The sequence below is a fragment of the Sulfitobacter sp. 1A13496 genome, from assembly GCF_043557225.1.
In the GTDB taxonomy this organism is placed as follows: domain Bacteria; phylum Pseudomonadota; class Alphaproteobacteria; order Rhodobacterales; family Rhodobacteraceae; genus Sulfitobacter; species Sulfitobacter faviae.
The window spans coordinates 55,162-278,521 of record NZ_JBIFFP010000002.1 but is presented as its reverse complement, the minus strand read 5'-3'; the positions used below and the strand labels follow the sequence as shown (position 1 = coordinate 278,521).

212 protein-coding genes and 1 riboswitch (2 of these 213 running past the window's edge) are annotated in these 223,360 nt (G+C 63.8%); of the genes, 96 read left to right on the top strand and 116 right to left on the bottom strand.

Going from position 1 to position 223,360, the window contains the following annotated elements:
- On the top strand, positions 1 to 1,331 hold the 3' portion of the coding sequence (locus ACGYLX_RS08075) for an acyl-CoA dehydrogenase family protein (RefSeq protein ID WP_168612642.1). Its footprint begins 352 nt before the window's first position; only the last 1,331 of its 1,683 coding nucleotides appear in the window; its start codon lies off the left edge, out of view; its stop codon occupies positions 1,329 to 1,331.
- 67 nt (positions 1,332 to 1,398) lie between these two features.
- Positions 1,399 to 1,791 carry an META domain-containing protein gene (locus ACGYLX_RS08070; RefSeq protein WP_168612643.1) on the top strand — a complete coding sequence of 131 codons (393 nt, stop codon included), beginning with the start codon at positions 1,399 to 1,401 and terminating at the stop codon, positions 1,789 to 1,791.
- Here ACGYLX_RS08070 and recO read toward each other — a convergent pair.
- The 12 genes from recO to folK all read right to left on the bottom strand — a co-directional run bounded on the left by recO (position 1,775) and on the right by folK (position 11,255).
- On the bottom strand, positions 1,775 to 2,497 hold the full coding sequence (recO, locus tag ACGYLX_RS08065; RefSeq protein ID WP_168612644.1) for a DNA repair protein RecO: 723 nt from the start codon (positions 2,495 to 2,497) through the stop codon (positions 1,775 to 1,777). The genes ACGYLX_RS08070 and recO overlap by 17 nt on opposite strands.
- Positions 2,497 to 2,826 carry a DUF1491 family protein gene (locus tag ACGYLX_RS08060; RefSeq protein WP_168612645.1) on the bottom strand — a complete coding sequence of 110 codons (330 nt, stop codon included), beginning with the start codon at positions 2,824 to 2,826 and terminating at the stop codon, positions 2,497 to 2,499. The genes recO and ACGYLX_RS08060 overlap by 1 nt, the downstream gene beginning before the upstream one ends.
- 15 nt (positions 2,827 to 2,841) lie before the next feature.
- The gene (gene era / locus ACGYLX_RS08055) at positions 2,842 to 3,750 is read right to left on the bottom strand and encodes a GTPase Era (protein ID WP_168612646.1); all 909 of its coding nucleotides are present in this window, start codon (positions 3,748 to 3,750) and stop codon (positions 2,842 to 2,844) included.
- Complete coding sequence (rnc, locus tag ACGYLX_RS08050; RefSeq protein WP_168612647.1) at positions 3,747 to 4,433, bottom strand: ribonuclease III; 687 nt, start codon at positions 4,431 to 4,433, stop codon at positions 3,747 to 3,749. The genes era and rnc overlap by 4 nt, the downstream gene beginning before the upstream one ends.
- Positions 4,430 to 5,266 (bottom strand): signal peptidase I, encoded by an 837-nt coding sequence (gene lepB, locus ACGYLX_RS08045; RefSeq protein ID WP_168612648.1) that lies wholly within the window; start codon positions 5,264 to 5,266, stop codon positions 4,430 to 4,432. Before lepB ends, rnc begins: the two co-directional genes overlap by 4 nt.
- 122 nt (positions 5,267 to 5,388) lie before the next feature.
- Entirely contained in the window at positions 5,389 to 5,802 is a 414-nt protein-coding gene (gene acpS / locus ACGYLX_RS08040) for a holo-ACP synthase (RefSeq protein ID WP_168612649.1), read from the bottom strand.
- Positions 5,803 to 5,949: 147 nt separating this feature from the next.
- Positions 5,950 to 6,393, bottom strand: coding sequence for a PA2169 family four-helix-bundle protein (locus ACGYLX_RS08035; RefSeq protein WP_168612650.1), 444 nt, complete (start codon positions 6,391 to 6,393; stop codon positions 5,950 to 5,952).
- 113 nt (positions 6,394 to 6,506) lie between these two features.
- Positions 6,507 to 7,259, bottom strand: coding sequence for a pyridoxine 5'-phosphate synthase (locus tag ACGYLX_RS08030; protein WP_168612651.1), 753 nt, complete (start codon positions 7,257 to 7,259; stop codon positions 6,507 to 6,509).
- A gap of 100 nt (positions 7,260 to 7,359) precedes the next feature.
- Entirely contained in the window at positions 7,360 to 8,016 is a 657-nt protein-coding gene (locus ACGYLX_RS08025) for a DUF2062 domain-containing protein (RefSeq protein WP_067264597.1), read from the bottom strand.
- Between the two features lie 37 nt (positions 8,017 to 8,053).
- A complete protein-coding gene (locus ACGYLX_RS08020) occupies positions 8,054 to 10,204 on the bottom strand; it encodes a bifunctional (p)ppGpp synthetase/guanosine-3',5'-bis(diphosphate) 3'-pyrophosphohydrolase (protein WP_168612652.1) in 2,151 nt (716 codons plus the stop codon).
- A 36-nt stretch (positions 10,205 to 10,240) separates the two neighbouring features.
- Positions 10,241 to 10,594, bottom strand: coding sequence for a DNA-directed RNA polymerase subunit omega (gene rpoZ / locus ACGYLX_RS08015; protein ID WP_067264606.1), 354 nt, complete (start codon positions 10,592 to 10,594; stop codon positions 10,241 to 10,243).
- A 70-nt stretch (positions 10,595 to 10,664) separates the two neighbouring features.
- Positions 10,665 to 11,255 (bottom strand): 2-amino-4-hydroxy-6-hydroxymethyldihydropteridine diphosphokinase, encoded by a 591-nt coding sequence (gene folK, locus ACGYLX_RS08010; protein WP_168612661.1) that lies wholly within the window; start codon positions 11,253 to 11,255, stop codon positions 10,665 to 10,667.
- Between the two features lie 144 nt (positions 11,256 to 11,399).
- On the opposite strand from folK, the gene ACGYLX_RS08005 reads away from it, so the two are divergent.
- The 5 genes from ACGYLX_RS08005 to ACGYLX_RS07985 all read left to right on the top strand — a co-directional run bounded on the left by ACGYLX_RS08005 (position 11,400) and on the right by ACGYLX_RS07985 (position 15,088).
- A complete protein-coding gene (locus ACGYLX_RS08005; RefSeq protein WP_067264609.1) occupies positions 11,400 to 11,948 on the top strand; it encodes an NYN domain-containing protein in 549 nt (182 codons plus the stop codon).
- Positions 11,949 to 12,200: 252 nt separating this feature from the next.
- The gene (locus ACGYLX_RS08000; RefSeq protein ID WP_168612653.1) at positions 12,201 to 12,938 is read left to right on the top strand and encodes a LuxR family transcriptional regulator; all 738 of its coding nucleotides are present in this window, start codon (positions 12,201 to 12,203) and stop codon (positions 12,936 to 12,938) included.
- Positions 12,939 to 12,998: 60 nt separating this feature from the next.
- Positions 12,999 to 13,949, top strand: coding sequence for a 4-hydroxy-3-methylbut-2-enyl diphosphate reductase (gene ispH / locus ACGYLX_RS07995; protein ID WP_067264614.1), 951 nt, complete (start codon positions 12,999 to 13,001; stop codon positions 13,947 to 13,949).
- A gap of 54 nt (positions 13,950 to 14,003) precedes the next feature.
- Entirely contained in the window at positions 14,004 to 14,468 is a 465-nt protein-coding gene (gene rnhA, locus ACGYLX_RS07990; protein WP_168612654.1) for a ribonuclease HI, read from the top strand.
- A complete protein-coding gene (locus ACGYLX_RS07985) occupies positions 14,465 to 15,088 on the top strand; it encodes a trimeric intracellular cation channel family protein (RefSeq protein ID WP_168612655.1) in 624 nt (207 codons plus the stop codon). Before rnhA ends, ACGYLX_RS07985 begins: the two co-directional genes overlap by 4 nt.
- A 9-nt stretch (positions 15,089 to 15,097) precedes the next feature.
- Here the strand turns inward: ACGYLX_RS07985 and fmt are convergent, their stop codons facing one another.
- The 4 genes from fmt to def (ACGYLX_RS07965) are packed head-to-tail and all read right to left on the bottom strand — an operon-like array spanning position 15,098 to position 17,551.
- Positions 15,098 to 16,006: a methionyl-tRNA formyltransferase gene (gene fmt / locus ACGYLX_RS07980; RefSeq protein WP_168612656.1), complete on the bottom strand. Its 909-nt coding sequence runs from the start codon at positions 16,004 to 16,006 to the stop codon at positions 15,098 to 15,100.
- A gap of 38 nt (positions 16,007 to 16,044) precedes the next feature.
- Positions 16,045 to 16,542, bottom strand: a complete 498-nt coding sequence (gene def, locus ACGYLX_RS07975) for a peptide deformylase (RefSeq protein ID WP_168612657.1) — start codon at positions 16,540 to 16,542, stop codon at positions 16,045 to 16,047.
- The gene (gene def / locus ACGYLX_RS07970) at positions 16,539 to 17,036 is read right to left on the bottom strand and encodes a peptide deformylase (protein WP_168612658.1); all 498 of its coding nucleotides are present in this window, start codon (positions 17,034 to 17,036) and stop codon (positions 16,539 to 16,541) included. The genes def (ACGYLX_RS07975) and def (ACGYLX_RS07970) overlap by 4 nt, the downstream gene beginning before the upstream one ends.
- Positions 17,033 to 17,551 carry a peptide deformylase gene (gene def, locus ACGYLX_RS07965; RefSeq protein ID WP_168612659.1) on the bottom strand — a complete coding sequence of 173 codons (519 nt, stop codon included), beginning with the start codon at positions 17,549 to 17,551 and terminating at the stop codon, positions 17,033 to 17,035. Before def (ACGYLX_RS07965) ends, def (ACGYLX_RS07970) begins: the two co-directional genes overlap by 4 nt.
- A 96-nt stretch (positions 17,552 to 17,647) precedes the next feature.
- Here def (ACGYLX_RS07965) and ACGYLX_RS07960 point away from each other — a divergent pair, with 96 nt between their 5' ends.
- Positions 17,648 to 18,817: a MalY/PatB family protein gene (locus ACGYLX_RS07960; protein ID WP_394448471.1), complete on the top strand. Its 1,170-nt coding sequence runs from the start codon at positions 17,648 to 17,650 to the stop codon at positions 18,815 to 18,817.
- Between the two features lie 39 nt (positions 18,818 to 18,856).
- On the opposite strand, the gene ACGYLX_RS07955 is transcribed toward ACGYLX_RS07960, so the two are convergent.
- Positions 18,857 to 19,213, bottom strand: coding sequence for a hypothetical protein (locus ACGYLX_RS07955; RefSeq protein ID WP_168613431.1), 357 nt, complete (start codon positions 19,211 to 19,213; stop codon positions 18,857 to 18,859).
- A 173-nt stretch (positions 19,214 to 19,386) separates the two neighbouring features.
- Here ACGYLX_RS07955 and ACGYLX_RS07950 point away from each other — a divergent pair, with 173 nt between their 5' ends.
- The 7 genes from ACGYLX_RS07950 (at position 19,387) to mnmH (ending at position 25,450) form a co-directional block, all read left to right on the top strand.
- Positions 19,387 to 20,361 (top strand): glutathione S-transferase family protein, encoded by a 975-nt coding sequence (locus ACGYLX_RS07950; protein ID WP_168613430.1) that lies wholly within the window; start codon positions 19,387 to 19,389, stop codon positions 20,359 to 20,361.
- An 80-nt stretch (positions 20,362 to 20,441) separates the two neighbouring features.
- On the top strand, positions 20,442 to 21,395 hold the full coding sequence (cobD, locus tag ACGYLX_RS07945; RefSeq protein ID WP_394448467.1) for a threonine-phosphate decarboxylase CobD: 954 nt from the start codon (positions 20,442 to 20,444) through the stop codon (positions 21,393 to 21,395).
- Positions 21,392 to 22,300: an adenosylcobinamide-phosphate synthase CbiB gene (cbiB, locus tag ACGYLX_RS07940; protein WP_394448464.1), complete on the top strand. Its 909-nt coding sequence runs from the start codon at positions 21,392 to 21,394 to the stop codon at positions 22,298 to 22,300. Before cobD ends, cbiB begins: the two co-directional genes overlap by 4 nt.
- 13 nt (positions 22,301 to 22,313) lie before the next feature.
- Positions 22,314 to 23,492, top strand: a complete 1,179-nt coding sequence (locus tag ACGYLX_RS07935) for a lytic murein transglycosylase (protein WP_394448462.1) — start codon at positions 22,314 to 22,316, stop codon at positions 23,490 to 23,492.
- 11 nt (positions 23,493 to 23,503) lie between these two features.
- Entirely contained in the window at positions 23,504 to 23,920 is a 417-nt protein-coding gene (locus tag ACGYLX_RS07930) for a rhodanese-like domain-containing protein (protein WP_394448460.1), read from the top strand.
- A 71-nt stretch (positions 23,921 to 23,991) separates the two neighbouring features.
- Complete coding sequence (locus ACGYLX_RS07925) at positions 23,992 to 24,342, top strand: RidA family protein (protein ID WP_394448457.1); 351 nt, start codon at positions 23,992 to 23,994, stop codon at positions 24,340 to 24,342.
- Between the two features lie 52 nt (positions 24,343 to 24,394).
- Positions 24,395 to 25,450, top strand: a complete 1,056-nt coding sequence (gene mnmH, locus ACGYLX_RS07920; RefSeq protein WP_394448454.1) for a tRNA 2-selenouridine(34) synthase MnmH — start codon at positions 24,395 to 24,397, stop codon at positions 25,448 to 25,450.
- Here the strand turns inward: mnmH and selD are convergent.
- Positions 25,434 to 27,602 carry a selenide, water dikinase SelD gene (gene selD, locus ACGYLX_RS07915; protein ID WP_394448451.1) on the bottom strand — a complete coding sequence of 723 codons (2,169 nt, stop codon included), beginning with the start codon at positions 27,600 to 27,602 and terminating at the stop codon, positions 25,434 to 25,436. The two genes, mnmH and selD, sit on opposite strands and share 17 nt — an antisense overlap.
- A 290-nt stretch (positions 27,603 to 27,892) precedes the next feature.
- Here selD and ACGYLX_RS07910 point away from each other — a divergent pair, with 290 nt between their 5' ends.
- The 4 genes from ACGYLX_RS07910 (at position 27,893) to ACGYLX_RS07895 (ending at position 32,939) form a co-directional block, all read left to right on the top strand.
- Positions 27,893 to 29,962 carry a DEAD/DEAH box helicase gene (locus tag ACGYLX_RS07910; protein ID WP_394448448.1) on the top strand — a complete coding sequence of 690 codons (2,070 nt, stop codon included), beginning with the start codon at positions 27,893 to 27,895 and terminating at the stop codon, positions 29,960 to 29,962.
- A 201-nt stretch (positions 29,963 to 30,163) separates the two neighbouring features.
- Positions 30,164 to 31,561: an aspartate aminotransferase family protein gene (locus ACGYLX_RS07905; RefSeq protein WP_271688424.1), complete on the top strand. Its 1,398-nt coding sequence runs from the start codon at positions 30,164 to 30,166 to the stop codon at positions 31,559 to 31,561.
- A 207-nt stretch (positions 31,562 to 31,768) separates the two neighbouring features.
- Positions 31,769 to 32,032, top strand: a complete 264-nt coding sequence (locus ACGYLX_RS07900; protein ID WP_209216644.1) for a glycine zipper 2TM domain-containing protein — start codon at positions 31,769 to 31,771, stop codon at positions 32,030 to 32,032.
- A 145-nt stretch (positions 32,033 to 32,177) separates the two neighbouring features.
- A complete protein-coding gene (locus ACGYLX_RS07895) occupies positions 32,178 to 32,939 on the top strand; it encodes a sulfite exporter TauE/SafE family protein (RefSeq protein WP_394448445.1) in 762 nt (253 codons plus the stop codon).
- On the opposite strand, the gene nagA is transcribed toward ACGYLX_RS07895, so the two are convergent.
- Together nagA and ACGYLX_RS07885 are read right to left on the bottom strand one after the other, a co-directional pair.
- Positions 32,936 to 34,066: an N-acetylglucosamine-6-phosphate deacetylase gene (nagA, locus tag ACGYLX_RS07890; RefSeq protein ID WP_394448442.1), complete on the bottom strand. Its 1,131-nt coding sequence runs from the start codon at positions 34,064 to 34,066 to the stop codon at positions 32,936 to 32,938. The genes ACGYLX_RS07895 and nagA overlap by 4 nt on opposite strands.
- Positions 34,066 to 34,953, bottom strand: a complete 888-nt coding sequence (locus ACGYLX_RS07885; RefSeq protein ID WP_394448439.1) for a BadF/BadG/BcrA/BcrD ATPase family protein — start codon at positions 34,951 to 34,953, stop codon at positions 34,066 to 34,068. Before ACGYLX_RS07885 ends, nagA begins: the two co-directional genes overlap by 1 nt.
- Before the next feature lie 118 nt (positions 34,954 to 35,071).
- On the opposite strand from ACGYLX_RS07885, the gene ACGYLX_RS07880 reads away from it, so the two are divergent.
- From ACGYLX_RS07880 to ACGYLX_RS07855, 6 genes are all read left to right on the top strand, one after another.
- Positions 35,072 to 36,535: a PLP-dependent aminotransferase family protein gene (locus ACGYLX_RS07880; protein WP_394448437.1), complete on the top strand. Its 1,464-nt coding sequence runs from the start codon at positions 35,072 to 35,074 to the stop codon at positions 36,533 to 36,535.
- Between the two features lie 96 nt (positions 36,536 to 36,631).
- Positions 36,632 to 38,407 (top strand): sulfoacetaldehyde acetyltransferase, encoded by a 1,776-nt coding sequence (xsc, locus tag ACGYLX_RS07875; RefSeq protein WP_394448434.1) that lies wholly within the window; start codon positions 36,632 to 36,634, stop codon positions 38,405 to 38,407.
- Between the two features lie 3 nt (positions 38,408 to 38,410).
- The gene (locus tag ACGYLX_RS07870) at positions 38,411 to 39,505 is read left to right on the top strand and encodes an acetate/propionate family kinase (protein ID WP_394448432.1); all 1,095 of its coding nucleotides are present in this window, start codon (positions 38,411 to 38,413) and stop codon (positions 39,503 to 39,505) included.
- Positions 39,502 to 42,318: a molybdopterin oxidoreductase family protein gene (locus ACGYLX_RS07865; RefSeq protein WP_394448430.1), complete on the top strand. Its 2,817-nt coding sequence runs from the start codon at positions 39,502 to 39,504 to the stop codon at positions 42,316 to 42,318. Before ACGYLX_RS07870 ends, ACGYLX_RS07865 begins: the two co-directional genes overlap by 4 nt.
- Before the next feature lie 49 nt (positions 42,319 to 42,367).
- Positions 42,368 to 43,126: a 4Fe-4S dicluster domain-containing protein gene (locus tag ACGYLX_RS07860; protein WP_394448427.1), complete on the top strand. Its 759-nt coding sequence runs from the start codon at positions 42,368 to 42,370 to the stop codon at positions 43,124 to 43,126.
- Positions 43,126 to 44,001 (top strand): dimethyl sulfoxide reductase anchor subunit family protein, encoded by an 876-nt coding sequence (locus ACGYLX_RS07855; RefSeq protein ID WP_394448424.1) that lies wholly within the window; start codon positions 43,126 to 43,128, stop codon positions 43,999 to 44,001. The genes ACGYLX_RS07860 and ACGYLX_RS07855 overlap by 1 nt, the downstream gene beginning before the upstream one ends.
- A 60-nt stretch (positions 44,002 to 44,061) precedes the next feature.
- Here ACGYLX_RS07855 and dapA read toward each other — a convergent pair whose 3' ends face one another.
- Positions 44,062 to 44,937, bottom strand: coding sequence for a 4-hydroxy-tetrahydrodipicolinate synthase (gene dapA / locus ACGYLX_RS07850; protein ID WP_067265665.1), 876 nt, complete (start codon positions 44,935 to 44,937; stop codon positions 44,062 to 44,064).
- A gap of 125 nt (positions 44,938 to 45,062) precedes the next feature.
- Here dapA and ACGYLX_RS07845 point away from each other — a divergent pair, with 125 nt between their 5' ends.
- Positions 45,063 to 47,027: a transglycosylase SLT domain-containing protein gene (locus ACGYLX_RS07845; RefSeq protein WP_394448421.1), complete on the top strand. Its 1,965-nt coding sequence runs from the start codon at positions 45,063 to 45,065 to the stop codon at positions 47,025 to 47,027.
- Here the strand turns inward: ACGYLX_RS07845 and ACGYLX_RS07840 are convergent.
- Positions 46,992 to 47,870, bottom strand: coding sequence for a DMT family transporter (locus tag ACGYLX_RS07840; protein WP_394448418.1), 879 nt, complete (start codon positions 47,868 to 47,870; stop codon positions 46,992 to 46,994). The genes ACGYLX_RS07845 and ACGYLX_RS07840 overlap by 36 nt on opposite strands.
- Entirely contained in the window at positions 47,867 to 48,541 is a 675-nt protein-coding gene (gene mnmD, locus ACGYLX_RS07835) for a tRNA (5-methylaminomethyl-2-thiouridine)(34)-methyltransferase MnmD (RefSeq protein ID WP_394448416.1), read from the bottom strand. The genes ACGYLX_RS07840 and mnmD overlap by 4 nt, the downstream gene beginning before the upstream one ends.
- Before the next feature lie 58 nt (positions 48,542 to 48,599).
- Here mnmD and ACGYLX_RS07830 point away from each other — a divergent pair, with 58 nt between their 5' ends.
- Positions 48,600 to 49,637, top strand: coding sequence for an NAD(P)/FAD-dependent oxidoreductase (locus ACGYLX_RS07830; protein ID WP_394448413.1), 1,038 nt, complete (start codon positions 48,600 to 48,602; stop codon positions 49,635 to 49,637).
- 56 nt (positions 49,638 to 49,693) lie between these two features.
- Here ACGYLX_RS07830 and ACGYLX_RS07825 read toward each other — a convergent pair whose 3' ends face one another.
- Both ACGYLX_RS07825 and ACGYLX_RS07820 read right to left on the bottom strand, forming a co-directional pair.
- On the bottom strand, positions 49,694 to 50,350 hold the full coding sequence (locus ACGYLX_RS07825) for an OmpA family protein (protein WP_067265672.1): 657 nt from the start codon (positions 50,348 to 50,350) through the stop codon (positions 49,694 to 49,696).
- A 98-nt stretch (positions 50,351 to 50,448) separates the two neighbouring features.
- Positions 50,449 to 51,351, bottom strand: coding sequence for a methylated-DNA--[protein]-cysteine S-methyltransferase (locus ACGYLX_RS07820; RefSeq protein WP_394448411.1), 903 nt, complete (start codon positions 51,349 to 51,351; stop codon positions 50,449 to 50,451).
- Positions 51,352 to 51,462: 111 nt separating this feature from the next.
- On the opposite strand from ACGYLX_RS07820, the gene nth reads away from it, so the two are divergent.
- Genes nth through ACGYLX_RS07805 form a run of 3 tightly spaced genes read left to right on the top strand, consistent with a single transcriptional unit; the run spans position 51,463 to position 53,689 of the window.
- Positions 51,463 to 52,107 carry an endonuclease III gene (gene nth / locus ACGYLX_RS07815; RefSeq protein ID WP_209216671.1) on the top strand — a complete coding sequence of 215 codons (645 nt, stop codon included), beginning with the start codon at positions 51,463 to 51,465 and terminating at the stop codon, positions 52,105 to 52,107.
- Complete coding sequence (locus tag ACGYLX_RS07810) at positions 52,104 to 53,093, top strand: adenosine kinase (RefSeq protein WP_394448409.1); 990 nt, start codon at positions 52,104 to 52,106, stop codon at positions 53,091 to 53,093. Before nth ends, ACGYLX_RS07810 begins: the two co-directional genes overlap by 4 nt.
- Positions 53,094 to 53,095: 2 nt before the next feature.
- Positions 53,096 to 53,689, top strand: coding sequence for a GNAT family N-acetyltransferase (locus ACGYLX_RS07805; protein WP_394448406.1), 594 nt, complete (start codon positions 53,096 to 53,098; stop codon positions 53,687 to 53,689).
- A 13-nt stretch (positions 53,690 to 53,702) separates the two neighbouring features.
- Here the strand turns inward: ACGYLX_RS07805 and ACGYLX_RS07800 are convergent, their stop codons facing one another.
- The 3 genes from ACGYLX_RS07800 to ACGYLX_RS07790 are packed head-to-tail and all read right to left on the bottom strand — an operon-like array spanning position 53,703 to position 55,134.
- Positions 53,703 to 54,185, bottom strand: coding sequence for a hypothetical protein (locus ACGYLX_RS07800; RefSeq protein WP_394448404.1), 483 nt, complete (start codon positions 54,183 to 54,185; stop codon positions 53,703 to 53,705).
- Complete coding sequence (locus tag ACGYLX_RS07795) at positions 54,182 to 54,664, bottom strand: RNA pyrophosphohydrolase (protein WP_322328814.1); 483 nt, start codon at positions 54,662 to 54,664, stop codon at positions 54,182 to 54,184. Before ACGYLX_RS07795 ends, ACGYLX_RS07800 begins: the two co-directional genes overlap by 4 nt.
- The gene (locus ACGYLX_RS07790; protein WP_394448401.1) at positions 54,661 to 55,134 is read right to left on the bottom strand and encodes a GNAT family N-acetyltransferase; all 474 of its coding nucleotides are present in this window, start codon (positions 55,132 to 55,134) and stop codon (positions 54,661 to 54,663) included. Before ACGYLX_RS07790 ends, ACGYLX_RS07795 begins: the two co-directional genes overlap by 4 nt.
- A 116-nt stretch (positions 55,135 to 55,250) precedes the next feature.
- On the opposite strand from ACGYLX_RS07790, the gene ACGYLX_RS07785 reads away from it, so the two are divergent.
- From ACGYLX_RS07785 to zapE, 4 genes are all read left to right on the top strand, one after another.
- A complete protein-coding gene (locus ACGYLX_RS07785; protein WP_394448399.1) occupies positions 55,251 to 57,278 on the top strand; it encodes an FAD-dependent oxidoreductase in 2,028 nt (675 codons plus the stop codon).
- Between the two features lie 76 nt (positions 57,279 to 57,354).
- The gene (locus ACGYLX_RS07780; RefSeq protein ID WP_394448396.1) at positions 57,355 to 58,296 is read left to right on the top strand and encodes a zinc transporter ZntB; all 942 of its coding nucleotides are present in this window, start codon (positions 57,355 to 57,357) and stop codon (positions 58,294 to 58,296) included.
- Positions 58,297 to 58,440: 144 nt separating this feature from the next.
- Positions 58,441 to 59,346, top strand: coding sequence for a LysR family transcriptional regulator (locus ACGYLX_RS07775; protein ID WP_067261147.1), 906 nt, complete (start codon positions 58,441 to 58,443; stop codon positions 59,344 to 59,346).
- A gap of 228 nt (positions 59,347 to 59,574) precedes the next feature.
- Positions 59,575 to 60,633 carry a cell division protein ZapE gene (zapE, locus tag ACGYLX_RS07770; protein WP_168612942.1) on the top strand — a complete coding sequence of 353 codons (1,059 nt, stop codon included), beginning with the start codon at positions 59,575 to 59,577 and terminating at the stop codon, positions 60,631 to 60,633.
- Positions 60,634 to 60,651: 18 nt separating this feature from the next.
- Here the strand turns inward: zapE and ACGYLX_RS07765 are convergent, their stop codons facing one another.
- From ACGYLX_RS07765 to ACGYLX_RS07750, 4 genes are all read right to left on the bottom strand, one after another.
- Positions 60,652 to 60,837 carry a hypothetical protein gene (locus ACGYLX_RS07765; RefSeq protein ID WP_168612943.1) on the bottom strand — a complete coding sequence of 62 codons (186 nt, stop codon included), beginning with the start codon at positions 60,835 to 60,837 and terminating at the stop codon, positions 60,652 to 60,654.
- A 96-nt stretch (positions 60,838 to 60,933) separates the two neighbouring features.
- A complete protein-coding gene (locus tag ACGYLX_RS07760; protein ID WP_168612944.1) occupies positions 60,934 to 62,205 on the bottom strand; it encodes a folylpolyglutamate synthase/dihydrofolate synthase family protein in 1,272 nt (423 codons plus the stop codon).
- Positions 62,202 to 63,161: an acetyl-CoA carboxylase, carboxyltransferase subunit beta gene (gene accD / locus ACGYLX_RS07755; protein WP_136720227.1), complete on the bottom strand. Its 960-nt coding sequence runs from the start codon at positions 63,159 to 63,161 to the stop codon at positions 62,202 to 62,204. The genes ACGYLX_RS07760 and accD overlap by 4 nt, the downstream gene beginning before the upstream one ends.
- 56 nt (positions 63,162 to 63,217) lie before the next feature.
- Positions 63,218 to 64,117 (bottom strand): CPBP family intramembrane glutamic endopeptidase, encoded by a 900-nt coding sequence (locus tag ACGYLX_RS07750; RefSeq protein ID WP_394448393.1) that lies wholly within the window; start codon positions 64,115 to 64,117, stop codon positions 63,218 to 63,220.
- Between the two features lie 210 nt (positions 64,118 to 64,327).
- On the opposite strand from ACGYLX_RS07750, the gene ilvD reads away from it, so the two are divergent.
- The 4 genes from ilvD to ACGYLX_RS07730 all read left to right on the top strand — a co-directional run bounded on the left by ilvD (position 64,328) and on the right by ACGYLX_RS07730 (position 67,950).
- Positions 64,328 to 66,094 (top strand): dihydroxy-acid dehydratase, encoded by a 1,767-nt coding sequence (gene ilvD, locus ACGYLX_RS07745; RefSeq protein ID WP_067268045.1) that lies wholly within the window; start codon positions 64,328 to 64,330, stop codon positions 66,092 to 66,094.
- Positions 66,075 to 66,674, top strand: coding sequence for a hypothetical protein (locus ACGYLX_RS07740; RefSeq protein WP_168612945.1), 600 nt, complete (start codon positions 66,075 to 66,077; stop codon positions 66,672 to 66,674). Before ilvD ends, ACGYLX_RS07740 begins: the two co-directional genes overlap by 20 nt.
- Positions 66,675 to 66,792: 118 nt before the next feature.
- Positions 66,793 to 67,566, top strand: a complete 774-nt coding sequence (locus tag ACGYLX_RS07735) for a DUF6478 family protein (protein ID WP_168612946.1) — start codon at positions 66,793 to 66,795, stop codon at positions 67,564 to 67,566.
- Positions 67,567 to 67,575: 9 nt separating this feature from the next.
- Positions 67,576 to 67,950 carry a hypothetical protein gene (locus ACGYLX_RS07730; protein WP_168612947.1) on the top strand — a complete coding sequence of 125 codons (375 nt, stop codon included), beginning with the start codon at positions 67,576 to 67,578 and terminating at the stop codon, positions 67,948 to 67,950.
- Positions 67,951 to 68,032: 82 nt separating this feature from the next.
- On the opposite strand, the gene ACGYLX_RS07725 is transcribed toward ACGYLX_RS07730, so the two are convergent.
- Genes ACGYLX_RS07725 through gpmI form a run of 3 tightly spaced genes read right to left on the bottom strand, consistent with a single transcriptional unit; the run spans position 68,033 to position 72,027 of the window.
- On the bottom strand, positions 68,033 to 69,373 hold the full coding sequence (locus tag ACGYLX_RS07725) for a S41 family peptidase (RefSeq protein WP_067268037.1): 1,341 nt from the start codon (positions 69,371 to 69,373) through the stop codon (positions 68,033 to 68,035).
- Between the two features lie 3 nt (positions 69,374 to 69,376).
- On the bottom strand, positions 69,377 to 70,513 hold the full coding sequence (locus ACGYLX_RS07720) for a murein hydrolase activator EnvC (protein ID WP_209216699.1): 1,137 nt from the start codon (positions 70,511 to 70,513) through the stop codon (positions 69,377 to 69,379).
- Positions 70,510 to 72,027 (bottom strand): 2,3-bisphosphoglycerate-independent phosphoglycerate mutase, encoded by a 1,518-nt coding sequence (gene gpmI / locus ACGYLX_RS07715; protein ID WP_168613339.1) that lies wholly within the window; start codon positions 72,025 to 72,027, stop codon positions 70,510 to 70,512. Before gpmI ends, ACGYLX_RS07720 begins: the two co-directional genes overlap by 4 nt.
- Positions 72,028 to 72,195: 168 nt before the next feature.
- Between gpmI and ACGYLX_RS07710 the strand changes: the two genes are divergently transcribed.
- The 4 genes from ACGYLX_RS07710 to ACGYLX_RS07695 all read left to right on the top strand — a co-directional run bounded on the left by ACGYLX_RS07710 (position 72,196) and on the right by ACGYLX_RS07695 (position 76,349).
- A complete protein-coding gene (locus ACGYLX_RS07710) occupies positions 72,196 to 72,375 on the top strand; it encodes a zinc-finger domain-containing protein (RefSeq protein WP_067263007.1) in 180 nt (59 codons plus the stop codon).
- A 123-nt stretch (positions 72,376 to 72,498) separates the two neighbouring features.
- Entirely contained in the window at positions 72,499 to 75,297 is a 2,799-nt protein-coding gene (gene polA, locus ACGYLX_RS07705) for a DNA polymerase I (protein WP_394448388.1), read from the top strand.
- Positions 75,297 to 75,503, top strand: coding sequence for a YdeI/OmpD-associated family protein (locus ACGYLX_RS07700; RefSeq protein WP_067263012.1), 207 nt, complete (start codon positions 75,297 to 75,299; stop codon positions 75,501 to 75,503). The genes polA and ACGYLX_RS07700 overlap by 1 nt, the downstream gene beginning before the upstream one ends.
- A gap of 228 nt (positions 75,504 to 75,731) precedes the next feature.
- Positions 75,732 to 76,349: a glutathione S-transferase gene (locus ACGYLX_RS07695; protein ID WP_168613509.1), complete on the top strand. Its 618-nt coding sequence runs from the start codon at positions 75,732 to 75,734 to the stop codon at positions 76,347 to 76,349.
- Here the strand turns inward: ACGYLX_RS07695 and ACGYLX_RS07690 are convergent.
- On the bottom strand, positions 76,338 to 77,102 hold the full coding sequence (locus ACGYLX_RS07690) for a hydroxypyruvate isomerase family protein (protein ID WP_394448385.1): 765 nt from the start codon (positions 77,100 to 77,102) through the stop codon (positions 76,338 to 76,340). The genes ACGYLX_RS07695 and ACGYLX_RS07690 overlap by 12 nt on opposite strands.
- 18 nt (positions 77,103 to 77,120) lie before the next feature.
- Complete coding sequence (locus ACGYLX_RS07685; RefSeq protein WP_394448383.1) at positions 77,121 to 77,696, bottom strand: DUF1285 domain-containing protein; 576 nt, start codon at positions 77,694 to 77,696, stop codon at positions 77,121 to 77,123.
- Positions 77,697 to 77,766: 70 nt separating this feature from the next.
- On the opposite strand from ACGYLX_RS07685, the gene ACGYLX_RS07680 reads away from it, so the two are divergent.
- The 4 genes from ACGYLX_RS07680 to ACGYLX_RS07665 are packed head-to-tail and all read left to right on the top strand — an operon-like array spanning position 77,767 to position 84,462.
- Positions 77,767 to 78,774 (top strand): AAA family ATPase, encoded by a 1,008-nt coding sequence (locus ACGYLX_RS07680; protein ID WP_394448380.1) that lies wholly within the window; start codon positions 77,767 to 77,769, stop codon positions 78,772 to 78,774.
- Positions 78,771 to 79,658, top strand: coding sequence for a DUF58 domain-containing protein (locus tag ACGYLX_RS07675; protein WP_394448377.1), 888 nt, complete (start codon positions 78,771 to 78,773; stop codon positions 79,656 to 79,658). Before ACGYLX_RS07680 ends, ACGYLX_RS07675 begins: the two co-directional genes overlap by 4 nt.
- The gene (locus ACGYLX_RS07670; RefSeq protein WP_394448374.1) at positions 79,655 to 82,423 is read left to right on the top strand and encodes a DUF4159 domain-containing protein; all 2,769 of its coding nucleotides are present in this window, start codon (positions 79,655 to 79,657) and stop codon (positions 82,421 to 82,423) included. The genes ACGYLX_RS07675 and ACGYLX_RS07670 overlap by 4 nt, the downstream gene beginning before the upstream one ends.
- The gene (locus ACGYLX_RS07665) at positions 82,420 to 84,462 is read left to right on the top strand and encodes a hypothetical protein (protein WP_394448371.1); all 2,043 of its coding nucleotides are present in this window, start codon (positions 82,420 to 82,422) and stop codon (positions 84,460 to 84,462) included. The genes ACGYLX_RS07670 and ACGYLX_RS07665 overlap by 4 nt, the downstream gene beginning before the upstream one ends.
- Here the strand turns inward: ACGYLX_RS07665 and ACGYLX_RS07660 are convergent.
- From ACGYLX_RS07660 to ACGYLX_RS07640, 5 genes are all read right to left on the bottom strand, one after another.
- Positions 84,459 to 85,340 carry a nickel/cobalt transporter gene (locus ACGYLX_RS07660; protein ID WP_394448368.1) on the bottom strand — a complete coding sequence of 294 codons (882 nt, stop codon included), beginning with the start codon at positions 85,338 to 85,340 and terminating at the stop codon, positions 84,459 to 84,461. The two genes, ACGYLX_RS07665 and ACGYLX_RS07660, sit on opposite strands and share 4 nt — an antisense overlap.
- On the bottom strand, positions 85,325 to 85,975 hold the full coding sequence (locus ACGYLX_RS07655; RefSeq protein WP_394448365.1) for a DUF1007 family protein: 651 nt from the start codon (positions 85,973 to 85,975) through the stop codon (positions 85,325 to 85,327). Before ACGYLX_RS07655 ends, ACGYLX_RS07660 begins: the two co-directional genes overlap by 16 nt.
- A 91-nt stretch (positions 85,976 to 86,066) precedes the next feature.
- Positions 86,067 to 86,846 (bottom strand): peroxide stress protein YaaA, encoded by a 780-nt coding sequence (yaaA, locus tag ACGYLX_RS07650; protein WP_394448362.1) that lies wholly within the window; start codon positions 86,844 to 86,846, stop codon positions 86,067 to 86,069.
- A 31-nt stretch (positions 86,847 to 86,877) separates the two neighbouring features.
- The gene (gene recQ / locus ACGYLX_RS07645) at positions 86,878 to 88,923 is read right to left on the bottom strand and encodes a DNA helicase RecQ (protein WP_394448359.1); all 2,046 of its coding nucleotides are present in this window, start codon (positions 88,921 to 88,923) and stop codon (positions 86,878 to 86,880) included.
- A gap of 109 nt (positions 88,924 to 89,032) precedes the next feature.
- Entirely contained in the window at positions 89,033 to 89,320 is a 288-nt protein-coding gene (locus ACGYLX_RS07640; protein ID WP_067267829.1) for a YggT family protein, read from the bottom strand.
- A gap of 132 nt (positions 89,321 to 89,452) precedes the next feature.
- Between ACGYLX_RS07640 and ACGYLX_RS07635 the strand changes: the two genes are divergently transcribed.
- The 6 genes from ACGYLX_RS07635 (at position 89,453) to arfB (ending at position 94,772) form a co-directional block, all read left to right on the top strand.
- On the top strand, positions 89,453 to 90,031 hold the full coding sequence (locus ACGYLX_RS07635) for an acyl-CoA thioesterase (RefSeq protein ID WP_394448356.1): 579 nt from the start codon (positions 89,453 to 89,455) through the stop codon (positions 90,029 to 90,031).
- Positions 90,032 to 90,133: 102 nt separating this feature from the next.
- Positions 90,134 to 91,507 carry an MFS transporter gene (locus ACGYLX_RS07630; RefSeq protein ID WP_394448354.1) on the top strand — a complete coding sequence of 458 codons (1,374 nt, stop codon included), beginning with the start codon at positions 90,134 to 90,136 and terminating at the stop codon, positions 91,505 to 91,507.
- A complete protein-coding gene (gene mepA, locus ACGYLX_RS07625; protein ID WP_394448351.1) occupies positions 91,504 to 92,448 on the top strand; it encodes a penicillin-insensitive murein endopeptidase in 945 nt (314 codons plus the stop codon). The genes ACGYLX_RS07630 and mepA overlap by 4 nt, the downstream gene beginning before the upstream one ends.
- Positions 92,421 to 93,335, top strand: coding sequence for an esterase-like activity of phytase family protein (locus ACGYLX_RS07620; RefSeq protein WP_394448348.1), 915 nt, complete (start codon positions 92,421 to 92,423; stop codon positions 93,333 to 93,335). Before mepA ends, ACGYLX_RS07620 begins: the two co-directional genes overlap by 28 nt.
- 63 nt (positions 93,336 to 93,398) lie before the next feature.
- Positions 93,399 to 94,019 (top strand): queuosine precursor transporter, encoded by a 621-nt coding sequence (locus ACGYLX_RS07615; RefSeq protein WP_394448347.1) that lies wholly within the window; start codon positions 93,399 to 93,401, stop codon positions 94,017 to 94,019.
- Positions 94,020 to 94,349: 330 nt separating this feature from the next.
- Positions 94,350 to 94,772 (top strand): alternative ribosome rescue aminoacyl-tRNA hydrolase ArfB, encoded by a 423-nt coding sequence (gene arfB / locus ACGYLX_RS07610; RefSeq protein ID WP_394448345.1) that lies wholly within the window; start codon positions 94,350 to 94,352, stop codon positions 94,770 to 94,772.
- A gap of 3 nt (positions 94,773 to 94,775) precedes the next feature.
- Here the strand turns inward: arfB and cobF are convergent, their stop codons facing one another.
- Genes cobF through cbiT form a run of 7 tightly spaced genes read right to left on the bottom strand, consistent with a single transcriptional unit; the run spans position 94,776 to position 100,202 of the window.
- Positions 94,776 to 95,525: a precorrin-6A synthase (deacetylating) gene (gene cobF / locus ACGYLX_RS07605; protein WP_394448342.1), complete on the bottom strand. Its 750-nt coding sequence runs from the start codon at positions 95,523 to 95,525 to the stop codon at positions 94,776 to 94,778.
- Positions 95,522 to 95,824: a DUF1636 family protein gene (locus tag ACGYLX_RS07600; RefSeq protein ID WP_394448339.1), complete on the bottom strand. Its 303-nt coding sequence runs from the start codon at positions 95,822 to 95,824 to the stop codon at positions 95,522 to 95,524. The genes cobF and ACGYLX_RS07600 overlap by 4 nt, the downstream gene beginning before the upstream one ends.
- Entirely contained in the window at positions 95,821 to 96,546 is a 726-nt protein-coding gene (cobA, locus tag ACGYLX_RS07595) for a uroporphyrinogen-III C-methyltransferase (RefSeq protein WP_394418584.1), read from the bottom strand. Before cobA ends, ACGYLX_RS07600 begins: the two co-directional genes overlap by 4 nt.
- Positions 96,546 to 97,868 carry a cobyrinate a,c-diamide synthase gene (locus tag ACGYLX_RS07590; RefSeq protein WP_394448337.1) on the bottom strand — a complete coding sequence of 441 codons (1,323 nt, stop codon included), beginning with the start codon at positions 97,866 to 97,868 and terminating at the stop codon, positions 96,546 to 96,548. Before ACGYLX_RS07590 ends, cobA begins: the two co-directional genes overlap by 1 nt.
- The gene (gene cobM / locus ACGYLX_RS07585; RefSeq protein WP_322328778.1) at positions 97,865 to 98,650 is read right to left on the bottom strand and encodes a precorrin-4 C(11)-methyltransferase; all 786 of its coding nucleotides are present in this window, start codon (positions 98,648 to 98,650) and stop codon (positions 97,865 to 97,867) included. The genes ACGYLX_RS07590 and cobM overlap by 4 nt, the downstream gene beginning before the upstream one ends.
- A gap of 5 nt (positions 98,651 to 98,655) precedes the next feature.
- The gene (locus ACGYLX_RS07580) at positions 98,656 to 99,024 is read right to left on the bottom strand and encodes a cobalamin biosynthesis protein (RefSeq protein WP_271688487.1); all 369 of its coding nucleotides are present in this window, start codon (positions 99,022 to 99,024) and stop codon (positions 98,656 to 98,658) included.
- Complete coding sequence (gene cbiT, locus ACGYLX_RS07575; RefSeq protein WP_394448658.1) at positions 99,021 to 100,202, bottom strand: precorrin-6Y C5,15-methyltransferase (decarboxylating) subunit CbiT; 1,182 nt, start codon at positions 100,200 to 100,202, stop codon at positions 99,021 to 99,023. The genes ACGYLX_RS07580 and cbiT overlap by 4 nt, the downstream gene beginning before the upstream one ends.
- On the opposite strand from cbiT, the gene ACGYLX_RS07570 reads away from it, so the two are divergent.
- Positions 100,201 to 100,950 (top strand): cobalt-precorrin-6A reductase, encoded by a 750-nt coding sequence (locus ACGYLX_RS07570; RefSeq protein WP_394448655.1) that lies wholly within the window; start codon positions 100,201 to 100,203, stop codon positions 100,948 to 100,950. The two genes, cbiT and ACGYLX_RS07570, sit on opposite strands and share 2 nt — an antisense overlap.
- On the opposite strand, the gene cobJ is transcribed toward ACGYLX_RS07570, so the two are convergent.
- From cobJ to ACGYLX_RS07520, 10 genes are all read right to left on the bottom strand, one after another.
- Positions 100,926 to 101,660: a precorrin-3B C(17)-methyltransferase gene (gene cobJ / locus ACGYLX_RS07565; protein WP_394448334.1), complete on the bottom strand. Its 735-nt coding sequence runs from the start codon at positions 101,658 to 101,660 to the stop codon at positions 100,926 to 100,928. The genes ACGYLX_RS07570 and cobJ overlap by 25 nt on opposite strands.
- Positions 101,657 to 102,388, bottom strand: coding sequence for a precorrin-2 C(20)-methyltransferase (cobI, locus tag ACGYLX_RS07560; RefSeq protein WP_394411953.1), 732 nt, complete (start codon positions 102,386 to 102,388; stop codon positions 101,657 to 101,659). Before cobI ends, cobJ begins: the two co-directional genes overlap by 4 nt.
- A gap of 2 nt (positions 102,389 to 102,390) precedes the next feature.
- Complete coding sequence (locus ACGYLX_RS07555; RefSeq protein WP_271688492.1) at positions 102,391 to 103,020, bottom strand: precorrin-8X methylmutase; 630 nt, start codon at positions 103,018 to 103,020, stop codon at positions 102,391 to 102,393.
- Positions 103,010 to 104,206 carry a precorrin-3B synthase gene (gene cobG / locus ACGYLX_RS07550; protein WP_394448332.1) on the bottom strand — a complete coding sequence of 399 codons (1,197 nt, stop codon included), beginning with the start codon at positions 104,204 to 104,206 and terminating at the stop codon, positions 103,010 to 103,012. The genes ACGYLX_RS07555 and cobG overlap by 11 nt, the downstream gene beginning before the upstream one ends.
- Positions 104,155 to 107,397, bottom strand: coding sequence for a cobaltochelatase subunit CobN (gene cobN / locus ACGYLX_RS07545; RefSeq protein ID WP_394448330.1), 3,243 nt, complete (start codon positions 107,395 to 107,397; stop codon positions 104,155 to 104,157). Before cobN ends, cobG begins: the two co-directional genes overlap by 52 nt.
- Before the next feature lie 6 nt (positions 107,398 to 107,403).
- A complete protein-coding gene (gene cobW / locus ACGYLX_RS07540; RefSeq protein WP_271688495.1) occupies positions 107,404 to 108,438 on the bottom strand; it encodes a cobalamin biosynthesis protein CobW in 1,035 nt (344 codons plus the stop codon).
- On the bottom strand, positions 108,435 to 108,809 hold the full coding sequence (locus ACGYLX_RS07535; RefSeq protein WP_067265698.1) for a DUF1636 domain-containing protein: 375 nt from the start codon (positions 108,807 to 108,809) through the stop codon (positions 108,435 to 108,437). The genes cobW and ACGYLX_RS07535 overlap by 4 nt, the downstream gene beginning before the upstream one ends.
- Positions 108,810 to 108,881: 72 nt before the next feature.
- Positions 108,882 to 109,394, bottom strand: coding sequence for a hypothetical protein (locus ACGYLX_RS07530; protein WP_394448327.1), 513 nt, complete (start codon positions 109,392 to 109,394; stop codon positions 108,882 to 108,884).
- A gap of 11 nt (positions 109,395 to 109,405) precedes the next feature.
- Entirely contained in the window at positions 109,406 to 110,089 is a 684-nt protein-coding gene (locus ACGYLX_RS07525) for a CbtA family protein (RefSeq protein WP_394448324.1), read from the bottom strand.
- A gap of 212 nt (positions 110,090 to 110,301) precedes the next feature.
- Positions 110,302 to 110,472 carry a CbtB-domain containing protein gene (locus ACGYLX_RS07520; protein WP_082849519.1) on the bottom strand — a complete coding sequence of 57 codons (171 nt, stop codon included), beginning with the start codon at positions 110,470 to 110,472 and terminating at the stop codon, positions 110,302 to 110,304.
- Between the two features lie 33 nt (positions 110,473 to 110,505).
- Positions 110,506 to 110,723: riboswitch (cobalamin riboswitch) on the bottom strand.
- A gap of 165 nt (positions 110,724 to 110,888) precedes the next feature.
- Between ACGYLX_RS07520 and ACGYLX_RS07515 the strand changes: the two genes are divergently transcribed.
- On the top strand, positions 110,889 to 111,899 hold the full coding sequence (locus ACGYLX_RS07515; protein WP_394448322.1) for a PAS domain-containing protein: 1,011 nt from the start codon (positions 110,889 to 110,891) through the stop codon (positions 111,897 to 111,899).
- A gap of 3 nt (positions 111,900 to 111,902) precedes the next feature.
- Here the strand turns inward: ACGYLX_RS07515 and pncB are convergent, their stop codons facing one another.
- Positions 111,903 to 113,195 (bottom strand): nicotinate phosphoribosyltransferase, encoded by a 1,293-nt coding sequence (gene pncB, locus ACGYLX_RS07510; protein WP_067265706.1) that lies wholly within the window; start codon positions 113,193 to 113,195, stop codon positions 111,903 to 111,905.
- 69 nt (positions 113,196 to 113,264) lie between these two features.
- Positions 113,265 to 113,861, bottom strand: coding sequence for a bifunctional nicotinamidase/pyrazinamidase (gene pncA / locus ACGYLX_RS07505; RefSeq protein ID WP_394448319.1), 597 nt, complete (start codon positions 113,859 to 113,861; stop codon positions 113,265 to 113,267).
- 98 nt (positions 113,862 to 113,959) lie between these two features.
- Here pncA and ACGYLX_RS07500 point away from each other — a divergent pair, with 98 nt between their 5' ends.
- A complete protein-coding gene (locus ACGYLX_RS07500) occupies positions 113,960 to 114,859 on the top strand; it encodes a rhodanese-related sulfurtransferase (protein ID WP_394448652.1) in 900 nt (299 codons plus the stop codon).
- Positions 114,860 to 114,868: 9 nt separating this feature from the next.
- Here ACGYLX_RS07500 and ACGYLX_RS07495 read toward each other — a convergent pair whose 3' ends face one another.
- The 5 genes from ACGYLX_RS07495 to ACGYLX_RS07475 form a co-directional block, all read right to left on the bottom strand.
- Positions 114,869 to 116,197, bottom strand: coding sequence for an NAD(P)/FAD-dependent oxidoreductase (locus ACGYLX_RS07495; RefSeq protein ID WP_394448317.1), 1,329 nt, complete (start codon positions 116,195 to 116,197; stop codon positions 114,869 to 114,871).
- On the bottom strand, positions 116,194 to 117,015 hold the full coding sequence (locus tag ACGYLX_RS07490; RefSeq protein ID WP_394448315.1) for an ABC transporter permease: 822 nt from the start codon (positions 117,013 to 117,015) through the stop codon (positions 116,194 to 116,196). The genes ACGYLX_RS07495 and ACGYLX_RS07490 overlap by 4 nt, the downstream gene beginning before the upstream one ends.
- Positions 117,012 to 117,887 carry an ABC transporter permease subunit gene (locus tag ACGYLX_RS07485; protein WP_168613629.1) on the bottom strand — a complete coding sequence of 292 codons (876 nt, stop codon included), beginning with the start codon at positions 117,885 to 117,887 and terminating at the stop codon, positions 117,012 to 117,014. Before ACGYLX_RS07485 ends, ACGYLX_RS07490 begins: the two co-directional genes overlap by 4 nt.
- 2 nt (positions 117,888 to 117,889) lie before the next feature.
- Entirely contained in the window at positions 117,890 to 119,017 is a 1,128-nt protein-coding gene (locus ACGYLX_RS07480) for an ABC transporter ATP-binding protein (protein ID WP_271688507.1), read from the bottom strand.
- An 89-nt stretch (positions 119,018 to 119,106) separates the two neighbouring features.
- The gene (locus tag ACGYLX_RS07475) at positions 119,107 to 120,192 is read right to left on the bottom strand and encodes a polyamine ABC transporter substrate-binding protein (protein ID WP_322328768.1); all 1,086 of its coding nucleotides are present in this window, start codon (positions 120,190 to 120,192) and stop codon (positions 119,107 to 119,109) included.
- Positions 120,193 to 120,337: 145 nt separating this feature from the next.
- Between ACGYLX_RS07475 and ACGYLX_RS07470 the strand changes: the two genes are divergently transcribed.
- Together ACGYLX_RS07470 and ACGYLX_RS07465 are read left to right on the top strand one after the other, a co-directional pair.
- Positions 120,338 to 121,039 (top strand): GntR family transcriptional regulator, encoded by a 702-nt coding sequence (locus tag ACGYLX_RS07470; protein WP_168613270.1) that lies wholly within the window; start codon positions 120,338 to 120,340, stop codon positions 121,037 to 121,039.
- Between the two features lie 75 nt (positions 121,040 to 121,114).
- Complete coding sequence (locus ACGYLX_RS07465) at positions 121,115 to 122,509, top strand: aspartate aminotransferase family protein (protein WP_168613271.1); 1,395 nt, start codon at positions 121,115 to 121,117, stop codon at positions 122,507 to 122,509.
- Positions 122,510 to 122,542: 33 nt separating this feature from the next.
- Here the strand turns inward: ACGYLX_RS07465 and ACGYLX_RS07460 are convergent, their stop codons facing one another.
- The 7 genes from ACGYLX_RS07460 to dapD all read right to left on the bottom strand — a co-directional run bounded on the left by ACGYLX_RS07460 (position 122,543) and on the right by dapD (position 129,611).
- On the bottom strand, positions 122,543 to 123,841 hold the full coding sequence (locus ACGYLX_RS07460; RefSeq protein ID WP_394448311.1) for a lytic murein transglycosylase: 1,299 nt from the start codon (positions 123,839 to 123,841) through the stop codon (positions 122,543 to 122,545).
- 101 nt (positions 123,842 to 123,942) lie between these two features.
- The gene (gene rnr, locus ACGYLX_RS07455) at positions 123,943 to 126,213 is read right to left on the bottom strand and encodes a ribonuclease R (protein ID WP_394448309.1); all 2,271 of its coding nucleotides are present in this window, start codon (positions 126,211 to 126,213) and stop codon (positions 123,943 to 123,945) included.
- 32 nt (positions 126,214 to 126,245) lie between these two features.
- Positions 126,246 to 126,815: a TIGR04282 family arsenosugar biosynthesis glycosyltransferase gene (locus ACGYLX_RS07450; RefSeq protein WP_394448307.1), complete on the bottom strand. Its 570-nt coding sequence runs from the start codon at positions 126,813 to 126,815 to the stop codon at positions 126,246 to 126,248.
- The gene (dapE, locus tag ACGYLX_RS07445; RefSeq protein WP_394448306.1) at positions 126,812 to 127,957 is read right to left on the bottom strand and encodes a succinyl-diaminopimelate desuccinylase; all 1,146 of its coding nucleotides are present in this window, start codon (positions 127,955 to 127,957) and stop codon (positions 126,812 to 126,814) included. Before dapE ends, ACGYLX_RS07450 begins: the two co-directional genes overlap by 4 nt.
- Before the next feature lie 101 nt (positions 127,958 to 128,058).
- Positions 128,059 to 128,397, bottom strand: coding sequence for a hypothetical protein (locus tag ACGYLX_RS07440; RefSeq protein WP_067261079.1), 339 nt, complete (start codon positions 128,395 to 128,397; stop codon positions 128,059 to 128,061).
- A gap of 74 nt (positions 128,398 to 128,471) precedes the next feature.
- Positions 128,472 to 128,726 (bottom strand): GlsB/YeaQ/YmgE family stress response membrane protein, encoded by a 255-nt coding sequence (locus ACGYLX_RS07435; RefSeq protein ID WP_067261077.1) that lies wholly within the window; start codon positions 128,724 to 128,726, stop codon positions 128,472 to 128,474.
- 57 nt (positions 128,727 to 128,783) lie between these two features.
- A complete protein-coding gene (gene dapD, locus ACGYLX_RS07430) occupies positions 128,784 to 129,611 on the bottom strand; it encodes a 2,3,4,5-tetrahydropyridine-2,6-dicarboxylate N-succinyltransferase (protein ID WP_067261075.1) in 828 nt (275 codons plus the stop codon).
- Positions 129,612 to 129,784: 173 nt separating this feature from the next.
- Between dapD and ACGYLX_RS07425 the strand changes: the two genes are divergently transcribed.
- A complete protein-coding gene (locus ACGYLX_RS07425; RefSeq protein WP_394448304.1) occupies positions 129,785 to 130,648 on the top strand; it encodes an LOG family protein in 864 nt (287 codons plus the stop codon).
- A gap of 27 nt (positions 130,649 to 130,675) precedes the next feature.
- Here ACGYLX_RS07425 and ACGYLX_RS07420 read toward each other — a convergent pair whose 3' ends face one another.
- Positions 130,676 to 131,641: an NAD(P)H-dependent flavin oxidoreductase gene (locus ACGYLX_RS07420; RefSeq protein WP_394448302.1), complete on the bottom strand. Its 966-nt coding sequence runs from the start codon at positions 131,639 to 131,641 to the stop codon at positions 130,676 to 130,678.
- Between the two features lie 3 nt (positions 131,642 to 131,644).
- A complete protein-coding gene (locus tag ACGYLX_RS07415; RefSeq protein WP_394448300.1) occupies positions 131,645 to 133,258 on the bottom strand; it encodes a GMC family oxidoreductase in 1,614 nt (537 codons plus the stop codon).
- Positions 133,259 to 133,538: 280 nt separating this feature from the next.
- Between ACGYLX_RS07415 and ACGYLX_RS07410 the strand changes: the two genes are divergently transcribed.
- The 3 genes from ACGYLX_RS07410 (at position 133,539) to ACGYLX_RS07400 (ending at position 138,929) form a co-directional block, all read left to right on the top strand.
- Positions 133,539 to 136,739, top strand: coding sequence for a CHASE domain-containing protein (locus ACGYLX_RS07410; protein WP_394448298.1), 3,201 nt, complete (start codon positions 133,539 to 133,541; stop codon positions 136,737 to 136,739).
- Positions 136,740 to 136,892: 153 nt separating this feature from the next.
- Positions 136,893 to 138,545 (top strand): ATP-binding protein, encoded by a 1,653-nt coding sequence (locus tag ACGYLX_RS07405; protein ID WP_394448296.1) that lies wholly within the window; start codon positions 136,893 to 136,895, stop codon positions 138,543 to 138,545.
- A gap of 12 nt (positions 138,546 to 138,557) precedes the next feature.
- Positions 138,558 to 138,929 (top strand): response regulator, encoded by a 372-nt coding sequence (locus ACGYLX_RS07400; RefSeq protein ID WP_067261066.1) that lies wholly within the window; start codon positions 138,558 to 138,560, stop codon positions 138,927 to 138,929.
- 89 nt (positions 138,930 to 139,018) lie between these two features.
- Here ACGYLX_RS07400 and ACGYLX_RS07395 read toward each other — a convergent pair whose 3' ends face one another.
- The 5 genes from ACGYLX_RS07395 to ACGYLX_RS07375 all read right to left on the bottom strand — a co-directional run bounded on the left by ACGYLX_RS07395 (position 139,019) and on the right by ACGYLX_RS07375 (position 144,199).
- On the bottom strand, positions 139,019 to 139,378 hold the full coding sequence (locus ACGYLX_RS07395; RefSeq protein ID WP_067261064.1) for an Hpt domain-containing protein: 360 nt from the start codon (positions 139,376 to 139,378) through the stop codon (positions 139,019 to 139,021).
- Complete coding sequence (locus ACGYLX_RS07390; RefSeq protein ID WP_168612990.1) at positions 139,375 to 140,346, bottom strand: PleD family two-component system response regulator; 972 nt, start codon at positions 140,344 to 140,346, stop codon at positions 139,375 to 139,377. The genes ACGYLX_RS07395 and ACGYLX_RS07390 overlap by 4 nt, the downstream gene beginning before the upstream one ends.
- 287 nt (positions 140,347 to 140,633) lie before the next feature.
- Positions 140,634 to 142,004, bottom strand: coding sequence for an aspartate aminotransferase family protein (locus ACGYLX_RS07385; protein WP_168612989.1), 1,371 nt, complete (start codon positions 142,002 to 142,004; stop codon positions 140,634 to 140,636).
- Positions 142,005 to 142,052: 48 nt separating this feature from the next.
- On the bottom strand, positions 142,053 to 143,537 hold the full coding sequence (locus ACGYLX_RS07380) for an NAD-dependent succinate-semialdehyde dehydrogenase (protein ID WP_394448294.1): 1,485 nt from the start codon (positions 143,535 to 143,537) through the stop codon (positions 142,053 to 142,055).
- A gap of 128 nt (positions 143,538 to 143,665) precedes the next feature.
- Positions 143,666 to 144,199, bottom strand: a complete 534-nt coding sequence (locus ACGYLX_RS07375) for an Lrp/AsnC family transcriptional regulator (protein ID WP_231886306.1) — start codon at positions 144,197 to 144,199, stop codon at positions 143,666 to 143,668.
- Here ACGYLX_RS07375 and ACGYLX_RS07370 point away from each other — a divergent pair.
- The 8 genes from ACGYLX_RS07370 (at position 144,198) to doeB (ending at position 152,238) form a co-directional block, all read left to right on the top strand.
- Entirely contained in the window at positions 144,198 to 145,598 is a 1,401-nt protein-coding gene (locus ACGYLX_RS07370) for a PLP-dependent aminotransferase family protein (RefSeq protein ID WP_168612992.1), read from the top strand. The genes ACGYLX_RS07375 and ACGYLX_RS07370 overlap by 2 nt on opposite strands.
- Before the next feature lie 137 nt (positions 145,599 to 145,735).
- Entirely contained in the window at positions 145,736 to 146,746 is a 1,011-nt protein-coding gene (gene dctP, locus ACGYLX_RS07365) for a TRAP transporter substrate-binding protein DctP (RefSeq protein WP_394448291.1), read from the top strand.
- Between the two features lie 73 nt (positions 146,747 to 146,819).
- Positions 146,820 to 147,458, top strand: a complete 639-nt coding sequence (locus ACGYLX_RS07360; protein WP_394448289.1) for a TRAP transporter small permease — start codon at positions 146,820 to 146,822, stop codon at positions 147,456 to 147,458.
- A gap of 3 nt (positions 147,459 to 147,461) precedes the next feature.
- On the top strand, positions 147,462 to 148,748 hold the full coding sequence (locus tag ACGYLX_RS07355) for a TRAP transporter large permease (protein WP_168612854.1): 1,287 nt from the start codon (positions 147,462 to 147,464) through the stop codon (positions 148,746 to 148,748).
- Between the two features lie 12 nt (positions 148,749 to 148,760).
- On the top strand, positions 148,761 to 149,201 hold the full coding sequence (locus tag ACGYLX_RS07350; RefSeq protein WP_067262549.1) for a universal stress protein: 441 nt from the start codon (positions 148,761 to 148,763) through the stop codon (positions 149,199 to 149,201).
- 17 nt (positions 149,202 to 149,218) lie between these two features.
- Positions 149,219 to 150,010, top strand: a complete 792-nt coding sequence (locus tag ACGYLX_RS07345; protein WP_168612855.1) for an aspartate/glutamate racemase family protein — start codon at positions 149,219 to 149,221, stop codon at positions 150,008 to 150,010.
- A gap of 60 nt (positions 150,011 to 150,070) precedes the next feature.
- A complete protein-coding gene (gene doeA, locus ACGYLX_RS07340) occupies positions 150,071 to 151,252 on the top strand; it encodes an ectoine hydrolase DoeA (RefSeq protein WP_168612856.1) in 1,182 nt (393 codons plus the stop codon).
- Positions 151,249 to 152,238: a N(2)-acetyl-L-2,4-diaminobutanoate deacetylase DoeB gene (gene doeB / locus ACGYLX_RS07335; RefSeq protein WP_394448285.1), complete on the top strand. Its 990-nt coding sequence runs from the start codon at positions 151,249 to 151,251 to the stop codon at positions 152,236 to 152,238. The genes doeA and doeB overlap by 4 nt, the downstream gene beginning before the upstream one ends.
- Before the next feature lie 16 nt (positions 152,239 to 152,254).
- Here doeB and ACGYLX_RS07330 read toward each other — a convergent pair whose 3' ends face one another.
- The 13 genes from ACGYLX_RS07330 to ACGYLX_RS07270 form a co-directional block, all read right to left on the bottom strand.
- On the bottom strand, positions 152,255 to 153,214 hold the full coding sequence (locus ACGYLX_RS07330; RefSeq protein ID WP_067262557.1) for an ABC transporter ATP-binding protein: 960 nt from the start codon (positions 153,212 to 153,214) through the stop codon (positions 152,255 to 152,257).
- Complete coding sequence (locus ACGYLX_RS07325) at positions 153,211 to 154,188, bottom strand: ABC transporter ATP-binding protein (protein WP_067262560.1); 978 nt, start codon at positions 154,186 to 154,188, stop codon at positions 153,211 to 153,213. The genes ACGYLX_RS07330 and ACGYLX_RS07325 overlap by 4 nt, the downstream gene beginning before the upstream one ends.
- A gap of 3 nt (positions 154,189 to 154,191) precedes the next feature.
- Positions 154,192 to 155,097, bottom strand: a complete 906-nt coding sequence (locus tag ACGYLX_RS07320; protein ID WP_168612858.1) for an ABC transporter permease subunit — start codon at positions 155,095 to 155,097, stop codon at positions 154,192 to 154,194.
- On the bottom strand, positions 155,097 to 156,104 hold the full coding sequence (locus ACGYLX_RS07315) for an ABC transporter permease subunit (RefSeq protein ID WP_168612859.1): 1,008 nt from the start codon (positions 156,102 to 156,104) through the stop codon (positions 155,097 to 155,099). Before ACGYLX_RS07315 ends, ACGYLX_RS07320 begins: the two co-directional genes overlap by 1 nt.
- Positions 156,098 to 157,207, bottom strand: a complete 1,110-nt coding sequence (locus ACGYLX_RS07310) for a Xaa-Pro peptidase family protein (RefSeq protein ID WP_168612860.1) — start codon at positions 157,205 to 157,207, stop codon at positions 156,098 to 156,100. Before ACGYLX_RS07310 ends, ACGYLX_RS07315 begins: the two co-directional genes overlap by 7 nt.
- Before the next feature lie 78 nt (positions 157,208 to 157,285).
- A complete protein-coding gene (locus ACGYLX_RS07305) occupies positions 157,286 to 158,878 on the bottom strand; it encodes an ABC transporter substrate-binding protein (RefSeq protein WP_067262570.1) in 1,593 nt (530 codons plus the stop codon).
- Between the two features lie 64 nt (positions 158,879 to 158,942).
- A complete protein-coding gene (locus ACGYLX_RS07300) occupies positions 158,943 to 159,533 on the bottom strand; it encodes a helix-turn-helix domain-containing protein (protein WP_394402040.1) in 591 nt (196 codons plus the stop codon).
- 202 nt (positions 159,534 to 159,735) lie between these two features.
- On the bottom strand, positions 159,736 to 160,542 hold the full coding sequence (locus ACGYLX_RS07295) for a metallophosphoesterase (protein WP_168613057.1): 807 nt from the start codon (positions 160,540 to 160,542) through the stop codon (positions 159,736 to 159,738).
- The gene (locus tag ACGYLX_RS07290) at positions 160,539 to 161,327 is read right to left on the bottom strand and encodes an ATP-binding cassette domain-containing protein (protein ID WP_168613056.1); all 789 of its coding nucleotides are present in this window, start codon (positions 161,325 to 161,327) and stop codon (positions 160,539 to 160,541) included. The genes ACGYLX_RS07295 and ACGYLX_RS07290 overlap by 4 nt, the downstream gene beginning before the upstream one ends.
- Positions 161,320 to 162,294 carry an ABC transporter ATP-binding protein gene (locus tag ACGYLX_RS07285; protein ID WP_168613055.1) on the bottom strand — a complete coding sequence of 325 codons (975 nt, stop codon included), beginning with the start codon at positions 162,292 to 162,294 and terminating at the stop codon, positions 161,320 to 161,322. The genes ACGYLX_RS07290 and ACGYLX_RS07285 overlap by 8 nt, the downstream gene beginning before the upstream one ends.
- Positions 162,291 to 163,109 carry an ABC transporter permease gene (locus ACGYLX_RS07280; RefSeq protein WP_168613054.1) on the bottom strand — a complete coding sequence of 273 codons (819 nt, stop codon included), beginning with the start codon at positions 163,107 to 163,109 and terminating at the stop codon, positions 162,291 to 162,293. The genes ACGYLX_RS07285 and ACGYLX_RS07280 overlap by 4 nt, the downstream gene beginning before the upstream one ends.
- Complete coding sequence (locus ACGYLX_RS07275) at positions 163,106 to 164,050, bottom strand: ABC transporter permease (protein WP_168613053.1); 945 nt, start codon at positions 164,048 to 164,050, stop codon at positions 163,106 to 163,108. Before ACGYLX_RS07275 ends, ACGYLX_RS07280 begins: the two co-directional genes overlap by 4 nt.
- Positions 164,051 to 164,100: 50 nt before the next feature.
- On the bottom strand, positions 164,101 to 165,588 hold the full coding sequence (locus ACGYLX_RS07270) for an ABC transporter substrate-binding protein (protein ID WP_168613052.1): 1,488 nt from the start codon (positions 165,586 to 165,588) through the stop codon (positions 164,101 to 164,103).
- A gap of 236 nt (positions 165,589 to 165,824) precedes the next feature.
- Between ACGYLX_RS07270 and ACGYLX_RS07265 the strand changes: the two genes are divergently transcribed.
- Positions 165,825 to 166,955: an NAD(P)/FAD-dependent oxidoreductase gene (locus tag ACGYLX_RS07265; RefSeq protein ID WP_394448280.1), complete on the top strand. Its 1,131-nt coding sequence runs from the start codon at positions 165,825 to 165,827 to the stop codon at positions 166,953 to 166,955.
- Here the strand turns inward: ACGYLX_RS07265 and rlmN are convergent.
- Positions 166,952 to 168,133 carry a 23S rRNA (adenine(2503)-C(2))-methyltransferase RlmN gene (rlmN, locus tag ACGYLX_RS07260; RefSeq protein WP_394448278.1) on the bottom strand — a complete coding sequence of 394 codons (1,182 nt, stop codon included), beginning with the start codon at positions 168,131 to 168,133 and terminating at the stop codon, positions 166,952 to 166,954. The two genes, ACGYLX_RS07265 and rlmN, sit on opposite strands and share 4 nt — an antisense overlap.
- 89 nt (positions 168,134 to 168,222) lie before the next feature.
- Positions 168,223 to 168,723, bottom strand: a complete 501-nt coding sequence (locus ACGYLX_RS07255; protein WP_271688566.1) for a MarR family winged helix-turn-helix transcriptional regulator — start codon at positions 168,721 to 168,723, stop codon at positions 168,223 to 168,225.
- A gap of 234 nt (positions 168,724 to 168,957) precedes the next feature.
- Here ACGYLX_RS07255 and ectA point away from each other — a divergent pair, with 234 nt between their 5' ends.
- The 4 genes from ectA to ACGYLX_RS07235 are packed head-to-tail and all read left to right on the top strand — an operon-like array spanning position 168,958 to position 172,676.
- Positions 168,958 to 169,491: a diaminobutyrate acetyltransferase gene (gene ectA / locus ACGYLX_RS07250; protein WP_067261582.1), complete on the top strand. Its 534-nt coding sequence runs from the start codon at positions 168,958 to 168,960 to the stop codon at positions 169,489 to 169,491.
- A gap of 52 nt (positions 169,492 to 169,543) precedes the next feature.
- Positions 169,544 to 170,836 carry a diaminobutyrate--2-oxoglutarate transaminase gene (ectB, locus tag ACGYLX_RS07245; RefSeq protein ID WP_394448276.1) on the top strand — a complete coding sequence of 431 codons (1,293 nt, stop codon included), beginning with the start codon at positions 169,544 to 169,546 and terminating at the stop codon, positions 170,834 to 170,836.
- A 5-nt stretch (positions 170,837 to 170,841) separates the two neighbouring features.
- A complete protein-coding gene (locus ACGYLX_RS07240) occupies positions 170,842 to 171,234 on the top strand; it encodes an ectoine synthase (protein WP_394448274.1) in 393 nt (130 codons plus the stop codon).
- 5 nt (positions 171,235 to 171,239) lie between these two features.
- Entirely contained in the window at positions 171,240 to 172,676 is a 1,437-nt protein-coding gene (locus ACGYLX_RS07235) for an aspartate kinase (protein ID WP_394448272.1), read from the top strand.
- A 298-nt stretch (positions 172,677 to 172,974) separates the two neighbouring features.
- On the opposite strand, the gene ACGYLX_RS07230 is transcribed toward ACGYLX_RS07235, so the two are convergent.
- The gene (locus tag ACGYLX_RS07230; protein ID WP_082851954.1) at positions 172,975 to 173,499 is read right to left on the bottom strand and encodes an invasion associated locus B family protein; all 525 of its coding nucleotides are present in this window, start codon (positions 173,497 to 173,499) and stop codon (positions 172,975 to 172,977) included.
- 186 nt (positions 173,500 to 173,685) lie between these two features.
- Between ACGYLX_RS07230 and ACGYLX_RS07225 the strand changes: the two genes are divergently transcribed.
- Complete coding sequence (locus ACGYLX_RS07225; RefSeq protein ID WP_209216824.1) at positions 173,686 to 174,666, top strand: asparaginase; 981 nt, start codon at positions 173,686 to 173,688, stop codon at positions 174,664 to 174,666.
- Positions 174,667 to 174,720: 54 nt separating this feature from the next.
- On the opposite strand, the gene serB is transcribed toward ACGYLX_RS07225, so the two are convergent.
- Positions 174,721 to 175,596 (bottom strand): phosphoserine phosphatase SerB, encoded by an 876-nt coding sequence (gene serB, locus ACGYLX_RS07220; RefSeq protein WP_394448270.1) that lies wholly within the window; start codon positions 175,594 to 175,596, stop codon positions 174,721 to 174,723.
- Positions 175,597 to 175,750: 154 nt separating this feature from the next.
- Between serB and ACGYLX_RS07215 the strand changes: the two genes are divergently transcribed.
- The 3 genes from ACGYLX_RS07215 (at position 175,751) to ACGYLX_RS07205 (ending at position 179,469) form a co-directional block, all read left to right on the top strand.
- Entirely contained in the window at positions 175,751 to 176,914 is a 1,164-nt protein-coding gene (locus ACGYLX_RS07215) for a phosphoserine transaminase (RefSeq protein WP_394448268.1), read from the top strand.
- A gap of 95 nt (positions 176,915 to 177,009) precedes the next feature.
- Positions 177,010 to 178,605 (top strand): phosphoglycerate dehydrogenase, encoded by a 1,596-nt coding sequence (serA, locus tag ACGYLX_RS07210; RefSeq protein WP_394448266.1) that lies wholly within the window; start codon positions 177,010 to 177,012, stop codon positions 178,603 to 178,605.
- Between the two features lie 135 nt (positions 178,606 to 178,740).
- Positions 178,741 to 179,469: a metallophosphoesterase family protein gene (locus tag ACGYLX_RS07205; RefSeq protein WP_394448264.1), complete on the top strand. Its 729-nt coding sequence runs from the start codon at positions 178,741 to 178,743 to the stop codon at positions 179,467 to 179,469.
- 5 nt (positions 179,470 to 179,474) lie between these two features.
- Here ACGYLX_RS07205 and tdh read toward each other — a convergent pair whose 3' ends face one another.
- From tdh to ACGYLX_RS07190, 3 genes are all read right to left on the bottom strand, one after another.
- Positions 179,475 to 180,515, bottom strand: a complete 1,041-nt coding sequence (gene tdh / locus ACGYLX_RS07200; RefSeq protein WP_394448262.1) for an L-threonine 3-dehydrogenase — start codon at positions 180,513 to 180,515, stop codon at positions 179,475 to 179,477.
- Entirely contained in the window at positions 180,515 to 181,699 is a 1,185-nt protein-coding gene (locus ACGYLX_RS07195; protein WP_394448260.1) for a glycine C-acetyltransferase, read from the bottom strand. The genes tdh and ACGYLX_RS07195 overlap by 1 nt, the downstream gene beginning before the upstream one ends.
- Positions 181,700 to 181,793: 94 nt before the next feature.
- Complete coding sequence (locus ACGYLX_RS07190; protein ID WP_067261174.1) at positions 181,794 to 182,360, bottom strand: helix-turn-helix domain-containing protein; 567 nt, start codon at positions 182,358 to 182,360, stop codon at positions 181,794 to 181,796.
- A gap of 115 nt (positions 182,361 to 182,475) precedes the next feature.
- Between ACGYLX_RS07190 and ACGYLX_RS07185 the strand changes: the two genes are divergently transcribed.
- The gene (locus ACGYLX_RS07185) at positions 182,476 to 183,657 is read left to right on the top strand and encodes an acetyl-CoA C-acyltransferase family protein (protein WP_394448258.1); all 1,182 of its coding nucleotides are present in this window, start codon (positions 182,476 to 182,478) and stop codon (positions 183,655 to 183,657) included.
- A gap of 29 nt (positions 183,658 to 183,686) precedes the next feature.
- Here ACGYLX_RS07185 and ubiB read toward each other — a convergent pair whose 3' ends face one another.
- Positions 183,687 to 185,219, bottom strand: coding sequence for a 2-polyprenylphenol 6-hydroxylase (gene ubiB, locus ACGYLX_RS07180; protein WP_394448257.1), 1,533 nt, complete (start codon positions 185,217 to 185,219; stop codon positions 183,687 to 183,689).
- Positions 185,219 to 185,971, bottom strand: a complete 753-nt coding sequence (ubiE, locus tag ACGYLX_RS07175) for a bifunctional demethylmenaquinone methyltransferase/2-methoxy-6-polyprenyl-1,4-benzoquinol methylase UbiE (RefSeq protein ID WP_067261168.1) — start codon at positions 185,969 to 185,971, stop codon at positions 185,219 to 185,221. Before ubiE ends, ubiB begins: the two co-directional genes overlap by 1 nt.
- Positions 185,972 to 186,071: 100 nt before the next feature.
- Here ubiE and mutM point away from each other — a divergent pair, with 100 nt between their 5' ends.
- From mutM to gyrB, 8 genes are all read left to right on the top strand, one after another.
- A complete protein-coding gene (gene mutM, locus ACGYLX_RS07170) occupies positions 186,072 to 186,923 on the top strand; it encodes a bifunctional DNA-formamidopyrimidine glycosylase/DNA-(apurinic or apyrimidinic site) lyase (protein WP_394448255.1) in 852 nt (283 codons plus the stop codon).
- A 64-nt stretch (positions 186,924 to 186,987) separates the two neighbouring features.
- Positions 186,988 to 187,764: an enoyl-CoA hydratase gene (locus tag ACGYLX_RS07165; RefSeq protein ID WP_394448253.1), complete on the top strand. Its 777-nt coding sequence runs from the start codon at positions 186,988 to 186,990 to the stop codon at positions 187,762 to 187,764.
- Positions 187,765 to 187,939: 175 nt separating this feature from the next.
- A complete protein-coding gene (gene rpsT / locus ACGYLX_RS07160) occupies positions 187,940 to 188,203 on the top strand; it encodes a 30S ribosomal protein S20 (RefSeq protein ID WP_067261164.1) in 264 nt (87 codons plus the stop codon).
- A gap of 521 nt (positions 188,204 to 188,724) precedes the next feature.
- Complete coding sequence (gene dnaA / locus ACGYLX_RS07155; protein WP_136720544.1) at positions 188,725 to 190,086, top strand: chromosomal replication initiator protein DnaA; 1,362 nt, start codon at positions 188,725 to 188,727, stop codon at positions 190,084 to 190,086.
- Between the two features lie 162 nt (positions 190,087 to 190,248).
- Positions 190,249 to 191,367 carry a DNA polymerase III subunit beta gene (gene dnaN / locus ACGYLX_RS07150; RefSeq protein WP_394448251.1) on the top strand — a complete coding sequence of 373 codons (1,119 nt, stop codon included), beginning with the start codon at positions 190,249 to 190,251 and terminating at the stop codon, positions 191,365 to 191,367.
- Positions 191,368 to 191,426: 59 nt separating this feature from the next.
- Positions 191,427 to 192,524, top strand: a complete 1,098-nt coding sequence (gene recF / locus ACGYLX_RS07145; protein ID WP_394448249.1) for a DNA replication/repair protein RecF — start codon at positions 191,427 to 191,429, stop codon at positions 192,522 to 192,524.
- The gene (locus ACGYLX_RS07140) at positions 192,521 to 193,141 is read left to right on the top strand and encodes a LysE family translocator (protein ID WP_394448247.1); all 621 of its coding nucleotides are present in this window, start codon (positions 192,521 to 192,523) and stop codon (positions 193,139 to 193,141) included. The genes recF and ACGYLX_RS07140 overlap by 4 nt, the downstream gene beginning before the upstream one ends.
- 79 nt (positions 193,142 to 193,220) lie before the next feature.
- The gene (gyrB, locus tag ACGYLX_RS07135) at positions 193,221 to 195,635 is read left to right on the top strand and encodes a DNA topoisomerase (ATP-hydrolyzing) subunit B (RefSeq protein ID WP_394448245.1); all 2,415 of its coding nucleotides are present in this window, start codon (positions 193,221 to 193,223) and stop codon (positions 195,633 to 195,635) included.
- Between the two features lie 106 nt (positions 195,636 to 195,741).
- On the opposite strand, the gene ACGYLX_RS07130 is transcribed toward gyrB, so the two are convergent.
- The 10 genes from ACGYLX_RS07130 to cysQ all read right to left on the bottom strand — a co-directional run bounded on the left by ACGYLX_RS07130 (position 195,742) and on the right by cysQ (position 208,038).
- Entirely contained in the window at positions 195,742 to 197,931 is a 2,190-nt protein-coding gene (locus tag ACGYLX_RS07130) for an NADP-dependent isocitrate dehydrogenase (RefSeq protein ID WP_394448244.1), read from the bottom strand.
- Positions 197,932 to 198,070: 139 nt separating this feature from the next.
- Entirely contained in the window at positions 198,071 to 198,727 is a 657-nt protein-coding gene (locus ACGYLX_RS07125) for a YitT family protein (RefSeq protein WP_394448242.1), read from the bottom strand.
- An 84-nt stretch (positions 198,728 to 198,811) separates the two neighbouring features.
- The gene (locus ACGYLX_RS07120; protein WP_394448240.1) at positions 198,812 to 200,239 is read right to left on the bottom strand and encodes a nodulation protein NodH; all 1,428 of its coding nucleotides are present in this window, start codon (positions 200,237 to 200,239) and stop codon (positions 198,812 to 198,814) included.
- A gap of 3 nt (positions 200,240 to 200,242) precedes the next feature.
- On the bottom strand, positions 200,243 to 201,940 hold the full coding sequence (locus ACGYLX_RS07115; RefSeq protein WP_394448238.1) for a beta-1,6-N-acetylglucosaminyltransferase: 1,698 nt from the start codon (positions 201,938 to 201,940) through the stop codon (positions 200,243 to 200,245).
- A complete protein-coding gene (locus ACGYLX_RS07110; RefSeq protein WP_394448236.1) occupies positions 201,937 to 202,923 on the bottom strand; it encodes a glycosyltransferase family 2 protein in 987 nt (328 codons plus the stop codon). The genes ACGYLX_RS07115 and ACGYLX_RS07110 overlap by 4 nt, the downstream gene beginning before the upstream one ends.
- Positions 202,924 to 202,991: 68 nt before the next feature.
- On the bottom strand, positions 202,992 to 204,194 hold the full coding sequence (locus ACGYLX_RS07105; RefSeq protein WP_394448234.1) for a glycosyltransferase family 4 protein: 1,203 nt from the start codon (positions 204,192 to 204,194) through the stop codon (positions 202,992 to 202,994).
- Between the two features lie 17 nt (positions 204,195 to 204,211).
- A complete protein-coding gene (galU, locus tag ACGYLX_RS07100; RefSeq protein WP_394448232.1) occupies positions 204,212 to 205,105 on the bottom strand; it encodes a UTP--glucose-1-phosphate uridylyltransferase GalU in 894 nt (297 codons plus the stop codon).
- A 61-nt stretch (positions 205,106 to 205,166) separates the two neighbouring features.
- Positions 205,167 to 206,444 carry a glycosyltransferase family 2 protein gene (locus tag ACGYLX_RS07095; RefSeq protein WP_394448230.1) on the bottom strand — a complete coding sequence of 426 codons (1,278 nt, stop codon included), beginning with the start codon at positions 206,442 to 206,444 and terminating at the stop codon, positions 205,167 to 205,169.
- A complete protein-coding gene (locus ACGYLX_RS07090; protein WP_394448228.1) occupies positions 206,441 to 207,241 on the bottom strand; it encodes a 3-deoxy-manno-octulosonate cytidylyltransferase in 801 nt (266 codons plus the stop codon). Before ACGYLX_RS07090 ends, ACGYLX_RS07095 begins: the two co-directional genes overlap by 4 nt.
- The gene (cysQ, locus tag ACGYLX_RS07085; RefSeq protein ID WP_394448226.1) at positions 207,241 to 208,038 is read right to left on the bottom strand and encodes a 3'(2'),5'-bisphosphate nucleotidase CysQ; all 798 of its coding nucleotides are present in this window, start codon (positions 208,036 to 208,038) and stop codon (positions 207,241 to 207,243) included. Before cysQ ends, ACGYLX_RS07090 begins: the two co-directional genes overlap by 1 nt.
- Before the next feature lie 116 nt (positions 208,039 to 208,154).
- Here cysQ and ACGYLX_RS07080 point away from each other — a divergent pair, with 116 nt between their 5' ends.
- Entirely contained in the window at positions 208,155 to 208,979 is an 825-nt protein-coding gene (locus ACGYLX_RS07080) for an ABC transporter permease (RefSeq protein WP_067264256.1), read from the top strand.
- Positions 208,976 to 209,584 (top strand): COG3650 family protein, encoded by a 609-nt coding sequence (locus ACGYLX_RS07075; protein WP_394448224.1) that lies wholly within the window; start codon positions 208,976 to 208,978, stop codon positions 209,582 to 209,584. Before ACGYLX_RS07080 ends, ACGYLX_RS07075 begins: the two co-directional genes overlap by 4 nt.
- Before the next feature lie 51 nt (positions 209,585 to 209,635).
- Here ACGYLX_RS07075 and ACGYLX_RS07070 read toward each other — a convergent pair whose 3' ends face one another.
- Positions 209,636 to 210,238 carry an alpha-ketoglutarate-dependent dioxygenase AlkB gene (locus ACGYLX_RS07070; RefSeq protein ID WP_209216866.1) on the bottom strand — a complete coding sequence of 201 codons (603 nt, stop codon included), beginning with the start codon at positions 210,236 to 210,238 and terminating at the stop codon, positions 209,636 to 209,638.
- 207 nt (positions 210,239 to 210,445) lie between these two features.
- Between ACGYLX_RS07070 and dnaK the strand changes: the two genes are divergently transcribed.
- The 3 genes from dnaK (at position 210,446) to radC (ending at position 214,469) form a co-directional block, all read left to right on the top strand.
- Positions 210,446 to 212,368, top strand: a complete 1,923-nt coding sequence (gene dnaK, locus ACGYLX_RS07065) for a molecular chaperone DnaK (RefSeq protein WP_394448222.1) — start codon at positions 210,446 to 210,448, stop codon at positions 212,366 to 212,368.
- A gap of 82 nt (positions 212,369 to 212,450) precedes the next feature.
- A complete protein-coding gene (gene dnaJ, locus ACGYLX_RS07060) occupies positions 212,451 to 213,599 on the top strand; it encodes a molecular chaperone DnaJ (RefSeq protein WP_067264268.1) in 1,149 nt (382 codons plus the stop codon).
- Positions 213,600 to 213,707: 108 nt separating this feature from the next.
- Positions 213,708 to 214,469: a DNA repair protein RadC gene (radC, locus tag ACGYLX_RS07055; RefSeq protein WP_394448220.1), complete on the top strand. Its 762-nt coding sequence runs from the start codon at positions 213,708 to 213,710 to the stop codon at positions 214,467 to 214,469.
- 10 nt (positions 214,470 to 214,479) lie between these two features.
- Here radC and ACGYLX_RS07050 read toward each other — a convergent pair whose 3' ends face one another.
- The 3 genes from ACGYLX_RS07050 to secA form a co-directional block, all read right to left on the bottom strand.
- On the bottom strand, positions 214,480 to 216,039 hold the full coding sequence (locus ACGYLX_RS07050) for a substrate-binding domain-containing protein (RefSeq protein ID WP_394448218.1): 1,560 nt from the start codon (positions 216,037 to 216,039) through the stop codon (positions 214,480 to 214,482).
- A gap of 19 nt (positions 216,040 to 216,058) precedes the next feature.
- Positions 216,059 to 217,030 (bottom strand): hypothetical protein, encoded by a 972-nt coding sequence (locus tag ACGYLX_RS07045; protein WP_394448216.1) that lies wholly within the window; start codon positions 217,028 to 217,030, stop codon positions 216,059 to 216,061.
- A gap of 102 nt (positions 217,031 to 217,132) precedes the next feature.
- Complete coding sequence (secA, locus tag ACGYLX_RS07040) at positions 217,133 to 219,835, bottom strand: preprotein translocase subunit SecA (RefSeq protein WP_394448214.1); 2,703 nt, start codon at positions 219,833 to 219,835, stop codon at positions 217,133 to 217,135.
- A gap of 173 nt (positions 219,836 to 220,008) precedes the next feature.
- On the opposite strand from secA, the gene ACGYLX_RS07035 reads away from it, so the two are divergent.
- The 4 genes from ACGYLX_RS07035 to ACGYLX_RS07020 form a co-directional block, all read left to right on the top strand.
- Positions 220,009 to 220,857, top strand: a complete 849-nt coding sequence (locus ACGYLX_RS07035; protein WP_394448212.1) for a peptidylprolyl isomerase — start codon at positions 220,009 to 220,011, stop codon at positions 220,855 to 220,857.
- A 3-nt stretch (positions 220,858 to 220,860) separates the two neighbouring features.
- Positions 220,861 to 222,087, top strand: a complete 1,227-nt coding sequence (argJ, locus tag ACGYLX_RS07030) for a bifunctional glutamate N-acetyltransferase/amino-acid acetyltransferase ArgJ (RefSeq protein ID WP_394448210.1) — start codon at positions 220,861 to 220,863, stop codon at positions 222,085 to 222,087.
- 4 nt (positions 222,088 to 222,091) lie between these two features.
- A complete protein-coding gene (mutT, locus tag ACGYLX_RS07025; RefSeq protein ID WP_394448208.1) occupies positions 222,092 to 222,490 on the top strand; it encodes an 8-oxo-dGTP diphosphatase MutT in 399 nt (132 codons plus the stop codon).
- 320 nt (positions 222,491 to 222,810) lie between these two features.
- Positions 222,811 to 223,360: the 5' portion of a diacylglycerol/lipid kinase family protein gene (locus ACGYLX_RS07020; protein ID WP_394448206.1), read on the top strand. Its footprint extends 368 nt past the window's final position; the window shows 550 of its 918 coding nt (coding positions 1-550); the start codon lies at positions 222,811 to 222,813; its stop codon lies beyond the right edge, outside the window.

Sequence of the window (223,360 nt, the reverse complement as noted above, 5' to 3'; positions counted from 1 at the left end):
AAGGCGAAATGCTGCGCCTACAAGATCTGGGGTTGAGCGCCGAGGATGAGGCCGCGCTCGATAATCCTGCGATCACTACCCTGACCCGCGCGGGCAACACCCAAGCCGCGCGCAGCCGTCTGGTCGAACTGATGCAGGAGCGCAGCGCCGATGTGACCTTTGGCGTCAGCGGACTGGACGAAGAGCTTGAGATGATCCGCGACCAGTTCCGCCGCTACGCGGTGGAAAAGGTCGAGCCGCACGCCCATGACTGGCACCTCAAGGACGAACTGATCCCGATGGAGGTGATCGAGGAGCTGGCCGAGATGGGCGTTTTCGGCCTGACCATCCCCGAAGAATACGGCGGGCTGGGCCTGACCAAAGCGTCGATGTGCGTGGTCAGCGAAGAGCTGTCGCGCGGCTACATCGGGGTCGGCTCGCTCGGCACCCGCTCGGAAATTGCCGCCGAACTGATTCTCTGCGGCGGCACCGAGGCGCAGAAAGAGAAATGGTTGCCCCGCATCGCCAGCGCCGAGACCCTGCCCACGGCGGTCTTTACCGAGCCGAACACCGGCTCCGACCTCGGCAGCCTGCGCACCCGTGCGGTCAAGGACGGGGAGGATTACAAGGTGACCGGCAACAAGACATGGATCACCCATGCTGCGCGCACCCATGTGATGACCCTGCTGGCGCGCACTGATCCCGAAACCAGCGATCACCGCGGGTTGTCGATGTTCCTCGCCGAGAAAACGCCCGGCGATGATGCCAACCCCTTCCCCACCCCCGGCATGACTGGCGGTGAGATCGAGGTGCTGGGCTACCGTGGGATGAAGGAATATGAGCTTGGCTTCGACGGTTTCGAGGTGAAGGGCGAGAACCTCCTCGGCGGCGAAGAGGGGCGCGGCTTTAAACAGCTGATGGAGACCTTCGAGAGCGCCCGCATCCAGACCGCCGCCCGCGCCATCGGCGTGGCGCAATCGGCGCTGGATATCTCGATGCAATACGCCCAAGACCGCAAGCAGTTCGGCAAATCGCTGATCAACTTCCCCCGCGTCTCTGGCAAGCTGGCGATGATGGCGGTGGAACTGATGGTCGCGCGGCAGCTGACCTACTACAGCGCCTTCGAGAAGGACGCCGGACGCCGCTGTGACGTGGAGGCGGGCATGGCAAAATTGCTCGGCGCCCGTGTCGCTTGGGCGGCAGCCGACAACGGTTTGCAGATCCACGGCGGCAACGGCTTCGCGCTGGAGTATAAGATCAGCCGCGTCCTCTGCGATGCGCGGATCCTCAACATCTTCGAAGGGGCTGCCGAGATTCAGGCGCAGGTTATCGCGCGTAGGCTCTTAGGCTGATCTGCCGGGGTTGCAAGCGCCGCAGATGTCAGAGACATAGGCGGCGCTTCAACCCAAAGGACAGCCCATGCGCAGCTTTCTGATCCTCGCCGCCCTTAGCGCCCTGCCGCAATGCCAAGGCGATGAAACCGTCCGTGCCTATGGCGCGGGCGACAAGATATGGCATCTGGTGGAGTTGGACGGCAAGCCCTTCGATGCCCGCGCGACCCTAACCTTCCCAGAGACCGGCAAGATCGCCGGGCAGGCCCCCTGCAACGCCTATAGCGCCCCGATGACGGTGCCCTACCCGTGGTTCGACGCGGGCCATATCGCCGCCACTCGCCGCGCCTGCCCCGACCTTGCGAGCGAGACGGCGTTTCTGGACGCGCTGACCGAGGTGACCATCTCGGACGTGCTGGGCGACACGATGATCCTGTCGGATGACAGCGGCGAACGTCTGGTTTTCAAAGCCGCCGACTAAAGGCATCGACAAAGCGCGCGCGGGCTTCCGGCAGGGGTTTGCCGCCCAAATCCCGCGCCAGATGCGCGGTCAGGAAATGCCCCGTGGTCCGCAGGCCCTGCGCCACTTCGGCATCGCTGCCTGCGCCGCCGCGCAGCACGGGCGGCAGGGGCAAAAGCCGATCCGCCCAGTCCCCCGCCCCCTTGGCCGAGACCGCGCGCCCGGTCTTGGGGGAGACATAGATCAGCCCCTCGGTCGCCCCCGTCACCGCGCAGGCGTCGAGGTCGAGCGCATAGCCCATTTCCTCCAAAAGGCGCAGTTCCCATTTGAGGTAGGCCAGCGGCCAGACATCGCCCTGCCCCAGCATATCGAGCAGCGCCTCGGTCCGCTGGTAAAGCGCCGGATGCGGCTCGCGTTCGGGCAGGCAAAAGGCCAAGAGCGCGGTGACCGCATTCAGCCCCGCCAGCGCCAGACGGTCCTGCATCGCCACGGCGGCGCGGCTGCGGAGCGGCTCGACGGTGAAGGCGCCGATGTGATCCTCCAGCCGCGCGCGCCATGCCACGTCAAGCTGCGCACCGGGTTGCAGGCTGGGGGCGATCTTGCGGCTGGTGCCACCACGGACGATGCCGGCGTGGCGGCCTTGGGCGGGGGTGAAGACCTCAATGATGGCGGAGGTCTCGCCATGTCGCCGCGCGCTCAGCAGGATGCCCTGATCGCGCCATTCCATCAGGCCAACCCCGGTTCGTCCAGAAGGTGCCGCCCGGCGCGATCCTCCACCTCGATCACCCAGAGGTCGGGGTCAAAGCTGCGTTGGCGGGTGACGGTAGCATCGATTTCACGCTCGTCGCCCGAGGCAAGCTCGACCCACTTCCGCTCGCCACTCATCAAGTCAAAAGAACGCTGAAACAGCACGGCCCGGCCATCAAGCGTTGCCAGCTTCACCAGCACCGCACCGCCGGTGTCATCACCATGGGCCACGACAAAAGCCGGAATGTCCTGCAACCGTAGCCGCGCGAGATAGGCATCGACCCAGAAACGCGCGGTCAGGCGGGGCATGGCTGGCCTTTACGCTCAGTCGTTGCCATCTTTGAAATCCAAGCCCATCTCGGAATAGCGCTCGGCCTCTTCCAGCCAGTTGGCGCGGACTTTCACTTGCAAGAACAGATGCACCTTGCGCCCAAGGAACTCTTCGAGCTCCTCCCGCGCGGCCTTACCCACGGCCTTGATCGTCTCGCCCTTGTTGCCCAGCACGATGCCCTTATGGCCGTCGCGCACGACATAGACCAACTGGTCGATCCGGGCCGAGCCGTCCTTGCGCTCTTCCCAATTCTCGGTCTCGACAGTGAGCTGATAGGGCAGTTCCTGATGCAGGCGCAGGGTCAGCTTCTCGCGCGTGATTTCGGCGGCGATGTTGCGCATCGGCAGGTCGGCGATCTGGTCTTCGGGGTAGAGCCACGGCCCCTCGGGCACCTCACCCGCCAGCCATTCGCGCAGGGTGTCGGTGCCGTGGCCGCGTTCGGCGGAGATCATGAAAGTCTCGGCAAACGCGAACCGCTCGTTCATCTTCTCGGCCAGCCCCAGCAGCACGGGCGCCTCGACGCGGTCGATCTTGTTGATCGCCAGCGCCACGCGGCGGCCCTTGGCGATATTGCCAAGCTCTTCGAGGATGCGTTCCACACCCTCGGTCACGCCGCGATGCGCTTCGATCAGCAGCACGATCACATCGGCATCCGCCGCACCGCCCCAAGCGGCGGCGACCATGGCGCGGTCCAGACGGCGGCGCGGCTGGAACAGGCCGGGGGTATCGACGAAGACCAGCTGCGCATCGCCCTCCATCGCCACGCCACGGATGCGGGCGCGGGTGGTCTGGACCTTATGTGTCACGATCGAGACCTTGGCCCCGACCATGCGGTTCAGCAGGGTGGATTTGCCCGCGTTGGGCTCTCCGATCAGGGCGACGAATCCGGCACGGGTGGTCATGAGTTGCTCTCCAATTGCCGCAGCAGCGTGCTGGCGGCGGCCTGTTCGGCGGCGCGTTTCGACGGCGCGGTGGCGGCGGCCTCGGCCCCGTTGTCCAGCCGCGCGGTAATGGTAAAGACAGGCGCGTGATCCGGGCCGCTGCGCCCGGTCTGCACATAGCGCGGCGGGTTCAGCCCCCGCGCCTGCGCCCATTCCTGCAGCGCGGTCTTGGCATCGCGCGCGTCTTCCTTGACGGTTTTAAGGCGGTCGCCCCAGAGCCGCAGCACGAGGTTCTTGGCGGCGTCAAAACCGCCATCCAGATAAACCGCCGCGATCACCGCCTCTATGGCGTCGCCCAGAAGCGCCTGTTTGCGCCGCCCGCCCGAGATCATCTCGGACCGACCGAGCTTGAGCACCTTGCCCAGATCAATCTCACGCGCCACATCGGCGCAGGTTTCCTTGCGTACCAATGCGTTGAAACGCGGGGCCAACTGCCCCTCGGTGGCACCGGGATCAAGCGCCAGCAGCGCTTCGGCCATGACGAGCCCCAGCACGCGGTCGCCCAGAAACTCCAACCGCTGGTTGTCGTCGCGGTTGGCCGAAGACATGGAGGCATGGGTCACCGCGCGCACCAGCAGCTCCGGCTTGGCAAAATGGTGGCCAATCCGCGTCTCAAAGGCCTTGAGGTCTCCGCTCAGTTTCATCTGACTGCTTCGAAGAAGCGGTCGCCGCGCCATGTCCAGAAGAACAGCATGGAACGCCCGGCAGAGCTGAACATGATGCGATCCGCGCGGCCAATGAGGTTTTCGAAGGGCACGAACCCCACACCCCCGGCGCGCTGTGCCAAGCGGCTGTCGGCAGAGTTGTCGCGGTTGTCGCCCATGAAGAAGTAATGCCCCTCGGGCACGGTATAGACGCCCGTGTTGTCCGACTGCTGATTGGTGATGTTCAGGGTCGGGTAGGACACGCCATTGGGCAGGGTTTCGATCTGCCGGCTTTTCACGCAGGTCGCCCCTTGGCCAACGGGGCCGTTTTCGCAGCGCGGGCGCAGTTGTTGCGGGCCTTGGGGGGCCATGACCTCTTCAAAAGTGCCCGCATCTTCGACCTCGACCGGGGTGCCGTTCAGGCTGATGACACCGTTTTTGATCTGCACCTTGTCCCCCGGCAGGCCAATCAGGCGCTTGATATAGTCGCGGCCCGAGACAGGATGACGGAAGACGACCACATCGCCGCGCTCAGGCTCGGAGCCGAAAAGACGCTCGTTGTCGCCATCGAAGACACCGCAGACATCCTTGGCGTCAACCTCGATCCCGACACCGGGCAGCATCAGGCTTGGGCAAGATGCGTAGGAATAGCCGTAGGCCATCTTGTTCACGAAGAGGAAATCACCGATCAGCAGCGTCTCTTTCATGGAGCCGGAGGGGATCCAGAAGGGCTGGAAGAACAGGGTCCGAAAGACACCGGCGATCAGCAGCGCCCAAAAGATTGTCTTGATGGTTTCGACAAAGGCGTTGCCGGTTTTTTCCTTAGCGGCCATGCGGCGCTCCTGACATATCGGTTTGGGGTTACATGCGGGGCCGTGCGGGCCAAGTCAAGTGACGCGGGGCCGGATCGGCCTGCCCCGCGTGCATATGACGCGAAACGGCGGGGCGCGCCAGCCTAAGAGGCCGGATCGGCAAGAGGGCGCGCTTCAATCACCACGAAAGCCTGCGCCCAAGGGTGATCGTCGGTCAGGGTGACATGGATGATCGCCTCATGCCCCGGCGGGGTCATCCGGGCGAGACGGTCCGCGGCCCAGCCCGTGACCTCCATCACCGGCTGACCGGTGCGCAGATTGCTCACCGCCATGTCGCGCCAAGCGATGCCCATGCGCAGCCCGGTGCCAAGCGCCTTTGAACAAGCCTCTTTCGCGGCCCAACGTTTGGCATAGGTGCCCGCCACATCATGGCGCCGCTCGGCCTTGCGTTGCTCGACCTCGGTGAACACCCGGTTGCGAAACCGGTCGCCGAAACGGTCGAGCGTGCCTTGGATACGCTCGATATTTGCCAGATCAGTGCCGATGCCGAGGATCATTGAGTGCCATTCTTGCCGCGTGACGGGGCCGGTGGCCCTTTGCCCTCAATAGATCACGCGCCGGAAGCGAGGAAAAGCGGCAATCCGATGCGAAAACGCCGCCCCGCGGGAACGGGACGGCGTTGAATTTACCACAAGGCGCGGCGCTTAGGCTGCGACGTGGCGCGCCTTCTCGGCTTTCGCCTCGTCAATGGCGCGCTGCACGGCGGCGCGCTGTTCGGTCAGGAACTCATAGCCCGGACGGCCAGCAGTGGCTTTGATCGCATCGTCGTAGTTTTCGACCAATGCGGATTCGCCGTTGATGATCTCGTCATAGACAGCTTCGTTGTCGCCGGTCACCGCGTCGCGCAGCTTCAGCCAACCGCGGTGAGCCGATGCAGCGGCAGAGCCTTCTTCGGATACATCCACGCCGTCGACGCCAAGCTGGCGGTGCAGTTCTATGTGGAACTTCTCACGTTCCGCGATGCGTTGGTCGAAGAAGCCGACAAAAGCCGCTTCGTCCGAGACCTGCTTGCGGGATTCACGATAGCCGTCGCGGCTGTCGATCAGGCGGGTGTGCAGTTTCTTCAGCGTGTCGATATGGTCGCTCATTGGTGCCTCCTTAGGTTCGTTAACCAGTCTGGCGGCCCAACGCGGCCAAGGCCGCTTCAGGTCCAGAGGGAGGCACCCTTTGAGAGGTTTTCCGCCACCGGCGGGCGGCAGGTTCAGCCCTCGCGGGCCTCATCCATCAGGCGGCGCATCTCAGTGATCGCGGGTTCCAGCCCGAGGAAGATCGCCTCTCCAATCAGGAAGTGCCCGATGTTAAGCTCACGCACCTCGGGGAAAGCGGCGATCGGGGTGACGGTGTCGTAGGTCAGCCCGTGGCCCGCGTGCACCTCAAGCCCGAGAGAGGCGGCGAAACGCGACATCTCGCGCAGCTTGTTGAGTTCGACATCCGCCTCATCCCAACGGCCCTCGGCGAAGGCATCGCAATAGGCACCGGTGTGCAGTTCGATCACCTCTGCGCCGATGCGATTGGCGGCTTCGATCTGCGCGCGCTCGGCTGCGATGAAGATCGACACCCGGCTGCCTGCCTCGCGCAGGGGCGCGATGAAATGGGCCAGCTTGTTCTCTTCCCGGGCGACTTCCAGCCCGCCTTCGGTGGTCCGCTCTTCGCGCTTTTCGGGCACGATGCAGACCGCGTGGGGCTTATGGCGCAGGGCGATCTTTTGCATCTCATCCGTCGCGGCCATCTCGAAGTTGAGCGGGACCGACAGCACCTCCATCAAACCTTCGATATCGGCGTCGGAGATATGCCGCCGGTCTTCGCGCAGATGCGCGGTGATGCCATCGGCCCCGGCCTTTTCCGCGATCTTGGCCGCGCGCAGCGGGTCGGGATAGGCGCCGCCCCGCGCGTTACGCACAGTCGCCACATGGTCAATGTTCACGCCCAATCTCAGCTTTGGTTGATCCGCCATCTCGATTCCCCTTGCATCACTTGCCCCGACCATAGGTCGGAACTTTCGCCAACCCCATAGGGAGAAGCGGTTTTTCCCGAAAATTGATGGCGCGACAGGATCAGTCCGCGTGGCGCTTGGCGTCGGCCTTTTGCGCCGCCTTATGTTTGAGCGCCTCGAACTTGGCTTTGATCATGCCGCGCCGCCGCTTTTGATAGGCGCGCAGCACCGGGACCGAGATGTAATAGGCGATAGAGGCGCAGATCATCCCAGGCAGGATGCCCCCGATCAGATAGGGGTAGAAGACCTGATGGAAAAACACCGTCAGCCCGGTCCAATCCATCTGGGTATCGGTAAAGATCGCGACGAAATTCTCTTTCAGATCGCGCCCGGCGTCGAGAAACTTCCCCCCGAAAGAGCGGTGCGCCGTCGGTGCCACGGGCGCGCCGAGGATCCAATGCCCGGTTTGCAGGGCCGCGATGCCGATGGGCACATAGGTCAGCGGATTGCCAAAGAAGGTCGCCATCAGCGCAGCAAGGATATTGGCCCGCATCACCCGCCCGATCAGCGCGGCGACGATGAAGTGCAGGCCGTAAAAGGGCGTAAAGGTGGTAAAGACCCCGGCCCAGATGCCGCGCGCGATGCGCTCGGGGCTGTCGGGCAGCCGCCGCATCCGATGTTTGACATAGTGAAACGCACGCGTCCAACCGCCGCGCGGCCACAGAAACTCGGCCAGCGCGCGCAGGGTCGGTTTCGGATCGCGGCGTTTGAAAATCAAGTCTCAGGTCCAGTATCGGCGTTTCGTCTGCGCGGGGTCAGGCGGTCTTTTCGACGGTCTTTCCCATGCTCATATTGCGGTGCCTGCTGACATCGGCGACCTCACTCTCGGCTTCGAGCGTGGACATCAGCGAATGCAGGTGACTCACGTCTCGGAGATCCACATAGACCACCAGCCGGTAAAAGTCAGGCTTGCGCTCCACAAACTCCAGATCCGAAATATTGGCCGAGGCTTCGCCGATCAAGGTGCAGACCCGCCCCAGTACGCCCGCGCCATTGCCGATGGTGATGTCCAGCGCGCAGGTATAGACCGCCGGATGGCTGCCGTCATGCCAACGCAGATCGAGCCAGCGTTCGGGTTGGTCTTCGTATTCCGAGAGGCGGTCACAGTCGATGGCATGGACAGTCACGCCCTTGCCGCGGAAAGTGATGCCGACGATCCGCTCACCGGGCAGCGGGGTGCAGCAAGGCGCGCGATCAAAGCTCTGGCCCGGCTCTAGCCCCACGACCGCGCGGCGCACATCGATCTGTTCGCCTTTTTGCGGGGCAAGGTCGGGATAGACGCATTCCACCACTTCGCGGCCCGTGAGTTCCGAACTGCCAAGCCGGGCGAGCACTTCGTCGGGGCCATTCAGCCGCATGTTCTTGGCCACGGTATGCAGCACCTTATCGGTGGCCTTTTTACCGACCTGCGCAAAGGCCGAACGCGCCAATTCACGGCCCAGTTTGATAAAGCGCTCGCGGTCGACCTCACGCAGGGAGCGCCGGATCGCCGACTTGGCTTTACCCGTGGTGGCAATGTCGAGCCATGTCACCTGCGGCGTCTGGCCCTGCGCGGTGGTGATCTCAATCGACTGGCCGTTTTTGATCCGGGTCCACAGCGGCACGCGCATCCCGTCGACCTTGGCTCCCACACAGGCGTTGCCGATACGGGTGTGGATCGCATAGGCGAAATCAATCGGCGTGGCGCCGCGCGGCAGTTTTACCACATCGCCTTTGGGCGTGAAGCAGAACACCTGATCGGCGTACATCTCAAGCTTCACGGCTTCGAGGAAATCCTCGTGATCGGTCTCGGCGTCAAACTGCTCGGTCAGTTGGCTGATCCACTTGGCAGGATCGACAGCAAAGGGGTTCCGGCTGCGCACACCGTCGCGGTAGGACCAATGGGCGGCGACGCCGGTCTCGGCCACGTCATGCATCTGGCGGGTGCGGATCTGCACCTCCACCCGCTTGCCGTCACGGCCCGAGACGGTTGTGTGGATCGACCGATAACCGTTGGTCTTGGGCTGGCTGATGTAATCCTTGAACCGCCCCGGCACCGCGCGCCAACGGCGATGGATCGCCCCGAGGGTGCGGTAGCAGTCTTCTTCAGAGGCGGTGATGACGCGAAAGCCGTAGATGTCGGACAGGCGGGAGAAGCTTTGCTCCTTCTCCTCCATCTTGCGCCAGATCGAATAGGGTTTCTTGGCCCGGCCAAAGACCTCGGCTTCGATATCCGCCTTTTCCAACTCCACCCGCATGTCGCCGGTGATGCGCTGGATCACATCGCCGGTGTCACGTTGCAGGGTGATAAAGCGGCGAATGATCGAAGCGCGCGCCTCGGGGTTGAGCACCCGAAAGGCGAGGTCTTCAAGCTCTTCGCGCATCCACTGCATGCCCATGCGGCCCGCCAGAGGCGCGTAGATGTCCATCGTCTCACGGGCCTTTTTGATCTGCTTGTCCGGGCGCATGGATTTGATCGTGCGCATGTTGTGCAGACGGTCGGCGAGCTTGACGAGGATGACGCGCAAGTCCTTGGACATCGCCATGAAAAGCTTGCGGAAATTCTCAGCCTGTTTGGTCTCGGTCGAGTTGAGCTGAAGGTTGGTCAGCTTGGTGACGCCATCGACCAATTCTGCCACTTCGCCGCCAAAGAGGCTTTGCACCTCGGCATAAGACGCTTTGGTGTCTTCGATCGTGTCGTGCAGAAGGGCGGTGATGATCGTCGCGTCGTCAAGCTGCTGCTCCGTGAGGATCGCAGCGACGGCGACGGGGTGGGTGAAATAGGGCTCACCGGAATGGCGAAACTGCCCCTCATGCATCCGCGCCCCATAGTCGAAAGCGGCGCGGATCAGGGGTTCGTTGGTACGCGGATTGTAGCCTTGAACAAGAGCGATCAGGTCGTCGGCAGTGATGTCGGCGCTGTTCATGCCATCTGCCTCATAGCCCCGGCCGGGGCGCGGGGGTTAGCCCTGCCCCTGCGCGGCCATCAACTGGCGTAGCAACATTTCTTCGGACATGCTGTCTTCTTCGGGCTTGTCCTCTTCGGCACCCATCAAAAGCGCCATGGCGTCTTCTTCGGGCTCATCGACTTCGATCTGGCTCTGGTTGCTTTCGATCAGACGCTCGCGCAGATCATCGGCCGACTGTGTTTCTTCGGCGATTTCGCGCAAGGACACGACGGGGTTCTTGTCGTTGTCACGGTCAACGGTCAACTGCGATCCGGCAGAGATCTCGCGGGCACGATGTGCGGCCAGCATGACGAGTTCGAAACGGTTCGGAACCTTATCCACACAATCTTCGACGGTGACGCGGGCCATGAAGCCTCCAATATCTCATTTGCTGCCAGAAGTGCCGTATTTAAGCCGCCTCGGGCAGATTTACAAGCCGTTATTGCAGCCGCCGCACCTCGGCACGATCCCGCTCAGGCAGGGCTTCGAGCAGGGCGCGCACCGGCTTTCCAATCAGCGGATGCACCCAATCTGGGGCCACATCGGCCAGCGGCACCAAGACAAAAGCCCGATCCTGTAGCCGGGGATGCGGCAGAATCAATTGATCCGGCGTGCGGCCAATCTGTGCCTCCAATGGCAACTCGCGCCATATCTTGTGGGTCTGACGGTCTGGCAACACGATATCATCACAGGCCAAAAGATCCAAATCCAAGGTCCGCTGCCCCCAGCGTTGCGCCCGCTCACGGCCCATCTGCGCCTCGATCCGATGCAAGACGCCAAGAGCGGTCTGCGGATCCCACGGTGCTTCAAGCCAGGCGGCGGCATTCACATAGTCTGGCCCCGCCCCTGCGGGAAAGGCCGGAGTGTGATAGAATGCACTCGTGGCGCGAATCACCGCGCCGGACGTCTGCAATAGCTTTAAAGCCGATTTTAGCGTTTCCTGAGGTTTACCCACAGAAGATGCAAGGTTACCGCCGAGCGCAACCAGAAGACTATACTTTCGTATAGGGTCTCTACTGCTTAATTCCATGCCCTCGGGGTCTTGCGACATCGTTAAAAAGCCTTAGTTATGCACCCTGATGTGGGGGCATCGCCAGAGGTCACGGATTTATTAATCCGCGGCGATTACAGTTCAAACCGGGAATACGGCGAAGCCTGCCGAAAGGATAGTTTAATGTTCTACAAAGATGAGCGGTTGGCGCTTTTTATAGATGGCTCCAACCTCTACGCCGCGGCAAAGACGCTGGGCTTCGACATCGACTACAAGCTGCTGCGGCAAGAGTTCATGCGCCGCGGCAAGCTGCTGCGCGCCTTCTACTATACCGCGCTTTTGGAAAACGATGAATATTCGCCGATCCGCCCGCTTGTCGACTGGTTGAACTACAACGGCTTCTCCATGGTCACCAAACCGGCCAAGGAATACACCGACAGCATGGGCCGCCGCAAAGTCAAAGGCGACATGGACATCGAACTGGCCGTCGATGCGATGGAACTGGCCCCGCGTGTCGATCATATCGTGATCTTCTCTGGCGATGGTGATTTCCGCCCGCTGGTGGAAAGCCTGCAACGCCAAGGCGTGCGCGTCTCCGTCGTCTCCACGATCCGCAGCCAGCCGCCGATGATCTCGGATGATCTGCGCCGCCAAGCCGACAACTTTATCGAGCTTGACGATCTGCGTGATGTTATCGGCCGCCCGCCGCGCGATCCCGCACCGCACGACTGAACGACCCAGATCCATTTCGCGCAGAACCATGCCGCCCCCGTGCGGCAGCGGCTTTATTGTGCGCAGCATCAGGATGATGGGCAAACGAATACCAGGCCAGCGACTGTGGCGTCACTGGCCTGTGAAATTTCTAAAATACCCCAGGGAAGATACAATACAGCACATGAACCCATGCGTTCCCCTTGATCCCACAGTACCTGCTCCCGTAGAAGTAGACGACCCCCCGAAAAAGGGGGGTAAAAGTGAGGGAAGATGCTGTTCGATGCCGCTGTACGTTTGGAAAAGCTGCAAGATGTTAGCGCGCTTTGGGATGGGATCGTAAAGACATTTCGAAAGACCGGCTTTACCCACGCCATCCACATCAGCGTGGGTGCGGATTTCAAAGACGCTCAGTTTCTGTCGACCATACCCGACCTTTACGATGACCTCCCGCCCGAGGATGACCCATTCCTGCACCACTCGTGCAACAGTTATGATGTGCTGACGATCGGCCAAGCCTTCGTCCACCTCTACCCCGATGTCACCCCGTCTGAGCATTCGCTGATCGCCCGCGCGGGGCGCGAAGGTCTGCATGCTGCCTTTGCCGTGCCGATGCGGCTGAAGGGCTCCGAACGTTTTGGCGGCTTCATCGTCGGCAACGAGATGGAGGCCGAAGAGTTCGAGCGCGCCTTCAGCGACATTGCCGAGGATCTGCGCCTCTTCTGCCTGCTGATGCACCGCCGGATCGAAGACCTGACCGGCACCGCGCCCCTGCCCCTGCCCGAGAATCCTTCGGCCTTCGACAAGCTGAGCCCGCGCGAAGCCGAAGTGGTGAACCTGCTGGCCCATGGCTACACCCGCCAGCAGACCGCGCACCGCTGCAACCTCTCTATCCACACCGTGTCGGACTATGCGAAATCTGGCTACCGCAAGCTCGGCATCCGCAACCGGGCGCAGGCGGCTGCGCTGGTCCATGCCACGGCGGGCGAGCCTGCGCCCAAGTCGGACTGACGGGCTGGACGAAGCGCGCCCAAGCCCTTACCTCTGCGCCAACCGTCCGGAGATTTCGCCATGACCAAACCGCCTCTTACCCTCTACCTCGCCGCGCCGCGCGGATTCTGTGCGGGCGTGGACCGGGCGATCAAGATCGTCGAAATGGCGATCGAGAAATGGGGCGCGCCGGTCTATGTGCGCCATGAGATCGTGCACAACAAATTCGTCGTCGATGGGCTGCGCGACAAGGGCGCGGTCTTTGTCGAGGAACTCTCCGAATGCCCCGACGACCGCCCGGTGATCTTTTCCGCCCATGGCGTGCCGAAATCCGTGCCCTCGGCGGCGCAGGCGCGCAACATGATCTACGTCGATGCCACCTGCCCGCTGGTCTCCAAGGTGCATATCGAGGCGCAGCGCCACGCAGATGCGGGCCTTCAGATCATTATGATCGGCCATGCGGGCCACCCTGAAACGATCGGCACCATGGGCCAATTGCCCGAAGGCGATGTGCTGCTCGTCGAAACGCCCGAGGATGTGGCCACAGTCGCCGTGCGCGATGACGCGCGTTTGGCCTATGTCACCCAGACCACGCTCAGCGTCGATGACACCGCCGATATCGTGGCCGCCCTACAGGCGCGTTTCCCTGCCATTATCGGCCCGCATAAAGAAGACATCTGCTATGCCACGACCAACCGTCAGGAAGCGGTCAAAGCAATGGCCCCGAAATGCGACGCGATGCTGGTCGTGGGCGCGCCGAATTCCTCGAACTCCAAACGGCTGGTCGAAGTCGGCGCCCGCGCAGGCTGCGCCTATGCGCAACTGGTGCAGCGCGCCGATGACATCGACTGGCGCGCGCTAGAGGGCATCGGCAGCATCGGCATCACGGCGGGCGCATCGGCCCCCGAAGTGCTCATCAATGAGGTAATCGACGCCTTCAAAGCGCGCTATGACGTGACCACCGATCTGGTCGAAACCGCGCAGGAGAACGTGGAATTCAAGGTGCCGCGCGTTCTGCGCCAACCCGCCTGATTGACCGCCGCGCGCCAGCCGCCTAAACCGCGCTGGAAACTGCCGGAGATACCCATGCCTGACCTCTACGCCTATACTGACGGTGCCTGTTCGGGCAATCCCGGCCCCGGCGGCTGGGGCGTGCTGATGCGCGCGATGGACGGCGACAAAATCGTCAAGGAACGCGAGTTGAAGGGCGGCGAGGCGCAGACCACGAACAACCGCATGGAGCTGATGGCCGCGATCTCGGCCCTGGAATCGCTCAGCCGCCCGACCGAGATCACGCTGGTGACCGATAGCAACTACGTCAAAAACGGCATCACCGGCTGGATTTTTGGCTGGAAAAAAAACGGTTGGAAGAACGCGGCCAAGAAGCCGGTCAAGAATGCCGAGCTTTGGCAACGGCTGGACGCCGCGAATGCGCGGCACAATGTGACGTGGAAATGGGTCAAGGGCCACGCCGGCCACCCTGAGAACGAGCGCGCCGATGAACTGGCCCGCGCGGGCATGGCCCCCTTCAAACCGGGCGGCGAGAAGTGACCCTGCTGGCCCTGCTGGACTATGCCGCCGTGCTGGTCTTTGCCATCACCGGCGCGCTTGTTGCCAGCCGGGCGCAGCTTGATATCGTGGGCTTTGCCTTTATCGCCTGCCTGACCGCCGTGGGCGGCGGCACGATCCGTGACCTCTTGCTCGACCGCAACCCGATCTTCTGGATCGAGACGCCCAGCATGCTCGGCGTGGCCATCGTGGCGGCGCTGGTGGTGTTTTTCACCGCCCACTTGCTCGAAAGCCGCTTTCGCACTCTGATCTGGCTCGACAGTCTGGCGCTCGCCGTCGCTGTCGCGGCGGGTGTCGGTGTGGCGATGGCGCAAGAGCAGTCCGCGCCGATCATCATCGTCATGGGCATGATCACCGGCTGCATGGGCGGGCTGATGCGAGATGTGGTCGTTGGGCAATTGCCGCTGGTGCTGACCCAAGGCGAGCTTTACGCCACCGCGGCGCTCTCCGGTGCCGCCGTCGCCGTGCTGCTGGCGCCCTATTTCGATGGCACGCTCTACCCGCTGCTGGCCTGCGCTGCGACGACTTGGGTGCTGCGTGCCGGGTCGCTTTATTTCGGCTGGCACCTGCCGGTCTACAAAAGCACCCCGCCCAAAAGCTGAACCTCGGCCTCAGCTAAGACGCGCACCCACTGCGATCTGCGCACCGCGTTGAAACACATTCGCATCCTGCACACCTTTGCCCGCGCGCTGTAGCCGCGTCAGCCGCACCGCCCCCTCGCCACAGGCGATGCGCAGCGCGTCCGACAGCACCTCACCCGGCGCGCCGGTGCCCTCGTCCAGCACCGAGCCGAGGACTTTCACCCGCTGGCCGTCAATCTCGAACCATGCCCCCGGAAAGGGCGAAAGCCCGCGGATCAGCCGGTCCACCTCGACCGCCGGGCGGGTCCAGTCGATCCGCGCTTCGGCTTTGTCGATCTTGGCGGCATAGGTGACGCCCTCTTCGGGCTGGGGCTGCGGCGTCAGATCGGTCAGTTGCGACAGCGCCTTGTTGATCGCCACCGCGCCCATGGCGCTCAGCCGGTCATGCAACTGTGCCGTGGTCTCATCGCTGCCGATCTCGGTCTCTTCGCACAGCAGCACCGGCCCGGTATCCAGCCCCGCTTCCATCTGCATGATGCACACGCCGGTCTTTTCGTCGCCCGCCATGATCGCACGGTGAATGGGCGCCGCGCCGCGCCAGCGCGGCAGCAGGCTGGCGTGGATGTTCAAACAGCCATGTTTCGGCGCGTCGAGAATGGGCTGCGGCAGGATCAGACCGTAGGCCACGACCACCGCCGCATCGGCCTCAAGCGCTGCAAATTCTTCCTGCGGCTCAGGATGCTTGAGCGAGACCGGATGCCGCACCAGCAGTCCAAGCGCTTCGGCGCGTTGCTGCACCGGGCTGGGGCGGGGCTTCTTGCCGCGCCCGGCGGGGCGGGGCGGCTGGCAATAGACCGCGCAGATCTCATGCCCGCCCTGCACCAACGCATCGAGGATCGGCACCGAGAAATCGGGCGTGCCCATGAAGATCAGTCGCATCTGTTCACTCCTGCCGGACAGCGCCTTAGAGAGCGCCGTCAGCCGTTCTGTTTGCGTGCCTTGCGCAACAGCATGTCGCGCTTGGTTTTGCTGAGGTTGTCGAAATACATCTTGCCCGCCAGATGGTCGATCTGGTGCTGCACGCTCACCGCTTCCAGCCCGACGAAATCGCGCTCCACCTCGGCCCCCGTCTCATCCAGAAAGCGTACCTTCACCCCACGCGGGCGGCGGATCACGGCGCTGAAACCGGGCAGATTGGGACTGGCCTCCTCGTAAGGATGCAACACGGCAGAGGCATCGACGATCACCGGGTTCGCCAGCCGGATACGTTTGTTGCGCGCTTCCGAGGCATCGACCACCGCCACCTGCAACATCACCCCGATCTGCGGCGCGGCAAGGCCGACGCCGGGCATGGCGTCCATCGTCTCGATCATGTCATCCCAGAGGGTGCGGATTTCATCCGTCACCGCATCGATGGGTTCGGCGGGGCTGCGCAGGCGTTTGTCGGGCCATGGAACATAGCGGCGTAGGGTCATTGTGCGTTGAACTCCGCAATCTTGGCCGCGCGGGTCTGCGCGTCGAGGTGATCGAAGGTCACCACACCATCAAGGTGATCCATCTCATGCTGCGCGATTAGCGCGGCGGCGCCTTCCATGCTCTGCACATAGCGGCCCCCGTTCAGACCGGTCCAGACCATCTGCACCTGCGCAGGGCGCGAGATGTCGGTGCTGATGCCGGGGATGCTAAGACAGCCTTCGGTATTGGTCACCCGCTCTTCGCCGATCTCTTGAAACATCGGGTTGATGCAGACGAGCGGGTCGGACTTATCCTCTTTCCAGCCCGCATCCATCACGAAGATCCGCAGCATCGCGCCCACCTGTGGCCCGGCAAGGCCACGCCCCGGTGCGGCATACATCGTTTCCAGCATATCGGCGGCAAGGCGTTCAATCTCCGGCGTGATCTCTTCGACCGGGGCGCAGATCTCGGCCAGTCGCGGGTCGGGCCAGCGGAGAACCTCCAGCACGCTCATCCGCGCGCCAGCTCGCGCTTGAGCTTGACCATCTTGCGGGTGATCATCTGACGCTTCAGCGGCTTGAGGTAGTCGATGAAAAGCTTGCCGTCGAGGTGGTCGATCTCATGCTGAACGCAGGTCGCCCAAAGCCCGTCAAAGGCCTCCTGCTGCTCTTTCCCGTCACGGTCGAGCCAGCGCACCTCAACCTCTGCCGGGCGGGTCACCTCGGCATATTGGTCGGGGATGCTGAGACAGCCTTCCTCATAGGTGTTCAGGTCATCCGAAGAAGCCACGATCTCAGGATTGAACATCAGCAAGGGCCGGGGCGCTTCGCCCTCTTCCTTGACGCAATCCAGCACGATCACCCGGCTCAACACGCCGATCTGCGGCGCGGCAAGGCCGATGCCCGGCGCATCATACATGGTGGTCAACATATCATCGCCCAGCACGCGCAGCTCGTCGCTGAGATCGGCGACGGGGGCTGCGGCTTTCTTGAGCCGTGGATCGGGGTGCAAAAGGATCGGGCGTTTCATCCCGCTCATTTAGGCCATGCCCGTGCATCGCGCAACCGGGGGCTTGCAGCGCCTGCGGCAGCCGTTAGCTTGGCCGCAATATCAGGAGAGACCAGCATGAGCTTTGACGACATCATCGACCGGCGCGGCACCCATTGTGCGAAATGGGACAAGATGGAAGCGATCTATGGCGTGCCTGCGGATAGTGGCATCGCCATGTGGGTGGCCGACATGGATTTCCGGCCCCCGCAGGTGGTGCAGGACGCGCTTCAGGCCCAGATTGATCACGGGGTGCACGGGTATTTCGGCGATGACAGCAAATACCTTGCCGCGATCCAATGGTGGATGGAAAACCGCCACGGCTGGAAGGTCGATCCGCAGGCGATCTTCACCACGCATGGCTTGGTGAACGGCACCGCCATGTGCGTCGACGCCTTTACCCAGCCCGGCGATGGCGTCGTGCTGTTCACCCCGGTTTACCACGCCTTCGCCCGCGTGATTAACGCCGCCGAGCGACGGGTGGTGGAATGCCCGCTGACCAATGCCTCGGGCCGCTACGAGATGGATTTCGATGCCTATGACGCCCTGATGACCGGGGATGAGAAGATGGTGATCCTCTGCTCGCCGCATAACCCCGGCGGGCGGGTCTGGAGCCGTGAGGAACTGCAAGGCGTGGCCGACTTCGCCAAGCGGCACGATCTGGTGCTGGTCTCGGATGAGATCCACCACGATCTGGTGATGCCGGGGCACAAGCATATCCCCATGGCCCAGATCGACGGGATCGAAGACCGACTGGTGATGATGACCGCCACGACAAAGACCTTCAACATCGCGGGCGGCCATACCGGAAACGTCATCATCCACGACCCCAAGCTGCGCGAGCGCTTTGCCCGGCGCATGGCGGCCTTGGGCGTTTCGGCAAACTCCTTCGGGCTGATCATGGCAACCGCCGCCTATTCCCCCGAGGGCGCGGCTTGGGTGGATGAGCTGACCGCCTATCTCGACGGCAACCGGCAGCTCTTCGACGAGGCGGTGAACGCGATTCCGGGGCTAAGCTCGATGCCGCTGGAATCGACCTATCTGGCTTGGGTGGACTTTTCGGGCACCGGCATGGAGCCCGCAGAGTTTCAGGACCGTGTCGAGAAGAGCGCCGCTATCGCTGCCAACCACGGCGCCACCTTTGGCACGGGGGGCGAAAGCTTCATGCGCTTCAACCTCGCCACCCCGCGCGCCCGGGTCGAGGAAGCCTGCGAGCGGCTCACCAAAGCTTTCAGCGATTTACAGTAACGAAACGGCGCGGCGGGGCGGCCCCGCCGTGCCGCCCTTTCAGGCGCGGCCGTCTTCGATCAGACCCAGCGGCGCATCGGTGGGACGTTCGAAGTCAAGCGGCGGACAGTCTGCCACGGCGGTGGCGCGTTTGAACTCATAGCGCATCTCGCCCGCTTCTTCCTCGCTCGCCACGATCAGACATTGGAACAGATGCAGGCTGCCGTCATAGAGATCGACCAGCCCGCGCAGCTTCGGCGCATCCTGTGCATCGACGGAGAAACCGGTCTTCCACATGCGCAGTACGCGGTAGACATCACCGCCCGCCTCAAGCCGCAGGCGCGCGCCCTTGCGCAGGCTTGCCATACGCGCGGCATCCAGCCCCGCCTGTATTTCTTTCGACAGAAATTCTTCCATGCGCAATCCCCCCGCTGATGCCTCTAAGCTGGCGGAAAGCGTAGAAAATTCAAGTTAAGAATTGGTGACGTTTGGGCAGTCTGCATCAGCGCAGAGCGGCTGCGCGCCTATGAAGATGGGCGGCCCCCGCGCCCTGCCCTAAATATACCCTCAAACGCGGAAAGGAGAACAAGATGGGCCTATTGGTCGACGGTAAATGGCAAGATAAATGGTATGATACCAAATCCTCGGGCGGCAAATTCGAACGCAGCGAGGCCAAGTTTCGTAACTGGGTGACCGCCGATGGCAGCGCCGGACCCAGCGGCGAAGGCGGGTTCAAGGCAGAATCAGGGCGCTACCACCTCTACGTCAGCTATGCCTGCCCATGGGCGCATCGCGCGCTGATCTTCCGCCAGTTGAAGGGGCTTGAGGATCACATCGGTGTCTCTGTCGTGCATCCCGATATGCTGGGCGAGGGCTGGACCTTTGACACGGATTTCCCCGGTGCCACGGGCGACACGCTTTTCGGCCTGCCCTATGCCCGCGACATCTACACCCGCGCCGATCCCAATCTCACGGGCCGCGTCACCGTGCCGATCCTCTGGGACAAAGAGCGCGAGACCATCGTCAGCAATGAGAGCGCCGAAATCATCCGCATGTTCAACAGCGCCTTCAACGCGATCACCGGCAACAGTGATGACTACCACCCCGCGCAGTTGCACGACCGCATCGAAAAGGTGAACGCTCGCGTTTATGACACGCTGAACAACGGCGTCTACAAAGCTGGCTTCGCCACCACGCAAGAGGCCTATGACGCCGCCGTGCATCCGCTCTTCGACACGCTGGATTGGATCGAAGACATCCTGTCGCAGAACCGCTACCTCGCGGGCGACCGGATGACCGAGGCGGACTGGCGGCTTTTCACCACGTTGGTGCGCTTCGACAAGGTTTATCACCTGCACTTCAAATGTAACCGCCACCGGATCGTCGATTACCCGAACATCTGGGCCTATACGCGCGAACTCTATCAGGTGCCGGGCGTGGCCGAGACGGTGAACTTCGACCATATCGTGCGGCACTATCACTACAGCCATGATACGATTAACCCGCACCGCATCATCCCGATCAATCCGGTGCTGGACTTCGACGCGCCGCACGGGCGCGGCTGACCTCCCCTCCCCCTGCCCCGTGGAAGACGCTTGATCGCGCAGCGCTTTTGCGCTTTCACCGCAGCGACGACGGCAGGGGGATGATCATGCAAAAGCCAGACCAGCGCGACCACGGCGGCGGTGTCGATGCGGCAGCGGCGCGTTTCGGCGGGCAGCGGTCGGGTTGGATCGACCTTTCCACCGGGATCAACCCCGCGCCCTACCCAATACCTGCCCTGCCTGCGGGCGCATGGACTGCCCTCCCCGACGCCGCGGCGCAAGACGCCCTGCTGGCCGCCGCCCGCGCCTTTTGGCAAGTGCCCGAAGGGGCCGCGATCCTCGCCGTGCCGGGGGCCTCCTCGGCCATCGCGCGAATCCCGGCGCTGGCCCCGAAAGGCCGCGTGCGCATCCCCGGGCCGACCTATAACGAACATGCCGCCAGCTTCGCCGAGAACGGCTGGCAAGTGGTCGAGACGGGCGAGACCGAAGCCGCCGTTCACGTCCATCCCAACAACCCCGACGGGCGCCTGTGGCCCATGGCAGAGACGACAGCCCCGCTCAGCATCATTGATGAGAGCTTTTGCGACATCACGCCCAACGCCACCCTGATGGCGCAGGCCACGGTGCCCGGCGCGCTGATCCTCAAGAGCTTTGGCAAATTCTGGGGGCTGGCCGGGCTGCGGCTGGGGTTCGTGATCGGCGATCCGGTCTTGGTGGCGCGGCTTGAACAGATGCTCGGGCCATGGCCGGTCAGTGGCCCCGCGCTCCATATCGGCGCGGCGGCGCTGCGGGATGAACCATGGGCCGAGGCCACGCGGGCGCGGCTGGGGGCCGAGGCCACGCGCCTCGATGGGCTGATGACCACAGCAGGCGCAGAGATCGTCGGCGGCACACCGCTTTTCCGGCTCTATGAGGTCGAAGACGCGCAGGCTTGGCAAACCCGCCTCGCCCGGCACCAGATCTGGAGCCGGGTCTTCCCCTACACTCCGCGCTGGCTGCGCCTTGGCCTGCCGCCCTCGATAGGTTGGGCGCGGCTGGAGCGGGCGCTGGCATGAGCACGGCGGCGATCCTCGCGCTGGCCATGCTGCTGGACGCCGCGCTTGGTGAGCCGGATTGGCTCTGGCGTCGCCTACCGCATCCGGCGGTGCTGATGGGGCGGCTGATCGGTTGGGGGGATCGTCGGTTAAACCACGGCCAAGCCAGCCGCGCCAAGGGGGTGGCACTGCTGCTGGCGCTGATGATTGGGGCCGCGCTGCTCGGCTGGGCGCTCAGCCTGTTTGGCCCCCTCATCGAGATCATCCTCGCCGCCATCCTGCTGGCGCAACGTTCCCTCGTCGAGCACCTGCGCGCCGTGGCCGACGGGCTGCGCCAGTCCTTGCCCGCAGGGCGCCGCGCCGTGGCGATGATCGTCAGCCGCGACACCGCCGCGATGCCCGCAGACGCCGTCGCCCGCTCCGCCATCGAAAGCGGGGCGGAGAACCTCAGCGACGGGATCATCGCCCCCGCCTTTTGGTTCCTGCTGGGCGGGCTGCCGGGGCTGCTGGTCTATAAAATCGTCAACACCGCCGACAGTATGATCGGCTACCGCACCCCACGCTATGCCGATTTCGGCTGGGCCGCGGCGCGGATGGATGACCTTCTGAACCTCGCCCCCGCACGGCTGACCGCCCTGCTGATTGCCTTGCCCGGCGGGGTGCTGCACCGCTGGCGCGACATCAAGGCCGACGCGGCGCTGCACCGCTCGCCCAACGCCGGTTGGCCGGAAGCCGCCATGGCGCGGGCCATAGGTGTGGCCCTTGCCGGTCCGCGCAGTTATGATGGGCAGGTGCAGCAGTTTCCTTGGGTGCATGGCGCGGGGGCGCGCGTCATCGGACCTTTGGAGATCGATGCGGCCATCACCCGCCTCTGGCAGGCATGGTTGGTGATGTGGGCAATCGCCCTAGTTCTGGCCTGTCTGTGACAAAGAGGTATCCATGCGCCCCACGTTTCTCGCCGCCGCACTCGCGGCGCTCACCCTTCCCGCCAGCGCCTATGCGCAAGCCAAATGCGGCGGGGACTTCTCTAGTTTCATCGCCGATGCCAAGGCCGAGGCCGTGGCGAACGGCGCGGACCCCGCCAAGGCCGAGCGTTTCTTTGCCGGCCTGCGCCAAGACCCCGCCGTGCTGCGGGCCGATCAGGCCCAAGGGGTGTTTCAAAAGCCCTTCATCGAATTCTCGCGCCGCCTGATCTCGGAAAACCGGATCAACCGGGGCCGCGCCATGGCCGAGAAATACGACGCCATCTTCGACCGGATCGAGGCGGAATACGGCGTCAGCCGTGGCGTGCTCTTGGCCTTCTGGGCGTTCGAGACGGATTACGGCGCAATCCAAGGCGACTTCAACACCGCCAACGCGCTGGCGACCCTTTCCCATGACTGCCGCCGCCCCGAACTGTTCCGCCCGCAGCTTTTCGCGGCGCTGGAGCTTTTCGAGCGCGGTGAGTTCGACCCGGCCACCACCACCGGCGCTTGGGCCGGTGAGATCGGCATGGTGCAGATGCTGCCGCGCGACATCCTAGAGAACGGGGTCGATGGCGATGGCGACGGCGCGGTCTCGCTCAAGACCTCCGCCCCCGATGCGCTGCTGTCGGGTGCCAAGATGCTGCAAAGCCTCGGCTGGCGCGCGGGCGAGCCTTGGTTGGCCGAGGTCACCCTGCCGCAGGATTTCGACTGGTCGCAAACCGGGCTGGAGACCACAAAACCCGTCAGCGAATGGCAGGCGATGGGTGTCTCCCCCCGCAACGGGCCGCTGGCCGAGGGGCTGACCGCATCCGTCCTGCTGCCGCAGGGACGCGGCGGGCCTGCTTTCATCGCCTATCCGAACTTTCGGGTTTATTTCGAGTGGAACCAGAGCTTTACCTACGTCATGACCGCTGCCTATTTCGCCACACGGCTGGAAGGCGCGCAGGTCTATGACGCGGGCAATCCGGCCCCCGGTCTGGGCGGCGAGGCGATGAAAACGCTGCAACGCAAACTCCAAGCCAAGGGCTATGACGTGGGCGATGTGGATGGCATCCTCGGCTCCGGCACCCGCGGTGCGGTGCGGGCCGAGCAAGAACGTCTCGGCATGCCCGTCGATGGCTGGCCCACGCCTGAGTTGCTGAACAAACTGTAAGGAGAAGACCGATGGCCCTCAAGAAAACCGCTGCGCAAATGGTCGCCGAAGCCCGCGCCCGGATCGAAGAGATCGACAGCACTGAGGCCATCGCCATGCTGGAGGACGAAAACGTGCAATTCGTCGACCTGCGTGACCCCCGCGAACGCGAACGCACCGGGTTCATCCCCGGTGCCTTCCACTGCCCACGCGGCATGTTGGAGTTCTGGGTCGACCCCGAGAGCCCCTATTTCAAAGAGGTCTTTGCCCAAGACAAGAAGTTCGTCTTTCACTGCGCCTCTGGCTGGCGCTCGGCCATCTCGGTCGCGACGCTGCAAGACATGGGGTTTGACGCGGCCCACCTGAAGGACGGTTTCGGCGGCTGGGAAAAAGCGGGCGGCCCAAAAGAGGGCGGCCCAGAAGCAGGCGGAAAGGCTGAGAAGCCCTGACCCGCGGGCTTTGATCTGGCCTCTCCCACGTAAAGCTGCCACAAGTTTTGCAACGTCAAAGGAGAGACAGAATGACCGAGATCAAACGCCACCACACCAACACCCGCATGAGCCAGATCGTCGAGCATGGCGATGTGATCTACCTTGCCGGTCAGGTCGGCACGGCGGGGGCGGATGTGGCCCGGCAGACCCAAGATTGCCTTGATAAGGTCGACGCCCTGCTGGCCGAAGTCGGCAGCGACAAGACCCGCATCCTGCAGTCGACCATCTGGCTGGCCGACATGGCCGATTTCGAAGCCATGAACGCCGTTTGGGACGCATGGGTGCCCGAGGGCCAAGCCCCCGCCCGCGCCTGCGGCGAATCCAAACTGGCCACGCCGGAATATCTGGTCGAAGTGCTGGTGATCGCCGCCAAGGCCTGAGCCATTCCCCCCGCGCCCTGTCACGGGGCGCGGGGCTTTGCCGGACCCCCAGATGACCCGCTGCACCCTCACCGCCCTGTCGGACCTCGACCAGCTCCGCGTCGATACGATCATCGACGTGCGCGCGCCAATGGAGTTTGCCGAGGATCATCTGCCCGGCGCCATCAACCTGCCCGTGCTGTCGGACGCGGAGCGCGCCGAAGTGGGCACGATCTACAAACAGGTCAGCCCCTTTGACGCGCGCAAGATCGGCGGGGCGCTGGTGGCGCAGAACACCGCGCGACATTTGCAAACGGCGCTGGCGGATAAAGACGGCGGCTGGCAGCCGCTGGTCTATTGCTGGCGCGGTGGGCAGCGGTCGGGGGCGTTCTCGACGATCCTCGATCAGGTTGGCTGGCGCGTGCAACTTCTGCGCGGCGGCTATCGCAGCTACCGGCGGCTCGTGGTCGCGGCGCTCTACGACACGCCCCTGCCGCATCGGCTTATGCTGATCGAAGGTGGCACCGGCACGGCCAAGACACGGCTGTTGCATCATCTGGCGCAGGTGGGCGCGCAGGTGCTTGACCTCGAAGGGCTGGCGCAGCACCGCGGCTCGCTTTTCGGTGCGGTGGATGGCGGGCAGCCGCATCAAAAGATGTTCGAATCCCGGCTCGCCCAAGCGCTATTGCCGCTCGACCCCGCGCAGGTGACATGGGTCGAAGCCGAGAGCAGCAAGATCGGCGACATTACCCTGCCGCCTGCGCTTTGGGCCGCGATGCGCGACGCCGCGCGGGTTGAGATCGCCGCCCCCTTGGCCGCGCGGGCGGATTTTCTGTGTCGGGCCTATGATGACCTGACCACCGACCCCGCCATGCTCGAAAATCGCATCGACAAGCTGCGGCCCTATCATAGCGGTGAGACGATCACCCAGTGGCAGGCCCAAGCCCGCGCAGGCGATTGGGCCAGCCTCGCCGAAGGGCTGATCGGCCAGCATTACGATCCGCGCTATGCCAAGGCCGCCAGCCGCAACCCCGCCCCGCGCGCCCGGCTGACGCTCGACCGGCTTGATGACAGCACATTGGCCGAAACCGCCGCCGCGCTGCACAGCCGTTTCACCGCAGGCGGATAGAGGGCACCCCCGCCTCAAGCCGCCCGATGATATGGCCCGCCAAACCTTCGGCCTTTAACCGCGTCTGCGCCGCTTTCGCGGCATCCTCGGGCAAGGCTGCCAGCAGCCCCCCGGCGGTTTGCGGATCGTGGAAAAGCGGGTTCACCAGGCCTGCCGCCGCAATCGGGGCGTCCGCCTGATTGACCGCCAGCAAGGAAGAGGCCACCCCCTGATCCGACAACGTCTGCGCGCCGGGGTAGATCGGCACCGCCTCCGCCCAAAGCTGCGCAGCCAGTCCCGAGGCACGGCAAATCGCTTGCACATGTCCGGCAAGGCCAAAGCCCGTCACATCCGTCATCGCATGGGCCGTGCCCAAAATCTCCGCTGCCCGCGCCTGCGGTCTGGCCATGACGCCGAGCGCTTCGGCCACCACCCGCCCCGGCGCGGTCCCTGCCATATGGCCTGCAAGGATCACCCCCGACCCGATGGGCCGGGTCAGCACCAGCACATCGCCCGGCTGCGCGCCACCGTGGCCAATCGGCATCGCGTCGCGGGTGCCGGTGACCGTAAAGCCGATGGTCAGTTCCGCGCCCATGGTCGTATGCCCGCCCACGATCTGCGCACCTGCACCCGCCATCACCTCCTGCGCGGCCACCGCGATTTCGCGCAGGGTCCGGGCCTGCAATGCGGGCGACATGCGCGGCAGGATGATCGAACTCAGCGCCGCCTGCGGTTTGGCCCCCATCGCCCAGATGTCGCCCAAAGCATGCACCGCCGCGACCCGCGTCATCAGGGCCGGGTCTTCGACAAAGCCGCGCAAATGATCCGTGCTCATCACCTGACAGCCGCCGGGGCGGCGCAGCACCGCCGCATCATCACCCGCCCCGGTGAGCACATCGCCCGAGACGGGCGGCTGCACCTCGGCCAAGAGATCGCCCAGCACCGCGCCGCCCACCTTGGCCCCGCATCCACCACAGAGCGGTTTGCCCGCCAGCGCCTCCTGCACGCCCGAGGCCACCGGGCCCGTCAACGCATCGGTCTTCATCGCGGGCAGGTCATCGAGCCCGTCCATGAACTTCCGGTCGATCCGGTCCTTCCACCGCCACAGCAGCGCACCGGTAAGGGCCAGCCCGTTCCGCTCCGCCACGGCGGCTTTCCCGCCGAGTGAGATCAGCTTGAGATAATGCCGCTGCGGCTTGAACGCCCGTCGTGCCCCGCCGCTGAGCGCCGCGCGCAGGTTGTCGTGCAGCACCGGCGCCGCCCGCACGGCAAAGACACCGGCCTTGGGGCGCGGGCTGGCCTCCATATGCGCGCAATCGCCGACGGCGAAGAGCGTTTCATCATCCACCACCCCCAGATCCGCGCCGACACGGATGAACCCCTCATGCAGCGGCAGATCGGTCTGGGCGAGCCAATCATGCGGCACCGCCCCCGCCGCGCCCACGCAAAGCGCCGCAGGGATCGGCGCGCCATTCGACAAGAGCACCTGTCGGTCGGTGATGCGCGCGACCTCGGCATCGAGCGCAACGGTCACCCCCAAATCTGCCATATGTCGCCGCACCATCGCTTCCGTCCGGGGCGCCATGCCGGAAAGCTGCGGCCCATGTTCCACTACCGTCACGGCAGGCTGCGCACCCGTTTGGCGCAGGGCAAAGGCCATCGCCATGGCAAGCTCGCAGCCCGCCACACCACCGCCGATCACCGCCACCTCGGGCGGCTGTTCCCCCGCCCTGACCGCCGCGAGAAACGCACGCCAACGCGCGGCATAGAGATCGAGCGGCTTGGCCCCGACCGCGTGGGCGGCAAATCCCGAGAGGTCCATCTTGGCCGTGATGCCTATGTCGATCGACGCCACATCATAGGCCACGGCCCCGCGCCCTTCGACCGTGATCTCCCGCGCCGCGCGGTCGATCCCCGTCGCCGCCCCAAGGATCAACCGCGCCCCCGCGTGACGGCAAAGGCGCATGAGGTCGAGCTCCAATGCATCGCGGTCGTAATGCCCGGCGATATGACCGGGCAGCATGCCGGTATAGGGCGCGGTGGGGCCGGGGTTGATGACGGTCAGCCGCGCGCCGGGCAGCGGGTCCATTCCCCATTTGCGCAGCACCAGCGCATGGGCGTGCCCGCCCCCCACCAGCACCAGATCCCGCGTCAGGGGCAGATCGCTTTGCACCAGATAGCCTCACTCTCTCTTTCCGCTTCGGATCATAGCTACCCCAAGCCGCCCGCCCGCGCCATCGGCCTGACCGAGATGTGAGCGGGCCGGATCAGAGCGGAAATGGCGCTTCCCCGCCCATTCGGGCCCGGAAAGCCGCCAAACCGGTAAAAAGGGTGACAATTCGCCACAAAACCCCCATGTACATTCCATCCCCGACCCTCTACCGACGGTCGGATTCCTTTGCCGTGGCTGGTAGCACCCCACGTGCCCGCCCCCCGCACAACGTTCAAGACAGGACAGCCTTCGTGATCCAGACTATTGCCGATGCCCTTGCCCAACAGGGTTATGAAACACTTACCGCCGTACAGGAGGCCGTCACAGACCCTGCGCTGAACGATCAAGACCTTCTGGTTTCGGCCCAAACCGGGTCGGGCAAAACGGTGGGCTTCGGCCTTGCCATCGCGCCGACGCTTCTGGGCGAGGACACGCATTTCGGCCAAGCGGGCGCGCCGCTGGCGCTGATCATCGCGCCGACGCGCGAATTGGCCATGCAGGTCAGCCGCGAGTTGACCTGGCTTTATGGCAAGGCGGGCGCGGTGGTCACCACCTGCGTCGGCGGCATGGACACCCGGACCGAGCGCCGGGCGCTGGACCGCGGCGCGCATATCGTCGTCGCCACGCCGGGGCGTCTGTGTGACCACATCAAACGCAACAACATCGACCTCGATTCCCTGCGCGCCGTGGTGCTGGACGAGGCTGACGAGATGCTTGACCTCGGCTTCCGCGAAGACCTTGAGTTCATCCTGTCGGAATCCCCCGAGGAACGCCGCACGCTCTTGTTCTCGGCCACCGTGCCCGCAGCCATCGCCAAGCTCGCGCAATCCTACCAGCGCGATGCGCAGCGCATCACCACCGTGGGCGAGACCAAGCAGCACAGCGACATCGAATACCGTGCGCTGAACGTGCATCCGCGCGACACCGAGAACGCGATCATTAACGTGCTGCGTTTCTACGAGGCCAAGAACGCCATCGTCTTTTGCAACACCCGCGCCGCTGTGGCGCGGCTGACCACGCGCTTTACCAACCGCGGCTTTTCGGTCGTGGCGCTTTCGGGTGAGCTCACGCAATCCGAGCGCACCAACGCGTTGCAAGCGCTGCGCGACGGGCGCGCGCGGGTCTGTATCGCGACGGATGTGGCCGCACGCGGCATCGACCTGCCGAACCTCGAACTGGTGATCCACGCCGATCTGCCCAGCAACTCCGACACGCTGCTGCACCGCTCGGGCCGCACCGGCCGCGCCGGGCGCAAGGGGGTCTCGGCGCTGATCGTGCCGCCCAAGATGCGCAGCAAGGCAAACCGGCTTCTGGGCTGGGCCAAGCTGAAAGTGGAATGGGCCGCACCGCCCTCCGCCGCCGAGGTCAACGCCGCCGATGAGGCCCGCCTGCTGGCCGATTCCGCATGGGTGGAGCCTGCGCCCGAGGATGCGGCGGAATTCGTCACCTCGCTGGTCGAGAAGTTCAGCGCCGAGCAATTGGCCACCGCCTTCGTCAACCTCTACCGCAAGCGCCAGTCCGCCCCGGAAGAGCTGAGCGAGCCCGGCGCGCCGGGCGAGGACAAGCCGCGCCGCGACTTTGGCCCATCCGTCTGGTTCTCGGTCTCCACCGGGCGCAAAGACGGGGCCGAGCCGCGCATGTTGCTGCCGATGCTCTGCCGCCGCGGCGACCTGACCAAGGACGACATCGGCGCGATCCGCGTACAAGACAGCCATAGTTTCGTGGAGGTGGCCGAAGCCTCGGTGCCCGGCCTGCTCGACACGCTCGGCGGCGAAATGACGCTGGAAGACGGCGTGGTGCTGACCAAGTTGGACAAGGCCCCGGACCTGCCGCGCGGCCCCAAGCCCGGCGGCAAACGTGGCCCGAAACCCGGCGGTTTCAAAGGCGACCGCGGCCCCCGCAAACCGCGCGGCGATTATGACCCGGATGCCGCCCCCGCCCCGCGCAAACCCCGCGCGAAATCCAGCGACGGCCCCGGTGCTGCGTCTTTCGACAAGCCGAAATTCGACAAACCCCGCGCGCCCAAGGGCGAGCGCCCGCCGAAGTCGCATAAGACCGAGCGTAGCCCAATGAAACCCGGCGCGACGCCCAAGCCCAAATCGGGCGGCGACACGAGCGGCAAGCCCAAGGCAAAGGCCGTTTGGAAAAAGGAAAAGCCCGCGGGCGACGCCCCGCGCAAGGGCAAGGGCAAGCCGACCACCTCGGCCACCACGCCGGGCGGAGAGAAGTCCTACAAACGGGCCTCCGACCCGTCGAAACGCTTCACCCCGCCGAATAAGATCGGCAAACAGGGCGGCAAGGGTGGCCCGAAATCGAAGTAAGACCAAACGCCGGGGCCTCACCCCGGCGTTTTTGCATCCGGCGCCATTTCTTTAAAGAAATCGCCCCCTCTGGCCTCACCGAAGGGGGTAAACTGGCTCTACTGGATCTTGCCTATTCGCGGTGTTCTTGGAACAGTTTACCCCGCCTTTGCGCGGGCTTCATTCGTGGGCTCGCCCCACCCGTAGAGAAAGGTTTGCCCCATGGACGGCAATTTCAACGAGAACGACATCTCCCGCGTTGTCGAAGCCGACCGCGCGCATATCTGGCACCACCTGAGCCAGCACAAACCCTATGAAACCACCGACCCGCGCATCATCGTCGAAGGCAAAGGAATCCGGGTCTGGGACCAGAAGGGCAAGGAACACCTCGACGCCGTCTCGGGCGGGGTCTGGACGGTCAACGTCGGCTATGGCCGCGAAAGCATCGCCAATGCGGTGCGCGACCAATTGATCAAGCTAAACTATTTCGCCGGTTCCGCAGGCTCGATCCCCGGCTCTCATTTCGCCGAGAAATTGCTCGACAAGATGCCGGGGCTGGACCGCGTCTACTATTGCAACTCCGGCTCCGAGGCGAATGAGAAAGCCTTCAAAATGGTCCGCCAGATCGCGCACAAGCGCTACGGCGGCAAGAAGCACAAAATCCTTTACCGCGACCGCGACTACCACGGCACCACGCTTGGCTGCCTCTCGGCAGGCGGTCAGGACGAGCGCAATGCGCAATACGGCCCCTTCGCACCGGGTTTCGTGCGGGTGCCGCATTGCCTTGAATACCGCAGTTTCGAACAGGACGGCGCACCGCAGGAAAACTACGGTGTCTGGGCCGCCGATCAGATCGAAAAGGTGATCCTCGCCGAAGGCCCCGAAACCGTGGGCGCGCTCTGCCTTGAGCCAGTCACAGCAGGCGGCGGCGTGATCTGCCCGCCCGAGGGCTATTGGGAGCGCGTGCAAGAGATTTGCCGCAAATACGACATCCTGCTGCACATCGACGAAGTCGTCTGCGGCGTGGGCCGCACCGGCACATGGTTCGGCTATCAGCACTACGGCATCCAGCCCGACATGGTGACCATGGCCAAGGGCGTCGCCTCGGGCTATGCCGCAATCGCCTGTCTGGTCACGACCGATGCGGTCTTTGACATGTTCAAGGACGATGCCAGCGATCCGCTGAACTATTTCCGCGACATCTCGACTTTTGGCGGCTGCACCGCGGGGCCGACCGCGGGCATCGAAAACATGAACATCATCGAGCGTGAGAACCTGTTGGAGAACACCACCAACATGGGCCACTACATGCTAGAGCAGCTTCACGCGCTGGCCGACAAGCACAAGGTGATCGGTGATGTGCGCGGCAAAGGGCTGTTTCTGGGGGCCGAACTGGTGACGGACCGCGACAGCCGCGCCCCTGTTGAGGAAAAGCGCATTCAGGCCGTGGTGGGCGATTGCATGGCCCAAGGGGTGATCATCGGCGCTACCAACCGCTCCCTGCCCGGCAAGAACAACACGCTGTGTTTCTCGCCCGCGCTGATCGCCACCCGCGATGATATTGATGAGATCATCACGGCGGTCGATGGTGCCTTGGGCCGGGTCTTCACTTCGGCGTAAAACCGCGTCTTGCGGCATGCGACAGGCGGCACCGGTTGACCCGGTGCCGCCTTCGTCTATCTAAACCCCTGTCTTGCCCGAACATGACATCGCACCGAAAGATCGCCGCAGATCGAAACCCGCGGGATTTTTCTGAAAATGTAACGCCTTCGCGGGAACCTCTTCCAATACCCCCGCGTTGGCAAATGAGTAAACTGGGAGAAAGACATGAAGAAGTTTCTTATCGCAATTCCGATGATCGCCGGTCTCGCCGCTTGTGACGGCACCACCTCGAACCAAGGTGCTCTGACTGGCGCGGCTCTCGGAGCTGCCACCGGTGCTGCCGTTTCAGGCGGTGACGACAAGGTTCAAGGCGCAATCATCGGCGGTCTCGCAGGTGCGGCAGCTGGCAACTACATCGGCCAGACACAGTCCGGCAAATGCGTTTACCAGAACGCCAACGGCCAGCGCTACGTCGCGGCTTGCCCATAAACGGCTGACATCGCGCGATTTCGCGTTATCGGGGCTTCGACCATCGGTCGGAGCCCTTTTTCGTTTCCGCCTCGCCCCTCACCTTGGCACCGGCATGATTTGATCCTAACAGGGTTCAAGCGCCCCAAGGGCGCGGGGAGGAACCATGACCACAATAAGCGATATCGCGATCTTGCTGATCGCGGCCTTCGGCGCGGGGGTGTTGAACACCATCGCCGGGGGCGGCACCTTTCTGACCTTTCCTGCGCTGGTCTTTACCGGCATGCCCCCCGTGGCCGCCAATGCGACCAGCGCCGTGGCGGTGTTTCCGGGCTACCTTGCAGGCGCTCTTGGCTTTCGCAACGAGCTTGGCCGCTTCGACCGCCGCGCCTTGCTGCGGCTGTGCCTTATCACGCTGGCGGGCGGTGTGGTCGGCTCGGGTTTGCTTCTGATCTCTTCCAACGCGGCCTTTTCCGTCGTCGTGCCTTTCCTACTGCTCGCGGCGACGCTGGTGTTTCTGCTGGGCGACCGCATCCGTGCCTTCGCCGCCGCCCATGCCCGCGCCGTGACGCCCCAAGGCGCGCTCGGCCTCTTTGCGGTCAGTGTCTATGGCGGCTATTTCAACGGGGGCTTGGGCATCGTTCTGCTGGCCCTTTTCGCGCTTTGGGGAATGACCGATCTGCACGGGATGAACGGCCTCAAGACCGGGCTGAGCTTCGTGCTCTCCTCGATTTCCGTGGCGGTCTTTGCCTTGGCCGGTCTGGTTGCATGGCCGCAGGCGCTGCTGATGATGCTGGCGGCCACGGCGGGCGGCTATGCCGGGGCACCCTTGGCGCGGGCCTTGCCGAAAGAGACCGTGCGCGGGCTGATCGCCGCCATCGGGTTCGGCATGAGCGCGGTGTTTTTCTGGCGGCTCGTGGCGGGCTAACCCACCACCCGCGCCGCGCCGGTTTCAGGATCGAAATGCACCAAGGGGTGGGTCGCCCGTTCGATCCGGCCCAGCCCCATGTCCTCGCGCAACAGCGCAACCGGCCCCGAGATCGCGCGCGCGAGGGCCACCTCCAGCGGCTCCCCCACCGCATGGGTCAGCGTATGCACCGCGCGGCCCATTTCCAGATCCGCCCCCGCCAGCGTGCCATCCGCCAAGGTCAACCGCCCCTCAGCGCGGTAAACCTCCCGCCCATTGAGGGTGAAGCCCGTGATATCCGACCCCGCCGTCGCCATGGCATCGCTGACGAGGAAAATACCGTCGCCCTTGGCCGCCAGCGCGTTGCGCATGGAGGCAGGATGCACATGGATGCCATCGGCGATCAGCCCGGCATGAACCCCATCCCGCGCCAATGCCGCCCCGACCAGCCCCGGCGCGCGGTTGCCCATCTGGCTCATCGCGTTGAACAAATGGGTGACGCAGGACGCGCCCGCGTCGAAGGCCGCCATACAGGTCTCGTAATCCGCATCGCTATGGCCGAGCGAGACCACGACCCCCGCCTCGGCCATCGCGGCGATCTGCGCGGTGCTGGTGTTCTCCGGCGCGACGGTGACCATGAGATTCGGCAGACGCCCGGCGGCACGTAGGATCAGGGCGAGGTCGGCCTCACGCATCGGGCGGATCAGCGCCCCGTCATGCGCGCCCTTGCGCGAAAGCGCCAGATGCGGTCCCTCCAGATGCAGCCCGAGAATGCCCGGCACCCCTTCTGCGATAGCGTCGACAGCGGCCTCGATGGCGGCTTCGGTCTTGTCGGGCGTGTCGGTGATCAGGGTGGGCAGCAGCGCCGCGCCACCGGTGCTGCGATGCGCGTCGGCCATGCGCCGCAGGGTCGCCACATCGGGGCTGTCGTTGAACATCACCCCGCCGCCGCCGTTGACCTGAAGATCGACGAAGCCGGGGCAAAGCACGCCGCCCGCCATAGGCTCTGCCACGACGCCCTGCGGCACCTCTTTGGCGGTGAGGATGCGGCGGCTGCCGTCCTGCATCTGCGCCAGCACCATGCCGCGGTGCAGCCGCGTGCCGTCGTGGATCTGCGCCCCGATGAAAACCTTCGCGATCTCGCTCATTACTGGACCTCTTCCGCCGCGGCCTTGCAGGCCAGATGAAACGCCCCGTCGAGCGCCGTGCCCCGCGTCACGATCCGGCCTGCCAGATGGTCTTCTGGCAGGTACGGCGCATAATGCGGGCCGATCCCGCCCAGCAGGCAAAGCGGATCACCGGGCGCGAAATCCAGCGCCTTCAACGCGCGGATGTAATAGGCCGCGCCCTCCCGCATCAGCGCTTGCGCGTGATGGTCCCCGGCCTCAGCCGCTGCGATGACCTTGGGCGCGAATGCCGCGTAATCCCCCGGCTGCGCCGTCAGGCTGAAGGCCACGAAAGCCTCAGGATCGGCTCCGAAATCCGCCAACAAAGCGCGGGTCAGGTCACTGTGGGGCAACACCCCATCATGACATTGCAACGCCAAATCTAGCGCGCCGCGGCCCAGCCAAGCGCCCGATCCCTGATCCGCCAGATGAAACCCCCAGCTGCCGACATAGCGAAATGCCGCGCCATCCGTGGCGGCGACGATCGTGCCGGTGCCGATGGCCAAGACCCAGCCCGCCACAGCTTCGCCAAGCGCGCCGACCACGCAGGCGGGGCGGTCATCCTCCGCGATGATCCGGGCATAGGGCAGCGCCGCGCGCAGCCGCGCTGGGTCGCGGACGACGTTCATACCGGCGAGGCCGAGAAAGGCAGTGGCACCGGCAAGCGCCGCGGCCGGCAGCCCCGCCGAGGCCGCCGCCGATTCGACCGTGGCGCGGATATTGATGAGGGTCTGGCCCGGGTCATTGCCGATATTGGCCCGCCCGCCACAGGCCCGGCCAAGGATACCGTCGCGCTGTGTGCCGATGGCCGCACGGCAACCGGTGCCACCGCCGTCCACGGCGATCAAAAGGGGGGCGGTAATGCTCATGCGATCGTTCTAGGCGAGGGGCCGGGCGAACGGAAGTGCGGGCGCGGCCCCGAGGATAAATTCGGCCAGCCGTAATGCCAGATTGAACTCCCCCTAGGGCCAGCCTAACCTTCGCCCCATGGCCCTGCCCGTCGAAACCTTTTTCCTGCGCCCCGATGCGCAAGGCACGCTGCAACAGCAGATCCAGCAGATGATCGCCCAAGGCATCCTCTCAGGCCGGTTCCAGCGGGGGGAGAAGCTGCCCTCGACCCGCAGACTCGCCGCGCATCTCGGCGTCAGCCGGATCACCGTGACCATCGCCTATACCGAGCTTTTGGCGAATGACTATCTCACCTCGCGCGGGCGGTCGGGGTATTTCGTCTCGGACAACGCGCCCGCCCCGCCCGCTTTCGCCCCCCGGGCCGAGGCGGATGACGCCATCGACTGGACCCGTGCCATCGGGCAGCGGTTCAGCGCCAATGGGCTGGCCGCCAAACCGCAGGATTGGGCCAGCTACCGCTACCCGTTCATCTATGGCCAAGCCGACCCAACGCTCTTTGATCACGCCAACTGGCGGCTTTGCGCCTTGCAAGCCCTCGGCCAGCGCGATTTCACCTCGATGACGACTGATTACTACGATCAGGACGACCCGCAACTGATCGAGTTCATTGCCCGCCACATCCTGCCCCGGCGCGGCGTCTCGGCCCGGCCCGAGCAGATCCTTATCACCCTTGGCGCGCAGAACGCGCTTTGGCTGACCGCGCAGGTGCTGCTGACCCAACGTCGCCGCGCCGTGCTCGAAGACCCGTGCTATCCGGCGCTGAGCGGTATTCTCAGCCAATCCCGCTGCCACATCACGCCCGTGCGGGTGGATCAAGACGGCCTCCCGCCCGAGGCGATCCCCCCCGATACGGATGTGGTTTTCGCAACCCCCAGCCACCAATGCCCGACCAATGCGACCATGCCGATGGACCGCCGCCGCGCGCTGCTGGCCCGCGCCCGCGCGCTGGAAGCGCTGATCGTCGAGGATGACTATGAGTTCGAGATGTCCTTTCTAAAACCCGCCTCGCCCGCGCTCAAATCGCTCGATGACGAGGGGCGGGTGATCTATGTTGGCAGTTTCTCCAAATCGCTCTTTCCGGGGCTGCGACTGGGGTATCTGGTAGGGTCCGAACCCTTCATCCGTGAGGCCCGCGCGCTGCGCGCCTCGGTCCTGCGGCACCCGCCGGGGCATATCCAGCGCACCGCCGCCTATTTCCTGTCGCTTGGCCATTACGACGCCCAGATCCGCCGGATGGGGCTGGCGCTGCACGAACGCCGCCGGGTCATGGACGCGGCGCTAGAGACCCATGGCCTGCGCGTGTCGGGCCGGGGGGCCTATGGCGGCTCGTCCTTCTGGATGCGCGCACCAGAAGGCGTGGACACGGCGGAACTGGCCGAAAACCTGCGCGCGCAGGATGTGCTGCTGGAGCCGGGCCATGCCTTTTTCGCCGGGGCTGAAAGGGCCACGAATTACTACCGACTGGCCTATTCTTCGATCCCCGCCGCGCGGATCGAAGAGGGCGTCGGGCTGATCGCGCAAGAGATTGACCACCTGCGCTGATCTGGCCCTAGGGCTGGCGCAATTCTGGCCCTAACCCCGGCCTGCACCTGCTCGTAATTTGCCGATAGCTTTGCCCCATGCCCAAAGGATCGCGCGATGAAAATGACCACCGAAGAAGCCTTCGTCAAAACCCTTCAGATGCATGGGATCGACACGGCCTTTGGCATTATCGGCTCGGCCATGATGCCGATTTCCGACCTTTTCCCCGCCGCCGGGATCACCTTTTATGACGGCGCGCATGAGTGCAATTCGGGCATGATGGCCGATGGCTACACCCGCGCCTCGGGGCGGATGTCGATGATGGTGGCCCAGAACGGGCCGGGCATCACCAATTTCGTGACGCCGGTAAAGACCGCCTACTGGAACCACACGCCGCTTTTGCTGGTGACCCCGCAGGCGGCGAACAAGACCATCGGTCAGGGCGGCTTTCAGGAGGTCGAGCAGATGGCGCTCTTCCGCGACATGGTCGCCTATCAGGAGGAGGTCCGCGACCCCAGCCGCATCGCCGAGACGCTGAACCGCGTGATCCTTCAGGCCAAGCGCCACTCCGCGCCCGCCCAGATCAACATCCCCCGCGATTTCTGGACGCAGGTGATCGACATCGAGTTGCCCGCCATTGTCGAGTTTGAACGCCCCTCGGGCGGGGAGACCGCCATTGCCGAGGCGGCTGAACTGCTTTCAAATGCGAAATTCCCGGTGATCCTGAACGGCGCGGGTGTGGTCATCGGCGGCGCGATTGACGACGCGCGCCAACTGGCCGAACGGCTCGATGCACCCGTCTGCTGCGGCTATCAGCACAACGACGCCTTCCCCGGTTCGCACCCGCTGTCGGTGGGGCCGCTCGGCTACAACGGCTCGAAAGCCGCGATGGAGTTGATCGCCAAGGCCGATGTGGTGCTGGCGCTCGGCACGCGGCTCAACCCCTTCTCGACCCTGCCGGGCTATGGCATCGACTATTGGCCCAAGAACGCCAAGATCATTCAGGTCGACATAAACCCCGACCGCATTGGTCTGACCAAGAAGGTCAGCGTCGGTATCGTCGGCGACGCGGGCAAGGTGGCGCGGAGCATTTTCGACCGGCTGACCGAGGATGCAGGCGATGCGGGCCGCGAGGAACGTCGCAACCTGATCGCCCAGACCAAATCCGCATGGGCGCAGGAGCTGACTTCGATGGACCACGAAGACGACGACCCCGGCACCACTTGGAACGAACGCGCCCGCAGCCGCGAGCCGGAAAAGATGTCGCCCCGTATGGCATGGCGCGCGATCCAGAAGGCGCTGCCGACCGAGGCGATCATCAGTTCCGACATCGGCAACAACTGCGCCATCGGCAACGCCTACCCGACCTTCGAGGCGGGCCGCAAATACCTCGCCCCCGGCCTTTTCGGCCCCTGCGGCTATGGTTTCCCGGCGATCTGCGGGGCCAAGATCGCCTGCCCGGACGTGCCAGTAGTCGGCTTTGCCGGGGATGGCGCCTTTGGCATTTCCATGAACGAGATGGTCAGCGTCAGCCGTGACGATTGGCCCGCCGTGACCATGGTGATCTTCCGCAACTACCAATGGGGCGCGGAGAAGCGGAACACGACGCTCTGGTTCGACGACAATTTCGTCGGCACCGAACTGGCGCAGGAGGTGAGCTATGCCGGGATTGCCAAGGCCTGCGGGGTCGAGGGGGTTCAGGTCTCGTCGATGGAGGAACTGACCGAAGCGTTAAACCGCGCGATCAAGGCACAGATGAATGACGGCAAGACCACCTTCATCGAGGTGCTGCTCAACCAGGAACTGGGCGAGCCCTTCCGCCGCGATGCGATGAAGAAACCGGTCTCCGTTGCCGGGATCAGCCGGGATGACATGCGCCCGCAACGGGCCTGAGCCATGCCGCTGGTGCTCGTCGTCAACGCAGGCTCGTCGTCGATCAAGGCGGCGGTCTTTAACGGCGGGCTGTCTGAAACCCTGCGGATTGAGGCGCAGGGCATCGGCCAGACTGGCGCCCTGCGTGTGGGAAAGGCTCCGGCACGGCCCCTAGCCCTGCCAGACCACCGCACCGCCTTCACCGCCATTCTGGCGGGGCTGCGTGACACGGGGATCGCGACCGCTGACCTCAGCGCCGCCGCGCATCGCGTGGTGCACGGCGGCCCGGATTTGGTCGAGACAACGGAAGTCACCCCCGCCGTGCGCGCCGCCATCGCCGCGGCGCAACCGTTGGCCCCGCTGCACAATCCGCATCACCTTAACGCAATCGACGCCCTTGCAGCGCTGATGCCGGAGTTGCCGCAATTCGCCGCTTTCGACACGGGCTTTCACCGCACCAACCCGGACGTGGCGCGCCGCTACGCGCTGCCCGAGAAGCCCGAGACCGCCGCCCTGCGCCGCTACGGCTTCCACGGCATCAGCTACGAGAGCCTAGTGCGGAATTTCACCACCCAAACCGGCGCCCCCCTGCCCGACCGCCTGCTGGCGCTGCATCTGGGCAACGGCGCATCGCTCTGCGCGATCCGCAAAGGCCGCTCGGTCGCCACGACCATGGGCTTCTCACCCTTGGGCGGGCTGACGATGGGCACCCGCGCGGGCGAGATCGACGCGGGCGCGGTGCTGCATCTGGTGGGCGATCTTGGACTGGAAGCCGCGCAAAGACTGCTGCACCACGAAAGCGGCTTGCTCGGCCTGTCGGGCCAGACCGCCGACATGCGCCAATTGGCAGAAAACGACAGCGAAAGCGCCCGCTTTGCCCGCGACCACTTTTGCTACTGGATCATCCGTCAGGCCGGGTCGATGATCGCCGCCATGGGCGGGATCGACGGCATCGCCTTCACCGGCGGGATTGGCGAGAACGATTCCGCGGTGAGGGAAAAGGTTCTTGCAAACCTCCGCTGGGCGGGAAATATTCCCTCGTGGATCATCCCCGCCGCCGAAGAGAAACATATCGCGCGCCAAGCGCTTGCCCTGCTGAAAGCCCCCGCCCCCTCATGACGCATTCCCAGCCGCCGCTCGATCTGTCGCCCAAGGTCTCGGACGAGGTCCGCCGCACGACCTGTTACATGTGTGCCTGCCGCTGCGGCATCAACGTGCATATGAAGAAGGGCAAGGTCGCCTATATCGAGGGCAACCGCGACCACCCGGTGAACCGCGGCGTGCTCTGCGCCAAGGGCTCGGCGGGGATCATGCAGCACAATTCCCCGGCGCGGCTGCGCAACCCGATGAAACGCGTAGGGCCCCGCGGCTCGGGCGAGTTTGAAGACATCAGCTGGGCTGAGGCGCTTGAGATCGCCACCGGCTGGCTGGAGCCGCTACGCCATGAGGCGCCGGAGAAACTCGCCTTCTTCACCGGGCGCGACCAGTCGCAAAGCTTCACCTCGCTCTGGGCGCAGGCTTTCGGCACGCCGAATTATGCGGCGCATGGCGGCTTCTGCTCGGTCAACATGGCGACGGCGGGGATCTATACCATGGGCGGCGCCTTCTGGGAGTTCGGCCAGCCCGACTGGGACCACACCAAGCTTTTCATGCTTTTCGGGGTCGCCGAGGATCACGACAGCAACCCGATCAAGATGGGGCTGGGCAAGCTGAAGAAACGCGGCGCGCGGGTGATCGGGGTGAACCCCATTCGCACCGGCTACAATGCCATCGCCGACGATTGGGTCGGCATCACGCCGGGCACCGACGGGCTGTTCATCCTGTCGCTGATCCACTGCCTGATGAAGGCCGGTCGCATCGATCTCGACTACCTCGCGCGCTACACTGACGCGCCGGTGCTGCTGAACGGCGACCCGAAGTCGCCCGAGTTCGGCCTGCAACTGCGCGACGCGGACGGCAAAGCACTGGTGATCGACCGCAAGACCCGCAAGCTCACCCCCTTCGACCAACCCGGCGTCCGCCCCGACCTCTCCGCGACCTACCGCGCGGGCGGGATCACCCACCGCCCGGTGTTCCACCGGATGGCCGAAGAATACCTTGGAGAGGACTACACCCCCGAGGCCGTGGCCGAGCGCTGCGGCATCCCGGCGCCGCGCATCCGCGCCATCGCCGCCGAACTGGCGCGGGTGGCCTTCGACGAGGCCTTCGAGATCGACCAGCCCTGGACCGATTTCCGCGGCGAACGTCACGAGAAGATGACCGGCCGCCCGGTGTCCTTCCACGCCATGCGCGGCATTTCGGCCCATGCCAACGGCTTCCAGACCTGCCGCGCGCTGCATGTGCTGCAGATCATCCTCGGCACCGTAGAAGTGCCCGGTGGCTTCCGCTTCAAACCGCCCTACCCCAAGCCCGCTTCTGCGCATCCCAAACCCCATTGCAAGGCCACGCCGGGCGGGCCGCTCGACGGGCCGCATCTGGGCTTCGTGCAAGGCCCCGACGATCTGGCGCTGTGCCCCGATGGCAGCCCCGCGCGGATCGACAAGGCGTTTACATGGGAAAACCCGATGTCGGCCCATGGGCTGATGCATATGGTGATTTCCAACGCCCATGCGGGCGATCCCTACAAGATCGACACGCTGTTTCTTTATATGGCCAACATGTCGTGGAACTCCTCCATGAATCCCGGCGGGGTGATGGAGATGCTGACCGACACCGACGAGAACGGCGACTACGTGATCCCGCGCATCATCTATTCCGATGCTTATTCGTCGGAGATGGTGGCCTATGCCGACCTGATCCTGCCCGACACGACCTATCTGGAGCGTCACGACTGCATCTCGCTCCTCGACCGCCCGATCAGCGAGGCAGACGCCGCCGCCGATGCGATCCGCTGGCCGGTGGTTGAGCCGAACCGCGACGTGCGAGGCTTCCAATCGGTGCTCTGCGATCTTGGCGCGCGGCTGGACCTGCCCGGGTTCGTGAACGAGGACGGCAGTCAAAAGTACCGCGACTACGCCGATTACATCACCAACCACGAACGCCGCCCCGGCATCGGCCCGCTGGCCGGGTTCCGCGGAGAGGAAGGCACCCAAAGCGGCCGCGGCGCCCCGAACCCCGAGCAGATCGACCGCTACATCGAGAACGGCGGCTTCTCGGCCCATCACATTCCCGCCGAGGCGCAATACTACAAACCGTGGAACGCCGCCTATCAGGACTGGGCCGTAGGCATGGGGATTTACGACACGCCCCAACCCTATCTCTTCTCGCTCTACGTGGAGCCGCTGCGCCGCTTCCAGCTGGCCGCCGAGGGCCACGGCGACCGCCAGCCCCCCGACCATCTGCGCGAGCGCATCAAGCAGTTCATGACACCGCTGCCGCATTGGTACGAAAGCGACCCCGAGGGCACGCAGGGCTACGATGTCCACGCCCTCACCCAACGCCCGATGGCGATGTACCATTCATGGGGCAGCCAGAACGCTTGGCTGCGGCAGCTGCATGGGCATAACCCGCTCTACCTGCCCACCGCAATCATGCGCGCGAAGGGTCTGAAGGACGGCGATTGGGCGCGCGTGACCTCGCCCCATGGCGGGATCACCGTGCCAGTGATGGAGATGGCCGCGCTGAACCCCCATACCGTTTGGACATGGAACGCCATCGGCAAGCGCAAGGGCGCATGGGCGCTGGATCGCGACGCGCCGGAGGCGACGAAGGGCTTCCTGCTCAACCACCTGATCCACGAGCTTCTGCCGCCCAAGGGCGACGGCCTGCGCTGGTCCAACTCCGACCCGATCACCGGACAGGCCGCGTGGTTCGACCTCAAGGTCCATATCGAAAAGACCGCGCCCCCCGCCGAGGCACAACCGGAGATCCCCCCGCAACGCTCGCCTGTCCCGCCCGCGCCGCGCGACATCGCGTGGAAGGTGGGCAAATGACCCCCTTCGCCCCCCGCGCCGCGAGAACGCCCCTTCAGGACCGCCAGACATGACCACCCTTCCCGACCAAACCGAGCGCAAACTCGGCCTCGTGATCGACCTCGACACCTGCGTCGGCTGCCATGCCTGCGTGATCTCCTGCAAGGGCTGGAACACCGAGAACTACGGCGCACCGCTGTCGGACCAAGACGCCTATGGCGGCGACCCGTCTGGCACCTTCCTCAACCGCGTGCACAGCTACGAGGTCCAGCCCGAGGCGGGCGCGGCGCAACTGGTCCATTTCCCCAAATCCTGCCTGCATTGCGAGGACGCGCCCTGCGTCACCGTTTGCCCCACAGGGGCGAGCTACAAGCGGGTCGAGGACGGTATCGTGCTGGTCAACGAAAGCGATTGCATCGGTTGCGGCCTCTGCGCTTGGGCCTGTCCCTACGGCGCGCGCGAGATGGATCAGGCAGCCGGTGTGATGAAGAAATGCACCCTCTGCGTCGACCGGATCTACAACGAGAACCTGCCCGAGGAAGACCGCCAGCCCGCCTGCGTGCGCACCTGCCCCGCGGGCGCGCGGCATTTCGGCGATCTGGGCGATCCCGACAGCGCTGTCAGCCAGCTTGTAGCAGAGCGTGGCGGCGTGGACCTGATGCCCGAACAGGGCACCAAACCGGTCAACAAATACCTGCCGCCGCGCCCGCGTGACACGCTTGGCCCTCCCGAGGGCGAGATCGACGTGCTCTCCCCCTTCCTCGCCCCGGTGGACGAGGGGCCGAAGGGCTTTCTCGGCTGGCTCGACCGCACTTTGGAGAAGCTCTGATGCATCCCGCGCCTTCCGTTATTCTGTTCAGCAGCCTGTCGGGTATGGGATTTGGCCTGCTTGCATGGCTCGGGATCGGCCTGCCTGCGGTGACCGGCTGGGTCGCTTTCGTCTTCTTCGCGCTGGCCTATCTCTTGGCCGTGGGCGGGCTCATCGCCTCGACCTTCCACCTCGGCCGCCCGGAGCGTGCGCTCAAAGCCTTCACCCAATGGCGCAGCTCTTGGCTCAGCCGCGAGGCTTGGGCCTCGGTCGCGGCGCTGCTGGTCATGGCTGCCTATGGCGCGGGGTTGGTGTTTTACGACACGCGGCTTTGGCCCTTGGGGGTGATCGGTGCGGCGCTGTCGCTGCTCACGGTGCTGACCACGGCGATGATCTATACCCAGATGAAAACCGTGCCGCGCTGGCACAGCGTGATGACGCCGCTGAATTTCCTGTCGCTCAGCATCGCTGGCGGTGCCCTACTGGCGGGGCAGGTGACGGCGGCGATGATCCTGCTGGCGCTGGCCGGGGCGGTGCAGATCGCCACATGGTGGCGCGGGGATCGGGCGCTTGCGGCCTCAAACAGCGATATCGCGAGCGCGACGCGGTTGGGGCCGCAGGGCAGTGTCCGCGCCTTTGAGCCACCCCATACTGGCAGCAACTATCTGCTACGGGAATTCGTCTATCAGATCGGGCGCAAACATGCGCTGAAACTGCGGGTGATCGCGATTGCGTTGATGGTGCTCCTGCCGCTTCTGCTGCTGCTCTCGCCCGTGTTTCACCACCTTGCCGCCGGCCTCGCGGTGCTGAGCCATGCGGCAGGGGTGCTGACCGCGCGCTGGCTGTTCTTTGCCCAAGCCGAACATGTGGTCGGCTTCTATTACGGCAAACGCTGAACGCAAAAGAGGGGGTGTCTCCACCCCCTCTTCGTATCGGCCAACCTGTTTACATTTGGCTTAGTTCATGAGCCCCGCGTGGCGCAGGGCCGCATCGACCAGTTCCTTGGTCGGGTCGGTCAGTTCCGTGAGCGGCAGGCGCACCTCGTCCGAGCAGAGGTCGAGCCGCGACATGGCGTATTTCACGCCCACGAGCCCCGGTTCGGTGAAGATCGCCTTGTGAAGCGGCATCAAACGGTCCTGCAATTCCAGCGCCTTGGCATAGTCGCCCTCAAGGCAGGCGGCCTGCATCTGCGCCACAAGGCGCGGTGCGACATTGGCGGTGACCGAGATGCAGCCGACGCCGCCTTGGGCGTTGAACCCATGCGCCGTGGCATCTTCGCCCGAGAGCTGGCAGAAATCCGGGCCGCAGGTAATGCGCTGATCGCAGACCCGCGCCAGATCGCCAGTCGCGTCCTTGACGCCGACGATGCGCGGCAACTGGGCCAGTTCGCCCATCGTTTCGGGCATCATATCTACCACCGAACGGCCGGGGATGTTGTAGATGATGATCGGCAACTCACAGCAGTCATGCACGGCGGTGAAATGCGCCACCAGCCCGCGCTGCGTCGGCTTGTTGTAATAGGGCGTCACCACCAACAGCGCATCGGCGCCGACCTTTTCGGCGTGACGGGCAAGGCGGATGCTTTCGACCGTGTTGTTCGACCCGGCGCCTGCGATGACCGGAATGCGGCCCGCGACGGCTTTGACCACCTCTTCGACGACGGTCTCATGCTCGGCATGGCTCAGCGTGGGGGATTCGCCAGTGGTGCCGACGGGGACGAGCCCGCTCGACCCTTCGCCGATGTGCCATTCGATAAGTTTCTTAAGCGTATCCAGATCCAGCGCGCCGTTGCGAAACGGCGTGACGAGGGCAGGCAGAGAGCCTTTGAACATGTGCACGCTCCTTAAGTGCTGGCCGGCGGAAAACCGGACTGGATGAGGGCTTTTGCGGGCGCTACGGTTTGATAAACGGCGCCCAAGCCATATGTTGCAAGGCTCTAGCCTCGGAGACGTGGGAAATGCAAGCGATGACGCGCCTGATGGCGATCCTCATGAGTGTTTTTGTCCTGACCGTGCCTGCGGAAGCGCAGCGCCCGCGGCCTTTGGGCTGGGCAATGGATGCGATGCGCAGCGGCAATTGGGACGCAGCTGCGGCGCTGGCCGCCCGTGACGGGCAGGTCGCCGCCGATGTGATCGAATGGCACCGGCTGCGCGCCGGGCGCGGCACCTATACGCAAGCTCGCGATTTCCTGAACCGCAGGCCCGACTGGCCCGGTGAGGCGTATTTGCGCAGACAGACCGAAGCCGCGGTGATCAAACAGTCTGAAAGCGATATACTGGATTTCTTTTCGGCGATGGCCCCGCAGACCCCGCGCGGCGTGCTGGCCCATGCCGGGGCGCTGATCAACAGCGGGCAGCGCGGTGAGGCCGAGGCAAACCTTGTTCTGGCGTGGCGGACCATGCCGATGAACGCCACGAGTCAGGCGCTATTTGTCGAGGCGCATGGCAGCCTTCTGGCCCCCCATCACGCGGCGCGGCTCGAAGAGATGCTCTGGCAGCGCGAACATTCCGAAGCGCGGCAAATGTTCGATCTGGTTTCAAGCGCCGACAAGGCGCTGGCCGAGACCCGCATCGCCCTGCAAAAGCTGGAAAGCGACGTGAACGCCAAGATCGACGCCCTGCCCGCCTCAAAGGCCGATGCGCCGGGGTTGGCCCATGACCGCTTTGAATGGCGTATCCGCAAGGGGCTGCGCGAAGATGCCGAGGATTTGATGCTGGCGCGCTCGACCTCGGCTGAGGCCCTGGGCCAGCCCCCTAAATGGGCCAATCGCCGCCGTGCCTTGGCGCGGGATGAAATGCGCAATGGCGAGGCGCGGACGGCCTACCGGCTGGCGTCGCAGCATTTTCTGACCGATGGCTCGAACTATGCCGATCTCGAATGGCTCTCGGGCTATATCGCGCTGCGGTTCTTGGACGACCCCACCACCGCTCTGGGCCATTTCCAGAACCACGACAACGCCGTGGAATCCCCCATTAGCCAAGGCCGCGCGGGCTATTGGCAGGGCCGCGCGTTAGAGGCGATGGGCGATGCGGAAGGCGCGGCGAAAGCCTATGCCATGGGGGCGAAATACCAAACCTCCTTCTACGGGCTGCTGGCCGCCGAACGGGGCGGCCTCCCCTTTGACGAAAAGCTCGCAGGCGCAGCACCTGAGCAAGACTGGCGCAGCTCTCCGCTGGCCCGTGCGCCCCTGTTTGAGGCCGGGTTGCTGCTGCAAGCCTCGGGCGAGCTGTCCACCGCCGAGCGGTTCTGGACCCATTTGGCCGAGCAGCTCGTCCCCGAAGACATCGCCCTGCTGGGGCAAGCCGCGATCGACGTGGGCCAGCCCCATATCGCGGTGATGATCGGCAAACGCGCAGCGCAGCGGGGGCTGGAGGTTCCCGCCCCCTATTACGCGTTGCACAGTCTGGTGGAGAAAGACCTGCCGATGGCGACCGAGATGACCCTCGCCATCGCGCGGCGTGAAAGCGAATTTGATCCCAATGTGCAGAGCGGCGTCGGCGCGCGCGGTTTGATGCAGATCATGCCCGCCACGGCGCGGGACGTGGCGCGCGATCTGGGCATCTCAGGCCAACACACGACGGACCGCCTGACCGCCGATCCCGATTACAACGCGCGGCTTGGCGCGACCTATCTGTCACAAATGGCGGGACTTTTCGACGGCAATGTCTCCATGATGTCGGCGGCCTATAACGCGGGCCCTAGCCGCCCGCGGCGCTGGATGGCGACCTATGGCGACCCGCGCAAGGGTGAGATCGACATCGTCGATTGGATCGAGATGATCCCCTTTCGTGAGACGCAGAACTACGTCATGCGGGTGACCGAAAGCCTGCCCGTCTATCGCGCCCGTCTGGGAAAAGACCCGCTGCCAATCCCCTTTAGCGAAGAGTTAACCGGATCGACGTTGAAGGCGTTCGCGCCATAGGGTGAACAGCCCCGCCGCCACGATCATGCCCGCGCCCAGCACCACGCTGGGGCGCAGCACCTCGTTAAAGACCGACAGGCCGATGATCACGGTAAAGATCAGCTGCGTATAGGCGAAGGGCTGCACCGCGCTGGCCTCGGCCACCTCGTAGCAGCGGATCAGCAGCCAATGGCCCGTGACCCCAGTGATGCAAAGCGTGCCCATCAACAGCCAGTTGCCCGGCGTCATCGGCTCCCAAAACCAGATGCCGACCGCCGTCATGACCGCCGCGCCGGTGACGCCCGTCCAGAAGAAACTCGTCGCCGTCGTGTCGCGCCGCGCGACATAGCGGGTCAGCAGGCCATAGACCGCAAACATCGCCGCCCCTGCCAGCGGGATCGCGGCGGCCGGATCCACCACGCGAAGCCCGGGTTGCAAGATCACCAGCACCCCGACAAAGCCCACACCAATCGCGGCCCACCGCCGCCAGCCGACTTTCTCACCCAAGATCGGACCGGAGAGCGCCGCCACCAAAAGCGGGTAGCAGGTAAAGACCGCATGGCTCTCCACCAACCCCAGAATGGTGAAGCCCAGCACCATCGTGCAAATCTGCGCCGAGAGCAGCACGCCCCGCAGGATTTGCACCGCAGGCTGTGTCGTGGCGGCGGCGCGGCGGATACCGCCTGCCTTGCGCATTGCCAGCGCGATCACAAAGGCCGCGAAAAACCAATAGCGGATCATCACCACCATCAGCACGTTGTAATTCTCGGCCAGATGGCGTGACAGCCCATCTTGAACGGCGAAGACCATCGTCGTGGCGATCATCAGCATGATGCCGAGCGGGATGTTGTTGGACTGGCTCATGCGGGCATCCGCGCGCGGGTCATATGGCGTTTGCGGCCATAGCCGGGGATGCGGGCAACCTCAAAACCGCCCGCGGCGAGGGCCCGGCGCACGAAGCCCGCGGCGGTATAGGTCGCAGCACTGCCGCCCGGTGCGGTATGGCGGGCCACCTCGGCCATCAGATCATCACCCCACAGTTCCGGGTTCTTGGCCGGTGAAAACCCATCAAGGAACCAGGCATCGGCCTGCCCCTGCCACCCAGGCAGGGTCTGTCGTGCGTCTCCGATGATGATCTCGGCCCGCAGGCCGGGCAGTTCCAACACGCCACCCGTGCCATCCCACGCCGCTGTCAGCGCATCGCGCCGCCCGTCGAGCGCGGGAAAGGCCGCATGGGCCTGCGCCATATCCTCGGGGTGCATCGGGTAGGCTTCGAAACTCGTGAAATGCAGCGGCCCGTCATGGCCCGCCCGCATCCAAGCATCCCATGCCAGCAACAGGTTCAACCCGGTGCCAAAACCAAGTTCAGCGATGTGAAAGCCGGAGCGGTACCTCTCAGGCAGGTCATTGCCCGCCAGAAAGACATAGGCCGTCTCTGCCGCGCCATCCTCCAAGCTGAAGTAGGGGTCATCGAACTGGGTCGAGACGGGCACTTGGCCCGCGCGCCAAGTGATCTGGGCATTCTGGTCTGGCACGGCACGTCCTGCTAGAGGGGGAAAGAAGTCGCGCAGACACTGCGCAAGCTGGCGGGGAATGGCAATGGTGGATGTAACCATAAGAGGGGCCGGGATTTTTGGCCTATCGGTGGCTTGGGCCTGCGTCCGGCGCGGGGCGGTGGTCCGTGTGGTCGATCCGGCGGGACCGGCAGCGGGGGCTTCGGGCGGGATCGTGGGCGCGCTGGCGCCGCATGTGCCGGAGAATTGGAACGCCAAGAAAGCCTTTCAGCTTGAGAGCCTGCTCAGCGCCGAAGCCTTCTGGGCCGAGGTCGAGGCCGAGGGCGGTCGCGCGCCCGGCTATATCCGCAGCGGGCGTTTGCAGCCGGTTGCGGATGACGCGGCCCTCGCGCTGGCGCGGCAACGGCAGGACACCGCAGCCGCGCTTTGGCAAGGCCGCGCCCGGTGGGAGTTGATCCGCGCCGACAGCCGCGATTGGGCCCCGCAGAGCCCCACCGGCTGGCTGATCCGCGACACGCTAAGCGCCCTCGTCCACCCGCGCCACGCCTGTGCCGCCCTCGTCGCGGCGCTGGCGGGCAGGGGCGTTAAGATCGTGGCCGAGGCCCCCGATACGGGTCTGACCCTCTGGGCCACTGGGGTCGCGGGGCTGGAGGCGCTGAATGCGGGCCATCCGCGTTTGGTTGGCGCGGGCATCAAAGGGCAAGCCGCGCTCCTGCGGTTGGACCGGGGCGGCGCAGCGCAGCTTTTTGCCGATGGGGTCCATGTGATCCCGCATCTGGATGGCACAGTGGCTGTGGGCGGCACCACTGAGCGAGAATATGACAGCCCTGACGGCACCGATGCACAGCTCGATGCAGTGATCGCCAAGGCCCGCGCGGCGGTCCCCGCATTGCAAGACGCGCCGGTCGTCGAACGCTGGGCCGGACTGCGCCCGCGCAGCCGCAGCCGCGCGCCGATGCTGGGGCCGTGGCCGGGCAAGCCGGGGCATTACATCGCCAACGGCGGCTTCAAAATCGGCTTCGGCATGGCCCCGAAAGTGGCAGAGGTCATGGCCGATCTTCTGCTCGAAGGGCGCGATGCCATCCCCGAGGGTTTCAGGGTCGAGGACAACCTCTAGGCCAACAAAAAACCCCGGCCACTGGCCGGGGTTCTCTGTCACTTTCAACCTGCGGTTTAGCGCGCGTTGGGCAGGATCACGATCTCGACCCGGCGGTTTTGCGCTTTGCCAGCGGCGCTCAGGTTGCTTGCCACAGGCTGGCTTTCCCCACGACCGAATGTCTGCAAACGCTGCTGCGGCACACCGTTGGACAGAAGGATGTTGCCCACGGCCTGCGCGCGACGCTCGGAAAGCTGCTGGTTATAGGCCGCTTCGCCATCGCTGTCGGTGTGGCCCACGACTTGCAGGGTGGAGTTCTGATAGATGTTCACGTTCTGCGCCAGCGCGGCCAGATCGTCACGCAGGGCGGGCGATACGCTGGTGCTGTCGGTCGCAAAGAGGATGTCTTGCGGCAGGGTCACGATCAGACGGTCGCCGGTGTTGGTGATCACCACGCGGCTGTCCATCGCGGCGCGCAACTCTGCCTCTTGCTTATCAAGCGAATAGCCGACGCCCGCGCCGATCGTGCCGCCGATCAAAGCGCCTTTCAGCGCGCCTTTGCCGTCACCTTCGGAAATCGCACCGGCAAGGGCCCCGACGCCCGCACCGATCAAAGCGCCATTCTTGGTCCGCTGGTTGGGATCGCCATTGCCCGGCTGCATCGGCTGCGTACAGGCACCCAGTGTCATCGCGCCGGCCAGAGCGGCGGCCAAAGTCATCTTCGAAGAAATCATGTCTACTGCCTTCATGTTTGCGGCCCCGTTCGGGCGGGGCATCTTGACGTGAACGCAATATAGGCACGCAAAGTTCCCAAAAACATTACATATAGCCGCTATTCGGCAGAAACCCGCCCAGCGGGGGATGTTTGCGCCTCTGCCCGTGCCGCCTCGAAGGCGAGCATTGCGCGTTTCACCGGCAGCCCCCAGTGGTAGCCACCCAAGCCCCCGCTTTTGCGCAGCGCCCGGTGACAGGGGATCAGCCAACTCACCGGATTGCGCCCAACCGCCGTGCCCACGGCACGCACGGCGCGGGGGCTGCCGATGCTCTGCGCGATTTCGGAATAGGTGGTCACCTGCCCCGAAGGGATGCTCAGCAGCGCCTCCCAAACCTTGATCTGAAAGGGCGCACCGATGAGATACAGCGGCGCTTTGGCCTCGGGGTCTTTCCGCCGCCCAAAGGCGGCGTCGACCCATGCCTGCAACTGCGCGGGGGCCTCCACTAAATTGGCGAGCGGCCAGCGGCTGCAAAGATCTGCCATCGCCGCATCCTCCCCCACTTCCGACGACAGGGCGAGCCCGCAGATGCCCTTGTCGGTGCCCATCACCAGTGTCGGGCCGAAGGGGCTGTCAAACCAACCCCAGTAGATCGTCAGCCCCGCGCCCTTGCGGGCAAACTCACCAGGGCTCATCGCCTCCCAGCGCAGGAAAAGATCATGCAACCGCCCGCTGCCCGACAGCCCCAATTCAAGCGCCGCCGCCAGCGTGGTGAAACGGTCTCGCAGCATGACCTTGGCCTGATCCAGCATCAGATACTGCTGGTAACGCTTGGGCGAGACCCCCACCCAGCGCGAGAACAGCCGCTGGAAATGGGCGGCGGACATGCCCATTTCGCCCGCGATCCAATCGAGTTGCTTGGGGTCCTCGGCCTCGTCAATCAGGGCGATGGCGCGGCGCATCACCTGATAGTGGTACCCCTGATCTTCGGGCGCGGGAGAGAGCTGTGCGATCTGTGTCATGCCACCAGATTAGCCGCGCCCTTGCCCCCGTGCGACCCGTTTCTTGCGCCATCGCACCCCACGCCCCGCCCCCGCTTGCCCTGCCGCGCCATTCATCGCATACCCTGAGCCATGGCCCGCCAACTTGATTATCATACCATCCGCGAGATCTTCGCCCGCTTCCAACAGGCAGAGCCTGAGCCCGAGGGCGAGTTGGAGCATGTGAATGTCTATACGCTCGTCGTGGCCGTGGCGCTGAGCGCGCAATCGACCGACGCGGGTGTCAATAAGGCGACGCGCGAGCTGTTCAAAATCGCCGACACGCCGCAAAAGATGCTCGATCTGGGGCTTGAGGGGCTGATCGACCATATCAAGACCATCGGCCTCTACCGTCAGAAGGCGAAGAACGTCATCAAGCTGAGCCAAATCCTTGTCGACGATTACGACGGCGAGGTGCCCAATTCCCGCGCCGCGCTGCAATCGCTGCCGGGTGTCGGGCGCAAGACCGCGAATGTGGTGCTCAATATGTGGTGGGGCCAGCCTGCGCAGGCGGTGGACACGCATATCTTCCGCGTTGGCAACCGCACCGGGATCGCACCGGGCAAGACGGTCGACGCGGTCGAGCGCGCTATCGAAGACAACATTCCCGCCGATTTCCAGCGCCATGCCCATCACTGGCTTATCCTGCATGGCCGCTATCACTGCAAAGCTCGCAAACCCCTGTGCCGCACCTGTATCATCCGTGACCTGTGCCAATACGAGGACAAAACAGAATGACCCAATACGAAGTGGTTGGCATCGGCAACGCCGTCGTCGACGTGATCTCCCATGCCGATGACAATTTCCTTGCCGACAACGGCATCGAGAAAGGCATCATGCAGTTGATCGAGCGTGACCGCGCCGAAGACCTCTATGCCGCGATGCAAGACCGGGTGCAGACGCCGGGCGGCTCGGTCGCCAATACCGTGGCGGGCGCGGGCGCGCTGGGCCTCAAGACCGCCTTTATCGGGCGGGTGCGCGATGATGAGCTGGGCCAGTTCTATGCCAAGGCGATGACCGATATCGGCATCGATTTCGTCAACGCCCCCGTGGCGGAGGGCGAGAACCCGACCTCGCGTTGCATGATCTTCGTCACCCCCGATGGGGAGCGGTCACTGAACACCTATCTCGGCATCTCGACCGGGCTGACCTCGACCGATGTGCCGCAGGCGGTGACGGAGAAGGCCAAGCTGATGTTCCTCGAAGGCTACCTCTTCGACCACGAGGCGGGCAAAACCGCCTTTCGCGAGGCCGCGCGGGCCGCGACGGCGGGCGGCGGCATGGCGGGCATCGCCATCTCCGACCCCTTCTGCGTGGAGCGCCACCGCGACGACTTCCTCGCGCTGATCGAAAACGATCTGGGCTATGTCATCGGTAATGAGGCCGAGATTCGCGCCCTTTGGGAAACCGACGACACCGAAGCCGCACTGGCCAAAACCGCCGAGATTTGCCCGCTGGTGGTCTGCACCCGATCGGGCGACGGGGTCACGCTGGTCCGGGGTGCGGAACGGGTCGACGTGCCGGTCGAAAAGGTCGTGCCGGTGGATGCCACGGGCGCGGGCGATCAATTCGCGGCGGGCTTCCTCTATGGCCTTGCCACGGGCCGCGATCTTGAGACCTGTGGTCGCATGGGCAACATCTGCGCGGGCGAGGTGATCCGCCACATCGGCCCCCGCCCCCAGACTGACATCATGGCCCTGTTCAAGGCCGAAGGGCTGGTCTGACCATGATCGAGAACGGTTTTCACGATGTCCCGCCCGGCAAACTCGCCGTGGTGGTGACCCATCTTGAGATGGACGCCACACCCAGCCTGCGGGAGGTGCCCCTGCCCGAGGGTGTCACCTTTCGGAAGGTCACACCGACGCCCGACTGGTTTCGGGACATTTTCCGGCGTGTCGGGATGGATTGGCTCTGGTACGGGCGGCTCAAACTGGATGACGCGGCCCTCTCTGCGCTGCTGCAAGACCCGGCGCGGGACTTCTATACGCTGACCCGCAATGGCAAGGACGAGGCGCTGCTTGAGTTGAACTTCCCCGAAGACGGCAGCTGCGAGTTGGCCTATTTCGGGCTGACCTCTGCGCTGATCGGCAGCGGCTCGGGGCGGTATCTGATGAACCAAGCGATCACGCTGGCATGGGAAAAGCCAATCAACCGGCTGCACCTGCATACCTGCACCAACGACAGCCCACAGGCGCTTGGCTTTTATGTGCGGTCAGGCTTCACCCCAGTGCGCCGTCAAGTCGAGATCGACGACGATCCGCGTCTCACAGGGCTGCTGCCCCGCGATGCCGCACCGCAGGTGCCGCTTATCGAGGCATAAGACCGCCGCCGGATCACCGAACCGGCGTGCACTCCGCCCCTTGGAAACAGGCGATCACCTTATCCACCATGGCAGGCTTCGGAGAGCCGAAGAGGTCGCCCCCGCAGGGGTTGCTTTCCAGCGCATAGGCCCCATCCGGCTTGCGTTCGAGAAAGGCCAGAACATCCCCCTCTTCGGCAGAGCCGCACCACGGGCCGAAACATTGAACGTTGAGCGTCAAGGGCTGGTCAAAGGGCACGTCAAAGCTCCCTTCCGACAGCGCCTTGCCGCTGATCTGCGCCCGGATCGGCGTCTCTTCGGGCGGGTTGATCCCGATGGTGCCACCCTTTGGCAGGGCGCTGGCGTCAAAGGTCAGACGCCCCTGCACCACGACATAACTTTCCTCGGCCTTGGCCGCGCGTTGATAAGTCGCCTCAACCGAATGGGGCAGGCAACTGAGCGCAAGCGCGGGCAGCGGGGCCAAAGTGGCGAGAGCGCAGGCGATGATCCGTGTCATAACTTCTCCTCAAACTCTTCAAGAACCGCCGCATAGACCGCGCGTTTGAACGGCACGATATGCGCGACCAGTTGATCTGCGGGCATCCAGCGCCATTCCGAGAATTCAGGCTCAGCCGTCTGGATGTTGACCTGATCGTCCTGCCCCAGAAAACGCATGAGGAACCATTTCTGTTCCTGCCCCCGGTAGCGGCCTTTCCAGATGTTGGGCACCAGTTCATGGGGCAGATCATAGGGCAGCCAGCTTGTCGTCTCGGCTTCGATCCGCACCAGATTGCTGGGGATGCCGGTCTCTTCCTCCAACTCACGCAGGGCCGCATCGCGCGCGGCCTCGCCCTTGTCGACCCCGCCTTGGGGCATCTGCCAAGCGTCCTGATCTCGATCACGCCGCTGGCCGACAAAGACCTCCCCTTCGGCATTCACCAGCATCACGCCGACGCAAGGGCGGTAGGGCAGTTTGGCAATCTCTTCGGGGGTCATGTCAGTATCTTCTCCATTTCAAAGCGGTCCAGATATTCAGCCGACCGTGCGATGCGCTCTGTCGCGATAACACGAAAGCCCATAGCCTCAAAGGCGGGCCGCGCCATCACGCTGGCATGGGTGTGCAACCGGCTCTCGCCCGCGGCGACCGCCGCCTGTTCGACCCGCCCATAAAGCGCGCGAAAGACACCCTGTCCCTGCGCGGGCGCGGCGATGAAGGCCAGATCGATATAGCCCCGCTCCCGCGTGATAAAACCGATCACCTGCCCCACCCGTTCGGCCAGCACCACCTGCTGCTCGCCCAACTTGGCCGACCACTGCGGCCCCCGTGGCGGTGTGGGGAGCCACGCGGCACGCTCCGCTGCGCTATAGGCGCTTGTCCCATGGTGGATCGCGTCGAACATCACCCGCCCCAAAGCGTCATGATCCGCCATCGCCGCATCACGCAACGCCGCCTCTGCCCGCGCCATCCCGCACCCCGTCTTGACCTGCCGTGAGCCGGACAGATGACGCGGCGTTTCGCGTGACTTGCCCTGCCGTTTCCGATGGTGTCACAGTGACCCAGCCCACCCAGAAAGGTAAAGCCATGTCCGACTATCCCCACCTGCTTGCCCCGCTCGACCTTGGTTTCACTACGCTGAAGAACCGGCTGCTGATGGGCTCGATGCACACCGGGTTGGAGGAGACAGGCGACTGGAACCGCGTGGCGGAGTTCTATGCGGCGCGGGCGCGAGGCGATGTGGGGCTGATGGTCACGGGGGGCATCGGGCCGAACCGCGAAGGCGCGGTGGCCCATGGCGCGGCGATGATGGTCAGCCAGAAGGACGTCGACAACCACAGCATCATCACCCAGCGGGTGCATGAGGCCGGCGGCAAGATCGCCATGCAGATCCTGCACGCGGGCCGCTATGCCTTCACACCTGAATGCGTGGCCCCGAGCGCAGTGAAATCCCCGATCTCGATGTTCGCGCCCAAGGCGTTGGACGAGGAAGGCATCGAGAAACAGATCAGCGACATCGCCGCCTGCGCCCTGCGCGCCCGCGAGGCGGGCTATGACGGGGTCGAGATCATGGGCTCCGAGGGGTATTTCCTGAACCAGTTCCTCGTCACCCATACCAACAAGCGCGCAGACCGCTGGGGCGGTTCCTACGAGAACCGGATGCGCCTGCCGCTCGAGGTGGTGCGCCGGGTGCGCGAGACGGTGGGCGAGGATTTCATCCTGATCTACCGCCTGTCGATGATCGACCTCGTGCCCAACGGCTCGACCTTCGAGGAGGTCGTGCAACTGGCGCAAGAGGTCGAGAAGGCGGGTGCAAATATCATTAACACCGGCATCGGCTGGCACGAGGCGCGCATCCCCACGATCGCCACCTCGGTGCCGCGCGCGGCCTTTGCATGGGTCACGAAAAAGCTGATGGGCAAGGTGGGTATCCCTCTGATCACCTCGAACCGGATCAACACGCCGCAAGTGGCCGAAGAAGTGCTGGCGGAGGGCTGCGCCGACATGGTGAGCCTCGCCCGTCCGATGCTGGCGGATGCCGATTTCCTCGCCAAGGCCAAGGCCGGTCAGGCCGAGCGCATCGCCCCCTGCATCGCCTGCAACCAAGCCTGCCTCGACCATACCTTCGGCGGCAAGATCTCCACCTGTCTTGTAAACCCTCGCGCCTGTTACGAGACGGAATTGCGGATCGAACCCGCCGCAAACCCGAAATCCATTGCCGTTGTCGGCGCCGGGCCTGCCGGTCTCTCGGCTGCCATCACGGCGGCGGAGCGCGGCCACAAGGTGACGCTCATGGACCGCGCGTCCGAGATCGGCGGGCAACTCAACCTCGCCAAACAGGTAGCCGGCAAGGAGGAGTTCTGGGGCCTCGTCGATTGGTACCGCACCATGCTGGACGTCCACGGCGTGACCGTACAGCTTGAGACCGAAGCCACGAGCGAGACGCTCTCAGGTTTCGACGAGGTCGTCATCGCCACCGGCGTCGTGCCGCGCGACCCGGAGATTCCCGGCCAGAACCGCGACAACGTGGTCAGCTACATCGACGTGCTGAACGGCACTGCGAAGGTCGGCCAGCGGGTCGCCGTGATCGGCGCAGGCGGGATCGGCTTCGACGTGTCGGAACATCTGGTGCACGATGGCGAAAGCAGCACGCTGAACCTGCCCGAGTGGATGCGCGAATGGGGCGTCACGGACCCGGGCGCGCACCGCAGCGGCCTTGCCCCCGAAGGGCCGCAACCGCCAGCACCTGCACGCCAGATCACCATGCTGCAACGCAAGACCAGCAAGCCCGGCAAGGGTCTGGGCAAGACCACGGGCTGGATTCACCGCGCGTCGCTCACCATGAGCGACGTGAAGATGATCGCGGGGGTGAACTACGAACAGATTGACGACGCCGGCCTGCATATCTCCTTTGGCGAAGCGCGCGAGAACCCCACGCTGATCGAGGCCGACACCATCGTGCTCTGCGCCGGGCAATTGTCCGAGCGCAGCCTCGCCGATGCACTGGAGGCGCGGGGCCAGACCTGCCACGTGATCGGCGGCGCGGATGTGGCGGCGGAACTGGACGCGAAACGCGCCATCAACCAAGGCACACGTCTGGCCGCCGGGCTGTAAGCGACGGGCGGGCGCTTGGCCCCCTTGCGCCCCGCCCTAGATCGCCGCAGGATTGCCAAAACGATCCAAGGTCTCCATGCCCCTCTGCGTCTTCGACATCTATGAGGATGGCACCGCGCAGGTGCCCTCCGACGACAACCTCACTGGGCCGGGGCGCTACCGCTGGTGGCACTACGACATGGCTGATCCGGCGCTGGCACCGTGGCTGGCCGAACACCTGCCCGAGATCCCGGCGGGCGCATTGCTACAGCCTGAAACCCGCCCGCGCTGTGATGAATATGACGACGGGCTGATCCTGAACCTGCGCGGCATCAACCTCAACGAAGGTCAACAGGCCGACCAAATGGTTTCGGTCCGGATGTGGGTGACGGATGCGGTGGTGATCACCGTGCGGATGCGCCGGGTCTTTGCCATCGATGAGCTGCGCGCGCTGGCCGCCGAGAACAACGCGCCACTCCGGCCTTCGGCCTTTGTCGAGGCGCTGGTCTCTCGGCTGACCGCCCGGGTGCAGGTCGAAGTGGCGCGGCTGGCGGATCGGACGGCCTTCTACGAGGCCGACCTCGAAGACCACAGCACACCGCCGCCGAAGGAACTGCCGGTGACCCGCCGCAGCGCAATCCGGCTGGAACGCTACCTCGCCCCGCAGCGCCACGCGCTGGAGCGGCTGGCGACGCTAGACCTGCCGCTGGTGCCGGACGTGGACGCGATGAAGCTGCGCGAACTGGCCAACCGCACCGCCATCGTGGTCGAAGAATTGGACGCGCTACAGGAACGCATCGTCACGGTGCAGGACGAACACGACAACCAGGTCGCGCAGCGACAGGCACGGCACAGCTACATGCTCTCCATCGCCGCCGCGGTCTTCTTGCCGCTAGGGTTCCTAACGGGACTTTTCGGCGTGAACGTGGGCGGGATGCCGGGCGTGGATGATCCGCGCGCCTTCGCGATCCTTTGCCTCGCCATGGTCGGCCTCGCCGCCATCATGCTGGCCGTGCTGAAATGGCTGCGCTGGCTGTGACAGGCGGGGAAACGGATTGTTCTGCCGTTTCCATGCCATGAACGATCCCCGCAAAGACCACGGGACTGTCTTGCCTCCGCCCCGATCCTGCCCGAATTGACGCCCATACCTGACCGCAACAAGATCAATGCGAAGGGACAGGCAATGGACCGCCTTACGGAAATGGAAGCGTTTGCCACTGTGGTGGATCAAGGCGGCTTTACAGATGCTGCCAAGAAGATGGGGATCTCGAAATCCGCCGTTTCAAAGCATGTCTCCTCGCTTGAGGCGCGCTTGGGCGCACGATTGCTGAACCGCACCACCCGCCGCGTCTCGCCCACCGAGATTGGCCTTGCTTACTACGACCGCGCCCGTCGCGTGCTGAACGACGCGGGCGAAGCCGACGCGCTTGTCACCTCGATGCAATCGGCGCCTTCGGGGCTGTTGCGCATTTCGGTGGCGACGGATTTCGGCGTCAATCATTTGTCCCCCGCGCTGTCGGAGTTCTTGCAAGACTTTCCCGATATCACCGTGAACATGGTGCTGAACAACCGCTACGTCGAGCTGATCTCGGAAGGCTTCGACATGGCCGTGCGGATCGGGGAGCTGGAAGACAGCACCCTGCGCGCGCGCAAATTGACCGAGACCACCAAACGCATGATCGCCAGCCCGAAGTATTTCGAGCAATACGGGCGGCCGGAAAAGATCGACGATCTCAACAATCACAAGCTGCTGCATTACTCGAACCAGTCGTCGGGCAACGTGTGGAAACTGACCGCGCCCTCGGGCGAGAAGCGGCAGGTGCGCACGGCGGGCTGGCTTTCGGTCAATGATGGGCAGAGCCTTTTGAACGCCGCGATTTCGGGGCTGGGCATCGCCTATCTGCCAAGCTTCCTCTACGCCGAAGCGATGGAGAAAGGTCTGGTCGAGGACGCGATCCCCGATCTGCCGCTGGAGACGCAGGGCATCTATGCCGTCTACCCGCCGGGCCGCTTCACCCAGCCCAAGGTGCGGGCGTTCATCGACTTTTTGGTGCATGAGTTCGCCGAGAAGGGGCCAGCGGATTGGTAACAGTCGCGATTGCCACTTAGCCCGGAATCAAGCCGTAGGCGCCGGGCCATCGCCTGCCCACCCCCCGGGTAGGCGATTGGGCGAGGCTGGGTACGACCCTGCGAACGCGCACCATGGTTGAGCCATAAAGTGGCACCCTGCACCGTCGGATCGCCGACCCGCGGGCAGGCGACGGCCCTCCTCGCGAAATGCTTTCCTCTCCCCCACCAGCACGCTATCTCTCCCGCCATGAGCAACATGCGCGAAACCTACGCCCGGCTTGTCGCCGAGGGCAAACTACAGGCCGACCCGGCCCAAGAAACCGTCATGGCCGAGTTCGACCGCATCCGCGATGCGCTGGCCAACCCGCCGAAGAAAAGCTTTTTCCGCAAAGCCCCAGAGCCGCCCAAGGGCCTGTACCTTTGGGGCGGCGTCGGGCGCGGCAAATCCATGCTGATGGACATGTTCGTGGCGCATCTGCCAGACGTGCCTGCGCGGCGCGTGCATTTCCACGCCTTCATGCAGGAAATCCACAACGCCATGCATGAGGTCCGCAAGACCGGCGTGGATGACGCCATTGCGCCCGTGGCCCGGGACGTGGCGGAAAGCGTCCGCCTGCTCGCTTTCGACGAAATGCAGATCACCGACATCACCGACGCGATGATCGTGGGCCGCCTGTTCGAAGCACTCTTCGCCGCGGGTGTCGTGGTGGTCACCACCTCGAACCGCCTGCCCGATGACCTCTACAAAAACGGCATCAACCGCGAGGTTTTCGTGCCCTTCATCGACCTCATCAAAGAGCGGATGGTGGTCCATGAATTGGCCAGCCCGACCGACTACCGCCAAGACCGGCTGGCAGGGTCACAGGTCTATTTCACCCCCGTCAACGCCGAAAGCCGGGCCGCGATGGACGCGGTCTGGGACGATCTTGCAGGGGCCGAGGGCGAACCGCTGACCCTATACGTCAAGGGCCGCGAAGTGACCATTCCGCAATATCACAACGGCATGGCCCGCGCCGGTTTTCACGCGCTCTGCGGCCAGCCCTTGGGCGCGGCGGATTACCTCGCGCTGGCGCAGGCTGTGCGCGTGCTGCTGCTGGACAACATCCCCACCCTCGGCCGGTCGAACTTCAACGAGGCCAAGCGTTTCGTCACCCTGATCGACGCGCTTTATGAGGCGAAGGTGCGGCTGATCTGCTCCGCCGCCGCCGCGCCGGAAATGCTCTACCTCGAAGGTGAAGGCACCTTTGAATTTGAGCGTACAGCCTCCCGCCTGCGGGAGATGCAGGGGGAAGACTGGGGGCGCTGACCGCCCCCGGCCAACCGATCAGGAATCACTGATCGGCTGCATATGCAGGTCATTGCCCTGCAGGAAAGGGTGGTAAGGCCGTTCGACCTCATAAAGCCACCACAGGCCGCCCGCGATAATTGCGAGACCTACGGCCATGAAGATAAATTGAAATTTCCGTGCATCGTCCTGATCGTGACGCGCGGACCGGCTGAAATTGCGCATGGGGACACCTCGGTCAAATTCGAAAGGGGAGACTTCCGTGGACCAAGATATACCACATCTGCACCTCGCAGCAGCGGTACACCCAAATATGGTTAATTAGACGTTTTCACGCAACACGCTACCGGCAAGGTAGAGCGAGCCGCAGATCAGCACACGCGCATGGGGTTCGCGGGCGATGATCGCCTTGAGCGCCGCGGTGACGGTCTCGGCCTCTGCGGTCTCGAACCCTACATCGCGCGCCACCTTCGCCGTCGCCTCGGCAGGCAGGGTCGCCGCCTCGCCGGGAATCGACACGGCGGTGAGGCTTGCAGCCTCTGCCGCCAGCGGGCGCAGGTATCCGGCAATATCCTTGGTGTTCAACATGCCGCAAATCAGATGCGTCGGGCGTTTCGGCAGGGCCGCCAGCGTGGCCGCCAATGCCGCCCCCGCTGCCGGGTTATGGCCGCCGTCGAGCCACAACTCGCCCTCGGGCGCCATATCGGCAAGCGGCCCGTCTGACAGCCGCTGCATTCGCGCGGGCCACTGCGCCTGCATCACGGCAGCCTCACAGGCCTCTGCATCGACGCCAAGCTGGCGCAGCGCGGCCAGCGCGGCCCCGGCGTTCATGATCTGGTGGTCGCCGGGCAGATTGGGGCGCGGGAGGTCAAGCAGGCCGCGCTCATCCTGATAGACCATGCGCCCGGCTTCGGGTGCGACATGCCACTGCTGACCATAGGCCAAGAGGGGTGCCCCGAGTTTCGCGGCGCGGTCTTCGATCACCTCAAGCGCGGGCTCTTCCTGCTTGCCGACCACGCAAGGGACAAGCCGCTTGATGATGCCCGCCTTTTCGCCGGCGATCTCGGCCAGTGTTTCGCCCAGATACTGCTGATGATCGACCGACACCGGGGTGATCACGGTCAAGGCGGGATCGACCACATTCGTCGCGTCGAGCCGCCCGCCAAGGCCCACCTCAAGAAGCGTGTAATCGGCAGGCACCCGCGAAAAGGCGAGGATCGCGGCACAGGTCGTGATCTCGAAATAGGTGATCTCTTCGCCGCCATTAGCAGCATGGCATTCGTCCAGCACGGCGGCGAGGTCGGGCTCCGAGATCAATTCCCCCGCGACCCGGATACGCTCGTGAAACCGCGCCAGATGCGGCGAGGTATAGGCGTGCACCGTCTTTCCCGCCGCCTCCAACCCCGCGCGGATCATCGCTTGGGTCGAGCCTTTGCCATTGGTGCCCGCAATATGGATCACCGGCGGCAAGTCGTTCTGCGGATTGCCCAAAGCATCGAGCAGCCGCCACATCCGGTCGAGCGTCAGGTCGATGATCTTGGGGTGCAGCGCCATCATCCGTTCAAGGATGACGTCGGATGAAGGCGTGCTCATTTCTTCTCTGGCGTGTCGGCGGGCAAATCCGCTGCGGCCTGAACGGCGGCGGCAGCCTCGGCCACCTCAAGCTCTTCGGGGGCGGGCAGGTCGCCGCGCACGGCAGGGGGCAGGCCCATCAGCATGCGGGTGATGGTGATCAACTCATCGCGCATCTCGGTCCGCTTGGTCACCCGGTCGAGCATCCCGTGGTCGAGCAGATATTCCGCCCGCTGGAACCCTTCGGGCAGTTTCTCACGGATGGTCTGTTCGATCACGCGCGGCCCGGCAAAACAGATCAGCGCGTTCGGCTCGGCGATCTGCACGTCGCCCAGCATTGCGTAGGACGCGGTGACGCCCCCGGTGGTGGGATGGGTCAACACGACGATGTAAGGAAGCCCCGCCTCTTTCAGCATCTGCACGGCGACGGTGGTGCGCGGCATCTGCATCAGGCTGAGGATACCCTCCTGCATCCGCGCGCCACCGGCGGCGGAGAACAGCACCAGCGGGCGCTTCAGCTTCACGGCTTCCTCGGCGGCGGCAATGATCGCATTGCCGACATACATGCCCATGGAGCCGCCCATGAAGGAGAAGTCCTGCGCGCAGGCGACGATGGGCGTGCGGCCGATATCGCCGGTCACGACCAGCATCGCCTCATGCTCACCGGTCTGCTTTTGCGCGGCCTTCATCCGGTCGGGGTAGCGCTTCTGGTCTTTGAAATGCAGCGGGTCGGGCGTGGGCGCCGGAACCTTCACCTCGGTAAAGATGCCACCGTCGAACAGCGCTTTGAAGCGCGCGCGGGGGCTGATGTGCATGTGATGGCCGCAGTTGGTGCAGACGTTCAGATTGTCCGCCAACTCACGGTGAAACAGCATGGTGCCGCATTCGTTGCACTTGGTCCACAGATTGTCCGGCGTCTCGCGGCGCGAGAAGATCGAGTTGATTCGCGGGCGGACATAGTTCGTGATCCAGTTCATTGGCAGGCCTCTGCTGTGGTTCCGTCCCAGATAATCCCCGCATGGGGAAATTGCAATCAGCGGCGTATCGCCAGCCGCGCCGCCAGCCATGAGACCAGCATCAAGGCGAAATCAACCGGCAACCATGAGCGCAACGCCGCCGCGTCATCCATCGAAAAGGGCGTCAGATAGAGCGCCAGCCCCGAAAGATCATCCGGCAGAGAGACAATGAGAATGGCCGAGATATTGTTCCACAGATGCACCGCGATGGCGGGCCCAAGCGAGCCGGAGCGCGCGGTAAGGTCCGCCATCAGGACGCCGAAAACCCCGGCCCAAAGCGCCACCATCAGCGCGTTCTCCCCCGCCTCGGCAGGCAGGTAATGGCCCGCTGCGAACAGCGCCGACGGCAGCACCATCCAGATCAGCGGCGAGTTGAACCGCGCCGCGAGTTGCTGCTGCACATAGCCGCGAAAGACGATCTCTTCGGCGCTGACCTGCACCAGCACGGCCAGCAGCGACAGCGGCAAAAGCAGCAACCAGCGGCTTAGGGGCAGGTTCGGCGTCAACTCACCGCCCATGCTCCACGGCGGCAATACCGCAAGCGCAACGCCCAGCAGCAACATCGCCCCGGAAACCGCGCGAAAACTGGGCCAGAGCCGCCCCGGCAGGCCAAAAAGACTCCCCGCGCTGCGCCGGTGCACGATCCGCACGGTCACGACGACGGCCATCGTCATGGTGCCAAAGCTGAACAGTAGCAGATACATCGCCTGCGGCGTGGCCCCTTTCAGAAGATCGCCGTGCAGCGACGGGGCCGCCGATCCCGCCAGCCCATAGACAGTCTGAAAGTAAAGCTCGTTCAGCGCGACATAGGCCACCACGGCCACGAACAGCCCCAAGAAAAACCGCCACAGTGCCGAGGTGTTGCGCGCGGGCGCGACAAAAGCCGCGTGGGCGCTGTAATCGGGCCGCCAGTTCATCAGCGGCGCCGTTCAAATCGGGGGTGGTGCTTGCAGAGCATAAGCCGGGCCTTCACGCTTGCGGGCGGGCCGAACCGACCGCGCCAGAAGGTCAGAACTTATGCCCTAACACGCTGCAATACAACAGTTCCCCCGCCTCATACGCGCCAAAGCCTTGCAGCATAGCCGCCGCCCGACTATTCCATTCAAGACGTTTCAAGGAGCCCACCGATGTCCACCACGCCCCGCTTCGACAAATCCCGGCTGCCCAGCCGCCATGTGACCGAAGGCCCGGCCCGCGCGCCGCACCGGTCCTACTACTATGCCATGGGCATGACCGAAGAAGAGATTCACCAGCCGCTGGTGGGCGTCGCCACCTGCTGGAACGAAGCCGCCCCCTGTAACATCGCGCTGAACCGTCAGGCGCAGGCGGTGAAGGTTGGCGTGCACTCCGAACAGGGCACCCCGCGCGAGTTCACCACCATCACCGTAACCGACGGCATCGCCATGGGGCATGAGGGCATGCGCTCCTCTCTGGCCTCGCGCGAAGCGATTGCCGACACGGTGGAACTGACCATGCGCGGCCACTGCTATGACGCGATCGTCGGGCTGGCGGGCTGTGACAAATCCCTGCCGGGGATGATGATGGCGATGCTGCGGCTGAACGTGCCGTCGGTCTTCCTCTACGGCGGGTCGATCCTGCCGGGCAAAGCACCTGCGGGCGCCGACGTTCCGGAAGATTTCGCCACCCGAGATCTGACCGTGCAGGACATGTTCGAGGCCGTGGGCCGCTTCCAGAACGGCTCCATGTCGCAAGCGGCCCTCGATGTGCTTGAGCGCGTGGCTTGCCCATCGGCGGGCGCTTGTGGTGGTCAGTTCACCGCCAACACCATGGCCTGCGTCTCCGAGGCGATCGGCCTCGCGCTGCCAAACTCCTCCGGCATGCCCGCCCCTTACGAGAGCCGCGACGCCTATGCCGAAGCCTCGGGTGCCGCGGTGATGAACCTGATCGAGAAGAACATTCGCGCGCGCGACATCTGCACCCGCGAAGCTTTCGAGAACGCGGCGCGCATCGTCGCCTGCACCGGCGGGTCCACCAACGCGGGCCTGCACCTTCCGGCGATGGCCCATGAGGCCGGGATCGAATTCTACCTCGAAGACGTCTGCGAGATCTTCCGCGACACACCCTACTTCGTCGATATGAAGCCGGGCGGCCAATACGTCGCCAAGGACCTCTACGACGCCGGGGGCGTGCCGGTGGTGATGAAGGAGCTGCGCAAGGCGGGCCTGCTGCACACCGACTGTCTGACCGCCACCGGTCGCTCCATCGGCGAAGAACTGGACCGCATCGACCGCGAGGCCGACGGCAAGGTGATCCACTCGGTCGCCACCCCGATCAGCAAGACCGGCGGCGTCGTGGGCCTGAAAGGGAACCTCGCCCCTGAAGGCGCCATCGTCAAGATCGCGGGCATGGCCGAGGAAGACATCGTCTTCACCGGCCCGGCGCTGGTGTTCGAATGCGAGCAGGACGCCTTCGAGGCGGTGCAGAACCGCGCCTACAAGGAAGGCGATGTCTTCGTGATCCGCAACGAGGGCCCCGCGGGCGGCCCCGGCATGCGCGAGATGCTGGCGACCACGGCCGCCCTTTCGGGTCAGGGCATGGGCAAGAAGGTGGCGCTGATCACCGACGGGCGCTTCTCGGGCGCGACGCGCGGTTTCTGCGTCGGCCACGTCGGCCCCGAAGCGGCACATGGCGGCCCCATCGCGCTGCTGAAGAACGGCGACATGATCACCCTCGACGCAGTCAAGGGCAGCATCACCGTAGATCTGTCGGACGAGGAACTGGCCGAGCGCCGCAAAGCTTGGGCTGGCCCGCGCGCCACCAACTACGAAAGCGGCGCGCTGTGGAAATACGCGAAACTCGTCGGCCCCACCTACCTTGGCGCGGTAACACATCCCGGCGCCAAGGCGGAGACCCATGATTACATGGACCTCTAAAAGCCCGCTTGCGGCGCTTGCGATGCTCACCCTGTCCGCCTGCGAAGGCGGTCAGGGTTTTTCCTTTGGCGGCAGGCCCGCCACGCCCGAGAAACCGCTCCTGCAAACCGCTTTGGCCGGTGGCGCGGTGCAGGTTGTGCCGCCGCAAGGCTATTGCATCGACCCCAAAAGCCTCAAACGTCGCTTTGCGCTGATGGCGCGCTGCGATGCACTTGGTCTGCCGGATGCGGTCAGCGCCGCGCCGCGCGGCATTCTCACCCTCGCGCTGATCGAAGCCGAGGCCGACGCGCCCCTGCCCACCCCGCAACAGGTTGCCGAGGCGGCAGGGCTAAGCCAGTTGCAAGAGGCCGGTAGCGTCGAGGGCGCGTCGATCTTTGTGGCCCAAGGGCCGGTGCCCGCCGAGGGCATGTCCCCCCGCCATTGGCGCGGCACGGCCCGGATCGGCGGCCATGTCGCCAGTGTCACCCTCTACGGCGCGCCGCAAAGCCGCGCCATTTCCGAAGAGGGCCGCGCGCTGGTGGCAGAGCTGATCCAGCAAAGCCGTAGCAAAAGCGCAAAGCCCACCGCCCCCGGCAGCTGACCGGCCTTTGTTTCCAAATCGGCAACACTGCCCGGGGCCGGAAACAATCACGGGGCCTATTCATTTGAACGAAATCCCCGCCTTGCATAGACTGCGAGCAAACGAGAGGCGCAGGGCCATGGTCAACTTCCGCAGCGGTTATCTTGAGGGCAAGCTCTTTTCCCGCGCGCTGCAACGCTGGGCGGTTGCGGCCCGCAAAGCGGCCACGGCTGACCTTGCCACCCTGCGCCGCCAACGCAGCCGCGCCCGGCTGCTGCGTGCCGAACTAAACCGGCTGATCCACCGCGCCGAAGACCGCCTTGCCCTGCCTGCCATCGGGGCCAGCGGCTTCCCGAAACCACATAACGCCGATTGGGCATGGCGGCCCGAGTTGTGGCGCGGCCCGCTTGCCACGCCGGGGCTGTCCTCGGTCGCGACGAAATCCAAACTGGGCGAAGAGGTGACCCTGTTCCACGATTGCGCGCAGTCGGAACTGACCCTGCGCCAATTGCGCAACCTGCGCGAGGCCGACCTGGCCCCCTTTGGCCTGCAACTCGACGTGTTCAAATTCGACGGGTCATTCCTGTCGCTGGTGGTCGATCTGCCGCCCGAGGCGATCACTGGATTGAAACGCCGTCACCTGTTCCGCATGGATACGATCGTGGAATTGGAGCACCCGCTGGAGATCTTTGCCCGGCTCAACATCCGCCACGGGCCGAACACCGAACAGATCGTCCGCGAACTGCCCGCCGGTCAGGAAAGCATCAGCGTCGAATTCGATCTGGCCTATAGCAAGCTCAACGAAAAGCGAATCGAGGCGGCATGGGTCGACCTGATCTTTGAAGGCCCGGAGATGAACCAAGTCGTGCTGCGCGACCTCACTTTTTCCCGCTCCCCCCGCGCCCAGATCTAGGACCCCGTGATGAGCCGATATGACCTGACCAAAACCGTGCTGCGCCAAGGCGTCTGGCACGGCGTGCTGACCGCCAAAGAGGGTGCAGACACGCCGCAGATCAGCGTGACCCATGAGGGCAAGGACGTGACGGATATCACGTTAGAGGCCGAAGGGTCCGAGGGGCGCTGGCATCTTTCCTTCCCCGTCCCGGCAGAGGCGATTGCCGATGGGGTCCAGACCCTCGTCATTACCGAAATGGCCAGCGGGGCGCTCTTGGGTCATGTGACCCTGACCGCGGATGAAGCGCTCGGCGATGACATACGGGCCGAGATGGACCTGCTGCGCGCCGAACTCGACATGCTGAAACGCGCCTTTCGGCGGCATTGCCGCGAGACGGAATAAGCGAAATGCCGTCCCGCAGGGCCGCGCCCAACAAAAAGCCCCGCTGTCTCCAGCGGGGCTTGGTGCATCTATGTGAAAGAGATCACTCGTTCGGACCCAGAGCCGACAGACCTTTGAGGATGTCGATGGCATAGGCCAGTTGGTAATCCTCTTCGCGCAGCTCCGCCGCTTTGCGGGCCTTTTCGCGGTCGTCTTCGATCTGTTTGATCTGATCGTCGGTCAGGCTGTCATTGTTCAACCGGCCCCGCAGATCGGCTTCGGAGCGGAGGGGGCGTGCCGACAATGCGTCGTCGTCTTCCTCGGTCTCTGGCGTGACCGGAGGCTGGGCCACGACGATATCGGGCGATACGCCAAGCGCTTGGATCGACCGGCCCGAGGGCGTGTAATAGCGCGCCGTGGTCAGGCGCATGGCCCCGTCCCCGCGCAGCGGCATCACGGTCTGGACAGAGCCTTTGCCAAAGCTCTTGGTGCCGATGACGATGGCGCGGCGGTGGTCTTGCAAAGCGCCCGCGACAATCTCGGAAGCCGAGGCCGAACCGCCGTTGATCAGCACGACGATCGGCTTGCCCATCGCCAGATCACCCGGCGTGGCGTTCACCCGGTCACCGTCTTCGATGTCGCGGCCCCGGGTACTGACGATCTCGCCTTCCTCAAGAAAGGCATCCGACACGGCAATCGCCTGATTGAGCAGGCCACCGGGGTTGTTGCGCATGTCGATGACGATGCCGTTGAGATTCTCAATACCGCCCGCCTCTTCGATCTGCTGCTCCAGCCCTTCCTTCATCTTCGGATAGGTCTGCTCGTTAAAGGTGGTCAGACGCAGCACGGCGGTATCGCCCACGGTGCGGGCCCGCACGGCGGTCAATTGGATCGTGTCGCGCACGATAGAGACGTCAAAAGGCTCTGGCTCCCCTTCCCGCACCACGGTGATCAGGATCTCGGACCCCACCGGCCCGCGCATCATCTCGACCGCGTCATCGAGGCCAAGCCCCAGCAGGCTTTCACCATCGACATGGGTGATGAAATCCCCCGCTTCGATCCCGGCCTCAGCAGCAGGCGTGCCGTCGATGGGCGAGACGACTTTAACAAAACCCTCTTCTTGGGTGACCTCAATGCCAAGGCCGCCAAACTCGCCGCGCGTCTGTTCGCGCATCTTTTCGGCGTCTTTCGGCGACAGGTAGGACGAATGCGGATCAAGCGAGGTGAGCATGCCGTTGATGGCCGCCTCAATCAGATCACCGGGATCGACATCTTCGACATATTGGGCGCGGATGCGTTCGAAAATATCACCGAAAAGATCAAGCTGTTCGTAAACATTGGTCGTCTTCTCGGCCTCTTGCGCCAGCAGCGGTCCGGCGATCTGAGTGGTGGCGACCACCCCCGCCACCGTGCCTGCAACGGCTGCCATCACGAATTTCTTCATCTGCTATCCATCCTTGTCGGTGCGGAACCAGTCTGCCGGATCCTGAGGTGTGTTGTCTTGCCTGACTTCTATATAGAGCGTTTCCGTCCGGTCAGTGCCAGTGGCTTCACCATTTGGTGACATCTGAGATGTTGTGCCGCTTTCCGGCCCGCCCATCAACCCGATGGGGGTGCCACCGGCAATCACCTGCCCGGCTTGGCCGTAAACCACATCCAGCCCCGCCAGCACGAAAAGCGTGTCGACCTGCGGCTCAAGGATCACGACATTGCCCAGATCAAGCAGCGGCCCGACATAACGGATCGTCGCTGCCGAAGGGCTGGTCACGATGGCGCGCGGGCGGGTGGCAAGGATCATGCCGGGCCGCGTTACGCCCGCCGAATCCGTCTCTCCGGCCTTGCGGATCACCAGCCCCTGCGCGGGCAAGGGCAGATCGCCCACCTGCCCGTCGAGGTTCACCGGCGCAGGCTCAACCGCGCCGGTGGTGATCTCGGACAGGCCGCTGGCAAAGCCGTCCAACGTCTCGGTCGAGGCGATAAGGATCGCAGTGCGCACCGGGTCTTCGGTAAAGCGCATCGGCAGATCGGTGCGGTTGGCCATCGCCTGATTGAGCGCGGTGCGCGCGGCCTGAAGCTCGGTCAGCCCGTCTTGCAGGCGCTGCGCCGCGTCGGTTTGCAACGCGCGCAGGGTCTTGATGTCCTCATAGTCCTGCCGCAGCGCATCGGCGCGGGCGTTCAGCGCAGGCGTCAATTCAGCCAGCAACATGCCTGCACGGGCGGTGCCCATCGGGCCATCGGGATGCAGCAGCACCACGGGCGACGGATCGCCGCCGATGCTTTGCAAGACGCCCAAGAACTGCGCCACCTCGCCCTCGCGCGCCTGAAGTTTGCGGCTGAGCTGCGCCTCGTTGATCGCGGCCTGCCGCAGCCCGGCCCGCATCGCCGCCAGCCCCGCCTCAAACGCCTGAATCGTCTCGGTCAGCGCCTTCACCCGGTCGCGCGCCCCATCGGCTTGGTCCAGCCGCGCCGATGCCGCCTCCAAGGCGGTCGCCGCCGCGCGTGCCTCTGCTGCGGCCTCATCGGCCTGCGCCTGTGCCATCAGGGGCAGACAGGCAAAAAGGACAGCCGCGGCAAGATGTTTCATGAAAGCAGGCTTTTCCCGGTCATTTCTTCGGGCTGCGGCAGCCCCATCAAATCAAGCACCGTCGGTGCCAGATCGGCCAGCCGCCCGTTGCGCAGCGCCGCCCCTTCGGGCGCGCCCACCGCCACCACCGGCACGGGGTTGAGCGTATGGGCCGTATGCGCGCCGCCGGTCTCGGGGTCGATCATCATCTCGCAATTGCCGTGATCCGCGGTGACGATCATCGCGCCGCCTGCGGCCTCCAGCGCCTTGAGCACCCGGCCCAGCCCCGCATCCACCGCCTCGCAGGCCGCAATCGCCGCCTCCAGATCGCCGGTATGGCCGACCATATCGGGATTGGCGTAGTTCACCACGATGAGGTCATAACCCGCCTCGATCGCCTGCACGAATTGATCCGTCACCTCGCCCGACGACATCTCGGGCTGCATGTCATAGGTCGCGACATTGGGCGACTTTGGCATATTGCGGTCCTCGCCCTCCGCCGGGTTCTCGACCCCGCCGTTGAGGAAAAAGGTCACATGGGGATATTTCTCGGTCTCGGCCAGCCGGAACTGCCGCAGCCCCTGCTGCGCCACCCAGTCGCCCAGCGTGTTCTTGATGTCCGGCTTGGGATACATCGTGGTCATATAGGCTGCGTGATCCTTGGAATATTCCGCCATGCCCATCAGCGCAGCCCAATCGGGGCGCGGGCCGGTGTCATAGGCGTCAAAGCCCGGGTCGCCCAAGGCCGCCATGATCTCCCGCGCGCGGTCGGCGCGGAAGTTGAGGCAGAAGAACCCGTCGCCAGAAGCCGCCCCCGCGTAGTCCTCGATCACGCTGGCGGTGATGAATTCATCCGTCTCGCCCCGCCCATAGGCCGCTTCAACCGCCGCGCGGGGATCGGAGTACCCCTCCCCTTCGCCATGCAGGATCGCCGCCGAAGCCTTGCCGACCCGGTCCCAACGGTTGTCGCGGTCCATCGCGAAATAGCGCCCCGTCACGGTGACGATCTTCACGGCCTCGGGCAGCGCCGCTTCCAGCGTCTCGAAATAGCCAAGAGCAGAGGACGGCGCCACGTCGCGCCCATCGGTCACCGCATGGATCACCACCGGCAGCCCCGCCGCATCCAGCGCGCGGGCGGCGGCGATCATATGGCTGAGATGCCCATGCACCCCCCCGTCCGAGACGACGCCCATCAGATGCGCCGTGCCGCCGGTTTCCTTGAGCTTGGCGATGAAATCTTGCAGGCACTCATTCTCGGCAAAGCTGCCCTCTTCGATGGCCAGATCGATCTGCCCCAGATCCATCGCCACCACCCGGCCCGCGCCGATATTGGTGTGGCCGACCTCGGAATTGCCCATCTGCCCGCGCGGCAGCCCCACATCGGGGCCATGGGTGATCAACTGCGCCTTCGGCCCCGCCTGCATGATCCGGTCGAAATTCGGCGTCTTGGCCAGCAGGGGCGCGTTGCCTTCCCGCACCTCGCTCAGGCCCCAACCGTCAAGGATGCACAATACGACAGGTTTGGGGGCGCTCATCAGACTGTTGCTCCGGCTTGGTGGCTGTTCAGCGCCTTTTACCCCTTGTGGGCTGGCACTTGAACCACTTTGTGCACAAGCCCCCCATTCCCGCGCAGAGCCCTTGCCCCGCGCGGCTGCTTTGGTCATAACGAGTGGCAACTTTCGCCTGAGCCGAGGACCAACTCCATGACCCTGCAAGCGCCCGAAACCCGCATCGTGAACACTTGGCGCGTGGCCTGCGACGGCAGTGAAGGCGCGCTTGGCCACCCGCGCGTCTGGCTGCAAATCCCCCAGGATCGCGGCTGGGTCGAATGCGGCTATTGCGACTGCAAATTCGTCCATGCGGATTTCGAAGGCAAAGTCTGAGCCTTTCCGGCCCCCATCTGAACAACTGAACCGACGGCACGAACCTGCCCGCGCGGCGCATTGGCGTCTGGCCGTGGGCCATGCTTCGTGGCAAAAGGGTCGCCAACCCAGCGGAGCATTCCTATGACATTCGGCAAAGGCCACCACCTGCATCTGATCGACGGCTCTGCCTTCATCTTTCGCGCCTATCACGCCCTGCCGCCGCTGACGCGCAAATCCGATGGCTTGCCCATCGGCGCCGTGGCGGGCTTCTGCAACATGCTGCACCGCTATGTCGAGGGCAACACCGGCCCCAACGCGCCTACCCACGTCGCCGTGATCTTCGACAAGGGCAGCCACACCTTCCGCAATGACATGTACGACCAGTACAAGGCCAACCGCGACGCGATGCCCGAAGACCTGCGCCCGCAGATCCCGCTGACCCGCACGGCGACCGAAGCCTTCAACATCGCCTGCAAAGAGCTTGAGGGCTATGAGGCCGATGACATCATCGCGACCCTCGCCGTGCAGGCCCGCGCCGCCGGGGGGCGTTGCACCATCATCAGCTCCGACAAGGATCTGATGCAGCTTGTCGGCGATGGCGTGGAAATGCTGGACGCGATGAAGAACAAGACCATCGACCGTGATGGGGTGTTCGAGAAGTTCGGCGTCTACCCCGAACGCGTCGTCGACGTGCAAGCGCTGGCGGGCGATTCGGTCGACAACGTGCCCGGCGCGCCCGGCATCGGGATCAAGACAGCCGCGCTTTTGATCAACGAATACGGCGATCTGGATGCGCTGCTTGAACGCGCGGGCGAGATCAAACAGCCCAAGCGCCGCCAGACCCTGATCGACCATGCCGAGCAAATCCGCCTGAGCCGCAATCTCGTCCTGCTGGATGAGAACACGCCGCTCGACTTCACCATCGACGATCTCGAAGTGCGCGACCCCGATGCGGACCGCCTGCTGGGTTTCCTGTCCGAGATGGAGTTCCGCACCCTGTCGAAACGCGTGGCCGAGGTGCTGGGCCGCGAAGCCCCGGCCATCCCCGAAGCGCCCGCCCCCGCCGTGGCCGATGCGCCACAGGTGGCCGAGGTGGCCTTTGACCACAGCCAGTATGAACAGGTCAGCGACGCCGAAGCGCTGCGCGTTTGGCTCAACCGGATTTACGAGCGGGGCTATGTCGCGGTGGACACCGAGACCACCGGCCTCAATGAGATGACCGCGGAACTGGTCGGCGTTTCACTGGCCGTGGAACCCGGGCAGGCCTGCTACATCCCGCTGACCCACAAAGCCAGCCGCGACGACGACCTCTTTGGCGGAGAGGGGCTGGCCCCCGGTCAGATGCCGGTCGAAGAGGCGCTGCAACTGCTGACCCCGATGCTGGAGGATCCCGCGATCCTCAAGATCGGGCAGAACATGAAATACGACAGCAAGATTTTCGCCCAACTGGGCATCGCGGTCGCGCCCATCGACGACACCATGCTGATGTCCTACGCGATGCACGCGGGCCTGCACGGGCATGGGATGGACACGCTGTCGGAACGCTACCTCGGTCACACACCGATGCCGATCAAACCGCTTTTGGGTAGCGGCAAATCCGCCGTGACCTTCGACAAGGTACCGCTGGCCGATGCCGTCCCCTATGCCGCCGAAGATGCCGATGTCACCCTGCGCCTGTGGCAGCTTTTCAAGCCACAACTGCACCGCGCCGAGGTCACCAAGGTCTACGAAACGCTGGAGCGCCCGCTGGTGCCGGTCTTGGCGCAGATGGAGCGGTCGGGCATCGAGGTCGATCGCGATACGCTCAGCCGCATGTCCAACGCCTTTGCCCAGAAAATGGCCGGGCTGGAGGCGGATATTCACGAGTTGGCGGGCGAGAGCTTCAACGTTGGCTCCCCCGCCCAGCTTGGCGAAATCCTCTTTGGCAAAATGGGGCTGCCGGGCGGCAAGAAGGGCAAGACCGGGAAATACTCAACTGGCGCGGATGTGCTGGAAGACTTGGCGACCGAGCATGACCTCGCCCGTCGGGTGCTGGACTGGCGGCAGCTGTCCAAGCTGAAGTCGACCTATACCGACGCGCTGCAAGACCATGTGAACGCCGAGACGGGCCGCGTGCACACCTGCTATTCCATCGCCGGGGCGGCGACCGGGCGGCTCGCCTCGACCGATCCGAACTTGCAGAACATCCCGATCCGCTCCGAGGAAGGCCGCCGCATCCGCGAGGCTTTCGTCGCCCCCGAGGGCAAGGTGCTGGTGGCGCTGGACTACAGCCAGATCGAGCTGCGGATTCTGGCGCATATCGCCCAGATCGACGCGCTTAAGGAAGCCTTCCACCGCGGCGACGACATCCACGCCATGACGGCGTCCGAGATGTTTGACGTGCCGATGGATCAGATGACGCCTGAGATTCGCCGCAACGCCAAGGCGATCAACTTCGGCGTGATCTACGGCATCTCGGGCTTCGGCCTTGCGCGCAACCTGCGCATCCCGCGGGCCGAGGCGCAGGGTTTCATCGACCGCTATTTCGAGCGTTTCCCCGGCATCCGGACCTACATGGACGAGACCAAAGCCTTTGCGAAAGAGCATGGCTATGTGCAGACGCTCTTTGGCCGCAAAATCAACACGCCCAACATCGGCGCCAAGGGACCGCAGGCTGGTTTCGCCGCCCGCGCTGCGATCAACGCGCCGATCCAAGGTACCGCTGCCGACGTGATCCGCCGCGCCATGGTGCGGATGCCCGCGGCGATCGCCGATCTGCCCGCGACCATGCTGTTGCAGGTGCACGATGAATTGCTGTTCGAGGTCGAAAAGGGTGCCGAAGACGCGCTGATCGCCGCCGCGCGTGAGGTGATGGAGAATGCCAATGATCCGGTGGTGAAGCTTGACGTGAAGCTGATCGTCGACGCCGGTGTGGGGGCCAATTGGGCGGAGGCGCATTGATGGAAGACGCGGCCCTTCCCGCAGACCTCGCCCAAGCGCTGGAAGAGACCGGCGCGCAGGCCGGTTGGGACAGCTACAGCGACGCGCTGCGCGCCGATGCGCTGGCGTGGATCGACGCGGCGCGGACCACGACGGCGCGGTCAAAGCGGGTGGATGACGTGGCGCGCTTTGCTGGTAAAGGGCTGCCGCCGACGCCGTTTCAGTAGGGTGGAGGGCCATCGCCTGCCCGCGGGTCGGCGTCCCAAGATCAGTTCCTGCCACTTTATCTCTCAGCCATGATGTGCGGCCTCAAGGTTACGCCCAGCCTCACCAAATCGCCTACCCGGTGGGGCGGGCAGGCGATGGCCCGGCGCCTGCGGCTTCATTCCGGGCCGCCCCCATTCTCGGGCGATGGCCCTTTGTACACGCGTCCCCCATGCGCTAGATCATGCAGTATGACCCCAATCCTCTACTCCTTCCGCCGCTGCCCCTACGCCATGCGCGCGCGTCTCGCCCTCGCGGCCGCGCAAACCCCCGTCCACCTGCGCGAAGTCGTCCTGCGCGACAAACCGCAAGCCTTCCTCGACGCCTCGCCCACCGCCACCGTGCCCTGCCTCGTCACCGAAACCGGCCCCATCGACGAAAGCCTCGACATCATAAAATGGGCGCTGGCCCAGAACGATCCCGAAGGCTGGCGCGATATGCCGTCCGAAGGCCACGACTGGATCACCTGCGCCGACGGCCCGTTCAAAGACGCGCTGGACCGCACCAAATACGCTACCCGCTACCCCGAGGCGGACCCCGAAGAGCAACGCGCCAAGGCGGCAACCTTCCTCCATGACCTCGACGCGCAACTGGGGGACTGGATCTTTGACCGCCCCACACTGGCGGATTACGCGATCCTGCCCTTCGTCCGGCAGTTCGCCTTCATCGACCGCGCTTGGTTCGACGCGCAGGATTGGCCCGCGCTGCGCGGCTGGCTCGACCGCTTCCTCGCCTCGCCCCGGTTCGAAAGCGTGATGAACAAATACCCCCAGTGGCAGCCCGGAGATACGCCGGTGTCATTCCCCTAAGGCGGTCACCCACCCCAAGGACTGCTCCGTCGGGCCGCCCGGAATATACTCCCCGCTGACGAAACCGTCATAGCCCGCCCGCAGCGCGGCAAAGAGCCCGTCGAAATCGACATCACCGCTGCCCGGCGCGCCGCGCTCCGGCGTGTCACCTAGCTGCACATGGCGGATCAGGGGACGATATTCCTCGAAAACCGCCACGGCATCGCCATGGATCATCTGCGCGTGAAAACTGTCGAATTGCAGCGCCACATTCGGCGCATCTACCGCCGCCAGCAGCTCCGCCGCCTGCGCGTAGTCGCTCAAGAAATACCCCGGTTTGGCCTGCGGGCAGAGCGGCTCGATCATCAGCGTGACCCCCGGCGGCGCCTCCGCTGCGGCATGGCGCAGGTTCGCCACGAAAGCCTTTGCAGCCGCTGGCCCCTCGGCCTCCCCGGTCATGACATGCACCATTCTGGGCCGCAGCGCCTCCACATAGCGCCAGACCCGGCGCATATCATGGGCGAAACGCGCCTCCCCTCCCGGCAGGGCGGCGAAACCGGGCGGACCGCCCGTGTAATTCGGCGGCGGCGCGTTGATCAGGGCGAGCGTTAAGCCATTGCGCAGCAAGGCGCGCTGCGTCTCTTTCGCGGGCATGTCATAGGGGAACAAGACCTCGACCGCGCCAAACCCCTCCCCCGCCGCCGCGTCGAACCGGTCCAGGTAGGGCAGTTCGGACCAGAGCAGCGATAGATTGGCGGCGGGGGTGATCGGCATTCGGGTCTTTCGGTGAGCTTACGGCAGGTCTTCCGAAGGGATGATGCCAAAGAATTTCCCGCCCGACCAGACACCAAACCAGCCATCGCGGTGCTGGCCCAGATCGACCAGTCGGTAAAAGCTCTTGCGGTCGATCAGCGCCTCCAGATTGCGACGCACCAGCACATAGGGCGCAGGTTCGCCCGTCTCTTCATCGCGGACCACGCGGATCGGATGGGCCGCGCCCGCCTCGGCCACATCGCCCAGATTGGTCAAAAACCGCAACTGCTGCGCCTCGCCTGCGCCCTCGGCCTCGAAGTCCACGGCGACGAATGGTGCATCTTCGACGGTGATGCCGACCTTCTCCACCGGGGTTTTGAGGAAATAATCATCCCCCTCGCGCCAGAGAATCGATGCGAACAATTTGACCATTTCGATCCGGCCAATGGGTGTGCCTTGATAGAACCACGTCCCGTCGCGTTTGATCTGCATGTCCAGATCGCCGCAAAATTCCGGGTTCCACTTCTCAAGCGGCGGGGTTCCGCGCGCTTTTGCGGCCTTGGCGGCTTCGATCAAACTGTCTGCCGTGGGTGTCACGGTATTTTGTCCGCTCATTGGTTTTGCCATTCCCTTTGGTCGCGATACACTTACACCTGAAAGATATAACTCCGGGGAAAGAAATGTCATGGCCGAAGCGGATGATCTGATCGCGCAAATCGAAGCGCTGACCGAAAAGCTCGCCGCGGCGAAACAGTCGATCACCGGGCGTTTCGTCGGGCAAGAGCAGGTCGTCGACCTTGCGTTGACAGCGCTGCTCTGTGGTGGGCACGGCCTGCTGATCGGCCTGCCGGGCTTGGGCAAGACCCGGCTGGTTGAGACATTGAGCACGGTCATGGGCCTGCACGGCAACCGCGTGCAATTCACCCCCGATCTGATGCCCGCCGATATTCTGGGCTCCGAAGTGCTTGATACCGCGCCCGACGGCAGCCGCGCCTTTCGCTTTGTCGAAGGGCCGATCTTTTGCCAACTTCTGATGGCCGATGAGATCAACCGCGCCAGCCCGCGCACGCAATCCGCCCTGTTGCAGGCGATGCAAGAGAAGACCGTGACCGTCGCGGGGCAGGACCGCGCGCTTGGCAAGCCCTTCCATGTGCTCGCCACGCAAAACCCGATCGAACAGGAAGGCACCTACCCCCTGCCCGAAGCGCAGCTTGACCGTTTCCTCGTGCAGATTGACGTGGCCTACCCCGACCGCGCGACGGAGCGGGACATTCTGCTTGCCACCACCGGCGTCGAAGAGGGCACCGTGCGCCCGGTCTTCACCACCGAAGAGCTTCTCTCTGCCCAATCCCTGCTGCGGCGAATGCCCGTGGGCGACAGCGTGGTGGAGCTGATCCTCGACCTTGTCCGCGCCTTCCGCCCCGATGAGCCCGAGACCACAGAGCCTGTGCGCGACAGCGTCGCTTGGGGCCCCGGCCCCCGTGCCGCGCAGGCGCTGATGCTGACCGTGCGCGCCCGTGCGCTGCTGGAGGGGCGGTTGGCCCCCTCTGCCGAAGATGTGCTCGCCATGGCCCGCCCGGTGCTGAGCCACCGGATGGCGCTGAACTTTGCCGCGCGCGCAAGGGGCGAAAGCCTGCAAAGCCTGATCGACGCCACCGCCGGTCAATTGATCGGGAAAAAGGCCGCCGCGTGACCCATAGCCCCCTGTCCCTCAGAGCCAGCGCCGAGGGCGAAGCGGTCCGGCTGCCCGCCCTGCTGGCGCGGGCCGAGCATTTGGCCGGTGCCGTTCTGCCCGGTGCCCATGGCCGCCGCCGCGCGGGGACGGGGGATGATTTCTGGCAATACCGCCCGGCACAGATCGGTGACAGCCGCCGCATGGTCGACCACCGCCGCTCGGCCCGTGGCGATCAGGAGTTCGTGCGCGAGCGCGAGTGGCAGATTGCGCAGTCCGTCATGCTTTGGGTCGATCAGGGGGCCTCGATGCGCTTTGCCTCGGACAAGGCGCTGCCTGACAAGGCCGACCGCGCCCGCCTTTTGGGCCTCGCGCTGGCAATCCTGCTGCTGCGCGGGGGGGAGCGTGTGGGCCTGACCGGCACCGCCCTGCCCCCACGGCGCGGCAATCCGCAGGTGCTGCGTCTGGCCGAATTGCTCTGCCAAGACGATGGCCAAGACTACGCCCCGCCCGAACATCGCGGCATGATCCCCCATGCGCGGGCGGTCTTCATCTCGGACTTCATGGGCGATCTCGACCCGGTGCAGACCGCGCTGACCAAGGCCGCCGAACGTGGCGTGCGCGGCGTGCTCTATCACCTGCTAGACCCGGCGGAGGAGGCTTTCCCCTTCGCGGGTCGAACCATTTTCGAAAGCGTCGGCGGCAGTCTGCGGCATGAGACGCTCAAAGCGAATGACCTGCGCGACCGCTACCTCGATCGGCTGGCGGCGCGCAAAGACGCCTTGCAGCAACTCTGCGCCCGTACCGGCTGGCGCTATGGGCTGCACCACACCGATGCCACGGCGCAGTCGGCGCTGCTTTGGCTCTATGGCGCGTTGGACGCGCGGCAAGGGAGTGCTGCATGAGCGTTTTCGGCGGCATCGGTTTCACCGCGCCTTGGCTGCTGCTGGCCCTACTGGCGCTGCCGATCCTCTGGCTGATCCTGCGGGCCGTGCCGCCCGCCCCGGTTCGCCGCCGTTTTCCCGGTGTGGCGCTGCTTTTGGGGTTGGCGGATGACGACAGCACCAGCGACCGCACCCCGTGGTGGCTGCTTTTGCTGCGGATGCTGGCCGTGGCCGCGATCATCATTGGTCTCGCCGGGCCGGTGCTGAACCCGCAGGCCGAGACGGAAGAGGGCAGCGGCCCCTTGCTGATCCTGCTCGACGGCTCATGGGCCGGGGCCAGCGGCTGGGACCGACAGATGGCCGCCGTTGACGCGCAACTCACCCGCGCCGGACGGGCCGAGCGGACGGTGGGCATCCTCAGCCTCACCGACCCGCAGGTGCCGACCTTCCAATCCGCCGATGCGTGGCGCAGCCGTCTGGCCGGGTTCACCCCCGCGCCATGGCAACCGGCCCCGGCAGAACTGACCCGCGCGACCGAGATCATGGCGGCCCTGCCCGCCTTCGACACCCTGTGGTTCAGCGACGGGTTGGACTATCCGGGCCGCGATGAGTTGCTTGCCGCGCTGCAATCCAAAGGCGCGGTCGAGGTGCATCAATCCGCGGGCAATGTCATCGGCATCGCCCCCGCAGTCTACCAAGACGGCGCGATCGACCTGACCCTGCGCCGCGCCGCGCCCGGGCCGGAACGCGCGGCGGTGGTGCAGGCCCATGGTCGCGATCCGGCGGGCAACGCCCGCGTGCTTGCCACCGCCAATCCGACGTTCGAGGCGGGCGCGACCGAGGCCCGCACCTCCCTCTCGCTGCCCGCCGAAATGCGCGCGCGGCTGACATCTTTCGACATCGCAGGCCAGCGTTCCGCCGGGGCGCGCAGCTTGGTCGATGACGGGCTGCGCCGCCGCGAAGTCGCCCTCATCCGCGGGCGCGGGGCGCAGGAGGGGCTGCAACTGCTCTCCCCGCTGCATTACATCGAACAGGCGCTGGCCCCGAGCGCCGATCTGATCGACGGCACCCTGACCGAGGTGCTGCCCGCGAACCCCGATGTGATCGTGCTGGCGGATGTCGCCACCCTCGCCCCCGCCGAGGCCGAGCCGCTGCAAGAGTGGATCGACGCGGGCGGCATGCTCATCCGTTTCGCCGGGCCGCGCGTGGCGGCGAGCGATGTCAGCCGCATCGACGAAGACCCGCTGATGCCCGTGCGCCTGCGCGCCGGGGGCCGCAGCGTCGGCGGCGCGATGTCTTGGGGGGAGCCCAAGGCGCTTGCCTCCTTCCGCAACGGGTCGCCTTTCTTCGGGCTGACGGTGCCCGATGACGTGACCGTTTCGGCCCAAGTCGTGGCCCAACCCGACCCGACGTTGGCCGACCGGGTGATCGCCGCGCTCAGCGATGGCACCCCGCTGGTCACGCGCAAAGCCGTGGGTCAGGGGCAGATTGTGCTGTTCCACGTCACCGCCACGGCGGAATGGTCCACCCTGCCGCTTTCGGGTCTTTTCGTGCAGATGATGGAACGGCTGGCCGTGTCATCGGGTGCCAGCGCCCCCGAGGTCCAGAGCCTTGAGGGCACCACATGGACGCCCCTGCGGGTGATGGACGGTTTCGGCAGCTTGTCGGACGCGGGCAATCTGCCCGGCGTTGCGGGGCCTGACCTGATCTCGGCCCCCGCAGGCCCCGCCCTGCCGCCCGGCATCTACGGCGCCGAAGACCGGCGTCTTGCGCGCAATGTGCTCACCGCCGAGACCGCCCTCACCCCCGCCACATGGCCCGCCGATGTGCCGCTGCGCGGCCTTGCCCTGCCACCGGAACAACCACTCGCCGGGGCGCTTCTGAGCCTCGCCATCCTCTTGCTCGTGGCCGATGTGCTGGCCTCCCTCGCCCTTTCGGGGCTGCTGCTGCGCCGCTCCACCGGCAGCTTGGCAGTGGCCTTGGGGCTGGCCATCGCCCCGCAGATGGCCGACGCACAGGAGAATGACCCCGAAAGCTTTGCCATACGCTCGGCCTCTGAGGTGACTTTGGCCCATGTGCTGACCGGCGACAGCGACGTTGACGAGATCGCCCGCGCCGGGCTGATCGGCCTGTCGGACACGCTTTATTTCCGCACCACGGTGGAGCCCGACCTGCCCACCGGCGTTGATCTTGAGCAGGACGAACTGGCCTTCTTTCCGATCCTCTATTGGCCGGTGACCCCCGACCAACCGCAGCCCTCGTCCGAGGCTTATGGCAAGCTGAACGACTACCTCCGCTCGGGCGGGCTGATCCTGTTCGATACGCGGGACGCGGATATCGCCAGCTACGGTGCCGCCAGCCCGAACGGGCGCAAGTTGCAGGAACTGGCCGCGCCGCTCGACATTCCGCCGCTGGAGCCGTTGCCCGGCGATCATGTGCTGACGCGCACCTTCTATCTGCTGCAAGACTACCCGGGCCGCTACAGCAGCCGCGATGTCTGGGTCGAGGCAGCGCCGCCCGATGCCGAACGGATTGAGGGGATGCCCTTTCGCAACCTCAATGACGGGGTGACGCCGGTGGTGATTGGGGGCAACGACTGGGCTGCGGCTTGGGCTGTGCGCCGCGATGGCGCGCCGCTTTTACCCATCGGGCGCGGCTTTGCCGGAGAGCGGCAGCGCGAACTGGCCTACCGCTTTGGCGTGAACCTTGTCATGCATGTGCTGACCGGCAACTACAAATCCGATCAGGTCCATGTGCCTGCGCTGCTGGATAGGTTGGGCCAATGACCGGAACCGTGCTTTTCGACCCGCTGATCCCCCTGCCGCTGCTGATCGGCCTTGCGGTGCTGGCCGCGCTCGGCCTTCTGCTGGCGCTGTGGCGCGGTCTGTCGGGCTGGGCCCTGCGGGGCTTGGCGGCGGCGGTGGTTCTGGCCGCGCTCGCCGGGCCGTCCTACCAGACCGAAGACCGCGCGCCGCTGTCGGACATCGTGTTGCTTTTGGAAGACGAAAGCGCCAGCCAGCGGCTCTCCGACCGTGCCGCGCAGACCGACGCGGCGGCAGAGGCGCTCTCTGCCCGCATCGCCGCCCGCCCCAACACCGAGCTGCGCCGGATCACCGTGCCGGACGGGGCCGAGGATGCCGGCACCCGCCTGATGACCACGCTGGCCGATGCGCTGGCCGAAGAGCCACGCGCGCGGATCGCGGGCATTCTGGCGCTCAGCGATGGCCGGGTGCATGATGCGGACCTGCCGCTCGACCTGCCCGCGCCGCTGCATCTGCTGCAAACCGGCCGGGCCGAGGATTGGGACCGCCGCCTGACCGTGCGCAATGCCCCGGCCTTTGCCATCATCGGAGAGCCGGTGACCCTGACGCTGCGCATCGACGATCTGGGGGCCGCGCCCGAGGGCGGCGAGCTGACCCAGCTTGATATCTCTGTCGACGGGGAAGAACCACAAAGCTTCAACGTGCCGATTGGCCAAGACCTTGAACTGCCCGTGGCCCTGCCCCACGGCGGGCGCAACGTGATCCGCTTCTCCCTGCCCGAAGCCGAGGGGGAGTTGACCGACCGCAACAATGCGGCGCTGATCCAGATGAACGGCGTGCGCGACCGGCTCAGCGTGCTCTTGGTCTCAGGCGAGCCGCATCCCGGCGGGCGCACGTGGCGCAACTTGCTGAAGTCCGACAGCGCGGTCGATCTGGTGCATTTCACCATTCTGCGCCCGCCCGACAAACAGGATGGGGTGCCGGTGAACGAGCTGTCGCTCATCGCTTTTCCGACGCGCGAATTGTTCATGGAAAAGATCGACGACTTCGATCTTATCATCTTTGACCGCTACCAACGGCGCGGCATCCTGCCTGCGCTCTACCTCGACAATGTGGCGCAATATGTGCGCAAGGGCGGTGCGGTGCTGGTCGCCGCCGGGCCGGATTTTGCCAGCGCCGACAGCCTCTACCGGTCACCGCTCGGCACGGTGCTGCCCGCCACCCCCACGGCGCGGGTGCTGGAGGAAGCCTTCCCCCCCGTTGTGACCGACATCGGCCAGCGCCATCCCGTCACCTCAGATCTGCCCGGCAAGGGCGACTGGGGCCGCTGGCTGCGTCAGATCGACGTGAACGCTGACAGCGGCGACGTGGTGATGACCGGCGCGGACGACCGCCCGCTTCTGGTGCTGGACCGCGTGGATGAGGGGCGCGTGGCGCTGCTCGCCTCTGACCACGCTTGGCTGTGGAACCGCGGCTATGAGGGCGGCGGCCCGCAGTTGGAATTGCTGCGCCGTTTGGCCCATTGGATGATGAAGGAACCCGAGCTTGAGGAAGAGGCGCTGATGGCCTCTGCCCAAGGCCGGACCATGCGCATCACCCGCCGCACCTTGGACGAGACCGTGCCCCCCGTCACGATCACCGCCCCCGATGGCAGCACGACCGAACTGCCCCTCGCCCCCGCCGGGCCGGGCCGGTTCGAGGCGGAATATACCGGCGAAGAGATCGGCCTCTACCGGCTGGAGAACGGCGATGAGGTCACCGTCATCGGCCTCGGCCCCGCCGCCCCGCGCGAGTTTGTCGAGACCATCGCCAGCGATGCGGCCCTGCGCCCGGCGATCGACAGCCTGCGCGGTGGGGTGGCACGGGTGGAGGATGGGCTCCCCCGTCTGCGCGACGTGCGCCTTGGCCGCCCTGCCGCCGGGCGCGGCTGGCTGGGGCTGACCCCGCGCGGCGCTTACGAGACGCGCGATGTGCGACAAACGCCGCTGCTGCCGGGGTGGCTGGTGCTCTTGCTTTCGGCGCTTTTCATCATTGCCGCATGGCTGCGCGAGGGCCGCCGCTAAAGCGTCCGCAGCAGCAAGCCGCCCGCCAGCGTCACCACGACCAGCCCCGCCGTCAACTCGGCCACCGCTGCGGCTTGGGCCAGCCTCGGCGATCCGGCCAGCCCGCCCAAGACCCCGGCCCGTAGCCCCGTCGCGGCTAAGCCAGTGGCGATGGTGATCAAGCCGGTGCCGAGCGCCATGGCAAAGGCCCCCAAGATGCCGACCCCGCCGATCCCCATATGCCAAGTGATTACCAACACGAAAAGCGCGCCGGTGCAGGGCCGTATGGCGATCCCACCGATCAAGAGCAGCGCATCGCGCAGCCTTCCCGCGCGTTGAACCTGCGCCAGACTGGGCCCATGGGCATGGCCGCAATGGCTGCATACTTCACCGGAATGCGCCGATCTGTCCTGCCGCGCATGGCGCAGCCCGCGCCAGATCAGCCAAAGCCCGATGAGGGCAATCGCCCCATAGCTCGCCGGGGCCATGATCTCTTCGGTCACGCCGACCAGCGCCTCCCGCCCAAGACCCAAGAGGAGGATCCCCGCATAGACCAAAACCACGGCGGTCACCGCTTGGCCCAAGGACGCCGCGAGCGCGATCAGCGACAGCCGCAGCACTGGCACCGCCCGCGCCAACCCGTAGCCGCCGATCACGATCTTGCCGTGCCCCGGCCCCGCCGCATGGACGACGCCATAGGCAAAAGACGCCAGAAGCACCGTCCAGAACGCCGCCGTATCGCCGCCCCGCGTGGCGCGCAGCCCGTTGGCGATGCTGTTTTGAAACCCGCGCTGCTGCCCCGCGGCCCAATGGGCAAGGGCGTTGAACCCGCCCGACCACCACAGCGCCGCCAGCGCCAAAAGGGTCGCCAATGCCGCCAGTGCTATGATGCGTCGCATGTGATCACCACTTCATTCGCCAAGGCTTCGCCGATCTCCGGCAGACCCACATCGCTTGGATCGGTATTCGCGTCCAGCGTGCTCAAGTCCTGCTGAAGAGCGCGCAGATCGGCATTCATATCCGGCATCTTGACCCGCGCGCGGCAGGTGTCACTGCCTTGGATGGTCACTTTCTGGGTCACCTCATAGGCGGTGTAATAGGTCGGATCATAGGGTTTGATGACCAGTCCATCGGCATCCGGCGCCGGGCCTTCGACCGCGCGCAGATGGCTGGTGATGATGCGGCCTTCGGCAAAGCTGGTTTCCACGTCCTGCGGACCCGAGAGCGCGACCTCTTCGCCCCCGTCCAGCAAGACCGTATCGCCGTTGAACCCTTCGATCCACTGCATGTCGAACCCGTTGAGAGAGGCGACCTCCGCCTCGGTCAACACGCCGTCATAGTCGGGGTCGAGGCCGCGGTCCTCGGTCACCAAGAGAGAGTAGAATTCGTCATAGGCCCATGTGATCCGCAGATGGGACAACCGCCCCTCGGCATCGACGATCACTTCGAACCCGGTATCGACGAAGATATGCGGATGCGCGCCAAGCGGCGTGGCGCAGGCGATGACAGCGGCGGTGACGAGCGGGTATTTCATGGCGCTAGGTCTACGCCCCTTCGCCAAGCGCGGCAATCGCCCGGCGGGCGGCGCACGGCGGGAAGGCGCGCATCGCCGCCCCGCCTGTGGGTCAGTTCGACGGGTAGGGCCGGACAAAGACCGGACGCTCGGGCGTCGAGGCATCGGGCTGATAGGCATAGCCGCCGCTGTCGAAATCCTGCAAACCTTCCGGGTCGTTCACCCGGTGCTGCACGATGTAGCGGGCCATGGCACCGCGGGCCTTCTTGGCGAAGAAGCTGACGATCTTCGGCCCCTTGCCATCGCCCTTATCTTCCATGAACTGCGGGGTGATCACCCGCAGTTTCAACGCCTTGAGGTCCACCGCGCCAAAATATTCCTGACTGGCGCAGTTCACCAGAACATCGCTGCCGGTGGCTTCGGCCTGTGCGTTCAACGCCTTTGACAGGCTGTCACGCCAATAGTCATAGAGGTTGCCGCCCCGACGGGTTTTCAGCTTGCTGCCCATCTCTAGCCGGTAGGCTTGGATCGCGTCGAGCGGGCGCAGCACGCCGTAAAGGCCCGACAGGATGCGCAGGTGATCTTGGGCATAGGTCATCTCATCGGCATCAAGGCTCGTGGCCTCCAGCCCCTGATAGGTGTCGCCGGCGAAGGCCAGCGCGGCGGGGCGGGTGACCTCGGCTGTGGGCTCAGCCTCGAACGCCTGAAAGCGGTCGCGGTTGAGCCGCGCGAGATCGTCGCTCAGCCCCATCAGGCTTTTGAGATCGCCCAGGGTGAGATTGCGCGCAGTCGTCGCCAGCCGCACGGCGTCTTCCTGAAAATCAGGCTGGGTGACGGCGACATTGCGCTCGGCCCAATCAAGGCGTTTGGCGGGGGAAATAACGACGAGCATGGCAGTCTCCTTGGGGGCGTTTCGGGGTGATCTAGCCCGCGTCGCGCAGAACGTCCAGAAAGGCCGGACCAAAGCGTTCAGCGCGTTTATCGCCGAGCAATCGTTCAATGGCCGAAGGGTCGGCGCTGCGCAGTTGGGCCACTTTCGCAAGCATCGCGGCAGAACAGCTCAGCGGCTTTTCGGTCCCCTGTTCGCCGCGCGCCAGATCGGCCTGCACCTGCAACAGCTGGTCATAGACATTGCCCGCCTCGCGCCCCGCCAGCTTGCGCCGCGCCTTATGCATCGGCTGCGCCTCGCCGTTTATGACTTCGAGGAAGGCCGCACCGTAATTTTCCAGCTTCTTGGCGCCCACTCCGCCGATCCGCGCCATGGCATCGAGGTCTTGCGGTCGCGCCTCGGCCATCTCGATCAATGTCCGGTCGGTGAAGATGATATAGGCGGGCACGCGGGCCGCCTCGGCCAGCGCGCGACGCTTGGCCTTGAGCGCGGAGAGCAGCGGCGCGTCCTCGTCGCTGACCATGGCCTTGACCGCGGGCCGCCGGTTCGCGCCCGCCGCCTTGATCGTATCGCGGCGCAGGTTGATGCTGGCCTCGCCGCGCAGGATCGGCAGGGCGGCGTCGGTCATGCGCAGCGCGCCGTGGCGCTCAGCATCCGGGCGCACGAGGTCATGGCCCATCATTTGCCGAAACACCGCCTGCCATTCGTTGCGGCTGTATTCTCCGCCCACGCCGTAGGTCGGCAGCGATTGGTGGCCGCGCTGGCGGACCTTCTCGGTCTCGTTGCCCAAGAGGATGTCGATGAGATGGCCCGCGCCGAACCATTCGTCGGTGCGCAGCATGGCGGAGAGCGCCTTGCGCACCGCGGTGGTGCCGTCGAAAACCTCCGCCGGAGTGTCGCACAGATCGCAGCGCCCGCAGGTGACCTCGGTCTCGTCGAAATAGCCCAGAAGGGTTTTGCGGCGGCACTCCAGCGCCTCGGCCAGACCCAGAAGCGCGTTGAGCCGCCCGTGGTCGGCAGCGCGGCGTTCGGGCGGGGCAAGGCCTTCGTCGATCTGGCTGCGGCGCAGGCGGATGTCGTCGGGGCCGAAAAGCGTCAGCGTCTCGGCAGGTGCCCCGTCGCGCCCGGCGCGGCCGATCTCCTGATAGTAAGCCTCGATCGACTTGGGCAGATCGGCATGGGCGACCCAGCGGATGTCGGGCTTGTCGACCCCCATGCCAAAGGCCACGGTGGCGCAGACGATCAGCCCGTCCTCTTGCTGAAAGCGGCGCTCGGCGATGCGGCGGTCCTCGGCCTCCATCCCGCCGTGGTAATGCAGCGCCTCCTGCCCCTGATCGCGCAGCGCCTTGGCCAGCCCCTCGGTTTTGGCGCGGGTGCCGCAATAGACGATGCCCGACTGGCCACGCCGCGCCCCGGCGAAGGCAAGGATCTGGTCGCGCGGCTTGTTCTTTGCGGCGAAGGCGAGGTGAATGTTGGGCCGGTCAAACCCGCGCAGGAAGGCGCGCGGCGGGGTGCCGTCGAAGAGCTTCTCGACAATCTCGGCTTGGGTTTCGGCATCCGCCGTGGCGGTGAAGGCCGCCAGCGGCACGTCGAGCGTGCGGCGCAGCTCACCGATGCGCAGGTAATCGGGGCGGAAGTCATGACCCCATTGGCTGACACAATGCGCCTCATCCACGGCAATCAGATTGACGCCAACGCGCCGCAGCATCCCCATGGCGGAGCCTGCCGCCAACCGTTCGGGTGCCATATAGAGCAATTTGAGCGTGCCCGCCTCCAGCGCCTCCCAAACCGCGTCGGTCTCTTCGGGCGTGTTGCCGGAGGTCAGCGCGCCTGCCGCGACGCCTGCTTCTTGCAGGCTGCGGACCTGATCACGCATCAGGGCGATCAGCGGCGAGATGACCACCGTCACGCCCTCGCGCATCAGCGCAGGCAATTGGAAACACAGGGATTTGCCGCCGCCTGTAGGCATGATGGCCAGCACGTTTTCGCCCTCGGTCACGGCCTCAACAATCTCTTGCTGGCCGGGGCGGAACCCGTCGAAACCGAAAACATCACGAAGAAGCGTGGCAGCGCCTGTCATGGAGAACCTGTAAGATTGTCTGCTCTTTTTATGCAGACTCCCACACTAACAAAGCGTGAACAAGGCCAGATGCCCGCGGCATCGGCGCGCGGGCGGGCTGGGGCACGGGTCAGTAGAAGGCCGCTGCGTTGTTGGTCAGCACGATCCGCGCCATGGCAACGGCGATCAGCACGATCAGGGGGGCGAGGTCCAGACCACCCATCGGCGGAATCACATTGCGCACGCGGCTATAGACCGGCTCAAGAATGCGGTTCAGCCCGTCCCAGATCTGCGCCACCAGCGGTTGGCGCAGGTTCAGCACCTGAAAGTTGATCAACCAAGACATGATGACATGGGCGATGACGATGAACCAAACGATGTTCAGCAGCAGCATCAGGATCTGGAACAGCGACGTCATGGAATATCCCCTTGGTTTGACGCAAGACAGTTAAGCGCCCCGCCTCCAAAGGGCAAGAGTGCCGCGACGTATATGCTTGACCGCGCTGCGCTTCCGCCGCAGATCCGCGTCGTCACGACAAAGGAAAGCCTCATGTTCCCGATCATCCGCATGGCCAAAGACGTCATCGTCGCCGCGCGGCAGGCGCCGCTGGAAAACCTGACCGACACCCATGTCAGCCATCACATCTGCTGGCCGCATGACCTCGATATCTGGATGGAATTGAACAACGGGCGGGCGCTGTCGCTTTATGATCTGGGCCGCACCGCCATGGCGCAGCGCGCCGGGTTGATCACGCTGCTGCGGCAGAACAAATGGGCGATCACCATCGCGGGCTCCAGCACGCGGTTCCGCCGCCGCATCCGCATGTTCGAGAAATTCGAGATGCGCAGCCGGACCCTGTGTTGGGACGACAAGTTCATCTACCTTGAGCAATCCATGTGGAAGAAGAACGGCGAATGCGCGAGCCATGTGCTCTACCGTTCCGCCGTCACCGATCGTAACGGGCTGATCCCGCCGGAAAAGGTCTTGCAAGCGATGGGGCGGGAGCAAGCTTCGCCTGAGGTGCCGGGCTGGGTGGCCGAATGGATCCGCGCTGATGCGCACCGCACCTGGCCGCCGATGCAGGACGCGGCCCCGGCCCCCGATGCGGCAGGGCCGCTTTCGGCCTGAGCCGACCGCCCTTCTCTGCCTCACCCCCGCCCTTACTGACGCTTGCGCCTTGCGCCCTGCCCTGCTCTAACTTGAAAAGGGCAGGCCGCGAAGGGGCGCAACATGGCACAGACAGGCGGGCGCAAGCGCATCTGGGGATGGTATTTCTTTGATTGGGCCAGCCAGCCTTACAACACCCTGCTTCTGACTTTCATCTTTGGCCCCTATTTTGCCCAGACCGCGACCAATGCGCTGGTCGAGGGCGGGATGGAGCTTGGCGCCGCCAAAGCCCAAGCGCAGGCATACTGGGGCTATGGTCTGGCGCTGGCGGGCGTCGCGATTGCGGTGCTGGCGCCGATCTTGGGCGCGGTAGCGGATTCCTCGGGGCGGCGGATGCCTTGGATCCGGCTCTTCTCGGCCATGTATGTGGTCGGCGCAGGCGCGCTGTGGTGGACGGCCCCGGCGGATTTCTCTCTGCTTTGGGCGCTGTTCTTCTTCGGCATCGGCTTGGTCGGGATGGAGTTCGCGACGATCTTTACCAATGCCTATCTGCCCGAGCTGCACCCCGACGCGGATGAGCGGGGGCGCATTTCCGGCGATGGCTGGGCCTTTGGCTATGCGGGCGGGGTGCTGGCGCTGATCGCGATGATCGCCCTGTTTCAAAGCGGCGCGAATGGGCGCACCATGGCGGGGCTGACGCCGCTTTTCGGGCTCGACCCGGCGACAAAGGCCGACACCCGTATCGTCGGGCCGCTGACGGCCATCTGGTACGCGGTCTTTATGATCCCCTTCTTTCTCTATGTGCGCGACAGGCCGAAAGCCGGCGCTGTGCGCTATCGCGTGGGCGCGGGTCTCGCGGATTTGGCGCGCACCCTGCGGGGGCTGCCGAAGCATCCGTCGCTTCTGGCCTATCTCGGCTCTTCGATGTTCTACCGCGACGCGCTGAACGGGATGTATACCTTTGGCGGGGTCTATGCGCTTGGGGTGCTGGATTGGTCGATCCAAGAGATCGGCATCTTCGGCATCCTCGCCGCCATCTCGGGCGCGGTGTTCTGCGTGCTGGGCGGGCGGATCGACCGGCGCATCGGCCCGATGCCGGTGATCGTGGCTTGCTGCGTCATCCTCATCGCCACCGCCTGCCTGATCATCTCGCTGGGGCCAACTTCGGTCATGGGCGTTTCTTTGCCCGAAGGCTCCGCCCTGCCCGATATCCTCTTCTACGTCGCCGGTGCCTCTATCGGCGCGGCGGGCGGGGCGCTACAGGCGTCATCGCGTAACATGCTGACCCGGCAGGGAAACCCCGAGCGGATGACCGAGGCTTTCGGCCTCTACGCCCTCTCGGGCAAGGCCACCTCCTTTCTCGCACCGGCGCTGATTGCCCTGACCAGCGACCTCACGGGCAGCCAACGGCTTGGCATCACCCCCGTCGTGGGGCTTTTCATCGTCGGTTTGATCCTGTTAGCTTGGGTCAAACCCAAGGGAGATTTCGCCACATGACGCTGCTTCGCACCCTCACCTCCGTGGCGCTGGCCTTTGCGCTTGCCGCTTGCGGGGGCGGCCGGACCGAGACCGACATCAGCGGTGAGAAGGTCGCCCTGCCGACCATCGGCTCTTCGGGCGGCGCACTCAGCACGGTTGAGGCCAAACGGCTTTTCGGGGCCAAGAGCTTTGCCTCCGCGCAATCTCCGGCGGCTTTCGGCAGCTATTCCAAAGGCTGCCTTGCCGGGGCCGAGCAATTGCCCGAGACAGGTCCGACATGGCAGGCCATGCGCCTGTCGCGTAACCGCAACTGGGCCCACCCCGAGATGATCGACATGGTTAAAACGCTCAGCCGCAAGGCCGCGCAGCAGCCCGGTTGGGAAGGCGTCTATGTCGGCGATATGAGCCAGCCACGCGGCGGGCCGATGCTGACCGGTCACGCCAGCCACCAGATCGGGCTTGATGCCGACATCTGGATGCTGCCGCCCGAATCCCTGAACCTCAGCCGGGCGCAGCGCGAGAACATCTCGTCGATCTCCATGCGCCGGGCCAGCGGGGCCTATGTGAATTCCTCTTGGACACCTGCGCATCACGAGGTGATCAAAGCCGCGGCCCAAGACCCCCGCACCGCGCGCATCTTTGTTTTCCCCGGCGCAAAAGTGCAGATGTGCGCCGATGAGAAAGGCGACCGCAGCTATCTGCGCAAAATCCGGCCTTGGTACGGGCATCACTACCATTTCCACATCCGCATCAGCTGCCCCAAAGGCGCGCGCGGCTGTGTGGATCAGGCCCCGCCCCCGCCCGGTGATGGCTGCGCCGATGCGCGGCAGTGGCAGGCCAATATCCTGAACCCGCCAAAGCCCGACCCGAGCGCACCCAAAACGAAACCCAAGCCCAAGCGCGACATCCTGCTTGCGGACCTGCCTGCCCAATGCAACGCCGTTTTGAACGCAAACTGATCCGCGCCTGCCTCCCGTTCTTCTTGCTCATCGCCTGCGTGGCCCCCGCCGCGCAGACAGGGCCGGTGGTGCAGGTAAACAGCGTGCTGACATGGCGCCATCCGGCGCCGTGGTTCGGCGGTTTTTCCGGGGTCGAGGTGAATGCCGATGGCACCCGCCTGACGGCAGTCTCGGACCGTGGCCGCGTGGTGCAGGCACGCATGCTACGCGAGGCGGGGCGTATAGTGGCGCTTGAAGTTGAGGAGAATGCTCCGCTGAAAGGGGCCGACGGCAAACCCCTGCGCGACAAGATGCGCGATGCCGAAGCGCTGGCGCTTGACGGCAGCGGGCAACTCTACGTCTCATTCGAACACGACCACCATGTCGCGCGGCTGTCGCCCGAGAGCGGCGTCACCACCCCGCTGCCCAGACATGACGACTTCGCCAAATTTGAGCCAAACGCGGGAATGGAAACTTTGGCCGCCCACCCCGATGGGCGGCTCTTTGCGACCCCCGAAGGCGGCGGCCCGGCCTCGGATGATTTCCCGCTCTATGCCTTTGACGGCAGGAGTTGGACGATCACCGCAGAGATCCCGCGCCGGGGGCCGTTCCTGCCGGTGGATGCCGATTTTGCCCAGGACGGTACGCTTTATCTACTGGAGCGGACGATCACGCCGCTGGGGTTTCGCAGCCGCATCCGCAGCTTCGACCTCACCGCGCCTGCGCTTGGCGAAGAGACGCTGCTGACCTCTGGCCCCGGTCAATATGACAATCTCGAAGCGCTCAGCACTTGGCAGGACGAGGCGGGGCAAACCCGGCTGACCCTGCTGTCGGACGACAACTTCTTTGTCATGCAGCGCAATGAGGTGGTTGAGCTGATCCTTGCCAAACCGGCTTCCGAGGGCTAAAGCCGTCCGGTCTGCGATCCCCGCAGGCCAAGTCGCCGCACCCTTGCACAAAACGGTTCACATATGACACGCACCTATCTTCCCGGCATCCTTGCCATGGCCGCCATCGTCGTGGCCTCGAATATCCTTGTTCAGTTTCTCTTCGGCCAATGGCTGACCTGGGGGGCTTTCACCTATCCGCTCGCCTTCCTCGTCACCGATGTGATGAACCGTCTCTACGGCGCCTCTGCCGCGCGCCGGGTCGTGTTGGTGGGCTTTGTCGTGGGCCTGATATGCTCGCTCATTGGGACGCAGATCATGGGCGAATTCGGCCCGTTGGTGACGATCCGCATCGCCGTGGCTTCGGGCACCGCCTTCCTCGTGGCGCAGCTGTTGGACGTGACGATCTTTAACCGTTTCCGCGATGGCGCGTGGTGGCGCGCGCCTCTGATCAGCACGCTGATCAGCAGCGCGATCGACACGGCGCTATTTTTCTCCATCGCCTTTTCGGCCAGCCTGTCGTTCATCCACCCCGCCACCGATGTCTCTTGGGCCGCCGAGACGCTGCCGCTTTTGGGCACGGGCCCGCTCGCGCCGCTTTGGGTCTCGCTCGCCGTGGCGGACTGGTCGGTCAAACTGGCCATCGCGCTCATCGCGCTGATCCCCTTCCGGCTGCTGACCGCACGGCTGACCGCCCGCGCGTGATACTGGCGCAGGGGGCCACCCCCTGCCGCCGCGCCCCTTTAAAAAAACGCTTTGCGAATTTCAAAACCTGTGCAACGCTCAGGGTGAGTTCAACAAATGTAAAGGAGGTGATCCAGTGTCAAGAAAGGTATTGGAGCGAGGTGTCGGAACAGCCAGCGGGGTTTCCTGCTAGGGCAGCCCCTGGCAATGCAACCACCTGGTGGACGTCGGTCTAACCGATCCCCCTCCTGAAACCATTCGATTGGGCCGCTCCGCAAGGGGCGGCCCATTTCGCATTCCCCCTTCACCCTCACCGCGCGGGCTGGCATGTTGCGGGGGCAAGGAGAGCCCATGCTGCACATCAACGATGACATCGCCATTCAGGATTGGGAGCTGACGGAAAGCTTCATGCGCGCCTCCGGCCCCGGCGGGCAGAATGTGAACAAGGTCTCCTCGGCGGTGGAATTGCGGTTCGAGGCCGCCACCTCGCCCTCCCTTCCGCAGCCGGTCAAGAACCGCCTGCGCCGTCTGGCCGGGCGGCGTTGGACCACCGAAGGCGCGCTGGTGTTGCAATGTGACGAGACCCGCAGTCAGGCGCGCAACCGTGAGTTGGTGCGCGAGCGGCTGGCCGAGTTGATCCGCCGCGCCCTCACCCCGCCGAAACGCCGCATCGCCACCCGCCCGACGCTGGGGTCAAAGAAACGCCGCCTCAAGGCCAAGAAGGTACGCGGTGAGGTCAAGGCGATGCGCGGTAAGGTCGATCCGAATACCTAAGACTTAGCCTCGGCGCAGCAGATAGATATCCATGATCCAGCCATGCGCCGCCCGAGCGGCGGCACGGGTGGCGGTTATGTCTTCGGCGACCTCGGCCAATGGACCATGGCGAATGATCTCTTCGGCCATGCCGACATAGGCGCCCCACCAGATCGTCACCCCCGCAGGCGGCAAGGTCTGAAAGGCGCAATCGCCATCGAGCATGATCACCAGCGTATCGACCCCTTCGGGCCAACCGTGATCGCGCAATTGCCGCCCGGTGGTCACCATGAAGGGCGCGCCGATTTCATTCAGCGGGATCGCATGGGCCGCCGTCAGCCCCTGTAATGAGGTGATGCCGGGGATCACGGTGATGCGCGGCGCAGGTTCCAGCCGCGCGGCGATGCGCAGGGTGCTGTCATAAAGCGACGGATCGCCCCAGACCAGCAGCGCCACGCGCCGGGCGGTCGGATGCTGGGCCATCGCCCCGCGCCACGCCTCGGCAATCGCATCATGCCAGTGGTCGACACGGGCGCGGTAATCCTCGATCGCCGGGTCGCGCACGGGCAGATCGAAGCCGACGATCTGCACCGCCTCATTGGTCAACACCTCGTCGCAGATGCTCCGCCGCAGCCCCGCCAGATCATCCTTGCCCGCCCCCTTTTGCGGGATCAGGATCAGGTCTTGCGCGTTCATCGCCCGGATCGCTTGCAGCGTCAGATGATCAGGGTTGCCGGTGCCGATGCCGATCAAAGTAAGTTCAAGCGCGCTCATCCCGGTATCCTCGCAATCGCTTTCAACCGCAGCCCGCCCAGCACCCGCGCATCGGGGAATTTGCCATCCGGCGACGCGCGGTAGAGCATCACGAAACGGCGCAGGTCATCCATATCCGCCTCGGAGATCTCTCCAAACAGATAGGCCACCTTGCCCGGCGCGCGAAAGGCGATGGTCTGCGCCCGCGTGCAGCCTGACATACAGTCGATGCCTTCGACCTCCACCTCGGACAGGCCCGCGCGGACCACGTCCAGAAATCCGCCATCGGCGGTGCAGGAGGTGCAGACAAACGCTTTCACGTCTCGAACTCGGCCAATGGTCCGTAAAAGATCAGCGCCGGCGTGGTGCTGCTGGTGCTTTCCAGATGGCGTGCCAACGTTTCGATCGTGAAGCGCTGCACCTTCTCCGCCGGGGTCGAGACCGCCTCGGCCAGCAGCGCGGGCGTGCTGCCGGGGAGCCCGTGTTCGACCAATCGTGCAGCAAGGCCCGCGAAGGTGCGTTTGCCCATATAGACCACGGTGGTCGCCATCGGATCGGCCAAGGCGGCCATGTTCACGTCGCGCGGCAATTCGCCGGTCACATCCGCGCCGGTGATGAATTGCACGCGCCGCGCCGTCATGCGGCGGGTCAGCGGGATGCCTGCGGTGGCGGCGGCGGCAGAGGCGGCGGTCACGCCCGGCACGATCTCGAAAGGGATATCCGCCGCGCGCAGGGCGATGATCTCTTCCTCCAGCCGTCCGAACATGCCGCTGTCACCGGATTTCAACCGCACGACCTTTAGCCCGGCTTCCGCATGATCGACCAGAACGCGGCTCACATGGTCTTGCTTGGGCGAGGCGCGCCCGGCCCGTTTGCCAACCCCGATCAGGTCCGCATCGGGCCGCGCGTGCTCTAAAATCGGGCCTGCGCTGAGGTCATCGAAGAGCACCACATCCGCCGCCTGCAACCGCGCCACGGCCTTGACCGTCAGCAGCTCCGGGTCGCCCGGGCCGGAGGAGACAAAGGAAACAAAGCCCCCCATCACAGCGCCGCGATCATGTGAAAGAAGGTGCCCGTGGCACGCCCGCCCCCCGCGAAATCGCGGACCGAGCCGGTCTCGGGCACTTCAAGGTCATTGGCATCGGTGATCCGCGCCAGCGGGGCGTCCGGCTCGGCAAGGATCGTGGCATAGTGGAACTCATGTCCGCGCAATTCGGCCCGTGCCGAATGGCCGGGGATCGGCGCGTTGAGATCGGCCTGACGGTAGCCCAGATGCATCTTGCGTTTGGCGAAAGAGGTCTCCAGCCCCAAAAGCCCCGCCATCTCGTGCCGGGCGCCCTCTTTGTCGATGAGGCCCGCACCCATCGCCATATAGCCCCCGCATTCGCCGTGCACGGGGCGGGTCTCGGCAAAGGCGCGCAGCCCGTCGCGGAATTGCGCGGCGGCGGCGAGCCTGCCGGCGTGAAGTTCCGGGTAGCCGCCCGGCAGCCAGCAGCAATCGGCGCTGTCGTCCGGCGCTTCATTGGCGAGCGGGGAAAAGGGCAGAACCTCTGCCCCCGCCGCGCGCCATCCGGCCAAAAGATGCGGATAGACAAAGGCGAAAGCGTTGTCCTGCGCCAGCGCGATGCGCTGTCCGGGCGGGGTGATCTGCGCCGGAGCGGGCGGGTTCTGCAACGTGCCCCGCGCGGCGGCCCGCAGGGCGGGGACATCGACATGGGCCGCGACGAATGCCGCCGCCTGCCCCAACAGATCGGGCAGGTTTTCCTGCTCTCCGGCCTGCACCAGCCCGAGGTGACGCTCGGGCATTTCGATCTCGACCCGGCGTGGGAGCGCGCCGAAAACCTCGATGCCCACAGCCTCCATGCCGGCGCGGACCAGCGTCTCATGCCGGGGGGAGGCGACGCGGTTCAGCACCACGCCTGCCAGCGTCACATCGGGCCGCATCTCACGAAAGCCAAGCGCCGTGGCCGCCACCGACTGCGCCGCCCCCGATACGTCGAGCACCAGCACCACCGGCCAGCCCATCAGCGCCGCGACATCGGCGCTGGCGCCATTGCCGCAGGCCCCCGGTTTGGCCACCCCGTCAAACAGCCCCATCGACCCTTCGCCGAGGATCAACTCGGCCCCATCGGCATTGCCGACCAGCCCTTCGATCCGCGCGCGGTCCATCGACCAACTGTCGAGGTTGAAAGACGCCCGGCCCGAGGCCGCCGTGTGAAAGGCCGGATCGATGTAATCGGGGCCGCTTTTGAACGGCTGCACCGCGACACCTTCGGCGCGCAGCGCGGCCAGCAGCCCCAGCATCAAGGTCGTCTTGCCCGTGCCGGAAGCGGGGGCGGAAATAAGCAGGCCGGACGGGATCATGAGGAGGTCTCCGGAAAGCGCGGCTCGGCCCCGACGGGGCGGAAGCGGCGGTCATAATCGGCGGCGTAAAGGCGGCTCTCGCCGAAATCCTCGGCCCCGATGGCATGGCCCACGAGGATCAGCGCGGTGCGGGCCATTTCCTCGCCCACTTCGGTGCGCAGGGTCGCAAGCGTCGCTTTGACGATGCGCTGATCGGGCCAGCTTGCACGCCAGACCACGGCGACGGGGCAATCGGCACCGTAATGCGGGGTCAGTTCTTCGACGACTTTATCAAGCACATGCACCGACAGGTGGATGGCCAGCGTCGCCCCGGTGCGGGCAAAATTGGCCAGCGTCTCGCCTTCGGGCATCGCCGTGGCGCGGCCCGAGGTGCGGGTCAGGATCACCGATTGCGCCACGCCCGGCAGGGTCAACTCGGCCCCCAGTTCCGCGGCGGCGGCGGCAAAGGATGGCACCCCGGGCGTCACGTCATAGGCGATGCCCATCTCGCGCAGGCGGCGCAGCTGTTCGCCCATCGCCGACCAGACCGACAGGTCGCCCGAATGCAGGCGCGCCACGTCATGACCTGCGGCATCGGCGGCGGCGATCTCTTCCATGATATCGTCCAGCGACAGCCTTGCGGTGTTAACGATCCGCGCCCCCTCAGGGCAGTGGCTCAGCAACGCCTCGGGCACCAGCGACCCGGCATAGAGGCAGACCGGGCAGGCCGCGATCAGGTCGCGCCCGCGCAGGGTGATGAGATCCGCCGCCCCCGGCCCGGCCCCGATGAAATGTACAGTCACGGTATCTATCCTTTCCTCTCGGCAATCGCCGCAGTGGCCATGGCATCGCCCGAAACGACGCGTTCGGCAACCAATACCGCCCCCGGCCCGGCGGCGGCCAATGCGGCGGCCTCGGACAGGGAGCCGGTGCCGAAACGGTCTTCGATCCGAGCCGATTGCGTGGGGGTTATCATGCGGGCCAAGTCTTCGGTGGTGATGCCCAGCCCCGGCACGCCCAACTCTTGCGCGAATTCGCGGAAGACGGTGGCGCGGGCCTTGGCGGCTTCGGTCACCAGCGCGTCGATCTTGGTGCCATCGGGGTTGGCCCGCTCCAGCGCGTCGCGCAGTGAGGCGACGCTTGCCGCGCCCCGAAATCCGATCCCGGCCATCCTCATAAAGTCACGCTCCATTGTACCACGGGCCGTAGCGGCTGCCAGCCGCGCATCCGGCCCAAAGGCGCCGCCTGCGCCAGTTCGATCCGCAACAGGGTGCCGCCATGCTCCGCTTGCAACTGCGCCAAAAGCGCCTCGGTTTCCAGCGTCACACCGTTGGCGACCAGCCGCGTGCCCGCTGGTAGCGCAGGCAGGAGGGCATCGTAAAGCACCGCGTTCCCGCCGCCGCCGACAAAGACCACATCCGGCAAAGGCTGCCCCGCCCAGACATTTGGTGCGCGGCCATGAAACGCTTGCATACGCGCGTTCAGGCCAAAATCTTCGATGTTGCGGGTGATATTCTCGACCCGCGCGGCGTGCTGCTCAAAGGCGATGGCGCGCCCACCGGCAAGGCAGAACTCGACCGAGACCGAGCCGCTGCCCGCGCCGATGTCCCACAGCAACTCGCCGGGCCGGGGGGCGAGGGCCGATAGCGTCAGCGCCCGCACCGGCGCCTTGGTGATTTGGCCATCGCTGGCAAAATGGTCATCCGGCAGGCCGGGGGTGCGCGGCAGGCCGATGCCCTTGGGCAGCGCGACCCCGACCGCCACCGGCGCTTGCACATCCGTCAGATCGAAGCCATCCGCCTGCACCGCCCGCACCCGCGCATCGGGGCCGCCCAGCCGTTCGGCCACATGCAGCCTGGCCGTGCCCGCGCCTTGTGTGCAGAGGAACTCTGCCAGTGCCGCAGGGGCCTCCCCATCGCGCAGCAGACAGATCATCTGCCCCTTGGGACGCAGGGCACCGCGCAACTGCGCCAGCGGTGCGGCATGCAGCCCGTGGCAGGTAACCTCCTCCAACCGCCAGCCGAGCGCATTGGCCACCAGCGAGAAGGTCGAGGGCGCGGGCAGGCTGTGCCATTCGTTGGGCTGCAACGCGCCGACAATGCTGCCCCCCGCGCCGAACCAGAAGGGATCGCCCGACACCAGCATCGCCACGCGTTTGCCGCGCTCGGCCAACACCGGCTCGACCGAGAAGGGCACCGGCCAAGCCCGCCCGCGCGCGCCTGCGCCTGCCCGCTCCAGATGGCGCGGCCCGCCAAAGATCACCTCGGCCTTTGCCAGCGCTGCGCGGCTTGCCGCGGGCAAGGCATCCGCGTTATCGTCGGGCATTCCGATGATGCTGAGCCAAGGATCACCCATCATGCGCGTCCTTCTTTTGGGTGGCACCACCGAAGCCAGCGCCTTGGCCCGCGCCTTGGCCAAAGCCGGGATCGACGCGGTGTTTTCCTATGCCGGGCGCACCGACAGCCCTGTGGCCCAGCCCCTGCCCACCCGCATCGGCGGCTTTGGCGGCGTGGCGGGGCTGGTGACCTACCTCAAGACCGAGGCGATCACCCATGTCGTCGACGCAACCCACCCCTTCGCCGCGGGGATGAGCAACAATGCCTTCGTCGCCTGCGCCCGGCAAGACCTGCCGCTCGTGCGGTTCGAGCGCCCCGCGTGGGAGCCGCAGGAGGGTGACGACTGGACCTTCGTGCCCGACCTCACCGCGCTGCCCGCGGCCCTGCCCGACAGCCCGGCGCGGGTGTTTCTGGCCATCGGCAAGCAGCAACTGGCGCTTTTCGCTGCGAAACCGCAGCACCGCTACCTCCTGCGCCTCGTCGATCCGCCACGCGACCCACTGCCGCTGCCACGGGCGACGGTCGTGTTGGCGCGCGGGCCCTTCGACGTGGCGGGCGATACCGCGCTGATGCAGACCCATGCGATCACCCATGTGGTCGCCAAGAACGCCGGAGGCTCCGGCGCGCGGGCCAAGCTGGATGCCGCCCGCAGCCTTGGCCTGCCGGTGATCTTGGCCGAGCGGCCGAAACTGCCGGGCGAGGTGGCCGCCAATGATGTGACCGAAGTGATGCATTGGCTACATCATACCGCGCTGCGCGGCGTATAGACATAGCGCCCGACCCGCCGCGTCGCGGAATTGCCGACGATCACCACGGTGCGCATATCCGCCATCTCGGGCGTCGCCTCGCCCAATGTGACGGTGTTGAACGCCTCTTCGGATGTGGTCACGGCGCGGGCGAAGGTGATCAACCGGTCCGGCCCGCATTCGGCGCGCAGAATGTCCAACGCCTCGGCGAATTGGTGCGGGCGGGATTTGCTGCGGGGGTTGTAGAAGGCCATGGCGAAATCCGCCCGCGCGGCCATCCGCAAACGGTGCTCCACCATCGCCCAGGGCTTAAGGTTGTCGCTGAGGTTGATCGCGCAGAAATCATGGCCCAAGGGCGCCCCAAGCCGCGCCGCCGCCGCCAGCATCGCCGTGATGCCGGGCAGCACGCGGATGTCGACGCTTTCAAACGCCGGATCCCGCTCCACCGCCTCGAACACGGCTGAGGCCATGGCAAAGACACCCGGATCGCCCGAAGAGACCACCACCACCCGCGCGCCCGCCTGCGCCAGTTGCAGCGCATGGGTCGCGCGGTCCAACTCCACCCGGTTGTCGCTGGGGTGCAGGGTCAGCCCGTCGCGCGGGGCAACGCGGGCGACGTAAGGGATATAGCCGATAACGTCAGTGGCCTGCGCCAAGGCCTCGGTCACCTCGGGCGTGACAAGCGCGTCGTCGCCGGGGCCGAGGCCCGCGATATGAAGGATGCCGCTCATGTCTCCGCCTCCGGTCTGCGGCCTTGACCATGGACCAAGACGATCGCGAAATAGGGGCAGTCGTCATCCGCCACGTCAGAAAGCCTTGCCACCCGCTGGTCGGGCATGGTGCCGCGTTCGACCAGCCAAGCGTCCTCCAACTTGCCCGCCGCCGCCAGCGCGCGGCGCACGCTGGGCAGGTTGCGGCCCGTCTTCATCACCACCAGCGCATCGGCGCGCTTCATGTGATCGGTCAACTCGGCCTCGGGCAGCGTGCCCATCAGCACGGTCACCACGTCATCGCCCCAAGTGAAGGGGGTATCCAGCGCGTTCCAGCAGCCCACCATGCCGGGGATCGCGGGCAGCACCTCAACCTCGGCGCGGCCCTGAAGCCGCGTGTGCAGATGCATGAAAGAGCCGTAGAAGAAGGGATCACCCTCGCAGAGGACGACGACCTCGTGATCCTGCGCCAAGGCTTCTAGCCGGTCGGCCCATTCCTCGTAAAATGCGACCATCTGGGCGCGATACTCGGGCGAATCAAAGCGCAACTCGGTGGTGACGGGATATTCCATCGCATATTCCACCACATCGTCGCGCAGCATCCCCTCAACGATCCGGCGCGCTTGGCCCGCGCGGCCTTTCTTGCGGAAATAGGCCAGATGTCGCGCGCCGCGAATGGCACGGTCGGATTTCACGCTCATCAATTCCGGATCGCCGGGGCCAAGGCCCGCGCAGATAACCTTGCCCATCTTCATTCCACCCTGCTGGCCAAAGCGTTCACCGCCGCCACGGTGATCGCCGAGCCGCCCAAACGCCCCTGCACGATCATCGAGGGCACCGGCAGATCCTGCATCAAAGCCTCTTTCGATTCCGCCGCGCCGATGAAGCCCACCGGGCAGCCGATGATTGCCGCCGGGCGCGGGCAATCGGGGTCTTCGAGCATGTTGAGCAGGTGAAACAGCGCCGTGGGCGCATTGCCGATGGCCACCACGGCACCTTGCAGATGGGGCCGCCACAGTTCCAGCGCGGCGGCAGAGCGGGTGTTGCTCATCTTCGCGGCCAGATCCGGCACCGAAGGGTCGCGCAGGGTGCAGATCACCTCATTCTCGCGCGGCAGGCGTTTGCGGGTGATGCCTTCGCTGACCATATAGGCATCGCAGAGAATCGGCGCACCGTCCTCCAACGCCGCCCGCGCGGCCACGGCCATGCCTTCGGAAAAGCGGATGTGCTCCTCCAGCCCGACCATACCCGCGGCGTGGATCATGCGCACGGCGACGATCTCTTCCTCCGGGGTGAAACGCGCTAGCGCCGCTTCGGCGCGGATGGTGGCAAAGGACTGGCGGTAAATCTCGGCACCGTCGGTGATATAGCTATGGGGCATCGGCGGACTTTCTAAGGTGAGAGGCGATGTCGGCGGGGGTCAGCCCGCGCAGATCAGGGATGGCATCGGCGCGGCCATCGTGGATGAGGTCATAGCGCTCTGGCGCGGTGGCGGTCAGGGTGAGGTCGGTAGCGCGCGGCGCGGCGCAGCCCTTGGCGCAGCCGGAGACATGCAGGCGTTGCCCCTTCGGCACCACGGCGGCAAGGTGCCGGGCCAGCCCCCGCGTCTCACCCCGGCCCTGTGCGCAGCCCGGCGCACCGATACACGCAACCACGCGCAACAGCGGGTCATCGGCGGCGGTGATGAGACCGGCCAGATCAGGCAGGCGCGGGGCACCTTCGATCAGCAGCCGCCGCCACGGGGTCAGGCGCAGCGGACCAAGCTCGGCGAGCGCGGCAAGCGTCTCGGCCTCCATCTGCCCGAAAGCACAGGCGACAAGCGCCCCGGCTGGGTAGAGGCCGGGGGCGGGTGTGCCCTGCCCCGCCTGACGCGGGCAGTCAAAACCCGCGGGAAGCGGTGCCCCCGTGGCGGTGGCGCGCGCGGCGCGGGTCACCCCCTGCGCGCGCACCCATTCGGCCAGTGCGATGGCTTCGGTCACCGCAGTCGCACGGGTCACGGGCTTGGCCCGCATAGCCCCTTCAATGCAGAGCAGCAGTTGACCCTCCGCCGACCGCTCGAACCGGATGTCGGCGGGATCGGCCTGCAACACCGGCTGCGGCCCTGCGTCGACCGCATAACCGAATTTGGCAGAGACATCCGGCAGCGCATGGGCCTGCGCGGTGGCAGAGAGGGCTTGGCAAAGGAAATCCGTATCATCGCCCGCCTGCCAAAAGGGGCTGACCATGATGTTGCGCCGTCGCTCCATCCGCTCATCCACGTCGATCAGCGCCAGCGCGCGCAGCGCCTCGATCAGCCCTTCATGCCGCGCGGGATCGACGCCGCGCAGTTGCAGATTGCCCCGGTTCGACAGGTCAAGCATGCCGTTGCCATAGCGCGTGGCCAGCCCCGCCACGCCGCGGGCTTGGGCCGGGGTCAAGCGTCCCTGCGGCACCCGCAGACGCACCACCAGCCCATCGCCCGAGAGCATCGGACGCAGCGCACCGGGGCACCAGCCCTTGATCGCCGGGGCCGCGCTCACGTCACCCCGTCCAATGTGGCCGAGATCGAGTTGCGGCGGGTCAGCCATAGGCCGGACTCGCGCAGCGCCGCGAAACGGTCGCGCATGGCTTGCAAGGCGGCGGGGTTCTCGGCCTCCATGAAGGCCACGAGATCTTCGCGCCCCAGTGTGGCGTCGAAATAGAGGTCGAAGAGATGCGCAGGCACCTCGCGCGTCAGATGCGCAAAGGCCGCGAGGTTGTCGAGCGTTGCCGCCACCTCTGCCGCGCCGCGAAAACCGTGGCGCATCATGCCGCTGGCCCAGCCGGGATTGGCGGCGCGGGCGCGTACGACGCGGGCGATTTCCTCGGGCATGGACCGCGCGCGGGGGCTGCCTGCGCGGGTGTGATCGAGGTGGTACATCGCCGGTTTCTGCGCGCCGAGATGCGCCATCGCGGCGGCAAAGCCGCCTTCGTGGCTGGCATAGTCCGAGGCGAGCAGGATATCGCTTTCGGCCAAGTCCTGCACATGAGCAAAGCCATCGGCGCGCTGCAACTGCGCCTCCAGCGCGGCGCGGTCCTGATGCGCCTCGCCTTGGGCATTGATCGCCCATTCCGACCCGCTGAGCCACGCCTCTCCCGCCGCGGCGCGACCGGCATCGGAATAGTCTTGCAAGGCCGCTTCCATGTTCACGCCGTAAAGGCCGGGCTTGGGGCCAAAAACGCGCGGCGTGCGGGTGAGGTACGGGTTCATATCGGGGGCTTCTTCGCGATCGGCCAATGCAGCCGCACCCGCTTCGAAAAGCTGTGCAAGACCGGGAAAGACATCACGGAACAGGCCCGAGATGCGAAGGGTCACGTCGATGCGCGGACGGTCCAGCAGGGTCAGCGGGATCACCTCGAAACCCGACACCCGCTCACTGCCCTCATCCCATTTCGGCGCGATCCCGGCGAGATGCATCGCCATGGCGACCTCTTCGCCCGCCGTGCGCATGGTGGCGGAGCCCCAAAGGTCGATCACCAGCCCGCGCGGCCAGTCGCCATTGTCTTGCAGATGCCGCCTGAGCAATTCCTCGGCCAGTTTCACGCCCTGCGCATGGGCGGCCCGGCTGGGCACGCCGCGCGGATCGACCGCATAGAGGTTGCGCCCGGTGGGCAGCACATCCGACCGCCCACGATAGGGGGAACCGGAGGGGCCTGAGGAGACACGCCGCCCTGCGAGTGCGGTCAGCAGACCGTCCCATTCGCCCTCCCCCGCGCCGAAGATGTGCAGGCCATCGCCGTATTGGCTTTCCTTGATATCGCAAACGAAAGCATCAATCCGGGTCAGCGCCTCGGCCGAGGAACTGGCGGCGTCGAGGCCGAGGTCATCTTCCACCCCCGCCGCCTGCGCCTCGGCCCGGATCGTGTCGACCAGCCGGTCGCGGCGCGCGGGGTCCAGCCCGTCGGCGGTGGAATATTCATCCAGCAGCCGTTCCAACCGCAATAGCCCCTCGGGCGTTTCGCTGTCTTTCAACGGGGGCGGCAGATGGCCTAGCGTCACCGCCCCGATACGCCGCTTGGCCTGCGCCGCTTCGCCGGGATCGTTGACGATAAACGGATAGATCACCGGCAGATCGCCGATCAGCGCTTCGGGCCAGCAGTCGTCCGACAGAGCCACGGCCTTGCCCGGCAGCCACTCCAGCGTGCCATGCGCGCCGATATGCACCAGGGCGTGATGCCCCTGCCCCCGCAGCCAGAGGTAGAAGGCCACATAGGAATGCCGCGGCGTGCGGGCGAGGTCGTGATAGCTGTCTTCGCGGTCTTGCAGATCGCCCCGCTCGGGTTGCAGCGCGACCAGCGCGTTGCCGCAGGTTTGCGCCGCGAAGTGAAAGGCGCCGTCCTGCACCAGTGGATCATCCGCCGCTGCGCCCCACGCGTCGCGAAGGTCATCGCGCAGCGCCTGCGGCAGAGCGGCCAGCGCCGCCTCATAGTCGGCAAGGGGCCAAGTGATGCGCTGCTCGGTCAGGCTCCGGCCAAAACCGATCTGCGGGGTCACGCCATAGCCCTCACCCACGAGCCGCATCAACATGTCTTCGACGCTGGCCAGCGCATCAAGACCGACCGCATGGGCCAGCTGATCGTCCCGCCCCGGATAGGTCGAGAGCACCAGTGCCAGCTTGCGTGTGGCCGCCGGGGTCTGCGCCAGCCGATGCCAGCCCAGTACACGGGCGACGACAGCCTCGATCCGCGCCTCTTCGGCGCGGTGGGCAAAGCGGGAATATTGCAGGTCGGGGTCGCGCTTTCCGGGGCTCTTGAAGCTGACGACGCCACCGAAGATGCGGCCATCGACCTCGGGCAGGACCACATGCATCGCCAGATCGGCGGGTGAAAGGCCGCGCTCGCTCTGGTCCCAATCGCGCCGCCGGGCGGTGGAGAGGGCCACTTGGAACACCGGGCAGCCCGGCGCGTCAAGTGGGGAGGTGCCGTCATCCCCGCGCCCCGAAAAGGCGGTGGCGTTGACGATGGCCACGGGCTTCATCGCCGCCAAGGCATCGTCCAGAAAGCCCCGCGCGGGATCGGATTTGAGCGAGGGTACGAAAAGCCCGATGGCGTTCAGCCCCGCCGTCCGCAACGCCCGGATCAGCGCATCGACGGGCGCGGTATCGGCGGCCAGAAGATAGCTGCGGTAAAAGGTAACCGCGACAGTCTCCCCCGCCGCGTCGGCGAGGGGGAGCACCCCTTGATCGGGGTCGTAATAGCCGCAATCCGGCACCGTTTTCGTGCCCATGACCGGCCCGGCGTAAAAGCCCGCCGCCAGCGCCATCTGCGCCAGCGCGGCCTGCGCCGCCACCGGCCCGCCCGCATCACAAAGATGCGCAAGACGGCGCAGCGTGGAAACCGGCAAAGTCGAATGCGCGTCTAGCCCCGGATCCTCGCGCCCATCGGCGGGCAAGACGGCCAGCGCGATATCATGGCGGCGGGCGAAGTCTTGGACCTGCATGATGCCGTAGGACCAGTAATTCTCCCCCCCGATGAGGCGGATCAGAATGCCCTTGGCCCCGGTCAGCGTCTGTTCGATGTAGTTGTCGACCGAGGCCGGGTGCCGCAGCGCCACGAGGTTGCACAGCCGCAGCGAGGGCAGCTTGCCCTCCTTGCCGCCGCCGCGATGCCAGCCTGCCGCGAAAGCGCCGAGGTCACTGTCCGAAAACGACAGCACCACCAGATCGGCGGGGGTTTGCCCCGGATCATAGGGGGTGTCGGTATCCTCCAACCCGTGGCTTTCGCGAAAGACGACATGCATGGGGGGTCAGGCTCCCAAAGTCTCGCGGATTTTGGCGAGGTCGATGTCGTCATGCTCGGCGATCACCACCAGATGCCCGGCGCGCGTGTCGCTGCCCCAAGGGCGGTCGAACTGCTGACGCACCCGCGCGCCCACGGCCTGCACCAACAGGCGCATCGGTTTGCCCTCGACCGCGACATAACCCTTCACGCGCAGGATGTTCTGCTCACGCGCGAGCCGCTCGATCGAGGCCACCAGCGCATCGACATCCGACACTTCCGGCATCGGGATCACCACGGTTTCGAAATCGTCATGCTCGTGATCGTCATGGCCGTCATGATGCGAAGGGCGCGCGGCGAGGTCGTCTTCGGCGGCGGCGTTGAGGCCGAGCACCACCTTGGGGTCGATCACGCCTTCGGTCATCTCAAGGATCGGAATTTCACGCGGGCTTTCCTCTTCGATCACCTTGCGGGCTTTGGCGAGGCCATCGGGACCGGCCAGATCGGCCTTGGACATCAGCACGATATCGGCGCAGGAAATCTGATCTTCGAACACTTCGGAGAGCGGCGTTTCGTGGTCGAGGCTGTCGTCGGCCAGACGCTGCGCGTCCACGGCGGCGACATCGGCGGCGAAGGTACCCGCCGCCACGGCCTCGGCATCGGCCAGCGCGATGACGCCATCGACGGTGATCTTGGACCGGATCGCGGGCCAGTCGAAGGCCTTGAGCAGCGGTTTTGGCAGGGCCAGCCCAGAGGTTTCGATCAGGATGTGATCGGGGCGCGTCGGCAGGGCCATCAACGCTTCGATGGTAGGGATGAAATCATCGGCCACGGTGCAACAGATGCAGCCATTGGCCAGCTCGACGATATTCTCCGCCGGGCAGTCGTCGATGGCGCAGGATTTCAGGATGTCCCCATCCACCCCCACGGTGCCGAATTCATTGACCAGAACGGCAAGGCGACGCCCGCCTGCATTGGTCATCAGGTGGCGGATCAACGTGGTCTTGCCCGCGCCGAGAAAGCCGGTGATGACGGTAACGGGAATTTTGGCGAGATCGCTCATGCGGTAGGCTCCTGCGGCAGGGTCAAAGGGGGGATACGCGCAAGGCTTTGCTTGCGAAAGATGACCGGGCGCTCGCGCCATGGCACCAGCCCGTCTTGGGTGGCGGCATAGGCGGCGGCTCCGGCAAGGATGTCGGCGGCGTCTTCCTTGGTCAAGCGGCCATAGACATAGGACCATTTGCCCGGCGCAGACAGCGCCACGGCGGCCCCCTGCGAACAGGCGGAAAGACATTGCACCGGCACGATGGTCACGCCCTCGGGCGCGCCTGCGGCGTCGAGGGCGGCATGAAGCTGCGCGCCGGGGCGCGGGGCGTCTTCCTCCAGCACCTCACCGGCGCGGCAGGTCATGCAGACATGTAGGGTTGCGCTCATTGATCTTGTCCCATCGGGTTATGCGTGCCGGGTATGCGCTCCGGCGCGCTATGAAAAGGGGAGGCGGGGCGATTATTCAACCGTCAGCACCTCGCGGGCCGTAATCGGCGCACCGTTCACCGCCAAGGGGCGGTGGTCATTGGCGTTGAGCGTGACCTCCACCGTGACCTCGCCCTTGGGCAGGTCAGCCAGATGCAGCCATGGGCCATAAAGCCGCCCGATCTTAGTGCCGTTGACATAGACATGGGCGTGGCCCTCGCCCGGCTGGTTGTCGCCGCTGGCGTTTTGCGGCGCAAAGGCGAAGCCTTCGGTTTCCACATAAAGGTTGTAGCCCGCCATCGGGTCGGGCGTCACGCGGATCGCAAGGCTAGGGGCCTCTTCGGCGGCCAGCGCGATGGGCTGGCCGTGCATCCGCGCGTGATCCGCACCGCCGTGATCCATGGCCGCATGCCCGCCGCCGCCATGGGCGGCAGGGTCGTCGTGGTCATGGCCGTCGAAGGTCACACCGTTGCTTGCGGCGATGGCAAAACCAATGCCACCGCCAAAGACCAATCCAATGGCGAATAGCGCCAGTGATCTGTCCATTTCGACCTCCCTCAGGCGCTCTGCGCGCCTTCACGTTGCCAAAAGAACCCGGCGAAACTGCCCAGCAACACCCAGGCGGCCAAGCCGATGCCAAGCGCACGGGCGGCGAAAAGCGCGCCGATCTCGGTCGGCACCGGGCCGCTGAAGCTCTCGGGCTCGGGCGCGCCGATGATATGGGGGGCCATCAGCAGAACCGCCGCCCCGATCCACGCGCCCCAACCCTTGCCAAAGGCCAACAGCCAAAGCGCCACCAGCGCCGCCCCGGCAGTGGCAAACCACCAGATCTGCCGCGCGGTGATGTCTGCGGCAGCGACGCCGGGCACTTCGGGCGCAAGGCTGAACCCCGGCGCGAGATGGAAGGCCACGAAACCGGCCACCCCCCAAAGGATGCCCCAGCGGCCATCGATCACCGCGCCGCGCTCTTCGCCAAAGCTCATCGCCGCCAGAAGGATCAGCGCATAGGCGGTATAGGTCAACATGGTGAAGATCAGGCTCAACCCATCGCGGACGGCATCGAAACCGGGCAAATCGGGGTGCGCGCTGACGGGGTCGGCCCCGAAATGCACCAGCGCGCCGGTCTCATAAAGCTCGGCATGAAGCAGCACGGGCTGCACGAAATAGAGTTGCAGCAAGCCGGTCAACAGGCCGGCAGAGGCCCCGGCAAACAGGGCGGAAGTCAGAAAACGTGAAAACATCGCAATGATCCTTAGATGCGAAATGATACTCAGCGCCGCGCGAAACGCGGGTCGAGGACATACCCAGCCTCAAGATGTGCCAAAGCCCTCCCGACGCAGCGAACGGCGGGCGCGGGCAAAACAGCGAAAGGCAGGCATTGATAAATGGCAGAATCACAGACAGCCGGACTGCGGCATGGCAGCCCGGACCCCTGTGATACCGAACGCGGCGCTTAGTGGCAGGGAAAGCCTGTCGCGTGGCGCACGTCATGGGCGGCATCATGCAGTGCTGCGGCCTGCACATGGCCGGTCAGCGCCATCAGAGCCACACCCAATACGGCGGCAAACAGCGCCGGTACGAGTTTGCTGCGCGTGGCACCGGCGGTCTTAATCATCGTCGTCATCTTCAATCTCCTTACCGTCACACCCGACGGCATCTAGCGTTTCACTCGCCTGGCAGGTCTCCTGGCTCGCGGGTCGTGGCCTTTGCCCGCCTTCCCCGTCCGAAAGGACAAGTGGCACGAGGGGCATTGGCTTACCGCTTACAGTCGCGGGGGCGGCTTCGGCTTCAGGGTCGGGCGACCCCTTACTGAATTCCCTTTTCGGTCCCACACTCAAAGGCGCTTTTCGGGACACCAAGCGCCCTCAATTACGCATTTTAGGCCCTTCCTGACAAGCCGCATTTATCGAACCTCGCGGAACCTTATAGCGCATACAGCATTTAGTAGATAAATATGGCCCAACCCCCAGTATGCGGGTTGACCCAAAAGCCACGTGCAGGGCACATTGGCGGCCAGTTTCGATCAAGGGGCGGGAATTCATGAACGACAACACGGTCTCCGCCGCTCGGCAGACCCTGACCGAAGACGTTCTAGGCAAGGTCGTGCGCTATGCCCGCCTGCCGCTGTGCATCACCGACCCGACCCTGCCGGACAATCCCATCGTCTATGTGAATGACGCTTTCACCGATCTCACCGGCTATGGTTTGGATGAGATCGTGGGCCAGAACTGCCGCTTCCTGCAAGGTCCGGAAACCACGCGCGAAAGCGTCGATGCGGTGCGCGAAACCCTACTGGCGCGCCGGGTCGACACGGTTGAGATCGTGAACTACCGCAAGGATGGCAGCCGCTTCCTGAACGCCCTGCAACTGGGGCCTATCAATGATGAAGATGGCAATCTGATCTACTTCTTCGGCTCACAACTCGACGTTTCCGAACGCCGCCGGGTGGAGCGGGAGCACCGGCAACTGGCCGATGACGAATTGCTGCACCGGCTGCGCAATATCGTCAACGTCATGACCGCCATGGTCCGCCTGACCGCCCGTGAGGAGCCGTCCCCGGCGGCCTTTGCCGACAAGGTGATCGAGCGGCTGGCCGCCTTGGGCGCGGCGCATTTCGACACGATTGGCCGCAGCGACCAGCATGAGGTGGATTTCGAGACGCTGATGGGGCCGATCATGCGGGCCTATACCTCGGCCACCGAGGATCAGATCAACCTCACCGGGGCGAATCCGCTAATCTCGCACCGCCTCGTTTCCCCCCTGACGCTGGCCTTGCACGAGCTGGCGACGAATGCGGTGAAACACGGCTCGCTCAGTTCCGATACCGGGCGGGTATCGCTGGATATCACCATCCTTCAGGAGCCTGCCCGCCTGCGGTTTGTCTGGCGCGAGACAGGCGGGCCGGAGGTCATCAAATCTCCGCGCAACAGCGGCTCGCGGATCATCCAGTCCTTGACCCGCGCGGTCGGTGGCACCCTGCACTACGATTGGCAGCCCGAAGGGTTGATTGCCACGGCGGAGTTCCCCGTGGCCGCCCTTGGCGAAGGCTGACCGTCAGACGATCACCTGCTGCGCGGCCTGCTCTCCGACCCCGAAAACACGCTTGTAACGCGCGATTTCATCCGCCGGCCCCATCGCCTTGTTCGGGTTGTCCGAGAGTTTGACCGTGGGCCGCCCATTGGCGCTGACCGCTTTGCAGACCAAACTAAAGGGCGCCAGCGCATCATTCGGCACCAGCCCGCGGAAGTCATTGGTCAGCAACGTCCCCCAACCGAAAGAGACCTTGGCCTTGCCCGCAAACTGCGCGTGCAGCTCCTTGATCTTGTCCACATCCAGCCCATCGCTGAAGATCACCCGCTTGGTCGTCGGGTCCTCGCCACGCGCGCGCCACCAGTCAATGGCCGTCTGCGCCGCCGTGGCCGGATCGCCGCTGTCGACGCGGATGCCGGTCCAGCCCGCCAGCCAATCCGGCGCGTGATCGAGAAACCCCTTGGTGCCGTAGGTATCGGGCAGGATGATCCGCAGATTGCCCTCATGCTCATCATGCCAATCCGACAGCACGTCATAGGGCGCGCGGGCAAGGGCGGCGTCATCCTCGGCCAAAGCGGCATAGACCATGGGCAATTCATGGGCATTGGTGCCAATCGCCTCAAGCTCGCGCATCATGGCGATGCGACAGTTGGAGGTGCCGGTAAAGGCATCGCCCAGCCCCTCATGCATCGCCTGCACGCACCAATCCTGCCAAAGGTAGGAATGCCGCCGCCGGGTGCCAAAATCCGCGATTGAAAGGTTGTCGACCTCGCGCAGTGCTTCGATCTTTTCCCAAACGCGGGTCATGGCGCGGGCGTAAAGCACCTGAAGCTCGAACTTACCCATCGGGTCGAGCGCGGCGCGGCTGCGCAGCTCCATCAACACCGCCAGCGCGGGAATTTCCCAAAGCATGACCTCATGCCACTTGCCCTCGAAGGTCAGCTCATATTGATCGCCCTTCCGCTCCAGATGATAGGGCGGCAGGCGCATGCCTTCGAACCACTCCATGAAATCGGGGCGGAACATCTGGCGCTTTCCGTAGAAGGTATTGCCGCGCAGCCACGTGCTCTCCCCCCGGCTGAGGCTGAGCGAGCGGATGTGGTCAAGCTGCTCGCGCAGCTCCCCCTCGTCGATCAGCTTGGCCAGCGGGATATGGGTGGAACGGTTGATCAGGCTAAAGGTGACCTGCGTGTCCGGCTTGTTGCGAAAAACCGACTGGCACATCAAGAGCTTGTAGAAATCCGTGTCGATCAGCGACCGCACGATGGGGTCGATTTTCCACTTGTGGTTATAGACGCGGGTGGCGATGTCGACCATGGGAGGTTCCTTATTGCGTGCCCCTTCATGCCAAGGGGGCGGGCAGATGGGCAAGGGGAAAGCGGCGGATCAGGCCAGCGTCACCCCCGCCGCGCGCATGCCTTCGCGGGCTTTGGCAAGCGATCCGTCCAGATCAATCGCCCGGCACAGGTCTTCGCGCACATCGACCTTGAACCCCAGCTTCGCCGCGTCCACCGCCGAGAAGTTCACGCAGAAATCCAGCGCCAACCCGACCATGGTCAGCCTATCGATCCCGCGTGTGCGCAGGTAGCCTTCGAGCCCCGTGGGCGTGCGGTGGTCATTCTCGAAAAACGCTGAATAGCTGTCGATGTCGGGGTTGTAGCCCTTGCGGATGATCAGATCGGCGCGGTCGGTTTGCAACTCGGGGTGGAACTGCGCGCCAATGCTGCCTTGGATGCAGTGATCGGGCCACAACACCTGCGGGCCGTAGGGCATGGTGATGACCTCGTAAGGCGTATTGTTCTTATGCGAAGAGGCGAATGACGAATGCCCCGCCGGGTGCCAGTCCTGCGTCAGGACCACGGCGTCAAACTCGGGCATCAGCGCGTTGATGCCGCCCAGAATCTCATCGCCCTGCGGCACTTCCAGCGCGCCGCCGGGGCAGAAATCATTTTGAACGTCGATCACGATCAGGGCATGGGTCATGGGCATTCTCCTTACCAAAAGGGGTAGGGCTGCGGATGGGGTAGGTCAATGGCACGCGCCGGATTGAGCTTTGCCGCCGAAGCGCTTATTTGACGCTCATGTATACCATCGCCGCCCTATATCACTTCACCCGCTTCGACGATCCCGCCGCGCTTAAACCCGCGCTTTTGGCGCTTTGCGAGGCGCAATCGGTCATGGGGACGCTTCTGCTGGCCCCCGAAGGGGTGAACGGCACCATCGCCGGGCCGCGCGCCGGGGTCGACGCCGTGATCGCCCATTTGCGCGCCCTGCCCGGCTGCGCGGATCTGGAGTGGAAAGAGGCCAGCAGCGACAAGCCGCCCTTCGGCAAGATGAAGGTCCGCATCAAGCGCGAGATCGTGACGATGGGCCAGCCCGATGTCGATCCCCGCGCCAAGGTGGGCCATTACGTCGACCCGAAGGATTGGAACGAGTTGATCCGCTCCCCCGATGTGGCGGTGATCGACACGCGCAACAGCTACGAAGTGGCGATTGGCACCTTCGAAGGCGCGGTCGACCCCGAGACCGAGAGCTTTGGTGAATTCCCCGCGTGGTGGGAGGCGAACAAAGACCGCTTCCACAACAAGAAAATCGCGATGTTTTGCACCGGCGGCATCCGGTGCGAGAAATCGACCAACTATCTGATCGGTCAGGGCGTCGAGGATGTCTTCCACCTCAAAGGCGGCATCCTGAAATACCTCGAAGAGGTGCCCGAACAGGAAAGCACATGGGAAGGCGACTGTTTCGTCTTCGACAACCGCGTCAGCGTCGGCCACGGGCTGCGTGAAGGGCCGCATATGCTTTGCCATGGCTGCCGCCGCCCGATCCTGCCTGAGGACACGCAGCACCCCGCCTATGAGGCCGGGGTGTCCTGTCATCAATGTGTGGATGAGACCTCGGAAGAAGATAAGGAACGGTTCCGCGAACGCCAGCGCCAGATGACGCTGGCCAAGGAACGCGCGGCGCGGGAAGAGGGCTGACCGCCCGCCTCAGCGATCCGACAGCGCGAAGCCTGCATAGGCAAAGGGCATGACCGCCCGGCGAAAACGGCCCAATTCGAACCGTGCAAGCGGGGCGCGCATGGGGGCGGGATAGGGCCGCTCGGGCGTTTTGCCGCGAACCAGATCAGCCAAAAGCGCGCCGGAATAGCTGGCCATCGCCACGCCATTGCCGTGGTAGCACAGCCCCGCGAAGATCCCCGGCTGATCCGGCACCTCGCCCACAAACGGCATCTGGTTGCGTGCGATACAGACCATGCCGGACCAGCCATGCGGCGTTTCGACATGACGCCACGCGGGGAACATCGCCTCGAAATCCGCGCGGGCCCGGGCCAGCGCCCGCCGCTCGGAATTCGGGTTGGACATCAGGCCGCCGCGCACGCCAAACAACATGCGATTGTCGGGCATCAGCCGGAAATAATGCAGCAGATGGCGGCTGTCGTAGCAGGCCTGCTGGCTGGTCCACCCTTGGGCGGAAAGCTCTGCCTCGGTCATCGGGCGGGTCACGATCACGCTGGATTGCGTCGGCATGTAGCGCGCGGCCAGCCATGGCGGCAGGTCTTCGGAGGAATAGCCGTTGGTGGCGATGATTACCCGCTCGGCCCGGATGCGGCCCTGCGGGGTCGTGACCTCGAACGCGTCCTCGTGCCCTGTCACCCCGGTGGCCGGGCTGTTGTGATAGATCGCGGCCCCCGCCTCTTCCGCGGCCTGCGCGAGGGCGGTCACATATTTGCGGGGGTTGAGGCCAAAGCCAATCGGCACGGTGATCGCGCCCTCGAAGCCTGCGTTCAGCCCCTCGGCGGCCAGATCGGCCTTTTCGGTCAGCCGGGCCGTGACGCCGTAATTCTCTGCGTAGTAATCGAGCCTGCCGCGCATCTCTTCGAAATCACGCGGGCGGTGGGCCAGTTGGGTCTCCCCTTGGGAATGCCGGTCGACATTGATGCCGCGGGCGGCGATGAAATCCTCCACCTGTCGGATCGCCGTTACCTCGGCCTGCCGCCAGCCAAGCCGCTCTGTCCGCCCGAATTTCCGGTCGAGCGCCGCGTCGTCCAGCATCCCGCCGCCCAAGCAGCAAAAGCCCCCGTTGCGGCCCGACGCGCCAAAGCCCACGCGTTCGGCCTCCAGCACCGTAGCCCCAACCCCGGCCTGCGCCAGATGCAGCGCGGCGTTAAGGCCGGTGAAACCGCCGCCGATGATCACCACATCGGCCTGCGCGTCGCCTTGCAGTGCCGGTCGGTCAGGCGCGGCATGGGTCTGATCCCACCAGCAGCACGCACGAGGTGCCTCGGAATAGGCGAAATCCGCGTAGATGCGCTTCATGCGGCGGGCCGTTCCGCCGCGCGGGCATCCTCCTGCGCGCGTAGGCTTGAGCGTTTGCTGACCAGCGACGCGGTGATGACACCCACGGTCACGATGGCGATCATGATCGTCGAGAGCGCGTTGATCTCGGGCGAGACGCCCAAACGCACGGCGCTGAAGATCTTGATCGGCAGCGTCGTCGCCGAGGGCCCCGCGGTGAAGGAGGCGATGACCAGATCATCAAGACTGAGCGTGAAGGCCAGAAGCCAGCCCGAGATCACCGCAGGCGCGATGATCGGCAGGGTCACAAGGCGGAAGGCCTCCCATGGCGAGGACCCGAGGTCGAGCGCGGCCTCTTCCAACGAACGGTCAAAGGACACTAGCCGCGAGGAGACGACGACCGAGACATAGCACATCGAAAAAGTCGTATGCGCCAGCACGATGGTCAGCACGCCCCGGTCCAGCCCGATGCCGATGAAGAGCAAGAGGAGCGACAGGCCGGTGATCACTTCGGGCATGACCAAGGGCGCGTAGATCATGCCGGAGAACAACGTCCGCCCCATGAACCGCCCGCCGCGCACCAACACATAGGCCGCCATGGTGCCCAGCACCGTGGCGATGGAGGATGAGATCACGGCGACCTTCAGCGTGACCCAAGCGGCGTTTAGGAAGGCTTCGTTCTGCAACAGCTCGCCATACCAGCGGGTCGAGAATCCGGCCCAGACTGTCACCAGTTTCGAGGCGTTGAAACTGTAGATCACCAGAATGATCATCGGCAGGTAGAGAAAGGCGAACCCCAGCGTCAGCGAGGTCACGTTGAACCATGTCATCCGCTTCATTGTTCGGCCTCCGCCTGTTTCTGCTGGTTGCGTTGGAAGAGGATGATCGGAATGATCAGGATCAGCAGCAGGATCACCGCCACCGCGCTCGCCACCGGCCAGTCGCGGTTGTTAAAGAACTCCTCCCACAGCACCTTGCCGATCATCAGCGTGCCCGACCCGCCCAAAAGCGAGGGGATCACGAATTCACCCAAAGCCGGGATGAAGACAAGGAAGCTGCCCGCCACGATGCCGTTGCGCGACAAGGGGATCGTCACCAGCCAGAAGGCTTGCAAACGCGAGCAGCCGAGATCCTCCGCCGCCTCGTTCAGGGATTCATCCAAACGGTCCAGCGCGGCATAGATCGGCAGGATCATGAACGGCAAGTAGGTATAGACGATGCCGATATAGACTGCCGTATTGGTATTAAGGATCTGTAAAGGCTCTGCCGTTAGACCCAACCCCATCAAAAGTTGGTTCAGCAGCCCTTCGTTGCTGAGGATGCCCATCCACGCATAGACGCGGATCAGGAAGGAGGTCCAGAACGGCAGGATCACCAACATCATCAATGTGGCGCGCCACTCTTCGGGGGCGCGGGCCATGCCGTAGGCGATGGGATAGCCGACCAAGAGCGTCAGCGCGGTCGATACAACGGCGATGCGCAGGGAGCTAAGGTAGGCTTTCCAATAAAGATCGTCAGAGGCGAGGAAGGTAAAATTCTCGAAATCCAACTGGGCGATCAGGGCGCCGATGCCGTCCTTGATCGTCGGCGTATAGGGCGGGATCGCCAACGCCGTATCGGAGAGGGAGATTTTGAAAACGATCAGGAAAGGCACCAGAAACAGCGCCAACAGCCAGAGGTACGGGACCGCGATCAGGGCGAAACGACGCATGTTCATTGCGCCAACAAAACGCCTGCGGTGGCGCTCCATGAAATCCAGACCGGGTCTTCCCATGTGATGTCACGCCGTGCGATGCGGCGAGTGTTGGCCGTCTGCGCCTTGATCACCTGCCCGCCGGGCAGTTCGACGTGATAGGTGGAAAGGTTCCCCAGATACGCGATGTCGAGCACTTTGCCCTGAAGCGCATTTGGCGCATCCTCGGGCCTCTCGGTCGAAATACGAATTTTCTCGGGCCGGATCGCCAGATGGGCCTGCTGCCCCTCACTGAACGGCGCGGCAGAGGTCGCGGTCAGCGGCGGCTGCCCCTCGATCCAGTTCAGATGGTATTGATCTTGGCCAATGGCCTTGGTGCTGGCTTCGATGATGTTCACGTCACCGATGAAGTCGGCCACATAGACGGAATTTGGCGCTTCATAGATCTCGGCTGGGGTGGCCACCTGAATCACGCGCCCCTCATCCATCACCGCCACGCGGGAGGCGACGGTCATCGCCTCTTCTTGGTCGTGGGTCACGATGACAAAGGTGGTGCCGGTGGATTCTTGAATGTCCATCAGCTCGAACTGGGTGTCTTGCCGCAGCTTCTTATCTAGCGCGCCCAAGGGTTCATCGAGCAGCAGAAGCTTGGGCGCTTTGGCCAGTGACCGGGCCAGCGCCACGCGCTGCCGTTGGCCGCCGGAAATCTGATGCGGTTTGCGGCGGGCGAATTTCTCTAGCCGGGTAAGCTTCAGCATCTCGGCCACGCGGGCGGCGATGGCGTCCTTCTCCATCTTGTCGCGACGCAGGCCGAAGGCGATGTTGTCCCAGATGCTGAGATGCGGAAACAGCGCGTAGGATTGGAACATCATGTTCACCGCGCGTTTGTTCGGGGGCACCGGGGCGATGTCCTGCCCGGCCAACTCGATGCGCCCGGTGGTGGGGCTTTCGAACCCGGCCAACATGCGCATCATCGTCGTCTTGCCACAGCCCGAAGGCCCAAGCAGGGCAAAGAATTCCTGCGCGTAGATATCCAAAGACAGATCGTCGATGGCGACGAATTCGCCGAATTTCTTGGTCACATTCTTAAAGCGAATGAGCGGCTTTTCGTCGGGGTCGTTCCAGGGGGCGAAGACGGTTGGGCTCACGGTTGAGACATCCTTTGATCGGGCTTTGATCGGGGTCGCGGGGCAAGAAAAAGGGGCGCGACCAGACTGGCCGCGCCCCCTGTCTCAGATCAGGTACCGGACTTGATCTTGGTCCAGAGCCGGGTCACCACGCGCTGCACTTTCGGCGGGTAGGGTGTGGTTGTGAACAGGTTGTTCAGCGCCGCCTCAGAGGGGTAGATCGCCGGGTCGCCGATCACATCCTCGACCAGATGCTCTTGCGAGGCTTTGTTGCCGTTGGCGTAGTACACATAGTTCGACGCGGCAGCCATATTTTCGGCGTCCATGATGAAGTTCAGGAACTTATGCGCGCCCTCGGGGTTCGGCGCGTCAACCGGGATGGCCATCTGGTCAAACCACATCTGCGCGCCTTCGGAGGGGGCGTTATAGGCGATTTCAACACCGTTGTCGGCTTCATCCGCGCGGTCACGGGCCTGCAGGATATCACCCGACCAGCCCACCGCGACGCAGACGTCACCGTTAGCCAAAGCGTTGATATATTCCGAAGAGTGGAACTTCTGGATGTAGGGGCGGACCGGCATGAAGACCTCTTCGGCCTTGGCGATCACATCGGGGTCATGGCTGTTTGGGTCTTCGCCGATGTAGTTCAGCGCGGCGGGGATCATCTCTGCCGGGGCATCAAGGAAATGCACGCCGCAGTCGGCCAGTTTTTCCATATTGGCCGGGTCGAAAACCAAGTCCCAAGAGTCAATCGGGGCATCGTCGCCCAGGATCTCTTTCACCTTGCCGACATTCACGCCGATGCCAGTGGTGCCCCACATATAGTTGATCGAATGGGCGTTGTCGGGATCATATTGTTCGGTCCGCGAGGAAACCACGTCCCACATGTTTTCGAGATTGGGCAGTTTGGACGTGTCCAGCGGCTGGAATGCACCTGCCGTGATCTGGCGCTGCAGGAAGGTGCCCGAGGGGACGACCACGTCATAGCCGGACCCACCAGCGAGCATTTTGGTCTCCAGCACCTCGTTGCTGTCGAACACGTCATAGACCAATTCGATGCCGGTCTCTTCTTCGAATTTATCCAGCAGGGATTCGTCGATATAGTCGGACCAGTTGTAGACCCGGACCGTTTCGGCAGTGGCGGCACCTGCCATCAAGGTGGCGACGGCGACGCTGCTTAGTAGCACATGTTTCATTTCATACTCCCGTTAGACAGGTCGGGTTGATCCCCACCTTTCGTCAATTTGATCAAGTTTTGCCTCTTCGGGCAAGATGGTTTATGCTTTCATGCAGAATGAAATGCTGCAAGACACGGCGAAACAAGACGGAAAGACCGCTCCCATGGGTTCAGAAAAAACCGATCCGAGATTGCTTCCCGCCGCCGATGCGGCGGCCAAGACACCGATCCATCAGCATGTTTACGAACGCCTGCGCAAGATGATTCTCTTCGGCGATCTGGCCCCCGGACAGGGGGTCACGATCCAAGGTCTGACCGCCGCTTTGGATGCGGGCATGACGCCGGTGCGCGAAGCCATCCGCCGCCTGATCTCGGAAGGGGCGCTGACCCATTTGGGCAACCGCCGGGTCACCGTGCCGGAACTGACCCATGCGGGGCTGGAAGAACTGGGATTCATGCGGGAAACGCTAGAGCCGGAACTGACCAAACGCGCCGCAAACCGCATGACGGATGAGCGTTTGAACGCTTTGAAAGCCTGTGACAACGCGCTGAACCTTGCCATCGAGCGGGGCGATGTCGGCGGCTATTTGATGCAGAACTACAGCTTTCACCGGAAGATTTACGACCTTGCCGAAGCCCCGATCATGGCCGCGACGGTGGACCGTCTTTGGCTGCGTTTCGGCCCCTCGCTTCGTGTGGTTTGCGGGCGCTATGGCACCAGCAATCTACCCGATAAACACGCAGAGCTTCTGGCGGCCTTTGCCGAGGGCAACGCCACTTTGGCGGGTGAGGTCATGGCGGGCGATGTTGCCCAAGGAATGACCCAAATTCGCGCAGCCCTTGATGGTCTGCCCGTTCCGCGTTGATTCGATTGACATGCTATAATTTGATCATATTCTGCGGCGAAGCTTATTTTTCATGCAAATAGAAGGTGCATCCCCATGCCGCCCATCACGAATCACCTCCCCACCGCGGACCTTCAGTCGCTGGATGCGGCGCATCACATGCATCCTTTCACCACCAATGATGAATTGGGAGACAAGGGCGCGCGCATCATCACAAGGGCCAAGGGCATCTACCTGACCGACAGCGAGGGGAATGAGATTCTCGACGCGATGGCCGGGCTGTGGTGCGTGAACCTTGGCTATGGCCGCGAAGAGATGGGCAATGTCGCCGCGCGACAGATGAACGAACTGCCCTATTACAACACCTTCTTCCAAACGACCCATGTGCCCGCCATCGCGCTGGCCAAAGAGCTGGCCGATCTGGCCCCCGGTGATCTGAACCACGTCTTCTTCGCCGGGTCGGGGTCAGAGGCGAATGACACCAATCTGCGCATGGTCCGCACCTATTGGGCGCAAAAGGGCAAACCTGAAAAAAGCCATATCATCAGCCGCAAGAACGCCTATCACGGCTCTTCGGTCGGCTCGGCCAGTCTCGGCGGCATGACCTATATGCATGAGCAAGGCGGGCTGCCGATCCCCGGCATCCATCACATCGGCCAGCCCGATTGGTATGCCGAAGGCGGGGATATGTCGCCCGAAGACTTCGGTCTGAAACGCGCACAGGAGCTGGAAGCGAAGATTGTCGAGCTGGGCGCGGACAAGGTCGCGGCCTTCATCGCCGAACCCGTTCAGGGCGCGGGCGGGGTCGTCGTTCCGCCCAGCACCTATTGGCCCGAGATTCAGCGCATTTGCGACAAACACGATATTCTGCTGATCGCCGACGAGGTGATCTGCGGCTTTGGTCGGACGGGCAATTGGTTTGGCTCGCAAACCATGGGCATCAAGCCGCATATCATGACCATCGCCAAGGGGCTGAGCTCGGGCTACGCGCCCATCGGCGGGTCGATCGTTTGTGACGAGGTGGCTGAGGTCATCAACGCCTGCGAGTTCAACCACGGCTACACCTACTCCGGCCACCCGGTCTGCGCCGCCGTGGCGCTGGAAAACCTGCGGATCATGCAGGAAGAGAACATCGTCGCCCATGTTCAAAACGTCGCCGCCCCCGCGCTGAAAGAGGCGCTGGACAAGCTGGGAGAGCATCCGCTGGTGGGCGGGGTGAACGTATCGGGCCTGATGGCCTCCCTCCCGCTGACGCCGCATAAGGAAAGTCGCGCGAAATTCGCCGATAGCGGCACCGCCGGATACATTTGCCGCGAACATTGCTTTGCCAACAATCTGGTGATGCGCCATGTCGGCGACCGGATGATCATCTCTCCGCCGCTGATCATCACCCCCGAAGAGATCAAGATCTTCGCCGAACGGGCGACCAAGGCACTGGATGCGACCTATGCCGATCTGAAAGACAAGGACATGCTCAAAGTCGCGTCCTAAAACATTGGGCTGCCCCCAATCGGGGGCGGCCCCTCACTCTGCGCGCAGTCGGGCCAGCAGTCGGGGAGAGGCATAGCCATCAGGCGCGATGCCTTCGGCCTTTTGATAGCTGCGCACGGCATTAACGGTCAGCGGCCCGATCTTGGCGTCGATCTTTTGCGTATCAAAGCCCGCTTCGGTCAGCAGGGTCTGCAATTCGATCCGCTCATCAAAGCTCAGCGCGCGGTCTTCGCGGGGCCAGTCCTGCTGTATCTCGCCCGCGCCGCTGATGCGGTCGGCCAGATGGCCCACACCGATGACATAGGCATCCGCCGTGTTATAGCGCTCGATCACCGCGAAATTGGGGAAGATCATAAAGGCGGCCCCCTTTGCGCCCGCGGGCAGCAAGATCGACGCGGGCCCATGATCCGCCACCGCCCCACCATCGAGCGCGGTGACGCCAAGATCGGCCCATTCCGCCGGGGTCTTGGTCACCGCACGGTCGGCCAGCAGATAGTCGAACCCCTCCGGCAGAGCCACTTCGACCCCCCAGGGCTGCCCTTCGGTCCAGCCAAAATGCTTGAGATAGGCGGCGGTAGAGGCCAGCGCATCGCTGGGGTCATCGCCCCAGATGTCGCGCCGCCCGTCGCCATCCCAATCGACCGCATGGGCGTGGAAGGACGAGGGCATGAACTGCGTATGCCCCATCGCGCCCGCCCAAGAGCCGCGCAACTGTTCGGCATCGGTATCGCCCGCCTGTAGGATGCGCAGAGCGTCGAGCAATTCGCCTTCGAAAAATTCCGCCCGCCGCGCGTCATAGGCAAGGGTGGCCAATGAATCCAACACCCGATCCCCGCCCCGGAAGCTGCCATAGGCGCTCTCAAGCCCCCAGATCGCGGTGACGACCTCTTTCTCGACACCGTACTTCACTTCGATCTCTTCCAGCGTGCGTTGCCATTGGGCGAGCGCCTTCTGCCCGTTCTGCACCCTCAGATCCGAGGTGGCGGTGTCGAGGTAATCCCAGATCGTCTTGGTGAATTCCGATTGGTTGCGGTCGCGGCGGATCACCTCCGGATCATAGCTGACCGTATCCAATGCCCGGTCAAAGACATCCGGGTCGATGCCATGTTGCAGGGCGCGGGGGCGGAATTCTTTCACCCAAGCGCGCAGCCCGGCATCGTCGCCGCTAGCCTCTGCCACGGGTTCCTGCGCTACTGGCGCCGCGGCGGCCAGCACGGCCTGCGGCGCGCGCGGCGCGGGGCGCAGGGATTCAGTCGGGCCAGACCCAAAGGCCGGAGCCCCCATGCCAGCGGTCGCCAGAATGCCTGAAATCATCGCGTAGTGCCGGATCATAATCGCCTCACCTCATAGAGTTACGGCAAATCCTATGCCCGCCCCGCCCCGGTGGAAAGGGAGGGGGGCGGCCATCCGCGAAGCTCCGCCGGTTTGCCGCCTCAGCGGCGGGTGCGGGTCACTTTGCGTTTGATCTTGTCCTTCTTGCGCTTGGCCTTCACGGCCTTGCCGCGCGGCTTGCTACGGCCCGCCGGGCTGCGGCGGCCACCACCCCCGCCCTGTTTGACCTTTTGGTCTTCGATCTCAAGCAATTCCAGCGCAATGCCCCCGGTCACGGGGACCGCCTCTGCCAGCCGCACAGTGACACGCTGGCCGAGGCCGATTATCATGCCGGTGTCCGAGCCCATCAGCGTCTGCGCCTCGGCGTCGTGGTGGAAATACTCCCGCCCGAGCGAGCGCATCGGCACCAGACCATCCGCGCCCGTCTCGTCCAGCTTCACGAAGGCACCAAAACGCGCGATGCCACTGATCCGTCCGGTGAACTCGTTGCCCACGCGCTCCGACAGGAAGGCGGCAAGGTAGCGGTCGGTCGTGTCACGCTCGGCCACCATCGAGCGGCGCTCGGTGTCGGAGATATGCGCGCCGGTCTGCTCCAGCCCCTCGATCTCTTCGGGCGTCAGCCCATCCTTGCCCCAGCCATGCGCCGTGATCAGCGCGCGGTGCACGATGAGGTCAGCATAGCGGCGGATGGGTGAGGTGAAATGCGCGTAGGAGCGCAGGGCAAGGCCGAAGTGCCCGATATGCGCGGGGCCGTAATAGGCCTGCGTCATCGAGCGCAGGGTGCTCAGGTTGATCAACTCCGCATCATTGGTCCCCGCTGCCTGATCCAGCAGGCGGTTGAGGTGCGCGGTCTGCAGCACCTGCCCCTTGGCCAGCGTAAAGCCCGCCGCCTGCGCCGTTTCGCGCAAAGACTCAAGCTTCTCCGGCGAAGGTTCCTCGTGAATGCGGAACAGCAGCGGAGTCTTCTTCTTGATCAACGTCTCGGCGGCGGCGACATTGGCCAAGACCATGAACTCTTCGATCAGCTTATGCGCGTCGAGCCTTTCGCGGAAGTTTACCGACTTTACCTTGCCATCATCGCCCAATTCGATGCGGCGCTCGGGCAGGTCCAACTCCAGCGGCTGCCGCTCGGCGCGGGCGGTCTTCAGCGCACCATAGGCGGCGTAGAGCGGCTTCAACACCGGCTCCAACAGCGGCCCGGTACGGTCGTTGGGGTTGCCGTCGATGGCGTCCTGCACCTCTTCGTAATGCAACGACGCGGGCGAGCGCATCAAGCCACGGTGGAACGTATGGCCGATCTTGTTGCCCTTCGCGTCCAGCACCATGCGCACGGCGATACAGGCGCGCGGCACGCCTTCGTGCAGAGAGCAGAGGTCACCCGAAAGCCGGTCCGGCAGCATCGGCACCACGCGGTCGGGGAAATAGGTGGAGTTGCCGCGCTTGCGGGCCTCGCGGTCCAGCGCGGAACCGGGGGTGACATAGGCGGCGACGTCGGCGATGGCGACCCAGAGCACATGGCCGCCTTCGTTCTTCGGATCCTCGTCGGCATGGGCATAGCAGGCGTCATCATGGTCCCGCGCATCGGACGGGTCGATGGTGACCAGCGGCAGGTCGCGCAGGTCTTCGCGACCCTTGAGGCCTTGTGGTTTGGCCGCATCGGCCTGTGCGATCACATCGTCGGGGAATTCGTCCGGAATGCCATGCTGGTGGATCGCGATGAGCGAGACCGCGCGCGGCTCGGACGGGTCGCCCAACCGTTCGACGATGCGCGCGCGGGGGGAACCCATACGCGCCTTCGGTCCGGCCTGCTCGGCCTCGACCAGTTCACCGTCTTTCGCGCCATGTGTATGGTCGGCACCGACGCGCCATTCGCGATCCGTGCCCTTGTCGATCGGGACGATCCGCCCGCCTTCGGCCGCTTTGCGGAAAATGCCCAGCACCTTACGCGGGTTGGAGCCGATGCGGCGAATGAGCCGGGCCTCATAGTGGTGATCTTCGCCTTTTACCAGCGTCAGCCGCGCCAGAATGCGGTCACCTTCGCCAAGCGCCGGGTCACTCTCGCGCGGGATCAGTAGAACGATGGGTTCTTTCCCCTCGCCATGCCACTCCATCGGCTTGGCAAAAAGATCGCCATCGCTGTCCGGCCCCGTGACCAGCAAGACCGAGACCGGCGGCAGGCGGTCAGGGTCCTGATAGCTGCGCTTGCGCTTTTCCAGATGGCCCTCGGCCTCCAGCTCTTTCAGCACGCGCTTCAGGTCGATCCGCGCCGCGCCTTTGATGCCAAAGGCTTTGGCGATGTCGCGCTTGGCGGTCAGCGTGGGGTTCTGTTCGATCCAGTCGAGGATCTCGGATTTGCTGGGTATCTTGCTCATAGCTCAGCAGGTAGCACGCAGCCCCCCTGTCGTCATGGCAAATCGTGAATTTCGTCCACGTCGCGCAGGGTAGAGACTTCGGCGATGCGGTAGCCCGGCAGGGTCGCGCAGCTGTCAGCCAGCGCATGCGGGCCAGACCAGCGCACCCCGTCAAACAGGCTGGGCGGCGCGCGGCGGGGATGTTTTAGCCCCACGAGCCAATAGCCCCCATCGGGCGCCGGGCCAAACACCGCGTCATGGTTGCCAAGCGCATCGAATGCCCGCGCCAGTTCCTTGCGGTTGATGCCCGGAATATCCGCCCCGATCACACAGGCCGGTCCCGGCGCGCTGCGCAGCATCCGCGCCATCCGGTCGCCCAGATTGCCCCTGCCCTGCGGCCAACGCGGCAGATGCGCGGGCCAGACGCGGCTTTGCAGCCCTTCCACGTCCGGGGCCACGGCCAGCACCACCTGCCAACGGGGGTCTTCGATCCGACGCAACAGGCGGCGGGTCTGATGGCGAAACCACCAAGCCGCGCCGACCATGCCGATGTCGCGGCCCAGACGGGTTTTCACCCGACCGGGGCGCGGCTCTTTCACCATGACGATGAGCGTTGGTTTCACGTGAAATAATTCCGCAGCACGCGCGCGTAGATGGATTTGAGCTGTTCGATATGTTCGACCCGCACATGCTCATCAACTTGGTGCATGGACTGGCCCACCAGACCGAACTCCACCACCGGGCAATGCGCCTTGACGAAACGCGCGTCCGAAGTGCCGCCGGTGGTGGAAAGCTCGGGCTGCACGCCCGTCTCAGCCTCAACCGCGCCCGCGACCAGATCGGACAGGGCGCCCGGCGGGGTGATGAAACTCTCGCCGGAGATCTTGATCTCTACATCCACTTGCAGGCCGAATTCCTCGGCGATCTTATCCGCCTCGCCCCGCAGCCAGTCGCTGAGGCTCGCGCCCGAATGGTGGTCGTTGAACCGGATGTTGACCGCGCCGCGGCATTGCGCCGGGATCACATTGGTTGCCTTGTTGCCAGTATCCACGGTGACCACGGCCAGCGTCGAAGGGTCGAAGTGATCGCTGCCCTGATCCAACTCATGGCTGGCCAGTCGATCCATCAGCCGCACCATCGCGGAGAGCGGGTTGTTCGCGCGGTGCGGATAGGCCGCATGGCCCTGTTTGCCCGTCACCTTGAAATGCGCGTTCATCGAGCCGCGCCGCCCGATCTTGATCATATCGCCCATGGTCTCGGGGCAAGTCGGCTCCCCCACAAGGCAGACATCCATCCGCTCGCCGTTCTCGGTCATGTAGTCTAAAAGCGCGGTGGTCCCGTCGAGGGCATCGCCCTCCTCATCCCCGGTGATCGCCAGTACGATGGAGCCGTCGGGCGGCGTGTCCTTCACGAAATCCACCGCCGCTGCGACGAAAGCCGCCACGCCCGATTTCATATCCGTGGTGCCGCGGCCATACATAATGCCGTCCTTAATCTCGGCCCCGAAGGGGGGCATCGACCAATCCGCCTCATCCCCGATGGGCACGACATCGGTATGACCGTTGAAGCCAAAGGACTTGGTGTTGCCCTTGTTGCCCCAGCGGGCAAAGAGGTTGCAGATGCCGCCCCGGTCGACGCGCGTACAGTCGAAACCCGCCGCGCCCAACACCTCTTCGAGCACTTCCAGCGCCCCATCGTTCGCGGGGGTGACAGAGGCGCAGCGCACCAGTTTCGCGGTGAGATCAACAGGGTCGAGACCGGACATATCGGCTCCTTTTCAGGGGTTATCGCTTGTCCGGTAACTTGTGTGGGCAAATCGCGCCAATGCCAAGGGGGCGCATTGCAATTCCCCGTGTGGGGCGCGGGTCAGTCGTAAAACGGGGTCATTTGCGCGACGATGACCGAGTTTTCCTCGAGCGCGCGCTGCATCAGGGCGCGCTCCTCGGCGTCGATCTCCTGCCCCTCGGCTTCGCGCTCTTCCAGCGTGCCATAGCCGGTCACGTCAAGCGGGTTGGTATCGGCCTGTTTGAGGATCGCCACCGTCTCGCGCACGGCTTCGGCCTCGTCGATACCAGAGGCAAAACACATCAGCGCAGCACCGGTGGCCTTGTCGGGCAGACCGTCACCATCCTTGCGGCCGATCTGAACCAAAAGGGTAAAGACCTGCTGGCGCGAAGGTTTCTTGGTTTTTTTGGGTTCAGACATGATAAGGGCCGCCGATTGCTTTCGGCAGCCCTAACCGTTTCACTTGGATTTGGAAAGGGGCCGCGCCCCTGTCCTCAAGTCTTGCCGCGGACCATCCGCGTGACCCAGATCAGCAGGCAGGCACCGATGACGCCCACCACCAACTGACCGAACCAACCGCCCAGCGTGCTGCCGACGATCAGCATCAAGAGCCAGTTCGCGACCAAGGCACCCAGAATGCCGAGGATGATGTTCATGATCAGACCCATGTCCGATTTCATGATCTTTTCCGCGATCCAGCCCGCAAGGCCACCCACGATGATTGCGGCAAACCAACCGATACCCGTCATGTCGTCAATCTCCTTTAAATTCAGGTCTCAACGCCATGACGGGGTATTTGGTTCCGTTCAGTCGCGCAGCAGCTCGTTGATCGAGGTTTTGGAGCGGGTCTTGGCGTCCACCCGCTTCACGATCACGGCGCAGTAGAGGTTCACGTTGTTCTTCGACGGCATGGTGCCCGCCACGACGACCGAGCCCGCAGGCACTTCGCCATACATGATCTCACCGGTTTCGCGGTCGACGATCTTGGTCGACTGGCCGATGAAGACGCCCATGCCCAGCACCGAGCCTTCGCGCACGATGCAGCCTTCGACGACTTCTGACCGTGCACCGATGAAGCAATTGTCTTCGATGATGGTGGGGCCCGCCTGCATCGGCTCCAACACGCCGCCGATACCGACGCCGCCCGAAAGGTGCACGTTCTTGCCGATCTGGGCGCAGGAGCCAACGGTGGCCCATGTGTCGACCATAGTGCCAGAATCGACATAGGCGCCGATGTTCACGAAAGACGGCATCAGCACAACGCCCGGCGCGATATAGGCCGAGCGGCGCACGACGCAGTTCGGCACGGCGCGGAAGCCCGCCTCTTTCCACTCGGCATCGCCCCAGCCTTTGAACTTGCTATCGACCTTGTCCCACCAGCCAGCGCCCTGCGGGCCGCCTTCTTGATGTTCCATGTCCTTGATGCGGAAGCCCAGCAGCACGGCCTTCTTGGCCCACTGATTGACGTGCCACTGACCGTCGTCCTGCTTTTCCGCCACGCGCAGTTTGCCGCTGTCGAGCGCGTTCAGCGTCTCTTCGATGGCGTCGCGCACTTCGCCAGTGGTGGCGGATGTGATCTGATCGCGGGTATCCCAAGCGGCTTCGATGGCGGTTTCAAGTTGGGCGTTGGACATGGGGCAAGTCTCCGAATGATGAAAAGGCCTTTTGAGGGCTATAGCCTTGCGCCGCCAAGGGTGCAATTGCCGGGCGATGAGGGGCGTGGTCATTCTGCGATCAACAATGCATGTTGACCTGAGCGGCCATCGCGCCACCTGAGCCAAGCCCCAGACCAAGGAAAGACCCGAGGATGACCGACGAACACCGCCACCCACTGCGCCGCGCCAATGTGGACCGCGCCAAAGCCCAAGACGCCCCCGACACGCCGCAAACCCGCGCGCCTGCCTATCGTCTGGCCTTTACCGACGATGACTTCATGTGCCGTGATGAGCTGCGCCCGGTGCGTCTGCAACTGGAGCTTCTCAAGCCCGAGCTGCTGCTGGACGCCCATGGCATCCAATCCACCATCGTGCTCTTTGGGGGCGCACGCATTCCCGAACCGGCCGAGAAACACACCGCCCGGACCAAGACACTGGCCGATCTGTCGCGTTTTTATGACGAGACGCGCACCTTTGCCCGTCTGATGACCAAAAAGTCGATGGAAAGCGGCGGCACCGAGAATGTCATCGTCACCGGCGGCGGGCCGGGTGTGATGGAAGCGGGCAACCGCGGCGCGCTGGACGCGGGCGGCCATTCCATCGGCCTCAACATCGTACTGCCGTTCGAGCAGGCGCCCAACGAATATGTCACGCCCGAACTATGCTTCAACTTCCACTACTTCGCGATCCGTAAGATGCATTTCCTGATGCGCGCCCGCGCGATCTGCGTCTTCCCCGGTGGTTTCGGCACCATGGACGAACTCTTTGAGGCGCTGACGCTGATCCAAACAGGCCGCATGAACCGGGTGCCCTTCTTGCTGTTTGGCCGTGAGTTCTGGGAAAAGATCATCAACTGGGACGCGCTGGCCGATGCGGGCACGATCTCTGCCGAAGACCTCGACCTATTCCGCTTCGTCGAAAGCGCGGCTGAGGCGATGGAGGTGATCGAGAATTGGGAGACCGCCCCCGCCCGCGAACATGTGCCGGGCCGCGAAGAGGTCGAAGATCACGGCTAAGCCGTCGTGGCCTGCCCCCCAGACCCGTCACCGGGTGAAGGTCTGGCCCAAGGCCGCTTCGGCCCCTTGGACGATATCGCGCAGGATATCGGCGGCGGGACTGACCGCACCGATCAGCCCTGCCACCTCTCCGACAAAGGCGTTGGCAGTGCGGGCGTCGCCCTCTGCCACCGCCGCCTGCCACCGTGGCAACTCCTGCGCCAGCGCAGCGCGCAGCCCTTCCGGGTCGTTATGCCAGCGGTCGGTGAAATCGTTGCGCAAGACACGACCCGTGTAGCGTTTGGGCCAATCATAGCCGCGCATGATGTCGGTCACGGTGCTGCGCAGTGTGTCGTCGCCGCTGGCCTTGAGCGCGGCCTCTCGCATCGCGGGATGCACCAGCGCCTCTTCCGAGGCCCAGAAGCGCGAGCCGACGACCACACCGTCGGCCCCGAGCATCAGCGCCGCCGCCAGCCCGCGCCCATCCGCCACACCGCCTGCGGCACAAAGCAACGTGTCAGGCGCATGGCGGGCGATGTGATCCGCGACTTCGGGCACGAGGGTAAAGGTCGCGCGTTTCTCGCCGTGGCCGCCAGCCTCGGCCCCTTGGGCGACGATGATCTCGGCCCCCAGATCAATCGCATGGGCGGCGTCGCGCAGGGTTTGCACCTGACAGATCAACGGCACCTTTGCCGCGCGGATCGCGGGGAGGAACTCTACCGGGTCGCCGAAGGAAAGAAAGATCGCCGCCGGATCACGGTCGAGCGCTTGTTCCAGCGCCTGCGGATGCTCCTGCAGCTTCCAAGTGATGAAACCGCAGCCGACCGATTGGTTGCCCGCCAGTTCCTGCTGCTCGGCGATCCAATCGCCTGCATCATAAGCCCCGCCGATCATCCCCAAACCGCCCGCGCCTGAGACCGCCGCGGCGAGCCGCCCGCCTGCGGCAAAGGCCATCGGCGCTTGGATAATCGGGTGGTCGATCCCCAGTCGTTTGGTCAGCCGCGTGGTCAGCATCGCCTACCGCCCCGCCAGAATGGCATCAGCGGCTTTTTCGGCGATCATCACCGTCGGCGAAGCCGTGTTGCCCGAGACGATCTTGGGCATGATCGACGCATCCACCACCCGCAGACCGCTTAAGCCATGCACCCGCAGATCGCTATCGACCACCGCCATCGGATCGCTGCCCATCTTGCAGGTGCCGACGGGGTGGAAAATCGTCGTGGCGATGTCGCGCGCCTTGTCGAGCAGGTCTTCGTCGCTCTGCACGGCGGGGCCGGGCAGGATTTCCTCGGGCGCATAGGGGCGCAGCGCCTTGGCCGTCATGATGTGACGCGCCTGTTTCATCGCCGTGACCGCCACGCGTTTGTCATTCTCGGCAGAAAGGTAGTTCGGCCGGATATCGGGCTGCACCGCGCTGTCGCGGCTGGTGAGATGGCAAGAGCCGATGCTTTCGGGCCGCAGGTTACAGACCGAGACGGTGATCGCGGGGAAAGGGTGCAGCGGATCCCCCAGCTTGTCGGTCGACAGGGGCTGCACGTGATACTCCAGATCCGGCGTCTCAAGCGCGGGGTCGGACTTGGTGAACATGCCGAACTGGCTGGGCGCCATCGCCAAGGGACCGCTGCGGCGCAGGAGGTATTCCAACCCCATCCGGCCCTTGCCCCAGATCGAATGGGTCATCGTGTTGAGCGTTTTGGTGTTCTGCACCTTGTAGACAGTGCGGATTTGCAAATGATCCTGAAGGTTCTCCCCAACGCCGGGCAGATCGTGCAGCGTGTTGATCCCCATGCCGCCTAAAAGGTCACCTTGCCCGATCCCCGACAGCTCAAGGATCTTGGGCGAATTGATCGCCCCCGCTGAAAGCAACACTTCGCCCTCGGCCTCGGCGCGCATCGTGCGGCCCTTATGGGTGAAACGCACGCCGGTCACACGCTTGCCGTCCAAGACCAGCCCATCGGTATGCGCATGGGTGATCACCCGCAGGTTCGGGCGCTTCATTGCGGGGCGCAGGAAACCGCGCGCCGTGTTCCAGCGCACCCCGCCCTTCTGGTTCACCTCGAAAAAGCCCGAACCTTCGTTGTCGCCATCGTTGAAATCGGCCCGCGGCTCGATCCCGAACTCCCGCGCGCCGCCTTGCACGGCCTCCAGAATGTCCCACCGCAGGCGCTGCTTGCTGACCTTCCACTCGCCCCCCGCGCGGTGCATCTCGCTGCCGCCCGCATGGTGATCCTCGGATTTCAGGAAATAGGGCAGCACGTCGTCCCAGCTCCACCCGGCATTGCCCAGTTGCCGCCAATGGTCATAGTCCGCCGCCTGCCCGCGCATGTAAATCATGCCGTTCACCGACGAGCAGCCGCCCAGCACCTTGCCCCGCGGATAGGCCAAAGAGCGCCCGTTCAACCCCGCCTCGGGCGCGGTTTTCATCATCCAATCCGTGCGCGGATTGCCGATACAGTAAAGATACCCCACCGGCACCTTCACCCAGTGATAGTTGTCATCCCCCCCGGCTTCGAGCAGCAGAACCCGATTGGCCGGATCGGCGCTGAGACGGTTGGCCAAGACACAGCCCGCGGTGCCCGCACCGACGATGATATAGTCATAGCGGCCCTCTAGCTGCGTCTCATCGTTCATGCTGCTCTCTCCCGATATTCTGTCCCGCCTCCCCGGCCCGTCATTGGTAGAGCGCGCGGTGACGGGTCACAATCCCTGTCGTAAATCGCGCGGCCTCCCGCGGCCTTTGCCGCAAAGCCACATTCACCGCGCTTTGCATGCGCGGCGAATCCGTTTGTTGATTTTTTCGACCCATGGGTGAATATGACCGGATTGGACATACCCCCCCCGCGATGCGCGACGTTCATTTCGGGGAAAAATTTTGCCGCCATTTGGTGTCCAGAAACAAAGGCTTGAACTGGTGCGGCGACCCGAATTCATACTCTTGCTCGGATGTCTCGCCATCACCTTTGGGGTGTTCCTCTACAGCAGTCGCAGCAATGATGCCGCCGCCGACCGGGCCTTTGATCGCATCGCCGAGGAAAGCCTGAAAAGCCTTGATGCGCGGATGCATACCTATCTGCAAAGCCTCAATGGCATCGCCGCGTTCATGAACGCCTCGGACGAGGTGACAGCCAGCGACTTCGCGCATTACGTCGATACGCTGGAGATCGACAGCTTCCTGCCCGGCATCAACGGCATCGGCTTTGTTGCCCCCGTCGCCATAGGCACCGAAGAGGCGTTCATCGAAAAGGTCACCGCCCTCGGGATCGAGGATTTCCGGATTCACCCCGACACCGGCAATGCCGAGAAGATGGTGATCCAGTATATCTACCCCCAAGGGCCGAATGCAGAGGCCGTGGGCCTTGATATCAGCTTTAACGAAGACCGCCGCCGCGCCGCCCTGCGCGCCCGTGAGACGCGAGAGCCGAAGCTGACGCCGCGCATCCTGCTGGTGCAGGACAAGACCCGCCAGCCCGGCTTCCTGCTGCTGCGCCCGGTCTTCGCCGCCGACAACAGCCCGGCGCAGGAGACCGCCGGTTTCATCGGTTGGGTCTATGCGCCCTTTGTGGGGGCGAACCTGTTGTCCAGGCTGACCCCGGCTCAGGGAGAGTCCTATGACATCCAAGTCTACGATGGGCTGATCACGGCCCCCGAAAACCGGATTTTTGACAGCACGCCCGAAGGCATCGCCACCGGCCACCACAGCATCACCCAGACCATCGAACGCTTTGGCCGCCCTTGGACCGTTGTCCATGTCAGCACCGCCAGCTTTGACCGCGCCACCCATAGCGCGGTGCCGGAAATCCTGCTGGTCTCTGGCATCCTTCTGGCGATCCTGTTCTTCGTGGCCTTCCGCAGCCTGCGCCAGCGCAGCGCCGCACTGAGCGAGCTTGCCGTGCTGCGCGAACGCCAGATCGACGCCCATGAAGAGGAAAACCGCGCCGTTATCGAAAACGCGGTAACGCCCATCTTCTTGCTCGACAGCAATGACCGGGTGCTCTTTGCCAACCAAGCGGCGCTGGTCTGCTTTGGCTATGGGCATGAGGCGCTCAAGGGGATGGAGTTTGGCGAACTCGTCACCGATCTGGTTGAGGATCACGACCACGAACAGGTCAACGCGGCGGGCAAGACCTGCTTTGGCCAAGACCTCAAGCTTGATCTGCAACGCAACAATTGGACCACCCACACCGGCGAACGGCGGGTGACCGCAATCGTGCGTGACCTGACCTCGGAACTGGCGGTGCAGGATGAGCTGGCGCGGAACAAGGCGCTCTATGACCTCGCCCTCGAAGGCGCGCAGATCGGGGTTTTCGACATCGACCTGCGCACCGGCAAATCCGAGGTGTCCGACACATGGCGGCGCATTCTGGGAATGGCGGATTTCGAGCGGCTGCCCGACCCGCAGGGGGAATTCCTCAAACGTGTCCACCCGGATGACCTGCCTCTGCTGACCCAGACTGATCAGGCCTGCATCTCGGGGCAGCAACAACGTTCCGTCACCGAATACCGGCTGAAGATCGGCACCGGTGAGTGGCGTTGGATGCGCTCTGACGCGGTGGTGACCGAACGCGATGAAAACGGCACCGCCCTGCGGATGGTCGGCACCCAAACCGATGTGACCGACATCGTCCACGCCCGCAACGCGCTTGAAACCAGCGAGCGGCGGTTTCGCCAAGTGCTGGCCGCGGCCCCGGTGGGCATGGCGATCTTGGGCGAAGGCGGCGTGTTCAACAGCGTCAACAGCGCGCTTTGCACCCTTTGCGGCTATAGCGAAGAAGAGCTTTTGTCGAACACCAAACTGGGCGATCTGATGCCCGAGGGCGATCTGCAAAAGCTCTACGGTGAGGTGCGCGGGCTGGTCGATTCCCGCAGTTCGCAGACCTATCAGGCCGAATACCGCATCACCCACAAGCTGGGCTATGAACGCTGGGGCCTGTTCAACGTCTCTTGGACCTATGACAAGAACGCCCGCGGCTATGTCTTTATCGTTCAAATCAACGACATCACCGACCAAAAGAAGCTGGAACAGATCAAGAGCGAGTTCGTCTCGACCGTCAGCCATGAGCTGCGCACGCCGCTGACCTCGATCAAAGGCGCTTTGGGGCTGATCGACACCACGGACAACAGCCGCTTCCTCCCCGCGCATATCCGCCTGATCGACATCGCCCGCAGCAATGCCGACCGCCTGTCGCATATCGTGAACGACATTCTCGACCTTGAGAAGATTTCATCGGGCGAAGTGCAGTTCGACTTCCATGATGTCGACCTGAACAAGGTGATCACCGACTCGGTCAACGAAATGTCACCCTTTGCGATCACCCATAACAACACCTTGGGCCTGCAACTGCCCGACAAGCCGCTGACAGTTCGGGTGGATGAAAGCCGCACCCGGCAGGTGCTGGCCAATCTGATTTCGAACGCCTGCAAATACTCCGATGCCGAGAGCGAGGTGCAAATCCGCGCCGAGCGGCTGGGGGACCGGGCCATCGTCTTTATCCAGAACACCGGCCCCGGCGTGCCGGAAAACTTCCGCCCGCGCATCTTTCAGGCTTTCTCGCAGGCTGATGGCTCCGACACCCGCGCCAAGGGCGGCACCGGGCTGGGGCTCAACATCACGCGGCAGATCATCAAACGCCAAGGCGGCACCATCGGGTTCGAAAGCATCCCCAACGGCGTCACCGTCTTTTGGTTCACCTGCCCCATCGCCGAGGCGCAGATCGCGCAAACGCCCGCCACACCCGACGCGGAAGCGGAGGAGCGGGACACTAAGCTGCGCGTGTTGCATATCGAAGACGACATCGACTTCGCCGAGGTGATCCGCACCGGGTTGGACAGCGTGGCAGAGGTGACCAATGTCACCAACCTTGCCCAAGCGCGACAGTTGATCGGCCAGGATGAACTCGACGTCGTGATCCTTGATTGGTCCCTGCCCGACGGCGATGCACGTTCTTTGTTGGAAGATATCACCCGCCTGCATCCCGCGGCCAAAATCATCAGCCTTTCCGCAGACAACAACCGCGAACCCGACCCCCGCGTGGGGATCAACCTTGTCAAATCACGGAGCGGGATCAGCTCGGTGGTCAACTCAATTACGGGGACAACCGCCCGCGCCTCTTAACCGGCGCATTATAAACCGTGGCATTTCAGCGGAGTGACGCTAAAGTGCGACATGCCATATTATTGCCAATATGCTCTGGCATTTTGATTAAATTACAATGCACAAGTCATGCTATAGTTTTAAGCATGTCCGCTTCGGGGCGAGGAATTCCAAGTGTCGTCAAAGCCATTTACCAAGCGTACCGCCGCCACATTTTTTCTGGGCACTGCCATTTCCGGCAGCTGGTACACCGCAACATCCGCACTTTTCGCGGGCCAAATGGGGGAGGTTATCCCCGTCGTCGGTGCGATCATTCTGGCGGGGCTCACGCCCTTTGCCGCGACCGCATTGCAAGCAAACCCGCAGTCTCCTGCCGATAATTCAGATATGGAACAAAGGCTTAGAGTATTCGACAGCCATGCCATCGTGAACATCGTTGATACGGGCGGGATGCTGGAACAGGTCAACGACCGTTTCATCGAACTGACAGGCTACACCCGCGATCAATTGATCGGCCAGCCTGTGTCGATGCTTTACCAAGAAGAGTTTCGCGAACTTGCCGCAGAAATCCGCGCCACCCTGATGGCTGGCAAGACGTGGCAGGGCGAAACCCCGCTGCGCTGCGCCGATGGTCGGGTGATCCAGACGCAGTGCACCGTGATGCCACTTTTCGACAAAAAGGGCGCTTGGGCCGGGTCGATTTCGGCCCGTACCGATGTAACCCACGCCAACGAACTTTTGGCCGAACGCGACACAGCGGAAACGCTTTATGAGTTGCGCGATGACATCTGGATCGTCGACGCCGAGACAGAGCGGTTCAGCTATATGAACCGCGTCGCCATGAGCCGCACCGGCTGGAGCAAGGACAGCTACCGCACGCAAACGCTCGAAACCCTGACCGAGGAAAGCGACAACCCGGCCCTGCTGGACGCCTGCCGCGCGCTGAAAAAGTCGGGCAAAGCGATGACGCAGTTCGACACGCAACTGTTTGGCAACCATTTCCAAATTACGATCAAGCTGCTGCCCACCGGCGGGGCGGCGGGGCGGTTCCTGATCATGCTGCATGACATTTCGGATATCATCAACGAAGAGCGGATGAAGTCGGAGTTCATCTCGATGGTCAGTCACGAACTACGTTCGCCCCTGACCTCGATCAAGGGCTCCATGGGGCTGCTCTTGTCGCGGGCGGCGGGCGAATTGCCCAGCAAGGCGCGTGCCTTGCTGGAGATCTCCCACCGCAACGCCGACCGGCTTGTGCTGATCATCAACGACATCCTCGATCTTGAAAAAATCGCCAACGGGCGGCTGGAATTCAATCTTGAGGAAGTCGATATTGCCGAGCTGCTTCATGAGACCAGCGCCGCCAACGCCTCGCTTGAGCAGCGCCACGGCGTGCGCATTCAGGTCGAAGGCACCGACGACCTGCAGACAGTGACCACGGATCCGAACCGGGTCATTCAGGTGCTGACGAACTTCCTGTCGAACGCGGCCAAATTTTCCAAACCCGGAGAGCGCGTGACCATCCGCGCCGAAGAGAATGACGACGAATTGCGCATCTCCGTGGCGGACCGTGGCCCCGGCATTCCGGCTTCCGAGCAGCACAAGGTGTTCCAGCGGTTTGCCGATCTGTCCAATTCCAACCGGGCCGACAAAGGCGGCACCGGGCTGGGCCTTAGCGTTTGCAAAGCCATCGTCGAGAATCTCGGCGGTAAAATAGGTTTTGACAGCCGTGAGGGATTTGGTACGACATTTTACTTTACCCTGCCGAAGAAAAATTCTCAGGTAGCGGCAGAGGAACCGGCCGCGTTGCTGCGCGAAGCCTCCTAGAGAGAGTATGGAATGATCAAACTGCTGCACGTCGAGGATGACGCCGATATTCGTGAAATCGCGCTGATGGCGCTTGAACTGAGCGGCGATTTTGACGTCGTCCAATGCGAGACCGGGGAAGCGGCGCTGAATCAGGTTCAGTCCTACACGCCCGATGTGATCCTGCTCGATATGATGATGCCCGGCATGACCGGTCGCCAGACGCTTGAAAAGATGCGCGAGATGGAGAGCCTGCGCGACGTGCCCGCGATCTTCATGACCGCCCGTGCCCAGCATAATGAGATCGAAGAGCTTCGTGATCTGGGGGCGGCTGACGTGATCAGCAAACCCTTCGATCCGATCTCGCTGGCGGATCAGGTCAAGGCGGCGATGCAAGCAGGCTAAGCCGACTTGCCTTTGGCCTGCCCTTCCTGGCGGGTTTGCGATGAATTGTCAGTAAGTTTTGGACCGGCTCAATACCGGGCGCCGCGCCCTTAGGCGTGGGCGTCGATTTCCTGCCGGCAATGGGCGACGAACCCATCCAGTTCCGAGATGATCTCGATCGGGCAATCCGCGTGATTGGCGCGCGGTCCGGCCAGATGCTCGACAATCTGCGTTTCGCATTTGCGCGCCAGACGGCCCAGCTCTTCGAAGCCGAGGGACCCGGCACTGCCCGCGATCTGGTGCAGAATGGCCTGCGCGCTGGCCAGATTGCTTTTGATTTCGTCTACGGTGGTCCCGTCCCAGGCGGCCAACCCATGGGTTGCGATCAGCGTCTGACGCTCGTCCAGCATTTCGACAAAGCGCTGTCTGATGCGCTCTATGCCGGGAAGTTCCGCTAACATTTTAGTCATGCTTGTTGATCATTCTGCCAAAAATCATTGAGCGATCTCGTATGCGCCTCACTGGCGGCTTCTGCACTCGCATGGGCCTGCGCCAGCGCATCCATGACGGAATTGCCGCTCTTCCAGATCAGCCGCACGGCCTCTCCCGCGCTGACACGCGGGTGAACACGCTCGCCATTATTGTCGAACAATTCGGTTTGAGACAACTCAAAGTTAACCGCATCCATCAAACCGCCCATATTCGGGCGCCAGCCGCTCTCTGTAACGCATACGAAAGTGCCATTGCCCGCGTAGGACATCAGCACCTGATGATCGACGAGCGTATCGGACAGGATTTCGGCCACATCTGAGACAAGGCTATAGAACTCGAAAGAGGTCATCGTCGCGTGGAAGGCATCGACCTCGCGGATGGTGAAGGCGAAGGCGGTGGAGCCGAAAAGCGCGCTGCGCGACAATTGGGCGACGTAGTTCTCCATCGCGGTATAGTCGATCACATTGTCCACGTCATAGATCGGGACCGGCTCGAACAGCTCCATATGCGTCGCCTGATCGGCGATGGTCTTGGCGGCGAAGATCTTTTTGGTCCGCTGCTGACGCTCTTTCACCATGCCTTCGACCAGCCCGATGCGGGCCTTGAGTTCGGCAATCTCGAAAGGCTTAGTCACATAGTCGGTCGCCCCGGCGGCAAAGGCGGCGTCGATATAGCGTTTGTCGGACATCGCGGTGAGCATCAGGATCGGCGTATCGGCATGGCGCGCCGAATTGCGGATGTGCTGCGCCAGTTCGATCCCATCCATGCCCGGCATCTGAATATCAAGCATGAAGCAATCAATCGGCCCGAGGTTGGGATCGCCCAACATATCAACCGCATGCAGAGCCGATGGGGCGGTCGTCAGGTCATGCGCGCCGATGATCTCTACAAATTGCCCAAGCAATTCGAGGATAATCGGATCGTCATCCACCGCCAGAATTCTCATTACATCTCTCCACAGATAAAAATCTTTGGCCCCAAACTGGACGGACCGCTGCTTTCTTCTAATTTCTCTGGGAACTGTGGCCTAATTTTGGCGAATTCTTAGTAAATAGGCGACAAACCGGGGCACTGTTTCCATATCGGGGGAATTTGGCCCGATGAACGGCCCTGTTTACCGTTTTTTCATTTCTGATCGGTCTAGCTGCAGCACCTCTCGCGGGTGTGATTCCCTCCAATGCAAACGGCCCGACGTTTCCGCCGGGCCGCTCCAGTGTCTCGTAGCTTTAACCCTTAGCCCAAGGTCGCCTTGATCGCGTCGGCGGTGACCCCCACGACCTTATCCGCTTCTTCGCGGGTCAGGCAGAAGGGCGGCGCGAAACCGATGATGTCGCCTTGGGGCATGGCGCGGGCGATGACACCGGCCTTGACCATATCGCCGACGATGGTCGGCACCACTTTGCGCGTCGGATCGAAAGGCGTGCGGCCGTCGCGGTCTTCGACCAGCTCCACGGCGCAGAGCATGCCTTCGCCCCGGATGTCGCCCACCTTGGGGTGATCGCCCAATGCCGCCTTCATCTGCGCATTCAGATAGCCGCCCACGTCCGAGGCATTCTCAATCAGCTTCAGCTCGTCGATCAGCTTGAGGTTCGCGATCCCCGCAGCCGCGCCGATGGGGTGGGCCGAATAGGTCCAGCCGTGGCCGATTGGGCCATTTTCATCGGTGCCCTGCTCCAGCACCTTCCACATCTTGTCGCCCACGATGGAGCCCGACAGCGGCGCATAGGCCGAGGTCAGCCCCTTGGCGATGGTGATCAGGTCAGGCTTCATCCCGTAGTGATCCGAGCCGAACATCGACCCCAGACGACCAAAGCCGGTGACGACCTCATCCGCGACCAGCAGGATGTCATGCTTGTTCAGCACCTCTTGCACGGCGGCCCAATAGCCCTCGGGCGGCGGCACGATGCCTCCGGTGCCCAGAACCGGCTCCCCGATGAAGGCGGCGATGGTGTCGGCCCCTTCGCGTTCGATCAGCACTTCCAACTCGCCCACAAGATGGGCGGTGAACTCTGCCTCGCTCATGTTGGCGTCGGGGCGGCGGTAGTAATAGGGCGCGTCAGTGTGGACCACCTGCGCCAGCGGCAGGTCGAATTTCTTGTGGAACAGCTCCAACCCGGTGAGCGAGCCGGTCACCAGCCCCGAGCCGTGATAGCCACGCCAGCGCGAGATGATCTTTTTCTTCTCGGGGCGGCCAAGGATGTTGTTGTAATACCAGATCAGCTTGACGTTCGTCTCATTCGCGTCCGAGCCACCAAGGCCGAAATAAACCTTGCTCATGCCTTCGGGCGCGCGGTCGAGGATCATCTTGGACAGGGTGATGCTCGCCTCGGTGCCATGGCCGACGTAGGAGTGGTAATAGGCCAGTTCATGCGCCTGCTCGGCAATCGCCTCGGCAATCTCGGTGCGGCCATAGCCCACGTTCACACAGTAGAGGCCCGCGAAAGCGTCGAGCAATTCGTTGCCGTCGCGGTCGGTGATATGGCTGCCCTTGGCGGTCTTGATCACACGGGTCGGGCTTTCGCCGCGGGCGTGCTGCGCCAGATGGGTGGAGGGGTGAAAGAAATTTTCACGGTCCCATTGTTCGAGCATATCGTTCTTCAGCATTGGTCTTTCCTTTCTTCCGGCGCGCCTTTGCGCCGTATCCTTTAAATCTTAGGCCCAGTCACGGCAGACGTATTTGACTTCCGTAAAGGCTTCGAGCCCCAGCCGCGATCCCTCGCGCCCGATCCCCGATTGTTTCGTGCCGCCAAAGGGGATCGGCGCGCCGGTCACCTTGGTGCGGTTCACCGCCACCATGCCGAAACATAGCGCCCGGCTGGCGCGGTAGATGCGGCGGGGGTCTTGGCTGTGGACATAGGCCACCAACCCATACTCCGTGTCATTGGCCCGCTGGATCGCCTCATCCTCGCTGTCGAAGGCCGCGATGGCGGCCACGGGGCCAAAGGTTTCCGCGCGCATGATCAGCGCATCGGGCGGCACGTCCGCCAGCACCGTCGGCTCAAAGAACAGCGGCCCCGCCGCGTGACGCTTGCCACCACAAAGCAGCCGCGCCCCACGGTCAAGCGCATCTTTGACGTGTTCTTCTTGTTTGGCCACGGCTTTCTCGTTCATCAACGGGCCGATGTCGGGGTCATCCGCCCCGATGCCGACGGTGAGCGCTTCGGTCGCGGCGGTGAACCGCGCGCAGAAGGTGGCATAGCTGTCGCGGGCAATGAAGAAGCGGTTCGCGCCGAGGCAGTCCTGACCGGAAGTGGCGAACTTAGCCTTGATCGCCTCTTCGACGGCGCGGTCCATATCGGCATCATCGAACATGATGAAAGGCGCATGGCCGCCCAGTTCAAGCACCAGACGTTTCACGCTGTCCGATGCCTGACGGTACAGCAGTTTGCCGATCTCGGTGGAGCCGGTGAAAGAGATGGCCCGCACGCGGGTGTCCTCCATCCACGGTTTCACGATCTCGGGCGCCTCGCCGGTGACGACGTTGAACACCCCCTTTGGTAGCCCTGCCTGTTCGCCCAATTCGGCCAGCGCCAGCGCCGAGAAGGGCGTCTCTGCCGAAGGATGCGCCACCACGGTGCAGCCTGCGGCCAGCGCCGCCCCCGCCTTGCGGGTCAGCATGGCAGAGGGGAAGTTCCACGGCGTGATCAGCGCGGCCACGCCCACCGGCTCGCGCCAGATTTCCACCTCGGCATCTGGCAGATGCGAGGTGACGCCTTCGATATTCGGGCGGCGGGCCTCTTCGGAATAGAACTCAAAGAAGGAGGCGGCATAGTCGATCTCGCCGCGCGACTCGGAGATGGGTTTGCCCTGTTCGGCGGTCATGATCCGCGCCAGATCCTCCCGGTTCTCCAGCATCAGGTCGCGCCAGCGGCGCAGGATCGCGCCGCGCTCTTGCGGCAGAAGGCCCGACCAGTGGGGAAATGCAGCATGGGCGGCATCCACCGCGCCGCGGCTGTCCTCGGCGCTAAGCTTGGCCACCGCCCCCAGCACCGCGCCGCTGGCCGGATCGGTCACCTTGAAATCATCGCTCTGCGCCCCCGCGACCCATGCGCCATCGACATAGGCAAAGTGGCGAGCCAATGCGCCCCGCGTCAGCGCGGGCAGACCATCGGCGGGGGTTGGGATCATCTTGGTCATCGGGCACCTCCTTGGGATGAATTGCCCCGAAGGTAAGGCAGGATGCGGCGCGGGTTTGACCGAATATCAGCCGATCGGCAGGAGGTTTTGCGGCGCAGCCCCCGGCCCGCCGCAAAAACTACGGCGACTCAGCTTTCGCCCTCGGGCAGCAGCAGCGACAGCGGCAACGGCGCCGATTTGACCGATTTGGTGACGACATAGGTAAAGTAGCGGCTCAGCCCGGCCTGCTGATCCAACAGCGCATCCATCAGACGTTGGTAGCTGTCGATGTCGCGGGTGACGACCTGTAGCAGATAGTCAAAGCCGCCGCCCAAGGCCCAGCACTGCACGATCTCATCATGCTGCGCGATCACGGCCTCGAACCGCTGAAACGCCTCGGCCCGGTGGTTGCCCAATTCGGCCTGCACAAAGACGGTGACATGCGGGGCGATGCGGCGCAGGGCGACATGGGCCTGATAGCCGGTGATGATGCCCGCAGCCTCCAGCCGTGACAGCCGTTCGCCGCAGGCGGTAGCGCTCAGGTTGACCTTGTCGGCAAGCGCGGATTTGGCGATGCGCCCCTCGCGAGAGAGGATCGACAGCACCGCGATATCGCGCTTATCGAGTTTGACAAAGCTCATATCCGCTTCATGCGAGCGCATGCCGGACTTGTCAATTGTCATGATTGTGGTGATCATCCAGATCATGACAAAATGGCGCCCAGACCCCGGATCCCTGACCCGCCCTGCCTATCGTTCACTCGTTCAGGCGATTGAAACGGCGATACAGAATGGCGTGCTCAAACCCGGAGACCGCCTGCCGACGCAGCGGCAGATGGCCTTTGACCTGTCGCTGAGCGTGCAAACCGTGAGCCGCGCCTATGACAAGCTGGTCGAGGCGGGTAAGATCGTCGGAGAGGTGGGTCGCGGCACTTTCGTGCGCGCGGCGAGCGATGAGATCTCCATGCCCTTCGTCAGCCGCAAGGCCGCCGGGCGGTTGCTGGATATGTCGATCTTGAAACCTGTGCTGGATCACGCCCATGAAGAGGCGATGCAAAAGACACTCCGCGCCATGGCCCGCTCCCTGCCCCGCGCGATGATGGGCGGGTTTCGCCAAGACCTCCGCGCCGGGGACAGCAGCAGCGCAGTGCGGCGCTGGCTCTCGCTCTGCGGGCTGGATCTGGAGGGGATGGCGGTGATCCCCACCAACGGCAGCACCAGCGCGATGACCGTGGCGATGATGACGGCGGCACAACCGGGCGATCTGATCGTCAGCGAAGACATCGGCCATCACACCCTGCGCCCCCTCGCCCGTTTTTTGGGCATCCGCCTGCAAGGGGTGACCGTCGACGCGGGCGGCATCTGCCCCGAAGCGCTGGAGCGGATCTGCGCGAAAGAGCCGGTGAAGGCCGTCTACCTGATCCCCAATGGCGCCAATCCGCTGGCCTTTACCATGACGGAAAGCCGCCGCGCCGCGGTGATCGAGGTGGCAAGACGCCATGACCTGCTGATCATCGAGAACCAATCATGGGGGCCGCTGCAAGACGCGCCGCCGCCGCCAATGGCCGCAATGGCCCCGGAACGGGTGCTCTATTTCACCAGCCTCACCAAATGCCTGCTGCCGGGGCTACGGGTCGGCTATCTTGTGGTGCCGGATCACCTTGGGGCCTCGGCGGCCAACCGGCATATGGTGACCAGTTGGATGGCCACCAATATGATGACCGAGATCGCCGGGCGCTGGATCGAAGAAGGCACCGCCGAAACCCTGCTCAACCGTCAGCAACTGGCCCTGCGCGACCGCGCCGATTTCGCCGCCAATGTGTTTCGCGGCCTCGACATGCGGACCAGTTCGAACGGGCTGCACCTCTGGCTGCCCTGTCATGACATTTACGAAGAGGCCGAACTGGTCAAATCCATCCGCGAAAGCGGGGTCGCCGTAGCCAATGGGGCCAGTTTCGCCATCGGCCCACCAGACCGCCACCCGGGGCTTCGCGTCTCGATCGGGGGGCAATCCTTTCCCGAATTCGCCCGGGGGATTCGCATGATCGATGCAAGATTACGCAACAGGGGTGGGGCGGAATGACTGTGAGAGCGTCTCAAATTGTCATGGATCAATATTCACATTGACATGATTGGGATCGGTTTAAATGATCTAGCAGTCAGGACATTAGTTTCGCTGCGGCCTTTGTGCTGCGCGGGCAATAAATGAAAGGGAGACAGATGGCTAATTTCAAGACCGTTATCACCGGGGGTATCCTCGCAGCCGTGACAAGCGTCGCAGGCGCGGCCTCCGCCGACACGTGGCGCTATGCATTCGAAGAGGCACTGGACGAGGTGCAGGGCAAATACGCCCAGAAATTCAAGGAAGAGGTCGAAGCGAACTCCGACCACGAAGTGCAGCTTTTTCCCTATGGCACCTTGGGTGAATCCGTTGACACGATGGAACAGGCGCAGGCCGGTATCCTTCAGTTCGTGGACCAATCCCCCGGCTTCACCGGCGCGCTGATCCCCGAGGCGCAGGTCTTCTTCGTGCCCTACCTGCTGCCGCAGGACGACGAGGAACTGTTCGAGTTCTTCCGCACCTCCAAGGCCATCAACGAAATGTTCCCCGAGCTTTATGCAGAGCAGGGTCTGGAACTGCTCAAGATGTTCCCCGAGGGTGACGTTTGCATGACCACGCAAGAGCCGGTCAAAACGCCCGAAGACCTCAATGAAGTCAAGTTTCGCGTCATGACCAACCCGCTCTTGGTGGAAAGCTACAAAGCCTTTGGTGCCACGCCAACACCGCTGCCATGGGGCGAAGTCTATGGCGCGATGCAAACCGGCATCATTCAGGGTCAGGAGAACCCCGGCTTCTATCTGGAATCCACCAAAATGTATGAGGTGACCGAGGTCATCACCTGCATCGGCCACAACAACTTCACCACCGCTGTGATGGCCAACAAGGATTTCTATGACGGCCTGTCCGATGAGGACAAAGAGGTCGTTCAAAACGCCTCTGACGCGGCATTCGACTACATTCTCGAATACCAGTCCGGCCTGCAGCAGAAGTCGCTGGACAACATCGCCAAGGCGAAGCCCGATATGCAGATCAACATCCTGTCCGAAGAAGAGCGTCAGCCCTTCAAAGACAAGGCCGCATCGGTCGAAGAAGCCTTCATCGAAATGACAGGCGACAGCGGCAAGGAAATCCTTGAGCAATTCAAGGCAGACCTTGAAGCCGTCAAGTAAATACCTTTCTCACCCTCCGGCATCGCCGGGGGGTGACCTTATTTTGACGCGATCCATTTGAACCATCTACGGGATGACGCCGGTGACGGAAGACAACCACAGTTCGCAACTGCAATCTCAGACAGATACCACCGGCACCGATGACGCCCCCGTGGGCACCTATAAATCCACCCTCCCCGGCCCTCTGGGCACCATCGACAATGCGATCAGCTGGCTTGAGTCTGTGATGCTCGCCGCTGGTGTTTTGTTGATGGCCGCCAATACGATCGCCAATGTCGTGGGCCGTTTCGTCTTTCAAAGCTCGATCTTCTTTTCCGAAGAGCTGAACAGCATCCTGATCATCCTCATCACCTTCGCGGGCATTTCCTATGCCGCGCGGCACGGGCGGCATATCCGCATGTCGGCGATTTTCGACGCCCTGCCCCCGCGCCCCCGCAAAGCGCTGATGATCTTTATTGCCTTCGTCACCGCCGTCTTCATGTTCGGCCTCGCGTGGTACGCGCTGCAATACATCATGACCCAAGCCGGACGCGGTCGCCTGCTGCCCGCCCTGCAAGTGCCGGTCTGGTGGACGCTGGTCTGGGTGCCTTTCGGCTTTTTCATGACCGGGCTGCAATACCTGCTGACCGCGATCAAAAACATCATTGAACCAGATATTTACCTGTCGACCAGCGTTCTCGAAGGCTACGACGACAACGAGCGGGAGGTCTGAGCCATGGCCGTCACCATTTTCTCTGTCATGGTCGTTCTGCTGCTGCTCGGCTTTCCCATGATGATCCCGCTGATCGTGGGGGCTTTCGTCGGTTTCTATTCGCTCTTCGGCGGTTTCGGCCAGCTTGAGACGATGGTGCAGCAGATGATGGCGGGGGTCAGACCCGCCTCGCTGATTGCCGTGCCGATGTTCATCTTTGCCGCCGACATCATGACGCGGGGCCAATCCGCCGGGCGGCTGATCGATATGGTGATGTCCTTCGTCGGCCATATGAAAGGCGGTCTCGCGGTCGCCACCGCTGCGGCTTGCACCATGTTTGGCGCGGTCTCGGGCTCCACACAGGCGACGGTCGTCGCCGTTGGCTCGCCCTTGCGGCCCCGGATGCTTAAGGCGGGCTACAAAGACAGTTTCGTCCTGGCGCTGATCGTGAACTCCTCCGACATCGCATTCCTGATCCCGCCCTCCATCGGAATGATCATCTACGGCGTCGTCTCCAACACGTCGATTGCCGAACTCTTCATCGCGGGCATCGGCCCCGGCCTGCTGATCCTCGCGCTCTTCTCGATCTATTCGGTGATCTACGCCTACCGCCATAACGTCCCCACCGAAGAGAAAGCGACATGGGGCGAGCGTTTCCGCGCGGTGCGTCAAGCGCTCTGGCCGCTGGGCTTCCCGGCGATCATCATCGGCGGCATCTACGGCGGTGTCTTCTCCCCGACCGAGGCGGCGGCGGCCTGCGTGCTCTATGCCATTTTCCTTGAGATGATCGTCTTTCGGGAAATCGACTTTGCCGGCATCTATGAGACCGCAAAATCGACCGGGCTGATTACCGCCGTGGTCTTCATCCTCGTCGCGGCGGGTGCGGCATTCTCTTGGGTTATCTCCTTCGCGCAGATCCCCCAAGCGGTGCTGACCGGCATCGGGATCGACAGCATGGGACCGATTGGCGTGCTCTTCGTGATCTCGGCGGCCTTCTTCATCGGCTGTATGTTCGTGGACCCCATTGTCGTGATCCTCGTCTTCGTGCCGATCTTTGCCCCGGTGGTGGACTCGGTCGGCCTCGACCCGGTGCTGGTCGGCACCGTCATCACGTTGCAAGTCGCCATCGGCTCGGCCACGCCGCCCTTCGGCTGTGACATCTTCACCGCCATCGCGGTCTTCAAACGGCCCTATATGGAAGTCATCCGCGGCACCCCGCCCTTCATCATCATGCTGCTGAGCGTCTCGGTTGCCCTGATCTTTTTCCCGCAGATCGCCCTGTTCCTGCGCGATCTGGCCTTTGCGAAATAAGAGGAGAGCGTCATGTTCACCCATATCCTCGCCCCCTATGACGGCTCGGTGAATGCCGACCGCGCGCTGATGAAGGCGGCAGAGATGGCCAAGCTGACCGGGGCGAAAGTGACGCTTTTGACGATCTACCGGCATCATTCAATGCTGGAGGCGTCGCTCTCGATGGTGCGGGTGAACGATCCGGGCAATATCGACGACGCGATGCAGGCCCATGCGACCGAGATTATCACCCACGGCAAGCAACTGATGAAAGACGCGGGCGTCGAGAATGTCCGCGCCTTCGTCCGCTCTGGCCGCCCCGCGCGGGCGGTAACGGAATTTGCCAAGAAACATGAGGTTGACCTGATCGTCATCGGCTCGCGCGGCCTTGGAGCCACGGGCGACAGCTATCTCTTGGGGTCGGTCTCTCACAAGGTTACGGGGCTCGCGAAATGCCCCGTGCTTGTCGTCTAGGTCAAAGGAATATTCAGGTGACACCCCCTGTGCAAAGCGAGACGCTTGATTGCCGTTTGCGTGAAGATGACCCCGTGCGGCTGGGGGCGATGCTGCTGTCGACCGACATGACCTTTGAACGCGACGCCGCGCGGCTGATCGACCCGGCGCAGGCGGCGCTGCATGTGGCCCGGATCGCTTTTGAGAACCCCACCACCCCCGAACGGCTGCGCGCCATGACCCCCGATATGGCCCGCACGGCGGCGCTTTTGGTGCCGGGCATCCAGCTGTCGGCCATCGCCTTTTGCTGCACCTCGGCCTCGGTCGCCATCGGCAACCCGGCTGTGCGCGCGGCGATTGGCGAGGGGCTGCCCGGCGTGCCCGTCATCACCCCCGCCTCCGCCGCCATCGCGGGCTTTGCCGCGCTTGGCGTGACGCGGGTGGCGATGCTGACCCCCTATCTGCCGGAAACCGCCGCGCCGCTGGCCACCTATTTCAACGATCAGGGGCTAGAGGTCATGCGCAACGGGGCCTTCGCATTGGAAGACGACCGCGACATGGCGCGGATCGACGACGAAAGCATCATAAACGGCGCCGCTGCGCTGGATGGCGCGGAAGTAGAGGCATTTTTCCTCTCCTGCACCTCCCTGCGCGGCGTCGACGTGATCGACCGGATCGAAGCACGGCTGGGAAAGCCCGTCGTGACCTCTAACCAAGCGCTGTGCTGGGCGTTGCAACGGATGGGCGGGCTGTCGGGTCGCCCCGACGGCTATGGCCGTCTGTTCGACTGCGACATGCCAAGCGCCCATGCACAAGGCATCATTCCGTGATCCCGGCCCCTCTGGCCGGATCGCATTATTCGGGTAACCAGACATGAAAGGGGCTGGCCTATGACCACTTATGAGGCGAATTTTACCAACAGCGAGTACCAGCGCCGGGTCGACCGAACGCGCAAGACCATGGCCGCGCGCAATCTCGATGCCATCGTCGTCAGCGATCCGTCGAACATGTCTTGGCTCTCGGGTTATGACGGTTGGTCCTTCTATGTTTACCAAGCAGTGATCCTGACCCATGAGGGGGAGCCGGTCTGGTGGGGCCGCGGCATGGATGCGCTTGGCGCCCGGCGAACGGTCTTCATGGAGGACGACTGCATTCGCGGCTATGACGACAGCTACGTACAGAACCCCGAGAAACACCCGATGGAAGACCTCTCGGCTCTCTTGAGCGAAATGGGGTTGGAGCAGGCCCGCATCGGCGTCGAGATGGATAATTACTATTACTCCGCTCGCGCCCACGACACGCTCAAGGCCAAGCTGCCCAAGGCGACCTTCATGGATGCCACGGCGTTGGTGAACTGGGAACGCGCCGTGAAATCCGAGCGCGAGATCGAATATATGGAACGCGCTGCGCGGATCGTGGAGGAAATGCACGTCCGCATCCTCGAAGTCGCCGTGCCGGGCATGCGCAAGAACGATCTGGTGGCCGAGATCTATGCCACCGGCATTCGCGGCGCACAGGGGTTCTGGGGGGATTACCCGGCTATCGTGCCCATGGCCCCTTCGGGCATGGACGCTACCGCCCCGCATCTAACATGGGACGACCGGCCCATGCAGCCCAATGAGGCGACGTTCTTTGAGATCGCAGGCGCGCATCGACGCTATCAATGCCCCCAGTCGCGCACGCTGTTCTTTGGCGATGTGCCGCAGAAATACCGCGACGCGGAAAGCGCCGTGCTGGATGCGATTGACGCAGGTCTCGAACAGGCCAAACCCGGCAACCGGGCCGAGGATATCGCCAATGCCTTCAACGCCACGCTGAACAAGGCGGGATTCGAAAAGGACAGCCGCTGCGGCTATGCCATCGGCATCAGCTACCCGCCGGACTGGGGGGAGCGCACCATCTCTTTCCGCCGTGGCGACAAGACGATCCTAGAGCCCGGCATGACCTTCCATTTCATGCCCGCCCTCTGGCTCGACGATGGCGGGCTTGAGATCACCGAGCCGATCCGCATCACCGAGACCGGCCACGAATGTTTCTGCACCACACCGCGAAAGTTGTTTGTTTCCGCATGACCAGCAATCCCATCACCCCGACCATCCCGCTTGACCAACCCGGCGCGCATCACGGTTTCCTGCGCCTGCCCTACAGCCGCGACGACAGCGCTTGGGGGTCCGTGATGATCCCCATCACCGTCATCAATGGCGCCGACGGCCCCACGGCGCTGCTCACCGGCGGCAACCACGGCGATGAATACGAAGGCCCGATTGCTTTGCAGGAACTGGCCGCTACGCTGAATCCGGCGCAGATCACGGGCCGGGTCATCATCTTGCCGATGATGAACCAACCCGCCTTTGCCGCGGGCCGCCGCTGTTCGCCCATCGACGGGGGCAATATGAACCGCAGCTTTCCGGGCAGCCCCGGCGGCACGGTGACCCAGAAGATCGCGCATTACATCGCGTCCGAACTGGTGCCGCTGGCCGATATCGTGCTGGATTACCACTCCGGCGGGCGGACGCTGGATTTCCTGCCCTTCGCCGCCGCGCATATCCTGCCCGACAAGCGGCAGGAGGCCGCTTGCATGGCCGCGATGGAGGCGTTCAACGCGCCCTACTCCATGAAGATGCTAGAGATTGACAGCCGCGGCATGTTCGACACCGAGGTCGAGGAGCAGGGTAAGGTCTTTGTCACCACCGAATTGGGGGGCGCGGGCACATCGACGGCCAAGAGCATCGCCGTGGCTCGCAAAGGCGCGCGCAACCTGCTGATCCATGCGGACATTCTGCAAGGGGAGCCGGAGGTGGCCGAAAGCGTGATGCTCGACATGCCTGACGGGCGCTGCTTCACCTTTAGCGAGACCACGGCCCTGTTGGAGCCGCTGGTCGATCTGGGTGACGCGGTGACCGAGGGCCAGCCCATCGCCCGGCTCTGGCCCAGTGACCGCAGCGGTCAGCCAGCGATCCTCGCCCATGCGCAGCTTAGCGGCATCCTGACCGCCCGGCATGTGCCGGGGCTGGTCAAGATGGGCGATTGCATCGGGGTGGTGGCGCAGGTGGTCTGAGCCAGCCGCGCCCGCCTCATTCGTCGACGGGAAAGTAGCAAGCCGCCGGATGCGGCGCGCCCTCCAACGGGGGGCGCTCCTTGCGGCAGACATCCTGCACTTTCCAGCAACGCGGGGCGAAGGGGCAACCCTCGGGGATCGCCAGCGGCGAGGGCAATTCGCCCTGCAGTTTGATGCGCTCCTTGCCGCCCTCGGGGTCGGCGCGCGGCGTGGCCGACAGAAGTGCCGCCGTATAGGGATGGCGCGGATTGTCGAAGACCTCGTCCTTCGGTCCCTTCTCCACCGCGCGGCCGAGGTACATGACGATCACGTCATCGGCCACGTGGCGCACGACCGACAGGTCGTGGCTGATGAAGAGATAGGCCAGATCCATCTTCTCCTGCAGGTCCACCAGCAGGTTCAGGATCGCCGACTGAATCGACAGGTCCAAGGCCGAGACCGGCTCGTCCAGCACCAGCACCTTGGGGTCAAGCATCAGCGCCCGGGCCACCGCGATGCGCTGGCGCTGACCGCCCGAGAACATATGCGGGTAGCGGTCGTAATGCTCGGGCCGCAGGCCGACGAGGCGCAGCATCTCGCGCGCCTTCTCCTCGCGCTCTTTCTTGGACATGTCCTTGCGGTTGATGACCAGCGGCTCCTGCAGGATCGTGCCGATCTGCTGACGCGGGTTGAGCGAGCCGTAGGGGTCTTGGAACACGATCTGCACATGCTGGCGCAGGTCGGCCCAATCCTCGGGGCGCACCGGTTTGCCGTCGAGCGTGAGCGAGCCTGCGGTCGGCTCCTCGATCATCGTGACCATGCGCGCCAGCGTGGACTTGCCGCAGCCGCTCTCGCCCACCACGGCCAGCGTCTTGCCGGGGTGCAGTTCGAAATCGAGGCCCGCGACGGCCTTCAATGTCTGGGTCTTGCGCAGGAAGCCGCCACCAACCTGATAGTGACGCTGCAGCGCGTCGGCGGTCATTACGGGGGCAGTCATGATGCGGCCCTTTCATTGGTGTTGAGCGGATAGAAGCAACGCGCCTTACCCAGATCCTCGCCCAAGGGCGGCGGGTTCTCAGCGCGGCATTTGTCGTTGGCGAATTTGCAGCGCGGAGAGAAGAGGCACCCCGCAGGCCGGTCGAACTGGCCGGGCACCACGCCGGGGATCGTCGGCAGGCGTTTCTCGGTCGCGCGCTCGGGCAGCGCGTCCAGCAGCGCCGCCGTATAGGGATGGTGCGGTTCGCGGAAGAGCGGCAGCACCTGCTGCTCCTCAATCTTCTGACCGGCATATTGCACCGATACCCGCTCGGCGGTTTCGGCGACCACGCCCATGTCATGGGTGATCAGCACCAGCCCCATGCCCGTCTCGTCGCGCAGCGAGGTCAGCAGGTCGAGGATCTGCGCCTGAATGGTCACGTCGAGCGCGGTCGTGGGCTCATCCGCGATCAAAAGCTTCGGCTTGCAGGCAATCGCCATGGCGATCATCACGCGCTGGTTCATGCCGCCCGACATCTGGTGTGGGAAGACCGACAGGCGCTTTTCCGGGTCCGGAATGCCGACCTGCTCAAACAGCTCGATGGCCCGCTTGTGCCGCTCGGCCCGGTTGAGGCCCAGATGCACGCGGAGCGATTCCTTGATCTGCCAGCCCACCGGGAAACAGGGGTTGAGCGAAGACATCGGCTCTTGAAAGATCATCGCCAGATCATTGCCGACGATCTTGCGCCGGGCGCGTTTGTCCATGGTCAGCAGGTCGTGGCCATCGAAGGTCAGCTCATCGGCGGTGACGGTGGCGGTCCAAGGCAGGAGCCCCATCAGCGCCAGCATGGAGACCGACTTGCCCGAGCCGCTTTCGCCGACGATGGCGAGGATCTCACCGGTGTCGACATCCTGATCGACGCTGTCCACCGCGCGGAACTTGCCCGAGGCGGTGGCGAAATCGACCGAGAGGTTGCGGATACGCAATAGAGACATCAATCAGCTCCGCTTCAGTTTCGGATCGAGGGCGTCGCGCAGACCGTCGCCCATGAGGTTGATCGCCAGCACCGTGACGAGGATCGCAAGCCCGGGGAAGGTCACGACCCACCATGCGCGCAGGATGAACTCGCGCGCTTCGGCCAGCATGGTGCCCCACTCGGGTGTGGGCGGCTGTGCGCCCATGCCGAGGAAACCCAAGGCGGCGGCATCGAGGATCGCGGTCGAAAACGACAGCGCGGCCTGCACGATGATCGGCGCAAGGCAGTTCGGCAGCACGGTCACGACCATCAGCCGGAGCGTGCTGGCGCCGACGACGCGGGCCGAGGTGACATAGTCCTTCTGCCGCTCTGAGATCACGCTGGCGCGGGTCAGGCGCACGTAATGCGGCTGAAGCACGATGGCGATGGCGATCATCGCGTTGGTGAGGGACGGCCCGAGGATCGCCACCAGCACCAACGCCAGCAAGAGCGACGGGAAGGCGAGGATGATGTCCATGATCCGCATGATGATCGTATCGACCCATTTGGGCGCGAAGCCCGAAATGAGACCGATGATGATCCCGCCCGAGGCGGCGATGGTCACCACCACGATACCCACGAAGAAGGAATAGCGCGCGCCGACGATCAGCCGCGAGAGCATGTCCCGGCCCAGAGGATCGGTCCCGAGGATGTGGTTCCACGTCCCCCCCTCTTGCCACGCGGGCGGTTGCAGGGTGGCCGAGCGGAACTGCTCGGTCGCGTCATGCGGCGCGATCCACGGGCCGAAGAGCGCGAGGATGGCGAAGATGGCGAAGATCCACAGGCCAATCACGGCCCCGCGGTTTTCACGGAAATAGAACCAGAATTCGCGCAAGCGGCCGGGGCGGTCGTGCATCATTTCGGCTTCGGCAGAGAGTGCGTCGTCCATTAGCGTTTCCTGATTTTCGGGTTGATGATGCCGTAGAGCATGTCGACGGTGAGGTTCACGACCATGACCATGACGGCGATGAGCAGAAGGCCACCCTGAACCACCGGGTAGTCACGGCGGAAGATGCTGTCGACCATCCACTTGCCGATGCCCGGCCAGCTAAAGATCGTCTCGGTCAGGATGGCGCCCGCCAGCAGCGTGCCGACCGAGAGGCCGATCACGGTGATGACGGGGATAAGGGCGTTGCGCAGGGCGTGGATGCCGTTGATCCGGCCCGTCGACATGCCCTTGGCGCGGGCGGTGCGGATGTAATCCTCGCCCAGCACCTCAAGCATCGCCGAACGGGTCTGCCGCGCGATCACCGCCAGCGGGATGGTCCCCAGCACGATGGTCGGCAGCAGCAGGTGCCGCAGCGCCGAGAGGAAGGCGCCGTCCTGCCCCGATACGATGCTGTCGATCAGCATGAAGCCGGTGGCGTTGGGGAAATAGTAAAGAAGGTCGATCCGGCCCGAGACCGGGGTCCAGCCCAAATTGCCGGAAAAGACGATGATCAGCAGCAAGGCCCACCAGAAGATCGGCATCGAATAGCCCACCAGCGCGGTCGACATCAGCGCCCGGTCAAAGAACTTGCCCCGGTTCACCGCCGCGATCACCCCTGCGGGCAGGCCCAAGGCCACGGCGAAGATCATCGCGCAGAGCGACAGCTCCAGCGTGGCGGGGAAAAGCGAGAAGAACTCATCCCAGACGGGGCGTTTGGTCACGAAAGACGTGCCCAAATCCCCCTGTATCACGCCGGTGAAGTAATCCCAGAACTGCACATAGATCGGACGGTCAAAGCCGAACTGCTGTTGCAGTTCGAGGTAGCGTTCTTCGGAAATGCCGCGCTCACCGGCCATGACGACGATCGGGTCGCCGGGCAGCAAGCGGATGAAGGCGAATGATATCAGCGTGACGCCGATAAAGGTGGGGATGAAGGTCGCAAGGCGCGACAAGACATATTTCAGCACGGGAGCACCATCAGTTCCTTCGGAAAGTTGGTCAGGGATTTGTAGCCATCTTCGGTAATCAGCACGTCATCTTCGATGCGCACCCCAAAGTTGCCGATCTCATAGAGACCGGGTTCGTTGGTGTACACCGTTCCGGCGGGTAAAGTCATGTGGTTGCCGCGCATGATATAGGGCGCTTCATGCACATCGCGGCCCAGACCGTGGCCGGTCTTGGTGCGGATGCGGTCGGCAAAAGGAGAGGCTTCGAGCACGCCGGTCACCACATCGTCGATCTCATGCGCGGTGACGCCTGCGCGGGTGGCCTCCAGCCCGGCAAGGTTGGCGCGCAGCACAGTGTCGTACACGGCGCGCCCCTCGTCGCTGACATGGGTAAGGAAAACGGTGCGGGTGATGTCGGCGGCAAAGCCGTCCTTGCGCGCACCGAAGTCGATCAGCAGCGCATCGCCTGCTTTGACGCGGTAATCCTCACGCGCCTTGGCATGCGGGCGGGCCGAGCCGTCACCGGCGGCGACGATGGGGGCGAAGGACAGATCGTCGGCCCCTTCGGCAAAGACCATCTGCACCAGCTTTTGCTCGATCTCTTTCTCGGTCTGGCCGAGCTTCACGCTATCCAGCGTGGCGCGCAGGGCGCGTTCGGAAATGTCGATGGCTTTTTGCAGCGCCGCGACCTCGGCCTCGGTCTTGATCATGCGGGGGGCGGAGATCTCGCGCTCGGCGTCGATGATCCGCAGATCGGGCTGCGCTTTCTTCAGCGCGTGATGCACGAAGACGCGCATCACTTGGCCTTCAACGGCAAGCGAGGTGATGTTCAAATGTTGCATCAGCGCGGCGAAGGCATCGTCATAGCCCGTCTGGTCGCGCCAATCGAAAACGGCCCCGTCGAAACCGACCAATTCCCAACTGCCCAATTCAAGGTTCGGCACCAAGGCGGCGGCGGGGCCGCGGGCGGGGATTACCAGAACGAAGGGGCGTTCGTGGCTCATAAAGGCATGGTCAACGGCGCGGGTGAAATTCGGGCCGGGCACCAGCGCCACGGCATCGACCGATAGGTCGGCGGCGATATCGGCATAGGCCGACAGGCGATCATTCAGCGAAGGGGACATGGGCTGGCTTTCGGGCTGGCGAGGTTAATAAAATGGGGACGGCACAGGATGCCGCCCCCTTTGGTCAAAGCGGCAGGGTTACTGCTTCAGGCCAACTTGGTTGAAGATGTGGCCACCCAGCGGGTGCACGACATAGTTTTCAACTTCGGGGCGCATGGTCATATAGACGACCGAATGCGCGATGGTGGCCCAAGGCGCTTGATCCTTGAAGATTTCCTGCGCTTCTTCGTAAAGCGGCGCACGCTCTTCTTGGGTCGGCAGAACCTTGGCTTTCTGGATCAGCGCGTCGAATTCCTCGTTGCACCACTGGGCGCGGTTGGATTTCTCGACACCGTCACAGCCCAGCAGAACCGCGAGGAAGTTGTCTGGGTCACCGTTGTCGCCGGTCCAACCCAGCAGCACAGCACCGTCACGGTCCTTGGACTTGGAGCGCTCCAGATACTCACCCCATTCGTAGGAGACGATTTCGACATCGACGCCAACCTTGGAGAAGTCTTCCTGCATCAGCTCGGCCATACGGCGGGCATTGGGGTTGTAGGGACGCTGAACCGGCATCGCCCAGATCTTCATCGACAGATCGCTGACGCCCTCTTCCTCGAGCATCGCCTTGGCGGCCTCGGGGTCATAGTTGTCGTCTTCGATGGCGTCGTTGTAGGACCACATGGTCGGCGGCAGCGGGTTCTTGGCGATTTCGCCGGACCCTTGGAACACCACGTCGATGATCGCCTGCTTGTCGATCGCCATGTTCAGGGCCTTGCGGACCTTGGCGTTGTCGAAGGGCGCGACCTGCGTGTTATAGGCCAGATAGCCCACGTTCAGACCTTCTTGCTCCATCACGACGATGTCTTCAGCGTCTTTCATCGCCTGAACATCGGCAGGGTTCGGATATGCCATCACGTGGCACTCACCCGCCTGCACCTTCTGGTAGCGCACGGAGGCGTCAGGCGTGATCGCGAAGATCAGGCTTTCGACTTTGGCCGCATCGCCCCAGTAGTCGTCGTTACGCAGGTAACGGATGACAGCGTCTTTCTGGTAGGCTTGGAACTTGAACGGGCCAGTGCCGATGGGCGCTTGGTTCACCATTTCAGGCGTGCCGGCTTCCATCATCGCGTCGGCATATTCCTTGGACACGATCGAAGCAAAGTCCATCGCCATGTTCGCGATGAAGGGCGCTTCGGGACGGGTCAGGTTGAACGCCACGGTGTAATCGTCGACCTTCTCGATGCTTTCGATCAGGTCGGGCATGGACATGCCGCCGTAGTATTCCCATGTGCCGCCGGAGACGGTGTGATAGGGGTTCTCTTCGTTGCCCTGACGGTCAAAGCTGAAGATTACGTCGTCGGCGTTGAAATCGCGTGTCGGTGTGAACTGGTCGTTGGAGTGGAATTTCACACCTTTGCGCAGCTTGAATGTCACGGTCATGCCGTCTTCGCTGACTTCCCAGCTTTCAGCCAGCGCGGGCACGACTTCGGTCGTGCCGACTTTGAACTCGGCCAGACGGTTGTAGATCGGGTGGCTGGAGGCGTCGAATGTGGTGCCGGCTGTGTACAGCGCAGGGTCAAAACCCTCGGGCGAGCCTTCGGAGCAATAGACCAGCGATTGGGCCGATACCGCCGAGGCCCCAAGGGCCGCCAGCATGGCACCGGTGGCCAATTTCGTTGTAAAAGACATAATATTCTCTCTCCTGGTTGGTTTGTTTCTTGGCAGCGGGGTATCCGCCGCAGGTGATACGCCCTTACGGGCGAGACGACGCGAATGCGGTGGCGACTGCCCCTTCATTCGGACGTATTCTATTGGCGCCAGCGGCCTGTTCATATTGCATCCGCCCCACCCAAAGCACGCGGGCGGGTTTGTCGGTCTTGTTGGACCACGAATGCGGGCTGCTGCCGAGGTAATGCAGGCTGTCGCCGGGCCGCATAATATGCTCCCCCCCATCGACGACCTGCGCGATCTCTCCCTCAAGGATATAGATCACCTCTTCCCCCTCATGGACGACCTCTTCCGAGGCATAGCCCGGCGGCACGTTCATGATGTAGGAGGACAGCTCATGGCCCGGGAAATCCGCACCGATCTTTTCATATTCGATGGATGAGCCCGAAACGGCAAAGCGCGGACGCTCGGCGGCACGGGTCAGGCTGTCTTGGGTCTTGGGCGTATGGATGAAAAAACTGACATCGACCTGAAGCGCCACGGCGATTTGCGACAGGGTGCCCAGCGAAGGCGTGGCCCGGCCCCGTTCGACTTGGCTGAGATAGCCCACGGACACGCCGGAGGCTTCGCCCAACTGCTGTAGAGTCAGGGACAAACGATGACGCTGCTTGCGCATGCGTGCGCCAAGCGTCGATACACTGTCGCCATTGGCAGTCAGCAAATTCACCCTCCCCGTGAACAGCGGCCCGATCTCATGCCGGGTATAGCCTTTTCATGTCTCGCTGTGTGAAATTAAAAAGGTTGAGGGTCAACAATAATTTTTTTACTGCACCGCGGCGCAGGGCGCGAGGCTGCGACCAACGGGGGTGGATGTCATTCTACTCAAAGGATTTTAGTTGCGCCCGGTCGATCCGCGCCAGTTCAGACGCCGTCGGGTCAAGCGGGGCAAAGGAAACGCTCAAGCCGCTGGTATGCCATTCGCAAAGCCCGAATCCAGTGCCCTCCACGATACGCAGGTCGCGGGTTTCGGTCAGGTCGATGGTGGAATGCAGCCCGTTGGAGATCACCACCGGAATGCCGTGCCAATGGCTCACCCGGTTCACATGCACATGGCCCGAGAGGATGCCCGCCACGCGCTGTCCCTTCAACATCTCGGCCAAACGCGCGCTGCTCGCCGCGTCCAGACTGCCCCATGCGAGGGCCGCGGGATCAATGCGCGGCGGGTGGTGGATCACCAAGAGTTTCGCCAGATCGCCATGACGCTCAAGCGCGGCTTCCAAAAACTCGAACTGCGCGTCGTCCAGCGCCCCGGCCACCTTGCCCGGCACGCTGCTGTCCAAGGTGATGACATGCAGATCGCCCTGCGGCGCGTCGTGGAAATAGGGCGCATCGGCCAGCCCCGGCGCAAAGACCGCGTTGAATCCATCGCGTTTGTCATGGTTGCCGAGGGCCATGACCAGCGGCGCTTTCAGCGGCTCCATGATCTCGCGCACAAGGGCATAGCTTTGTTGGTCGCCGTGATTGGTCAGATCGCCACTGGCCACCACGAAATCGGGCTGAGGTTCCATCGCGTTGATCACCTCCACCACGCGGCGCAGGGTGGCGGGCGTGTCGCTGTGCAGATGCGGATCGTTCAGATCGGGATGCGAGATATGCAGGTCGGTCAGGTGGACGAAACGGGTCATGGGCGTACTCCTGCGGCTGTCAGCAGGGTTTTCGTATAAGGGTGCTCGGGGCTGCGCAACACATCTGCCGCCGCACCGCTTTCCAAGGTCTTGCCATGCTGTAGCACCAGCACCCGGTCGCAGATCGATCCGACCACCGCAAGGTCATGGCTGATAAAGACCATGCCGAGGCCCAGATCATCCTGCAGGTCCATCAGAAGGTTGAGAATTTGCGCCTGAACCGAGACATCAAGGGCCGAGACCGCCTCATCCGCGACCAAGAGCGCGGGGCGGGTGACGATGGCCCGCGCAATGGCGATGCGCTGGCGCTGCCCGCCCGAGAACTCATGCGGATATTTGCCCGCGTCCGCGGCATGCAACCCGACCTGCTCCAAGGCTTCGGCGACGCGGTGGGGGATATCCTCGGTCTCTCCATTGGCGCGCAGCGGCTCGGCGATGGACCATCCGACGCGGCGGCGCGGGTTGAGCGAGCCGAAAGGGTCTTGGAACACCATCTGAAAATCGCGCCGCAGGCTGCGCAGTTCTTGCCCCCCGAGCCCATGCAGATCGCGCCCCCGAAACAGCACCGCGCCCGCGTCCGGTCGCTCAAACGCCATGATCAGCCGCGCCAGAGTGGATTTGCCCGAGCCACTTTCCCCGACCACGCCCAAGGTCTCGCCTGCGTGCAACGAGAAGGAGGCGTTTTCCAAAGCCGTCAGCACCGGTGGGGCCCGCAGCAGGCTTTGGCGCGGCAGTTTGTAGCGGCGGGTCAGGTTGCGGACCTCTAAAAGCGGCGCGTCAGTCATGGCGCCCCTCCGTCAGCAGGTGACAGGCGGCGGCACGGCCCGCGTTAATCTGCACAAAGTCTGGGCGCTGCGCGGCGCAATGAGGCAGTTCCACCGGGCAGCGCCCCGCAAAGCGGCAGCCCTGCGGCAGCCCCTGCAGCGGCGGGATCGCGCCCGGAATAGTCGGCAGCCTGCGCCGTTTTCCTTGGGCATCCCGCCCCGCCACGCCCGGATCGGGCCGCGCGCCCAAGAGCCCCTTGGTATAAGGATGCGCAGGTGTGCCCAGCACCTCTGCCGTGCGGCCCTGCTCGACCATATCGCCCGCATACATCACCACGATGTCTTCGGTCGCCCGCGCCACGGCGGCGAGGTCATGGCTGATGAAAACCAGCGCCATCTGCCGCTCCCGCGCGAGCCGTTGCAGCAGGTCGGTGATCCGCAGCGCCACATTGGCGTCGAGCGCGGTTGTCGGCTCATCCGCGATCAGCAGCATGGGGTTGCAGGCCAGCGCCAGCGCGATCAGCACCCGCTGGCGCTGGCCGCCCGACATCTCATGCGGGAACTGCCGCAGGCGACGGTCGGGATCGGGAATGCCCACCTCTTGGAACAGGCTCAGGGCGCGGGCACGGGCGGCGCTGCGTGTCAGCCCGTCATGCAGCACCATCGGCTCCATCACCGTGTCGCCCACCCGACGCAGCGGATTGAGCGCCGCCATCGGTTCTTGAAACACCATCGCCACGCGGCGGCTGCGCAGCCTCTGCCAATCGCGCTCAGATGCGTCGGCCATGTCCTGCCCGTCGATGCGTAGCTGCCCGGTCAACCGCGCGCTTTCGGGGGCCATGCCCATCAGACAGAGCGCCAGCAGCGTCTTGCCCGAACCGCTTTCGCCGACAACTCCCAAACGGTCGCCGCGCTCGATCACCAGATTGGCGTCGCGCAGGGCGGCGGCAGTGCCGAAATGGATCGAAAGATTGCTAAGCTCAATCATCGCGCACGCACCAGTCGGGGATCGGTGATGTCGCGCAGCCCGTCGCCCAAAAGGCCAAAGCCCAGCACGGCCACGACGATGCACAGCCCCGGATAGATCGCCAGTTGCGGGGCGAGATACATCAGCGTCTGCGCCTCCGACAGCATCCGCCCCCAGCTTGAGGCGGGCGGCTGCGCGCCGAGGCCGAGATAGCTCAGCGCCGCCTCGGCGAGGATCGCCACCGCGAATTCTATGGTCGCCTGCACGATCACCGCCGCGGCGATGTTGGGCAGGATATGATCGCGGCTGATCGCGAAGCGCCCGCGCCCGGCGGCCCGCGCGGCGGCGACATAATCGCGCGTCCATATCTGGTTCGCCGAGGCGCGGGTGACGCGGGCGAAAATGGGAATGTTGATGAAGGAGATCGCCAGCACCGCATTGGTCAGCGACGGCCCGAAGACCGCCGCCAGCATGATCGCGAACAACAGCGCCGGAAAGGCAAAGCCCAAGTCCGCGAGCCGCATCACTGCATCCTCGACCCAGCCGCCGAGCGCGGAGGCCAGAAGCCCCAGCCCCACGCCGATGCTGCCGCCCAAGAGCACCGCCACCAGCGCCACGGTCATCGAGTTGCGCGCCGCCGCCATCAATTGCGCCACCACGTCGCGGCCCAGTTGATCGGTGCCCAACCAATGCTCCGCAGACGGCGGGGCGAACTTGGTGCCGATCGACATCGCCTGCGGGTCATGCGGGGTCCAGACGAGCGAGAGCGCCGCCACCCCGACCACGAGGCTGACCAGCAGTGCCCCCAGCAGGAAATTCGCCGGAAGCCGCTTCATGCCCGCGCCTTCAGCCGGGGGTCGATGACGACGTAGAGCAGATCGACCACGAAATTCGCCGTCACCACGATAGCGGCGAACAGCATCACCAGCGCTTGCACCGTGGGCAGGTCGCGGTTGGCGATGGACTGAAAGATCAGCCGCCCCAGCCCCGGCAGGTAGAAGACGTTCTCGATCACGATTGTGCCGGTCACTAGGGCGGCGAACTGCATGCCGACGATGGTCACGATGGGCACCAGCGCATTGGGCAGCACATGACGCCAGAGCACCCGCCGCCGCGAGAGGCCGCTGGCGCGCGCGGTGCGCACGAAATCCTGCCGCATCACTTCCAGCGCCGAAGACCGCGTGACCCGCGCCAGCACCGCCGATTGCACCAGCGCCAGCGCCACCGTGGGCAGGATGAGCGAGCGCAGCGCCGCCCCCGGATCGTCCCAGCCCGCAAAGCCCCCCGGCGGCAGCCAGCGCAGCTTCACGGCAAAAAGCATCACGAGCAGGATCGACAGCCAGAAGGCCGGCACCGCGATGCCGAGCTGACTGAGAAACATCACCCCCCAGTCGCCCGCGCGCCCATGCTGCGCCGCCGCCGTGATGCCAAGGCCCAGCGCCAGCACCAGCGTTACAAGCATCCCCGCCACGGCGAGAGAGATCGTCATCGGCAGTCGTTCGGCAATGAGCTCCGAGACCGGTACGCGGAAGGAATGGCTGATGCCAAAATCCCCCTGCACCGCGTTCCAGACCCAAGCAAGGTACCGCGTCACCAGCGGCTCGTTCAGCCCCAGTTGATCGCGCAGTGCCGCCAGCGCATCCTCGCTGGCGTCCATGCCAAGGATGGTCAGCGCCGGATCGCCCGGCAGCACGTTCATCACGGCAAAGACCACGAGCGAGACGGCGAGCAGGGTCAGCACGAAACCGAGCGTGCGGCGGAAGAGGAAATAGGCCACGAAGTCAGGTCCAAAAGCCGCGCCACCGGAGGCGCCGCGGCCGTTTCAGGTCAGTCGGCGATGCGCACGTTCTTCAGCGGCATGTAGAGCACGGGCGAGGAGGACCAGTAGCCTTCGACCTCTTGGCGGAAGACGCCCAAGAGAGGCAGCTGGAACAGGAAGCCATGCACCGACTGGTCGGACAGCATCTGCTGGCCCTGCTTGAGCAGTTCATTGCGCGCCTCGGCGTCGACCTCAGTTTGGATCTTCTCCCAAAGCGCGGTCATCTCGGCATTGTCGTAGCCGTAGAAATAATCCGGGCCGCGGGCGAAATTGCCCATGTCGTTGGGGCTGGTGTGGGCGATGATGGTCATGTCGTAGTTCTTCTTCTTGTAGACCTCATCGATCCAGAAGCCCCATTCGACATTCTCCACCTTGGCGTCGATCCCGGCCTCCGACAGCTGGTTCTGGATGATCTCGGCCGAGCGTGTGGCGTAAGGGAACGGCGGCACGCGCAGGGTCATGGTGGCCCCCGCAAGCCCCGCCGCCTCGAACATTTCTTCGGCCTTTGCGCTGTCATGCGGATAGGCGTCCGTCAGGTCGACATAGGCGGTGCCATGCGGCGGGTAGAAGCTGCCGATCGGCACGGCTTGGCCGTACATCGCGCCCTCGATGATCTCGTCCCGGTCGATGGCGGTGGCCACGGCGCGGCGCACCTCGACATTGTCGAATGGCGGCTTGGCGTTGTTCATGGCAAGGATCACCTCGCCCTCAGTCGAGCCGACGTTGACGCGGAAGCGCGGGTCGGCCTCGAACTGCGGCAGCAGTTCCGGCGCGGGGAAGCCGGGGAAAGCGTCGAGCTCTTCGGCCATCATCGCCGCGGTGGCGGCAGCGGGGTCTGAGATGAAGCGGAAGACCACCTTGTCGAGCGCCACGTCATCCGCGTCGCGGTGATCGGGGTTCTTGACCAGCGTCAGCCGGTCGCCGCGGGTCCAACTGTCGAACTTGAAGGGGCCGGAGCCCACCGGATTGGCGTTGTTGGTCTCCACGCTCTCGGCGGCCACGATGGCGCTGTCGCCCTGCCCCATGTTGAACAGGAAGAAGGCATCCTTGTTCGTGAGCGTGATCTCGACCGTTTGGGGATCCACGGCCTTGACGCTTTCGATCGGCTCGAAAATGTCCTTCGACGGGTTCACGCTGTCTTCACCCATGGCGCGGTCGAAGGAATAGACGACATCGTCGGCGTCGAGCGTGCTGCCGTCGTGGAAGGTCACGCCTTCGGCCAGTGTGAAGGTATAGGTCAGCCCGTCTTCCGACACCTCCCAAGACGTCGCGAGATTGGGTTGCACTTCCCCGTTCTCGGCCACGATGGTCAGCGATTCGAAGACGTTCTGCGTCATCATGCTGTCGATGGAGGCGGTGGCATCCGCCGTGGGATCGAGCGACGTGGGCTCCTGCTGCATGCCGATGACAAGCTCGGCAGCGGCGGAAGCCGAGGCCATCAGGCCAAAGGCCAACGTCAGCGCGGGAAGGGTTCTGGAAAGGGTCAGTTCGGACATGGGGCAGCACTCCTGTGGGTCGGGGCGCGTTCGGCATCACCGATTGCGCCCTTTGTGACAGACTGCGCCGGGCGGGGGCGTTCGGTCAACGGCTTTGCCGCACCGGGCGAAAATTTCATGCAATTGCAACAATATGGCGGATTCATCTGATTGCCCGCAGGGGCAGAGGCGGGCCGTGCTTCGGCCCTTTTGCCCCGCCGCTGGCGGTGCTAGCCTCCGCGCAGAGAGGGCAGAGTATGAACAATTCAACGACAGGTTTTGATTGCATCGTCATCGGTGCGGGCATTGCGGGCGCTTCAATCGCCGCTGAACTGTCCAGCGACCGCCGGGTGCTGCTGCTGGAGCGCGAAAGCCAGCCGGGCTATCACACCACGGGCCGCTCTGCCGCGCTGTTTACGGTGACCTATGGGCCTGAAGTGATCCGCGCCCTTTCCCGTGCTTCCGCCGCGTTCTTTCACGACCCTGCCAGCCCGCATCTGGCGCATCCGCTGCTGGAACCCCGCGGCGCGGTCTTCGTCGCGCGGCAGGACCAGCAGACATCGCTCGCCCGCACTGCTGAGGAGTTGGGCCCCCATGTCACCCCGCTGAGCGGGGCCGAGGTCGAGACGCACGTGCCGCTGCTGCGCAAAGGCTATGCCACCGGCGGGCTGCAGGACGCTTCGGCGGCGGATATCGACGTGAACGGGCTGCATCAGCATTACCTCAAGACCTTCCGCGCGGCGGGCGGCATTTTGCAAACCAAGGCCGAGGTGCAGGCGCTTCGCAAAGAGGGTGACTGGCAGGTCGACACAAACCAAGGCACCTTCCACGCGCCGGTGATCGTCAATGCCGCAGGGGCTTGGGCGGATGAGATCGCCACGCTGGCCGGGTTGAAACCTGCGGGCCTCACCCCGAAACGCCGCACGGCGCTGACGGTGGCCCCGCCCGAGGGCATGGTGCCGGACCGTTGGCCGATGGTCGTGGATATTGACGAGCAGTTCTACCTCAAGGCCGATGCGGGCAAGCTGCTGATCTCTCCGGCTGACGCCACGCTCTCGCCCCCCTGCGACGCGCAGCCCGAGGAACTGGATATCGCGATCTGCATCGACCGGATCGAAACCGCCTTCGACCTCGAACGTCCGCGCATCGAAAGCCGCTGGGCCGGGCTGCGCAGCTTCCTGCCCGATGGCGATCCGGTGGCGGGCTATGATCCTGAGGGTGAGGGGTTCTTCTGGCTTGCTGGCCAAGGCGGCTATGGCATCCAGACCGCCCCGGCGCTCGCCCGCGCCGCGGCGGCATTGGTGCGGGGCGCGGAAATCCCCGGCGACATCGCCGCCGAGGGTGTCACTGCAGAGGCACTGGCGCGCGGCCGTGCGGGGCTGGCTTAACCGCCCATCCCCGCCTCGGCCTCGATCTGGCGGCGCGATTTGCGCGCCCGCTCGGTTGCCGATTTCAACTGACCACAGGCGGCCATGATGTCTTCGCCGCGCGGGGTGCGGATCGGCGAGGCATAGCCGGCCTGATAGATGATGTTGGCAAAAGCCCGGATGCGGTTGTTCGACGACCGCTCATAGGGCGAACCGGGCCATTCGTTGAAGGGAATGAGGTTGATCTTGGCCGGAATGCCCTCGATCAGCTTGACCAAACGATGCGCGTCTTCGTCGCTGTCGTTCACGCCCTTCAGCATCACATATTCAAAGGTGATCCGCTCGGAGTTGCTGACCTTGGGATAGGCCTTCAGCGCCTCCAACAGCGCCTCGATGTTCCAGCGCTTGTTGATCGGCACCAGCTTGTTGCGCACCTCGTCGGTGGTGGCGTGGAAGGACACGGCCAGTTGGCAGCCGATCTCAGCGGCGGTGCGGTGAATCTCGGGCACGACGCCGGAAGTCGACAGTGTGATGCGGCGGCGCGAGAGCTGGATGCCTTCGGGGTCCATCGCGATCTTCATCGCGTCGCGCACGTTCTCGAAGTTATAAAGCGGCTCGCCCATGCCCATGAGCACAATATTGCTCAGAAGCCGGGTTTCGTCCTTCGGCGCGCCAACCTCGGGCCATTCGCCCAAATCGTCACGCGCCACCATGACCTGACCGATGATCTCACCCGCCGTGAGGTTGCGGACCAGCTTCTGCGTGCCGGTGTGGCAGAAGGAGCAGGTGAGCGTGCAACCCACTTGGCTGGAGACACAAAGCGTGCCGCGCCCCTCTTCGGGGATATAAACCACCTCGACCTCATGACCGCCCGCGATCCGCACGAGGTATTTGCGGGTGCCATCCTCGCTGACAGCGCGGGTCACCACTTCGGGCACTTCGATCACGAATTTCTCTGCCAATTGAGCGCGGTAGCCCTTGGCGAGGTTGGTCATCGCGTCGAAATCCCGCACGCCCCACTGGTAGATCCACTGCCAAATCTGCCCCACACGCATCTTCGCTTGTTTCTCGGGCGTGCCATGGGCGATCAGCGCGTCGCGCATGGCGTCGCGGGTCAGGCCGACAAGGTTGATCGGCCCATCGGGCAGCTTACGGGGAAGGGTCATCACGTCTTGGGTGATGGGCGCGGAAGCGGACATTTCAAAGACTCACTGGCTAGGGATGGGTCTCTATATAAGAAAAGGCGCGATTTGCAAAAGGGTTTGGCCGCCGAGGTCTGGGACCGCGCTCAATAGGTCTTCTTACTTGTCCGCAATTCCCCGGTCGCCAGAACCGGCGCGGCATCCAGACTGTCCACGTTCAACATCGCCGCCACACGCTCCAACGACGACACCAACTGCGCCTGCTCCCAATCGGCAAGATCCGCAAAGGCGCGGACGTAGCGCTGTTGCAGCGCATCGGGGGCTTCCTCCAACACATCCTCGCCTTGGGTGGTCAGGGTGATGTTGGTCTGGCGACGGTCCTGCGCCGAGGGCTGGCGCGAGACCAAGCTGCGCGCCACCAGCTTGTCGACCAAGGCGGTCACGGTGGCTTGGCTCACCCCCATCTGGTTGGCGAGGGTCTTGGCCGTCGGGTCTTTCTTCTCTCCCACGATCTGCAAAACGCGCAGCTGCGCAGGGGTCACCCCCGCGGCCTGCGCCAGATCGCGCGCATAGAGTTCGGTGGCCCGCAAAATGCGGCGCAAAGCGATCAGACTTTCGTCGACCCGGTCGGGATGTTTCTGCGTCATGGTGCATCATTGCACATTGGCGGCATTCTCAGCAATCGCTCAAAACCCGCCTGATCGCTTAGTATAGCTAAGCGAAGCCGCCTAATTTCGTTCGGAAAACGAAACAAATATGCACAGTCCTATGGCGCACAAAGCACGCTATAAGCGCATTTTGAAGTAATTTGCTTTGATTGTTGAAGTATTACCGTGCATGACTTATTTAGCCTATCGAAACAATCAGGGAGCCACGAACGGATGCAGAATAAACTCGACATGAAAAAAGCCCGCACACCCAAGCTGCGCAAGCCCAATGCCGAGGACGGAGCCGCCATCTGGCGGTTGATTCGCGACTGTAAGCCGCTCGACGAAAATTCACTCTATGCGAACCTGATCCAAGCCGACCACTTCCGCGACACCTGCGTGGTGGCCGAGTTGGACGGTGATATCGTGGGCTGGATCTCCGGCCATATGATCCCTGCCCAAGATGCTTTCTTTGTCTGGCAGGTCGCCGTCAGCCCCAAGGCCCGCGGCCTTGGTTTGGGCAAAACCATGCTGATGGAACTGGTGAACCGCGATGAGACCGAGGATGCCAAGACCCTCAAAACCACGATCACCCGCGACAACGACGCCTCTTGGGGGCTGTTCCGCAGCTTTGCGAACCACATCGGCGGCGATCTGTCCGATGCGCCCCACTTTACCAAAGACGCCCATTTCGAGGGCGCGCATGACACCGAACATATGGTGACGATCACGCTGCCCGAGGCCGCCGCGCTGAAACGCGCCGCGTAAACCGCAGCTGACAATTCACACGATAGACTCTCTAGAAGAGAAAGGAATTCTTATGCCTAAGGACATGACACAGAACACGACCATCTTTACCCGCCGCGAGAGCGAAGCCCGCTCCTACTGCCGCGGTATGAACGCCGTCTTCACCCGCGCCAGCGGCTCGGAAATGTTCGATGGCGAAGGCAACCGCTACATCGACTTTCTCGCCGGCTGCTCTTCGTTGAACTACGGGCACAACGACCCGGACATGAAACAGGCGCTAGTGGAGCATATCACCGCGGATGGCATCGCTCACGGCCTCGATTTTCATAGCGAGACTAAGGCGGCCTTCCTCGAAGCCTATGAGGAGAAAATCCTCAAGCCGCGCGGCATGGACTATAAGGTCATGATGACCGGCCCGACCGGCACCAATGCCGTCGAAGCCGCGATCAAGCTGGCGCGCAAGGTGACGGGCCGCACCAACGTGATCTCCTTCACCAACGGTTTTCACGGCATGACCATGGGCGCGCTGGCGCTGACTGGCAACAAAGGCAAACGCGGCGGCGCGGGCGGCGGCTCGCTGGCCGATGTTACCCACATGCCCTTCGAAGGCGCATTGGGCGAGAACGTGGACACGCTTGAGATGATCGACGCGATGCTGTCGAACCCGTCGTCGGGCATCGACGCGCCCGCGGCCTTTATCTTTGAGCCGATCCAAGGCGAAGGCGGGTTGAACGCGGCCTCCGACGCATGGATGCAAGGCATCGAAAAAATCGCCCGCAAGCATGGCGCGCTGCTGATCGTCGACGACATTCAGGCGGGGTGTGGCCGTTCGGGGAGCTTCTTTTCGTTTGAGGCATCCGGCATCAAGCCTGACATGATCACCCAAGCGAAATCGCTTTCCGGCTTTGGCCTGCCCTTCGCGGCCCTGCTGATCGCGCCGGAGCATGACATCTGGAAGCCCGCCGAGCACAACGGCACCTTCCGCGGCAACACCCATGCCTTCGTCACCGCCCGCGTCGCGATCGAAAAGTTCTGGTCCGATGACACCTTCGAAAAGGCGCTGGCCGAGAAAGCCGTGCTGCTGACCACCGCGCTTAAGGATGTGGCCGATCTGGTCGACGGCGCCACGCTCAAAGGCCGCGGCCTGATGCAGGGCGTCGACGTCGGCTCGGGCGAGCTGGCCGGTGCGATCTGCGCGCGTGCCTATGAATTGGGCCTCGTGATCGAAACATCGGGCGCGAACGACGAGATCGTAAAATATCTTGCCCCGCTCACCACGCCGGAGAAGGTTATGCGCGAAGGCTTTGATATCCTTCTTCAAGCGACCCGCGATGTGACGGGCAACATGAAACTGGCAGCGGAGTAATACCGATGATTGTACGCGATTTTAACAAACTTCAGGGCACAGACCGTCACGTGGCGGATGCGAAATGGACCTCTACGCGGATGCTTCTGGCCGATGACGGGATGGGGTTTTCCTTCCACATCACCGTTCTTGAGGCCGGGTCGGAACACACGTTCCACTACAAGCATCACTTCGAGAGCGTCTATTGCATGAAGGGCAAAGGCTCGATCACCGATCTCGCCACTGGCGAGACCCATGAGATCACCCCCGGCGTGATGTATGCGCTGAACCTGAACGACAAACACATCCTGCGCGCTGAGGAAGAGCTTCACATGGCGTGCTGCTTCAACCCGCCGGTCACCGGCAAGGAAGTGCACCGCGAAGACGGCTCCTATGCGCCTGCTGAGGAGGTCGCTTAAGTTTTATGACTCAACCGTCCCACACTGTCGAAAAAATCGGCGGGACGTCCATGTCCCGCGTGAACCAACTCAAAGATACGCTCTTTGTCGGTGACCGTAAGGGCGCGGACATCTATGGGCGCGTCTTCGTGGTTTCCGCCTTTGGCGGGATCACGAACCTGTTGCTGGAGCACAAGAAATCCGGCGAGCCGGGCGTTTACGCCCATTTGGCCAATGCCAGCAACGATCACGGCTGGCACGAGGCGCTGACCCGCGTCTCGGCCGAGATGCAGCGCGTGCACCGCGAGGTGCTGGAGCATCCCGGTGACATCGAACAGGCCGACGCCTTTGTGTCCGAGCGCACCCATGGTGCCCGCAACTGCCTGATCGACCTGCAACGCCTTTGCGCCTATGGCCACTTCCGCCTGTCGGAACACATGTTGCAAATTCGCGAGTTGCTGTCCGGTCTGGGCGAGGCGCATTCCGCATTCGTCACCACAATCCTGCTGCAGCGCGCTGGCGTGAACGCCCGTTTCGTCGACCTCTCGGGGTGGCGTGACGAGGGCAACGTGACCCTCGATGAGCGCATCGCGCAGGCGATGGAGGGCATCGACCCTCATACGGAAATGCCCATCGTCACAGGCTATGCGCAATGCGCCGAAGGTCTGATGCGCGAATTCGACCGCGGCTATTCCGAAGTGACCTTCTCCAAGCTCGCCGCCCTCACCGGCGCGCGCGAGGCGATCATTCACAAGGAATTCCACCTGTCGTCCTGCGACCCGAAACTGGTGGGTGAGCATGCTGTCAAGAAGATCGGTCGCACGAACTACGACGTGGCGGACCAACTCTCGAACATGGGGATGGAGGCGATCCACCCCAAGGCGGCCAAGACCCTGCGCCAAGCCGACGTGCCGCTGCGCGTGACCAATGCTTTCGAGCCCGAAGACCCCGGCACGCTGATCGACGACCGTCAGGCCGAAGCGCCCGCGGTGGAGATCGTGACCGGTTTCGACATCGTTACGCTTGAACTGTTCGAGCAGGACATGGTCGGCGTGAAAGGCTATGACACCGCGATCCTCGACGTGCTGACACGCCACAACGTGCGGATTGTCTCGAAAGTCTCGAACGCCAATACGATCACGCATTATCTGGACGCTTCGCTGAAAACGATGCGCCGGGTGGAGAAGGATCTGGCCGAGATTTACCCCACCGCCGAGATCACCACTCGCACGCTGTCCATGGCCTCGGTCATCGGGCGCGATCTGAACGGCCTGTCGGTGCTGCAACGGGGCCTCGTGGCCATCGCCGAGGCTGGCGAGACGGCCATCGGCGCGAGCCAAGGGCCGCGCAATGTGGATGTGCAGTTCATCGTCGAGCGGGAGAGCCTGCAACCGGTGATCAAGGCGCTGCATGGTGCGTTTATCGAGGAAGAGGTGGCGGCGCCGTTGTCGCGCGCGGCCTGACGCCGGAATCTACGACGTATCCTTAGCCGCGGCTCCCGAAAGGAAGCCGCGGCTTTTCGTGCGAGGGCCATCGCCTGCCCGCGTGTCGGAGAACCAACATATCTTCGATACCGCTTTATGCCTCAACCATGATGTGCGCACGCGAAGTCGCGCACAGCCTCACCAAATCGCCTACCCGGGGGGCGGGCAGGCGATGGCCCGGCGCCTACGGCTGTCCCGGGCCCGGGTGGCACGTTCGCCCCAAACAAAAACGGCCCCGCAATCGCGAGGCCGTCCCAAACTCTCAAATCTCAGAGGCTCACCCCCCGCAGCGCTTCTCCGCATCTTCAACCGCAGCGGTGAAGCCCAGAAGCGAGAATGTGTCCTTGGTCTGCGTCCCGCGCGAAGACTTGCCGACCAGCGTCGCATCCGCACCGCGTTTCATCGCGGCGATAATCTTGGCGTCATCCGCCGTTGTCGCGGGCCACGCCCATTCGCCTTCGGTGAACAGCTCATAGGTATTGCCCGAAATGCTCATCGTCACGGTCGAGCCCGAGGCGAAAGGATAGCCGCCGGTGAAAGCAACCTGACCCTTGGCCTCTGCCGAAGGGCGGTAGAATACCATCAGCAATGTCTGGCCCCGGTTCACCGCCACCACACGCCCGTCGCGCGTGTTGACCACTTCCTTCGGCGTCGAGACGCCCCAGCATTCCGTCGGGTTATCTTCTACAAAGACGCTCCAGTCGGTCTTGGCAGCCACCCGGTTGGTGCTCTGCTCCTGCGCCACTGCGCCGCTCGCCACAAGGGCGAGCGCCCCAAGTGCAAGACCACATGTCTTCATCATTCCCATCTGTCCAGCCTCCAGCCGTCCTTGACCTCAACACGTCCACAGACCCCAACCGGGCAACCTTGGGCGGGTTGCTCTCTTGCGGGTGTCTGTTATCTGTTCGACACCAACCACAATAACGGCAAACGCGCGACCGACGAAACCCTGATTGGCAGGTTTTCGCCCAGAAACAGGATGAACCTCATGACCAAAGCAGCCCCCTTTGCGGAAATCTGGCGCGGACCCTTTCTGGAAAGCGTGCATTCCGGTCACGCCGTGATCTGCGATGCCAGCGGCCAGATCGTTGAGGCTTGGGGCGACCCGGAAAAGGTCATTCTGCCGCGCTCGTCTTCCAAGATGATCCAAGCGCTGCCGCTGATCAATTCCGGCGCGGCGGACAAGGCGGGGCTGAGCACCGAGCAACTGGCGCTGGCCTGCGCCTCGCACCAAGGGGCCGCCATCCACACCGACCGGGTGGGCGTCTGGCTCGACACGCTGGGTCTGGACGACGACGCCTTTCGCTGCGGCCCGCAGGAGCCCGCCGACCGCGACGCGATGGAGGGGCTGATCCGCGCCCATGAGAAACCCTGCCAGATCCACAACAACTGCTCGGGCAAACACGCAGGCTTCCTGACGCTGAACCAACATCTGGGCGGCGGCGCAGATTACGAAAAGCCGGAGCACGCAGTGCAAAAAGCCTGCCTTGAAGCTTTCGAGACGGTCACTCAAGAAACCTCCCCCGGCTATGGGATCGACGGCTGCTCGGCCCCGAATTACGCCTGCACCCTGCATGGCATGGCCCGCGCCATGGCCCATTTCGCCGCCGCCCCCGAAGGCTCTGCCGAGGCGCGCCTGCACGAAGCCATGCGCCTGCACCCCGAACTCGTCGCGGGCGAAGGCCGTGCCTGCACAGAACTGATGCGGGCGATGGACGGCAAGGTCGCGTTGAAAACCGGGGCCGAAGGGTTCTTCATTGCCATCTGGCCCGAGCGTAAGCTGGGCATTGCATTGAAAGCCGCTTGCGGCACCACCCGTGCCGCCGAATGTGCGATCACCGCGCTGATGGTCAAACTGGGGGCGCTGGACGCCAACCACCCCGCCGCGCTCAAGCGGATGAACGCGCCGATCAAGAACTGGCGCGGGCTTGAAACCGGTATGCTGAAACCGGCGGCGGGGCTGCTTTAAGCCACTCGCGCTGCCGCTTGGATGAAACGAAGCGGCAGTGCCACGCGGGCAGGCTCAGCCTGCAAATTCGCTACGCGCGTAGCCCTGCACGAACAGCAGCGCGGTCAGATCGCCGAAATTGATGCGGATGTCGCATTCCGCCGCGACAGAAGGCTTTGCATGTAGCGCCACGCCCATGCCCGCGCGCCCCAACATGCCCAGATCATTGGCACCATCACCTACGGCAATGACCTGATCCTCGGTGATCCCCAGCTTTGCTGTGATCTCTTCCAGCGCGGTGACCTTGGCCTCACGCCCGAGGATCGGCAGCCCCACATCGCCCGTCAGCGCGGCCTGTTCAACCAGCAGCGTATTGGCGCGATTCTCATCAAAGCCCAGCATCTCGGCCACTTTGGCAGTAAAGGCGGTGAACCCGCCCGAGACCAGCGCGGCATAGCCGCCGTTGGCCTTCATTGTGCCCACCAGCGCCCCGCCGCCGGGCATCAGGGTGATCCGCTCGGCCAAGACCTTGTCGATCACGCTGGCCTCCAACCCTTTCAACAGGCCGACCCGTTCGCGCAGGGCGCCGTCGAAATCCAACTCACCGTTCATGGCGCGGGCGGTGATCTCTTTCACACGCTCCCCGACGCCTGCTTCATCGGCCAATTCGTCGATACATTCTTGCTGGATCATCGTGCTGTCCATATCGGCCAGCAGCATCTTCTTGCGACGACCCTCTGTCGGCACGATCACCAGATCGACCCCCATAGACTGGCAGCTTTCCCAGACATCACAACGGTTTTCCGGCATCTGGGTCAACGAAAACTCCACCGCCTCATCCGGGGCCAGCCAAAGCGCGTCCCCCCCGCCCCAAGCATTGCGCAGGCTTTCCACCAGCGCGGGGTCGAGGCTGGGGTTGGTGGGGGAGGTCAACAAGATTGCCGTGAACATAAGTTTCCGATCCGCATCATTCGCGCCGCGCAAAGCGACATGACCGGCGTCCTAGCGTCATTTTGCGACTTGCGCCAGCCCGGCCTCCCCGCGTATCCCGGCAAGTGGGACACCCTTCCCCAACGAAGGGCGATTATCTGAGAGGGTAGCATCAATGGCTATTGAACAACCGGCACCGCGCCCGGAAGCGAAACCTGTTGCCGTACCGGCAAACCCGCGTTTCTCCTCCGGCCCCTGCGCCAAAATCCCCACATTTGATCTGACCAAGCTCGCGGACGCTCCGCTGGGCCGCAGCCACCGTGCCGCCCCCGGCAAGGCCAAGCTCGCCGAGGCGATCGAGACCACACGCGAAGTGCTCGGCGTGCCCGCCGACTACCGCATCGGCATCGTGCCCGCCTCCGACACCGGCGCTTTCGAGATGGCCATGTGGTCGCTCTTGGGCGAACGCCCGGCCGAGATGGTCGCTTGGGAAAGCTTTGGCGCGGGCTGGGTCACCGACGTGGTCAAGCAGCTGAAGATCGAGGCGCAGGTCCACACCGCCGAATATGGCGAGATCGTCGACATGGCCGCGCTGAACTATGACAACGACGTCTGCTTTACTTGGAACGGCACGACCTCTGGCGTGCGCGTACCCACGGGCGACGTGATCCCGGCAGACCGCGCGGGGCTCACGCTCTGCGACGCGACCTCCGCCGCCTTCGCGCAGGACCTGCCGTGGGACAAGCTCGACGTGACGACCTTCTCTTGGCAGAAAGTGCTGGGCGGCGAAGCGGCGCATGGCATGCTGATCCTCAGCCCGCGTGCTGTCGAGCGGCTGGAGAATTACACCCCCGCATGGCCGCTGCCCAAGATCTTCCGCCTGACCAAGGGCGGCAAGCTGAACGAGGGCATTTTCCGCGGCGAGACGATCAACACGCCATCGATGCTCTGCGTCGAGGATTACCTGCTGGCGCTGGACTGGGCCAAATCCGTGGGCGGCCTGAAAGGCCTAATCGCGCGGGCCGATGCCAACACCAAGGCCGTGGCCGATTTCGTCGAGGCGCATGACTGGATCGACTTCCTCGCCATCGATCCCGCGACACGCTCCAACACCTCGGTCTGCCTGAAGTTCACCGACGACCGCATCGAAGACGGCGCCGCCTTTGCCAAGGCCGTGGCCAAGCGGCTGGCGGATGAGGGCGCAGCACTCGACATCGGCGCCTACCGCGATGCCCCTCCGGGCCTGCGCATCTGGTGCGGCGGCACGGTCGAGACGGCGGACATCGAGGCGATGCTGCCTTGGCTCGCATGGGCTTTTGAAGCCGAAATCAACGCGTGATGCGATGGTGCGCGAGGATCGCGCACCCTACTCCCCCCTCTCGTCGGCTGCGCGTCTCTGCGCACCGCTGACCCCGTTTATGAAGGACCAGACAAATGGCCCCCAAAGTACTCATTTCCGACAAACTCTCCGAAGCTGCCGTTCAGATCTTCCGCGACCGCGGCATCGACGTGGATTTCCAACCCGATCTGGGCAAGGACAAAGACAAGCTGGCCGAGATCATCGGCAACTATGACGGCCTCGCCATCCGCTCGGCCACCAAGGTGACGGAAAAGATCCTCGCCAATGCGCCGAACCTCAAGGTGATTGGCCGCGCGGGCATCGGCACCGACAACATCGACAAGGAAGCCGCCTCGAAACAGGGTGTGATCGTGATGAACACGCCCTTCGGCAACATGATCACCACCGCCGAACATGCCATCGCGATGATGTTCGCCGTGGCGCGGCAGATCCCCGAGGCAAGCGCCTCCACCCACGCGGGCAAATGGGAGAAGTCCAAGTTCATGGGGGTCGAGCTGACCGGCAAGACCCTTGGCGTGATCGGCGCGGGCAACATCGGCGGCATCGTCTGCGACCGCGCGCGCGGGCTGAAGATGAAGGTCGTGGCCTATGACCCCTTCCTGGGCGAGGAAAAGGCTGAGAAGATGGGCGTGGAGAAGGTCGAGCTTGATGAGCTGCTGACCCGTGCCGACTTCATCACCCTGCACGTCCCCTTCACCGAGCAGACGGCGAACATCCTGAGCCGCGAGAACCTCGAAAAGACCAAGCCCGGCGTGCGCATCATCAACTGCGCCCGCGGCGGTCTGGTGGACGAGGAAGCGCTGGCCGACCTGCTGAAGTCGGGCCATGTAGCGGGCGCGGGCTTCGACGTCTTCGCCGAGGAACCGGCCAAGGAGAACCCGCTCTTCAATCTGCCCAACGTGGTCTGCACCCCGCACCTCGGCGCCGCGACCACCGAAGCACAGGAGAACGTCGCACTGCAGGTGGCCGAGCAGATGTCCGACTACCTGCTGACCGGCGCCGTGACCAATGCGCTCAACATGCCCTCGGTCACCGCCGAGGAGGCCAAGGTCATGGGGCCATGGGTCAAGCTTGCCGGCCACCTCGGGGCCTTCATCGGCCAGATGACGGACGAGCCAATCAAGGCGATCAACATCCTCTACGACGGCTCGGTCGCCAAGATGAACCTCAAGGCGTTGAACTGCGGCGTCGTGGCGGGCATCATGAAACGCGCCAACCCGGACGTGAACATGGTCTCCGCCCCCGTGGTGGCGCGTGAAAAGGGCATCCAGATCAGCACCACCAACCAAGACAAGTCCGGCGTCTTCGACGGCTATGTCAAGGTGACCGTGGTGACCGAGAAGCGCGAACGCTCCATCGCGGGCACCGTCTTCTCGGACGGCAAGCCGCGCTTCATCCAGATCAAGGGCATCACCATCGACGCCGAGATCGGGGAGCACATGCTCTACACCACCAACGAAGACGTGCCGGGCATCATCGGCACGCTGGGCCAGACCATGGGCGAGAACGGCGTGAACATCGCCAACTTCACCCTTGGCCGCCACACCGCCAAAGGCGAGGCAATTGCCCTGCTCTATGTCGACGATCAGGTGCCCGAGACGGTGATCGGCAAGCTGCGCGACACCGGCATGTTCCAGCAGATCAAGCCGCTGCAATTCGACGTGGCCTAAGGCCCGCACGACCTGCACAATCTGGAAGCGCCCCCTCGCGGGGCGCTTTTGCTTTTGGGGGCATTGTCGGCCTAAGCCTTCCCTTCCCCGCCGCTTTGCGGCATCACGAGGGGGTGCAGAAGGACAGGAACGATCATGCCCAGCCCCATCTATGCCATCGGTGACATCCACGGTTACGCCGCCGAGCTTGAACGCGTTTTGACCCTGATCGAAGAAGACGGCGGGCCGGAGGCGCAGATCGTTTTTCTGGGTGATTACACCGACCGCGGCCCCGACAGCAAAGCGGTGATCGAGCGGCTGGCCCAAGGCAAGGCCGAGGGCCGCAATTGGACCTTTCTGATGGGCAATCACGACCGCATGTTCAGCTGGTTCATGGAGGATTTCCCCCGCCACGATCCGCTGCTGCTGGTTGAGCTTAACTGGCTGAACCCGCGTTTGGGCGGCGACACGACGCTGAACTCCTACGGCGTATCGGTCAGCGGGCGCGACCGGATGTCAGAGGTGCATGAGAAAGCCCGCGAGGCGGTGCCGCAGAGTCATGTGGATTTCCTTAAGACCCTCGCCCTGTCGCATCAAACGCCCGGCCTGTTCTTTGCCCATGCGGGCATCCGCCCCGAGGTGCCGCTGGACGATCAGCGCGAGAATGATCTGCTGTGGATCCGCAAGGAGTTTCACCAATACACCGCACCGCACCCCAAGCTGATCGTCCATGGCCACACGCCGGTCGACAGCGCCATGCACTATGGCAACCGGGTGAACCTCGACACCGGGGCGGGCTATGGCAAACCGCTCTGCGCAGCGGTGTTCGAAGGGGAGGACGTTTGGGTCCTCACGCAACAGGGGCGCAATCGCCTGCGCCCCTGAGCGGTTCAGGTCCAGTCCAGCACCACCTTGCCCGACCGCCCCGATTTCATCGCGGCGAAGCCCTGCTCGAAATCATCCACCTCGATGCGGTGGGTGATGATGGCGGAGACATCCAACCCGTTCTCCAACATGGCGATCATCTTGTACCAGGTCTCGAAAATCTCACGGCCGTAGACGCCCTTGATCGTGATCGCCTTGAAAACAATCCGGCTCCAGTCCACCGGCGACTTGCCCGGCGGGATGCCCAGCATGGCGATGCGCCCGCCCATGGTCATCGCCTCGACCATCTGATCCAGCGCCTGCTGGTTGCCCGACATCTCTAGGCCCACGTCAAAGCCCTGTTTCATCTTCAAACGCGGGATGACGTCCGAAAGCTCTTCTTCGGCGACGTTCACCGGCACTACATCGGCGACCTTTGCCGCCAGCGCCAGCCGGTCGGGGTTCACATCCGTGATGACGACATGCCGCGCGCCCACGTGCCGCGCCACTGCCGCTGCCATGATGCCGATGGGCCCCGCGCCCGTGATCAACACGTCCTCGCCCACCAGATCAAAGCTGAGCGCGGTATGCACCGCATTGCCCAGAGGATCGAGGATCGCGCCGATGTCGTCGGAAATCTCATCCGGCAGCGGCACCACGTTGAAGGCGGGCAGCTTGAGATACTGGGCGAAAGCCCCTTGTTCATTGACCCCAATGCCCCGCGTCGCAGGATCGAGGTGGAACTTGCCCGCCCGGCTCTGGCGCGACTGCTTGCCGATCAGATGCCCCTCGCCCGAGCAGCGCTGGCCGATCTCTAGCCCTTCGACATTGCGACCCAGTTCGACGATCTCGCCCGCGAATTCATGGCCGGTGATCAGCCCGACCGGCACGGTGCCTGCGGCCCAGTCGTCCCAGCTCCAGATGTGAATGTCGGTGCCGCAGATGCCGGTCTTGTTGATCTTGATCAGCACGTCATCCGGCCCGATCTCGGGCACCGGCGCATGGGTCATCCACAGCCCCTCGCGCGGATGCAGCTTGGCAAGCGCCTTCATTTCATTGGTCGCCATCAGATCACCCCGCAGGCCTTGCCGGCTGCCTCGAAGGCTTTCAGCGCGCGGTCCAATTGTTCGCGCGTCAGTGCCGCGTTCATCTGGGTGCGGATGCGCGCCTGACCGCGCGGCACCACCGGGAAGAAGAAGCCCGAGACATAGACGCCTTCGTCGAAGAGCTTCGCCGCCATGTCCTGCGCCAGCTGCGCTTCGCCCAGCATGACCGGCACGATGGGATGTTCGCCGGGCAGCAGGTCGAAACCCAGCTTCTCCAGCCCCGCGCGCCAGTATGCGGTGTTCTCGAACAGACGCACGCGCAGATCGTCCCCCTCTTCAACCAATTCCAGCGCCCGGATACCGGCGCGCACAATGGACGAAGGCAGCGAGTTCGAGAACAGGTAGGGCCGCGCGCGCTGGCGCAGCAGGTCGATCACCGGCTGCGGCCCGGCGATATAGCCGCCGATGGCGCCGCCGAGTGCCTTGCCCAGCGTGCCGGTCACGATGTCCACCTTGACCCCGTGATGCGCCGGGGTGCCGGCACCCTTTGGCCCCATGAAGCCGGTGGAATGGCAATCGTCGACCATCACCAGCGCCTCGTATTTTTCGGCCAGCGCGGTGATCTCGGGCAGTTTCGCCAGATAGCCGTCCATGGAGAACACGCCGTCGGTGGCGATCATGATGAAGCGCGCGCCGTCCTTCCGGGCTTGCTTCAGCTTGGCCTCGAGATCATCCATGTCGCTGTTCGCGTAGCGGTAGCGCTTGGCCTTGCACAGGCGGATGCCGTCGATGATCGAAGCGTGGTTCAGCGCATCCGAAATGACCGCATCTTCGGGTCCCAGCAGCGGCTCGAAGAGCCCGCCGTTGGCGTCGAAACAGGCGGCGAAGAGGATCGAATCGTCGTGCCCTAGGAAGTTCGCCAGTTTCTGCTCCAACGCGCGGTGAATGTCCTGCGTGCCACAGATGAAACGGACCGAGGCCATGCCGAAGCCCTTCTCGTCCATCGCCTCCTTCGCGGCGGCAATAAGCGCGGGGTGATCGGCGAGGCCGAGGTAGTTGTTGGCGCAGAGGTTGATGACCTCGCGGTCGCCCACGGCGATCTCGCCGCCCTGCGGGGTGGTGATGAGCCGCTCGCGCTTCATCATGCCCTCGGCGTCGATCTCGGACAGGGTGTCGGTGACATGGGACAGAAATGCTTGGGTCATGAGGCTCTCCTTTTCAGAAGAAATCTACCATAACGGAGGCCGTTCCGAAATAGAGGATTTCCGGAATGGCGGATTTTTTCCGATATCGCGGAAACTAGGCGTCTTGAACCACCAGAAAGGCGCGCACCGGCCCCTCGGTTGCGCGGATCGCATGGGGCACGTCGGCGGCATAGCGCGCGGTGTCGCCGGCCTGCAGCCGCTCGGTCCCGCTGCCGCTGGTGACCTCCACCGCGCCTTCGAAGACGCTAAGGTGCTCGCGCGCGCCGCGGGTGTGGGGCGCACTGTCGAGCACGCCGCCCTCGGCGATGAGCAGCTCGTAGACTTCGTGATGCCCGGCTTCCTCAGGCGGGGACAGGATGCGAATGCGGCAACCGTCGCCCAGATTGCTGATCGTCGGCACGGCGGCACTGCGCAGCACCTCGATCTGCGGCTCGCCGGGGGCGGCGTCGAGAAGACCGGCGAAGTCCACCTGAAGCGCGCGGGTGAGGTTCCACAGCGTCGCGATGGTGGGGCTCGATTCGCCGCGCTCGATCTGGCTGACCATGGAGCGCGACACGCCCGAGAGCTTCGCCACGGCGTCGAGCGACAACCCCTGCCCCTGCCGCGCCTCTTTCAGGCGGGCGGGCAGCTGTGTCAGGATCTTGTCGGTGTTGTCCGTCATGGCGGATATGTCGCGCGGCGCCCCGCCCCTGTCAAGCTGTCGCATGACGGGACGTTTCTCCTGACTTTGCCGCGCCCGCCCCCCATAGTGCCGCCAACGATTAGAGGAGAGTTTCATGTCAGACGATATCGTCATCCTGAGCGGCGCACGCACCGCCATCGGCACTTTCGGGGGCGCGCTTGCCGCCACCCCGCCCACCAAGCTGGGCAGCACCGTCGCGGCGGCGGCGATGGAACGGGCGGGCGTCGATCCGGCGCAGATCGGCCATGTCGTCTTCGGCACCGTCATCAACACTGAGCCGCGCGACATGTACCTCAGCCGCGTCGCCGCGCGCGACGCGGGCGTGCCCGACGAGGTGCCAGCGATGAACGTGAACCGGCTCTGCGGCTCAGGCGTTCAGGCACTGGTCTCGGCCACCCAGAGCCTGATGCTGGGCGATGCGGACTTCGCCCTCGCGGGTGGCGCAGAGAGCATGTCGCGCGCGCCCTATGTGCTGCCCGACGCCCGCTGGGGCCAGAAGATGGGCGATGCACGCAGCCTCGACATGCTGCTGGGCACGCTGAACTGCCCCTTCGGCACCGGCCATATGGGCGTGACGGCAGAGAACGTGGCGGATGAACACACGATCACCCGCGAAGAGATGGACGCCTTCGCCCTGCAAAGCCAAGAACGCGCGGCGGCGGCCATCGCGGCAGGGCATTTCAAGGACCAGATCGTGCCCGTCGACGTAAAGGTCAAGCGCGACATGGTGCCATTCGACACCGACGAACACCCCAAATCCACGACCGCCGAGGCGCTGGCCGGGCTGCGCCCCGTCTTCCAGAAAGATGGCCGTGTTACGGCGGGCAACGCCAGCGGCATCAACGACGGTGCGGCGGCGCTGGTGCTGGCCCGCGCGGAGGCCGCGAAATCCGCCGGGCTGACGCCCCGCGCCCGCATCCTCGGCTACGCCCACGCCGGCGTGCGCCCCGAGGTCATGGGCATCGGCCCGGTCCCCGCCGTGCGCCGCCTGCTAGAACGCACCGGGCTGAAGGCCGATGACTTCGACGTGATCGAAAGCAACGAGGCTTTCGCGAGCCAAGCGCTGGCGGTGAGCAAGGAACTGGGCTTCGACCCGGCAAAGGTGAACCCCAACGGCGGGGCCATCGCGCTTGGCCACCCGGTCGGCGCGACGGGGGCGATCATCACCGTGAAGGCGCTCTACGAATTGGAGCGGATCGGCGGCAAACGCGCGTTGATCACCATGTGCATCGGCGGCGGGCAAGGCATCGCCATGGCCATCGAACGTATCGCTTGAACCGGAGGGGGGCCGCGCGGCCCCCTGCCCTAAAGCAGTGCGTCAATCAGGGCGATTGTGGTGGCCCCGGCCACACCGGACATCACCGCAGTCGCCGCGATATAGCGCCAGAAGCGGGGGCGGCGCTCGGGCTGCTCTTCGGTCTGACGGTTCAGCGCCTGCTCGACCAGCCCGGGCAGGCGAGGGCCGAAACGGGCCATGACCATCGCCGTGTCGCGCAGATCAGAGACGATGGCCCGGGGACCGAGCGACTTGGTGATATAGTCGGTCACGATGGGGCTGGCGACTTCCCAGATGTTGATATGCGGGTTGAGCGAGCGGGCCACGCCCTCGACCACGACCATGGTGCGTTGCAGCAAGATCAACTCAGTCCGGGTTTCCATGCCGAAACGCTCGGTCACCTCAAACAGATAGGTCAGCAGCCGCGCCATGGAGATGCGGGTGGCGTCCATGCCGAAAATCGGCTCGCCCACCGCGCGCAGGGCGCGGGCGAATTCATCGACATCCTTATCGGCGGGGACATATCCCGCCTCGAAATGCACCTTGGCGACGCGCTGGTAATCGCGGCGAATGAAGCCATAGAGAATCTCGGCATAGACCCGGCGGGTGTAGCTGTCGATATGGCCCATGATGCCGAAGTCATAGGCTATGATATCGCCATTGGCCGCGACCTTGAGGTTACCCTGGTGCATGTCGGCGTGGAAATAACCGTCGCGCAGAGCGTGCTGAAGAAAGAGTTGCAACACCCGCTCCGACAGCGCCACCCGGTCGTGCCCCGCCGCATCCAGCGCGGCATTGTCGCCCAACGGCACCCCATCGGCCCAGCCCAGCGTCATCACGCGGCGGCCCGAATAATTCCATTTGATCTCGGGCAGTTGAAACCCGGCGTCGTCTTTGGTGTTGGCGGCGAACTCCGACGCGGCGGAACTTTCGAGCCGCAGGTCCAACTCCCCCCGCACGACGCCGTCGAAATGCTCGATCACCTCCATCGGGCGCAGGCGGCGCGACCCGGGCGAGAAAATCTCGGCCATGCGGGCGGCGAGGTAGAAGGCGTCAATGTCCTTGCGGAAGGCTTTTTCGATGCCGGGCCGCAGGACTTTGACGGCGACCTCTTCACCGGTCTCGGCCAGCCGCGCGTGATGCACCTGCGCGATGGAGGCCGCGGCGACGGGTTCGCTGAACTCGGAGAAGATCGCGCTGACCGGCTCGCCCAACTCTTGCTCGACCGCGCTGCGGGCCAGCGCCATGTCAAAGGGCGGCAACTTGTCTTGCAGCACGCGCAATTGCACCGCCAGATCGTCACCCACCACGTCGGGCCGGGTCGACAGCACCTGACCGAATTTGATGTAGGCCGGGCCAAGCGCCGTGAGCGCGCGGGTGGCGGGCGGCATCGTCGGGTCGCCCTTGTAGCCCAGCCATTTGAACGGCAGGCCAAGCGCGCGGGCCACGAAACGCAGCGGCGGGGAGGCATCGAAAGCATCCAGCACCACATTCATCGCCCCGGCGCGTTCCAACGTCGCGCCCGTGCGGATCAACCGCCAGATGTTGTGCGGACCGCGCATCAGAGCTTCCAACCCGAATGCAGCGCCGCGATCCCCATCGACAGGTTGCGATATTTGGCCTGACCAAAGCCCGCCGCGCGGACCATCGACAGGAAGGTCTCTTGATCGGGGAAATTGCGGATCGATTCGACAAGGTATTGATAGCTGTCGCGGTCGCCCGCGATGGCTTGGCCCATGCGCGGGATCACGTTGAAACTGTAGAGGTCATAGGCCTTCTGCATCGCCGGATTGGGCAGTTGGCTGAACTCCAACACCATCAGCCGGCCACCGGGGCGCAGCACGCGGTACGCCTCGTTCAGCGCCTCTTGCGGGCGGGTCACGTTTCGGATGCCGAAGCTGATCGTGTAGACGTCAAAGGTGTTGTCGGGAAACGGCAGCGCCATGGCGTCGCCCACGACCCAATCGAGGCTGCCGGTCAGCCTGTCCGCCTCGGCCCGCTGGCGGCCTTCGACCAGCATCGGCTCGGTCAGGTCGAGCACCGTGGCATGGCCGTGACCGGCACGTTTGAGGAATTTGAAAGACACATCGCCAGTGCCTCCCGCTACATCGAGCAGTTTCTGCCCGGGGCGCGGGGCGAGCCAGTCCATCATCGCTTCCTTCCAGACGCGGTGGATCCCCATACTCATCACATCGTTCATGATGTCGTATTTGCTGGCGACGGAGTTGAACACACCCTGCACGCGCCCGGCCTTTTCATGTTCGGGCACGGTCTCGAAACCGAAATGGGTTGTTTTGTCAGCGTCCTGGGTCATCTGCTCTTGCGATCCTCTGGTTCTGTCCCTTGTTATAGGGTGCCGGGGGGCAGGGACAATGCGTGCCTTTTGTCACAGGCAAGCCAGAGGGGAAACCGAGATGCCGGAACTGCCAGAGGTCGAAACCGTCCGCCGGGGGTTGGCCCCCGCGATGGAGGGGCAAGTGATCTCCCGCGCCGAGGTGAACCGCCCGGACCTGCGCTGGCCCTTTCCGGAGCGGATGGCGGAGCGGCTGACCGGGCAGCGGGTCGGGCTGCTTCGGCGGCGGTCGAAGTATATTCTTGCCGATCTGGCGAGTGGGGAATCGCTGCTGGTGCATCTGGGCATGTCCGGGCGAATGCTGGTTTCGGGAGATCCGCTGGGGCAGTTTCAGCACAACCACCCCGCACCCGAGAAACATGACCACGTCGTGTTGCATATGGGTAACGGTGCGCGGATCACCTTTAACGACCCGCGCCGCTTCGGCGCGATGGATTTGATGCCCACCGCCGGGGCCGAGACGCACAAGCTGCTGGCCTCGCTCGGGCCGGAACCCTTGGGCAACGACTTTCACGAAGCGCATCTGGTCGCCGCGCTGAAAGGCCGCAACACGCCGATCAAATCCGCGCTGCTGGATCAACGGATCGTGGCGGGCTTGGGCAATATCTATGTCTGCGAAGCGCTTTACCGCGCGGGGATTCACCCGGCCCGCAAGGCCGGGCGCATCTCGGCCACGCGGGTCGCCGGGCTGGTGCCGATCATCCGCCAAGTGCTGGCCGATGCGATCACGGCGGGGGGATCGTCGCTCAAGGATTTTCGGCAGGCGGATGGCGAATTGGGCTATTTCCAGCACAGTTTCGACGTCTATGGCCGCGAGGGCCAAGCCTGCCGCAGACCGGGTTGCGACGGGGCAATCGCGCGCATCGTGCAAAGCGGACGCTCTTCCTTCTATTGTCTGCGTTGCCAAAGATAACTTGAAACATGGGGGTGCCGTGGTATGCACATTCCCCTGAGCGCAACAACAAAGAGCATTCTTGATGGCTTACGAAACGATCACCGTGGACGTGGACAACCATGTGGCCCTGATCACCCTGAACCGCCCGGATGCGCTGAACGCGCTCAACGAGGCGCTGCTGGGTGAACTCGCCAAGGCGCTGAAAAGCGCGCAGGAAAACGACAAGGTCCGCTGCATCGTCATCACCGGCTCGGAAAAGGCATTCGCCGCCGGGGCCGACATCGCGATGATGCGCGAGAAAAGCTTTGTCGACGTCTTCATGGGGGATCTTTTCACGCCCGAAACCGATCAGATCCTGCGGGTGCGCAAGCCGATTATCGCGGCCGTGTCGGGCTATGCCCTCGGCGGGGGCTGCGAGTTGGCGATGATGTGCGACTTCATCATCTGCTCGGAAAGCGCCAAGTTCGGCCAGCCCGAGATCAACCTCGGCGTCGTGGCCGGCATCGGCGGCACGCAGCGTCTGACCCGTTTGGTGGGCAAGTCCAAGGCGATGGACATGAACCTCACGGGCCGCTTCATGGATGCCGAAGAAGCCGAACGCTCGGGCCTCGTGTCGCGCGTGGTGCCGGTGAAAAAGCTGATGGAAGAGGCGATGGGCGCCGCGGGCAAGATCGCCGAGAAATCGATGATCTCTGCCACCGTGGTCAAGGAATGCGTGAACCGCGCCTATGAGGTGCCGCTGAGCGAAGGTCTGCTGTTTGAGCGCCGCATGTTCCATTCGCTGTTCAACACCGAAGACCAGAAAGAGGGCATGTCCGCCTTCCTCGAAAAGCGCGAAGCGCAATTCCGCGACAAATAAGCGTCGCCCCCGGCGCGGCTTGCATTGCCGCGCCCGCTGCCTTATAGGCGGCACCAATACATGCGCGTGCAGCCCGCTCTGGCTAGAATCACCTACCCCAAAGGGGGATCCGGATTTCCGGTCGGGTTGGCGTCACGCATTGCTACGCAACATATGAACCCGAAGGCTGATACTCATGGCAAACACCCGTCAATCCGCAAAGCGCGCCCGTCAAAACGAAAAGCGTTTTGCGATCAACAAAGCACGCCGTTCGCGCATCCGCACCTACCTGCGCAAGGTCGAAGAGGCGATCACCTCCGGTGATAAAGAAGCCGCAACCGCCGCTCTGAAAGCCGCCCAGCCCGAGCTGATGCGCGGCGTCACCAAAGGCGTTTTCCACAAGAATACCGCGTCGCGCAAAATGTCGCGCCTGTCCGCGCGGGTCAAAGCACTGGGCTAATTTGGCTTCATAGCCAAGCCCTTAGAAACACAAGAGGCGCCGCATTGCGGCGCCTTTTTTCGTGCGGGTGCAGCGAAAAAAACACGCCAGAGATTCTTTTCCGGCAATCTCTGAGTCAAGATGGAAGATATGTTGAAGCGAACCGGAAACACTTGCTACCAAAGGTCCAGCGATTCATTTCGCTTGGGGGGACAGGCCCTGAACACGGCGTCAGCCAACTGGCAGAATGCCAAATTCAGGGGGGTGCAAGTGACCGTTCACAGACGGTCCCGCGCACCATCGTGAATGCTGCTGCCAGCACGTTTACCCTGTCGATGAGAACACGAACGGTTCGTTCAGCGCCTCTTGCGCCGGTTTACGGCACAGCAGGCTCATGGGCAGGCCATTCTTTAAAAGTCCGAAGGACACAGGTCGGTCATCCGCGTGGGACCGGGTGGATGACCTGTTGCCGGGTGAAACAATATTAAGGGCCGGGATCCACTCGGCCTCTGTGCGAAGAGCAAAGCGGGACGTAAGGCACGATGACATTAGATCACTGGGGCGAGATCAAAGAGCGGCTTCTAAAGACCGTGGGGCAGAACAACTACACCACCTGGATTGAACCGCTTGTGCCCGGCGCCGTCGAAGATGGAATCGTGACACTCAAAGTGCCGACGAATTTCTTCGGCAACTACGTCAGCCAGAACTTCTCGGACCTGATTCTGCATGAGATCAACGCGACCGGCACCGATGCCACGCGCCTGAACTTTGCCCTGAATCAGCAGCCGACCCCTGCCGCCGAAAAGCCCGCCCCGGCTGCGCGTCAGACCTCGGCCGCCGCGAAACCTGCCGCCAATTCGCAGCTCAGCACCGCCCCGCTCGACCCGCGCTTCAGCTTTGACAATTTCGTCGTCGGCAAGCCCAACGAACTGGCCCATGCCGCCGCCCGCCGTGTCGCCGAAGGCGGCCCCGTGACCTTCAACCCGCTGTTCCTTTATGGTGGCGTCGGCCTTGGCAAGACCCACCTGATGCACGCGATCGCCCGCGAATTGCATGAGCGCAAGCCCGAGATGAACGTGCTCTACCTCTCGGCTGAGCAGTTCATGTACCGTTTCGTGCAGGCCCTGCGCGACCGTAAGATGATGGATTTCAAGGAAATCTTCCGCTCCGTCGACGTGCTGATGGTTGATGACGTGCAGTTCATCGCGGGCAAGGATTCCACGCAGGAAGAGTTCTTCCACACGTTCAACGCGCTTGTGGACCAGCACAAGCAAATCATCATCTCCGCCGACCGCGCCCCGGGTGAGATCAAGGATCTCGAAGACCGCGTGAAATCGCGCCTGCAATGCGGCTTGATCGTCGACCTGCACCCCACCGACTACGAGTTGCGCCTCGGCATCCTGCAAAGCAAGGTCGACGTGCAGCGCAAGACCTACCCCGACCTCGAAGTGGCCGACGGCGTACTGGAATTCCTAGCGCACCGGATCACCTCGAACGTCCGCGTGCTCGAAGGTGCGCTGACCCGTCTCTTCGCCTTCGCCTCGCTGGTGGGCCGCGAGATCGACATGGGGCTGACGCAGGATTGTCTGGCCGACGTGCTGCGCGCCTCGGAGCGCAAGATCTCGGTCGAGGAAATCCAGCGCAAGGTTTCCGACCATTACAACATCCGCCTGAGCGACATGATCGGCCCCAAGCGCCTGCGCAGCTACGCCCGCCCGCGGCAGGTGGCGATGTATCTGTGCAAGCAGATGACCAGCCGCTCCCTGCCCGAGATCGGCCGCCGCTTCGGCGGGCGCGACCATACCACCGTCATGCACGGGGTGCGCCGGATCGAAGAACTCAAGGTCTCGGACGGGCAGATCGCCGAGGATCTGGAACTGCTGCGCCGGGCGCTCGAATCCTAATCATAGCGGCCTGAGGGTTGTCCTCAGGACACGGTCAAACAGCGATCGGGGGCGCAGCTTGCGCCCCTCTTGCATTCACTTCAACAAAGCCACAAAAGTTCTTGTGTAAGCGTGGGAACCGGGTAGTTTGCCTCTCCCGGCAGTCGGTATGGGAGAAGGCATATGAAATTCAGCATCGAACGCGCGGCACTGCTCAAAGCCGTTTCGCAAGCCCAATCCGTGGTCGAGCGCCGCAATACCATTCCGATCCTCGCCAACGTACTGATCGAGGCCGAGGGCAGCGATGTCTCCTTCCGCGCCACCGATCTGGATATCGAGGTGGTCGACAAGGTCGCCGCCCAAGTGGAACGCGCAGGCGCCACCACCGTCTCGGCCACGCTGCTGCATGAGATCGTGCGCAAGCTGCCCGACGGCGCGCTGATCAGCCTCACCGCCGACAGCGCCGCTGGCCGCCTGACGGTCGAAGCGGGCCGCTCTAACTTCTCGCTGGCCACCCTGCCGCGCGAGGATTTCCCGATCATGGCGTCCTCCGAGTACGCCTCGAACTTCTCGGCCCCGGCCCCGGTGCTGCGCCGCCTGTTCGACAAGTCGAAATTCGCCATCTCCACCGAGGAGACGCGCTATTACCTCAACGGGGTCTACCTGCATGTGGCGGATGCCGAGGGCGGCAAGGCCCTGCGCTGCGTGGCGACCGACGGTCACCGGCTGGCACGCATCGACGCCGAGATGCCCGAGGGCGCGTCTGAAATGCCCGGCGTGATCGTGCCGCGCAAGACCGTGGGCGAGCTGCGCAAACTGCTCGACGATGACGAGATGGAAATCGCGGTATCCGTGTCCGAGACCAAGATCCGTTTCGCGACCCCCGCCATCACCCTGACCTCGAAGGTCATCGACGGTACCTTCCCCGACTACACCCGCGTGATTCCGCAGGGGAACACCCGCAAGATGGAAGTTGACGCTGCCGATTTTGCCCGCGCGGTGGACCGTGTGGCGACCGTCTCGTCCGAGCGCTCCCGCGCCGTGAAACTGCAACTCGACGAAGACCGTCTGGTGCTGTCGGTCAACGCGCCGGACAGCGGTGCGGCGGAGGAAGAACTGGCCGTGGCCTATGGCGACGAGCGGCTCGAGATCGGCTTCAACGCGAAATACCTGCTGGAGATCGCGAGCCAGGTGGACCGCGAAAACGCCGTCTTCCTGTTCAACTCCTCGGGCGATCCGACCCTGATGCGCGAGGGCACCGATACCTCGGCGGTCTATGTAGTCATGCCGATGCGCGTGTGACGCTGGCGGAAATTTTCAAAATTTCCGCGCCGTTTTCTTTGAAAGAAAACGGGGTCTGAATGGCGCAGCTGTATCTTTCCGATCTCGGCCTCTCGCATTTCCGCTCGCACAAACGCGCGGTGATCGACGTCGACGCGCGCCCCGTGGCGCTCTACGGCCCCAACGGCGCGGGCAAGACCAATGTGATCGAGGCGATCTCGCTCCTATCGCCCGGACGCGGGCTGCGGCGCAGCAGCGCGCAAGACATGACCCGCCGCCCCGAGGCTCTGGGATGGAAGATCACCGGGGTCTTGCACGGCCCAAGCGTGCTGCACGAGGTCGAGATCTGGTCCGAAGGCGGCGCCGCCCGGCAGACCAAGATCGACGGCAAGGCTGCGGCCCAGACAGCGCTTGGCCGCATTGCCCGCGTGCTCTGGCTCATTCCCGCGATGGATCGGCTCTGGACCGAAGGCGCCGAGGGGCGTCGACGCTTTCTCGACCGGGTGACCCTGTCGATGCTGCCCGATCACGCCGAACTGTCGCTTAGCTACGAGAAAGCCATGCGCGAGCGCAACCGCCTGCTCAAGGACATGGTGCGCGAGCCTGCGTGGTACGCCGCCCTCGAAGACCGCATGGCCGAGACCGGGGCGCAGATCCATGCCAATCGGCAACAGGCCCTCACGGCCCTCGCGAGTGCGCAGGAGGAGGCGCAGACCGCCTTCCCCATCGCCACGCTGATGCTGCAAAACGACATACCCGACAGTGCCGAGGGGCTGCGCCGGGCGCTGTCGGACAACCGGATGCGCGATGTCGCCGCCGGGCGAACTTTGATCGGCCCTCACCGCGCCGATCTGGAAGGCACCTATGCCGCCAAGGGCATCGCCGCGCGGGATTGCTCCACCGGGGAGCAGAAGGCGCTGCTGGTCTCGCTCATCCTCGCCAATGCCCGCGCCATCGCCGCCGATTTCGGCGCGCCGCCGATCCTGCTGCTGGACGAGGTGGCCGCGCATCTCGACGCGGGCCGCCGTGCGGCGCTTTACGACGAGATCACGGCGCTCGGCGCGCAGGCTTGGATGACCGGCACGGGGCCGGAGCTTTTCGACAGCCTTGGGGACCGCGCGCAATATGTGGAAGTGACCGAGGATGAGGGCCTGTCGCAAGTGGTGCGTCAGCCATGACGCTCTCGCCCACCGACCTGCTTCTTTACTGCGGCGCGCTGCTGATCCTGTTTCTCACCCCCGGCCCGGTCTGGCTGGCGATGATGGCCCGGGCACTCTCGGGCGGGTTTCAAGCGGCGTGGCCGCTGGCGCTCGGTGTCGCGATCGGCGACATGCTCTGGCCACTGGTGGCGGTGCTGGGGATTACTTGGATCGTCTCGGCCTTCGACACGCTTATGGAGGTGCTGCGCTGGACCGCTGCACTGGTGTTCATCGCCATGGGGTTGAGCCTGATCCGGCAGGCGGGCGCGAAGATCGACACCGACAGCCGCCTCACCCGCCCCGGCATGTGGCCCGGTTTCATCGCCGGGCTCATCGCGATCCTCGGCAATCCCAAGGCGGTGCTGTTCTACATGGGCGTGCTGCCCGGCTTTTTCGACCTGCGCGCGGTCACCGCCCCCGACATCGGGCTGATCCTCGCCGCCTCGGTCATCGTGCCGCTTGTCGGCAACCTCGTGATCGCGCTGCTGGTCGGCCATCTGCGCGGCTTTCTGACCGCCCCGCGCACCCTGCGACGGATCAATCTGATCTCCGGCGCGATGCTGGTTTTCGTGGGCCTGATCATCCCCTTCGCCTGACACAAAATCTTGTGTCATTCGCGTGACAATGCCGGTCGAAAACACTATAAATCGGGCAAACGATAAGGGTTTTTTCCGCATGTCCGACACTGATCTGACACCACAGGAATACGGTGCCGATTCCATCAAGGTTCTCAAAGGGTTGGAGGCCGTTCGCAAACGCCCCGGCATGTATATCGGGGACACCGATGATGGCTCGGGCCTGCACCATATGGTGTATGAGGTCGTGGACAACGGCATCGACGAGGCGCTGGCCGGTCACGCCGACGCGGTGACGGTCACGATCCACGCGGATTCCAGCGTATCGGTCAGCGACAACGGTCGCGGCATCCCCGTGGGCATTCACGAGGAAGAAGGCGTCTCGGCTGCCGAGGTCATCATGACCCAGCTGCACGCGGGCGGCAAATTCGACAGCAACTCCTACAAGGTCTCCGGGGGCCTGCACGGCGTCGGCGTCTCGGTCGTGAACGCGTTGTCGGATTGGCTGGAACTGCGCATCTGGCGCGAAGGCAAGGAACATGTCGCGCGTTTTGAGGGCGGCTTCACCACCAAACACCTTGAAGTCGTGGGCGAGACGGATCGCACCGGCACCGAGGTCCGCTTCATGGCCTCGACCGAGACATTCTCCAACCTCGAATACAGTTTCGAGACGCTGGAAAAGCGCCTGCGTGAACTGGCCTTCCTGAACTCCGGCGTGCGGATCATTCTGAAGGACGAGCGCCCCGTGGAGCCGCTGCGGACCGAGCTTTACTACGAAGGCGGCGTGAAGGAATTCGTCAAATACCTCGACCGGCACAAGCATGCGGTCATGGACGATCCGATCTTCATCACCGGCGAGCGGGACGACATCGGCATCGAGGTCGCGATGTGGTGGAACGACAGCTACCATGAGAACGTGCTGCCTTTTACCAACAACATCCCGCAGCGTGACGGCGGCACCCATATGGCGGGCTTCCGCGGCGCGCTGACGCGCACGATCAACGCCTATGCCCAGACCAGCGGCATCGCCAAGAAAGAAAAGATCAGCTTCACCGGCGACGACGCCCGTGAGGGGCTGACCTGCGTGCTCTCGGTGAAAGTGCCCGATCCGAAATTCTCTTCCCAAACCAAGGACAAGCTGGTTTCCTCCGAGGTGCGCCCGGCTGTCGAGGGTCTGATGAACGAACGCCTCGCCGAATGGTTCGAAGAGAACCCGAACGAGGCCAAGCAGATCGTCGGCAAGATCGTGGAGGCCGCACAGGCCCGCGAGGCGGCCCGCAAGGCGCGCGAGTTGACCCGGCGTAAAACGGCGATGGACGTCAACTTCCTCGCCGGCAAGCTCAAGGATTGCTCGGAGAAAGACCCGGCCAAGACCGAAGTCTTCCTCGTCGAGGGGGACAGCGCGGGCGGCTCGGCCCAGACCGGGCGCGACCGACAGACGCAGGCGATCCTGCCGCTCAAGGGTAAGATCCTCAACGTGGAACGCGCGCGTTTCGACCGGATGCTGGGCAGCCAAGAGATCGGCAACCTCGTCATGGCGCTCGGCACCGGGATCGGGCGCGACGAGTTCAACATCGACAAGCTGCGCTACCACAAGATCGTCATCATGACCGACGCCGACGTCGACGGCGCGCATATCCGCACACTCTTGCTGACCTTCTTCTACCGCCAGATGCCCGAGCTTATCGAGAACGGCCATCTCTACATCGCGCAGCCGCCGCTTTACAAAGTGTCGCGCGGCAAATCCGAGGTCTACCTCAAGGACGAGGCCGCGATGGAGGAATACCTGATCCAACAGGGCGTTGACGGCGCCATGCTGCGTCAGGGCAATGGCGAAGAGATCACCGGTCAGGACCTCACCCGCGTGGTCGACATGGCCCGCCAATTGCGCCGCGTGCTGGAGGCCTTCCCCACCCATTACCCGCGCCACATCCTCGAACAGGCCGCCATCGCCGGTGCCTTTGTCGAGGGCGCGGTGGACAGCGACCTGCAGGGCGTGGCCGACAAGGTCGCCGACCGTTTGAACCTGATCGCGTTGGAATATGAGCGCGGCTGGCAGGGCCGCATCACCCAAGACCACGGCATCCGCCTCGCCCGCATCCTGCGCGGCGTGGAGGAGGTGCGCACCCTCGACGGCCGCATGCTGCGCTCAGGCGAGGCGAAGAAATCCGGCAGCTTCACCCGGCACCTGCAGGAGGTCTACGACCAACCCGCCAAGCTGATCCGCAAGGACCGCAGCCAGATGATCTATGGCCCCATGGACCTGCTCAACGCGATCCTTGCCGAGGGCGAGAAAGGCCTGTCGCTGCAGCGCTACAAGGGTCTGGGCGAGATGAACCCCGACCAGCTGTGGGAAACCACCCTCGACCCCGACGCACGCACACTGCTGCAGGTCCGCGTAGAGGATATGGCGGAGGCCGACGATCTCTTCACCAAGCTGATGGGCGACGTGGTCGAGCCGCGCCGCGAGTTCATCCAGCAGAACGCGCTGAGCGTGGAGAATTTGGATTTCTGAGCGGTGTAGGCGCCCGCAAAGCGCCAGCGCCGCTGCCAGGTCTTAAAACGATAATCCGCCGCGCCGCTTAAACAGCGACGCGGCGGATTTTTTTATATCAGGCGAGTTACCCGATGATGCCGTTCAGCGTCTCGGAGGGGCGCATCACGCGGGCGGTTTTCTCCGCGTCGGTGTGGTAGTAGCCGCCCAGATCGACAGCCGCGCCTTGGGCCGCGGCAAGCTCGGACAGGATGTCGGCTTCCTTGGCGGCCAGTTCCTTGGCGATGGGCGCGAACTCTGCGGCGAGCTCCGCGTCATCGCTCTGCGCGGCGACGGCTTCGGCCCAGTAGCGCGCGAACCAATAGTGGCTGTCGCGGTTGTCGGGCTCACCCACCTTGCGCGAAGGGGAACGACCGTGGTCGAGGATGCCCTGCGTCGCGGTTTCCACGGCATCGCCCAACACGCGCGCCTTGTCGTTGCCGCGGGCATCGGCGAGGAACTTCAGGCTCTCGCCAAGGGCGCAGAATTCGCCGAGGCTGTCCCACCGCAGGTGGTTCTGCTCCATCAACTGCTGAACGTGTTTGGGGGCAGAGCCGCCCGCGCCGGTCTCGAACAAGCCGCCGCCGTTCATCAGCTTCACGATGGACAGCATCTTGGCCGAGGTCGCCAGTTCCAAAATCGGGAAGAGGTCGGTCAGGTAGTCGCGCAGCACGTTGCCGGTGATCGCGATGGTGTTCTCGCCCTTGGTGATGGTCTCAAGCGAGGCGCGGGTGGCTTCGCGGGGGGCCATGATCTCGAACTTGTCGGCCACGCCCTGTGCCTCAAGGATGGGCTTCACATAGGAGATCAGCTCGGCGTCATGGGCGCGGTTTGCGTCGAGCCAGAAGATCGCGCGGCAGCCCTCGGCCTTCTGGCGCGAGATGGCGAGGTTCACCCAATCCTCGATCGGTGCCTTGCGGGCGGACGAAGAGCGCCAGATGTCACCGGCCTCAACCTTGTGCTGGTGCAGCACGGTGCCGTCGTCGAGGATCATCTTCACGGTGCCAGCCTCGGCCAACTCAAAGGTGGTGGGGTGCGAGCCGTATTCCTCGGCCTTCTGCGCCATCAGGCCGATGTTCTGCACCGTGCCTGCGGTCGCGGGATCAAGCTTGCCGTTCTCTTTGAAGAAGCTGATCGCCTCGTCATAGACCGGCGCATAGGAGTTGTCGGGGATCACGCAGTTCGCGTCATGCTCTTTGCCGTCCGGGCCCCAGCCCTTGCCGCCAGCGCGAATGAGCGCGGGCATGGAGGCGTCGATGATCACGTCCGAGGAGACATGCAGGTTGGTGATGCCCTTGTCGGAATCGACCATGTACATCGGCGGACGCTCTTCCATGCAGGCGTCGATGTCGGCCATGATCTCGCTCTCGCCCTTCACGCGCTCCAGCAGATCGCCGAGGCCGGAGTTGGGGTTGACGCCCAGCTCCTTGAGCTTTGCGCCATGCTTTTCGAACACCGGCGCAAGGTAGGCTTTGACCGCGTGACCAAAGAGGATCGGGTCGGAGACCTTCATCATAGTGGCCTTGAGGTGCAGCGAGAAGAGAATGCCGTCTTCCTTAGTCTTTTCGATCTGGGTGTTGAGGAAGTCTTTCAGCGCCGCGGCGCTCATGAAGGTCGCGTCGACCACGGTGCCGGCGGGATACTCAAGCCCCTCTTTCAGCACCTTTTCCCCGTCCGCGGTTTCCAGCACGATCTTGGCGCCAGTCGCAGCATCAAGCGTGGCCGAAACTTCGTTAGAGAAGAAATCATCGCCCGACATGGACGACACATGCGTCTTGCTGTCGGCGGTCCAGTCCCCCATGCGGTGCGGGTTGGACTGGGCAAAACTCTTGACGGCTTTGGCCGCACGGCGGTCGGAGTTGCCTTCGCGCAGGACCGGGTTCACGGCGGAGCCTTTGATGCCGTCATATTTGGCGCGCACGGCTTTTTCTTCGTCTGTGCTTGGCTCTTCGGGGTAGTCAGGCAGCGCGTAGCCTTGGGCCTGAAGCTCTTTGATCGCGGCGACCAGCTGCGGCACGGAGGCAGAGATGTTCGGCAGCTTGATGACATTGGCCTCGGGCGTCTTCACCAGCCGGCCCAGTTCGGCCAGATCGTCGGACTGGCGCTGCGCTTCGGTCAGGTGCTCAGGGAAGGTCGCGAGGATACGGCCTGCAAGGCTGATGTCTTTCGTGCCGACGCTCACACCAGCGGCTTCGGCGAACTTTTTGATGATCGGCAACAGCGAGGCAGAGGCCTGCTCCGGCGCTTCGTCAACTTTGGTATAGATGATATCGGACATGATTGCTCCAAATTGCTGCATTTGCTGCCCTGATAGCGGAAGAGGCGGCGAAGGTCGACGGTATACCGCAGTATGCGGTGGGGTCGTTTCGGGAAAATGCGCTGAAGGAGCGGATTTCAGCCTTTTGCAGCGCCGCCGCTTAGCGGGTCACGCTGCGCAGTTGCAAAATCTGCATCCCAATCGCCATGGCCGGACCGATCCCCACCGCGAAAAGCAGCGTGCCGAGGCCCAAGGTCCCGCCCAAGGCCCAGCCGACCACGACGACCGATAACTCGATGCTCATACGCACCAGCGCGATGGGTTTGCCAGTGACCCGTTGCAGCCCCGTCATCAACCCGTCCCGCGGCCCGGGGCCAAGGTTTGCGACAAGGTAGATCGCCCCGCCAAAGCCGGTCACGAAGACACCGGTCAGCGCCAGCATCGCATTCGCCAGATAGCTGTCGAAGTGGGGCAGGATCGGCAGCGCATATTCCAGCACCAGCGCCACGATCACCGCGTTCAGAATGGTGCCGATGCCGGGCGTCTGCATCAGCGGGATCCAAAGCAAAAGAACCACGGCGCTGATCAGGAAGGTCGCAAAGCCGAGGCTCCACCCCGTGATGCGGGTCAACCCTTCGGCGAAGACGGTCCAAGGGCTGACGCCGACGCCCGCCGTGACCAAAAGCGCCTCGCCCAAGCCAAACGTCACCAGTCCCAGAACCAGAAACACCATCGAGGCCAATGGCGGTCTGAGCGTGAAGGCTTTGGGCGAACTCCACCGCAGCCGGGGAACAGAGGTGACAGACAGGAAACTCACGGCGCGACCTTTGGCGGGATGCTCAAGATGCCCTGTTGTTCCAGTTTACGTCAGAACCGGCAAGGTCAATCTAGCCTGCGCCCCTCACCGCCAGCGCGAAAAGCCGAAGGTCATATAATCCTTCTGATAGGCTTCCGCCGTCAGGACCTCGATCTCATCGTCATAGATATCGCCGAGCGTGAAGGGGCCGGGTTCCACCATCTGGGGCACGGCAGGGACGGTGGCATGGCCTTGACCCGCAGCCAAAGCGGGGAGTTCGCTGGCCAATTCCTCTTCGCGGAGGATGCGGTCGGGCAGGCAGAACGCCCCGAACCCCGCAATGGCTTGGGCCTGAGAACACCATGCAGCATCCACCCGGATCGAAGTTTGCCCGGCCAGATTGCCTTTGAGAAACTTGAGGAAGGCGACAAAGGCTGCGCGATGCGCGTCTCGATCATATTCGGCGTCGGGGCCATCCTTTGGCAGCGGCACCTTGTAGCGCCGCATCAGCGTGTTACGCAGCTGGCGGTAACTGCCCTCCCCCGTGGTCAGAATATGGCGGCAAAAGGCATCATGCGCGCGCAGGGCGGGATGGCGCAGCACGGTAAAGCCGCGATGCCCCCGCATTTTGCGTTTCCACTGCCGCAGCTCTTTTTGCGACATCTTAGCGCGCAGCGCCTCACGCGGAACGCCATCGAGGGCGGCGAGCCAGTCCAGCACCTGATCCTGCGGGCCGGATTTAATCGGCAGATAGATCAAGCCGCTGGTCGCCGCCGCCACATAAGAGGGCACGTTCGGCCCGCGCCGTGGCTCAAAATTGGGGGTGCGGGTCAGATCGAAACGATCGAGCCGCGCCAGCGCCTCCAGCATCTCGTCATAGTTGCTGACCTTGGCCGAGATCGGGCTGGGGTTCTGTTTCTTAAGGTTCTTGTCCAGCCCCTCCAACTGCTCATCCACGCCAAGATAGCGCGCAAGCCCGTTCATCACCTCAACGCTTTGCAGGTCTTCGTAAGCTACATAAAATGCCGTTTGGCCGGAGGTTTGCAAACGGTTCAGCAGCGTGATCTGGAACTGCTGAAGGGCATCCAAATGGGCGCTGAACTCATCTGCATCGAAGACGGCCTGCGCCACCTTCTGCGCCTTCATATCGGTCAGTTTCCACTGCCCCGTGGCCTGCGCGATCTTCCAACTGACATAGCTGTCGACCGGGTTGCGCGTGAGCACGATCTTAGCGCAGCGCTGATCCTCGACGATCTCATCAAAGACACGCGGATCGTGGTCGTGGAAATAGCGGAAACCGCCCAAAGCATCCTGCTGTCCCCGGATCGCCGCCAGCAGCTTTGTGGGGTTTTCGTCCCGTGTGGCCTGATCAACGCCAAGGATGGGCTCGCTTTTGGGATACCCCATGAAGAAAGGGTTGAACGCCTCCCCATGACAGGCGATCCCGGCAAAGGCGTTCAGGTTCGCCTCTAGGAAGTTGGACCCGGTCCGCATCTCGGCGAAGACCACGAAACTGTCGAATTTGTCGCGCATGGATTATTTCACCAGATAGGGTTTGGGGGAAGGTTTGGCATCGGCGCTGCCCCCTTGGGCGACCGAAAAATCGCCGACCAGATAGGGGTGCATGCCTTGGTTCTTGAGGTTCTGAAGGAACTGGCCGAAGCCGTTCAGATCAACCATGCGCGGCGCCTCTGACAGGCGGCGCAGACGGGGGCGGCCAATTTCGTCAAGGATATCTTGCAAAGGCTCCATCGGCGCTTCGATGAAATCGGCCATGGTCCAGACCCGCACACGCGCCTTGGTATAGGGCGAATTCAGCACATCCAAATGCGTGCTTTCCGTCTTTTGCAGCTTGGCAGCCAGACGGCGGATATCGGCGAAATCAAGGTTCGAACGGAACAGAGGCACCGCCCAAGCGCCGGTGATGACCGAAATATGCGCATTCGGGTCTTTGGCCACACGCCAGTTGATGTCTTGATTGTCCATCGGGCCGAACTGAAAGCACTGACGCTCGCCCCGGGTGTTCCAGATCAGATTGGTCAGGAACGCGCTGGCATTGTGATCGCGCAGCACCGGGTTGTCCGACAAGGCACCGTTCAGCGCGGTTTCCCCGCCCGCGAAATGCACCCGGTCGGGCGCAAAGAGATGCCCATGCACACGCGCCCCGCTGGCCCGGCTGAGCCAATGTTCGAAATCCTCGAAAATCTCGGTAAAGCCTTGAAACACCGAATAGGGCGCGGCGGTGACGCCATTCTCCCAATCCTCGTTTGGAAAACGACTTTGCATATAAAGCCCCGCACGGCCCCGGGTGCGCCGCTCCACCGCCTTGGCAAAGATGCGGTCGATCTTGCCGGGGTTCGGCTCGGTCTTTTTCATCGCGCCGGCAGGGTCGGTTAGGAAAGCTTCATAGAGCCTGTCGGCATGGGGCCAAATCTTGCGTGCTACGAAACAATCAGAGCGGCGCAAAAGCTGGAGGTGATCGTCGTAAAAGATATGCGGCTTGCCCTGAAAATCGAACTTAGACAGGGTCAGCGATCGGCTTTCGATCTTGCTGGAATAGAGCCGTGCAAGGGTCTGGAAATAGCTTTCGTCCGGGATCCAAACATGGCGAAAGAACCTGTCATAGGTGGGCCGGTCGGGGTCTTGCAGGATCGCCGACAGGGTGCGCCGGGTCAGGCACCACCATTGCGAGCCCATATGCGGCACGATCCCGCGCGGCATCCGACGTTTCAACCGCAGCAGGCGCTGCACCTCGACCGCGCGGTCAAACAGATAGCGGTTGCGCCGCCATGAAAAGGGGAAGCGCAGGGTAAACCGCTCTGCATCCAGCCCGCCCACGGTCCAAGGTACATCCGCCGTAGTGGCGCTTTCGATGAAATCGATCTGGGGGCGGTCCTCAAGATAGTCGATCAACTCCTGCACCGGGCGCAGCGGCAGGCAAGAGCCGGAGGCCAGATAGACATGGCGCACCTTGGGAAAGCGCGAGAGCATCATCTCCGCCGCCCCCTGAGAGGCGGCAACGATCCCCCAAGTGCCCCATTCGCAGCGTTTGCGCGGGCTAAAGCAGACATCCTTGAGATCCGACAGCGCCGCCACAAAGGCATCATGCGCCCGCCGGGGCACCGCCTTGTCGATATGGATCACCACCGGACAGCCCGCTGCCGCCCAATGCCGCGCGACCTGCTCGGCCCGGTCAAAAGCGTTGTGCACCAACATGACGATCCCGACGCTCATGCCCAGTTCCCCTTGGACATGAGGCCGAGGATCTCAAGCTGCCGCCAATTGATGTAGCGTTCCGACCATTTGCACCAAAGCTGCGGGTCGTCTTTCAGCTGTTCGGCATAAGCTTTGTATTCAACCGAAGCCGCGTAATGCTCGCTACGCTGCAACTCTTCCGCCGCTTTGGCCCCGAAGGTGTCGAGGAACTTGGCGTGCAAGAGGACGCCCGAGGCTTTCTCTCCGCCCCATTCGTCATAGACCTGATTAAGCCCGCGCGGCAGCAGCATATGGGTCGAGCTGACATAGGCATAGCGCCGATCCCATTTGACCAGCGGCACCTTGTTCAGCGCGGGCGCTTTTGCGGGCACGTCGGGGAAGAACACCCGCGCCCGTGGCCCGCCCTGTATCCACAGGTTCCCAAACCGCCGATTGCGCGAAATGGTGTAGTTGCCACTGTCGAACCATGCGGCAATATCGATTGGATTTTGACCCGCGTGGTAAGGTTCTTCGTCAAGCCGCCCTTTGGGGTACATATCCAGCAGCATCGCCGAAAAACTCTTGATCGACGACGCATCGAGCCAATCGGTCAGCGCCCTCAGGGGTCGCGTGTCGCAAAAAGGGTAGACCAGAAACTCATCGGGATCGACCGTCAACGCCCAATGGCCATGGGCGTATTTCATTTGCAGCCAGTTTAGCCAGTCTACGCCGAAGCGCGCGCGTTTGTAGCTGGCCTTGGCGCTCCAGACCGACACATCGGGTTGCTTGGCCAGATAGTCGAGCGCGCCATCGTCGCTGTCATTGTCGACAAAGAAGAAATGCCCGACGCCCATCTCGCGGTAGTATTTCAGGAAATAGGGCAGCCGGATCGCTTCGTTGCGCTGCGTGCAGAACAGCAGAATATCGTCAGCTTTGATCTGCGCCGTCCGGTTCGCCACAGAGGTCAACTCGCGCCGCTTGCGGAAGGCGCGGATGCGCCAGCGCTTGCGTTGCAGCCGCAACCGATATGACTGAATTAAGCCCAAACCGCCCCTTACCTATCGCGTCTGACCACCCCTCTACCGCGCTATCACGTCGACTTTAACACGGTCTTGAAGTGTTCGGCCCATGTTGGCGCGATAAAAGTCGTCGCAGGGCGCGGGTCTGGCACAGATGCGGCCCATTCTTCGATTGTTCTGATCCATGAATAGGGTTCGCTCAGGGGCGCGTAAACGGCTTTGTCGCCCAAGACCTCATGCAAGACCGGCAAATCGTTGCATAAAACACGCGTTCCAAGGCTCAGTGCCTCTGCCGGGGGCAGGCCAAACCCCTCTGCATGGCTGGGGAAGAGCATCCCCGCCGCCCCCTGCACCAAGGCCGCCAATCCTGTGTCGCTAAGGTTCGCGAGCTCCTGCACAGGGCCGTTTTCTGGCAGCCGGACGAGCCGGTCGAAAACCGCGCTGTTGTTCCACCCCCGCGCCCCGCAGATCAACAAGAGCGGCGCATCAGGCCCCATCTTTTGCCACAGGTCCAGCAAAAACCCGTGGTTCTTGCGCGGCTCGATCGTACCGACAACGACGAAATAGGGACGCTCTGGCGGAAGCCCCACAGGCAGCTCGCCAGCATCGGGCGCGGGCAGATCGACGCCCAGATGCGCGACGACGGCAAGCGGAATCCGCCCGCGCATCTGCGCCTCGCTGCGCTGCCGCGTGTCTTGTGAGTTGTAAATCACCAGATCGGCCTGCGCGCTCACCCGGTCGATCTTGGCCCGAAACGGCGCGACAGTGCCGGGGCGTTGATAGGCGGGATATTCCAATGGGATCACGTCATGGATCAGAACGGCACTTCGCCCCCGCGCCTGTTTCACGGCGCCCAGAACCCGATCCGTCAGATTGCTGTGCCCGACATTCAGATAGGCAAATCCCGGCGGCAGATGCCGGGCGAGCATCGCGGGCAACCCGGCCGGAACGCAGCGCGCGACCGCCAAACGCCGCAAGTCGCTCTCTGCCCGGCTAAGCGCCACGGCACGCCCCCGCGGCAGGCGCGAAAGCAGATCCGTCCGCCCCCAAGGAACGCGGCCCGCAAGCCGATCGTGAAAGCCTCGCATCCCGTCATGGTCCAGCAGGACATAGCCCAAAGCAGTGCGCGCCACTCCAAAAAGCGGCGCGTCCTCTGTCAAAAGATGTGAGAGATAGGCCAGTTCGACCCGATCCACCCCCGTCGCGCCCCGCCCAACCCGACGCAAGCTGCGCGTCAGGTCCAACAGCCGCGCGGGGGGAGATTGCTTCTGCAAAGGCCCGCTTCTTGCCCCTACTGCGCCGCGCGGTCGACTTGCGAGATGCTTTGCAGATAGGTCGAAAGATCGTCGCGCAATTCTTCACGGGCAAGGCCGAAGGCCACGGTCGCTTGCAGAAAGCCCGCTTTAGAGCCGCAATCGAACCGCTGACCGCGGAAACGGAAGCCATAGACATCGCGGCCTTGCTCGATCTCTTGCGCGATCGCATCGGTCAATTGAATTTCACCGCCCGAGCCGGATTTCAGCTTATTCAGGTTCTTTAAAACAGTCGGCGCCAGAATATAGCGCCCGATCACCGCGAGGTTCGATGGTGCTTCGTCGACAGCAGGCTTTTCAACCATGCCATTGACCTTCACACGATCACCGCGCTCTTCGCTGGTATCGAGAATGCCGTAAGAGGACGTGCGGGAAGGTTCCACCTCCATCGCAGCGACCATGCTGCCGCCGGTTTCTTCATAGGCCTCGACCATCTGTTGAAGACAAGGTTTTTCCGCCGCGATCACGTCATCCGGCAGCATAACGGCAAAGGGCTCATTGCCGATCAAACGGCGCGCGCACCAGACTGCATGGCCCAAGCCCAGCGCCTTGTGCTGGCGAATATAGGCGATTGCGCCGCTGTCCATATTGGTGCTTTGCAGCGTCTCCAGAAGCTCGGTCTTGCCCTTTTTGCGCAACTCCTGCTCAAGCTGCGGCGCGTGATCGAAGTAATCTTCCAGCGCGCCTTTGCCGCGTGAGGTTACGAAGATGAACTCTTTGATCCCGGCGGCGCGCGCCTCATCGATTGCATATTGAACCAAGGGCCGGTCGACGAGGGTCATAATCTCTTTCGGCACCGATTTGGTGGCGGGCAGAAAGCGTGTCCCCATGCCTGCAACGGGGAAAATCGCTTTTGTAACCTTCTTGCGCATTTTAATCCTTACAACTTATTCGAAATATACAGAACGCCACGGTCAATTTACCTGCGTCTTCCTACCGGCGATGATCATCGCCGAAACCGCGCTGTCTGGCAACTCGCTTAACTTCCCTTTGCTGCCGATCAAAGCGCCGAGTTAAGCGAAAAACCGCGTCATCTCGCGTGGACCTTCCGTATATTCCACCTGTTTGCAGCCAAATAGCGTGGGTCGGATCAAAGGCAACGCGATGATAAAGCGCCGTCGGCGAAAGATTGATGAGGGTCACGATCTCCCCAGCTAGCGCCCGTTTTGCGGCCTTTGCCCGGTCTTGTGCCAGTTTTATGGGCCGGGTGAACATGGCGACGCTGCGCCGTGCGCGGGCGGGGAAAGGGCGGAAAGCGCTGTCGGCCTTCTCAGGCAGGGTGACGCTGGCGATGGGGCGTTCCACCCCTTCGGCGTGGCCATCATCCAACCTGCGCAGCAACCTTGGCACATCACGTGGCTCTAACCCGCCGCTTACCAGATGGCGCAGCAGACGGCGGCGCTCTTGGGCGCGCAGATGCGCCCAATGAGCGGCACGGTCCTGCGCAGGCAGATGTTTGCGATGAAACACGGCCCAACTCGCCCCGATATCGAAAAGATCGCGCGGCACGCGGTTGGCGCTTCGCATGGCGTTGGCGGCGAAACCGTGGTGGACCTCGGCCAGTGGCACGATTGCCGTGGCATGGCCCGCTCGCGCCAGCCGCATATTCAGATCGGTCTCATCAAGATAGTAGTGAAAGGCTGGGTCAAAGCCGGCCATTTCCACCAAGACATCGCGCCGAAAGGCCATATTAGTGCCTTCGGTCTTGATTGCCCCCCCGGGCGGAGGGTGCAGGATGCTCGGAGTTTCAGGGTCGACATCGAGCGTTTCCGGCTCTCCGACACCATTCAATTGGCGCGCACGATATTGGAACGAGATGCCGTTGCGCCCTCGGACGAAACCGGTCATTGCCGCGACTTCGGGCTGTTGGGCAGGTGCCAGCAGGTGGCGCAGCCATAGCGGCTCGGGCACAGCATCGTCGTCGATAAAGGCTACGACCTCCCCCGCGGCTTCGGCAATCCCAAGGTTGCGCGCGGCGGAGATATTCGGCCTGTCGAAAGGGACCAGTTTCAACGCCCCGGCGAAATGCATGGCACGGGCCACGGCAATCCCGGCAGGATCGGCCACGATGATGACTTCGAAAGGGGTATATTGAAGCTGTTCCACCCCCGTCAGGCAGCGCCGCAATGCTTCGGGCCGATTCCGGCTGACGATCACGATGCTGACAGGCACGCCGCTTTCGAGCGTGGCACTGACGGGGGTGGCGGTCATTCCAGACCCATTTTCGCCATCATAGCTTCGAGCTTCGGCACGTCTTCGGGGTTGTTCAACTCCCAAAACTCGCGCCCCTTGGCCTCGACCTCTGCACAGAGCACGGCGCGGCCATTTTCAAGAAAACGCAACTGCTCCAACCCTTCCAACTGCTCCAAGGGGCCGACAGGCCAGCTTGGGTATTGCGCCAGCGCATCGGGGCGGTAGGCATAGACGCCGACATGGTGGAAGACCGGGGTCATATCCGTCTCTGCGTAGGGCTTTCCGGTATAGGGAACGACCTCTTTCGAGAAGTAGAGCGCTTGATTATCGGCGCCGAAAACCGCCGTGGTGCCGCCCACGCGGCCCGCTTTCCGGTCGGCCAGAAGACTGTTCAACGTGGCCCCGTCGCAGCGCAGAACCGGGGTGGCGATCTCGGCCTCGGGGTTGTCTGTCAACCCCTGCACCAGCCCTTCGACAAACCAATGCGGCGTCAGCGGGGCGTCACCTTGCAGGTTGACCACGATGTCATAGCCCCCGCCCAATGCGGCATGGGCCTCGGCACAGCGCTCGGTGCCGTTGGCGCAGCTTTCCGAGGTCATCACGACCTCGGCACCGAAGCCTTCGGCGGCCTCCCGAATGCGGTCGTCGTCGGTGGCCACCACCACGCGGTCGACGCCCGACACCGCGCTGGCGGCCCGCCAACTGCGTTCGATCAGGGTCTGTTTCTGGCCCGACGCCCCGGTGAGCGCCACCAGCGGCTTGCCGGGGTAGCGGGTGGAGGCATAGCGGGCGGGGATGACGATCAGGACAGACATCAGCCCGCCTTCAACTCAACGCCCGGGGCATGGGCGATGAAGAAAGGGTTGGCGAAGTCTTCCTTGCCGTAGGTCAGGGGCGAGAGGTCATCGAAGCGCACCACCGCGCCGCCTGCCCCGTTCAGCACCGCATGGCCTGCGGCAGTGTCCCACTCCATCGTGCGGCCCAAACGCGGGTAGAGATCGGCCTCTCCCGTCGCGACGAGACAGAATTTCAGCGACGACCCCGCCGAGGTCATGTCGCGCACAGCGTATTTGCCGATGTAATCATCGGTCGCCTGATCGCGGTGGGATTTGGAGGCGACGACCATCAGGGCCGCATTGTCGGGGTTAGAGACTGAAATCGCCTTGGTTTCGCCAAGCTGCCCTTTGGCAAATGCGCCCGTCTCCTCAACCGATTGACCGTCGGCTTGAGTAAAGAACATCCGGGATTTGGCAGGCGCATAGACCACACCGCGCGTCGGCACGCCGCCTTCGACCAGCGCGATGTTCACTGTGAAATCCCCGCGGCGGTGGACGAATTCCTTGGTGCCATCAAGCGGATCGACGATGAGAAAGGTATCGCCCTTGGCGGTATGGGTCGCGGCCTGTTCTTCAGTGACCAGCATGACATCGGGAAAGGCAGCGCGGAGCCCGTCGGAAATGATCGCATCGGCGGCTTCGTCGGCGGCGGTGACGGGGCTGTCGTCGGATTTCGATTTCACCTCGAAATCGTCCTGACCGTAGATCTCCATGATCTTGTCCCCGGCTTCCAATGCCAGCCACCGCATTTCCGCGACCAGTTTCTCGTAATCCATTTTGCCTCCGGCCCTGCGGGCTGTCGTTGCTTCAATTAACCGTTTCCCTTATGCTGTGCAGCTAACGGAACAGCAAGAATTCCGTGCCACGCTAGGGCTTCGTCAAGGACGCGCGCATGTTCCAGTCTTCTAGAAAGCCGAAATCCGGCATCGGCTCGGCCCTCGCCATCGCGGAATTGGTTTACCATTCCGTGGTGCGCAACGTGCGCAAACAGCACAACAATGCCTTCATCGCCATCGCGATGAACATGCTGCAAACGGTGATGTTCGTACTGGCCTTCTATGTGATGTTTTCAATCCTCGGGATGCGCGGGTCCGCCGTGCGGGGTGACTTCCTCATCTATCTCATGTCGGGGATTTTCCTCTACCTCACCCATGTGAAAGCTTTGGGCGCGGTCGCGGGGTCTGAGGGACCGGCAAGCCCGATGATGCAGCACGCCCCGATGAACACGATCATCGCCATCGCGTCAGCGGCGGTGGGATCGCTCTATATCCAAGTTCTGTCGCTCTTCGTGATCTTGTTCATCTATCATGTGGCGGTCACCCCGATCACCATAGATCAACCTTTTGCCGCTTTTGGCATGATGCTGACTGCGTGGTTTACCGGCTGCGCGCTTGGGCTGGTGATGCTGGCGATCAAACCGTGGTTTCCGTCCTTCGTAACGATTTTCTCAACCGTCTATCAACGTGCCAATATGATCGCCTCGGGGAAGATGTTCCTCGCCAACTCCCTGCCCGGCTATATGCTGGCGATGTTTGACTGGAACCCGCTGTTTCACAGCATCGACCAAGCGCGCGGCTTTGCCTTCATCAATTACAACCCGCGCTACACCAGTTGGGAATATCCGCTTTGGGTGGGTCTGGTGCTTTTGATGATTGGGCTGATGGGCGAATTCTATACCCGCCGCCATGCGTCGATCAGTTGGAACGCCCGGCGATGAGACTTCTGGCGCTCTTCCTCTGCCTTTGGGCATTGCCTGTCTGGGCGACGCAGGATGCATGGCCCGCCCTGCATGACGTCAGCGGTGTCGCGGCGGATGACGTATTGAACATTCGCGAAGCCCCGAGTGCCAGCGCCCCGATCATCGGTAGCTTCGAGCCTGACGCCCAGAACATCGAAGTGATCCGCCCCGATGACCGTCACGGCTGGGGCTTGGTCAACACCGGCGAAGGGAGCGGCTGGGTCTCTCTGCGTTTCCTCACCCGGCAAGCGGGCCAATGGGCCGGTGCGATGCCACCCGTGGCCCATTGCGGCGGGACGGAGCCGTTTTGGTCTTTTGAGGTGACCGGCGAGACGTTGAGCTATGACGCCATGGCGGTCGGCGCACGCGATTACCGCGTCACGCAGTCTGGCCCGGCGCAGGGGCGGCGCGACAGTTTTCATATGATCGCCGAGGGGCCGCAGGGCGCGGCCATCGCCACGCTCACGGCGCGTGCCTGTAGCGATGGCATGTCGGACCGTGCCTATGGGCTGGCGGTCGACTTCCTTTTGCAGGGAAATGATGGCTGGCAACATCAGACAGGGTGTTGTTCGCTTAGCCACTGAAGCGACGGACTTTTTTAAAAAGTCCGTTTCCGTTTTCTTTCAAAGAAAACGCTACTCCACCACGCGCAGCGTCAAGTTGATCCGCCCGCCTTTGGGCAGCAATGTCGAGGTGCCGGGTTTGATCCGGTCCACGCCGTGATAGGTCAGCCGCGCATCACCGCCCATCACCACCACATCACCCGATTGCAGCCAAATCGATTCTGTCTTGCCCCCTCGGGTCAGGTTGCCGATCCGAAACAGGCCATCATCCCCCAGAGAGACCGAGACCACAGGCCACTGAAAATCCGCCTCGTCCCGGTCCTGATGCAGCCCCATACGCGCATCGGCATCGTAGTAGTTGATCAGGCAGCATTCCGGGCGGCGCTCCAACCCGGTCAACTGATCCCAAATCGCCATAATCGGTGCCGGGATCTCGGGCCAAGGCTCACCGTCGGGATGTTCGGTGACGTAACGATACCCACGCCGGTCCGAAAACCAGCCATAGCGCCCTGCCGCGCTCATCCGGACCGACATGCGCCCGCCGCGCGGCACTTCGGGGCGAAAGAACGGCGCCTGACGCACCACGCCGCGCACCGCCTCCAGCACCTCCTGCTGGGCCGCTCTGCCCAGAAATTCCTTGTGAATATCAAAGCCCCGGAGGCGCAAAGCAGTCATTTTTCGTTCTTCCTCACTCGTTTAGCAAAAACATCACGGAATCGCGACCATCCAGACCAGCCAATGGTTGCAGGGTGCAAATACCCTCCCTATATACGCTCCGAACCGTCGAAGGCACGTGGTCTTCGATGTCAACAGATCGGGGCAGGATGCCAAAACGGGTCCGCGCCTCGTGTCATCGCCTTAGATTCAAAGAGGGATCGAAACATGTCCAAAGTAATCGGTATTGACCTTGGCACCACCAACAGCTGTATCGCCATCATGGATGGCAGCCAGCCGCGTGTGATCGAAAACGCCGAAGGCGCGCGCACCACGCCATCGATCGTCGCCTTCACCGACGACGAACGCCTTGTCGGCCAGCCGGCGAAACGCCAGGCGGTCACCAACCCCGAAAACACAGTCTTTGGCGTCAAGCGCCTGATCGGCCGCCGCAACGACGATGCGGACCTGGCCAAAGACAAAAAGAACATGCCGTTCAACGTCATCGACGGCGGCAACGGCGACGCATGGGTCGAAGCCAAAGGTGAGAAATACTCCCCAAGCCAAATCTCGGCCTTCATCCTCGGCAAGATGAAAGAAACCGCGGAAAGCTATCTGGGCGAGGAAGTCTCTCAGGCGGTTATCACCGTGCCTGCCTACTTCAACGACGCTCAGCGTCAGGCCACCAAAGACGCCGGCAAGATCGCCGGTCTCGAAGTGCTGCGCATCATCAACGAGCCGACAGCCGCCGCGCTGGCCTATGGCCTCGACAAAGAGAACACGCAAACCATCGCGGTCTATGACCTTGGCGGCGGTACATTCGACGTGACCATTCTTGAGATCGACGACGGCCTGTTCGAAGTGAAATCCACCAACGGCGACACCTTCCTCGGTGGTGAAGACTTTGACATGCGCATCGTGAACTACCTTGCGGAAGAGTTCAAAAAGGCCAATGGCGTTGACCTGACGCAAGACAAGATGGCGTTGCAGCGTCTGAAGGAAGCGGCAGAGAAGGCCAAGATCGAACTGTCCTCCTCCAGCCAGACCGAGATCAACCAGCCCTTCATCTCGATGGGCAAGGATGGCTCGCCGCTGCACATGGTCATGAAGCTGACCCGCGCCAAGCTGGAAAGCCTCGTTGGTGACCTGATCAAAGCCTCGATGAAGCCCTGCGCCGCCGCGCTGAAGGATGCCGGCCTGTCCGCGTCCGACATCGACGAAGTCGTGCTCGTGGGTGGTATGACCCGTATGCCGAAGGTGGCCGAAGAGGTCTCCAAATTCTTCGGCAAGGAGCCGCACAAGGGTGTGAACCCGGACGAAGTCGTGGCCCTTGGTGCCGCCATTCAGGCCGGTGTTCTGCAAGGCGACGTGAAGGATGTGGTTCTGCTCGACGTGACTCCGCTGTCGCTCGGGATCGAGACGCTCGGTGGTGTCTTCACCCGTCTGATCGACCGTAACACCACGATCCCGACGAAGAAGTCTCAGGTCTTCTCGACCGCCGAAGACAACCAGAACGCCGTGACCATCCGGGTCTTCCAAGGTGAGCGTGAGATGGCTGCCGACAACAAGATGCTCGGTGCCTTCAACCTTGAGAACATCCCGCCTGCGCCCCGCGGCATGCCGCAGATCGAAGTGACCTTCGACATTGACGCCAACGGCATCGTGTCGGTCGGCGCGCTCGACAAAGGCACCGGTAAGGAGCAGAAGATCACGATCCAAGCTTCGGGCGGTCTGTCGGATGCGGACATCGAACAGATGGTCAAGGACGCAGAAGAGAATGCCGAGGCGGACAAGTCCCGTCGCGAGCTGATCGAAGCGAAGAACCAGGCGGAATCGCTGATCCATTCGACCGAAAAGTCGCTGGAAGAGCATTCCGACAAGGTCGACCCGACCACCGTCGAAGCGATCGAACTGGCCATTGCCGCGCTGAAAGACGAGCTGGAAACAGACAACGCCGACAAGATCAAGAACGGCATCCAGAACGTCACCGAAGCCGCCATGAAACTGGGCGAAGCCATCTATAAGGCCGCTCAGGAAGAAGGCGGTAACGACGACACGGCACAGCCTTCGGATGCTCAGCAAGCTCAGGGTGGCGACGACGACATCCTCGATGCCGAGTTCGAAGATCTGGACGACGACAAGCGCGCGTAAGCGTGTGAAACGGAACCTGTGAAAGGGCCGGTCCGTCAGACGGGCCGGCCTATCACGTTCCAGCGCAGGAGCATGATAACCCATGGCAAAACGTGACTACTACGAGGTGCTTGGCGTTGCCAAAGGGGCCTCTGCCGACGAGATCAAGAAAGCCTATCGCCGCAAGGTGAAGGACCTCCACCCCGACCGCAACAAAGACAACCCCCAAGCCGAAGCCCAGTTCAAGGAAGTGGGCGAGGCTTATGACGTGCTCAAAGACGGTGACAAGAAAGCCGCCTATGATCGCTATGGCCACGCCGCCTTCGAAGGTGGCATGGGCGGCGGGCGTCCCGGCGGCGGCATGGGCGGCGGTCAGGGCGATTTCTCTTCGGCCTTTTCCGACGTCTTCGACGATCTTTTCGGTGACTTCATGGGCCAACGTGGCGGTGGCGGCGGACGCCGTGCCGCACGCGGCGCCGATTTGCGCTATAACCTGCGCATCTCGCTCGAAGATGCCTTTTCGGGCATGCAAAAGTCGATCACCGTCCCGGCCTCGGTCCAATGTGACGCCTGTGACGGCAGCGGTGCCGAAGGCGGCGCGGAACCTTCGACCTGCCCTACCTGTTCGGGCATGGGCAAGGTGCGTGCGCAGCAAGGTTTCTTTACCGTCGAGCGGACCTGCCCGACCTGTTCCGGCATGGGGCAGATCGTCAAGAATCCTTGCAAGAAATGCCGCGGCGCGGGCCGGGTTGAGAAAGAGCGCACGCTCTCGGTCAACATCCCCGCGGGCGTCGAAACCGGCACCCGCATCCGCCTCGCTGGCGAAGGCGAAGCGGGCATGCGTGGCGGACCCTCGGGCGATCTCTATATCTTCATCGAGGTGGCCGATCACGAGTTGTTCGAACGCGACGGGCCGAACCTCTTCTGTCGTGTTCCAGTGTCGATGAGCACTGCCGCTCTGGGTGGCAATATCGAAGTGCCCACCATCGATGGGGGCCGTGGCCGCGTGCAGATCCCCGCGGGCAGCCAATCGGGCCGCCAGATGCGTCTGCGCGGCAAGGGCATGCCGCCGCTGCGTGGCGGTGGCGTGGGTGACATGATAATCGAACTGGCGGTCGAGACCCCGGTGAACCTGACCAACCGGCAGAAAGAACTGCTGCGGGAGTTCGAGGGCGAGGCCCAGAACAACAACCCCGAGAGCAGCAACTTCTTCTCTTCCGTCAAATCCTTCTGGGATTCGATGAAGGGTTAACGATTGGGGGGAGCCGTGGATGCGGCTCCCCTTTTTCGGCAGCGTGGTGAACGAAGTTTTAACCGTCCGTTAACCGAATAATAACCACTTTGGCGCGACACTCCGGACATGACCCGTGCCCCGAGAACCTTGGCTGATCAGCCCCTCCCCTATCTGCTGGACGAAGCGCAAGCGCCGCCGTCCAATACGGGCAAGCAACCCTCCTATATCGCGGATCACCGCCAGCGCCTGCGCAGCCGTTTCATCGACGGGGGCGCGGCGGCTATGCCGGATTACGAGATGTTGGAGCTTGTCCTTTTCCGCGCCATCCCGCGCCGGGATGTGAAACCGCTGGCCCGCGAACTGCTGGATCGGTTTGGCGACTTCAACCGCGTCATCACCGCCCCCGCCGCCCGTCTGCGCGATGTCAAAGGCGTCGGCGAAGCGGTGATTGTCGAGCTTAAGATCGTCGAGGCTGCGGCCCAGCGACTGGCTCGGGCGAAGGTCCTACAGCGCCATGTCGTGTCCTCTTGGGATGCGCTGCTGGACTATTGCCACACCACCATGGCCCATCTGGAGATGGAGCAGTTTCGCGTCCTTTACCTCGACCGGAAGAACATCCTCATCGCGGACGAAGAACAGGCGAAGGGTACGGTTGACCATGTCCCTGTCTATCCGCGTGAGGTTGCCAAACGCGCGCTTGAGTTGAACGCCAGCGCGATTATCCTCGTGCATAACCACCCCTCGGGCGATCCCAGCCCGTCACGCGCAGACATTGACATGACCCGGCAGGTCGCCGCCGCCTGTGACGCCTTGGGACTAACCCTGCATGACCACCTGATCATCGGAAAATCGCGCGAGCTCAGCTTTCGCAGTGAGGGGCATCTATAGCGGGGTGCGCCTAGCGCACCCAAACCTCGACCCGCCGGTTTGCTTGACGGCCCCATTCGCTGTCGTCACAGGCAATCGGCATCGCCTCGCCAAAGGCATCGACCCGCAGATCGATGCGCGACAGATTGGCCGTGACCGCAGCCGCGCTGACCGCGCGCTGCACCGCTTCGGCCCGGCGCAGGGCGATTTCGCGGTTGGCCCGCGCGGCCCCCTCGCCATCGCTGAAGCCCACGAACATCAATCGCCGCGCATCATATTGCCCCTGTTCCAAGGCCCGCGCCAATTGCTGCACGTTTGACCGCGACTGCGCATCAAGCCGGATCGACCCGGCCTCGAAGCGGAAAGAGGTGGTGAGCCGCGCCATCGGCACCAGTGTCGCTGTCATGCGCTGCAACTCTTCCAGCGGCGTTTCCGCGCCCGCCGTGATGATCGCATTGGCAAAGCGGTTGCCCTGCTCCTCAACCGGGATTTCCTCGGGCGTTTGATCTACGAAACCGGCCCGGCGGATCACGATCTGGGCCGAAGGGCCACGGGTGAAGGCCAGAAACTCGCGCGTGATCAGCGGCAAGCGCCGGGCGGGGAAATAGAGGAACATCGGCGCGGTCAGCGGGTAATCTTCGGTTTTGATCGTGCGCCGTGCGGCATCCAGCGCAAAACCGCAGTTGCCGCCAAGGGTCAGCACCTCGGTCTCACCCTGTTCGGCATAGCTGGTGATACCAAGGGCAAAAACATCCCGCGCGACCGCTTCGGCCAGCGCATCGGGCATGGCATGGCGGGTGACATCGGCGCTCAGTTCGAGCCCGGCGGGGGTGAGCACCTGATCCACGATGGCTTGGCTCAACCCGCTATCGGCGGTGGGCAAATGCAACTCAATCGGTGCGTCCGGCCCGCCGAGGCGCTGCCAATTCTTGATCTCGCCCGAGAACACCCGCGCCAAGGTCAGCGGCGAGATTTGTTTCACCGGGTTGGACGGGGCGACCACGGGCACCACCGCATCAAGCGCCAGAACCCGGCTGCGATTGGCACCAGTCAGATCACCCAAGCCCGCCTCACGGGCATTGATCCGCTCTTCGCGGCGCACCTCGCGCAGGGCCATGACGACATCGGCCTCATCCGCCAGCAGATCGGCAAAGCCTTCGTTGGTATTGCTCGCCCGGAAATCGAACCGCGCGGCAAGCTTGCCGTCATCCTCACGCGAGAGCAGCAGCGCGAAGCGCCCGCTGTTCCCCTCTTCGCGGCTGACGGTATAGCCTTGGCGCGCGGCGAAGGCCTCGATCAGCGCGGGCATCAGCACCGCCCCCATGGTGGCGGAGCCCGAGAAGCGCACCTCGGCCACGAAATCCGCAAGGTTCGGGCAACCCGGACCGGCGCAGGACACACCGCTGCTGTCGACAGTCAACTCGCCATAGTCCGTCTCGACGCGGTAGAATTCGCCGTCGAACCCCAGCAGGGTGCCGCTGAGTTCGACGCTGCCATCGCGCGAGGTCAGTGCGATGTCCTGCGCCGTGGATGCGCCCGCTGTAAAAAGCAAAAGTGCGGCGCTGATCGCCGCACGTTTCAACCCGTTCATCTAGACCTACCCGGTTGCGTCAGTTCTGCGCGACTTTCAGGTCTTGGAGCAAATTATTCAACACCAGAAAGTTGCCGACCGCGTCACAGTCCGGCACGGCGAGGGTCAGGTTCTGGGTTTTCACCGGATCGTCGCCGCGCAGTTCCAGCGCCTGTGCTTCGATCTCAAGCCCGCAGTTCGCCTCGCTCACCTCAGCCTCAACGCTGAGCGCAACATCGCCCTCCTGCCCCGCTTTGGCGACCGGGAAGCTATAGACTTCGGCCATCAGCGGCTCAGAAGCCTCAATGTCGCCATTGCGGGTCATGAAGCCCCCTTCGCCCAGCACGGCGGCGGTCATATCGCGCGGCGCACCGGACCAGACGTGGCCCGCCTCGCCGTAATCCGCGCCGAACTCGCGGGCGTGAAGCTCGAACCCTGCGGTGCCTTTCCATTGCAGCACGACGCGGTTGAAATCAGAGAGTTCAGGGACCGAAGTCTGCGCCACCGCGCCATCGCCGTTGCCGAAGGCGAGGATGAAAACAGCCTCTTCCGCCAAGGCCGGGACGGTGACAGACAACTGCCCTTGGTCATCGGTCACTTCGGTAAAGATCATCCCGTTGTGGTGCACGGTCAGCCGCTCATTTGGCAGGCAGGCGGCATCGAGGGTGAGTTTCACCATCGCGGCGGCGACGGCATCCGCTTCGGCAATGATATCGCAGGTCGCGGGGATCGCGGCGCCGTGGCTTTCCGGGGCGGGCGGCAGGCCTTGGGGCGCTGCGGCCTTAACCACGCGGTCATCCAGCGTTGGCAGCGCAATGGGACTGTCGAGCGCGGCAGAGGTCAGGGTGATGCCTTCAACCTCAAGCAAGGCGCCATTGTCGGCCACCGGGCGCTGCGCCTCAGCCGCGCCATAGCGCTGCTGCGCGGTGTCGGAGCTTTGCATGACATAGCCAATGCCCACCGCACAGGCCAGAGTGCCGACAGCTGTCAGAATTTCTTTCGTGCGCCACATGACAAGTCTCCTTCAACGGATTCGTTAGAGACTTTATGGGCGCGGATCAGGGCCGGGGTATGGCCCTGAAACGCCAAGTTATGGGCGAAAAGGTGACGCCGCTCAGGTGATCTGGCCGTGGCAGTGTTTGAACTTCTTGCCAGAACCGCAGGGGCAGGGATCGTTCCGGCCCGGGTTGCCCCATGTGGACGGATCGTTCTCGTCAAAGCCGGGGGCTGCGGCCTCGGCCTGTTCAGAGGCCTCATCCGCCGCTTCGCTCGCCGCAGCCTGCATCGCGGCCTGACGGGCGGCCATTTCCTGCATCATCTCGCGGCGCTGCTCTTCGCTCATCGGTTGGATCTGGCCCAGCTTTTGGGTCACGTCCTGCCGCAGACTGTCGAGCATCGTCTCGAACAATTGGAAGGCTTCGTTCTTATACTCGTTCAGCGGGTCGCGCTGCGCGTAGCTGCGGAAGCCCACGACCGAACGCAGATGTTCGAGCGTCAGCAGGTGATCGCGCCATTTGGTGTCGATGGCTTGCAACAACAACTGTTTCTCGATGTTGCGCATGTTCTCTTCGCCAAAGGCCTCTGCCTTCTTGGCCATGAGCTCATCGGTGGCTTTCATCAGACGTTCGCGGATCACCTCATCATCAACGCCGTCCTCTTCACACCATGCGATGATCGGCACGTCGACGTTCAACTGTTCGATCACCGCGGCATAGAAACCTTGGGTGTCCCACTGATCGGCATAAGTCTTGGGCGGCATATAGGTGTCGATCAGATCGTCGATCACCTGCTCGCGCATGTCGGTAACGATCTCATTGAGGTTGTCCGCCTCCATGATCTCGCGGCGCTGGCCAAAGATCACCTTGCGCTGCTCGTTCATCACGTCATCGAACTTCAACAGCTGCTTGCGGATGTCGAAGTTGCGACCCTCAACCTTCGCCTGCGCCCGCTCCAGCGATTTATTGACCCATGGGTGCACGATGGCTTCGCCATCTTTCAGGCCCAGCGTCGTCAGCACTTTCTCAAGCCGTTCCGAACCGAAAATGCGCATCAGGTCATCTTCGAGCGACAGGAAGAACGAGGTGCGGCCCGGGTCACCCTGACGGCCCGAACGGCCGCGCAACTGATTGTCGATGCGGCGGCTCTCGTGACGCTCGGAAGCCAGAACGTAGAGGCCACCGGCCTCCAGCACCTTCTGCTTCTCTTCGGCGTGCTGCGCTTCGATCTGGGCGCGAATATTGGCCGGATCGGCTTCGGGGTCGGCATCTAGCGCGTCGAGCACTTTCAACTCGACGTTGCCGCCCAACTGAATATCGGTGCCGCGGCCCGCCATGTTGGTGGCGATGGTCACGGCGCCCAGCTTGCCCGCTTCGGCGATGATCTGGGCCTCTTGCTCGTGCTGGCGGGCGTTGAGCACATTGTGCTCGATCCCGGCGGCGGTCAGCATGGCGCTGAGCTGTTCGGACTTTTCGATCGAGGTCGTGCCGACAAGGCAGGGCTGCCCCTTGGCGTGGGCCTCTTTGACCCGCTCGATCATCGCCTCGTATTTCTCACGCGCGGTGCGATAGACGGCGTCGTCTTCGTCCACACGGGCGATTGGCACGTTGGTCGGCACTTCGACCACACCGAGGCCATAGATCTCGGCGAATTCTTCGGCTTCGGTCAGGGCCGTGCCGGTCATGCCGCCCAGTTTGTCGTATAGGCGGAAGTAGTTCTGGAAAGTGACGCTTGCGAGGGTCACGTTCTCGGGCTGGATGTCGACGCCTTCTTTGGCCTCAATCGCTTGGTGCAGACCGTCCGACAGGCGGCGGCCCGGCATCATGCGGCCCGTAAATTCGTCGATCAACGTCACCGCGCCATCACGCACGATATAGTCCTTGTCGCGCTGGAACAGCTTATGCGCGCGCAAACCTTGGTTGACGTGGTGCACGATTGTCGTGCTTTCGGGGTCGTAAAGGGTCATCCCCTCTTCGATCAATTCCCGCGCGCGCAACTGCTCTTCGAGGAACTCATTGCCCTCGTCGGTGAAGGTGACGTTGCGGGTCTTCTCGTCCAGCTCGAAATGCTCTTCGGTGAGCGACGGGATCAGCGCGTCGATGATCTGGTACATCTCGGAGCGGTCCTGCGAGGGGCCGGAGATGATCAGCGGCGTCCGCGCTTCGTCGATCAGGATACTGTCGACCTCGTCCACGATGGCAAAGTTATGCCCGCGTTGCAGCATGTCCGACAGGTTCGACTTCATATTGTCGCGCAGGTAGTCGAAGCCGAGTTCGTTGTTGGTGGCATAGGTGATGTCGCAGGCATAGGCCGCGCGCTTCTGGTCTTCGGGCATGCCGGAATAGGCGACGCCGGTGGTCAGACCCAATGCGCCAAAGACCTTGCCCATCCATTCGGCGTCACGTTTGGCAAGGTATTCGTTCACCGTCACCACATGCACGCCTTTATGCGTAAGCCCGTTGAGATAGGCCGCGAAGGTCGCAGTCAGGGTCTTGCCCTCACCGGTCTTTTGCTCGGCGATATTGCCCTGATGCAGGAAAATCCCGCCCAGAAGCTGGGTGTCAAAGGCACGCAGGCCCAACGTGCGGCGGGCCGCTTCGCGGCAGTTGGCAAAGGCTTCGGGCAACAGATCGTCAAGACTTTCGCCCGCCTCGGCCCGTTTGGCCAACTCCTCGGTGCGCGTCTTGATCTCTTCGTCGCTCAGCTTTTCGAACTCAGGCTCCAGCGCGTTGATCCGAGCCACAAGCGGCCGGGTCGCCTTGATCTTCCGGTCGTTTGGCGTGCCAAAGACCTTTTTGGCGATTGTTCCGATACCCAGCATGTAATCTCCCGCCGAAGTTATGATGTCTTGCGCCGATCTGGTTGCCGAGCGCCATGGCAGCCCATAGATAGTGGATGAGCCCGCGCCTCTCAGCGCCATAAGGCGATGTAAGGGGCGTGCCATACACTGTCAATGTAGCAGCCCTGCTACGAAGGAAGCGATTGGACCCAACCATGCAAAAACCCCTCACTTTTCTGTCGTCTTTGGCGCTTGCCGCCGCTGTGGCGCTGCCTGTGGCCGCCCAGGACGAACCGGGTCTCGACACGGTTGTTGCCACCGTCAACGACACCGAAATCACGCTTGGGCATATGATTGTCGCACGCGCCAGCCTGCCCCAGCAGTACCAACAACTGCCCGAAGATGTGCTGTTCAAAGGTCTTCTGGATCAGCTTGTGCAGCAAACAGCCCTCGCCAACAGCTTTACCGGCGAATTGCCGCCGCGCGTGACCCTGTCGCTCGAGAATGAGACCCGCTCGCTTACCGCCGGTGAGGCGATCGAAGGCGTCATGGCCGAGCCGGTCAGCGACGAAGAACTGCGAGCGGCCTATGACGCGCAATACAGCGACGCAGAGCCTGAGCCCGAGTTCAACGCCTCGCATATCCTTGTCGAAACCAAGGAAGAAGCCGACGCGATCAAAGCAGAACTCGACGGCGGCGCGGATTTTGCCGAGCTTGCCAAAGAGAAATCGACCGGCCCCTCCGGCCCCGGTGGCGGTTCCTTGGGTTGGTTCGGCCCCGGCATGATGGTGCCTGCCTTTGAAGAGGCCGTCGCGGGCATGGAAGCCGGCAGCGTGTCCGAGCCGGTGGAAACCCAGTTTGGCTGGCATGTCATCAAACTGAACGAGACACGCACCGCCGAAGCGCCCGCACTGGAAGACGTGCGTGAAGAGCTGGAAACCCAAATCCGCCAGACCAAGGTGCAAGAAGCCATCGAAAGCCTGACCGAGGCTGCCGAGGTTGACCGCAGCGCGGCCGAAGGCATCGACCCTTCCGTTCTCAACAACATCGAATGGCTGAACTAACTCATGGCTAAATCCCTGGCTGTCTCGCCGCTCGCCCCGGCCCGTTTTCCCGAACTGCCGGTTATCGACGGCGTGACTTTCGCCACCATCGCCGCAGGCGTGCGCTATCAAGGGCGCACCGATGTGATGTTGGCGAAACTGGCGCCGGGCAGCGCCGTGGCGGGGGCGTTCACACGTTCCGCCACCCGCGCGGCCCCGGTGCTGGATTGCCAGGCAAAAATCGGCGGCGCCTCGGACGAAGGCGCCGCCATTGTCGTGAACTCGGGCAACGCCAATGCCTTTACCGGGCGGGGCGGCACCGACGCGGTCGAAGCGATCACCGCCGCCGCTGCTGAGGCCTGCGGCGTGCCGCAGGCGCGGGTCTTCACCTCCTCCACCGGTGTCATCGGCGAACCCCTGCCGCATGAACGCATCACCGCCGTTCTGGGCGACCTCCATGCCCAGCTTGACCCCGCGGGCATCGAGGACGCGGCGCGCGCCATCATGACGACGGACACTTTCCCCAAAGGGGCCAGCGCCAAGGTTGAGATCGACGGCAAAACCGTCTCTATCGCGGGGATCGCCAAAGGCTCGGGCATGATCGCGCCCGATATGGCCACCATGCTGGTCTATATCTTTACCGATGCGGTGCTGGCGACGGACGAGCTGCAACAGCGCCTTTCGACCCATACCGAGACAACGTTCAACTGCATCACTGTCGACAGTGACACCTCCACCTCCGACGCGCTGATCATGGCCGCAACAGGTGCCTCCGGTGTCGATGTATCGGACAATGAAGCCTTCGACGCGGCGCTGCGGGACGTGATGATGGACCTCGCGCATCAGGTCGTCAAAGACGGCGAAGGCGCGCAGAAATTCGTCGAGGTGGCCGTAACCGGTGCCTCCAACGATGACGAGGCCAAGATCCACGCTATGGCCATCGCCAACTCCCCCCTGATCAAGACCGCAATCGCGGGCGAAGACCCCAACTGGGGCCGCGTCGTCATGGCCCTCGGGAAATCCGGTGCCGCGGCGGACCGGGACCGTTTGTCGATCCGTTTCGGCGATATCGAAGTCGCCCGCGACGGATGGCGCAGCCCCGACTACTCCGAAGAGGATGCCGCCGCGCATATGAAGGGTCAGAATATCACCATCGGGGTCGATCTGGGCCTTGGCGAGGGGCAGTGCACCGTATGGACCTGTGACCTGACCCACGGCTATATCGACATCAACGCCGATTACCGGTCCTGACCAGATGAAGACAGTACTGGTTTCCGCCGCGGCCTTGATCGACATTGATGGCCGCGTGCTTTTGACCCAACGCCCCGAAGGCAAGCCGATGGCGGGCCTTTGGGAGCTTCCGGGCGGCAAAATCGAACCCGGAGAGACGCCAGAGGCGGCGCTGATCCGCGAGCTGCACGAAGAACTGGGGATTGAGACATGGGAATCCTGTCTTGCCCCGCTGACCTTTGCCAGCCACAGCTACAGTGATTTCCACCTTCTGATGCCGCTGTTCGCCTGTCGCAAATGGGGCGGCACGCCAGTTTCGCGCGAGGGGCAGACCCTGAAATGGGTGCGCCCGAACGAAATGCGCGCCTATCCGATGCCCAAGGCAGACGTGCCGCTCATATCAATATTGCGTGATTGGCTCTAGCGGAGAGTGGCAGAATTGCACTAGTGATCGACAATCGCTCAGCATGTTGCGGATTTTTTAACCGAATGCGCACCATCCTGAGGCAGAGTTGTAACATCTGTATGAAAGGGTGCCGACATGTTGAGAACCATCGCAATCGGAAGTTCCATTTACGTTCAGGGTATCTTTGTAAGAATGTTGGCGGGCGGTCGCATGGCCGTTCAGGTCGACGGGAAGATTTTCGAAGGCAAGCCTGTCTGAAAAATCTCATCGGAACGCCTATTGAGGTGAACAAATAGGCGTTCCACCGCGTTTTCCCCGTGCATTTGGCAGGGGAACTTATGTCATCGAAGCGCGCTATCGTCATTCTGAACCGCGGTTCAGGCCGTCAAGACGGTGACCAAGCCGAAAACACGATCCGATCCGCCTTTGCGCGGCATGGGATCACGGCGGAATTCATTCACATCGACAAACGCAACGACCCTGCCGGCGCAGCGCGCGAGGCCCTGTCTAGCGGCGAGGGGATCATCGCCGTCGCGGGCGGGGATGGCACAATCTCGGGCGTATCCTCGGCCATGGTAGACCATGACTGTCCGCTCGGCATCATCCCGCAGGGCACCTTCAACTATTTCGCGCGGTCGATGGGTATTCCAGAGAACCTTGAAGAGGCGGTCGACGTCATCGCCGCTGGCGATAGCCGCCCGGTGCATGTGGCGACGATCAATGGTGAGACCTTTTTGAACAACGCCAGCATCGGCGCCTATCCCGCCATCCTTAAGACACGCGAAGGCATCTATCGCCGTTGGGGACGCAGCCGGATCGCCGCCTATTGGTCGGTGATCAAAGCCTTGATGGATTTCCGCACGTCGCTCAAATTGACCATCGTGGTCG

What these genes read in the sequence shown, in the direction of transcription:
- rpoZ (WP_067264606.1), bottom strand. Translation starts at nt 10,594, where the DNA reads ATGGCCCGCGTCACCGTCGAAGATTGTGTGGATAAGGTTCCGAACCGT.
- polA (WP_394448388.1), top strand. Translation starts at nt 72,499, where the DNA reads ATGACATTCGGCAAAGGCCACCACCTGCATCTGATCGACGGCTCTGCC.
- nth (WP_209216671.1), top strand. Translation starts at nt 51,463, where the DNA reads ATGGCCCGCCAACTTGATTATCATACCATCCGCGAGATCTTCGCCCGC.
- ACGYLX_RS07310 (WP_168612860.1), bottom strand. Translation starts at nt 157,207, where the DNA reads ATGTCCCCTTCGCTGAATGATCGCCTGTCGGCCTATGCCGATATCGCC.
- ACGYLX_RS07425 (WP_394448304.1), top strand. Translation starts at nt 129,785, where the DNA reads ATGACCGACGAACACCGCCACCCACTGCGCCGCGCCAATGTGGACCGC.
- ACGYLX_RS07795 (WP_322328814.1), bottom strand. Translation starts at nt 54,664, where the DNA reads ATGACCCCCGAAGAGATTGCCAAACTGCCCTACCGCCCTTGCGTCGGC.
- ACGYLX_RS07695 (WP_168613509.1), top strand. Translation starts at nt 75,732, where the DNA reads ATGACCCCAATCCTCTACTCCTTCCGCCGCTGCCCCTACGCCATGCGC.
- galU (WP_394448232.1), bottom strand. Translation starts at nt 205,105, where the DNA reads ATGCGCAAGAAGGTTACAAAAGCGATTTTCCCCGTTGCAGGCATGGGG.
- radC (WP_394448220.1), top strand. Translation starts at nt 213,708, where the DNA reads ATGACCCGTGCCCCGAGAACCTTGGCTGATCAGCCCCTCCCCTATCTG.
- ACGYLX_RS07905 (WP_271688424.1), top strand. Translation starts at nt 30,164, where the DNA reads ATGGACGGCAATTTCAACGAGAACGACATCTCCCGCGTTGTCGAAGCC.
- mnmH (WP_394448454.1), top strand. Translation starts at nt 24,395, where the DNA reads ATGACCCGCTGCACCCTCACCGCCCTGTCGGACCTCGACCAGCTCCGC.
- rlmN (WP_394448278.1), bottom strand. Translation starts at nt 168,133, where the DNA reads ATGTCCGCTTCCGCGCCCATCACCCAAGACGTGATGACCCTTCCCCGT.
- ACGYLX_RS07420 (WP_394448302.1), bottom strand. Translation starts at nt 131,641, where the DNA reads ATGCTGACCACGCGGCTGACCAAACGACTGGGGATCGACCACCCGATT.
- xsc (WP_394448434.1), top strand. Translation starts at nt 36,632, where the DNA reads ATGAAAATGACCACCGAAGAAGCCTTCGTCAAAACCCTTCAGATGCAT.
- ACGYLX_RS07300 (WP_394402040.1), bottom strand. Translation starts at nt 159,533, where the DNA reads ATGCGCAAGCAGCGTCATCGTTTGTCCCTGACTCTACAGCAGTTGGGC.
- ACGYLX_RS07235 (WP_394448272.1), top strand. Translation starts at nt 171,240, where the DNA reads ATGACTCAACCGTCCCACACTGTCGAAAAAATCGGCGGGACGTCCATG.
- arfB (WP_394448345.1), top strand. Translation starts at nt 94,350, where the DNA reads ATGCTGCACATCAACGATGACATCGCCATTCAGGATTGGGAGCTGACG.
- cobA (WP_394418584.1), bottom strand. Translation starts at nt 96,546, where the DNA reads ATGGGGGGCTTTGTTTCCTTTGTCTCCTCCGGCCCGGGCGACCCGGAG.
- ACGYLX_RS07225 (WP_209216824.1), top strand. Translation starts at nt 173,686, where the DNA reads ATGACCAAAGCAGCCCCCTTTGCGGAAATCTGGCGCGGACCCTTTCTG.
- def (WP_168612658.1), bottom strand. Translation starts at nt 17,036, where the DNA reads ATGAGCGTGCTGGAGGTTCTCCGCTGGCCCGACCCGCGACTGGCCGAG.
- ACGYLX_RS07690 (WP_394448385.1), bottom strand. Translation starts at nt 77,102, where the DNA reads ATGCCGATCACCCCCGCCGCCAATCTATCGCTGCTCTGGTCCGAACTG.
- cbiT (WP_394448658.1), bottom strand. Translation starts at nt 100,202, where the DNA reads ATGGGTGATCCTTGGCTCAGCATCATCGGAATGCCCGACGATAACGCG.
- ubiE (WP_067261168.1), bottom strand. Translation starts at nt 185,971, where the DNA reads ATGACCCAGGACGCTGACAAAACAACCCATTTCGGTTTCGAGACCGTG.
- lepB (WP_168612648.1), bottom strand. Translation starts at nt 5,266, where the DNA reads ATGGCCGCTAAGGAAAAAACCGGCAACGCCTTTGTCGAAACCATCAAG.
- ACGYLX_RS07325 (WP_067262560.1), bottom strand. Translation starts at nt 154,188, where the DNA reads ATGTCTCTATTGCGTATCCGCAACCTCTCGGTCGATTTCGCCACCGCC.
- ACGYLX_RS07730 (WP_168612947.1), top strand. Translation starts at nt 67,576, where the DNA reads ATGAGCCGATATGACCTGACCAAAACCGTGCTGCGCCAAGGCGTCTGG.
- ACGYLX_RS07230 (WP_082851954.1), bottom strand. Translation starts at nt 173,499, where the DNA reads ATGATGAAGACATGTGGTCTTGCACTTGGGGCGCTCGCCCTTGTGGCG.
- cobG (WP_394448332.1), bottom strand. Translation starts at nt 104,206, where the DNA reads ATGGCTGACCCGCCGCAACTCGATCTCGGCCACATTGGACGGGGTGAC.
- recO (WP_168612644.1), bottom strand. Translation starts at nt 2,497, where the DNA reads ATGGAATGGCGCGATCAGGGCATCCTGCTGAGCGCGCGGCGACATGGC.
- ACGYLX_RS07520 (WP_082849519.1), bottom strand. Translation starts at nt 110,472, where the DNA reads ATGACGACGATGATTAAGACCGCCGGTGCCACGCGCAGCAAACTCGTA.
- ACGYLX_RS07855 (WP_394448424.1), top strand. Translation starts at nt 43,126, where the DNA reads ATGCATCCCGCGCCTTCCGTTATTCTGTTCAGCAGCCTGTCGGGTATG.
- nagA (WP_394448442.1), bottom strand. Translation starts at nt 34,066, where the DNA reads ATGAGCGAGATCGCGAAGGTTTTCATCGGGGCGCAGATCCACGACGGC.
- tdh (WP_394448262.1), bottom strand. Translation starts at nt 180,515, where the DNA reads ATGGCGACCAATGAAATGAAGGCGCTTGCCAAGCTGCATCCGCGCGAG.
- ACGYLX_RS07760 (WP_168612944.1), bottom strand. Translation starts at nt 62,205, where the DNA reads ATGAGCACGCCTTCATCCGACGTCATCCTTGAACGGATGATGGCGCTG.
- ACGYLX_RS07380 (WP_394448294.1), bottom strand. Translation starts at nt 143,537, where the DNA reads ATGACCAAGATGATCCCAACCCCCGCCGATGGTCTGCCCGCGCTGACG.
- rnhA (WP_168612654.1), top strand. Translation starts at nt 14,004, where the DNA reads ATGCCTGACCTCTACGCCTATACTGACGGTGCCTGTTCGGGCAATCCC.
- ACGYLX_RS07500 (WP_394448652.1), top strand. Translation starts at nt 113,960, where the DNA reads ATGTATACCATCGCCGCCCTATATCACTTCACCCGCTTCGACGATCCC.
- ACGYLX_RS07165 (WP_394448253.1), top strand. Translation starts at nt 186,988, where the DNA reads ATGGCTTACGAAACGATCACCGTGGACGTGGACAACCATGTGGCCCTG.
- cbiB (WP_394448464.1), top strand. Translation starts at nt 21,392, where the DNA reads ATGAGCACGGCGGCGATCCTCGCGCTGGCCATGCTGCTGGACGCCGCG.
- ACGYLX_RS07440 (WP_067261079.1), bottom strand. Translation starts at nt 128,397, where the DNA reads ATGTCTGAACCCAAAAAAACCAAGAAACCTTCGCGCCAGCAGGTCTTT.
- ACGYLX_RS07765 (WP_168612943.1), bottom strand. Translation starts at nt 60,837, where the DNA reads ATGCGCAATTTCAGCCGGTCCGCGCGTCACGATCAGGACGATGCACGG.
- ispH (WP_067264614.1), top strand. Translation starts at nt 12,999, where the DNA reads ATGACCAAACCGCCTCTTACCCTCTACCTCGCCGCGCCGCGCGGATTC.
- ACGYLX_RS07780 (WP_394448396.1), top strand. Translation starts at nt 57,355, where the DNA reads ATGCCCCTCTGCGTCTTCGACATCTATGAGGATGGCACCGCGCAGGTG.
- ACGYLX_RS07655 (WP_394448365.1), bottom strand. Translation starts at nt 85,975, where the DNA reads ATGAAATACCCGCTCGTCACCGCCGCTGTCATCGCCTGCGCCACGCCG.
- dnaJ (WP_067264268.1), top strand. Translation starts at nt 212,451, where the DNA reads ATGGCAAAACGTGACTACTACGAGGTGCTTGGCGTTGCCAAAGGGGCC.
- ACGYLX_RS07295 (WP_168613057.1), bottom strand. Translation starts at nt 160,542, where the DNA reads ATGACCCGTTTCGTCCACCTGACCGACCTGCATATCTCGCATCCCGAT.
- ACGYLX_RS07750 (WP_394448393.1), bottom strand. Translation starts at nt 64,117, where the DNA reads ATGAACTGGCGGCCCGATTACAGCGCCCACGCGGCTTTTGTCGCGCCC.
- mepA (WP_394448351.1), top strand. Translation starts at nt 91,504, where the DNA reads ATGACGCTGCTTCGCACCCTCACCTCCGTGGCGCTGGCCTTTGCGCTT.
- ACGYLX_RS07775 (WP_067261147.1), top strand. Translation starts at nt 58,441, where the DNA reads ATGGACCGCCTTACGGAAATGGAAGCGTTTGCCACTGTGGTGGATCAA.
- ACGYLX_RS07070 (WP_209216866.1), bottom strand. Translation starts at nt 210,238, where the DNA reads ATGACTGCTTTGCGCCTCCGGGGCTTTGATATTCACAAGGAATTTCTG.
- ACGYLX_RS07370 (WP_168612992.1), top strand. Translation starts at nt 144,198, where the DNA reads ATGATTGTGGTGATCATCCAGATCATGACAAAATGGCGCCCAGACCCC.
- ACGYLX_RS07860 (WP_394448427.1), top strand. Translation starts at nt 42,368, where the DNA reads ATGACCACCCTTCCCGACCAAACCGAGCGCAAACTCGGCCTCGTGATC.
- ACGYLX_RS07395 (WP_067261064.1), bottom strand. Translation starts at nt 139,378, where the DNA reads ATGACTAAAATGTTAGCGGAACTTCCCGGCATAGAGCGCATCAGACAG.
- ACGYLX_RS07050 (WP_394448218.1), bottom strand. Translation starts at nt 216,039, where the DNA reads ATGAACGGGTTGAAACGTGCGGCGATCAGCGCCGCACTTTTGCTTTTT.
- rnr (WP_394448309.1), bottom strand. Translation starts at nt 126,213, where the DNA reads ATGAGCAAGATACCCAGCAAATCCGAGATCCTCGACTGGATCGAACAG.
- era (WP_168612646.1), bottom strand. Translation starts at nt 3,750, where the DNA reads ATGACCACCCGTGCCGGATTCGTCGCCCTGATCGGAGAGCCCAACGCG.
- ACGYLX_RS07400 (WP_067261066.1), top strand. Translation starts at nt 138,558, where the DNA reads ATGATCAAACTGCTGCACGTCGAGGATGACGCCGATATTCGTGAAATC.
- ACGYLX_RS07530 (WP_394448327.1), bottom strand. Translation starts at nt 109,394, where the DNA reads ATGGACAGATCACTGGCGCTATTCGCCATTGGATTGGTCTTTGGCGGT.
- cobJ (WP_394448334.1), bottom strand. Translation starts at nt 101,660, where the DNA reads ATGAGCGGCATCCTTCATATCGCGGGCCTCGGCCCCGGCGACGACGCG.
- ACGYLX_RS08060 (WP_168612645.1), bottom strand. Translation starts at nt 2,826, where the DNA reads ATGCCCCGCCTGACCGCGCGTTTCTGGGTCGATGCCTATCTCGCGCGG.
- pncB (WP_067265706.1), bottom strand. Translation starts at nt 113,195, where the DNA reads ATGGTCGACATCGCCACCCGCGTCTATAACCACAAGTGGAAAATCGAC.
- ACGYLX_RS07925 (WP_394448457.1), top strand. Translation starts at nt 23,992, where the DNA reads ATGACCGAGATCAAACGCCACCACACCAACACCCGCATGAGCCAGATC.
- ACGYLX_RS07515 (WP_394448322.1), top strand. Translation starts at nt 110,889, where the DNA reads ATGAACGACAACACGGTCTCCGCCGCTCGGCAGACCCTGACCGAAGAC.
- ectB (WP_394448276.1), top strand. Translation starts at nt 169,544, where the DNA reads ATGCCTAAGGACATGACACAGAACACGACCATCTTTACCCGCCGCGAG.
- dctP (WP_394448291.1), top strand. Translation starts at nt 145,736, where the DNA reads ATGGCTAATTTCAAGACCGTTATCACCGGGGGTATCCTCGCAGCCGTG.
- ACGYLX_RS07130 (WP_394448244.1), bottom strand. Translation starts at nt 197,931, where the DNA reads ATGTCCGATATCATCTATACCAAAGTTGACGAAGCGCCGGAGCAGGCC.
- ACGYLX_RS07435 (WP_067261077.1), bottom strand. Translation starts at nt 128,726, where the DNA reads ATGACGGGTATCGGTTGGTTTGCCGCAATCATCGTGGGTGGCCTTGCG.
- acpS (WP_168612649.1), bottom strand. Translation starts at nt 5,802, where the DNA reads ATGATCCTCGGCATCGGCACTGATCTGGCAAATATCGAGCGTATCCAA.
- def (WP_168612659.1), bottom strand. Translation starts at nt 17,551, where the DNA reads ATGAAACGCCCGATCCTTTTGCACCCCGATCCACGGCTCAAGAAAGCC.
- ACGYLX_RS07900 (WP_209216644.1), top strand. Translation starts at nt 31,769, where the DNA reads ATGAAGAAGTTTCTTATCGCAATTCCGATGATCGCCGGTCTCGCCGCT.
- ACGYLX_RS07390 (WP_168612990.1), bottom strand. Translation starts at nt 140,346, where the DNA reads ATGAGAATTCTGGCGGTGGATGACGATCCGATTATCCTCGAATTGCTT.
- yaaA (WP_394448362.1), bottom strand. Translation starts at nt 86,846, where the DNA reads ATGCTCGTCGTTATTTCCCCCGCCAAACGCCTTGATTGGGCCGAGCGC.
- rpsT (WP_067261164.1), top strand. Translation starts at nt 187,940, where the DNA reads ATGGCAAACACCCGTCAATCCGCAAAGCGCGCCCGTCAAAACGAAAAG.
- ACGYLX_RS08020 (WP_168612652.1), bottom strand. Translation starts at nt 10,204, where the DNA reads ATGAACAGCGCCGACATCACTGCCGACGACCTGATCGCTCTTGTTCAA.
- ACGYLX_RS07630 (WP_394448354.1), top strand. Translation starts at nt 90,134, where the DNA reads ATGGCACAGACAGGCGGGCGCAAGCGCATCTGGGGATGGTATTTCTTT.
- dapD (WP_067261075.1), bottom strand. Translation starts at nt 129,611, where the DNA reads ATGTCCAACGCCCAACTTGAAACCGCCATCGAAGCCGCTTGGGATACC.
- ACGYLX_RS07255 (WP_271688566.1), bottom strand. Translation starts at nt 168,723, where the DNA reads ATGACGCAGAAACATCCCGACCGGGTCGACGAAAGTCTGATCGCTTTG.
- ACGYLX_RS07140 (WP_394448247.1), top strand. Translation starts at nt 192,521, where the DNA reads ATGACGCTCTCGCCCACCGACCTGCTTCTTTACTGCGGCGCGCTGCTG.
- ACGYLX_RS07720 (WP_209216699.1), bottom strand. Translation starts at nt 70,513, where the DNA reads ATGAAACATCTTGCCGCGGCTGTCCTTTTTGCCTGTCTGCCCCTGATG.
- ACGYLX_RS08000 (WP_168612653.1), top strand. Translation starts at nt 12,201, where the DNA reads ATGCTGTTCGATGCCGCTGTACGTTTGGAAAAGCTGCAAGATGTTAGC.
- ACGYLX_RS07045 (WP_394448216.1), bottom strand. Translation starts at nt 217,030, where the DNA reads ATGTGGCGCACGAAAGAAATTCTGACAGCTGTCGGCACTCTGGCCTGT.
- ACGYLX_RS07485 (WP_168613629.1), bottom strand. Translation starts at nt 117,887, where the DNA reads ATGCGTCGTTTCGCCCTGATCGCGGTCCCGTACCTCTGGCTGTTGGCG.
- recF (WP_394448249.1), top strand. Translation starts at nt 191,427, where the DNA reads ATGGCGCAGCTGTATCTTTCCGATCTCGGCCTCTCGCATTTCCGCTCG.
- ACGYLX_RS07800 (WP_394448404.1), bottom strand. Translation starts at nt 54,185, where the DNA reads ATGACACGGATCATCGCCTGCGCTCTCGCCACTTTGGCCCCGCTGCCC.
- ubiB (WP_394448257.1), bottom strand. Translation starts at nt 185,219, where the DNA reads ATGCGCGGTCCGCACAACATCTGGCGGTTGATCCGCACGGGCGCGACG.
- cobN (WP_394448330.1), bottom strand. Translation starts at nt 107,397, where the DNA reads ATGCATGTCGTCTTTCGCGAAAGCCACGGGTTGGAGGATACCGACACC.
- dnaN (WP_394448251.1), top strand. Translation starts at nt 190,249, where the DNA reads ATGAAATTCAGCATCGAACGCGCGGCACTGCTCAAAGCCGTTTCGCAA.
- ACGYLX_RS07385 (WP_168612989.1), bottom strand. Translation starts at nt 142,004, where the DNA reads ATGCTGAAGAACGATATGCTCGAACAATGGGACCGTGAAAATTTCTTT.
- ACGYLX_RS07590 (WP_394448337.1), bottom strand. Translation starts at nt 97,868, where the DNA reads ATGATCCCGTCCGGCCTGCTTATTTCCGCCCCCGCTTCCGGCACGGGC.
- cobF (WP_394448342.1), bottom strand. Translation starts at nt 95,525, where the DNA reads ATGAGCGCGCTTGAACTTACTTTGATCGGCATCGGCACCGGCAACCCT.
- ilvD (WP_067268045.1), top strand. Translation starts at nt 64,328, where the DNA reads ATGTCCACCACGCCCCGCTTCGACAAATCCCGGCTGCCCAGCCGCCAT.
- ACGYLX_RS07935 (WP_394448462.1), top strand. Translation starts at nt 22,314, where the DNA reads ATGCGCCCCACGTTTCTCGCCGCCGCACTCGCGGCGCTCACCCTTCCC.
- zapE (WP_168612942.1), top strand. Translation starts at nt 59,575, where the DNA reads ATGAGCAACATGCGCGAAACCTACGCCCGGCTTGTCGCCGAGGGCAAA.
- ACGYLX_RS07790 (WP_394448401.1), bottom strand. Translation starts at nt 55,134, where the DNA reads ATGGCGCGGGCAGAGGCGGCGTTGCGTGATGCGGCGATGGCGGATCAT.
- ACGYLX_RS07205 (WP_394448264.1), top strand. Translation starts at nt 178,741, where the DNA reads ATGCCCAGCCCCATCTATGCCATCGGTGACATCCACGGTTACGCCGCC.
- rnc (WP_168612647.1), bottom strand. Translation starts at nt 4,433, where the DNA reads ATGAAACTGAGCGGAGACCTCAAGGCCTTTGAGACGCGGATTGGCCAC.
- ACGYLX_RS07880 (WP_394448437.1), top strand. Translation starts at nt 35,072, where the DNA reads ATGGCCCTGCCCGTCGAAACCTTTTTCCTGCGCCCCGATGCGCAAGGC.
- ACGYLX_RS08030 (WP_168612651.1), bottom strand. Translation starts at nt 7,259, where the DNA reads ATGGCGGATCAACCAAAGCTGAGATTGGGCGTGAACATTGACCATGTG.
- ACGYLX_RS07115 (WP_394448238.1), bottom strand. Translation starts at nt 201,940, where the DNA reads ATGAGCGTCGGGATCGTCATGTTGGTGCACAACGCTTTTGACCGGGCC.
- ACGYLX_RS07660 (WP_394448368.1), bottom strand. Translation starts at nt 85,340, where the DNA reads ATGCGACGCATCATAGCACTGGCGGCATTGGCGACCCTTTTGGCGCTG.
- pncA (WP_394448319.1), bottom strand. Translation starts at nt 113,861, where the DNA reads ATGACCCATGCCCTGATCGTGATCGACGTTCAAAATGATTTCTGCCCC.
- ACGYLX_RS08070 (WP_168612643.1), top strand. Translation starts at nt 1,399, where the DNA reads ATGCGCAGCTTTCTGATCCTCGCCGCCCTTAGCGCCCTGCCGCAATGC.
- ACGYLX_RS07270 (WP_168613052.1), bottom strand. Translation starts at nt 165,588, where the DNA reads ATGTCCGAACTGACCCTTTCCAGAACCCTTCCCGCGCTGACGTTGGCC.
- ACGYLX_RS07475 (WP_322328768.1), bottom strand. Translation starts at nt 120,192, where the DNA reads ATGAAACATGTGCTACTAAGCAGCGTCGCCGTCGCCACCTTGATGGCA.
- folK (WP_168612661.1), bottom strand. Translation starts at nt 11,255, where the DNA reads ATGGAATTAAGCAGTAGAGACCCTATACGAAAGTATAGTCTTCTGGTT.
- ACGYLX_RS07735 (WP_168612946.1), top strand. Translation starts at nt 66,793, where the DNA reads ATGGTCAACTTCCGCAGCGGTTATCTTGAGGGCAAGCTCTTTTCCCGC.
- ACGYLX_RS07840 (WP_394448418.1), bottom strand. Translation starts at nt 47,870, where the DNA reads ATGAGCCAGTCCAACAACATCCCGCTCGGCATCATGCTGATGATCGCC.
- ACGYLX_RS07375 (WP_231886306.1), bottom strand. Translation starts at nt 144,199, where the DNA reads ATGACAATTGACAAGTCCGGCATGCGCTCGCATGAAGCGGATATGAGC.
- ACGYLX_RS07785 (WP_394448399.1), top strand. Translation starts at nt 55,251, where the DNA reads ATGTCCGACTATCCCCACCTGCTTGCCCCGCTCGACCTTGGTTTCACT.
- ACGYLX_RS07950 (WP_168613430.1), top strand. Translation starts at nt 19,387, where the DNA reads ATGGGCCTATTGGTCGACGGTAAATGGCAAGATAAATGGTATGATACC.
- ACGYLX_RS07710 (WP_067263007.1), top strand. Translation starts at nt 72,196, where the DNA reads ATGACCCTGCAAGCGCCCGAAACCCGCATCGTGAACACTTGGCGCGTG.
- ACGYLX_RS08005 (WP_067264609.1), top strand. Translation starts at nt 11,400, where the DNA reads ATGTTCTACAAAGATGAGCGGTTGGCGCTTTTTATAGATGGCTCCAAC.
- ACGYLX_RS07290 (WP_168613056.1), bottom strand. Translation starts at nt 161,327, where the DNA reads ATGACTGACGCGCCGCTTTTAGAGGTCCGCAACCTGACCCGCCGCTAC.
- secA (WP_394448214.1), bottom strand. Translation starts at nt 219,835, where the DNA reads ATGCTGGGTATCGGAACAATCGCCAAAAAGGTCTTTGGCACGCCAAAC.
- ACGYLX_RS07845 (WP_394448421.1), top strand. Translation starts at nt 45,063, where the DNA reads ATGCAAGCGATGACGCGCCTGATGGCGATCCTCATGAGTGTTTTTGTC.
- ACGYLX_RS07215 (WP_394448268.1), top strand. Translation starts at nt 175,751, where the DNA reads ATGGCTATTGAACAACCGGCACCGCGCCCGGAAGCGAAACCTGTTGCC.
- ACGYLX_RS07810 (WP_394448409.1), top strand. Translation starts at nt 52,104, where the DNA reads ATGACCCAATACGAAGTGGTTGGCATCGGCAACGCCGTCGTCGACGTG.
- ACGYLX_RS07195 (WP_394448260.1), bottom strand. Translation starts at nt 181,699, where the DNA reads ATGACCCAAGCATTTCTGTCCCATGTCACCGACACCCTGTCCGAGATC.
- ACGYLX_RS07820 (WP_394448411.1), bottom strand. Translation starts at nt 51,351, where the DNA reads ATGACACAGATCGCACAGCTCTCTCCCGCGCCCGAAGATCAGGGGTAC.
- accD (WP_136720227.1), bottom strand. Translation starts at nt 63,161, where the DNA reads ATGAACTGGATCACGAACTATGTCCGCCCGCGAATCAACTCGATCTTC.
- ACGYLX_RS07870 (WP_394448432.1), top strand. Translation starts at nt 38,411, where the DNA reads ATGCCGCTGGTGCTCGTCGTCAACGCAGGCTCGTCGTCGATCAAGGCG.
- ACGYLX_RS07725 (WP_067268037.1), bottom strand. Translation starts at nt 69,373, where the DNA reads ATGAAGAAATTCGTGATGGCAGCCGTTGCAGGCACGGTGGCGGGGGTG.
- ACGYLX_RS07525 (WP_394448324.1), bottom strand. Translation starts at nt 110,089, where the DNA reads ATGTTTTCACGTTTTCTGACTTCCGCCCTGTTTGCCGGGGCCTCTGCC.
- ACGYLX_RS07830 (WP_394448413.1), top strand. Translation starts at nt 48,600, where the DNA reads ATGGCAATGGTGGATGTAACCATAAGAGGGGCCGGGATTTTTGGCCTA.
- mutT (WP_394448208.1), top strand. Translation starts at nt 222,092, where the DNA reads ATGAAGACAGTACTGGTTTCCGCCGCGGCCTTGATCGACATTGATGGC.
- recQ (WP_394448359.1), bottom strand. Translation starts at nt 88,923, where the DNA reads ATGACAGGCGCTGCCACGCTTCTTCGTGATGTTTTCGGTTTCGACGGG.
- ACGYLX_RS07555 (WP_271688492.1), bottom strand. Translation starts at nt 103,020, where the DNA reads ATGCCCCATAGCTATATCACCGACGGTGCCGAGATTTACCGCCAGTCC.
- ACGYLX_RS07930 (WP_394448460.1), top strand. Translation starts at nt 23,504, where the DNA reads ATGGCCCTCAAGAAAACCGCTGCGCAAATGGTCGCCGAAGCCCGCGCC.
- def (WP_168612657.1), bottom strand. Translation starts at nt 16,542, where the DNA reads ATGACCCTACGCCGCTATGTTCCATGGCCCGACAAACGCCTGCGCAGC.
- ACGYLX_RS07090 (WP_394448228.1), bottom strand. Translation starts at nt 207,241, where the DNA reads ATGTCTGTCCTGATCGTCATCCCCGCCCGCTATGCCTCCACCCGCTAC.
- ACGYLX_RS07035 (WP_394448212.1), top strand. Translation starts at nt 220,009, where the DNA reads ATGCAAAAACCCCTCACTTTTCTGTCGTCTTTGGCGCTTGCCGCCGCT.
- ACGYLX_RS08035 (WP_168612650.1), bottom strand. Translation starts at nt 6,393, where the DNA reads ATGAGCGACCATATCGACACGCTGAAGAAACTGCACACCCGCCTGATC.
- ACGYLX_RS07535 (WP_067265698.1), bottom strand. Translation starts at nt 108,809, where the DNA reads ATGAGCGCAACCCTACATGTCTGCATGACCTGCCGCGCCGGTGAGGTG.
- ACGYLX_RS07075 (WP_394448224.1), top strand. Translation starts at nt 208,976, where the DNA reads ATGAGACTTCTGGCGCTCTTCCTCTGCCTTTGGGCATTGCCTGTCTGG.
- ACGYLX_RS07240 (WP_394448274.1), top strand. Translation starts at nt 170,842, where the DNA reads ATGATTGTACGCGATTTTAACAAACTTCAGGGCACAGACCGTCACGTG.
- mutM (WP_394448255.1), top strand. Translation starts at nt 186,072, where the DNA reads ATGCCGGAACTGCCAGAGGTCGAAACCGTCCGCCGGGGGTTGGCCCCC.
- serA (WP_394448266.1), top strand. Translation starts at nt 177,010, where the DNA reads ATGGCCCCCAAAGTACTCATTTCCGACAAACTCTCCGAAGCTGCCGTT.
- ACGYLX_RS07265 (WP_394448280.1), top strand. Translation starts at nt 165,825, where the DNA reads ATGAACAATTCAACGACAGGTTTTGATTGCATCGTCATCGGTGCGGGC.
- dnaK (WP_394448222.1), top strand. Translation starts at nt 210,446, where the DNA reads ATGTCCAAAGTAATCGGTATTGACCTTGGCACCACCAACAGCTGTATC.
- ACGYLX_RS07640 (WP_067267829.1), bottom strand. Translation starts at nt 89,320, where the DNA reads ATGACGTCGCTGTTCCAGATCCTGATGCTGCTGCTGAACATCGTTTGG.
- ACGYLX_RS07320 (WP_168612858.1), bottom strand. Translation starts at nt 155,097, where the DNA reads ATGGACGACGCACTCTCTGCCGAAGCCGAAATGATGCACGACCGCCCC.
- ACGYLX_RS07955 (WP_168613431.1), bottom strand. Translation starts at nt 19,213, where the DNA reads ATGGAAGAATTTCTGTCGAAAGAAATACAGGCGGGGCTGGATGCCGCG.
- ACGYLX_RS07670 (WP_394448374.1), top strand. Translation starts at nt 79,655, where the DNA reads ATGAGCGTTTTCGGCGGCATCGGTTTCACCGCGCCTTGGCTGCTGCTG.
- cobI (WP_394411953.1), bottom strand. Translation starts at nt 102,388, where the DNA reads ATGGGCAAGGTTATCTGCGCGGGCCTTGGCCCCGGCGATCCGGAATTG.
- ACGYLX_RS07280 (WP_168613054.1), bottom strand. Translation starts at nt 163,109, where the DNA reads ATGAAGCGGCTTCCGGCGAATTTCCTGCTGGGGGCACTGCTGGTCAGC.
- ACGYLX_RS07360 (WP_394448289.1), top strand. Translation starts at nt 146,820, where the DNA reads ATGACGCCGGTGACGGAAGACAACCACAGTTCGCAACTGCAATCTCAG.
- doeA (WP_168612856.1), top strand. Translation starts at nt 150,071, where the DNA reads ATGACCACTTATGAGGCGAATTTTACCAACAGCGAGTACCAGCGCCGG.
- ACGYLX_RS07960 (WP_394448471.1), top strand. Translation starts at nt 17,648, where the DNA reads ATGAGCTTTGACGACATCATCGACCGGCGCGGCACCCATTGTGCGAAA.
- ACGYLX_RS07740 (WP_168612945.1), top strand. Translation starts at nt 66,075, where the DNA reads ATGATTACATGGACCTCTAAAAGCCCGCTTGCGGCGCTTGCGATGCTC.
- ACGYLX_RS07685 (WP_394448383.1), bottom strand. Translation starts at nt 77,696, where the DNA reads ATGAGCGGACAAAATACCGTGACACCCACGGCAGACAGTTTGATCGAA.
- ACGYLX_RS07415 (WP_394448300.1), bottom strand. Translation starts at nt 133,258, where the DNA reads ATGAACGATGAGACGCAGCTAGAGGGCCGCTATGACTATATCATCGTC.
- ACGYLX_RS07285 (WP_168613055.1), bottom strand. Translation starts at nt 162,294, where the DNA reads ATGATTGAGCTTAGCAATCTTTCGATCCATTTCGGCACTGCCGCCGCC.
- ACGYLX_RS07305 (WP_067262570.1), bottom strand. Translation starts at nt 158,878, where the DNA reads ATGTCTTTTACAACGAAATTGGCCACCGGTGCCATGCTGGCGGCCCTT.
- gpmI (WP_168613339.1), bottom strand. Translation starts at nt 72,027, where the DNA reads ATGAGCGCCCCCAAACCTGTCGTATTGTGCATCCTTGACGGTTGGGGC.
- ACGYLX_RS07865 (WP_394448430.1), top strand. Translation starts at nt 39,502, where the DNA reads ATGACGCATTCCCAGCCGCCGCTCGATCTGTCGCCCAAGGTCTCGGAC.
- ACGYLX_RS07355 (WP_168612854.1), top strand. Translation starts at nt 147,462, where the DNA reads ATGGCCGTCACCATTTTCTCTGTCATGGTCGTTCTGCTGCTGCTCGGC.
- ACGYLX_RS07190 (WP_067261174.1), bottom strand. Translation starts at nt 182,360, where the DNA reads ATGACGGACAACACCGACAAGATCCTGACACAGCTGCCCGCCCGCCTG.
- dapA (WP_067265665.1), bottom strand. Translation starts at nt 44,937, where the DNA reads ATGTTCAAAGGCTCTCTGCCTGCCCTCGTCACGCCGTTTCGCAACGGC.
- cobW (WP_271688495.1), bottom strand. Translation starts at nt 108,438, where the DNA reads ATGAGCGATCTCGCCAAAATTCCCGTTACCGTCATCACCGGCTTTCTC.
- argJ (WP_394448210.1), top strand. Translation starts at nt 220,861, where the DNA reads ATGGCTAAATCCCTGGCTGTCTCGCCGCTCGCCCCGGCCCGTTTTCCC.
- doeB (WP_394448285.1), top strand. Translation starts at nt 151,249, where the DNA reads ATGACCAGCAATCCCATCACCCCGACCATCCCGCTTGACCAACCCGGC.
- ACGYLX_RS07495 (WP_394448317.1), bottom strand. Translation starts at nt 116,197, where the DNA reads ATGAAGCGCATCTACGCGGATTTCGCCTATTCCGAGGCACCTCGTGCG.
- ACGYLX_RS07620 (WP_394448348.1), top strand. Translation starts at nt 92,421, where the DNA reads ATGCAACGCCGTTTTGAACGCAAACTGATCCGCGCCTGCCTCCCGTTC.
- ACGYLX_RS07490 (WP_394448315.1), bottom strand. Translation starts at nt 117,015, where the DNA reads ATGAAGCGGATGACATGGTTCAACGTGACCTCGCTGACGCTGGGGTTC.
- dapE (WP_394448306.1), bottom strand. Translation starts at nt 127,957, where the DNA reads ATGTCCGGTCTCGACCCTGTTGATCTCACCGCGAAACTGGTGCGCTGC.
- ACGYLX_RS07635 (WP_394448356.1), top strand. Translation starts at nt 89,453, where the DNA reads ATGTTCCCGATCATCCGCATGGCCAAAGACGTCATCGTCGCCGCGCGG.
- ACGYLX_RS07185 (WP_394448258.1), top strand. Translation starts at nt 182,476, where the DNA reads ATGTCAGACGATATCGTCATCCTGAGCGGCGCACGCACCGCCATCGGC.
- ACGYLX_RS07825 (WP_067265672.1), bottom strand. Translation starts at nt 50,350, where the DNA reads ATGATTTCTTCGAAGATGACTTTGGCCGCCGCTCTGGCCGGCGCGATG.
- gyrB (WP_394448245.1), top strand. Translation starts at nt 193,221, where the DNA reads ATGTCCGACACTGATCTGACACCACAGGAATACGGTGCCGATTCCATC.
- ACGYLX_RS07330 (WP_067262557.1), bottom strand. Translation starts at nt 153,214, where the DNA reads ATGACTGCCCCCGTAATGACCGCCGACGCGCTGCAGCGTCACTATCAG.
- ACGYLX_RS07120 (WP_394448240.1), bottom strand. Translation starts at nt 200,239, where the DNA reads ATGCGCGACAAATTCGACAGTTTCGTGGTCTTCGCCGAGATGCGGACC.
- ACGYLX_RS07095 (WP_394448230.1), bottom strand. Translation starts at nt 206,444, where the DNA reads ATGACCGCCACCCCCGTCAGTGCCACGCTCGAAAGCGGCGTGCCTGTC.
- ACGYLX_RS07665 (WP_394448371.1), top strand. Translation starts at nt 82,420, where the DNA reads ATGACCGGAACCGTGCTTTTCGACCCGCTGATCCCCCTGCCGCTGCTG.
- ACGYLX_RS07470 (WP_168613270.1), top strand. Translation starts at nt 120,338, where the DNA reads ATGGGTTCAGAAAAAACCGATCCGAGATTGCTTCCCGCCGCCGATGCG.
- cysQ (WP_394448226.1), bottom strand. Translation starts at nt 208,038, where the DNA reads ATGGATTACGAGAAACTGGTCGCGGAAATGCGGTGGCTGGCATTGGAA.
- serB (WP_394448270.1), bottom strand. Translation starts at nt 175,596, where the DNA reads ATGTTCACGGCAATCTTGTTGACCTCCCCCACCAACCCCAGCCTCGAC.
- ACGYLX_RS07895 (WP_394448445.1), top strand. Translation starts at nt 32,178, where the DNA reads ATGACCACAATAAGCGATATCGCGATCTTGCTGATCGCGGCCTTCGGC.
- fmt (WP_168612656.1), bottom strand. Translation starts at nt 16,006, where the DNA reads ATGCGACTGATCTTCATGGGCACGCCCGATTTCTCGGTGCCGATCCTC.
- ACGYLX_RS07885 (WP_394448439.1), bottom strand. Translation starts at nt 34,953, where the DNA reads ATGAGCATTACCGCCCCCCTTTTGATCGCCGTGGACGGCGGTGGCACC.
- ACGYLX_RS07700 (WP_067263012.1), top strand. Translation starts at nt 75,297, where the DNA reads ATGGAAGACGCGGCCCTTCCCGCAGACCTCGCCCAAGCGCTGGAAGAG.
- ACGYLX_RS07080 (WP_067264256.1), top strand. Translation starts at nt 208,155, where the DNA reads ATGTTCCAGTCTTCTAGAAAGCCGAAATCCGGCATCGGCTCGGCCCTC.
- ectA (WP_067261582.1), top strand. Translation starts at nt 168,958, where the DNA reads ATGCAGAATAAACTCGACATGAAAAAAGCCCGCACACCCAAGCTGCGC.
- ACGYLX_RS07680 (WP_394448380.1), top strand. Translation starts at nt 77,767, where the DNA reads ATGGCCGAAGCGGATGATCTGATCGCGCAAATCGAAGCGCTGACCGAA.
- ACGYLX_RS07350 (WP_067262549.1), top strand. Translation starts at nt 148,761, where the DNA reads ATGTTCACCCATATCCTCGCCCCCTATGACGGCTCGGTGAATGCCGAC.
- ACGYLX_RS07805 (WP_394448406.1), top strand. Translation starts at nt 53,096, where the DNA reads ATGATCGAGAACGGTTTTCACGATGTCCCGCCCGGCAAACTCGCCGTG.
- ACGYLX_RS07580 (WP_271688487.1), bottom strand. Translation starts at nt 99,024, where the DNA reads ATGAGGATGGCCGGGATCGGATTTCGGGGCGCGGCAAGCGTCGCCTCA.
- cobD (WP_394448467.1), top strand. Translation starts at nt 20,442, where the DNA reads ATGATCATGCAAAAGCCAGACCAGCGCGACCACGGCGGCGGTGTCGAT.
- ACGYLX_RS07615 (WP_394448347.1), top strand. Translation starts at nt 93,399, where the DNA reads ATGACACGCACCTATCTTCCCGGCATCCTTGCCATGGCCGCCATCGTC.
- ACGYLX_RS07460 (WP_394448311.1), bottom strand. Translation starts at nt 123,841, where the DNA reads ATGATCCGGCACTACGCGATGATTTCAGGCATTCTGGCGACCGCTGGC.
- ACGYLX_RS07465 (WP_168613271.1), top strand. Translation starts at nt 121,115, where the DNA reads ATGCCGCCCATCACGAATCACCTCCCCACCGCGGACCTTCAGTCGCTG.
- dnaA (WP_136720544.1), top strand. Translation starts at nt 188,725, where the DNA reads ATGACATTAGATCACTGGGGCGAGATCAAAGAGCGGCTTCTAAAGACC.